The 230,686-nt window shown below is 57.2% G+C and carries 179 protein-coding genes, 2 tRNA genes, 4 pseudogenes and 1 riboswitch (1 of these 186 cut by a window edge); of the genes and pseudogenes, 103 read left to right on the forward strand and 82 right to left on the reverse strand.

Features of this window, described 5'->3' with window-relative positions:
* Positions 1 to 49: 49 nt before the first annotated feature.
* From AC0V60_RS00305 to AC0V60_RS00330, 6 genes are all read right to left on the reverse strand, one after another.
* Positions 50 to 358: a hypothetical protein gene (locus AC0V60_RS00305; protein WP_486176568.1), complete on the reverse strand. Its 309-nt coding sequence runs from the start codon at positions 356 to 358 to the stop codon at positions 50 to 52.
* A 184-nt stretch (positions 359 to 542) separates the two neighbouring features.
* Positions 543 to 875, reverse strand: coding sequence for a DUF7716 domain-containing protein (locus AC0V60_RS00310; RefSeq protein WP_486176569.1), 333 nt, complete (start codon positions 873 to 875; stop codon positions 543 to 545).
* 155 nt (positions 876 to 1,030) lie between these two features.
* Positions 1,031 to 1,345, reverse strand: a complete 315-nt coding sequence (locus AC0V60_RS00315) for an SMI1/KNR4 family protein (protein WP_486179405.1) — start codon at positions 1,343 to 1,345, stop codon at positions 1,031 to 1,033.
* 145 nt (positions 1,346 to 1,490) lie between these two features.
* Positions 1,491 to 15,440, reverse strand: a complete 13,950-nt coding sequence (locus tag AC0V60_RS00320; protein WP_486176570.1) for a two-partner secretion domain-containing protein — start codon at positions 15,438 to 15,440, stop codon at positions 1,491 to 1,493.
* Complete coding sequence (locus AC0V60_RS00325) at positions 15,440 to 16,537, reverse strand: ShlB/FhaC/HecB family hemolysin secretion/activation protein (protein ID WP_486176571.1); 1,098 nt, start codon at positions 16,535 to 16,537, stop codon at positions 15,440 to 15,442. The genes AC0V60_RS00320 and AC0V60_RS00325 overlap by 1 nt, the downstream gene beginning before the upstream one ends.
* Positions 16,479 to 17,129: a POTRA domain-containing protein gene (locus AC0V60_RS00330; RefSeq protein ID WP_486176572.1), complete on the reverse strand. Its 651-nt coding sequence runs from the start codon at positions 17,127 to 17,129 to the stop codon at positions 16,479 to 16,481. Before AC0V60_RS00330 ends, AC0V60_RS00325 begins: the two co-directional genes overlap by 59 nt.
* Before the next feature lie 351 nt (positions 17,130 to 17,480).
* On the opposite strand from AC0V60_RS00330, the pseudogene AC0V60_RS00335 reads away from it, so the two are divergent.
* Positions 17,481 to 17,831: pseudogene (locus tag AC0V60_RS00335) on the forward strand (integrase core domain-containing protein); the annotation flags it as partial.
* Between the two features lie 452 nt (positions 17,832 to 18,283).
* Positions 18,284 to 18,607 (forward strand): hypothetical protein, encoded by a 324-nt coding sequence (locus AC0V60_RS00340; RefSeq protein ID WP_486176573.1) that lies wholly within the window; start codon positions 18,284 to 18,286, stop codon positions 18,605 to 18,607.
* 190 nt (positions 18,608 to 18,797) lie between these two features.
* Here the strand turns inward: AC0V60_RS00340 and AC0V60_RS00345 are convergent, their stop codons facing one another.
* The 3 genes from AC0V60_RS00345 to AC0V60_RS00355 all read right to left on the reverse strand — a co-directional run bounded on the left by AC0V60_RS00345 (position 18,798) and on the right by AC0V60_RS00355 (position 23,649).
* Entirely contained in the window at positions 18,798 to 19,424 is a 627-nt protein-coding gene (locus AC0V60_RS00345) for a hypothetical protein (protein ID WP_486176574.1), read from the reverse strand.
* A 1,042-nt stretch (positions 19,425 to 20,466) separates the two neighbouring features.
* Complete coding sequence (locus tag AC0V60_RS00350) at positions 20,467 to 21,471, reverse strand: DUF6607 family protein (protein ID WP_486176575.1); 1,005 nt, start codon at positions 21,469 to 21,471, stop codon at positions 20,467 to 20,469.
* A gap of 24 nt (positions 21,472 to 21,495) precedes the next feature.
* Positions 21,496 to 23,649: a TonB-dependent receptor domain-containing protein gene (locus AC0V60_RS00355; RefSeq protein ID WP_486176576.1), complete on the reverse strand. Its 2,154-nt coding sequence runs from the start codon at positions 23,647 to 23,649 to the stop codon at positions 21,496 to 21,498.
* A 424-nt stretch (positions 23,650 to 24,073) separates the two neighbouring features.
* Here AC0V60_RS00355 and AC0V60_RS00360 point away from each other — a divergent pair, with 424 nt between their 5' ends.
* The 15 genes from AC0V60_RS00360 (at position 24,074) to AC0V60_RS00430 (ending at position 47,504) form a co-directional block, all read left to right on the forward strand.
* Positions 24,074 to 30,469 carry a beta strand repeat-containing protein gene (locus AC0V60_RS00360; RefSeq protein ID WP_486176577.1) on the forward strand — a complete coding sequence of 2,132 codons (6,396 nt, stop codon included), beginning with the start codon at positions 24,074 to 24,076 and terminating at the stop codon, positions 30,467 to 30,469.
* Positions 30,463 to 30,618, forward strand: a complete 156-nt coding sequence (locus AC0V60_RS00365; protein ID WP_486176578.1) for a hypothetical protein — start codon at positions 30,463 to 30,465, stop codon at positions 30,616 to 30,618. Before AC0V60_RS00360 ends, AC0V60_RS00365 begins: the two co-directional genes overlap by 7 nt.
* A 381-nt stretch (positions 30,619 to 30,999) precedes the next feature.
* Positions 31,000 to 32,688 carry a DUF1800 domain-containing protein gene (locus AC0V60_RS00370; RefSeq protein ID WP_486176579.1) on the forward strand — a complete coding sequence of 563 codons (1,689 nt, stop codon included), beginning with the start codon at positions 31,000 to 31,002 and terminating at the stop codon, positions 32,686 to 32,688.
* Between the two features lie 168 nt (positions 32,689 to 32,856).
* The gene (locus AC0V60_RS00375) at positions 32,857 to 34,266 is read left to right on the forward strand and encodes a DUF1501 domain-containing protein (protein ID WP_486176580.1); all 1,410 of its coding nucleotides are present in this window, start codon (positions 32,857 to 32,859) and stop codon (positions 34,264 to 34,266) included.
* A 330-nt stretch (positions 34,267 to 34,596) separates the two neighbouring features.
* Positions 34,597 to 35,265, forward strand: a complete 669-nt coding sequence (locus tag AC0V60_RS00380; RefSeq protein WP_486176581.1) for a TetR/AcrR family transcriptional regulator — start codon at positions 34,597 to 34,599, stop codon at positions 35,263 to 35,265.
* Between the two features lie 93 nt (positions 35,266 to 35,358).
* Complete coding sequence (locus tag AC0V60_RS00385; RefSeq protein WP_486176582.1) at positions 35,359 to 36,468, forward strand: homogentisate 1,2-dioxygenase; 1,110 nt, start codon at positions 35,359 to 35,361, stop codon at positions 36,466 to 36,468.
* The gene (locus AC0V60_RS00390) at positions 36,465 to 37,601 is read left to right on the forward strand and encodes a hypothetical protein (protein WP_486176583.1); all 1,137 of its coding nucleotides are present in this window, start codon (positions 36,465 to 36,467) and stop codon (positions 37,599 to 37,601) included. Before AC0V60_RS00385 ends, AC0V60_RS00390 begins: the two co-directional genes overlap by 4 nt.
* Positions 37,602 to 37,649: 48 nt before the next feature.
* On the forward strand, positions 37,650 to 38,504 hold the full coding sequence (locus AC0V60_RS00395; protein WP_486176584.1) for an SDR family NAD(P)-dependent oxidoreductase: 855 nt from the start codon (positions 37,650 to 37,652) through the stop codon (positions 38,502 to 38,504).
* Positions 38,505 to 38,510: 6 nt separating this feature from the next.
* On the forward strand, positions 38,511 to 39,263 hold the full coding sequence (locus AC0V60_RS00400) for an SDR family NAD(P)-dependent oxidoreductase (RefSeq protein WP_486176585.1): 753 nt from the start codon (positions 38,511 to 38,513) through the stop codon (positions 39,261 to 39,263).
* Between the two features lie 34 nt (positions 39,264 to 39,297).
* Complete coding sequence (locus AC0V60_RS00405) at positions 39,298 to 40,530, forward strand: MFS transporter (protein WP_486176586.1); 1,233 nt, start codon at positions 39,298 to 39,300, stop codon at positions 40,528 to 40,530.
* The gene (locus AC0V60_RS00410) at positions 40,527 to 42,245 is read left to right on the forward strand and encodes an FAD-dependent oxidoreductase (protein ID WP_486176587.1); all 1,719 of its coding nucleotides are present in this window, start codon (positions 40,527 to 40,529) and stop codon (positions 42,243 to 42,245) included. Before AC0V60_RS00405 ends, AC0V60_RS00410 begins: the two co-directional genes overlap by 4 nt.
* A gap of 420 nt (positions 42,246 to 42,665) precedes the next feature.
* Positions 42,666 to 44,843 (forward strand): beta-glucosidase, encoded by a 2,178-nt coding sequence (locus tag AC0V60_RS00415; RefSeq protein ID WP_486176588.1) that lies wholly within the window; start codon positions 42,666 to 42,668, stop codon positions 44,841 to 44,843.
* Positions 44,840 to 45,406 carry an NAD(P)H-binding protein gene (locus AC0V60_RS00420; protein ID WP_486176589.1) on the forward strand — a complete coding sequence of 189 codons (567 nt, stop codon included), beginning with the start codon at positions 44,840 to 44,842 and terminating at the stop codon, positions 45,404 to 45,406. Before AC0V60_RS00415 ends, AC0V60_RS00420 begins: the two co-directional genes overlap by 4 nt.
* A 35-nt stretch (positions 45,407 to 45,441) precedes the next feature.
* The gene (locus tag AC0V60_RS00425; RefSeq protein WP_486176590.1) at positions 45,442 to 45,798 is read left to right on the forward strand and encodes a hypothetical protein; all 357 of its coding nucleotides are present in this window, start codon (positions 45,442 to 45,444) and stop codon (positions 45,796 to 45,798) included.
* A complete protein-coding gene (locus tag AC0V60_RS00430; RefSeq protein ID WP_486176591.1) occupies positions 45,795 to 47,504 on the forward strand; it encodes a solute:sodium symporter family transporter in 1,710 nt (569 codons plus the stop codon). The genes AC0V60_RS00425 and AC0V60_RS00430 overlap by 4 nt, the downstream gene beginning before the upstream one ends.
* A gap of 125 nt (positions 47,505 to 47,629) precedes the next feature.
* On the opposite strand, the gene AC0V60_RS00435 is transcribed toward AC0V60_RS00430, so the two are convergent.
* Genes AC0V60_RS00435 through AC0V60_RS00450 form a run of 4 tightly spaced genes read right to left on the reverse strand, consistent with a single transcriptional unit; the run spans position 47,630 to position 52,542 of the window.
* Positions 47,630 to 48,553 (reverse strand): TauD/TfdA family dioxygenase, encoded by a 924-nt coding sequence (locus AC0V60_RS00435; protein WP_486176592.1) that lies wholly within the window; start codon positions 48,551 to 48,553, stop codon positions 47,630 to 47,632.
* Positions 48,546 to 49,502, reverse strand: coding sequence for an aldo/keto reductase (locus AC0V60_RS00440; protein WP_486176593.1), 957 nt, complete (start codon positions 49,500 to 49,502; stop codon positions 48,546 to 48,548). Before AC0V60_RS00440 ends, AC0V60_RS00435 begins: the two co-directional genes overlap by 8 nt.
* Before the next feature lie 3 nt (positions 49,503 to 49,505).
* The gene (locus AC0V60_RS00445) at positions 49,506 to 50,579 is read right to left on the reverse strand and encodes a Gfo/Idh/MocA family protein (RefSeq protein ID WP_486176594.1); all 1,074 of its coding nucleotides are present in this window, start codon (positions 50,577 to 50,579) and stop codon (positions 49,506 to 49,508) included.
* Positions 50,580 to 50,601: 22 nt separating this feature from the next.
* Positions 50,602 to 52,542: a beta-galactosidase gene (locus AC0V60_RS00450; RefSeq protein WP_486176595.1), complete on the reverse strand. Its 1,941-nt coding sequence runs from the start codon at positions 52,540 to 52,542 to the stop codon at positions 50,602 to 50,604.
* Positions 52,543 to 52,716: 174 nt separating this feature from the next.
* On the opposite strand from AC0V60_RS00450, the gene AC0V60_RS00455 reads away from it, so the two are divergent.
* The 18 genes from AC0V60_RS00455 to AC0V60_RS00540 all read left to right on the forward strand — a co-directional run bounded on the left by AC0V60_RS00455 (position 52,717) and on the right by AC0V60_RS00540 (position 71,055).
* Positions 52,717 to 53,736: an ArsR/SmtB family transcription factor gene (locus AC0V60_RS00455; protein WP_486176596.1), complete on the forward strand. Its 1,020-nt coding sequence runs from the start codon at positions 52,717 to 52,719 to the stop codon at positions 53,734 to 53,736.
* Between the two features lie 4 nt (positions 53,737 to 53,740).
* Positions 53,741 to 54,667, forward strand: coding sequence for a methylenetetrahydrofolate reductase (gene metF / locus AC0V60_RS00460; RefSeq protein WP_486176597.1), 927 nt, complete (start codon positions 53,741 to 53,743; stop codon positions 54,665 to 54,667).
* Positions 54,664 to 55,710 carry a homocysteine S-methyltransferase family protein gene (locus tag AC0V60_RS00465; protein ID WP_486176598.1) on the forward strand — a complete coding sequence of 349 codons (1,047 nt, stop codon included), beginning with the start codon at positions 54,664 to 54,666 and terminating at the stop codon, positions 55,708 to 55,710. The genes metF and AC0V60_RS00465 overlap by 4 nt, the downstream gene beginning before the upstream one ends.
* The gene (locus tag AC0V60_RS00470; RefSeq protein WP_486176599.1) at positions 55,707 to 56,246 is read left to right on the forward strand and encodes a GNAT family N-acetyltransferase; all 540 of its coding nucleotides are present in this window, start codon (positions 55,707 to 55,709) and stop codon (positions 56,244 to 56,246) included. Before AC0V60_RS00465 ends, AC0V60_RS00470 begins: the two co-directional genes overlap by 4 nt.
* A complete protein-coding gene (metH, locus tag AC0V60_RS00475) occupies positions 56,243 to 58,885 on the forward strand; it encodes a methionine synthase (protein WP_486176600.1) in 2,643 nt (880 codons plus the stop codon). Before AC0V60_RS00470 ends, metH begins: the two co-directional genes overlap by 4 nt.
* A 246-nt stretch (positions 58,886 to 59,131) precedes the next feature.
* Complete coding sequence (locus tag AC0V60_RS00480) at positions 59,132 to 59,554, forward strand: curli assembly protein CsgF (RefSeq protein WP_486176601.1); 423 nt, start codon at positions 59,132 to 59,134, stop codon at positions 59,552 to 59,554.
* A complete protein-coding gene (locus AC0V60_RS00485; protein WP_486176602.1) occupies positions 59,554 to 60,519 on the forward strand; it encodes a CsgG/HfaB family protein in 966 nt (321 codons plus the stop codon). The genes AC0V60_RS00480 and AC0V60_RS00485 overlap by 1 nt, the downstream gene beginning before the upstream one ends.
* Before the next feature lie 355 nt (positions 60,520 to 60,874).
* The gene (locus AC0V60_RS00490; RefSeq protein WP_486176603.1) at positions 60,875 to 62,623 is read left to right on the forward strand and encodes a hypothetical protein; all 1,749 of its coding nucleotides are present in this window, start codon (positions 60,875 to 60,877) and stop codon (positions 62,621 to 62,623) included.
* Between the two features lie 11 nt (positions 62,624 to 62,634).
* Entirely contained in the window at positions 62,635 to 62,940 is a 306-nt protein-coding gene (locus AC0V60_RS00495; protein ID WP_486176604.1) for a hypothetical protein, read from the forward strand.
* Positions 62,937 to 63,113 (forward strand): hypothetical protein, encoded by a 177-nt coding sequence (locus tag AC0V60_RS00500; protein ID WP_486176605.1) that lies wholly within the window; start codon positions 62,937 to 62,939, stop codon positions 63,111 to 63,113. Before AC0V60_RS00495 ends, AC0V60_RS00500 begins: the two co-directional genes overlap by 4 nt.
* 174 nt (positions 63,114 to 63,287) lie before the next feature.
* On the forward strand, positions 63,288 to 63,908 hold the full coding sequence (locus tag AC0V60_RS00505) for a hypothetical protein (protein WP_486176606.1): 621 nt from the start codon (positions 63,288 to 63,290) through the stop codon (positions 63,906 to 63,908).
* 25 nt (positions 63,909 to 63,933) lie between these two features.
* The gene (locus AC0V60_RS00510) at positions 63,934 to 64,677 is read left to right on the forward strand and encodes a hypothetical protein (RefSeq protein ID WP_486176607.1); all 744 of its coding nucleotides are present in this window, start codon (positions 63,934 to 63,936) and stop codon (positions 64,675 to 64,677) included.
* A gap of 12 nt (positions 64,678 to 64,689) precedes the next feature.
* The gene (gene csgH / locus AC0V60_RS00515; RefSeq protein ID WP_486176608.1) at positions 64,690 to 65,055 is read left to right on the forward strand and encodes a curli-like amyloid fiber formation chaperone CsgH; all 366 of its coding nucleotides are present in this window, start codon (positions 64,690 to 64,692) and stop codon (positions 65,053 to 65,055) included.
* A 140-nt stretch (positions 65,056 to 65,195) separates the two neighbouring features.
* Positions 65,196 to 65,293: riboswitch (glycine riboswitch) on the forward strand.
* 169 nt (positions 65,294 to 65,462) lie between these two features.
* Complete coding sequence (gcvT, locus tag AC0V60_RS00520) at positions 65,463 to 66,614, forward strand: glycine cleavage system aminomethyltransferase GcvT (protein ID WP_486176609.1); 1,152 nt, start codon at positions 65,463 to 65,465, stop codon at positions 66,612 to 66,614.
* 3 nt (positions 66,615 to 66,617) lie between these two features.
* Positions 66,618 to 66,989 (forward strand): glycine cleavage system protein GcvH, encoded by a 372-nt coding sequence (gcvH, locus tag AC0V60_RS00525; protein ID WP_486176610.1) that lies wholly within the window; start codon positions 66,618 to 66,620, stop codon positions 66,987 to 66,989.
* Between the two features lie 32 nt (positions 66,990 to 67,021).
* Positions 67,022 to 68,398, forward strand: a complete 1,377-nt coding sequence (gene gcvPA / locus AC0V60_RS00530; RefSeq protein WP_486176611.1) for an aminomethyl-transferring glycine dehydrogenase subunit GcvPA — start codon at positions 67,022 to 67,024, stop codon at positions 68,396 to 68,398.
* The gene (gcvPB, locus tag AC0V60_RS00535; protein WP_486176612.1) at positions 68,395 to 69,975 is read left to right on the forward strand and encodes an aminomethyl-transferring glycine dehydrogenase subunit GcvPB; all 1,581 of its coding nucleotides are present in this window, start codon (positions 68,395 to 68,397) and stop codon (positions 69,973 to 69,975) included. Before gcvPA ends, gcvPB begins: the two co-directional genes overlap by 4 nt.
* Positions 69,976 to 69,999: 24 nt before the next feature.
* Positions 70,000 to 71,055, forward strand: a complete 1,056-nt coding sequence (locus tag AC0V60_RS00540; RefSeq protein WP_486176613.1) for a DUF6624 domain-containing protein — start codon at positions 70,000 to 70,002, stop codon at positions 71,053 to 71,055.
* On the opposite strand, the gene AC0V60_RS00545 is transcribed toward AC0V60_RS00540, so the two are convergent.
* Positions 71,052 to 72,335 carry a lipopolysaccharide biosynthesis protein gene (locus tag AC0V60_RS00545; RefSeq protein WP_486176614.1) on the reverse strand — a complete coding sequence of 428 codons (1,284 nt, stop codon included), beginning with the start codon at positions 72,333 to 72,335 and terminating at the stop codon, positions 71,052 to 71,054. The two genes, AC0V60_RS00540 and AC0V60_RS00545, sit on opposite strands and share 4 nt — an antisense overlap.
* Before the next feature lie 140 nt (positions 72,336 to 72,475).
* Here AC0V60_RS00545 and AC0V60_RS00550 point away from each other — a divergent pair, with 140 nt between their 5' ends.
* A complete protein-coding gene (locus AC0V60_RS00550) occupies positions 72,476 to 73,285 on the forward strand; it encodes an Nmad3 family putative nucleotide modification protein (RefSeq protein WP_486176615.1) in 810 nt (269 codons plus the stop codon).
* Between the two features lie 5 nt (positions 73,286 to 73,290).
* On the opposite strand, the gene mmsB is transcribed toward AC0V60_RS00550, so the two are convergent.
* The 5 genes from mmsB to AC0V60_RS00575 all read right to left on the reverse strand — a co-directional run bounded on the left by mmsB (position 73,291) and on the right by AC0V60_RS00575 (position 78,013).
* Positions 73,291 to 74,163, reverse strand: a complete 873-nt coding sequence (mmsB, locus tag AC0V60_RS00555) for a 3-hydroxyisobutyrate dehydrogenase (RefSeq protein ID WP_486176616.1) — start codon at positions 74,161 to 74,163, stop codon at positions 73,291 to 73,293.
* A gap of 255 nt (positions 74,164 to 74,418) precedes the next feature.
* Positions 74,419 to 75,213: an enoyl-CoA hydratase-related protein gene (locus AC0V60_RS00560; RefSeq protein ID WP_486176617.1), complete on the reverse strand. Its 795-nt coding sequence runs from the start codon at positions 75,211 to 75,213 to the stop codon at positions 74,419 to 74,421.
* A gap of 63 nt (positions 75,214 to 75,276) precedes the next feature.
* Positions 75,277 to 76,335, reverse strand: coding sequence for an enoyl-CoA hydratase/isomerase family protein (locus AC0V60_RS00565; RefSeq protein ID WP_486176618.1), 1,059 nt, complete (start codon positions 76,333 to 76,335; stop codon positions 75,277 to 75,279).
* Positions 76,336 to 76,340: 5 nt separating this feature from the next.
* Complete coding sequence (locus tag AC0V60_RS00570; RefSeq protein ID WP_486176619.1) at positions 76,341 to 76,748, reverse strand: VOC family protein; 408 nt, start codon at positions 76,746 to 76,748, stop codon at positions 76,341 to 76,343.
* Between the two features lie 119 nt (positions 76,749 to 76,867).
* The gene (locus AC0V60_RS00575; protein ID WP_486176620.1) at positions 76,868 to 78,013 is read right to left on the reverse strand and encodes an acyl-CoA dehydrogenase family protein; all 1,146 of its coding nucleotides are present in this window, start codon (positions 78,011 to 78,013) and stop codon (positions 76,868 to 76,870) included.
* 130 nt (positions 78,014 to 78,143) lie between these two features.
* Between AC0V60_RS00575 and AC0V60_RS00580 the strand changes: the two genes are divergently transcribed.
* Together AC0V60_RS00580 and AC0V60_RS00585 are read left to right on the forward strand one after the other, a co-directional pair.
* Positions 78,144 to 78,596, forward strand: a complete 453-nt coding sequence (locus AC0V60_RS00580; protein ID WP_486176621.1) for a hypothetical protein — start codon at positions 78,144 to 78,146, stop codon at positions 78,594 to 78,596.
* Between the two features lie 45 nt (positions 78,597 to 78,641).
* Positions 78,642 to 79,622 carry a Kelch repeat-containing protein gene (locus AC0V60_RS00585; protein WP_486176622.1) on the forward strand — a complete coding sequence of 327 codons (981 nt, stop codon included), beginning with the start codon at positions 78,642 to 78,644 and terminating at the stop codon, positions 79,620 to 79,622.
* Here the strand turns inward: AC0V60_RS00585 and AC0V60_RS00590 are convergent.
* Entirely contained in the window at positions 79,612 to 80,001 is a 390-nt protein-coding gene (locus tag AC0V60_RS00590; RefSeq protein WP_486176623.1) for a RidA family protein, read from the reverse strand. The two genes, AC0V60_RS00585 and AC0V60_RS00590, sit on opposite strands and share 11 nt — an antisense overlap.
* A gap of 3 nt (positions 80,002 to 80,004) precedes the next feature.
* A complete protein-coding gene (locus AC0V60_RS00595) occupies positions 80,005 to 81,498 on the reverse strand; it encodes a CoA-acylating methylmalonate-semialdehyde dehydrogenase (RefSeq protein ID WP_486176624.1) in 1,494 nt (497 codons plus the stop codon).
* 298 nt (positions 81,499 to 81,796) lie between these two features.
* Between AC0V60_RS00595 and AC0V60_RS00600 the strand changes: the two genes are divergently transcribed.
* The gene (locus AC0V60_RS00600; protein WP_486176625.1) at positions 81,797 to 83,071 is read left to right on the forward strand and encodes a DsbA family protein; all 1,275 of its coding nucleotides are present in this window, start codon (positions 81,797 to 81,799) and stop codon (positions 83,069 to 83,071) included.
* Positions 83,072 to 83,077: 6 nt separating this feature from the next.
* On the opposite strand, the gene AC0V60_RS00605 is transcribed toward AC0V60_RS00600, so the two are convergent.
* Positions 83,078 to 83,524: a rhodanese-like domain-containing protein gene (locus tag AC0V60_RS00605; RefSeq protein ID WP_486176626.1), complete on the reverse strand. Its 447-nt coding sequence runs from the start codon at positions 83,522 to 83,524 to the stop codon at positions 83,078 to 83,080.
* Between the two features lie 111 nt (positions 83,525 to 83,635).
* On the opposite strand from AC0V60_RS00605, the gene AC0V60_RS00610 reads away from it, so the two are divergent.
* The 7 genes from AC0V60_RS00610 to AC0V60_RS00640 all read left to right on the forward strand — a co-directional run bounded on the left by AC0V60_RS00610 (position 83,636) and on the right by AC0V60_RS00640 (position 91,530).
* A tRNA-Gly gene (locus AC0V60_RS00610) sits at positions 83,636 to 83,709 on the forward strand.
* 22 nt (positions 83,710 to 83,731) lie between these two features.
* On the forward strand, positions 83,732 to 84,883 hold the full coding sequence (argE, locus tag AC0V60_RS00615; RefSeq protein WP_486176627.1) for an acetylornithine deacetylase: 1,152 nt from the start codon (positions 83,732 to 83,734) through the stop codon (positions 84,881 to 84,883).
* 181 nt (positions 84,884 to 85,064) lie between these two features.
* Positions 85,065 to 87,521 carry a M1 family metallopeptidase gene (locus tag AC0V60_RS00620; RefSeq protein WP_486176628.1) on the forward strand — a complete coding sequence of 819 codons (2,457 nt, stop codon included), beginning with the start codon at positions 85,065 to 85,067 and terminating at the stop codon, positions 87,519 to 87,521.
* On the forward strand, positions 87,521 to 88,024 hold the full coding sequence (locus tag AC0V60_RS00625) for a DUF6702 family protein (protein WP_486176629.1): 504 nt from the start codon (positions 87,521 to 87,523) through the stop codon (positions 88,022 to 88,024). The genes AC0V60_RS00620 and AC0V60_RS00625 overlap by 1 nt, the downstream gene beginning before the upstream one ends.
* Positions 88,025 to 88,876, forward strand: coding sequence for a purine-nucleoside phosphorylase (locus AC0V60_RS00630; RefSeq protein WP_486176630.1), 852 nt, complete (start codon positions 88,025 to 88,027; stop codon positions 88,874 to 88,876).
* Entirely contained in the window at positions 88,873 to 90,246 is a 1,374-nt protein-coding gene (locus AC0V60_RS00635; protein WP_486176631.1) for an amidohydrolase family protein, read from the forward strand. Before AC0V60_RS00630 ends, AC0V60_RS00635 begins: the two co-directional genes overlap by 4 nt.
* A 75-nt stretch (positions 90,247 to 90,321) precedes the next feature.
* Positions 90,322 to 91,530: a NupC/NupG family nucleoside CNT transporter gene (locus AC0V60_RS00640; protein WP_486176632.1), complete on the forward strand. Its 1,209-nt coding sequence runs from the start codon at positions 90,322 to 90,324 to the stop codon at positions 91,528 to 91,530.
* Here AC0V60_RS00640 and AC0V60_RS00645 read toward each other — a convergent pair.
* Positions 91,527 to 92,084, reverse strand: coding sequence for a phosphoribosyltransferase (locus tag AC0V60_RS00645; RefSeq protein WP_486176633.1), 558 nt, complete (start codon positions 92,082 to 92,084; stop codon positions 91,527 to 91,529). The two genes, AC0V60_RS00640 and AC0V60_RS00645, sit on opposite strands and share 4 nt — an antisense overlap.
* Positions 92,085 to 92,281: 197 nt before the next feature.
* On the opposite strand from AC0V60_RS00645, the gene AC0V60_RS00650 reads away from it, so the two are divergent.
* The 6 genes from AC0V60_RS00650 (at position 92,282) to AC0V60_RS00675 (ending at position 104,800) form a co-directional block, all read left to right on the forward strand.
* Positions 92,282 to 93,478, forward strand: coding sequence for an acyl-CoA dehydrogenase family protein (locus AC0V60_RS00650; protein WP_486176634.1), 1,197 nt, complete (start codon positions 92,282 to 92,284; stop codon positions 93,476 to 93,478).
* A gap of 24 nt (positions 93,479 to 93,502) precedes the next feature.
* Positions 93,503 to 94,636 (forward strand): acyl-CoA dehydrogenase family protein, encoded by a 1,134-nt coding sequence (locus AC0V60_RS00655; protein ID WP_486176635.1) that lies wholly within the window; start codon positions 93,503 to 93,505, stop codon positions 94,634 to 94,636.
* 384 nt (positions 94,637 to 95,020) lie between these two features.
* Positions 95,021 to 96,406, forward strand: coding sequence for a multiheme c-type cytochrome (locus AC0V60_RS00660; RefSeq protein WP_486176636.1), 1,386 nt, complete (start codon positions 95,021 to 95,023; stop codon positions 96,404 to 96,406).
* 20 nt (positions 96,407 to 96,426) lie between these two features.
* Positions 96,427 to 98,373, forward strand: coding sequence for a heme-binding protein (locus tag AC0V60_RS00665; protein WP_486176637.1), 1,947 nt, complete (start codon positions 96,427 to 96,429; stop codon positions 98,371 to 98,373).
* Positions 98,374 to 98,376: 3 nt separating this feature from the next.
* Positions 98,377 to 100,278, forward strand: a complete 1,902-nt coding sequence (locus AC0V60_RS00670; protein ID WP_486176638.1) for a hypothetical protein — start codon at positions 98,377 to 98,379, stop codon at positions 100,276 to 100,278.
* A 61-nt stretch (positions 100,279 to 100,339) separates the two neighbouring features.
* Positions 100,340 to 104,800 carry an LVIVD repeat-containing protein gene (locus AC0V60_RS00675; protein ID WP_486179406.1) on the forward strand — a complete coding sequence of 1,487 codons (4,461 nt, stop codon included), beginning with the start codon at positions 100,340 to 100,342 and terminating at the stop codon, positions 104,798 to 104,800.
* Between the two features lie 87 nt (positions 104,801 to 104,887).
* On the opposite strand, the gene AC0V60_RS00680 is transcribed toward AC0V60_RS00675, so the two are convergent.
* Genes AC0V60_RS00680 through AC0V60_RS00695 form a run of 4 tightly spaced genes read right to left on the reverse strand, consistent with a single transcriptional unit; the run spans position 104,888 to position 110,999 of the window.
* Positions 104,888 to 105,808 carry a metallophosphoesterase gene (locus AC0V60_RS00680; protein ID WP_486176639.1) on the reverse strand — a complete coding sequence of 307 codons (921 nt, stop codon included), beginning with the start codon at positions 105,806 to 105,808 and terminating at the stop codon, positions 104,888 to 104,890.
* A 1-nt stretch (position 105,809) separates the two neighbouring features.
* Positions 105,810 to 107,600: a cytochrome c3 family protein gene (locus AC0V60_RS00685; RefSeq protein ID WP_486176640.1), complete on the reverse strand. Its 1,791-nt coding sequence runs from the start codon at positions 107,598 to 107,600 to the stop codon at positions 105,810 to 105,812.
* Between the two features lie 13 nt (positions 107,601 to 107,613).
* Entirely contained in the window at positions 107,614 to 108,477 is an 864-nt protein-coding gene (locus tag AC0V60_RS00690) for a hypothetical protein (RefSeq protein WP_486176641.1), read from the reverse strand.
* Complete coding sequence (locus AC0V60_RS00695) at positions 108,477 to 110,999, reverse strand: cyclic nucleotide-binding domain-containing protein (RefSeq protein WP_486176642.1); 2,523 nt, start codon at positions 110,997 to 110,999, stop codon at positions 108,477 to 108,479. The genes AC0V60_RS00690 and AC0V60_RS00695 overlap by 1 nt, the downstream gene beginning before the upstream one ends.
* A 148-nt stretch (positions 111,000 to 111,147) precedes the next feature.
* On the opposite strand from AC0V60_RS00695, the gene AC0V60_RS00700 reads away from it, so the two are divergent.
* Positions 111,148 to 112,107 carry a tetratricopeptide repeat protein gene (locus tag AC0V60_RS00700; protein WP_486176643.1) on the forward strand — a complete coding sequence of 320 codons (960 nt, stop codon included), beginning with the start codon at positions 111,148 to 111,150 and terminating at the stop codon, positions 112,105 to 112,107.
* Positions 112,108 to 112,285: 178 nt separating this feature from the next.
* On the opposite strand, the gene AC0V60_RS00705 is transcribed toward AC0V60_RS00700, so the two are convergent.
* From AC0V60_RS00705 to gdhA, 3 genes are all read right to left on the reverse strand, one after another.
* Positions 112,286 to 113,374, reverse strand: coding sequence for an FkbM family methyltransferase (locus AC0V60_RS00705; protein WP_486176644.1), 1,089 nt, complete (start codon positions 113,372 to 113,374; stop codon positions 112,286 to 112,288).
* Between the two features lie 560 nt (positions 113,375 to 113,934).
* A complete protein-coding gene (locus AC0V60_RS00710) occupies positions 113,935 to 114,147 on the reverse strand; it encodes a cold-shock protein (RefSeq protein WP_486176645.1) in 213 nt (70 codons plus the stop codon).
* A gap of 323 nt (positions 114,148 to 114,470) precedes the next feature.
* Entirely contained in the window at positions 114,471 to 115,823 is a 1,353-nt protein-coding gene (gene gdhA / locus AC0V60_RS00715) for an NADP-specific glutamate dehydrogenase (RefSeq protein WP_486176646.1), read from the reverse strand.
* Between the two features lie 304 nt (positions 115,824 to 116,127).
* On the opposite strand from gdhA, the gene AC0V60_RS00720 reads away from it, so the two are divergent.
* From AC0V60_RS00720 to AC0V60_RS00730, 3 genes are all read left to right on the forward strand, one after another.
* Positions 116,128 to 117,855, forward strand: coding sequence for a BCCT family transporter (locus AC0V60_RS00720; RefSeq protein WP_486176647.1), 1,728 nt, complete (start codon positions 116,128 to 116,130; stop codon positions 117,853 to 117,855).
* 372 nt (positions 117,856 to 118,227) lie between these two features.
* Positions 118,228 to 120,882 (forward strand): TonB-dependent receptor, encoded by a 2,655-nt coding sequence (locus AC0V60_RS00725; RefSeq protein WP_486176648.1) that lies wholly within the window; start codon positions 118,228 to 118,230, stop codon positions 120,880 to 120,882.
* Positions 120,883 to 120,953: 71 nt separating this feature from the next.
* Entirely contained in the window at positions 120,954 to 122,927 is a 1,974-nt protein-coding gene (locus AC0V60_RS00730) for a tetratricopeptide repeat-containing sulfotransferase family protein (RefSeq protein WP_486176649.1), read from the forward strand.
* Between the two features lie 4 nt (positions 122,928 to 122,931).
* On the opposite strand, the gene AC0V60_RS00735 is transcribed toward AC0V60_RS00730, so the two are convergent.
* Positions 122,932 to 123,270 (reverse strand): tRNA-binding protein, encoded by a 339-nt coding sequence (locus AC0V60_RS00735; protein WP_486176650.1) that lies wholly within the window; start codon positions 123,268 to 123,270, stop codon positions 122,932 to 122,934.
* Positions 123,271 to 123,369: 99 nt separating this feature from the next.
* Here AC0V60_RS00735 and AC0V60_RS00740 point away from each other — a divergent pair, with 99 nt between their 5' ends.
* Genes AC0V60_RS00740 through AC0V60_RS00765 form a run of 6 tightly spaced genes read left to right on the forward strand, consistent with a single transcriptional unit; the run spans position 123,370 to position 128,154 of the window.
* A complete protein-coding gene (locus AC0V60_RS00740; RefSeq protein WP_486176651.1) occupies positions 123,370 to 123,852 on the forward strand; it encodes a (2Fe-2S)-binding protein in 483 nt (160 codons plus the stop codon).
* Positions 123,853 to 123,855: 3 nt separating this feature from the next.
* Positions 123,856 to 125,685, forward strand: a complete 1,830-nt coding sequence (locus AC0V60_RS00745) for a xanthine dehydrogenase family protein molybdopterin-binding subunit (protein WP_486176652.1) — start codon at positions 123,856 to 123,858, stop codon at positions 125,683 to 125,685.
* On the forward strand, positions 125,660 to 126,124 hold the full coding sequence (locus tag AC0V60_RS00750) for a molybdopterin cofactor-binding domain-containing protein (RefSeq protein WP_486176653.1): 465 nt from the start codon (positions 125,660 to 125,662) through the stop codon (positions 126,122 to 126,124). The genes AC0V60_RS00745 and AC0V60_RS00750 overlap by 26 nt, the downstream gene beginning before the upstream one ends.
* A gap of 39 nt (positions 126,125 to 126,163) precedes the next feature.
* A complete protein-coding gene (locus AC0V60_RS00755; protein WP_486176654.1) occupies positions 126,164 to 126,640 on the forward strand; it encodes a c-type cytochrome in 477 nt (158 codons plus the stop codon).
* 24 nt (positions 126,641 to 126,664) lie between these two features.
* Positions 126,665 to 127,603: an XdhC family protein gene (locus AC0V60_RS00760; RefSeq protein ID WP_486176655.1), complete on the forward strand. Its 939-nt coding sequence runs from the start codon at positions 126,665 to 126,667 to the stop codon at positions 127,601 to 127,603.
* Entirely contained in the window at positions 127,588 to 128,154 is a 567-nt protein-coding gene (locus AC0V60_RS00765; RefSeq protein ID WP_486176656.1) for a nucleotidyltransferase family protein, read from the forward strand. The genes AC0V60_RS00760 and AC0V60_RS00765 overlap by 16 nt, the downstream gene beginning before the upstream one ends.
* Before the next feature lie 31 nt (positions 128,155 to 128,185).
* Here the strand turns inward: AC0V60_RS00765 and AC0V60_RS00770 are convergent, their stop codons facing one another.
* The 3 genes from AC0V60_RS00770 to AC0V60_RS00780 are packed head-to-tail and all read right to left on the reverse strand — an operon-like array spanning position 128,186 to position 132,527.
* Entirely contained in the window at positions 128,186 to 129,667 is a 1,482-nt protein-coding gene (locus tag AC0V60_RS00770) for a TolC family protein (protein WP_486176657.1), read from the reverse strand.
* 2 nt (positions 129,668 to 129,669) lie between these two features.
* Positions 129,670 to 130,740 carry an efflux RND transporter periplasmic adaptor subunit gene (locus AC0V60_RS00775; RefSeq protein ID WP_486176658.1) on the reverse strand — a complete coding sequence of 357 codons (1,071 nt, stop codon included), beginning with the start codon at positions 130,738 to 130,740 and terminating at the stop codon, positions 129,670 to 129,672.
* Positions 130,740 to 132,527, reverse strand: a complete 1,788-nt coding sequence (locus AC0V60_RS00780; RefSeq protein ID WP_486176659.1) for an ABC transporter transmembrane domain-containing protein — start codon at positions 132,525 to 132,527, stop codon at positions 130,740 to 130,742. The genes AC0V60_RS00775 and AC0V60_RS00780 overlap by 1 nt, the downstream gene beginning before the upstream one ends.
* Positions 132,528 to 132,642: 115 nt before the next feature.
* On the opposite strand from AC0V60_RS00780, the gene AC0V60_RS00785 reads away from it, so the two are divergent.
* The 4 genes from AC0V60_RS00785 (at position 132,643) to AC0V60_RS00800 (ending at position 137,318) form a co-directional block, all read left to right on the forward strand.
* Positions 132,643 to 133,209 carry an FAD-dependent oxidoreductase gene (locus AC0V60_RS00785; protein ID WP_486176660.1) on the forward strand — a complete coding sequence of 189 codons (567 nt, stop codon included), beginning with the start codon at positions 132,643 to 132,645 and terminating at the stop codon, positions 133,207 to 133,209.
* A gap of 84 nt (positions 133,210 to 133,293) precedes the next feature.
* Positions 133,294 to 135,432 (forward strand): FAD-dependent oxidoreductase, encoded by a 2,139-nt coding sequence (locus AC0V60_RS00790; RefSeq protein ID WP_486176661.1) that lies wholly within the window; start codon positions 133,294 to 133,296, stop codon positions 135,430 to 135,432.
* Between the two features lie 12 nt (positions 135,433 to 135,444).
* Positions 135,445 to 136,716 (forward strand): NupC/NupG family nucleoside CNT transporter, encoded by a 1,272-nt coding sequence (locus tag AC0V60_RS00795; protein WP_486176662.1) that lies wholly within the window; start codon positions 135,445 to 135,447, stop codon positions 136,714 to 136,716.
* Complete coding sequence (locus AC0V60_RS00800) at positions 136,692 to 137,318, forward strand: CDP-alcohol phosphatidyltransferase family protein (RefSeq protein ID WP_486176663.1); 627 nt, start codon at positions 136,692 to 136,694, stop codon at positions 137,316 to 137,318. The genes AC0V60_RS00795 and AC0V60_RS00800 overlap by 25 nt, the downstream gene beginning before the upstream one ends.
* 3 nt (positions 137,319 to 137,321) lie before the next feature.
* Here AC0V60_RS00800 and AC0V60_RS00805 read toward each other — a convergent pair whose 3' ends face one another.
* On the reverse strand, positions 137,322 to 138,164 hold the full coding sequence (locus tag AC0V60_RS00805; RefSeq protein WP_486176664.1) for a DUF1499 domain-containing protein: 843 nt from the start codon (positions 138,162 to 138,164) through the stop codon (positions 137,322 to 137,324).
* Positions 138,165 to 138,458: 294 nt separating this feature from the next.
* Here AC0V60_RS00805 and AC0V60_RS00810 point away from each other — a divergent pair, with 294 nt between their 5' ends.
* Complete coding sequence (locus AC0V60_RS00810) at positions 138,459 to 138,929, forward strand: c-type cytochrome (protein WP_486176665.1); 471 nt, start codon at positions 138,459 to 138,461, stop codon at positions 138,927 to 138,929.
* A 111-nt stretch (positions 138,930 to 139,040) separates the two neighbouring features.
* Here the strand turns inward: AC0V60_RS00810 and hemA are convergent, their stop codons facing one another.
* From hemA to bchF, 14 genes and pseudogenes are all read right to left on the reverse strand, one after another.
* Positions 139,041 to 140,276, reverse strand: coding sequence for a 5-aminolevulinate synthase (gene hemA / locus AC0V60_RS00815; RefSeq protein WP_486176666.1), 1,236 nt, complete (start codon positions 140,274 to 140,276; stop codon positions 139,041 to 139,043).
* 42 nt (positions 140,277 to 140,318) lie between these two features.
* Complete coding sequence (gene puhE / locus AC0V60_RS00820) at positions 140,319 to 141,113, reverse strand: putative photosynthetic complex assembly protein PuhE (RefSeq protein WP_486176667.1); 795 nt, start codon at positions 141,111 to 141,113, stop codon at positions 140,319 to 140,321.
* Complete coding sequence (gene acsF / locus AC0V60_RS00825) at positions 141,107 to 142,192, reverse strand: magnesium-protoporphyrin IX monomethyl ester (oxidative) cyclase (protein WP_486176668.1); 1,086 nt, start codon at positions 142,190 to 142,192, stop codon at positions 141,107 to 141,109. The genes puhE and acsF overlap by 7 nt, the downstream gene beginning before the upstream one ends.
* Positions 142,189 to 142,527, reverse strand: coding sequence for a hypothetical protein (locus AC0V60_RS00830; RefSeq protein ID WP_486176669.1), 339 nt, complete (start codon positions 142,525 to 142,527; stop codon positions 142,189 to 142,191). Before AC0V60_RS00830 ends, acsF begins: the two co-directional genes overlap by 4 nt.
* Positions 142,527 to 143,009: a photosynthetic complex assembly protein PuhC gene (gene puhC / locus AC0V60_RS00835; RefSeq protein WP_486176670.1), complete on the reverse strand. Its 483-nt coding sequence runs from the start codon at positions 143,007 to 143,009 to the stop codon at positions 142,527 to 142,529. Before puhC ends, AC0V60_RS00830 begins: the two co-directional genes overlap by 1 nt.
* Positions 143,006 to 143,674, reverse strand: a complete 669-nt coding sequence (gene puhB, locus AC0V60_RS00840) for a photosynthetic complex putative assembly protein PuhB (protein WP_486176671.1) — start codon at positions 143,672 to 143,674, stop codon at positions 143,006 to 143,008. The genes puhC and puhB overlap by 4 nt, the downstream gene beginning before the upstream one ends.
* Positions 143,665 to 144,498 (reverse strand): photosynthetic reaction center subunit H, encoded by an 834-nt coding sequence (puhA, locus tag AC0V60_RS00845; protein WP_486176672.1) that lies wholly within the window; start codon positions 144,496 to 144,498, stop codon positions 143,665 to 143,667. Before puhA ends, puhB begins: the two co-directional genes overlap by 10 nt.
* Before the next feature lie 84 nt (positions 144,499 to 144,582).
* Positions 144,583 to 146,016 carry a BCD family MFS transporter gene (locus AC0V60_RS00850; protein ID WP_486176673.1) on the reverse strand — a complete coding sequence of 478 codons (1,434 nt, stop codon included), beginning with the start codon at positions 146,014 to 146,016 and terminating at the stop codon, positions 144,583 to 144,585.
* A complete protein-coding gene (gene bchM, locus AC0V60_RS00855) occupies positions 146,013 to 146,735 on the reverse strand; it encodes a magnesium protoporphyrin IX methyltransferase (RefSeq protein WP_486176674.1) in 723 nt (240 codons plus the stop codon). Before bchM ends, AC0V60_RS00850 begins: the two co-directional genes overlap by 4 nt.
* The gene (gene bchL, locus AC0V60_RS00860; RefSeq protein ID WP_486176675.1) at positions 146,735 to 147,631 is read right to left on the reverse strand and encodes a ferredoxin:protochlorophyllide reductase (ATP-dependent) iron-sulfur ATP-binding protein; all 897 of its coding nucleotides are present in this window, start codon (positions 147,629 to 147,631) and stop codon (positions 146,735 to 146,737) included. The genes bchM and bchL overlap by 1 nt, the downstream gene beginning before the upstream one ends.
* Positions 147,632 to 147,647: 16 nt before the next feature.
* Positions 147,648 to 151,283: a magnesium chelatase subunit H gene (locus tag AC0V60_RS00865; protein WP_486176676.1), complete on the reverse strand. Its 3,636-nt coding sequence runs from the start codon at positions 151,281 to 151,283 to the stop codon at positions 147,648 to 147,650.
* A complete protein-coding gene (bchB, locus tag AC0V60_RS00870; RefSeq protein WP_486176677.1) occupies positions 151,273 to 152,838 on the reverse strand; it encodes a ferredoxin:protochlorophyllide reductase (ATP-dependent) subunit B in 1,566 nt (521 codons plus the stop codon). Before bchB ends, AC0V60_RS00865 begins: the two co-directional genes overlap by 11 nt.
* A gap of 2 nt (positions 152,839 to 152,840) precedes the next feature.
* Positions 152,841 to 154,137: pseudogene (locus AC0V60_RS00875) on the reverse strand (ferredoxin:protochlorophyllide reductase (ATP-dependent) subunit N).
* Positions 154,134 to 154,709 (reverse strand): 2-vinyl bacteriochlorophyllide hydratase, encoded by a 576-nt coding sequence (bchF, locus tag AC0V60_RS00880; protein WP_486176678.1) that lies wholly within the window; start codon positions 154,707 to 154,709, stop codon positions 154,134 to 154,136. Before bchF ends, AC0V60_RS00875 begins: the two are co-directional and overlap by 4 nt.
* A 261-nt stretch (positions 154,710 to 154,970) precedes the next feature.
* Between bchF and AC0V60_RS00885 the strand changes: the two genes are divergently transcribed.
* The 7 genes from AC0V60_RS00885 to AC0V60_RS00915 all read left to right on the forward strand — a co-directional run bounded on the left by AC0V60_RS00885 (position 154,971) and on the right by AC0V60_RS00915 (position 161,850).
* On the forward strand, positions 154,971 to 155,768 hold the full coding sequence (locus AC0V60_RS00885; RefSeq protein WP_486176679.1) for a cobalamin B12-binding domain-containing protein: 798 nt from the start codon (positions 154,971 to 154,973) through the stop codon (positions 155,766 to 155,768).
* 11 nt (positions 155,769 to 155,779) lie between these two features.
* A complete protein-coding gene (gene ppsR / locus AC0V60_RS00890; RefSeq protein ID WP_486176680.1) occupies positions 155,780 to 157,204 on the forward strand; it encodes a transcriptional regulator PpsR in 1,425 nt (474 codons plus the stop codon).
* 253 nt (positions 157,205 to 157,457) lie between these two features.
* Positions 157,458 to 158,378, forward strand: coding sequence for a chlorophyll synthase ChlG (chlG, locus tag AC0V60_RS00895; protein WP_486176681.1), 921 nt, complete (start codon positions 157,458 to 157,460; stop codon positions 158,376 to 158,378).
* Positions 158,378 to 159,781: a BCD family MFS transporter gene (locus tag AC0V60_RS00900; RefSeq protein ID WP_486176682.1), complete on the forward strand. Its 1,404-nt coding sequence runs from the start codon at positions 158,378 to 158,380 to the stop codon at positions 159,779 to 159,781. Before chlG ends, AC0V60_RS00900 begins: the two co-directional genes overlap by 1 nt.
* Positions 159,778 to 160,986 (forward strand): geranylgeranyl diphosphate reductase, encoded by a 1,209-nt coding sequence (locus AC0V60_RS00905; protein WP_486176683.1) that lies wholly within the window; start codon positions 159,778 to 159,780, stop codon positions 160,984 to 160,986. Before AC0V60_RS00900 ends, AC0V60_RS00905 begins: the two co-directional genes overlap by 4 nt.
* Positions 160,987 to 161,032: 46 nt before the next feature.
* Positions 161,033 to 161,569 (forward strand): TspO/MBR family protein, encoded by a 537-nt coding sequence (locus tag AC0V60_RS00910; protein ID WP_486176684.1) that lies wholly within the window; start codon positions 161,033 to 161,035, stop codon positions 161,567 to 161,569.
* Positions 161,570 to 161,595: 26 nt separating this feature from the next.
* The gene (locus AC0V60_RS00915; protein WP_486176685.1) at positions 161,596 to 161,850 is read left to right on the forward strand and encodes a hypothetical protein; all 255 of its coding nucleotides are present in this window, start codon (positions 161,596 to 161,598) and stop codon (positions 161,848 to 161,850) included.
* 331 nt (positions 161,851 to 162,181) lie between these two features.
* On the opposite strand, the gene pufM is transcribed toward AC0V60_RS00915, so the two are convergent.
* The 9 genes from pufM to AC0V60_RS00960 form a co-directional block, all read right to left on the reverse strand.
* Complete coding sequence (pufM, locus tag AC0V60_RS00920) at positions 162,182 to 163,108, reverse strand: photosynthetic reaction center subunit M (protein ID WP_486176686.1); 927 nt, start codon at positions 163,106 to 163,108, stop codon at positions 162,182 to 162,184.
* The gene (pufL, locus tag AC0V60_RS00925; protein ID WP_486176687.1) at positions 163,108 to 163,944 is read right to left on the reverse strand and encodes a photosynthetic reaction center subunit L; all 837 of its coding nucleotides are present in this window, start codon (positions 163,942 to 163,944) and stop codon (positions 163,108 to 163,110) included. Before pufL ends, pufM begins: the two co-directional genes overlap by 1 nt.
* Positions 163,945 to 164,077: 133 nt before the next feature.
* Positions 164,078 to 164,206, reverse strand: coding sequence for a light-harvesting antenna LH1, alpha subunit (gene pufA, locus AC0V60_RS00930; protein ID WP_223071764.1), 129 nt, complete (start codon positions 164,204 to 164,206; stop codon positions 164,078 to 164,080).
* An 87-nt stretch (positions 164,207 to 164,293) separates the two neighbouring features.
* Entirely contained in the window at positions 164,294 to 164,452 is a 159-nt protein-coding gene (gene pufB / locus AC0V60_RS00935) for a light-harvesting antenna LH1, beta subunit (protein ID WP_486176688.1), read from the reverse strand.
* Positions 164,453 to 164,602: 150 nt separating this feature from the next.
* The gene (bchZ, locus tag AC0V60_RS00940) at positions 164,603 to 166,111 is read right to left on the reverse strand and encodes a chlorophyllide a reductase subunit Z (RefSeq protein ID WP_486176689.1); all 1,509 of its coding nucleotides are present in this window, start codon (positions 166,109 to 166,111) and stop codon (positions 164,603 to 164,605) included.
* A gap of 64 nt (positions 166,112 to 166,175) precedes the next feature.
* The gene (gene bchY, locus AC0V60_RS00945; RefSeq protein ID WP_486176690.1) at positions 166,176 to 167,696 is read right to left on the reverse strand and encodes a chlorophyllide a reductase subunit Y; all 1,521 of its coding nucleotides are present in this window, start codon (positions 167,694 to 167,696) and stop codon (positions 166,176 to 166,178) included.
* A gap of 40 nt (positions 167,697 to 167,736) precedes the next feature.
* Positions 167,737 to 168,726 (reverse strand): chlorophyllide a reductase iron protein subunit X, encoded by a 990-nt coding sequence (locus tag AC0V60_RS00950; protein WP_486176691.1) that lies wholly within the window; start codon positions 168,724 to 168,726, stop codon positions 167,737 to 167,739.
* Positions 168,723 to 169,658, reverse strand: a complete 936-nt coding sequence (gene bchC, locus AC0V60_RS00955; RefSeq protein WP_486176692.1) for a chlorophyll synthesis pathway protein BchC — start codon at positions 169,656 to 169,658, stop codon at positions 168,723 to 168,725. Before bchC ends, AC0V60_RS00950 begins: the two co-directional genes overlap by 4 nt.
* Before the next feature lie 207 nt (positions 169,659 to 169,865).
* Positions 169,866 to 170,999, reverse strand: a complete 1,134-nt coding sequence (locus AC0V60_RS00960) for a methyltransferase (protein ID WP_486176693.1) — start codon at positions 170,997 to 170,999, stop codon at positions 169,866 to 169,868.
* A gap of 110 nt (positions 171,000 to 171,109) precedes the next feature.
* On the opposite strand from AC0V60_RS00960, the gene AC0V60_RS00965 reads away from it, so the two are divergent.
* Positions 171,110 to 172,483: a phytoene desaturase family protein gene (locus tag AC0V60_RS00965; protein WP_486176694.1), complete on the forward strand. Its 1,374-nt coding sequence runs from the start codon at positions 171,110 to 171,112 to the stop codon at positions 172,481 to 172,483.
* A gap of 286 nt (positions 172,484 to 172,769) precedes the next feature.
* Complete coding sequence (locus AC0V60_RS00970) at positions 172,770 to 173,528, forward strand: hydroxyneurosporene dehydrogenase (protein ID WP_486176695.1); 759 nt, start codon at positions 172,770 to 172,772, stop codon at positions 173,526 to 173,528.
* Here AC0V60_RS00970 and AC0V60_RS00975 read toward each other — a convergent pair.
* The 5 genes from AC0V60_RS00975 to AC0V60_RS00995 all read right to left on the reverse strand — a co-directional run bounded on the left by AC0V60_RS00975 (position 173,525) and on the right by AC0V60_RS00995 (position 179,062).
* Positions 173,525 to 173,746: a hypothetical protein gene (locus AC0V60_RS00975; RefSeq protein WP_486176696.1), complete on the reverse strand. Its 222-nt coding sequence runs from the start codon at positions 173,744 to 173,746 to the stop codon at positions 173,525 to 173,527. The genes AC0V60_RS00970 and AC0V60_RS00975 overlap by 4 nt on opposite strands.
* Entirely contained in the window at positions 173,746 to 174,639 is an 894-nt protein-coding gene (gene bchO / locus AC0V60_RS00980) for an alpha/beta fold hydrolase BchO (RefSeq protein ID WP_486176697.1), read from the reverse strand. Before bchO ends, AC0V60_RS00975 begins: the two co-directional genes overlap by 1 nt.
* Positions 174,636 to 176,297: a magnesium chelatase subunit D gene (locus AC0V60_RS00985; RefSeq protein ID WP_486176698.1), complete on the reverse strand. Its 1,662-nt coding sequence runs from the start codon at positions 176,295 to 176,297 to the stop codon at positions 174,636 to 174,638. Before AC0V60_RS00985 ends, bchO begins: the two co-directional genes overlap by 4 nt.
* Complete coding sequence (locus AC0V60_RS00990) at positions 176,294 to 177,295, reverse strand: magnesium chelatase ATPase subunit I (protein WP_486176699.1); 1,002 nt, start codon at positions 177,293 to 177,295, stop codon at positions 176,294 to 176,296. The genes AC0V60_RS00985 and AC0V60_RS00990 overlap by 4 nt, the downstream gene beginning before the upstream one ends.
* A gap of 84 nt (positions 177,296 to 177,379) precedes the next feature.
* On the reverse strand, positions 177,380 to 179,062 hold the full coding sequence (locus AC0V60_RS00995) for an ABC transporter permease (RefSeq protein WP_486176700.1): 1,683 nt from the start codon (positions 179,060 to 179,062) through the stop codon (positions 177,380 to 177,382).
* Positions 179,063 to 179,103: 41 nt separating this feature from the next.
* Here AC0V60_RS00995 and AC0V60_RS01000 point away from each other — a divergent pair, with 41 nt between their 5' ends.
* The 4 genes from AC0V60_RS01000 to AC0V60_RS01015 all read left to right on the forward strand — a co-directional run bounded on the left by AC0V60_RS01000 (position 179,104) and on the right by AC0V60_RS01015 (position 183,480).
* Positions 179,104 to 180,138, forward strand: coding sequence for an ABC transporter ATP-binding protein (locus AC0V60_RS01000; RefSeq protein ID WP_486176701.1), 1,035 nt, complete (start codon positions 179,104 to 179,106; stop codon positions 180,136 to 180,138).
* Between the two features lie 77 nt (positions 180,139 to 180,215).
* Complete coding sequence (locus AC0V60_RS01005; protein WP_486176702.1) at positions 180,216 to 181,253, forward strand: Fe(3+) ABC transporter substrate-binding protein; 1,038 nt, start codon at positions 180,216 to 180,218, stop codon at positions 181,251 to 181,253.
* Between the two features lie 177 nt (positions 181,254 to 181,430).
* Positions 181,431 to 182,240, forward strand: coding sequence for a ferredoxin--NADP reductase (locus AC0V60_RS01010; RefSeq protein WP_486179407.1), 810 nt, complete (start codon positions 181,431 to 181,433; stop codon positions 182,238 to 182,240).
* Positions 182,241 to 182,337: 97 nt separating this feature from the next.
* The gene (locus AC0V60_RS01015; RefSeq protein WP_486176703.1) at positions 182,338 to 183,480 is read left to right on the forward strand and encodes an acyl-CoA dehydrogenase family protein; all 1,143 of its coding nucleotides are present in this window, start codon (positions 182,338 to 182,340) and stop codon (positions 183,478 to 183,480) included.
* 62 nt (positions 183,481 to 183,542) lie between these two features.
* Here the strand turns inward: AC0V60_RS01015 and AC0V60_RS01020 are convergent, their stop codons facing one another.
* Complete coding sequence (locus AC0V60_RS01020) at positions 183,543 to 183,866, reverse strand: GIY-YIG nuclease family protein (RefSeq protein WP_486176704.1); 324 nt, start codon at positions 183,864 to 183,866, stop codon at positions 183,543 to 183,545.
* Between the two features lie 64 nt (positions 183,867 to 183,930).
* Between AC0V60_RS01020 and AC0V60_RS01025 the strand changes: the two genes are divergently transcribed.
* From AC0V60_RS01025 to AC0V60_RS01035, 3 genes are all read left to right on the forward strand, one after another.
* Entirely contained in the window at positions 183,931 to 184,671 is a 741-nt protein-coding gene (locus AC0V60_RS01025) for an SDR family NAD(P)-dependent oxidoreductase (protein ID WP_486176705.1), read from the forward strand.
* Positions 184,672 to 184,915: 244 nt separating this feature from the next.
* Complete coding sequence (locus AC0V60_RS01030) at positions 184,916 to 185,932, forward strand: aldo/keto reductase (protein WP_486176706.1); 1,017 nt, start codon at positions 184,916 to 184,918, stop codon at positions 185,930 to 185,932.
* A gap of 98 nt (positions 185,933 to 186,030) precedes the next feature.
* Positions 186,031 to 186,702, forward strand: a complete 672-nt coding sequence (locus AC0V60_RS01035; RefSeq protein ID WP_486176707.1) for a response regulator transcription factor — start codon at positions 186,031 to 186,033, stop codon at positions 186,700 to 186,702.
* A gap of 128 nt (positions 186,703 to 186,830) precedes the next feature.
* Here the strand turns inward: AC0V60_RS01035 and AC0V60_RS01040 are convergent, their stop codons facing one another.
* Together AC0V60_RS01040 and AC0V60_RS01045 are read right to left on the reverse strand one after the other, a co-directional pair.
* Entirely contained in the window at positions 186,831 to 189,530 is a 2,700-nt protein-coding gene (locus tag AC0V60_RS01040) for a TonB-dependent receptor domain-containing protein (protein WP_486176708.1), read from the reverse strand.
* A gap of 121 nt (positions 189,531 to 189,651) precedes the next feature.
* The gene (locus AC0V60_RS01045; protein ID WP_486176709.1) at positions 189,652 to 191,214 is read right to left on the reverse strand and encodes a hypothetical protein; all 1,563 of its coding nucleotides are present in this window, start codon (positions 191,212 to 191,214) and stop codon (positions 189,652 to 189,654) included.
* A 319-nt stretch (positions 191,215 to 191,533) separates the two neighbouring features.
* On the opposite strand from AC0V60_RS01045, the gene AC0V60_RS01050 reads away from it, so the two are divergent.
* From AC0V60_RS01050 to AC0V60_RS01100, 11 genes and pseudogenes are all read left to right on the forward strand, one after another.
* The gene (locus tag AC0V60_RS01050; protein ID WP_486176710.1) at positions 191,534 to 191,959 is read left to right on the forward strand and encodes a hypothetical protein; all 426 of its coding nucleotides are present in this window, start codon (positions 191,534 to 191,536) and stop codon (positions 191,957 to 191,959) included.
* Positions 191,960 to 192,186: 227 nt separating this feature from the next.
* On the forward strand, positions 192,187 to 192,903 hold the full coding sequence (locus AC0V60_RS01055; RefSeq protein WP_486176711.1) for a lytic transglycosylase domain-containing protein: 717 nt from the start codon (positions 192,187 to 192,189) through the stop codon (positions 192,901 to 192,903).
* Between the two features lie 59 nt (positions 192,904 to 192,962).
* Entirely contained in the window at positions 192,963 to 193,292 is a 330-nt protein-coding gene (locus tag AC0V60_RS01060) for a TrbC/VirB2 family type IV secretion system protein (protein WP_486176712.1), read from the forward strand.
* Positions 193,293 to 193,298: 6 nt separating this feature from the next.
* Positions 193,299 to 193,607: a VirB3 family type IV secretion system protein gene (locus AC0V60_RS01065; RefSeq protein WP_486176713.1), complete on the forward strand. Its 309-nt coding sequence runs from the start codon at positions 193,299 to 193,301 to the stop codon at positions 193,605 to 193,607.
* Positions 193,608 to 193,647: 40 nt separating this feature from the next.
* On the forward strand, positions 193,648 to 196,089 hold the full coding sequence (locus tag AC0V60_RS01070) for a VirB4 family type IV secretion/conjugal transfer ATPase (protein ID WP_486176714.1): 2,442 nt from the start codon (positions 193,648 to 193,650) through the stop codon (positions 196,087 to 196,089).
* Entirely contained in the window at positions 196,086 to 197,276 is a 1,191-nt protein-coding gene (locus tag AC0V60_RS01075; protein ID WP_486176715.1) for a TrbL/VirB6 family protein, read from the forward strand. The genes AC0V60_RS01070 and AC0V60_RS01075 overlap by 4 nt, the downstream gene beginning before the upstream one ends.
* Positions 197,273 to 198,067 (forward strand): TrbG/VirB9 family P-type conjugative transfer protein, encoded by a 795-nt coding sequence (locus AC0V60_RS01080; protein WP_486176716.1) that lies wholly within the window; start codon positions 197,273 to 197,275, stop codon positions 198,065 to 198,067. Before AC0V60_RS01075 ends, AC0V60_RS01080 begins: the two co-directional genes overlap by 4 nt.
* Positions 198,068 to 198,082: 15 nt before the next feature.
* Entirely contained in the window at positions 198,083 to 199,207 is a 1,125-nt protein-coding gene (locus AC0V60_RS01085) for a TrbI/VirB10 family protein (protein WP_486176717.1), read from the forward strand.
* Positions 199,208 to 199,218: 11 nt separating this feature from the next.
* Positions 199,219 to 200,247 (forward strand): P-type DNA transfer ATPase VirB11, encoded by a 1,029-nt coding sequence (gene virB11 / locus AC0V60_RS01090; RefSeq protein WP_486176718.1) that lies wholly within the window; start codon positions 199,219 to 199,221, stop codon positions 200,245 to 200,247.
* A 55-nt stretch (positions 200,248 to 200,302) separates the two neighbouring features.
* Positions 200,303 to 202,539, forward strand: a pseudogene (locus AC0V60_RS01095) (RNA degradosome polyphosphate kinase).
* Positions 202,499 to 204,070, forward strand: coding sequence for a Ppx/GppA phosphatase family protein (locus AC0V60_RS01100; RefSeq protein ID WP_486176719.1), 1,572 nt, complete (start codon positions 202,499 to 202,501; stop codon positions 204,068 to 204,070). The pseudogene AC0V60_RS01095 and the gene AC0V60_RS01100 overlap by 41 nt, the downstream one beginning before the upstream one ends.
* Here the strand turns inward: AC0V60_RS01100 and AC0V60_RS01105 are convergent.
* Positions 204,067 to 204,909: a queuosine precursor transporter gene (locus AC0V60_RS01105; RefSeq protein WP_486176720.1), complete on the reverse strand. Its 843-nt coding sequence runs from the start codon at positions 204,907 to 204,909 to the stop codon at positions 204,067 to 204,069. The two genes, AC0V60_RS01100 and AC0V60_RS01105, sit on opposite strands and share 4 nt — an antisense overlap.
* A 61-nt stretch (positions 204,910 to 204,970) precedes the next feature.
* Between AC0V60_RS01105 and AC0V60_RS01110 the strand changes: the two genes are divergently transcribed.
* A tRNA-Arg gene (locus AC0V60_RS01110) sits at positions 204,971 to 205,047 on the forward strand.
* 443 nt (positions 205,048 to 205,490) lie between these two features.
* Positions 205,491 to 206,189, forward strand: a complete 699-nt coding sequence (locus AC0V60_RS01115) for a Crp/Fnr family transcriptional regulator (protein ID WP_486176721.1) — start codon at positions 205,491 to 205,493, stop codon at positions 206,187 to 206,189.
* Positions 206,190 to 206,196: 7 nt separating this feature from the next.
* Here AC0V60_RS01115 and acs read toward each other — a convergent pair whose 3' ends face one another.
* The 9 genes from acs to AC0V60_RS01160 form a co-directional block, all read right to left on the reverse strand.
* The gene (gene acs / locus AC0V60_RS01120) at positions 206,197 to 208,128 is read right to left on the reverse strand and encodes an acetate--CoA ligase (protein WP_486176722.1); all 1,932 of its coding nucleotides are present in this window, start codon (positions 208,126 to 208,128) and stop codon (positions 206,197 to 206,199) included.
* An 86-nt stretch (positions 208,129 to 208,214) separates the two neighbouring features.
* Positions 208,215 to 210,026, reverse strand: a complete 1,812-nt coding sequence (locus AC0V60_RS01125; protein WP_486176723.1) for a methyl-accepting chemotaxis protein — start codon at positions 210,024 to 210,026, stop codon at positions 208,215 to 208,217.
* The gene (locus tag AC0V60_RS01130) at positions 210,023 to 211,588 is read right to left on the reverse strand and encodes a putative bifunctional diguanylate cyclase/phosphodiesterase (protein ID WP_486176724.1); all 1,566 of its coding nucleotides are present in this window, start codon (positions 211,586 to 211,588) and stop codon (positions 210,023 to 210,025) included. The genes AC0V60_RS01125 and AC0V60_RS01130 overlap by 4 nt, the downstream gene beginning before the upstream one ends.
* Positions 211,589 to 211,721: 133 nt before the next feature.
* Positions 211,722 to 212,594, reverse strand: a complete 873-nt coding sequence (locus AC0V60_RS01135) for a CheR family methyltransferase (protein WP_486176725.1) — start codon at positions 212,592 to 212,594, stop codon at positions 211,722 to 211,724.
* A 17-nt stretch (positions 212,595 to 212,611) separates the two neighbouring features.
* Complete coding sequence (cheB, locus tag AC0V60_RS01140) at positions 212,612 to 213,691, reverse strand: chemotaxis-specific protein-glutamate methyltransferase CheB (protein ID WP_486176726.1); 1,080 nt, start codon at positions 213,689 to 213,691, stop codon at positions 212,612 to 212,614.
* A 128-nt stretch (positions 213,692 to 213,819) separates the two neighbouring features.
* Positions 213,820 to 214,185 (reverse strand): response regulator, encoded by a 366-nt coding sequence (locus AC0V60_RS01145; RefSeq protein WP_486176727.1) that lies wholly within the window; start codon positions 214,183 to 214,185, stop codon positions 213,820 to 213,822.
* Between the two features lie 56 nt (positions 214,186 to 214,241).
* Positions 214,242 to 214,682, reverse strand: a complete 441-nt coding sequence (locus AC0V60_RS01150) for a chemotaxis protein CheW (protein WP_486176728.1) — start codon at positions 214,680 to 214,682, stop codon at positions 214,242 to 214,244.
* Entirely contained in the window at positions 214,679 to 217,141 is a 2,463-nt protein-coding gene (locus AC0V60_RS01155; protein WP_486176729.1) for a chemotaxis protein CheA, read from the reverse strand. Before AC0V60_RS01155 ends, AC0V60_RS01150 begins: the two co-directional genes overlap by 4 nt.
* 128 nt (positions 217,142 to 217,269) lie before the next feature.
* Positions 217,270 to 218,658 carry an MATE family efflux transporter gene (locus AC0V60_RS01160; protein ID WP_486176730.1) on the reverse strand — a complete coding sequence of 463 codons (1,389 nt, stop codon included), beginning with the start codon at positions 218,656 to 218,658 and terminating at the stop codon, positions 217,270 to 217,272.
* A 171-nt stretch (positions 218,659 to 218,829) separates the two neighbouring features.
* Here AC0V60_RS01160 and AC0V60_RS01165 point away from each other — a divergent pair, with 171 nt between their 5' ends.
* Both AC0V60_RS01165 and AC0V60_RS01170 read left to right on the forward strand, forming a co-directional pair.
* Entirely contained in the window at positions 218,830 to 219,606 is a 777-nt protein-coding gene (locus AC0V60_RS01165) for a class II aldolase/adducin family protein (protein WP_486176731.1), read from the forward strand.
* 49 nt (positions 219,607 to 219,655) lie between these two features.
* Positions 219,656 to 220,233: pseudogene (locus tag AC0V60_RS01170) on the forward strand ((2Fe-2S)-binding protein).
* Positions 220,234 to 220,239: 6 nt separating this feature from the next.
* Here the strand turns inward: AC0V60_RS01170 and AC0V60_RS01175 are convergent.
* Entirely contained in the window at positions 220,240 to 222,501 is a 2,262-nt protein-coding gene (locus AC0V60_RS01175; protein WP_486176732.1) for a TonB-dependent receptor, read from the reverse strand.
* A gap of 177 nt (positions 222,502 to 222,678) precedes the next feature.
* On the opposite strand from AC0V60_RS01175, the gene arsC reads away from it, so the two are divergent.
* A complete protein-coding gene (arsC, locus tag AC0V60_RS01180; protein WP_486176733.1) occupies positions 222,679 to 223,023 on the forward strand; it encodes an arsenate reductase (glutaredoxin) in 345 nt (114 codons plus the stop codon).
* Positions 223,024 to 223,026: 3 nt separating this feature from the next.
* Here the strand turns inward: arsC and AC0V60_RS01185 are convergent, their stop codons facing one another.
* Entirely contained in the window at positions 223,027 to 224,364 is a 1,338-nt protein-coding gene (locus AC0V60_RS01185) for an MFS transporter (RefSeq protein ID WP_486176734.1), read from the reverse strand.
* A 156-nt stretch (positions 224,365 to 224,520) separates the two neighbouring features.
* On the reverse strand, positions 224,521 to 225,351 hold the full coding sequence (locus AC0V60_RS01190; protein ID WP_486176735.1) for a hypothetical protein: 831 nt from the start codon (positions 225,349 to 225,351) through the stop codon (positions 224,521 to 224,523).
* A gap of 72 nt (positions 225,352 to 225,423) precedes the next feature.
* Here AC0V60_RS01190 and lipB point away from each other — a divergent pair, with 72 nt between their 5' ends.
* Positions 225,424 to 226,125: a lipoyl(octanoyl) transferase LipB gene (gene lipB / locus AC0V60_RS01195; protein WP_486176736.1), complete on the forward strand. Its 702-nt coding sequence runs from the start codon at positions 225,424 to 225,426 to the stop codon at positions 226,123 to 226,125.
* A complete protein-coding gene (locus AC0V60_RS01200) occupies positions 226,122 to 226,445 on the forward strand; it encodes a hypothetical protein (protein WP_486176737.1) in 324 nt (107 codons plus the stop codon). The genes lipB and AC0V60_RS01200 overlap by 4 nt, the downstream gene beginning before the upstream one ends.
* A 12-nt stretch (positions 226,446 to 226,457) precedes the next feature.
* Here AC0V60_RS01200 and AC0V60_RS01205 read toward each other — a convergent pair whose 3' ends face one another.
* On the reverse strand, positions 226,458 to 227,585 hold the full coding sequence (locus AC0V60_RS01205; protein WP_486176738.1) for an alkene reductase: 1,128 nt from the start codon (positions 227,583 to 227,585) through the stop codon (positions 226,458 to 226,460).
* Positions 227,586 to 227,716: 131 nt separating this feature from the next.
* On the opposite strand from AC0V60_RS01205, the gene AC0V60_RS01210 reads away from it, so the two are divergent.
* Complete coding sequence (locus AC0V60_RS01210; protein WP_486176739.1) at positions 227,717 to 228,562, forward strand: DMT family transporter; 846 nt, start codon at positions 227,717 to 227,719, stop codon at positions 228,560 to 228,562.
* 17 nt (positions 228,563 to 228,579) lie between these two features.
* On the opposite strand, the gene AC0V60_RS01215 is transcribed toward AC0V60_RS01210, so the two are convergent.
* Positions 228,580 to 229,089, reverse strand: coding sequence for a hypothetical protein (locus tag AC0V60_RS01215; RefSeq protein WP_486176740.1), 510 nt, complete (start codon positions 229,087 to 229,089; stop codon positions 228,580 to 228,582).
* A gap of 51 nt (positions 229,090 to 229,140) precedes the next feature.
* A complete protein-coding gene (gene nadA / locus AC0V60_RS01220; protein ID WP_486176741.1) occupies positions 229,141 to 230,139 on the reverse strand; it encodes a quinolinate synthase NadA in 999 nt (332 codons plus the stop codon).
* A 129-nt stretch (positions 230,140 to 230,268) separates the two neighbouring features.
* Between nadA and AC0V60_RS01225 the strand changes: the two genes are divergently transcribed.
* Positions 230,269 to 230,686: the 5' portion of a class I adenylate-forming enzyme family protein gene (locus tag AC0V60_RS01225; protein ID WP_486176742.1), read on the forward strand. The gene runs 1,196 nt beyond the window's last position; the window shows 418 of its 1,614 coding nt (coding positions 1-418); it begins with the start codon at positions 230,269 to 230,271; its stop codon lies beyond the right edge, outside the window.

Consider the following 230,686-nt stretch of genomic DNA (forward strand, 5'->3'; position numbering starts at 1 on the left):
TCAGATGTAATGCGAATGGTCAGTCCCGGATAACGGTCGCTGAATTGCTTCACAACCCCCGCTGGAACAGCTGGGTTTGTAAGACCCTGATAACAAGCATTACAAATACCACTCTGCTTGGAAATATGAATACTAACTGTGCGCCCAGTTCATTGAGCAGCGTGTTGAGCACTACGCTTGCCGCTGCTCCTGCCGCTGCGCTGCTGCAATCGCCGGTGCCCCCAGCGGCTCCGCCGATGCAGCCGGTTAGGCCTTGCAAGGCAGCGCGTACGGTCGCGCTTTCCTCAGTCTCCACGCCCCCGCGTTTAAGGCTGTCGGCAATACCCTTGACCTCACTAGTCGCCAGGGATTGGAGCACATTGACGGCTGAGCCTTGGACTAGGCTGGTGAGTCCGCCCGAGACATCGCTTCCTGCGGCATCGTTAAGCGCTGTGGCGACGATGCGGAAGGAAGAGCCAGCGCCGAACGTGCTCTGATAGAGTTTTTTCTTGCCTTTGCCTCATTGGCGGCTTGATCTAAGTCGGCACTCCTAGCCCAATGATCTAATCAGATGTGATATCAGACTTTGGGAGGAATGCATCCTGTTCAAAATAGTATGAAATTGCCAAGTAGATTTGATCTGCGCTTGGATCTGGATTCCAAGACTTCAGATTTTTCACCACTGATTCAATGTCTCGGACTGATAGGAATTCCTGCATGCCATGCTTTTCGGCTTCAAGAGGTGTAAAGTCATCTGAACCAAGATCAGCGACATCTGGATTTAAAACCAGACATTTGCTGTCGGGATGAATTCTGTTTGGTTCTCTCACATATAACCAATCTTTCCAGGAAAAATCATCAAGAGCATCGATTACAGCGGCCAAATTTGTAGACATTATTCTACTCCCCAGCTTGAATATCCGCCATTACCCCCCGGATGCAAGGAATCTTGAACTGCTCCTGCAGCTTCATGTTGCTCTCTAGGTACGAGCTGAAGTTGTCCGGGACGTTGACAACGGAATATGTCGAACCATGGGCGAAGAGCTAACGATCAACCCTCTGGGTTTTGGATACGCTTCGCCAAAAATTCTGCGAAGTTCTCAGCATATTTTTCTCGTTGCTGTCCACGCCGCACGTATACACGATATTCGCCCTCAGCCGAAGCTGTAGACAAGTCCAAAGTAAAAACTTCGCCATAGTCATTGGAACAAACCGCTATCTCGTTCGAGGAGATAAAGCCAGCGTCTCTAAAACGACATGTGTTTACGCCTATGTCGCCAACCGATTCCGGTCGAAATACACGGTAAATAGAAAAAATCTCTTCACCATAAATTTCACCACCACCGTAGTTCTTCACGAACCAAATATAGCTAGGGGGAGTTTTGCTCCTATCCGATCCTCAGTTTCACGCACCCGACCCGTGCTGGGGTTCAAATCACAGTTTGCGTTTCCAAACTCAACCGCGCGGCCACGATTGTGTTCAATCAACTCGGCGAGGTTAGCAAAGTCCATTAGTTCCTCCAGTTTGCAGCTCGGTCTCTCCAATATTGCTTGGACCAGGTGTTGAATTGGCTGCGGTTGATCCCTGATGGCAATTGCCCTGTGTTAATGTGGATGATGCCATAGTTTTGCTGATGGAATGTCTGCGTTACTTCTGCGATAGCTCCATTCTGCGTTTGCGTCATATGATGGAGATTCACCGGGTTACCATCTGTCCCAATAGGTGCGCGCCCGGACGCCATCCTTTGCAGGTTAGTACCTGTCACTTCTTGGCCATTTTGAGTCCAGGTAGATGTGTGATTGGGGTCAAATAGGTCGTCCCTCTGGTAAACTCGGTTACCATTGAAATTGATCGGATCACTCGACCAGAAGCGGCGGTTCTGTTGGAAGTGGTTTGTAACGTCAACTTGAGTCGCCGTCCTATTCGGAGCAATTCTCCTTTGGATTTGCTCAACCGCATTGTCGATAGCCTGACGGGTGTTGCTGAACAAGGTTCGTCCGGATGCTATAACTCTTGAGCTAGCTGCTTTGCCTGAAGTGACAATGCCTCTTCCCGCCCCGCTACCTGCGCGAGCAGTAGGCCCACCAATGCCAAGGGTGATAGCATCGAGTGCCAGAGTAAGCCCTACCACGGTCGGATTATTGTCAGCGCGCTCGGCGCTGCGTTCAATCTCGCGATTGATCTGGTAGATGAACCCTAGCTTGTATAGATTGTCAGGGTCCTCAGGATTAGCTTCGACCTGACGGACAAGTTCTGGCAGATATACTCTGCCCAGATAGAAGCCGTAATCAACACCGTCCTGATAATTTAGCTCCTCCCCCTGTTCTTCAAGAAAGCTGAGTTCCTCCGGACTAAGGAATGAGCCCACATCAAGGTCATCTGGTTTAGCTCGGGAAAGTACGATGTTAGCGTCAGCCGCGCCATATGCCAAACTGCTGATCGCCAAAGCGAGCACCTCAAAATCAGGCTGGCTCTTTTCAGGTTCCTGTTCTTGTAGGTCCAGGATTGCGCCCGCAGAATAGACATTCGCACTTTCAGCTGCGGCATCAAACCGCGCTTGCCATTGGCCATGGGGCGATTCAGGTCCATTTAGTTGATCTAACTGATCGCCGTAGAAGGTGTTGATGAGATCAATCAAAAGTTCCTGCCCGACTGTAGGATCACCACCGCCGAGGTCCGAAAGCCTTTCGGGTCCGTAGGAAATCGCTATCGCCAGCTTCTGCTGTGCTACCGCTTCATCATCGAAAGCGAAGAATTCGCGTAGTGTTGCATATCTTGCCGGATCACGTTCCTTGATTTGCTGCACTACTCCGAGATTATGCTCTCGAGTTGAGACGCCCTCTGGCGCAGCATTTGGAACAGGAGGATCAGTCAGTTCCTCACCATTTTCGCCTCGCAATTGGTTGTTTTGAGTCTCAATTTGTGCCGCAGTCACAGCGCTGGCAGCGTCAACTCCGATACTCTCAGCCACAACCCCGGTGAGGGTGGCAACCAGACTAGTCAATGCCTGCTGGTCTTCGAGACTACTGCGTTCAGCGTCGTCATCGCTTCGTTGGGCAAGTGCCGTGATAACATTGTTGATGACCACGCTGGCTGCAGCGCCCATAGCAGCCGCGCCACAATCACCAGAACCACCTGCCGCCGCACCGGCGCAGCCCGTCAGCCCTTGTAGGGCTGCACGCGTAGATTCGCTGGCTGTTGTTTCGTTGCCATCATCCATGAGACTGTCGGCAATGCTTGCAACTTCCTGAGTACCGAGACTTTGAAGCACATTGACTGCACTTGCACGAGCCAAGTCTGTGAGTGACCCGGTAACATTGCTGCCAGAAGCGCCGTTCAGTGCGGTCAAGGCAATATTGCCCAAGCCACCACCGCCCCAGATTCTGTCTAGTGTCTCTGCGTCATTCCTAAGCGTCGCTTCTCTTGCATCGAAGGCGACAAACTCCTGAATTGTAAGGGCGCGCCCTTCGCTACCGTCGGGATTGATTACGCAATTGCACTCGAGCATGTCTGCGATGGCTTCAGCTTCAGCCTCAGCCTCGGCTTGTTCACTCGCCCGGTTGGCAAAGAAGACTTGCGTCTCTGCGCCCAGCAATCCGGCGGCGGCAAAGCCTTGGGAGATGGTGGTGCGAGTGTCTTCGGTAAACTCGCGCACCAGAGCGCCGTCATTGGCACTATCGGTGTCGCGGTTGATGGTGGGATCATCGGAGCGATCCGAGCGATTGCCTTCTGGGCCCACGATCAGCGTGCCCGCGGCAATCGCGCTGCGCGTCGTGCCTTCCTGTGAGCCACCTGCGGAGAAAGCGCTGGGAAGGCCGGTGTTCAGATTGCCCAACGGTGTTGAAATACCACCGCTGTTTGTCCGTGCCTTATCGTCCGTATTGGAGGTCTGATCACCGTCGCGCGTGGCGCCCCCGCCTGTACCAAGGGTGGCTGAAAGGCTCAGCTGGCTGGCGCTGAACTCTTCGCGGTTTTCAATATCTAAGACAGCGAGACTGCCAGTTTCCAGCCTATTGAGAACCGCATCCGCCTCAGAGGCGATTACACCGCCTTCAAGGTTGGTTTGGCCATCGACCGTGATGTCAAAGCCACTTGTCCCCGCGAAGATACCCGACTGCTCCTGTACCGAAGCAAACTCGCCATCCACATCGGTATCAGAGAAACTGCCGCTGACGCTGCCCACGCCGGTGGCTGGGTTAAAGGATGCGCTTACGCCAACCGAGCTTGCATCGCTGGTATAGGTTGAGGTGTCCTGCTGACTGATAATATCAAGCGAGCCGGCGTCAATCTCAACCCGATCGGCGGAAAGCTGCGCGCCCTCCAAAGTCAAAGCGTCGGGCGTCGTGATCGAGGCTGTACCGCCTGCGCTCAGCAGGGTTTCGACATTGGTGACATCCTCGCCTTCATAACTGCTGGAGGAGCTGTTGAAGCTGGCCGAGATTTGTGGGCCAGAGGTTTGGCCGCTGCCGACATTGAGGTCGATACCGACCCCAAGACTAGCGCCGCTTGATGAACTCGTGCCCGAAACCGTGTCGATCTCTTGGGCGCTCTCAAGCGTGATCGCGCCTTCCGCTGCAAGCGCAAGATCGTTGGTGGCTTCAAGGATAGAACCGGTCACATCGATGGTGGACTCTTCACCTGCTCCAGCGGCAAGTACAGTCACATCGCCGCCCGATACAAGCGACGGGATAACCGTTTCATCGCGGGAGTTATCCTCTGATTCCGAACGAGAGAAACCGATGCTTGCGGTGAGCGAAATGCTCGCATCACCTTTGGCAAGGTCCTCGGCCGCATCCACTGTATTGACAGCAGCAAGCGCACCTGCTGCGCCCGCAACCGCCTGGACGCGATCACTGCCAGCGTTTTGCGCCAGATTGGCTGCATCACGCAGGTTCGCTCCGCTGGCAAGGATGGGGCTTTGAACGCCGATTGAGAGCCCAAATGACGAGCTTTCGCGCACCACGGTGCTTTCGCTGACATCGGTTGCGTTTTCGATGGTGATATCGCTTGCGGACAGGGTGATGTCGCCTGGCGTGACAACCTGGCTGCCGACAATCGCGAGCGAGCCTTCGCTGGCAATTGTTACATCACCAGTGGCCGATCCTACAAGCGAGCCATTGTTCCTTGTGGTGTCGGTATCACTGTCCACGCTGGTCTTGGCTGAGCCAATAAACAGACCGCCAGAGCCGATTGAGATACCCGACTTTTTGACCTGTGTATCGACGTCATAGACTTCCTGCGTCTCGACGCTTGTGATCGAGACATCGCCGCCTGCGACAATCGACAGCTGCTCATCGGCAACGATATTTGAACCAGCGATGCGGGCATCATCCGCAACGTCTATGCGGACATTGCTGCCTTCGAGGGTGGAGGCCAGCGCAGTTTCTTCAACGATATTGGTCGTCACGGTCGTGCGCGTGGAAGACAGCAGGCCCGATTTCTTCGTAATGGTGGTTTCATCGAGCGTCTGACGGTCAACCACCGCCTCGACGTCAAGGCTGCCGGCGCTGATGCTGAGATCGCCTGCTGCCGCTATGCTGGAGCCGCTGACGGTGAGTTCGCCCGGCGTCAGGACACCGATATCGCCGCCCGCTGCAATGCTGGAGCCGATATTGGTGACACTGCTCTCTTGGCGGTCAAACCGCGTCCGGCCGCTGCGTCCCTCGGTTGCGTAGTCGGAACTGTCCTGAACCGCCTCAACCGTTATACTTTCACCGCCAATAAGGCCGATATTGCCGCCTGCTGCAACGTCAGTTCCGCTGACGGTAAGACTGCGGCCTGCGATTACGGCCAGATCACCGCTTACGCCCACACTCCCGGTGCGATTGGTGGTGGTTTGCCCTGTTTCAGAGTCATAATTGCGCTTGCCACGATTCCACTGCGTGGCGATGCGTGTTGTTGTGGCGACACTTTCCAGGCTTACATCGCGGCCAGCGCGCAAGGATACGTTTCCGCCCGTAATGGTGCCAGCACGATTGATGAGGTCACGATCGGCTGAGACCGCCCCGTTCTGACCAAGACTAAGCCGCCCCGTGTTAAGGATATCCGCCGCGCTGATTTGCGCCTGGTTTTGGGCTTGAATTGTACCAGCGTTAAGCAGTGAATTGGCCGCGCGCAGCTGGATATTCTCGCCAGCGATCACAGCGCCGCCGGTTGTCAGATCGCGCTGGTTGACTTGGGTGAGATAAAGCTTGGGCGCGAGCACTTTTTTGATGCCCTCGGGGGTTTCCACCTCCACTTCGACCAGGATGACAATATCGCTGGTGAGGGTCGCCATTTGCTCAGGGGTGAGAGCAACGCCGAGCGCAAGGCCGAACTTCTCCACATACGTCGCGCCCGCATCAAGCAGTGCACGGTATTGGTCTTCGGCACTGGCGTAACCATCGAGCCGGGCAACACCGGCCTGAGCGGCGAGCTGATCGGCGATCAGCCTTTGCTCATAAAGGGCATCGCCCAGACGCTGCTGTGTGCGGTTTGGATCAAAGCCGAGGCGCTCAAGGAAGAAATCGCTGGAGAGGAAATTGCCGAAATCGGTGAATGCGGGGTCCGTTTCAACGAGGAAATTGGATCCTGGAGCTGCGAAACTGAACAGGCCGCTCAGATTGAGCATAAGCGCTGCAGCAGGACCGCTTTGCTGACCGCTTAAGGCGGCGAGGGCAAATCCCAAATCTGATCCGCTGACCGCCGACAGATTGCCGCCTTCGAGCGCTTGTGCGCTGAGGCCTGAACCGCTCAGCAGATCGACCTCTTGCGCGCCCGCATCAGTCACATTGGCGCCTGGAGTGTTTCCAGAGACAGAAGATTGACTGGGGCCGACACCTGTGGCCGAGAACTCTTCACCGTTCACATTCACGGTAGCGGCGGCGACGTCCTGCGATGTCAGGTTCGCAATCGTATTTCCGGCTACGCCAGACGCGAACGCGCCATTTTGAAGGACATCCAAACGATTGGCGCCTGACCCTGTGACATTGGCAGCGTCGTCAACATTGCTGCTGTCTGCGCCTTGCCCTTGAACGGCATTGCCTAGAGATGGGTCGTTGCTCAGGTCGGCATTGACCTGCTGAGCAAAATCCCCGCCCACAGGAACGGTCACATTGGCGATGTTGGGCGCGTCGATGCTGACCGTGCCGCCAGCGGAGATGATGGAGGGCGCAACAACGATTTGAGTTGTGACGGGATCACTTCTGGTGACGGTAAAGGCTGTTTCAACTGCAATATCGCAGCTTGGCAAACACCGGCTTTCAGCGACTTCGGTGATGGTAGTGCGGGTGCCAACCAGCGCCTCATTGACAAAGGCTCCGGAAAGTTCGTCTTCAGTGCTGGGGACAGAAGCGCCTGAAAAGATGATATCATTACCGGCGATGATACTCGAAATCCGGTTAGTGAATGTGTCGCCACTGATTACAACGCTGCCCCCAGCGATGATTTCGCCTGCCCCGCTATCGGCATCCAGAACATCTTCGGTTATTTCTTCGGTTGTGGTGCTCAAAAACAGCTTATTCGGGGCTGGGGTTTGATCGGGATTGATAAATGTGCCGACTTGCACCCGAAAGGTGTTCTCAGTGACTGAGACGTTCGTGCGTTCATTCAATCCGCTATCGGCGCTGATGACAATATTACCATCTGCCTCGATCCGTGCAGAGCTGTTGACGAGCGACGCGGCGCGATTGTTCGCTGCCCCGCCAATTTCAATGCTTCCAAGAGAGAAGACCAGCGCATTGTCGCGGTTGGTGATCGTACCGTCACTATAAAGGCCGAGCAGTCCAGAGCGGCTTGCAATAACTGCGTCAGAGCCGGTGTTCCCAATCAAACTGCGGCCCGTGACGCTCAGAACATCGCCAAAGATACGTGCGCGGTTGAGGATAGCGTTTGCGCTTAGTGTGACGTTCTCACCATTGATCAGGCCATCATTGGTGAGCGTGCCTCCTGCCGAAATGGAGAGATCGGTCGCCGTGATTGATCCGCTGGCTTCGTTCAGAAAATCGCTGCCTGTGCTCAGCGTGACCGTGCCTGCGCCTTCGATCGTTCCAGCATTGGTGAAATTGCCGGCGGCAGAGATGTTGATCTCGCCCAATGTGACAATACTTTCACCCGCGCCAAGCGTGTAGTCGCCAGCGTTATTCAGGATGAAATCGCCGATGCTGAACACTTCACCCAAAGTGCCTGTGTCAAAGTCAATATCGGACACACCGCCTGTCGCGATATTGCCTGCCGCATTGTTCAACTGATTGGTGGTGATACGCAAATCACCTTGTGAACCAATAGTGCCCGCATTTGTGATCGAACTGGTGAAGGCGAGGGTGCCTGCGGAATCAGACCAAATCGCCCCGTTGGCGCCATTGGAAAGGCTCGCGCCACTGAGCGACAACGCGCCTGTGGCAGCGATTGTGCCATTGCCGTTGACCAGCGTTTGAGCGGTGATTGTGGTGGCGCCTGTGCCTCCCAAACCGCCGCCGTCATTGTTGAGCGTAGTGGCGGTCAGCTGAAGGCCGCCGTTCCCTCCAGCAAGTGTCCCGCGATTGGTGATGCCCGATACATCCACTCGCAGCAGACCAGTACCGCCAACGATGGTCGCACCCGCAAGATTGTTCAGTTCATTGCCTGAGATCGTTAGGCTATCGCCCGAGATGATGCTTGCGTTTGTGAGCAAGCCAGTATTGAGCGACACAGCATCGCCTGAGATGCTGCCGCCAATGAGGTTGTCAAAGCGATCAGCGACAAGGCTAAGCTGATTGCCAAAGAGGACCCCTGAATTGGTGACATTTTCGGCGTCAATGCTGAGCCCGATGCTTGAGCCAATTAGACCGCCCGCTCCATTTACGAGCGTAAGGCCAGTCGTATTGCCGGTCAGATTTATCCCAGTGCCGCCACGGGCCAGGATGCTGCCATTGCTATTCTCTAGAGTGTTCGCGGCGATTGAAAGCGATCCCAGCGCGTCTACATCGCCATTGGCATTGGTGATCTGAGATACAGTTAGGGACAGGCTAGCATCGCTTTGAATAGCGCCGTTGGTGTTGTCGAGCTCACCGGCAATAGTGATTGTGCCATTTCCAAGGCTACCAATAACGCCGCCAGAATTTGTTGCCGAGCCCGCGTTGAGGCTGAGCGCATTGTTGCTGACAATGCTTGCGCCATCATTCGAGATGGCACCGCTGACATTAAGCGTAAGATCGCCATTGGACCCTGCCGCAATCAGCGCCGCTGCTGTATTGACCAGGTCGCCCGCGCCGAGAACCGCATCACCTTGGGCAAAGACCGTGCCGCCATTGTTTTCGAGCGCGTTATTGACCGTCAGGTCGAGCGCGCCAAGCGATTGGATGATCCCGCGTGTGTTGGTGAGGCTTTCAACATCAACCGTAAGCGCAGACCCGGCCTCTATCGCGCCTTCGACCAGATTAAGCTCGCTAGCGGTGATCATGAGGCTCTGTTCAGCAAGAACGCTCGCGCCGGTCCCAATGGTGACATCGCCGCTGGGCGCTGCAATTGTGGCGTTTCGTCCTGCGCTCAAAAGGTCTTCTGCGCCAAGTGATAGCGTGCCAGCGGTCAGCATCAGATCACCTTCGGAGGCGAGCGTCCCGAAGCCTTGTGCAGTGCCAGTCAGTGCGAAGTTGAGCTGGCTGCCAGTTCCAAAGGCGGCGATCTGTCCGCCTGCGCCTTCAAGTCCATTGATGGCGAGGTCGAGACTTCCAGATCCCTCAATCTGACCGCCGCGATTGTTGAGGTTGTCAGCGCTCAGCGATAGCGCTGCTGAGCTTGCGATCAGACCGGCCTGACCTGCGCTTTCAAATGAGTTATCGAGCGTCCCTGCAACCGTAAGTGCCGCTTCGCCCAATGCGCTGAGGGAGCCGCCGCGGTTATCAAGTGCACCGGCATCAAGCGCGAGGAGACCATTGGTCGCAATGGTTCCGCTGCGATTGTCGATGGAGCCTGATCTGATGGTGAATGTGCCGTCGCCCGCATGAAGCAACGCCGCGCCCGTATTGATCAAAGTGCCTGCATCAATCGTGAAATTGGTGCCTGCCGAATAGATTTCGGCATCCGAGAAATCGAGTGTGCCAGTGCTGCCGAGCGAGAAATCGCTGCTGCCTGCATGGCGCAAGGTTGCCCGGATAAGCGAGATATTGGCCGATGCAAGGTTCAGTGCATCGGCTTGGATCAGGGCATCGTCAAGGATGAGCTCGCCAGCACCAAGGCTCATCAGCCCGGCTGCGCCCAGTTCACTCGTGCTGGCATCCAATCGGGTGGCAGCACTTAGGGTGAGATTGGCATCGCTCGTGGCGACGAAGCCATTGCTGAGCGCAATTTCGCCAATGCGCGAAACAACAGCAGCATTGCCAACCGAGCCAATGCGGCCAGCATCGAATGTAATGCTGTTTGCGCCGACGGCTATCGTGCCGTTGGAGCCGATCAGGCCGTCTTGGGATTGAAGCGCACCTGCGATGTCTAGAGCTAGCAAATCGTCGCCTGTGACGACGAGTTCACCGTTGGTAATCGCCAAGCTATCCGCTTCAAAGGTAAGCGCGCCGCCTGCTTCAATCCGGGCAGGCACCGCAGATCCATTTCCAAGGCTCGCCAAGCCCGCGTCAATGGCAAGCAAGCCCCCAACAAACAGATTGCCATCATTGGAAAATGCGTCTGAGACTGCAATATCGGCTGAAGACACCGCAGTAATCGTACCATCATTGCTTAGCTGAGGCGCAGTAAGCGAGAGCGAACCATTCGTGCCGATCTCACCGCTATTGGAAAAAGCCCCGGACGTTGTCAGAGAAAGCGTCGCCGCACCGGAATGCGCGATTTGGCCAGAGTTATCGAGCTGTCCGGTCTCAAGCGCAAAATCGGCGCTGGCAACAGCCAGGCTGCCGCTGTTCGCGATTGCATTTGTATCAATTCGCGAGGCGATATCACCGGCAAGCACCACCTCTCCGGCATTCTCTAGCTCGTTCAACGTGGCATTTAGCTGATCAACAGCCAGAACGCCTTGCGCATCAATCGCGAGTGTATTCCCACTGAGCGAAGCCTGACCAGCTTGCAGCGTGCCGCCTTCGATCAGAAGGTTCTGAGCAAAGGTGAGATTTGTAATATTGCTTGCAGTCAGCACCGCTCCAAGGACGATTTCCCCAGTGCCGCCTATCGTCAGATCAAGATCGCCTGCTGCGACAAGGCGCGTATCGGTGCCGGCAAGGCTCAAATTGCCGAGAACGCCAATCACATTGCCATTGCCTCCGATTGTTCCCGCTATGCTTGTCAATTCGCCGGTGATGGCCAGGTTGAGTGCAGTGTCTCCGAGCGCAAGAATGCTGCCGCTGTTGCTGAGATCATCGGCAGACACTGACAACGCATCAGCCGCTTGAATTAGCCCGCCATTGTTCGCAATATCGCTGGCAATCAGCGAGAGGCTTTGCCCTTCGATCTGACCGGCATTTTCAAGCAATGCGGTGATATTGACCGAGACACTGCCCCCGGAAATGAGGCCTGCGCTACGCAGGTCAGCCGCTGAGATTGCGAGATCACGTGACGATTGGATGCTTCCGTCACCATTATCGAGCATTCCTGAAACGGTGATTTCGCCTGCGCCAAGAGAGCTAATGGCCCCGCCATCATTGTTGAGGGTCTGAGCTGTAATGTTCAGCGCATCATTGCTAGCGATCTGGCCTGCGCGATTGTCGAGCGATCCCGCAATGCCTATCGTAAGCTCTGCGTTCTCACCTCCAGCGATCAGCCCATTATTGGTGCCGTCACTGGTATTGGTTAAATTGTCAGCGATGATACTGGCATTGCCGCCTGCAAAAATGGTGCCGCCATTATTGACCAGCTCGCCCACATCAAGCTGCAGCTCATCGAGCGATTGGAATGTGCCAGCAAGGTTATCGAACCGATCAGCAGTAAGGCTCAAACTGTTCGTGGCCTCAAGAGTAGAACCACCAGACAGCGCCAGACCAAGCGTAGAGATCGTGATCGCATCGCTGGCAAAGACAATCGCACTGCTAGCAATATTGATGCTGCTGTTGTCTGCATTGAGTGCGACATTCGTAGCACTCAGGATCGCAGAATCCACGCTAAGCGCGCCGGAATTCGCGGTAAGTTCAAGCGATCCCGTCGCAGCGATCCTGCTATCGCCGTTGAGCGAGAGCGAGGAGCCGGAAAGACGAATATCACCTTCAGATATGACAAGTCCGAGCGCTGCGGCATTGTCCCCGACAAGCAGGTCCAAATCTGCCGCATCGCCAAGCGCCTGAATGCGTCCGCCAACGCCTTCAATCGCGCTCGCCTCAATAGAAAGTGCGCCTTCAACCTCAATCAGCCCCGCCTCATTGTCGAGTGAGCCCGCGCCGACCCGCAAGTCTCCGAGAGAGGAAATCGCTCCGCCTAGTCCGTTGGTCCCGAGCCCATTGTCGAGCGAAGCAGATGCATTAATCTCTCCGCCAAAAATCGCACTGATAGTGCCGCCCTGATTGTCGAGCGTGCCCGCATTGAGGTCGAGTGTGCCATTGGTCGCAATCTGGCCGCCCCGGTTATTGATCGCATCAGCGGTCAGGCTGAACACGCCATCGCCTGCGTGAAGCAGCGCGCCGCCTTCGTTGACAATCTCCATAGCTTCGATGGAGAAATTCGTACCAGCTGAGAAAATCTCGGCGCCTGAATAATCAAGCGTTCCGGCGCTTGTGAGGGAGAAGTCGCCTGCACCAGTGTGGCGCAGACGCGTGTTTTGAAGTGATAGGAGATCGCTTGCAAAGGTGAAATCTTCCGCCTCGACAATCGCGTTATCAAGGACGAGGTTCTGGGCTGAAAATGCAGCTGTTTTGCCCGCAGAAATGGCCGCGCCATTCCCGGCCAGTCGAGCAGCAGCGCTGAGCGAAACAGAGCCGTCGCTGGCGATCAGCGCACCGCCGCCAAATGTAAGATCGGTGCTTACAGCATCAATGCTCAAATCGGACAGCGAAGTGATCTGGCTTGATCCAAGTGCGATCTCGCCGCCAGACAAGCTGAGCCGCCCGTTGCTGCCAATGCGCGCCTGGGTCGCGGTCAAACTCTGCTGAGCAGAAATTGAGAGCCCAGCATCCCCGGTTGCGATCACTTGCGCATTGCCCAGCGCGATGGTCTCGCCAGTCAGATTGAGCAGTCCCGATGCTTCGAAGCGAGCGGGATCATCGCCGTTTTGCATGGCAGATATCTGGCCCGCCTCGACATTCAAATCGCCGCCTGAGGCCGCGGTGCCGGTATTCTCGAGCGAACCTGCGACCTGCAAGGAAAGCGCATCTAAGGCGGTCAGATCGCCGCTATTTTCCAGCCCGGCGGCCTTGATAGAAAGCTGCCCATTGGTGGTAATGCTGCCCGCATTGCTGAGCGCGCCGCTTGCCTCAATCAAAAGCGAGCCGCTGCCTGCATGGGTGATTGAACCGCCATTGCTCAACGTATCGCTGCGGAGAGTGAAATCGCTGCCGGTCGCGGAAATGCTGCCGGTGTTTACGAGGTTTTGTGCCTCGATTTGGGAAGCGGCGTCGCCTGAGGCGAGAATTGTCCCTGCGTTGCTGAGTGTCGTCTGCTGCGCTGTGATCGTATCAGCAATCAGAAGGCCATCAGCCGCAAGCAATGTCGTGCCGCTTTCCAGAGTGAGAACTCCGGCCTGAAGGCGGCCATCATTTATCGCTACATCGCCGCCGACCCTGAGCGCAGCTTGCCCCGCCGTAGCGACAAAAGCGCCATCGCCGATTTCAAACGTGTTGGCGACCTCAAGAGATAGGCCGCCGCCAGCGATCAGGCGGGTGCCTTCTCCGCTGACCAAAAGCGTTCCCAGCCTTGCCTCAACCGCTCCATTTCCGCCGATTGTGCCACCGGTGCTGAGCAAACTGCCGCTAACATTGAGCGAGAGAGCATCATTGCCCAGTGCAAGGATATCACCGGCGTCATTTGTGAGGTCGCCAGCATTGATGCCGAGCGTAGAAAGCGATTGGATCAGGCCTGCCTGATTGTTCAAAGTGGCAGCCGAGATGGATAACGTCTGCCCTTCGATCCTTCCCGACGAATTGCTGAGCGTATCAGCGGTTTCAAGTTCAACCGCGCCGCCCGAAATGAGGCCCGAGTTCGCGAGTGTTCCAGCCGAAACAAAGAGCGTCTCGCTTCCACGCAAGCTGCCCGATTGGGTCAGATCAATGCTTCCGGCCTGAACGAGGGCAACGCGTCCTTCCGCGCTCCCGCTGAGCTCAATGGTTTGCGCACCCAGCACCAACCCATCACCGGCAATAGCCCTTCCTGACACGTCCAATCTGTCAGAAGCTACAAGCGAAAGATTGCCTTGCTCGGTCAGCGTGCCTTGCCTGGAAAGACCTGCGGAAACTGTGCCTTGAGCAGCGATATTGCCCGCTTCAATCGCGATGTCGGCGGCGCTTGCAATCAGACCGCTTGCGCGGACTTCATCAGCGTTCAGGCTCAAGTCGCCGTCTGTATAGACAAGCCCATCGACACTGATCGCATCGCCAGCTGCAAAATTCGCCTCGCTCTCGCTTGTGATCACACCCGCGACGGTGATCGAACCATCCGCACTCAGCTCTATACCGTTATCGAAGGCTGCAAGGCGTCCGTCTACATTGACGCCTAGCCCTTCGCCTGTACCGATCAGGCGGATAGAGCGCGCAAACATCCCTCCAAGCGAAGAGACATCGAGCGCAAAACGAGGCCCATCAGCGCCTGTTTCCGCATTAGCAGTGACGATGATTTCGCTTCCGTTGAGCTCAGCTTCGCCATTGCCTGCTACCGCCTCTATCGTGTCGGCCCAAACGCCTGCATTGATGTTGACCGCATTTGCAAACAGACGCAGCCGGAGATTGCTGGCATCAAGCCCCGCGCCTTCCACATTGAGGACACCAGCGCCGAGACCGAAGCCAGAAAGCTGCCCATCCACACCAAAACGCGGAGTTGCAGCAGCAAGGCTGACCGGTCCTGAATTGATGAAACCGCACCCATCGCACGTGATGCCATTGGCATTGGCAATCACCAGTTCAGCGCGTCTCCCGGCGATCTCGATAAAACCGCCCAATGTGGTCGGTGACGCTCCAACCACTTCATTGATGATGAGCGATGCTTCACCATTCGCCAAATTGGAATTGCCGTCGATAAATCCTGCAAGCTGCGTGGCGACGATATCGCGGCTGTTATTGAGGATTAGGCCGCGTTGATCGACATTGAACTGATCATAGGAATTGTGGCTTACGCCATTTTGGTTTGGTGCCGCGATGCGAACAATCGGTGTTCCATTGGCGCCAACATCCCGTTGCGGGGTGGATGACGTGCGCTGCTGGGGTGCGATGACGACGGGGGGCGCGGATACGGCACCACTGTCCTGAGCATGGGCGATGAAGCCGGTAGGGGGCTGCATCGCGGTTGCCAGCATCAGGCTCGCAGTAAAGTAACCCAACCGCTTTTTTGCAGTATTGGGACGACGTATATGGGCGGATTTTTTCATCAGAAACCCCAGTTTGCAGACAGCCCGAAACGGATGTCATTTCCTTGAAAATTTGCGCGTTTTATCGGAATGGCTGCAAAGCTATCGAGCCTCAGCCCCTGCCATGCGACCCGCAGCCCCACGCCGGCCCCTGCGATCAATTCTTCGCCGTTGACCGTGCCAAAATCGAAAAAGGCTGTCGGTGAAAAATGCTCGCCCAAGCGGCCCTCAACCTCTTGCCTCGTTAGAAAACCGCTGCGCCCAATCAGTGCATCGTCGGGATCAAAACCTCTCACTGTAAAAGGCCCACCGAGCGAAATTGCATCAGCGCCGAACAGGTTTCGGGCGCTGAATTGCGCGTTCAAGATGCTGTTCCAATTGGCGAAAAAGCTATTTCGAGACAGGGGCACCCTGGCCGCAAGATCAAAAGATGCAATCCGGTAGCGTGCTGAGGGCAGGGCGTCCGGGCGGCTGTCAGGTTCATCCTGAGCGCCCAATATTCCAAGACCAAAACGCCCGGATAAGGAGCTATTGACTTCCACATCACCAAAGAACCTGCGGTCGAGCACTCCAACAGTCAGATCAGTGATATCCTGACGTTGGATCAATATCTCAACATCTTCGATAAAGTTGCGTGCCCATCTGCGCGTCAGCGAACCGCGCAAGGCTGTGCGACTAGTCTGGCTGCGCGCGACAACCCGCTCAGCAAAGCCTGACACTGTTCTTAACTGGCCGGAGGTGTCGAAGTTTTGCACGGCTCCCTCGACGGTCTGACTGTAATCATTGGCTGAGCCCGACACGCCAAATGTCCACCAGCCCAGCGGGAACGAAAGGCTGGCGAAATACCCCTCGCTGTCACCGGGCAGATCAGGTTCAAACAAACGTCGGTTATATGAGACGCTGAATATCTCGGACGCGCCCAGCACATTGACTGCCGCCAGCTGGGCGTTTGCCTGCCAATCACCAACAGCATCGCCTGCAAAGGAGTTAACTCCGATTGATCCGGTGAGGTATCTCGATTGCTCGCTGGTTACAGCAAGAATGGTTTCACCTGGCGCATCACCGGGGACCAGATCGACATTGACTTCGCGCCACTGGGATCCGGCGCATCTGCTCAAGCCCTTGCTCAAGTGCTCGCAGATCAACAATATCCCCTTTATCGACAGGGGAGGCCACATCCCATTGGAAGCTTCGCGCCTCGCCATTGACTTCAACATCACCGACAAAACCCGGCACCACCAGCACATTGAGAACACCGCTAGAGAGCTTCTGCTCGGGCAGTCCTGCTCGGGTCGTCACCAGGCCCCGATCAAGAAACTCTGCTTGTAAGCCGCGCAGAATATAGTCGAGCCCGGCTGAGCCTGCACAGCGCCCGGCAAAACTTGAAAGGTAGAGGGCGACCCAGCGCAGACGGCTGTGATCGGCACCCTCCACACGAATTTCATTGAGGGTGAAGCACTGTTCTTCTTGCGGAAATTCTCCCAATACAGAAGTCGGTGCGCCGTCCAGATCGGCGACGGGCGCACGCTGCCGCGCTTCGCGTTCAGCAGCTTCTCGCTGCGCCCTCAGCCTTGCTTGTTCTATATCGGCTTGAGTGTTGATTTCCGGGACAACATCTTGCGCATAAGCAGGAGCAATTGTGCCGCCTGCTGCCCACGCGAGCACTGAACCAACAGTCAGAATTGACCGAACACGACCCCTGCCGAACACTTTTGCGACCCCTCGTTCAAACGCTTTTGAGCCCTGGTACAGGCCAAGACTACAGTTGTTGGCACAACTTGCGTAGACGTGAGGTACTTGTGCGAATCTGTTTAGAAAAACGCACCGTTCACCAAAGATGTACTGTCAATTTGCGACCAACATTAACTAACAACTACGGCAAAACACGTGAATGAATGGTAAAAATTTGAAAAGTTCGGTGAGTTGGCGACCATATCGGATTGTTATGGAATCTGGCGCGGCAGCTGACAGATACCGCACACTTTTGGCTCAGAATGACAGTCTTTTTTTCGTATTGCAGGCCAATCAAAAAAACAGAGTTTAGCCCGACTGTTCCCCGTCAGCATCAAACACAAACCAAGGCTGCTGAGTGATACCGGCCCCAACTACATCGCAGGCGCGCTAGCCGATTACATCGAGGCAGACCGCATGAGCCGCGTTCGCGGTGCTCCGTTTCATCACCAGACGCAGGGCAAGATCGAGCGCTAAAGTCCTATGGGGCATCAGACGCTCAAGAACCGCATCCTGCTGGAGAACTACAACTTATTCGGCGATCTCGAGGTCCAGATCGAAACGTTCATCGAGCATTACAACCATCACCGCTATCACGAGAGCCTGAACAATGTAACTCCTGCCGGCGCCTACTTCGGTAGAGCTGACGACATCATCAAACAACGAGAAAGGAGCAAATGAAAGACCATCCAACATCGGCGCTTGTAACACCGCAAGCTAGCCGCATAATATCAACCAACAAGACGAGGCAAACCCTCCGCTAACCCAAACTCAAACTTGTGCCAAATGGTCTAACGATGGACACACAGGCAAGGCTCGCAACCAACGAACGTGATACAACATGACCGGGCCAGGCTGAGCGAGCTTCTTCTGTGAGAGACCGGAAGAGCTCGAAGCGTTCGACATCGGTCTCTGCCCCGCGCCACGTCTCATCAAGCGATCCGACAAACTCTGCGAGGACCTGCGCTTGCTGGTGCGTATTTGGCCTCGAGGTCTGAAACTGGTCCCGACGCGGTTCGCGCGATCAAATCTCAATAGCCCTGTCACTGGATGCGACCCCACTCCAATTGCCCTTCATCATCCTCATTTGGATATTTGGGCCTTTTGTTGCCGAATGGCGTCATGTTGGAAGCATGACCTATGGCAGCAGCACCTTTGTCCGGCAAATCAAGCGTTGCGCGATCAAAAGAACAACCAGCAGCGAGATCGTCTCTGAATTTGCTCAGCTAATCCACACTAAGTTGGAATGCACCTTTAGTAAGCCTAGTGAAAGGACCATCGTAATCGGGCCTCGATCTAATAAACCAATCGTCAATAAGCTCGCGCTGAAAACCATTCTTCTACGACTGAAAACCGTCGGCAACCTCGAGGTCGCCGACACGATGAAACACTGCACCCCTACGCGCCTCGCGCAACAGGGCTTTCACCGGGTCATCGTCAGGCAATTCTTCCAGTAGCGGCACAATTTGCAAATCAGCAAACAAAGCACGCCGATTACTTATATCGTCGGCACGGTATCCAGCCTTCTCGAGAGCCTTACCAATCTCGCCCTCAAAAAGTTATCTATGCAGATTATGCTCGATCTGAAATTGCCCAAACATACCCGGTTTTGCTGGTACTTCGGTCATAGTGCACCCATTGCGACAATCAGACTACGAGACAGCGATGGAGGAAGAACGCCCTTTTGAGGCCAGCATCCATAATTGCATCACCCAGCTTTTGACTGAGAAACAAGGAGCCCTGGAGAAGCGGATCCACCCATTGGTCAGGACCATCCAACGCATCACGCGAAACGGCGACCATATCGTCAGCCAGCATGTCATTTTGCGTAAGATGCCAGACATTTCCCGAGGGATTGAGCTTTCTTTTGGCAGAAGTCTCATCAAGTCGAACCGCGCTCTTCTTGTTCCCGATCACCCAGCTGGAATATTTCGTCGCATAAGGCGTTGTTTGATCCGCCTGGAAAATCCCTTTATCCATCGGACAAAGACCACCCTTTCCTAGATCAAAGCCTTCGAAGACTTTTTCGGCCCCTTCAGAGACAAGAATTGCGTATCCAACATCAAATACCGCTGGCAGCTTGTTGATCGGCGGATCTTCATCATTCGCCCAAATCTTGTGAGGACGATGCTTGTTTGAGATCGGCTCACCGCTCTCATTCGCAAATAGCAAAGAGCCGTCATAATTATTGCCATCATGAAAAAGGTCAATTTCCCATCGGCGGTTTAGCGTTCCGCTTTTGTATAGAGAACTTACCCAAACATGATCACTCATCGCGCTTCTTTCTCTTGGATTCCTCGGAAAACAACACGGAAATCGGACGCAGTCGAGCACGCAATCAAACATGACCGAGCAAACTTGTGTAGCAAATTCGAAAGTGGCTGCGACCCCACGTGATTCCCCTCGACCCCAAACTCTTATTTTGAAGCACGAATTTTGGAAATCAAGGCAGTTCTAAATAAAATCGGGAAAATCTCTCCGCACGAGTGCGGTGACAACTTTGCACACAGGGGAAAGCATAAGATTACGCTCCGGTATCACAGTAAACACATACTTACTCTGTCCTTGGATAAAGCGGGCGATCAATAAAAGTGCCGGAGTCAATGCGCTGACGAATATTAAACCGCGCACCCTTAAAACCATTGGTGTTTCTGGATAAGCACGGAGCAAGAGTATCACGCAGCCCTTGCGGTCGGGGGGATTGTTTGTGGGACCGTTGAACGCCATTACACGCTCTCCCACTTGGTGAGTTCAAGACCCGTGAATGCCTCTGAGAGCAGCGCATCTCCAGCGGACTGAGAGCAGTAGAGGTGCTGTATAAGCAGATTAGGATCTCGCCAAAAATGTGCACTCCCGATCCGTTTCGATATCTCGAACGCTGACCACGGCACCTGCTCCAACGATTACGCACGCAGCACCGCTTACTGCGATCAAAATTGCCGTCGTTTCATATAAAACTCTAGTTGCTTAGATGCCCAACTAAATGAGTTTCTCTGTATGTATCGATATCTTCTAGTTGAGCCCAAACTGCCTCGCCTCTCGCTGAAGGATAAACGCTTGGTGAGATGTCAGCACTTTCGCTAGACCTCCAAAAAGCAGCGGAACCGCTCTTGTGGGCGGTAACGGAATGTCGGCTCTTCGACCGAAATGCACCACAACCGGACAGACCGCCAACGACCCAAAGTCTGACCTTCACCGATTAGTCCCTTCCGCTCCCATTTTGACAAGCAACGCAATGCTTTGAACCCGAAAAAAGGGTTCAGTCGATATGTGCTGCAATCGATTGTGCCCGAAGTCACGGAGGGAAAGGAACCGGTTAGCCACCCTTGCTGATCGTACCCTCAGTGATCAAAGCAATGGCCTTTGTAATCGCGTCATCTGAGCTCATTTCACCCTTTTGGATCGCATCAGCCATGCTGAGTAACTCTTGCGCGACTGTGGTGCCGTAGTTGGCTTCCTGTGCAATGGTAATGCCCCCATTGACCTCAGCTTGAGCATCCCATTGCGTGCGGATTGCAGCCCAATAGTCTGAAGTGGCTGCCCAGTAAGCGTCTGCCGCTGCGACGTTGTAATCATCGAAACGCTCGTAGGTGTTGAGTACATATTCCTGCACGACTGGCACCATTTCACCGCTGCCATCTTCAGCGGGCATCATCTTCGTATTGTCTTGCCAGTGAATCCAACCCCTGGGCGTCAGTTGATGGCGATTGATGCCAACATAGTGATCGTAGATTGGTGAACGTGTGGCATCGCGCCGCGCCAGAGGACGCGTGGTCCAACTTGAGCGCCAGCGGGTGATACCATTGCTCTTTTGCCATTCGCCCCAAGCGGCGTAACGCGGGCTATCGTCAACTTGATAAACGGTCTGAGACCAACGACCTGTGCGCAGACGCTCGGGCACTTCGGTTAGCTCCCAAGTTTCGCCTCCCGAATAGGCCAACACTTGCGTGGGCTCATATTCCCAGTCCTGCCGCCAGTGCTTGACCACGAAGGGTTGGTCTGGAGAGCCAACGACGAGTAGGTGTTGGAGCACGATCTTAGTTCCCGTGTCCTCGATCACTCGGATGGATTCGTGCCCGCCTGAGATTTTGCGATCGAGCGGTTCATAGCCTTCGAGCCACGCGGTCGATTCCTGCATGTCGAACGTGACTTTGTAGTCACCCGCCATAGATAGGATGGATGCGCGATCCATTTCAAATGCGGCCTGATGATCCGCCACTGACCGTTCAATAGGATCGTCCGCCAGCGCTGGAGTGGGAGCTGCGCCAAAGAAGAGAAGTGTTGAGCCCAATAGGCCAAGAGTACGTGCCGTAAATTTCATTGCTCTATCCCTTTGTTTGATTGGTTAGAAACCGCGCGACCAGGAAATGGCCGCTTTGAAATTCGCGCCGGGTTGGCTGACCCCAGCATTGACCACTTCGAAGTCAGCATCACCAACATTGTCGATCCCGATATCGACGCGAAAATCTTTGAGAGGGCCGGTGTCCGGTTGGTAGACGAGGTAGATATCGCTCACGATGAAGTCGTCACGAACCTCAACGTCCGTGTTCACTTCATCGAACTCAGTCGCAATGGTCGTGCGAGCACCAAGCCGGAAGCCGCTATCACCAAGGCGAATGCCTGCATCCAGAAAGAATATGTCAGGTTGCAGGACGCCTTCGAGGAACTCTCCAGTGTCCGCATTCACCCCGTCAATGGTCGAGAAGTGGCCGCGCGCGTAGACATATTCTGAGTTGTAGTTGAACTCGATCTCTATCCCATCGATCTGAGCATTGGCGATGTTTACATTCTGACTGGTGTTGCCGAACTCCACGCCTGACCCGCACGGCGGCACGAATGGGCTTGGGACAAAACAGCCAAGCGGCGTGTTAACATCAAGTCCAATCAAATTGTCGACATCGCTTTCGTAATAAGAGCTCTTGATCGACAGGCTATCGGATGAGCCGAAGATACCATTGAGATCAAGGCCTGCACCAAACTCAAATGTCTCGGATTCTTCGGTTTGCAAATCCTCATTACCGATGAAGAGGTTCTGCACAAAGGTTGGACCAAAGGGGCCTGGAGGAGCCGTCAGATTGGGAATGGAGAAATGCACGCCATCGGCAAAAGCCTCATTGAACGACGGGGCACGGAAGCCTTGCGACCAATTCCCGAAGAACAGCAGTTCGGGGATCGGTTTGTATGACACACCTAGCTTGGGCGAGAACTCATCGTCGTCGATTTCGAATGTCTCGCCATCGGCAGTAGAGTCGAAGTTGTCCCAACGAATACCGGGAATGACGCTTAATTCTCCCGGGATACCATCGGCAAGGGTCAATTCCGCTTGAAGGAACAGCCCAACAAACTCTGTTTCCGCATCGGGCACACCGCCGCGCGTTCCATCAGTGGTGTCCGTATCCAGCCCGACCTGCTCATCGCGGTAGTACTCGCCGCCATAGGTGAAAGTGAGAGAGGAATTATCGCCAAGCGTGATGCGCGAACGGTTGTCGATGGTGATACCAAAGGTCTCAACTTCGCGATCAGTGATGCGCGGGTCTTCCACCTCGTCCTCTTCAACGCCATTGATGCTGTAGTAGCCGACAACATTGAGATTGATCGCATCGCTCGCCGGATTGAAATTCAGGCCCAACTGCGCAGTGTCATTACGCGCATCGCGGAAAACCAAAGCGTTGCCTGGTCCGGCGAGATTGACGCCTTGCGGGTTTTGCGGGTCGGTCGAGTCGGCTTGGTAGCGCGAATAAGAGGCATAAAGCTCAAATGCGTCATTGGGTCGCACAGTTACCTTAAACAGCCCCGAGGTGATATCGTCATCGGCAGGCAGAAGGTCGCCGCTTCCCAATTCGATGCTGCCGGAGTTGCGATAGGTGAAATGACCAAGCACATCCCAAGTATCGTCAGAGGATTGACCAGCGCCAGTGACGCTCGCACGGAACTCGTCATTGACCGATTGGAAGCCTGTGCCGAGCTTGAGGTAGAACGTCTCATCATCCTCAAGCAGGTCTCTCGCAGATACGGTGCTGGTCGCAATAACACCGCCAAGCGCACCAGAGCCATAAAGAGCTGAACTTGGTCCGCGTACCACCTCCACAGTCTGGACAAGCTCTGGATCGATGAAGAAGCGCCCATCGTGGCCAGAGACGAAGCTCTGCCGCGCCCCATCTTGGAAGATAAGCACACCATTACCGCTAAGGCCACGTATGGTCGGAGCATCGCCAGTCCGCCGTGGGCCGGAATCAAACTGCGCCCCCGGAATGGCTTGAAACACATCTTGGAGTGTCGATGGATTGAAGTCCTCAATCACATCGCGTGTCACCACAGACACTTGACCCGGAAAATCGAAAGCTGATGTTGGATTACGCGTCGCCGTGACAGTGATCACCGGCTCATCCACCGCTTCCTCTGACGCCTCCTGATCTTGCGCTAACGCCGCCTGTGCGCTGCACAACAGCAACGCGCTGCTGATCGCGACCCGCGAAGTGCCTCCTAGTCGAAATTTCACCCCTTGATCCCTCCTGAACCGATGCCTGATCTGCTCCACCTGCAGTTATTGCGAATGAGAGTCAATAGTGTTGCAAGTAAGAATCATTCGCGATATACCGACATCTCATTTTCTCAGAGTTATTCATGCAAATTGGGTTTCCGTCCTCGGCACGGCGCATGGCTGTGCCGATGTTTGCAACCAGGGCCGTGTTGATTGAACGGTTTTGAGCACTTCTTAGCGGCTCGCCTCCTGTCGGAGCATTTGGCGGCGAAGTGATGGGCCCACTGAGAGCATCATTGCCGAGGCGGCCCTTCACGAGTGCCAGATTCGACCAACGGCGCAATTTGTGCGATGCAGAGTTTACGCAGTCTGGGGGGACAGCAAGGTGCAACCAAATTCAAATCGCGATCGTGCCCAATGCAAGGGCCTGCGCACAGCGCGATTGCGCGCTGCTATCCTTACCGTGGGCAGCAGCATCGCCCTTGCTGCAGGGCTACAGGCACAAGGTGCGCAAGCGCAAGTTCGAGCGCCAGCCGCCGCAGCTCAGGCCTGGCAAACCGGACCACAAATCTCTCAGCTAGACCGCTCAGGCGCACAAGCGCGGCTTTCAGAACTTCGTGTTCCGCCTGCGGTGCAAAGCACTGGTTCTTACAGATCACCTCAGATGCCTCAGGTCAGCGCTCCGACTTCTGAGCGGATCGGGCCAGTAATAGGTTCAGTGAACGGATCAGTGAATGGCCCGATCACCAGCAATAATACGGCCAAGTCTGGGATCAACGTCCGAGCGGATGCAAGTTTCGACAGCTCAAAAATTGACTTTCGCGCCTCGGCTTTGGTCGACGAAGTGCGCGTTCTTGGCCAATCGGCAATCATAGACTGGATGACCTTTGCATCGGGCGGCGAAGGGAGGCAGGTCACCTTTTTGGGCAAGGATGGCCGCCTAACCTTCAGCTCAGCGCTGTCTGACTACACCGTCCTCAACCGGGTTTTCACACCCGGTTTTGACAGCGCCGTTCGCCTTGATGGTTCGGTTTCATCGACGGTTGCTGGCGGCGGGATCGGCGGCAATGTCTGGTTCTACAGCAGCGGCGGGCTAATCGTGGGGCAGGACGCGTCGATCAATGTGGGAAGCTTGCTGCTGACCACCAATGCGCCCGACCTTGAGGCGTTTGGCAGTGCAGGCAGCACCATTGGCCTGTCAGGTGCGCCCTCGGGCGATGGCCTCATTCGTGTCGATGAAGGCGCACAGATCGCGGCTCACGGCGCCAATGGCTATGTCGCCCTGATCGCGCCCCGGGTTGAGCAGCACGGGGTGGTCATGGCCGATGGCTCGATCTCCTACGTCGCAGCGGAGAAAACGACCTTGTCGATTGATCACGGCCTGTTCGGCATCACAGTCGATGTGGGCACATCGGATGCAACCGGCATTGTCCATGGGGACAGCGCCGCCAGCACGGGTCTGAGCCCGCAAGGCCCGGGGCCGGATATCGCCTTTGTCGCCATACCCAAGAATGATGCGATCAACTTGTTGGTCAGCGGGTCTGTTGGAAGCGCGCCAGCCACATCGGCATCCTCGGAAGGCGGCATCATTACCCTTTCAACCGGGGAATCATCGAAAGCCAACATCACGCTTCAAGATGCCAATCTCACCTCCTTTGTTCAGCTTCAATCGGCGGGTAACGCAGACCTCACGGCAAACGACGGCGAAGTTTTGAACTTTGACAGTGGATTGCAGCTTAGTGTCACCGGCGATCTAGTCATCGACCTGGATGGGACGGGCCAGATCATCGTCAACGGCGCGACGGTCCTGCAAGCCACAGACAATATCTTCATCACCCATACCAACAACACAATGGACACGGTTTCGATCGACACCAGCACCGCATTGACGGTTCGCGCGAATGGCGGGGACTTTGTAGCAAGCGAGGGGACGATCCTGAACGCTGGCTCCACGGTAAGCATAGTTGCAAGCGACAATATTGCGTTTGATACGATCGCAGGCGGCAATGCCTTCAGCGCGTTTGCAGGCGGCAATTTGAACTTCAATCAGGCAAGCACCACCGAGGGCAATCTCATCTTGGATGCTGGCGGTGACCTCACTGGCGTCCTTGCCATGACGGCGGATGCGACCACCAATGTGGGTGGCAATGATGCGCTGAACCTAACTGCTGACGGCGTACTGACGATTAGCACCGCGCGCGCGCAAGATGGATTGACGCTTGCGGGCGGTAGCGTGGATGCAGGCACGCTAATCTCGGACCTTGGAGCCGTTACTGTAACCAACACAGTAAGCGCTGATATCGATCAGATTAACGCGGCGACAAATGCTAGCGTTGTCGCGAATAATGCAACCCTTGGCACAGTCGTCGCTGACGGCTTTCTTTCAGTGGGCAACCGTTTCAGCACAAGTGGAAGCATTGCGATCACAGGCACCGTCAATGTGGGCTCTGGCATCGCTATCACGGCTGCCGACGATATCTCCTTAGCCACTTTGGAAGCTGGAAATCAGTTTACTGCACTCGCCGGGGGCAGCATCACCTTTGATGCGGTGAGCACGACCGACGGAAACCTGCAATTCACAGCTGGCGGCGACATCATAGGAACCTCGGCTATGACGGCCGATGTAACCACCAATGTGGGTGGCAATGACGCGCTGATTTTCAATGCAGGCGGAGCGATTTCGATTGATACAGCGCGCGCGCAGGACGGTCTCACTTTGAGCGGTTCGAGCGTTAATGCGGGCGAAATTTCATCCGATTTCAGCGCGATCAATATCACATCGACCGATGAAGCGATCGTTGGCAGCATCTTCACTGGCCTCAACGGTGCATCGGTCTCAGCAGGCCGGATCGAGGTGGGCGATATTGATGTGGGCGCTTCCCTCAATCTCAACGCGATCGATGGTGATTTGGATCTGACCGGTTCGGTCGATGCGGTCCAATTGGTTGACCTTGATGCGTCTGGCAACATCGCGTTTGGCACGATCTCAGCAGGCAATGCGTTTAGCGCCAATGCAGGCGGCGACATCACCTTCGACAATGCCAATACAACCAATGGCAATGTGACTTTTGTTGCGGGCGGCGACCTTACCGGCGGTTTGGCGGCAACCGCCGATGCGACCACCAATGCTACAGGCAATGACGCGCTTTCACTTCAAGCGGGCGGGGCGCTTTCAATCGCTACAGCGCTGGCGCAGGACGGCCTCACATTGAGCGGTTCAACGGTTAATGCGGGCGACATCGGTTCTGACTTTGGCGCTGTCAACGTCACATCGGCCAATGAAGCGATCATTTCGAGCCTGTTTACAGGCGCAAACGGCGCGAATGTGATCGCCGCCCGCATTGAAGTGGGCGACATTGATGTGGGCGCGAACCTAACGCTCAACGCCAATGCCGGTGATTTGGATGTCACAGGTCCTATTAATGCGGCTCAGATCGCCAACCTTGATGCCAGCGGCGACATCACTTTTGGCACTCTTGCAGCAGGCAATGCCGTTAGCGCGAATGCAGGCGGCGACATTATATTCGCCGATGCCAGCACGGCCAATGGGAACCTCTCGTTTTCGGCAAGCGGAAATATTACGGGCGGCTCTGTCGACACGTCTATTGGAAATGTAGCGGCTACTGGAAACGATGCCATTGCGCTCACCGCAGGCGGGACGCTGTCGATTGGGAGCGCAACGTCGCAGGATGGTCTCGCGCTCACAGGCGGCAGCATTGATGCGGGATTGATCTCCTCTGAATTTGGCTCGGTGTCAGCCATTGCCATAGGCGATGCCGAGGTCGGCACCGCCAATTCCGCTGCAACCACCGTGATCCGGGGTGCGAATGTCACGCTCAACAATGCTGATGTCTCAGGGCTGACGCTTGATGCGACCACAGGCGACATCAAAGGCACCGGAGTGATTACCAGCGATAGCACCGTCAATTTGGACGCCGCTGCCAATATCACCTTTGGGTCCATCACCGCAGGGAACGCCTTTACGCTTGATGTGAACGGGGACCTTACCTTTGACAGCGCCAGCACTAGCGACGGGAACCTCTCGTTTTCGGCAAGCGGAAACATTATCGGCGGCTCTGTCGACACGTCTATTGGAAACGTCGCAGCGGCAGGGAATGATGCCATAGCGCTCAGCGCAGGAGGAACGCTGTCGATTGGTAGTGCAACGTCGCAGGATGGGCTCGCGCTCACAGGCGGCAGCATTGATGCGGGGTTGATCTCCTCTGAATTTGGCTCGGTGTCAGCCATTGCCACAGGAGACGCCGAGGTCGGCACCGCCAACTCCGCTGCGACCACCGTGATCCGGGGCGCGAACGTCACGCTCAACAATGCTGATGTCTCAGGGCTGACGCTTGATGCGCAGGACGGCGACATTAACGGCACAGGCATTATTGTATCGGACAGCACGGCCAACCTTGATGCGACCGGGAATGTGACCTTTGGCTCCATTACAACGGGCAATGCTTTTATTCTCGACGTGTCAGGGAACCTCACGTTCGAAAGTGCGAGCGCGCGCAACGGTAATCTCACTTTGACTGCAAGCGGAAACATTACGGGCGGCTCTGTCGACACGTCTATTGGGAACGTAGCGGCAACTGGGAACGATGCGATTGCGCTCACCGCAGGCGGCACGCTGTCGATTGGTAGCGCGACATCGCAGGATGGGCTCACCCTCACAGGCGGCAGCATTGATGCAGGTTTCGTCTCATCCGATACCAGCGCAATCAATGTCACCGCCGCCGGTGATGCGGCGGTTGATGAGGCCAATCTCGCCGCCAACATCACAATCACAGGCGCGAGCGCGGCAATCAACAGCGGCAATATCGAAGGCAATCTGACGCTGAACGCCAATTCGGGCGACGCACGCATTATGCCTGTAGGGGATGCGCAACTGATCGTTGGAGGGACCGCCGATCTCAATGTCGCAGACAATCTCCTGATTAGCCATTCTGGCAACACCAATTCGCTCGATACGCTGGTCGCTGACGGTCAATTGCTCATTGATGCAGGCGGAAACGTAACCGCGCTGGCAGGCTCAACCTTGGTCTCCAATCAGAGCGTGAGTATTGATGCAGGCGGCGCGGCCAATCTGGAATCTGTCAGAGACGCAGCAACGCTCACCCGTATCTCGGGCGATATGGGCGTTTCAATTGGCCAAATTGAGACGCAAAGTGTCCTCCTCACCGCGGTCAATGGCACCGTTGCCATCACCGGCAATGCGATTGTCGATGATCTTGTGACCGCTTCGGGTCATGCCGTCACGATCCAGACCGCAAGCGACCTCACGCTTGATGCGACTGCGACAGCAGGAGTGATCAATGTGGCAACAGATGGCAGCCTCGCGATCCAGTCCGCCAATGCCGCAGGGGACGCCGCGCTTTCCTCTGCCAATGATCTGGATCTGAGCGGCCAGATTTCAGCCGATGGCGACCTTTCGATTGATGCAGGCGGGATGCTTACGATTGATGCATTTGCAGTGGGCGCGAATGTGGATGTGGCCGCCAATGACATCGCCATTTCGGGCAATGGCGCCCTGGGTGATGCGACCCTCACCCAAAGCATAACACTTACGGCGCAAAACGAGGCGTCCATCGGCGGCTCGGCCAGCAATTCGGGCGTGTTCGAAATCGACAATGACGAGTTTTCGCGCATCCACTCCGCCGGTAGCGTGTTGATTAGGGTGGTCCCAGTCTCTGCGGGCGGCGATGCTCTGATCCGTGTCGCTGATCTCGACGTGGTCGCAGGCGATGGGTCAAGCGCATCTGATCAGAACATCGGCCAAACTGGCGATCTCATTTTCCAGTCGAGCGATGATATTGTCATCAATGGCAATGTCGAGGTCACAAATGCCACTTTGGCGACAGTGCTGAGCGCTGAGGCCCAGGATTTACTGCGGATTGATAGCGCGGCCGGCGGCCTTCATGTGCTTGACGGTAATGGGGGAATTACCGGCATGATTGACCTTGTTGCAAGCGATTTGGTCGCCGCGACAGATGCCGCCTTTGCTGATATCCAAGGTATGGATCTATTCGATGTGGATGCGCGTTTGGCGATCAGCGACGGGGTCGAGCGGCCAGAGGGTATTTTGCGCGCTGATGCGCTCAAAATCGACACCGTCGCCAGTCAGGTGTTCATCCAGAACACTTCGCCCGGTACAGGCAATGACGGGCGGCGCGGTATAACCGTCAATTCTCTTTTGATCTCTGATAGCGGCGGAACAATTCAACCGATTGTCATAAACGGCGTGGTGAACGGCGAAACGGGTCTTGGCGCAATTGCCCAGACCGATGTGACGAGCACATTTGCTGCAAACTCCACCGTCAACGGCTGCCTGTTGAGCAATCCCACTAATTGTCTTGCTGCAACAGTACCAGCGCCCACACCGCCGCCTACGCCTACGCCTACGCCTACGCCTACGCCTACGCCTACGCCTACGCCTACGCCTACGCCTACGCCTACGCCTACGCCTACGCCTACGCCTACGCCTACGCCTACGCCTACGCCTACGCCTACGCCTACGCCTACACCTACGCCGACACCGGCGCCTACCCCTACGCCGACACCGGCGCCTACGCCCACGCCAGCTCCAACGCCTGCGCCCACGCCTGCGCCCACGCCTGCGCCCACGCCTGCGCCGACACCCGCGCCAACGCCGACGCCTGCGCCGACACCTTCGCCTACACCGCCACCCACGGCCACACCTTCCCCGGTTCCTTCATCATCTCCGCTCCCCCCGAAACTCAGGGCGACCTTGCACAATCCATTTCTGAGACCCGGGATGTGGTCGAAGCGTTGGCGGATAGTCAGGAGCCAGCGATCGAGGCCCCTGCAATGTTAGAACTCCAAGCATTTGGCCTTATTAGTTTACCCGGAGACATAGACACCTCAGAGATTGCGTTGATCGATGATCCTGTAACCGGCGTTGGCAACGACGACTTTTGGGCAGAAGAAGCGTGCAAAGGAGAAGGCGAGGACGACGGCTGCTAATTGCTGATTGAGCGGCCTGCTCCTGCCCTCAAAGGCGCTTACTGACGCCTCTCATACCATCAGGTCACTTGCTTCAGGACCTTCAACCTGATCGGCCTTGGATATAACTCTTTGCATGCGGCCCCTGTTTAATGTTCCCAAGACTACGTAAAGTGACTTAGGCAGTGGAATACTGTGGCATCAAAATAAAAAATCACATCTAATGGTATATGTATTCGCACGTTTATTCGTCAGATTGCATTGCAAGTAACATTTGTACGCTGCTTTACAATTGCCTCTGTTTTGGTCCATTAATCATATATACGTATTACACCTGGTCGACTTCAGGGCTGATAAAATCAACATCTTACTGCATTCCTTAACGATAAAGGGCAGTGAGACGTGTTCGATCATAACCTTGAAACACATGACCTCAATGAGGAGCGAGTTTCCTCAGATGCATTGCCCAGCCGGACCGTTGCAAAAGCCAAAATTGCTTTAGCAGCAGGCGCAGCTGGCGTTTCTGCCTGCGGCGGCGGCGGATCGCAAAGCTCAGGAGCCGCAGGACTGCCAAATAGTGCAGTCTCGCCAACACCTGCACCAACACCGTCGCCTTCCGAGCCAAGCACTGGAGCGCTCACCTCACAGCAGAGATCGGCCGCAAGGGCAGCGTTGCACGCGAATTTGTCTGTCAACGACGCCGATATCTCATCCATCAATGATGACGGGCTTGAGACTTGGTTAAGCCGAGAAATGGCCCGCCGCAGCGATGGAAGCGCCAAGGATTTTTTCGAGACCAGAGGCTACGATCAAATCGACACCAATGCCTATTGGCAGCGCCCTTTCTTCTTCGACTACATGGTGTGGTCACATTTGATGAGTGGAGGCAGCGGTGTTCGCATGCGCATGGCGCTCGCACTTTCTGAAATCTTCGTGGTTTCAATCAATCGCTTGGATATATCCTGGCCTGCTCAAGCCGTTGGCGAATATTGGGACGGACTAAACGATCTCGCATTCGGACATTTCCGTGATCTGCTTGAATTTGTGACGCTCAGTCCGGCAATGGGTGTGTTCCTTGATCATGCCGGAAATATGCCAAGCGATCCCTCCATCGGCCGACTTCCAGACGAGAATTTCGCCCGTGAAATCATGCAATTGTTCACCATCGGCTTGTTCGAGCTCAACATCGATGGAAGTCTCAAAAGCAAGTCGGGATCGGCAACCGAGACCTACACAAATGACGATGTCCAAGGCCTTGCCAAGGTTTTTACCGGTTTCGATTTGGACTTCTCGGGTACGGTTCTGACGCCCGATCCGCGCGGTGCAGGTCGCCGGGTTCCTGATGTCCAAACGGCAAGGCGGCCCATGACCTCCAACCCGGCGCAGTGGCGCGATCCGCAAGGCGGAACCACACACTCAACTGAATCCAAGCGGTTTTTGGGGCTGACCATCCCCTCAGGCACCGGCCCTCAGCAATCTGTGAAACTGGCGTTGGATCACCTCTTTTCGCACCCCAACGTAGCGCCCTTCTTTGCGACGCAGTTGATACAGCGCCTCGTGACCAGCAACCCATCGCGCGCATATGTCGAGCGGGTCGCGGGAGCCTTCGAGAACAATGGATTGGGAGTTAGAGGTGACTTAGGGGCGACCTTCAAGGCGGTGATCACTGACCCCGAAGCATTATCGGGCGCTGGGGTTGAGAGCCCCACCTTTGGCAAACTTCGTGAACCCATGCTGAGATATGCCCAATGGGGACGAACCTTTGGGGCGCGTTCCCCCTCTGGCATATGGCAGATCAGAGATCTTGCTGCTGATGGATTGTTGAAACAAGCACCATTTCGGGCACCATCTGTCTTTAACTTTTTCCGGCCGCAATTCACGCCCCCCGATCGCAAGCGGCGGCCAACGGACTTGTTGCACCGGAATTTCAGTTGGTCGACGAAGACTCAGTCCCCGGCTATATCAACTTCATGCGCCGGACGATTGATGGCACCGGCTTTTGGACCGATGACATTGCATCCGCATATGAGGCCGAGGCCGAAATCGCTGACGCGCCTGATACACTTCTCGATCGCCTCGATCTGCTGCTGACCGGCGGTCAGTTGAGACCGTCGACACGCGACCTGATCAGAACCGCCATCGAAGACGTACCAATAGGGACTGCGGACGAAACCGAAGGCAGACTAAGGCGCGTTCATATTGCGGTGATGTTGGTCATGTGCAGCAACGATTATCTGATTCAAAAATAGGAGCCTGCTCATGCATATCTCAAGAGCAGAAGAAATGTGCCGGCGCGCATTTCTCAGGCGAACAACTGCGCTTTCCGCCGTAGGGGCAGGCAGTGCATATGCGCTCGGACTTGCAGGGCTTGGTGAACTTGCCGCGCAATCGGGCGTTGCAGACTATAAAGCGCTTGTATGCGTTTTTCTTGCAGGCGGAAATGATCACTCCAACACGCTCATTCCCTATGACAGTCTAAACTACAACCGGTACTCCGCGCTCCGCGGCGGCGTGGAAGGTGTTGCAATGCGTCGAGCCGACCTTCGTGCAGCGGTTCTTTTGCCGAAAGAGAAGCAGGTTCTGACGGACGATCAAGTTCTTGCATTGGCCCCTTCCATGCCTCGGCTTAAAGCACGGTTCGACGAAGGCGTGATGGCACCTGTGATGAATGTAGGGCCTCTCTTGGCGCCGCTCACACGCTCTCAGTATGACAGCGCAAACTTGAGCGCATATCCTCGGCCGGCCAAACTGTTCTCGCACAACGATCAGCGCTCGACATGGCAAGCCTTTCAGCCCGAAGGGGCTGTCACCGGTTGGGGCGGCTTGCTTGGCGACATTGGTCTGTCATCCAACCAGAACGCGATGTTCACTGCGATCAACACCAGCGGGAACGCTGTCTTTCTCAGCGGCCAAGAAACGGGTGCATACCGCGTGGGCTCAAGCGGTGCGACCAAGGTACAAGGCCTCAGCCAGTTGTATGGGAGCGCTGCGGCTGGAAATGCGCTCGATACGCTCCTGCGCCACCACGGCGGACACGTTTTAGAGACTGATCAGGCCGCAATAAACGCGCGGTCCATCGACTATTCCGGTTTTGTGAATGACGCACTTGAGAATGTGCCAGACTTCACCCGTTATGCAGGTGGCAGCGGTCTGGCGGGCCAGCTTTCACTGGTCTCCCAGGTCATGGCGGCGAGAGAGGCGCTCGGGGTGACGAGGCAGGTTTTCTTCGTGACGATGGGCGGCTTTGATAATCACACGAACCTTAAACAGGAACATCAAGGCCTCCTGGCTGAGGTCGATGCTGCGCTTGATCAGTTCTACTCGGTCATTGTCCGCCTAGGCCTGCACAAACAGATGACTGCGTTCACTGCTTCCGATTTCGGCAGGACCCTCACATTCAATGGCCGAGGCAGTGATCACGGATGGGGCGGTCACCACTTTGTCATGGGAGGAAGCGTAAAGGGAGGGCAGATCTACGGGACAGCGCCGCACATCTCTGTAAAAACTGATGATCAGGTTGGGCAAGGGCGCTTGTTGCCAACCATCGCCGTGGATCAGTATGCCTCAACATTGGCGCAGTGGTTTGGCGTTCGCACGTCTGACTTAACCTACGTAGCCCCTAACATCGGACGCTTCGCAACGCCAGATATCGGTTTCATGCAAGCATAGATCAGAAGATCAGATTACCGTTCAATCAGACAGGAGAGCCGCAAACGCAAGACGTTTCAAGTTTCGCGAACAGGCTCACTTTGTGCTCTTTCGAACAGCAGCCTGCCCAATGGGGTTTGCTTTACGCGGCTGCGTGCACAATCCTGAGGTTGATGGTCCATTTGGCAGATGCAAGTTCGGTCATCTCGCTCTTGGTTATCCTCCAATTAGCCAGCAAGCCGGCACGGTTGTGCAGTAATGGCATCTATGCCAAATTGGCGCTTTTCCGGAAATCAGTTGCAATGAGGCCAGTCGGGCCAATCGGATTTCCGCTCAAGAGAGGTGTCCGATATGGCTGAGGGTGAAAACAAAATGACGCCAGCGGAGCGCCGCCGTGAAAGGCAGCGCCGCCGTATCATCGAAGCTGCGACTGAGCTGTTTGAGCAAAATGGCGGTGAGGATGGCGGCGGGTATGCGGCCACCACCATTGAACAAATCGCAGACAGGTCTGACATTTCTGTTCGCACGTTCTTCCGGTACTTTGAGACCAAGGATGATGTCATCTATCTCGATGTGCGCCGCGCGATTGAGGATCAGCGCCGCTTTATTGTGCAGAGGCTTGAAGATGGCCTGCCACCGGAGACCGCTGCTCTTGTCGGCACCATCGAACAGGCGCTTGCCTTCTCTCATGACAAACTCAATCGCAAGCGGCTTGAGCGGGGGCTGACGTCGCGCAACTTCGCTGATCGCGCTGCATCCTGGCGCTCTATGCAGCGCGAAATGCTGGAGGAATTGCTTGTCCCCCATATCCCGGCGAAGAGCGGTCCAGAGCGGCGCGCCAAGTCTATCGCTTGGCTGACGTCGGCCATTTTCGATTGCGCGGCCGCCGACTGGCGCGCCAATCCGCAGTCCGATCTGCGTGATCGGGTAAAGCACGCATCAGCTGATCTGGCACAATCGCTTGAAGTCATCAACGCGGATGGAAAGTCGGGATTGGCCGCGCTGCTGAAGGCCCTTTGAAGTCCTCGCTTCTCTAGTTTGACACTCGTGCCATATTGACATATTTGCCATACAAAATCACCTCTCAGGGGTGGTTTAGGAGGAATGGCGAGAATGAAGAGAAGCTGGATCCAGCATGTCCGCGGCGAGACACCGCGTCAGGCGCGCGTTGGTGTCGTCGGGAAAATGCATGAAGAGCTGTTCGGAAGGCAGGGCTTCAGCGGGCCAGCCGCGATGCTCTACCATCAAGATTCTCCCAATGAGCTCATCCGGATCGAAGGCAGTCTTGGTGTTCGCAGCGCGCTTACGACCGAGTTTCAAACCAGCGATAGCACCGATGCGCGCGCAGATTTCACTGTGCTTGCAGCCAATCAGGATTTGCAGGTTGGCCTAAGCCGCCGGGCAGAAGATATGCCCTACGCTTACCGCAATACCGATGGCGATTTGCTCTATTTCGTCCACCGGGGCGAAGGCGTGTTTGCAACCGAGTTCGGTCCGATTGACTATGAACCGGGCGACTATGTTTTGCTGCCGAAGGGAACGACATTTCGGCATATGCCAAGGACACCAGACGGCGTTTTCTATGTCACGCAGTCCGCCGATCCCATTCGTTTCTCCGAACACGAGCAGGTCGGGCGCCATGCGCCGTTCGATCCCACGCTGGTAACGGTTCCTGATGTTGCAAAATATGATTGGCCTGAGCGCGATGAATGGGAATTGCGGATCAAGCATGGCGGGGAGTATTCCTCGGCATTCTATCCTTCCAATCCCATGGATGTGATCGGCTGGAAGGGTGATCTATTCCCGCTGAAGATAAACATCCACGACATCATTCCGATAAGCTCGGACCGCATTCATCTGGCCCCGTCATCATGGGCGACGTTTGAGACTGATAAGATGATGGTCGTCACCTTCCTACCTCAAATGGCGGTCGCGGATTTGACTGCGGAAGAACTGCCATCCAACCACCGCAACATTGATTGTGATGAGACCGTGTTCATTCACGATCACCCTGTCGTTCCCGGCGGCATCTTTTCACATGCCCCGCAAGGCCTGCTGCACGGTCCAAGCGAGGGTATTCGCAAGATGTTCAACGCCATGCGAAAGCTAGGCGCACGTCGTCAGCTCACCGCCGTTAGCGTGGACGCCTATGCGCCGCTCAAACCCTCTGATGCGCTGATCGAGCATATCAAAGAGAAACCGTCGCAAGGTATCGGGCTATGAGCGCGGTCAAAGCACTGCCGATGCACTCCTACCTGCTTGCAGCGGAAGAGGGGCTGCCGTTTGAGCTTTACCCTCCGGCGGTGAACAACAACCCAAGTGTTCGCCTTGATCTGTATGAGCCGGATAACGGTGTTCCGGACCACAAAACCATCGCCATCTTCTCGCACCCAACCGTGCCAGTGGCAGGGTTTTATATGTTTGAGCCCATGAAGATGATGGGCCTACCGTGCGCCGCGATTGCCACGCGCTTTGTTGGCAATGATGCCACCTTGAATATGGAGCGCTGTGCCCAAGATGTGGGAACCGCGGTGCGTTTCTTGAAAGAGCGAGGGTATGAGAAAGTCATTCTGCTCGGCTTTTCCGGCGGGGCGTCACTCTTTTGCTTTTATCAGGCGCAGGCAGAAAATCTGACCGCGACGCAGCTCCCCGATGGGCGGCCGAGCGGATTGCTGCCCGAACATCTTCCCCCCGCTGATAAACTGGTCTTGTTTGGTCACCATCTTGGGCGCTCGCAAACTTTGCGCAATGTGCTCGATGCCTCAGTGCTGGACGAGAATGATCTCAGCAAAACCGATCCGGCGCTTGATGTTTTTAACCCCGACAACGGACCGCCATTCTCTGACGAATTCATTGCCAAGATCAGAGCAGGTCAGGCTGCACGGATGAAGCGGATCACGCAGTGGGTGAAGGACCGGTTGGCAAAGCTGGAAGCCGAACAGGGCCCGGGCGCTGATGAAGCTTTCGTCGTGCACCGGACCAATGCCGATCCGTTCATGTTTGCCGAAACGTCGGATTTCAAAGGCGATGTGAACGCCATTCGCGCCATGAATTTGGCTGGCAATGGATTGGGCCGATTTACCAGCCTTCGTTCGTGGCTAAGCCAATGGGCAACCGATATCAGCCACGCTGATGGCCCGTCGGATATGCGCAAAACAACGATCCCCGTTTTGAGCATCGTCCAGATAGGGGATCACCGCGCCCATCCTGATTACTTGACCCAATGGGAAGAGGCCATTGGCGAGCGTTTCACCGGGCACCACTACTTTGACGCCACCCATTACATGGACCCCAAAGAGCAGCGCGAAATGGTCATTGAAGCGGCCAAGCTGATCGTGGGTTTCGCGCTGAAGTAGCGCCCGGAAAGCGACAATCTCATTTTTGAATTTAGCAAGGATATAGCCATGAAGAGACTGGACGGAAAAACACTGATCATGACCGGCGGCGGCGGCTCTATTGGTTCAGCTGCAGCACTGCGCTGCGCGCGGGAGGGCGCAAATCTGGTTCTTTCGGACATCCGCGAAGACAAGCTAAACGAAGCAGCCGAAGCGGCGCGCGAAGCGGGGGCAGAGGTGCTGGCTCTGGTGTCCGACACGCGCAATGAAGACGACTGCGCAGAGCTTGCCGCGAAGACGGTTGAGACATTCGGGCGCATCGACATGGTGTTCTCCAACGCGGGCGAGGTTTGGGTCAAAGAAGCCCTGCAGCAAGACAAAGCGTTCTGGACTGACTGCCTTGAGCTGGAACTCACCGGCCAATGGCTTCCCATTCGCGCCGCATTGCCGACCATGATTGAGCAGAAATCGGGCAGCGTTCTGGTGAGCTCTTCGATGACCGCCAATGTCGGCATCAAGCATATCGCCGCTTACAGCGCAGCCAAAGGCGCGCTTCAGGCTCTGATGAAGGCGCTGGCGATTGAGCATGGCCGCGACAACATCCGCTTCAACAGCCTCGCTATCGGTTCGGTCGAAGGCCGTCACATCATCGCCTCAAACGCCATGCGTCAGGGCATCACGTATGAGCAGGCCAAAATGCTGGTGGGTGCGACCAAGAAAGTGCGCGATGAAATCTTTCCGCTTGGCCGGATGGGCAGCCCCGAAGATATCGCGCCGGTTATTGCTTTCTTTGCCTCCGATGATTCCTCGTGGGTCACCGGCACCAACTTCTATCCCGATGGCGGCCTCACTCATGACGGCACAGCCGGGATCAGCGGCTTTAACCAAGAACAGCTGATGAAATATGCAGCGATCCTGAACTAAGCCGAGATGGAAGGTTTTGTTTTCTTCATAGTGGGAGGCGCTGCTGGCATCGGCGCTGAGGTCGTCAGGCAGGCGGCCAGTGCCGGTGCAAAAGTCGCGGTGTGCGATATCAATGAAGAAGCTGGCGAGAAGCTTGCAGCGGAAATCGGGGGCCTCTTCATCCCCTGCGACGCGACCCGCGAAGAAAGCGTGAAGGAGGCCATCTCAAGATGCGCACAGGAGCTTGGAACGCCGAGCTACGCGCATCTCAATTCAGGGGTCATGACGGTCCCGCCCGATGCGCCCTTCACTCCGTTTGAGAAAGCGCCCACGGACGCCTATCGGCGGGTTATGTCGGTCAATGTCGATGGCGTCTTTTACGGGCTTAGGCACTTGATCCCGTTGATGCGTGAGGGTGGCGGCGCGATTACGGTCACCACCTCGCGTGCTGCGCTCGTCGCAACGCCGTTCGATCCCATCTATGCCGCCAGCAAGGCCGCGGTTCTGCAATTGGTGCGCAGCGTTGCAGCCGCTAATCAGGGCACGAAACTGCGCATCAATGCCGTGTGTCCGGGGACGGTGGACACAGCCATGCTCTCTGACCTTGTCAGGCAGGCCAAGGTCCCGCTGATGCCGCCATCTGCTATTGCTGAGGAAGTGATCAGCCTACTGACAGGGGGTGCAAACGGCGAAGTGCGCGCGAAGATCGAGGGCCGCGATGCCTTTGCCATTGGCACATTCGACGGCGAAATAGAGTATAAAGCTGCGGGAGAACCATAAGTGCATTATCCAGCCGACCGGGGGCGTTCATGCCATGAATGAGTTTTCTCTAGGCTGGAAGATTGTGCTGACCGCAATGCTCGGCGTTGCCTTTAGCGGGTCGAACATCTTGCTTTACACTATAGGAGCCATCGCGCCCGAATTGTCAAACGAATTTGGCTGGTCGCATGGGTCGATCCAACTGGGTTCTCTGGTTTCGATTGGGACCGTGGTGCTGAGCCTGCCGGTTGTGGGTTATCTGTCCGACAAATTTGGCGTCCGGCTTATCACTATAAGCGCGCTGATCTTGTCGTCCGTGTTCATCGCGCTGCACGCTTTAATCCCGAACAACATCATCATTTTCTACATCTTGGCGGCCTTCACTGCCGTTTCTTACGTTGGCGCTCTGCCGCTGACATGGACGAAAATGGTGACCTCGTGGTTTGATAAACGCCTTGGCCTTGCCTTGGGTTTAACGCTGCTTGGCACCGGACTTGGCGGCGCTTTATTGAAACCCATTACCGCTGGATTGATCTCAGAATTTGGCTGGCGCGGTGCCTATGTGGGGCTTGCCGCTCTTCCGCTCATCCTTGTGCTGCCGCTGGTGTTGATGTGGTTTCGGGAGCCGGAAAACGTCACTTCCGCGTCTGATGCACAGGCCGAAAACCAAACGCCCGGTGCGGTCAGTATACCCTTTGAAAAGGCGCTCAAAGACTGGCGGTTCTGGGCGATTGCTATTGCCTATATGCCGATCGGTTTCGCGGTCGCGGGTCTCATCACCAATATGGAAGTCATCTTGGCGAGCGGCGGCGCAGATGCGGGCGCGGTAGTCACCGCCGCGACTGCCTTTGGGGTGTCGGTAGTCATTGGCCGCATCATCGGCGGCTATCTGCTGGACAAGTTCAATCCGGGGATCGTTGGATTGGTGCTGATCATGTCATTGTCCATCGGGCTTTGGATGTTGTCGGTTGAAGGTTTGAGCACTCCGATGATCATCTTTGCGATTGCGCTGGCGGGATTTGGCACCGGGGTGGAGTTTGATGTTCTATCCTATGTCATCAACCGCATTTTCGGCTGGGAACACTACGCCAAGATATTCGGCGCGATCATGGTGATCCTCTATATCGGGGGAGCGTTTGGGCCGATGCTGTTTGGCGCATCTTTCGATGCATACGGTCACTTTGCGCCTGTCCTTATCCCGGCCGCAATCGGGATATTTGTGGCATCGGTATTGATCGGTTCACTGTCCGGCAGCCTTAAGAAACAGCCTGAGCCGGTCGCAGAATGACAAACGGTCCAGCCATCAATTCGGTGTCTTCGGACATGGAGGTCGATGTGGCTGTCATCGGTTCCGGGGCCGCTGGATTTTCCGCCGCGCTTACCGCAGCGGCCGAAGGGCTCGACGTCGTTATCATCGAGAAGACCAAGGCCTTTGGCGGCACCACCGCGATTTCAGGCGGCGCGATCTGGATACCGGGAAGCAGCCATGCAAAACAGATGGGCGCTGAAGATAGCCGTGAAAAAGTGACCACCTATCTGAAGGAACTGCTCGGCAATCATTATGCGGGCGATTTGATAGAAACCTATCTGGATGCCGCCGCCGAAGCGGTCGATTACCTTGAGGCGCACACGCATCTGCGCTTTATCCCGCGCGAGCATTCACCCGACTATCATTCCGATCTGGAAGGTTCGGTAATGGGCGGGCGCACAATGGACACGGCGCACTTCAATGGCCGCAGATTGGGCAAGAACTTTACCGATATCCGCTCGCCCTTGCCGCAGTTTATGGCCTTTGGCGGGTTGATGGTCACTTTGGATGACGTGGCCAATATGAAGAAGGTCAAGACTTCGGCGAAAGCCTTCGTCAAACTCGCAGCACTTGGCGCGCGGTTTGCGTTTGATAAGCTCAGCTACCCGCGCGGCACCCGGCTTGTGTACGGAAACGCAATGGTTGCCGCGATGTACAAGTCTGCGCTGGACGCGGGTATCCCAATGTTTCGCGGCACGCAGGCCAAGGGGCTGATCAGAGACGGCGATCAAATAACCGGTGTGACCGCCGCGACCGCTGACGGCGAATATCAGATCATTGCAAGACGCGGCGTGGTGCTGGCAACCGGAGGCGCTTCGCATAGTGAAGAATGGCGGCGCGCAAACCTTCCAACGTCTGATGCCCATTTCAGCATGGCTCCTCGTACCAACACTGGCGATGGTCTGGAACTCGGCAAACAGGCGAATGGAAGGGTGGCCAATAGCAACGCCAGAAACGCCTTCTTTGCGCCTGTGTCGAAGCTCCAAGTGGGCAAAGACAAGTTCATCCAATTCCCGCACCTTATGGGCGACAGGCAAATGCCCGGCTCGGTTGCGGTGGGCAGCGATGGCAAAAGGTTCGTCAACGAGGCCGAAAGCTACCATGTCTTCGCCTCTGCTATGGTTGAAGCCAATGAAGACGGCTCGCACGCTCCGGTACATCTCATTTGCGACAGCGTGTTCTTAGCCAAATATGGCCTCGGAATGGCGCGTGTCGGCACCAAGGCTTACGATCAACTCATCAAGGCGGGATATTTGATCCAAGCCGAGAGCGTTGATGAACTGGCGTCGAAGATCGGCGTTCCGCAAGGCGCCCTCGCGCAAACAATCGCGTCCGCCAATGAATTTGCAGAGACCGGCGTTGATACGCAGTTCGGCAAAGGCAGCACCGCCTATAACCGGTATCTGGGCGATGTGTCGCATTCTCCCAACCCGTGTCTTGGGCCGATCAAAGAGGCACCGTTTTTTGCTATCCAATTGTGGCCGGGCGATATCGGATCGGCCGCCGGATTGGTGTGTGACGGCAATGCGCGGGTTCTGGACGCTGACGGCCAGCCAATCGAAGGCCTTTATGCCTGCGGCAACGATATGAATTCGATCTGGTCCGGCTTTTATCCCGGCGGCGGGATCACCATCGGACCGGGCCTAACCTTTGGCTATCTGGCGGCGAGACATATGGCCGCAAAAGGGCTATGAGTTTTCCATGATGCTCCGGAAAAACCTGGCATAAAGCTCGCCCAGTCCCGGACTCAATGAGCCGGGCCTAAGATCTTTGAGCCGCGCCACAACCCTGGATTTGAACGTCCATTCTCCAGACGTCTCGCGGACAATCTCATCTGTATACAGCCCGCTGCCTCTAATTCCCCAACCGCGATCTGCGTTCAGTTCCAAAACCAACACTTGCGATTTTGATGTATCGTTTGCGTGCAGGCATAATGAACTCTCAGCCGTGCAAATTGGATAGGAGGGATGTTCTGTCTCAATGATTTCAAATGTGTTTCCCTCTGATCAAAAGCAGGGAAAGGGTCAGGGAAAGGCCGGCCTCAGGCTTGCATTTAGCTCCCGGCACAGCGACACCGTTCGTTGACACTCAGACATCTGAAGGAATGTGGCCCGGTGCAGAACACCCCCGATATTGATGCAATCATCGCGCAAGCCTCGACGCAAGAGAAAGTGCGCATGCTCTCTGGCGATATCGAGTTTTGGGATGGGATGCGCCAGCTCACGCAGGAGGATTATTACCATCGTCATGCCTTTCCCGTGGCAGCGAATGAGCGGCTTGGTGTGCCGGGCCTCAAGTTCATCGACGGACCGCGCGGTGTCGTGGTGTTTGGCGGGGCAACCATGTTCCCCGTCACAATGGCGCGCGGGGCGACATGGAACCCGCAGCTTGAGGCGCAAATTGGCGATGCGCTGGGCAAGGAGTTGCGGCTTTTGGGAGGCAATCTCACAGGCGCTGTGTGCATCAATCTTCTGCGCCATCCTGCATGGGGCAGAGCGCAGGAAACTTACGGCGAGGACACCCATCATATGGGGGCCATGGGCGCTGCATTGACACAGGGGATACAGCGTCACGCGATTGCCTGCGTGAAACACTATGCCCTCAATTCCATGGAGAATGCGCGGTTTCAGGTGGACGTGAAAATCGACGACCGCACACTTCATGAGATTTATCTGCCGCATTTCAAAGCTTGCTTGGATGCAGGGGCGCAAAGCTTTATGAGCGCCTATAACTCGGTTAATGGTGAGTGGGCTGGGCAGAACAAAGTGCTGCTCAATGACATTTTGCGCGGACGCTGGGGCTTTGAAGGCTTCGTCATCACCGATTTCATTTTCGGCGTGCGCGATGGGGAAAGGGCCATTCATGCAGGGCTTGATCTGGAAATGCCGTTTCCGATGGTCTGGGGTAAATTCCTTGAGGCTTCGGTAAGCGCTGGGCACGTTGATGAAGCGCTTTTGGACCGGGCCTTAAAGCGGGCCATTACGCCGCAATTCGAACTGCCACCGATTGAGGAATATGACCGCGCTGACCTTGGGTGCGACGCTCATAAAGCGCTCGCCCGCGAAGCTGCGGTGCAGTCGATCACTCTCCTCAAAAATGGGGGCGATATTTTGCCCCTGCGGCCTGAGGCGAACGTCGTGATGCTGGGCGATCTTGCCGCCAAACCGACATTGGGCGACCGCGGATCGTCCGATGGCCGCCCTGATCATGCGGTGCATCCGCTTGAAGGGATGGAGGCGGCGAGCAAGGGCAACGTCGCTCATTTTGATACTCTCGAAAGCGAGGCAGCCCAGCAAAAGGTGCGCGATGCCGACGCGGTTCTTGTCCTTGCTGGCAACACCTACCGGGAAGAAGGTGAGTACATCGCGCCGCTTTCCAACCTTGCGACTTTGTCCGAAAATTTCCCGCCGCCGCCGGGGCTTCATTGGCTTTTCGGCAAGCGCTTTATGCGTCCTATCTGGACCAGGATCGTCAAGGGAATGCTGGGTTATGCCTCGCGGCGCCAACGCAAAGCCTTTGATACTGAGCAAGGCTCTTTCGGGCGGGGAGGGGACCGGGACAGCCTTCGACTTAAACCTGAGCATGCCGATCTGATCCGCGAGGCGGCGGCGCTCAACCCCAATGTGGTGGCTGTCCTCATCGGCGGCAGCGCTATTGTAATGGAGGAGTGGAAGGACGCGGCCAAAGGGATCATGATGCTGTGGTATCCGGGCCAGGAGGGCGGGCACGCTCTGGCTGATATCGTCTACGGCGTGCGCGCACCTTCCGGGCGGCTGCCCTTTTCCGTTCCGACGAACGAGGCGCATCTGCCGTTTTTCGACAAGGATGCGACTTCGATCACGTATGATCTGTGGCATGGCTACCGAAAATTGCTCCGCGAGGGGCGCGCCGCGGCGTTTCCATTTGGCTTTGGGCTTTCCTACACCCGGTTTGCGATTGGAAGCATCAGCTCAGACAAAACCGACTACCTGCCGGGCGAGACAGCAAGGCTCACTGCCGAAGTCGCTAACACGGGCGAGCGGGAAGGCGATTGTGTTGTCCAGATTTATGTCTCGGCCAAGTCCTCCCGGGTCGAACGATCGCCGCGCGAACTCAAAGCCTTTGCGAAAATCGCGCTCGCCGCAGGAGAAAAGCGCCGAATCGAAATTAGCCTTCCCATCGAAAAACTGAGCTTTTTCGACACTGAGATAGATGATTTCCGGGTGGAACCGGGGGCCTACACGATCACAGCGGCTCAGCATGTTGAAGATGAAGGACAAGACGTCGCAATAGCAGTTGGCAGTGCTGAGTGACCGCGCGCGCCGCTGATCGAGTGCGCAAACGCATTTTGGTTGCCGGGGCAAGCGGCACTATTGGCCGCGCTGTTGTGAGGGAATGCCTTGCCCGAAACTATCAGGTGACGGCGTTGGTGCGAGGGGAAGGTGCAGCCGGGCTTCCAGAGCTCAAGGGCGCGCAGATTTGTGTCACCGACCTATCCGATCCCGGCAGCGCCGCCTCCGCGATTGAAAACGCTAGGCCACACACGGTGATCTCCTGCATCGCCTCGCGTAGCGGCTCTCCCACAGATGCGAAAGCCGTTGATCTTGAAGCCAATCTTCACCTTCTTTCAGGCGCACAAAATGTGGAGGCGGAGCATTTCGTCCTCCTCTCTGCGATCTGTGTGCAAAAGCCAAAGCTCGCGTTTCAACATGCGAAATTGGCGTTTGAGAGTGCTTTGATCGAAGCCCCCATCGCTTATACGATTGTGCGGCCGACAGCCTTCTTCAAATCTCTGTCGGGACAGGTGGAGCGGGTGCGTTCGGGCAAACCTTTTTTCTGTTTGGCGACGGCGAACTCACCGCATGCAAGCCGATAAGCGATGCGGATTTGGCGCGCTTTATCGCGGACTGCGTGGATGACCCCGCGAGGCGCGGGCAAATCCTTCCTATCGGCGGGCCTGGGCCTGCGATTACGCTTAAGCGGCAAGGTGAAATCCTGTTTGAAGCAGCAGGATTAAAGCCAAAATTCCGCTCCGTTCCTTCCGGTCTTTTCAGCCTGTTTTCTTGGCTCTTCTCGCTTGGGGCATGGGCATCGGACTGGCTTGCCGAAAAGGCGGAGTATGCCCGGATCGCGCGGTACTACGCGACAGAGAGCATGCTTGTCTGGGACGGCGAGGCGGGGCGATATGACGCCGATGCGACGCCGGAATTTGGGAACGACACTTTGGCTGATCACTATCGCGCGCTGCTAGCGGAAGATGCAGAATGAGCGGTGGTAATCTCATTTACACCTTCGCAAGCTGCGTGATCTTCATGGCGCTCGTCGGCTGGATCAGCTGGCTGAAAACGCGCGGGACTGCGGACACAAAGGATGGCTATTTCCTTGCAGGGCGCGGGCTCGGTGCGACCTTCATCGCCGGCTCGCTGCTGCTCACCAATCTGTCGGCTGAACAGCTCATCGGGCTCAATGGCTCTGCCTACGGCTTCAATATGTCGAGCATGGGCTGGGAGGTGACAGCGGCAGTAGCGACTATCGCAATGGCGCTGGTGTTCCTGCCCAAATACTTGGCCGGAGCCTTCACCACTCTGCCGCAATTCCTGAACGATAGGTTTGATCCCACTGTCCGGCGCATGTCGGTGCTATTGTTCATGCTGGGATACGGCCTCGTGACGATCCCGAGCGTGCTCTATTCGGGCAGCCTTGCGGTGATTGCCTTCTTCGATGTGCCGGCGCTGACGGGTCTTGGCGATTTTGAGGCGCTGGTGATGATGGTCATTGTCATCGGGGTAATCGGCTCTGTTTATGCGGTTTTTGGCGGGCTTCGCGCGGTGGCAGTGTCGGATACGCTCAACGGGGCGGGATTGCTCATCATCGGCATATTGGTGCCGGTGTTTGGGCTGATCGCGCTGGGCGGCGGCGATTTTGGCGCAGGTCTCTCCACCTTGGGAAGCGAGCACATCGAAAAGCTGAACGCGATCGGCGGACCGGACGATCCCACACCCTTTGGCACGATCTTCACCGGCATGGTGTTCGCGAACCTGTTTTACTGGTGCACCAATCAATATGTGATCCAGCGCACGCTTGGCGCGAAGTCATTGGCAGAGGGGCAAAAGGGGGTGCTTCTCTCCGGCTTTTTCAAGATCATGGTGCCCTTCATGATGATGATCCCCGGCGTGATCGCGTTCCACATGTATGGGCCGGGGTTGGGCGGCATTGATGAGGCCTATCCGCGCCTTATCCGCGATGTCCTGCCGCTTTGGATGAGCGGGTTCTTCCTGGCCGTCTTGTTGGGTGCGGTGCTCAGTTCGTTTAACTCGCTGCTCAATTCAGCCGCGACCTTGTTTGCGCTGGATATCTATGGGCCCGCCAAAGGTGATCAGGTTACCGATGAGCAGCTTGTACGCGTGGCCAAGATCGCGAGCGTGGTGATCGCATTGTTCTCCTTCGCGGTCGCGCCTTACCTTTCGCAGGCACCCGAAGGGCTGTTCCAGCTGATCCGCAAGTTCACTGGCTTTTACAACATCCCAACGATTGTAATCGTTATGGTGGGCCTGTTCACGGCCCGCGTTCCGGCATTGGGCGCGAAGATCGTGATTGTCTTCCACATCACGGCCTATGCGCTCCTCACATTCGTCTTCAACGAAGAAGTGACGCTCCACTTCATCCACCAATACGCGGTGCTATTTTTGATCGAAGTGGGCATCATGCTGGTCTGCGGAGCGCTCGCCCCGCGCAAGAAGGCTTGGGCGTTCACCCGCAATGAGAAAGTGGACATGACGCCGTGGATCTATGCAAGGCCGCTGGCGGTGACGCTGTTTAGCTGCGTTGTGGCGACCTATCTGCTGTTCTCACCTGTGGGCGCGGCGAGCGAGAGCGGGCCGGGCGGGCTCTTTGGGGTGCTGATCGGTGCGCTCGTTCTACTCAACGTCGCCTTTTGGACGTGGTCTGCTCGCCGCACTCCCTCGTCATCCTGAACGTGTTTCAGGGTTCAACTCTGCGCCGGCTCAGTTTGCGAGTGGCTTCGCAAGGGTCGCAAGAATAACGAAACAACCGCACCAAGCCGGCGAATGGATGCTGAAACAAGTTCAGTATGATGGGATTAGGCAATGAGCGAGGCGAGCACTCGGCGCTTGCCCTCAAACGGACGGCGGCCATGCATGACCGCGAAATTGTCGATCAATGCGACGTCGCCCGCCTTCCATGCGAGGTCATGGGTAAACTCATCCGCCAACGCAATTGCGGGCGCCATGTCCTCAGATGTGATCGCCTCGCCGCCACCAAAGGTGATCGCTTTGTTCGGATCATTGCGGCTGTCAGCCCAGCCCCTGAAGGCGGCGATGAGCTGGTTGAAGAACGTCTTGCGCCCAACGGAAAGAGTGCGCACAGCAGGCAGAGCTGCGGTGGTCACGCGCAGTGAGCCATCTGGGAGCCACTCCCAAGAGTAGCCCAACTCTTGCAACCGCGCTTCTGCCGCAGCCTCATCGGCGACACTCAAGGTCGAGCGCCAAGAGCGCCCCTGACCAGAACCCGCATCGTCAGACCCCGGCATCACATTGGTGTAACGCACGCCTTCCGCCCCGAGCCTTGCGACGAAGGCAGGCGATTGCTCTTGGAGCCGCTCCAGCACCCAATCCGAACGGCACAGCGGCGTCGCGCCTCCAATGCCTGGAGCGATCTCGCAGTAGAAGAACAGCTTTGCCGGATAGAGCGGGGTCTGCGCCATCTCGTGGTGGAGGAAAATCTCGGTCGAAGGAGGCGCTTCATTGGCGGTGAAGACCCTTGGGGTCACGTTTGTGCGGACCGCATTCGAAAGCGAGTCCTCATAAGTGAACCCCGCCTCGCCATAGCCTTCGATCGCCGCGTCAAAAGCAAGCGGATTGGGCACATCAAAGCCGCGAAACAGGAGCGCGCCAGCATCCGTCAAAGCGGCATCAACCGCGCTTTTGTTTGCGCTCAGGAAAGCGGCAAGATCGCCGCCGCCAGGGATTACGCCGGGAAATTCTGACATTTGCGCCTCAGTCATAAATCGGGTGGAACCTCCCGAACGCGGCTTCGGCAAAGGCACCGGGATCGTTGAACCGGCGGTCTTGGTTGAGCGCGTTGATCGCTGCCATCTCAACCGCTGACAGCTCGAAGTCCTCGATGGCCAAATTCTCCCGCATCCGCTCTGGCTTAGTGGTCTTCGGAATGATCGAAGTGCCCCGCTGAACGCCCCATTTGAGGAGCACTTGAGCAGGGGTTTTGTCGTGGGCTTGGGCCGCCACCATGACGGGCGCTGTGCCCAAAAGGCTGTCTTGCGCCTCGGCCATATTGAGCTCGAAGTAACTCTGCGCGCCAAGCGGAGAGAAAGCGGTCACCTCAATGCCGTACCCACGCGCGCAGCGGATGAGCTTTTCTTGGGTGAGGTAGGGGTGGCTCTCGATTTGCAGATGGCTCGGCTTCACACTCGCATAAGTCATCAGATCGTGGATCAGCGCGGAATTGTAATTGCACACACCAATGCGGTTGGTGCGGCCTTTCTCGACCAGCGCCTCCATCGCATGCCACGTCTGATAGAGCGGCACTTTCGCAGGGCGCATTTCAGGCTCATCAGCTTCGGGGTTGAACAGCCAGTCGGGCGGATAGCGCTCTTCAATCGGCACATATTCCAGCGCGATGGGGAAGTGGATCAGATAAAGGTCGAAACATTCGATTTGCAGGTCAAAAAGCGACTTTCGCGCAGCCTCTTCGACATGTTCGGGCGCGTGGAAGGTGTTCCATAGCTTGGAGGTGATCCACAGCTCCTCGCGCGTCACAAGCCCTTCAGCGATAGCGCGTGCAAACCCCTCTCCGCTCTCCGCTTCATTGCCGTAATCAGCGGCGCTGTCGAAATGGCGATATCCTGCGCGGATCGCTTCGACGACGGCGTTGGCAGTGTCTTCTTTGGGTATCTTCCAGAGGCCGAAACCAACGGGGGGCATGGTGCTGAGCATGGGTTAGTCCTCGTATGTGATATCGACCGGTTGACCCGTAGCGATGCTTTCCTGAGCCGCCGCTCCAATGACGACCGAGCGGTAGCCATCGCGGGCTGTGATAAGGGGCGGGGTAGCGTTCACCAAAGCCTCGTGAAAGCGGTGTTGTTGGTAGTAGGTCGCGCCGTGGTGATCGCCTGCGGCCAAAGCTTCGGGCGGGACACCAATGTGCTCTTCAAACGGCCCTGATTTGTCGCGCGGTGCCCATGTGACGAAGCCGCCGGGCAGTTTGACTTCGAGCTTACCTTTGGTGCCAACGGCGCTGATCTCTTCCTGGCTTGGCGAGCCTTCGGCGAACATGCACAGGTCGAGCACAGCGCGCGCACCGCCTGCAAAGTCGAGTAAGACAAACGCGTTGTCGATAATGTCCGGTGTCTCGCCGTCATAGCGCTCATCCAGATGGTTCACATCTGCCGCGCCGCTGGCAAAGACACGCACCGGTTCATCGCGCAGGATATGGCGCATCAGATCGAAGAAGTGGCAACATTTCTCCACCAGAGTGCCGCCGGTGTTGCGGTTGAAGCGGTTCCAGTCGCCGACCTTTACCAGGAAGGGGAAACGATGCTCGCGGATGGCCAGCATCTTAATTTCGCCAGCATCGCCGGAATGCACCCGTTCGATGAACTTGGTGACCGGCGGCATATAGCGATATTCGAGGCCCACCCAGAAGAGATTATCATACTCGCGCGCCGCCTTCGCCAAGTCCAAGGCGTCGGCGGGATCGGTGCACATGGGCTTTTCGAGAAGGACTGCGCAGCCTGTTTCCATCACGGGCTTCACCACATCGTAGTGGGTGAAATTGGGCGAGGCGATGATAACCGCATCGGGCTTGGAGGCAGCGAGCATTTCACCTGCATCGGTGTACATCTCAGGGCTCTGCCCAAGCTGCGCCGCTTTCGCCGTGGCCTCCATACGCGAGCCGCTGTCTGGTTCGGCAATCGCGGCAAGCTCAGCGCCCGGCACCAGCGCCAAGTTCGCCATATGCTCACGGCCCATCATGCCGCAGCCGATGATCGCGTACCTACGTCTCTCACTCATGGGATCAGCCTCTGGGACGCGATCATGCAATTGTCCAGATTGACGTTGCGGCAGGTTCCATTTGAACAAAGCCTACCACAGGTTCGCCAAGGCCAAGTGCGCTCAAATCCGCGGCGTGCGCGTTGTAGTTGAAGGCGAAGAGATGAGAGGCGCTGCGGCGCACCCGGACACCTTCAGGCAGGTCCATCAAGTCGAGGTCCGCCTCTCCCGCAATCCGCTCCACCAAGAGGTCCAAAAGCGAGCGGTCTGGCCATGCGGCGCAGTAGCGCAGATTGCCTTTCGCAAAGACCACTCCGGTGCCGTCATCGAGGGTCAACTCAGGGCTTTGCTGAGTAAGTACATCCTCAAGCCAGCGACTTGCGGAAAATCCATTTCCTACAAGTGAAACATTATTGCGCAAGGATTCGACCCGGGTCACTTTGAGCCCGAGAATATTCTCAAGCGCGCCCGGTGCGAGATTTTCCGGAATGGTGAGGCTCTCGCTTTTGCTCCCCGAACGCGGACCGATCAGCACGGGGCAGGTTAGCGCGGCGAGCTTATCTGCAAAGCCATCCGGCACGATTGGCAAGCTCGGGATGAACACTGCACTGTAGCCATCGAGCGCCGCATCCACCGGCACAATATCGACGTCCAGCCCGCGCCGTCTCAGAGCCGAATACCATTCATAGACAAGCTCCAAATAGCGGAAGCTTTTGCCTTGCGGCTGGATGCCGCACACCCATGCAGCTTCGTAGGAGAATACGATTGCGACCTTAGCCTTGGCGATCTGCTGCGAACCGATCTGTGCAATCACATCGCGCACCTGCCTTGCTTCATCGGCGGCGGGCGCATCAACGCTATCGGGGCGCAGCAACCCTGCGTGCATTTGCTCCTGCGCAAAAGGAGCCTGACGCCAGCGGAAGTAGCTCACGAATTCGGCACCATGCGCCATCGCCTCCAGCGTCCATAGCGCGACCATTCCATCAAGCGGTGCAGGATTAAACCGCGCCCAGTTCACCGGACCCGGCTGCTGCTCAATGATACCCCAGCGCCCATCCGAACACCCGCGATAAAGGTCGTGGTGGAAGGCCGCGATATCCGGGTGCCCTTGGCGAAAAAAAGCGCCTTTCTCTTCTTCAGAGAACCAGAACTGCTCCAAAAACCCAAGCGGATAGCTGTCCCACGTTGCCACATCCAAATCGCGTCCAACATCGTGGTGATCGAACTCGGTAAAGAAGCCCATGAAGTTGTGCGTCACATCCCTGCGCTTCCCGTTTTTGGGCGACAACTCACGCAAAATCGCCACCTGCTCTGCGTTAAAGCTCACCACCTGATCAGAGGCGAAGCGGCGGTAATCGAGCCAGTGCGAAGGGTTCGCCTCAGTCACGGTCAAATGCGGCGGGTCGATCTCTGCAAATGAGCGATATTCCATCGACCAGAACACATTGCCCCATGCGGTATTGAGAGCGTCAATCGTGCCATACCGCGCCTCGCACCAGCGGCGAAAACCTTCCGCGGCGGCGTCCGAAAAACTCAGCACCGTGTCATGACAGCCGTATTCATTGTCGGTCTGCCACGCGGTGATGGCGGGGTGCTTACCATAGCGTTCAGCCACAGCGCGGGTGATCCGCCGCGATTGCTCACGATATCCCTGGTGTGAGAAACAATAATGCCGCCGCGAGCCGAACCCGCGCCCGCGACCTTGCTCATCAATCGCCACCATGTCTGGCATTTGATCAACCAGCCATTTGGGCGGCGTTGCGGTTGGCGTGCACAGCATGATGTTAAGGCCCGCATCTGCCAAGGTCTCAATCGCGCGGTCGAGCCAGCCCCAATCAAAACGGCCCGGTTCCGGTTCAATCCGGCTCCACGCGAATTCGCCAATGCGAACAAGGGTTAATCCCATTTCGCGCATGCGCCGCGCATCATTCGCCCACATTTCTTCGGGCCAATGTTCCGGGAAATAGCAGCAGCCAAGCTTCACAGCATATGTCTCCCAATTGATTGCCCGATTGGTTTGATTATGAAAGGGGCAGTCCGGCCCGCGTTATCGCCATTGGCAATTTGTGCAATGGGTTTAGCTTGACCTCTATTACATACGTTCAATTCTCGGAGCGCATTTACACATATAAAAATATCTTTATATGAGGCCCAAACCATGGTTATCGACGCACTCTTTAAAGCTCTGGCGGATCCCACGCGGCTGCGCATTGCGCGGCTGCTTTCCGCGATGGAGCTTGCTGTGGGGGAGCTTGCGCAGGTTCTGGGCCAAAGCCAGCCGCGCGTCTCGCGCCATGTGGGCATTTTGTGTGACGCAGGCATTGCTGAACGGCGGCGCGAGGGGAGCTGGGTTTTCCTGCGCTCTGTCAGCGGCGAGCAGGCAGGGCCTGTGCATGCGGCGCTTGAACGATTGCTGGCCACCGCTGAGGCGGAGAATGCCGAATTTGCGCGCGTGTGCGCCGATGATCGGCGAAAGCTTGCCGCCATTCGCCAATCGCGTGAGGCCAATGCCGAAGAGTATTTTGCAGCCCACGCCAACGAATGGGACGAACTGCGCGCACTCCATACACCGGAGGCCGAGGTCGAAGAGCAATTGCTGGGGGCGCTCAGCGGCGCAGACCTGGGCACGGTGCTTGATATTGGCACGGGCACGGGGCGGATGGCCGAACTGTTTGAACCCCACGCTATGAGCATTAAAGCGCTCGACAAAAACGTCGAGATGCTGCGCGTTGCGCGGGCGAAATTGCAGCACTTGCCCGCAGGTAAGATCGACCTGGTTCAAGGCGATTTTGGCGATTTGCCGTTTCCTGCAGCCACGTTTGATACGGTGCTGCTCCATCAGGTTCTCCATTTTGCGCAAGACCCCGCAATGCCGCTGGCCGAAGCGGCGCGCGTGACGAAAACCGGCGGCCGGATCGCGATTATCGATTTTGCGAGCCACAATAATGAAGACCTGCGCGACCGGCATCAGCACGCGCGTTTGGGCTTTGCCGATAATCAGATGGAAACGCTCCTTCGCGCCGCTGGATTTGAACCTGCCCGCCCCCACGCATTGGATGGCGGGGAACTGGTGGTCAAAATCTGGATTGGGACACGCAAGGGCGCGGTAAGCGCAGATCCCGAAAACGCCTCATCGCAGAACACTTCTTCACCCCCTCTGCCCCGCAAAGAAGCCTAGCACTATGACCCCGACCCTCAACCAACTGCACGAGGCGCGCACCGCTCTGGATAGCCCGCTGTTTTCCGATCTTCCCGGCGATATCGACATCAGTTTCGAGTTCTTCCCGCCCAAGACGGAAAAGATGGCGGAGACGCTTCAGGCAAGCGTTGAGACTTTGCAGCCATTGGGGCCGCGCTTTGTCTCAGTGACGTATGGCGCAGGTGGCACCACGCGGGAGCGCACCCATGCTGAGGTCGTGCGGGTGCAGACCGAGACCAACATCCCCGCCGCAGCGCACCTCACCTGTGTTAATGCGACCAAGGATGAAGTGAACGCGGTTGCGCGCCACTATTGGGAAAGCGGCATTCGGCACATTGTGGCGCTGCGCGGCGATGCGCCAGATGGCGGGGCCTACACGCCTCATCCGGGCGGTTATGCCAATGCGGTGGAGCTGATCGCGGGCCTTAAAGAGGTTGCCGATTTTGAGATTTCGGTCGCGGCCTACCCAGAAGTTCACCCCGACAGCCCCGATGCGCAGACCGATATCGCCAATTTGAAGGCCAAATTTGACGCAGGCGCAGACCGCGCGATTACGCAGTTCTTCTTTGATCCTGAATGCTTCTTCCGCTTCCGCGATGAGGCGGCGTCAGCTGGCATTGATGCAGAGATTGTGCCGGGTGTCATGCCGGTAATGAGCTTTGCCGCCGTCCAGCGGATGAGCGGGCTTTGCGGGACGGCTATCCCAAGCTGGATGCAGGGGCTGTTCGAAGGCCTCGATGAACGCCCCGCCGCGCGCCAATTGGTGAGCGCGACGATTGCCGCTGAACTGTGCCGCAAGCTTTATGCAGGCGGGGTGCGCCAGTTCCACTTCTACACGCTCAATCGGGCAGAGCTGTCTTATGCGATCTGCCATATGCTCGGCAAACGGCCAACCGGAGACGCCTCATGAATGCGCGCACGAAACTTGAAGCCGCCGCGAGCGAACGGGTGCTGATTTTTGACGGCGCGTTTGGGACGCAAATTCAGAACCGCAAGCTGACCGAAGAAGATTATGCGGGCGAGCTTGGTCTTGGCGCGGATCAAAAGGGCAATAACGATATCCTCGCGCTGACCCGGCCCGATGTGATCTCCGATATCACGCGCGCGTATCTTGATGCGGGCTCTGACGTTGTTTCGACCAACACATTCAGTGCCAACCGCATTTCGCAAGCCGACTATGCCGCCGAAGATCAGGTGGCGGCGATCAACATCGCCTCTGGCAAAATCGCGCGCGCTTTGGCGGACGAGTATGAGGCGAAGGATGGGAAGCCCCGCTTTGTGGCTGGCGCAATCGGGCCGACCAATAAGACACTTTCCCTGTCGCCCGACGTGGAAGACCCCGGCTACCGCGAGATCGACTTTGATGAGCTGACCGCCGTTTATAAAGAACAGGCCGCCGCGCTGATCGAAGGGGGATGCGATTTCATATTGATCGAGACGGTGTTCGACACGCTCAATGCCAAGGCCGGGATCATGGCGGTGAAGCAGTTGGAGGCGGATCTGGGCCGTGAAGTGCCGGTGATGATCTCGATGACGCTCACCGATTTGTCGGGCCGCAATTTGTCGGGCCATACGGTGGAGGCATTCTGGTACGCTGTGCGCCATGCAAAGCCGATCACCATTGGTCTTAATTGCAGCTTTGGCGCAGACCAATTGCGCCCGCATGTGCAATCGCTCTCCGGCCTCGCGGACACGCTGATCATGGCCTATCCCAATGCAGGGCTTCCCAATGAGCTGGGCGAATATGACGAGATGCCCGATACCACCGCTGGCCTTGTGAAGCAGTGGGCCGAGGGCGGTCAGGTTAATATTCTGGGCGGATGCTGCGGGTCGTCGCCTGCGCATATTCAGGCGATTGCCGAGGCGGTCAAAGGCCTGTCCCCGCGCAAAATTCCGACACCGGAAACAGCGATGCGCCTGTCGGGTCTTGAAGCTTTCACCTTTGCGGCATGAGTGTACCCCACGCCGATGGAATTACAGTGCGCGAAGCGGGCGTTGAGGATGCAGAGCGGCTGTCGCTCGTGTCTGATGCGACCTTCCTTGAGACGTTTGCGCATGAAATTCCGGGTGAGGCGATGCTTGCCCATTGCCGCGAAAAACACGCGCCCGCGTTCCTGGCGAGCCTCATCGAAAGCGGTGCGCGCGCTTGGCTGGCTGAGATTGATGGGTCACCCATCGGCTATGCGATGCTGATCCCTTCGCCTGAACTTGATGCAGCGCAAGATGGTGATGTGGAGCTTAAGAAAATCTACGTGCTCTCCCGCTTTCAGGGCACTGGGACGGCGCAGCGCCTGTTCGCTGAAGTACTTTCTGCAGCACAGGGCAACAAGCGCCTGCTCCTCGGCGTCAAAGACGACAACCACCGCGCCATTTCATTCTACAAACGCCAAGGCTTCGAAATCATCGGCACCCGCCAATTCAATGTTGGCGGCAAACTTTACGACGACTTCGTCTTTGCCCGCACCCTCTGTTTGGAAACCACCACATGACCGGCCCATCTGCCACGAATTTTATCAATATCGGTGAGCGCACCAATGTGACCGGGTCTGCTCGGTTTAAAAAGCTCATCATGGCGGATGATTACGCCGCCGCAGTGGAGGTCGCTCGCCAGCAGGTGGAGAACGGCGCGCAGGTGATCGACGTCAATATGGACGAAGGGCTGCTCGATGCGAAACACGCGATGACGACCTTCCTCAAATTGATCGCAGCTGAGCCCGATATTGCGCGCGTGCCGATCATGATTGATTCGTCCAAATGGGACGTGATCGAGGCAGGGCTCAAATGCGTTTCGGGCAAACCCATCGTCAACTCGATCAGTATGAAAGAGGGCGAGGAGCAATTCCTCGAACAGGCGCGGCTGTGCATGGATTACGGCGCCGCCGTCGTCGTCATGGCGTTTGACGAAGAAGGGCAGGCCGACACCAAGGACCGCAAGGTCGAGATTTGCAAACGCGCCTATGACCTTCTGGTCGGGATCGGTTTTCCGCCCGAGGACATCATCTTTGACCCCAACGTCTTCGCGGTTGCGACCGGGATTGAAGACCACGACCGCTATGGCCTCGATTTCATCGAGGCGGTGAAGGAAATCAAAGAGCTTTGCCCGCATGTGAAGACCAGCGGAGGGCTTTCCAACCTTTCCTTCTCGTTCCGCGGCAATGAAACCGTGCGCCGCGCGATGCACTCGGTCTTTCTCTATCACGCAATCCCGGCCGGGTTTGACATGGCCATCGTCAATGCAGGGCAATTGGATGTCTATGATACCATCGACCCGGTCTTACGCGAGGCTTGCGAAGACGTAATCCTGATGCGCGAGGTCGAAGGCGAGGAAACCGCGACCGAGCGGCTGATCAACCTTGCCGAAAGTTTCAAGGGTAAAAGCAAGGAAGACGACAAGCAGGCGGCCGAATGGCGCGGCTGGGAAGTGTCCAAACGCCTCGAACACGCGCTTGTCAAAGGGATTGATGCGCACATCGTCGATGACACGGAAATCATGCGCCAAGAGATTTTCGACGCTGGCGGACGCCCGATCGAGGTGATCGAAGGGCCATTGATGGACGGCATGAATGTCGTTGGCGACCTGTTTGGTTCGGGCAAAATGTTCCTGCCCCAAGTGGTCAAATCCGCGCGCGTGATGAAGAAGGCTGTCGCCCATCTCATCCCCTTTATCGAAGAGGAAAAGCTGCTGCTGCCAGAGGCCGAGCGCACCTCCAAAGGCACGATCATCATGGCCACCGTCAAAGGCGATGTGCACGATATCGGCAAGAATATTGTGGGCGTGGTGTTGCAGTGCAATGGCTATGAAGTCGTCGACCTTGGCGTCATGGTCCCGTGGCAAGATATTCTCAAAGCCGCGAACGAGCACAAGGCCGATATGATCGGGCTTTCGGGCCTCATTACTCCGTCACTGGACGAGATGGTGACGGTTGCCGAAGAGATGCAGGCCGCTGAGATGAGCATGCCGCTGCTGATTGGCGGCGCGACCACCAGCCGGGTGCACACCGCGCTTCGAATTGATCCGGCCTATGATGGCCCTGTCATCCACGTGCTGGACGCAAGCCGTGCGGTCGGCGTTGCCTCCAAACTGCTGTCCGACACATTGCGCGACGGCTTTGTTGAGGAAACCGCTGAGGAATACGAAAAGGTCCGCGTCGCGCGTGCTGGCAAAAGCGAGAAAGCGCTCCTACCCATTAAAGAAGCGCGCGGTAATTTCTACGATGCGTTTCTCTCCGACAAACCTGCGCCCCCGCTTAAACCCGGTGATCATCTGTTTGAAGAATGGCCGCTCGAAGACCTCATCGAGATCTTCGACTGGACCCCGTTCTTTAGGGCTTGGGAACTGCACGGCGTCTACCCGCGCATTCTAGAGGATGAAGTGGTGGGCGAGGCCGCGCGTAATCTCAAAGCTGATGCGGATGCGATGCTTGAGCAGATTGTTGCAGAGAAGTGGCTCACCGCCAAAGCGGTTGTGGGTCTGTGGCCGTGTGCCCGTGCGCATGATTGCCGCGATGATGTGATGATCCATATGAGCGCGGACAACCACATCCGCATGCCGTTTTTGCGTCAACAGGTCATCAAGAGCCGCGACCGCGCCAATATGTGCCTTGCCGACTTCATCGACCCCGCAGGCGATTGGATGGGCGGCTTTGTCGTCGGCATCCACGGGATCGAACCCCACATCGCCCGCTTCCGCGCCGATAAGGACGATTATTCCGACATCCTCCTTAAGGCGCTGGCGGACCGGTTTGCAGAGGCCATGGCCGAGCGCCTTCACCAGCATGTGCGCACCGACCTGTGGGGCTATGCACCCGGAGAGCAGCTCGACAACCAAGCTCTCATTAAAGAGCAATATCGCGGCATTCGCCCCGCGCCCGGATATCCAGCGGTGCCGGATCATTCGTTGAAACCGATTCTGTTCGACATGCTGGATGCAGAGGCTGAAATCGGCGTTTCGTTAACCGAAAGCTTTGCAATGTTGCCCACCGCTGCTGTCAGCGGGCTTTATTTTGGGCACCCCGAATCGCAATATTTTGGGGTCGCCAAGATCGGGCGCGACCAGCTTGAAGACTATGCCAAACGCCGCGATGTTGACGTAGCAACGGCTGAACGCTGGCTCAGACCTAACCTCTAAGGCTCTGGCGTTTCGGCACAAAGTGTGTCGATTTGCACAGACCGGTGAATTGGTCCGCGCATATACGGCAACTTGATAACGGTGAGGCGGGTGAGTGACCCATTACAATACAGCATAGCCAAAGCGCACCGCGCCGCCTGTTTAGGCGTTACAAAATGAATCGACACAAGTGCTAAGATACGCAATAAACGAAGTGTTAAAGTTGCTGAGGGTTAGGACTATCCAATGGGTAGAGGGGGTTATAATATGATTCGCATGCTTGCGGCTGCCTTGATGGTAGGGGGTGCCGCGGCCGCCTCACCTGTGATGGCTCAGGATTTGGTGCACACACCGATCAGCCCCACATTTGGCGGAAACCCTTTTAATTCGAACCATATTCTGGGAACCGCTAACGCTCAGAACAACACAACTGATCCTGATGCTACGGATCGTACCGATCAATCGAGCATCTTTGCGCGTCAGCTCGAATCACGGCTTCTTTCCGCTCTTTCGTCTCAGATTGTTGATGCAATCTTTGGCGATAATCCGGAGGAACAAGGAACAATCACCTTTGGCGGGCAGACGATTGAGTTTTTCCGCAGCCTCGATGAGGTGACGCTTATAATCCGCGATGATGATTCCGGTGAAGAAACCCGTATCGTCATTCCTCTGTTTCTTGAGGTTAATTGATGCGGTCTTTCGTGAAGCTCGGGCTGGCTGGCCTGGCGGCTCTTTCTATGAGCGGCTGTGCGACAATTGGCCAGGATGGAAGGGATTTCCTTCCTGAAACGACTAGCCTTGCGTACTTCCCGAAGAAGACGCAGACGCAAAACCTGCTTCATCAACTTCCTGCTCCTCAGCGGCAAGTGGCAATCGCAGTTTATGGGTTCAGTGATCAGACAGGCCAGTTTCGCCCTTCGAACACCGGACAAACGCTTAGCCGTGCGGTAACGCAAGGGGCTGGCTCTATTCTGGTGAAGGCTTTGCAAGATGCAGGCAATCGCCAGTGGTTCACTGTTGTTGAGCGTGAGCGTCTCGATAACCTTCTGAAAGAACGTCAGATTATTGGTGAGATGCGCAAGCGTTATCTGGGTGAGAGCGAAGTTGATCCCAACGCTTTGCCGGCGCTTTTGTTTGCCGGCGTCCTGCTTGAAGGCGGGATCATCGGCTATGACAGCAATACGGTCACCGGCGGCGCAGGGGCGGCGTTTTTGGGCATTGGTGCGCGCACTGAATATCGTCAGGACACTGTGACGGTGTATTTGCGCGCTGTATCGGTTCGCACCGGTGAAGTTCTGACCAATGTTCAGGCGTCAAAAACCATTGCGAGCCAGGCGATCGGTGCAAGCGCATTTCGCTTTGTTGCCTTCCGCGAACTTCTTGAGGCTGAGACGGGAATTACATCCAACGAGCCTGATCAGGTCGCTTTACAGCAAGCGATTGAAAAAGCGGTGTATGGGCTGGTCCTTGAAGGAGTGGACCTGGGGCTTTGGCGGTTTGCAGATTCTGCTGCGGCAGAGGCTCTTGTGAGCACTTACCGAGCAGAGCGTGACGGGATTTATGACGCGGATGACGTGCAGGATGCGGTGGAGCGGGCGGGCTCGCTGACCGCGTTGACTGTGGTTGACCGCGATGATGAAGGCGAAGGTTCATAGGCAGTGGTTTTAGGGCGCGCTGCGTGCCCTGGCAGATTTGGTTCTAAAGAGTCTCTGTTTGAAAGAGCGGATGGCGCAATTTGGGGGATTATAAAGGGGGGATTTTAAGGGTGCACTGCGTGCGTCGTATGACGTCGTAGATTCTCGTTACAGCTAGCTGCGTTATTCAACGCAATAGTTGCGAGCTCGCAAAGCAATCACAAATCAAAGGTTTGCCTGCTGCCTGTTCCAAGATGGAACGCGTAACAGACAGAGGGAGCGGAATGTTGTCCGTTTCCTTTAAGCAGAGCACAGAACTCTGCAAATTGAGCGGTACGTCGCAAATGTTAAAACTTCCTAAAGGGGGAATTAAGTAATGAAAAATTCAATTCTTATGGGTGCATCAGTCCTGGCACTTGCCATGGCCGCACCGGCCGCGGCCAATCAAGCCACGGTCAACCAGAACGGCACAGCAAATGACGGTACGGTCGAGCAGACCGACAGCGTCGAAGGTGTCGCTACGATCAACCAAGGTGCTACAGAAGCGGGCTTCGATGCGGAAAACAGCGACGCACTGATCACACAGCGTGATACGCCGCCTACATCCACCAACTTCTCTGTGCCTACCAATGAGGCAACCATCAATCAGACTGGTCTCGACATGAATGCCGAGATCGATCAGACGAATGCAGACGGTGTCAGCGAGACAAATACTGCGACGATCAACCAGGCTTCCGACGGCGCGTTTCTTGCCTCAACCGGACGTTCGCAGGAAGCATTGATCATGCAAGACGGTGAAGGCAACGACGCGACCGTAAGCCAAGGCGTCACAAACGCATTCCCACCGGCGAACCGTAGCGGTCAGGAAGCGACAGTCACGCAGCTTGGTAACGGCAACTTCGCTGACGTTGAGCAGCGCGGCAATCTCGGGCTTGGCCTTGTCGTCCAGACCGGCGACGGCAACAGCGCATCTGTCAGCCAACCTGGCCTCGGAAACATCGCGGACGTTTTCCAAACTGGAAACGGCAACCGTGCTGATTCGACTCAAAGTGGTAATAACAACGACCTGATCGTAACCCAGACTGGTGATTTCAACGAAAGCGATATCTCACAGGACGGCAGCACCAACGGTTCGCTTGCCACTGTCACCCAGACCGGCATGAACAACACGTCGAACATTGCGCAAGGCGATAGCCTTATCCCGCCACGCGGTTCGAATGAAGCGGAAGTCGAGCAGGACGGCACTGGCAACTCCAGTGACATCTTCCAAACCGGTGATGAAGCTAATAACTTCGCGTTTGTTCAGCAAGTTGGCGACAGCCACACCAGCTCGGTCTCGCAAACTGGTAGCGACAACATTGCTGAGATTGACGAGCAAGGCTCAGCTGGTGGCGGTACGTCAGGCAACGACAGCATCGTCTTCCAAAGCGGAGATCGCAACCTTGCTGATATTGATCAGGACGGCAGCGATAACACCAGCTTTGTCGATCAATCTGGTAACGATAACACCGCGTTGGTGATGGACCAAAACGGCGACAATAACACCAGCGCGATCACGCAGACTGGCGATTTGAACTTCGCGACTATCGACAATCAGGATGGCGACAACAACTCCAGCTTTATCATCCAAGATGGTACGTCCGATCAGGCTTTCGTCAATCAAGATGGTAGCGGCAACGCCACTGACATTTTCCAGGAAGCTGGCGGCGAGAATAACTTCGCTGAGGTCGACCAGAGCGGCGATAGCAACGAATCGACCATTGCACAGGGACCCAACACATTTGTTGGTGAGCTTGGCCCAAGCGACGACAATCAGGCCTTCGTCGATCAGATCGGTAATGGCAATTCCAGCCTTATCGACCAAGGTGGTACTTCTGGCAGCAACGGCAATCTTGCCCAAGTTGCTCAGAGCGGTGACAACAATACGAGCTTCGTGGAGCAAGGCTTTGATGACCTTGGCTTGAACAACATTGCTCTCGTGACCCAAGACAGCAACGGCAACCTCAGCACGGTTTCTCAAACCGGCGACGGCAACCTTGCTACGGTCACACAGGCCGCCTCTGATAACAACATTTCGACTGTTACTCAGGCTGGCTTCAACAACACCGCGACGGTGAACCAGTAGGCGAAAACCGGTTGGAAGAGGGGCCTTCGGGTCCCTCTTCTTGCTACTGGATCTTTGTTTCGACACCTGCCGACTGTGTAGGAGACACGGGCAATTGCAGTGTTGTCGACTCGATCAGCACAGCCAACCCGGGAACCGGTGATCAAACGACTGGCACTGGCGATGTCTCTGATGTCTTTCAGGATGACGAAAATCATACCGCCGCTGTTACGCAGGGTGCTGACGGCAATATTTCGAGCGCGGATCAAGCAAACATCGGTGCAACGCCCGTTGGTACAACGCAATTGCATTGCAAGATGGCAGCGCTGAATCAGTGATCAGCCAATCATCTTCGGGCGACCATGCAAACGGCATCAGCGCTGATGTTCATCAACCTGGCGCATGCGCTTGTGATGTTGCTCAGTTTTCAACCGGCAATGACAGCGCGCTTGTCACCCAGACGGGTAACGGCTCTTTGATCGCAGACAAAGCGGCACGGGCAGCTCAATGAGCGTCACGCGGTAGGTCTGCTATCACCGCCTCTCAGCAGGCGGCGGTGTCTGGAGGCGCAAGTTGTGTCAACGCGCCAGTCATGTCCGGTTCTAACGGGCTGAAGAAATGAGTGCGGTAAGGATGCGGGCCTAAGCGTCTCGCCAACACTGCCAAAATACGTTAGGAAAGAGCTATGAAACGCATTCGCTTAAGAACCGGCCTGACGCTCGCTGGGCTCACAGCTGCGCTTACGGCAGGGCCGCTTTCCGCTCAAACGCAGGTAACTGCGCCCGGTACTGGGCCTTTTGACGGTGTTTTTGTCGAGCAAATCGGCGATGGCAACGCGGCGACTTTCAATCAGTCAAACAGCGAGCAAAGCGCAGAGCTTGTTCAGGATGGTAATGACAACACCGCCGATGTGACTCAGGACGGCGACGGCGATCACCTTGCCCGGGTCGATCAAACCGGTGATACCAACATCACCGGTGTATCCCAGTCAGGCAACGCGCAGAGCGTCGCTCTCATCGCTCAGACGGGCAGTGCAAACACCGCGCTTCTTTCACAGAACGCGACTGGCGTTGAAGCCTCTGGCGCAGCGATCACGCAAACCGGTTCGGGCAATCTTGCAACGCTTGTTCAAGACGGCTCTGACAATCGGGCGATTATGACGCAGACCGGTGACAACAACACCATGACCGCATCGCAAATCGGTGATGGCAATGCGATAGAGTGGACGCAAACGGGCAATGGCCTCACCGACATCGAAGTGGTGCAGACCGGCGGCGCGGCCGCGATTATCACGCAAAGCAATTGAGGCTACGGGTGACAAGGGAGCTGTGATGAAAAGCACGCGCGCAATGGCGACAAGCTTGGCTCTTACAGGGGGCCTGCTCGCACACGGCATTGTTGTTGCTCAGGACGATCCTCGAGATGTTCCGCGCGATGAAAGCGCCTTTGTCGAGCAAGCGCCCGATGATGCTTCCTCGAAAGTTTATTTACCTGACGAGATTACCCCGCAAAGCGTAGCGGCCGCCCGCGCGAAAGCAGCAGGTCAGCAGCAAATCGGCGCCAGCGGCAACGAGCCCGCCACGCCCGTATCGCAAGTATCTGTGCAAGGCGGTCCAAACGACGTGGCACAATTGTCGCAAGGTGCGTCATCGGCCGCTCTAGCCCAATTAAGCGAGGCTGAGCGCCGTGTGCTGCTTGATGCGGTTGAAGGCACAGATATGTGCGAGCGTGGCAGCACTATACCTGCGCTTCAGGCAATATGCGAAAGACGAATTGAAACGCGCTCTGAAGAATTTTCTAGTAACCGCGCCGGTTCCGCCGAAGACAGCCTTCTGGGGAGCAGCCTTGACGCTGGCCGTGCGGCGACGCTCGAGGCGGCGATAAAGCGTCTGGCGAGTGTGGATGCCAATCCAAGCAGTTTTGACAATCAGGTTGTCGCATCTGTCGCGCTCAACAGACAGGCGCCAACCGGCGCACAGGTGACCGCAGCAGAAGGCGACCCGGCTGCTGATCTTTCGCCAGAAACGCAGGGGATCGTAAATGCTATCGTCCAGCAATTGGGCGGCGGCAATTAAAGGTTCTTTATCATGGCCCACAGACTTGCAAAATTCGCTTTATTCGCGCCCGCTCTTGCAGCGGCAGCAGGCTGTAGCGCGGTGAGCGCGTCAAATGACACGCGCGCCTTAACCCTGAACGTGGTTGAGGATGAAGGCGGAGTGGAGATCGAAATCGTAGCGAACTCGCCTGTAACGCAGCAGGTTGAATTCACCGCCGAACTTACCGGCACATCCAATTCGCGCCATAAGAGCAGCTCAAGCGTTGCAGCCGGCGACCGTCAGGTGCTTTCGCGCCTTAAAATGTCGACCAGTGAAAGCTGGTGCGCGAAGGTCGATGTGAGCGAGGCAAGCGGGGCGAAATACACGCTCACCGCCGGTGACTGCGGACTTCTTTAATTTCCCAGCCCCGTCAAACATTGTGAATTGTGCGCGCGCACCGCAGGTTTCGCACAATTAATTCATGCGAGCGCAAATAGCGCGATTGACGCGCCTCTTCGCATCCGCAACATGGGTGATGCCTGCCGGAAGTGATTCTGGCGTCTTTCGCGGGAGAGACTTGGTTTCTGAAAGGGAGCCCGGCGCCGAAGGAGCAACCGCCCCGGAAACTCTCAGGCAAACGGACCGCGAATTGGCATAGGCACTCTGGAAAGCGTGAGGCGCGGATGTATTGTCTGCGTGCCTTACCACCGAAGGGGAAGGCGGAGCTTTCTTGGCCCGCTAAGCTCTCAGGTTGACCCGACAGAGGGGGCAGGAACGACGCTGTGTTTGAGGCGTTTCTTGACCTGTCTTCGGGGACTAATATTTTGAGCGACGAACCAATTGAAGAAGCGATTGCCCCAGAGGCATTAGAAACGCGCACGCTCCCGCTTGATGCTTGGCATCGTGAGCGTGGTGGCCGGATGGTGGCGTTTGCTGGCTATGAGATGCCGATCCAGTATGAGGGTATCGTTGCTGAGCATGAATGGACGCGGTCGTCTGCGAGCCTCTTTGATGTGAGCCATATGGGGCAGCTTGCGTTCCGCTCGCCCGAGGATGATCCTGAGCTTGCCGCACGTGAGCTTGAAAAACTGCTTCCCGGGCTCATTACTTCATTGAAGCCGAACAAAATGCGCTACTCCATGCTTCTGACCGAAGAGGGCGGAGTGATTGATGATCTGATGGTCACCAACGCAGGCCCCCATCTCACTATGGTGGTGAACGGCGCGTGCAAATGGGATGACATCGGCCACCTTCGCGAACATCTCGCGGATGAAGTGACGATGACCCATTATGACGACTTCGCTCTGCTTGCTCTGCAAGGGCCCAAGGCTGGCGAAGTTCTGGAAGAATTGGTTCCGGGGACGGGCGCGCTGACCTTTATGACGGCGGATCTGTTCGAATATGACGGCGGCCACATCTGGGTGAGCCGTGCTGGATATACCGGCGAAGACGGATTTGAGATTTCGGTACACGAAGGCTCGGTTCAGAAACTCGCCGACGCGCTTGTTGCCGATGACCGGGTTAAGCCCGCTGGCCTTGGCGCGCGCGATAGCTTGAGGCTGGAGGCAGGCCTCCCTCTATATGGACATGACCTGACGCTCGACACCGATCCCGTGAGCGCCGATCTCACCTTTGCGCTGTCAAAGAAGCGCCGCGAGGGTGGGGGGTATCTTGGCCACGGCCCGGTGATGAAAGCCTTCACCGATGGGCCCACCACCAAGCGCGTTGGTCTCAAAATCGAAGGCCGCATGCCTGCACGCGAAGGCGCCGAAGTCTTTGCTGGCGAAACTAAAGTTGGCACCGTCACCAGCGGTGGCTTCTCGCCCACTTTGGGTCAGCCCATCGCGATGGCCTATGTCGATGCCGCTTATGCCGAAGACGGCACGCAGCTCACCTGCAAAGTCCGCAGCCGCGCGCTGCCAGCAACCGTATCACCCATGCCTTTTGTGGCTCACAAATACTTCAGAGGGAACTGATCAATGCCGCGTTATTTCACCGATGAACATGAATGGATCGACGTCGAAGGCGAAAGCGCCACAGTCGGCATCACCGACTATGCGCAAGAGCAATTGGGCGACATCGTTTTTGTGGAATTGCCCGACGTGGGCACCATGCTCGACAAGGGCGGCGATGCAGCGGTTGTCGAGAGTGTAAAGGCGGCAAGCGACGTTTACGCGCCCATCAGCGGCGAAGTCACCGAGGGCAACAACACGCTCGAAGACGAGCCGGCTCTGGTCAACACTTCGCCGGAGGAAGACGGCTGGTTTTTCCGCATGACCATCGGCGACAAAAGCGAATTTGAAGGCTTGATGGACGGCAAAGCATACAAGGCCTTTGTCGACGCCCTCTAATTTCCCAACACCTCTCCCGTCAGGAAAACCCCATGCGTTACCTCCCCCTAACTGATACCGACCGCGGCGATATGCTCGCCAAGATTGGCGCGGATAACATCGACGATCTGTTCGTCGATGTGCCCGAAGTGGCGCGGCTTGATGGCCCCATTCGCGATCTGCCTATGCATGCAAGCGAAATGGCGGTTGAGCGCCATATGAAACGCCTTGCGGGCAAGAATACGGTAGCGGGGGATGTGCCGTTTTTCTTAGGTGCCGGAGCCTACCGCCACCACGTTCCAGCATCGGTCGACACGGTGATCCAGCGCGGGGAATTCCTGACCGCCTACACACCGTATCAACCTGAGATTGCGCAAGGCACGCTGCAAATGCTGTTTGAATTTCAAACGCAAGTGGCAAACCTTTACGGCTGTGCGGTCGCCAATGCTTCGCTTTACGATGGTTCGACCGCGTGCTGGGAAGCAGTCGCCATGGCGACGCGTGTGACAAAGAAAAACCGTGCGGTGCTCTCCGGCGCGCTTCACCCGCATTATTCGCAAGTCGTCAAAACCATGGCGCAGTTCACCGGCGATGTGATCGCGGACAGCGCGCCCGCTATTCAGGCAGAGCCCGATTTGGAAGGCCTTACCTCGCGTATAGACGAAGAGACGGCCTGCGTTGTGGTGCAATATCCCGATATCCTCGGGCGGATTAGCGACCTCTCCGCCGTGGCCGAAGCAGCCCACGCAAAGGGTGCTTTGCTGGTGGTGGTGAACACCGAGCCAGTCGCTTTAGGTGCGATCAAATCACCCGGCGAAATGGGCGCGGATATTGTCGTGGGTGAGGGCCAGTCGATCGGCGTTGGCCTGCAATTTGGCGGGCCGTATTTGGGCCTCTTCGCGGTTCGCAATCCCAAGCATGTGCGCCAGATGCCTGGACGCCTTTGCGGAGAGACTGTGGATGCGGAAGGAAAGCGCGGCTTTGTCCTGACGCTTTCGACGCGCGAACAGCATATCCGACGCGAGAAGGCGACGTCTAACATCTGCACCAACTCAGGGCTGTGTGCGCTCGCATTCAGCGTTCACATGACGCTGCTGGGTGAGAAAGGTCTGCGCGAGCTGGCGGCGGAAAATCACCGCCTTGCCTGCATCGCAGCGGACCGTTTGGCAAAGGTGCCGGGCGTGACCCTCCTTAACAACGCATTCTTTAATGAGTTCACGATCATGCTCGATGGAAAGCCAGCGCGCGAAGTCGTGCGCGAACTTGCGGATCGCGATGTGCTGGGCGGGGTGTCGCTTGGACGGCTTTATCCGGGGGTTGAACGGCTGAAACAGGCGCTGCTTGTGGCCGTCACTGAAACGACGACCGAAGACGACATCGAGACGCTCGCCACCGAGCTTGAAGCCATCGTCAAGGAGGCCGGACAATGAACGCTCCCAACAAATCAGGATGGAAGCCCCACATGGAAGTTGCAGACAGCAGCGGCGAAAGCGTCACCACAACGGGCAACCGCGCTCTGATGCTCGAAGAACCGCTGCTGTTTGAAATCGGCAAGGCAGAGACCACTGGCGTCGATTTGCCTCCGGTTGACCCATCCGCCACCACCCGCCTTGGCGGTCTGACCCGCGAGGAACCCATTGGCCTCGTCGGCCTGACCGAGCCTGAAACCGTGCGCCATTACACGCGCCTCAGCCGTCAAAACTACGGCATTGATCTTGGCTTCTTCCCGCTGGGTTCCTGCACGATGAAGCACAACCCGCGTCTGAACGAGAAGATGGCGCGTCTGCCCGGCTTTGCCGATGTGCACCCATTGCAACCGGTTTCCACCGTCCAAGGCGCGCTCGAAGTTGTGAATGAGCTTGCTCACTGGCTTATCGACCTCACCGGTATGAACTCGGTCGCGATGAGCCCCAAAGCGGGCGCGCATGGCGAGCTCTGCGGTATCCTGTGCATCCGCGCTGCTCTCGAAGCACGAGGTGATGCACGCGAAGTCGTGCTGGTCCCCGAAAGCGCGCACGGCACCAACCCTGCGACGGCTGCCTTTGCCAATTACCGGGTCGAAAATATTCCAGCGACCCCTGCGGGCCGGGTGGATTTGGAGGCGCTAAAAGCGCGCCTTGGCCCCGATGTCGCAGCGGTGATGATCACCAACCCGAACACCTGCGGCCTTTTCGAACCTGACCTGCGCGAAATCAGCGATGCGGTCCATGCTGCGGGCGGTTTCGTCTATTGCGACGGGGCCAACTTCAACGCCATCGTTGGCAAAGTGCGCCCTGGCGATCTTGGCGTTGATGCGATGCATATCAATTTGCACAAAACCTTCTCCACCCCGCACGGCGGAGGCGGTCCGGGCTCTGGCCCCGTGGTCCTTTCCGAAGCGCTCGCGCCATTCATGCCGCTGCCCTACACAGCGCGCACGAAAGACGGCGTGGTGCACCTCATCGAAGAAGAGAAAGCGGATGAGTTCGCACGCGAACACTTTGGCAGGGAGCTTTCCAATTTTGGCCGCATGACCGCATTCCATGGGCAAATGGGCATGTTTACGCGGGCGCTCACCTATATGCTCAGCCACGGCGCTGACGGCCTGAAACAGGTCGCCGAAGACGCGGTGCTCAATGCGAACTACATCCTGCGCAGCCTCGAAGACGTGCTCCACGCACCTTTCGCAGACAGCGGTCCTTGCATGCACGAGGCGCTGTTTGGCGATAAGGATTTTGGGGGCGGCCTTACCACGCTCGACTTAGCCAAAGGCATGATCGACGAAGGCTTCCACCCGATGACGGTGTACTTCCCGCTGGTGGTCCACGGCGCCATGCTGGTTGAGCCAACCGAGACTGAGAGCAAGGCGTCGATTGACCAGTTCATCACATCCTTCCGCTCACTGGCAGAGCGCGCGGTGGCGGGTGATGAGACCCTCAAGCAAGCGCCATACTATGCGCCTCGCAGAAGGCTTGATGAGACGGCTGCGGCGCGTAAGCCGAAGCTCAAGTGGGAAGCGGAAGACTGACCGCGTGATGGACGAGGTTTACGCATGAGGATCGTCTCGCTTGCAGTCATTGGGGTAGCTTTGGCAGCGTTTGCGCTACCAGTTCTTGCCAGCCCAGTTCCTGCAGAAGCTACGCCGGCCCAGCGGGAAACTGACTACCCCGAACCGCCGCCGATCATCGCCGAGCGGATCAAGGGAGATCGGTTCGAGCATGGCAATTTCGAGTATTTGGAGGGTGCTTTCGCCGAAAGCCCGCCAGATTACCAAGCCGCTGTGATGGAGATGTATAAATGGCTCGACCAATGCGAGGCTGAAGGCAAGGCGCGTCTTACCAGCGAGCTAGCGGAGCTGGGACTTTCGCTTCATGGCGAACAGATCCGCGCAATGGCCAATATCTGTGGGCAGGTGATACGCCGCGAACAATTCGAAGATTTTATCAATCCCAGGGAGCTGGAAAACGCCGCGCGCGGAGCACGGCTGGTGCTCAACACTTTGATCGAAACTATTGCCCGCGCCGAGAAACGCACCGAGCCAAACTCCGAGGATGATCTGGGAAGCGTCCTCCATCATCGTACCTTGCGTGAGCAGATGCTCAGGCACGCTTTTCGCTGGGGGTGGCAGCAGGTTAGTGATCCCAACTTGCCGCAATTGACCGAGCCCGAACGCACAGTTTTTCTAGCGCTGATCAACTCTGAAACCCTGCGCGTCGACCACCAAAATACCGAGTGGCTCAAAGCGCTGGTTACCAAGCAAGGTTGGCCAACAATCTCGCAAGTCGGAGAGCGCGGGGCTAACGCTGCTTGGCTGCTCGTTCAGCATGCTGATATGGACCCTGCCTTCCAATATCGCGCGCTGAAACTGATGGAGCCGCTTGTTGCTGAAGGCGAGGTCTCCAAGCGTAATTTTGCATTTCTCTATGATCGCATCATGCTCAAATTGAGTGGGGAACAGCGGTTTGGCACACAGGTCATATGTGAAAACGGCGAGAGAATTGCACGGCCACTCGAGGAACCTGAACGACTTGATGAACTGAGGGCGGAAATGGATCTCAACCCTTTTGCCGAATACTTGGAGCTCTTTAGTTCTCCCTGCCCAGCCTAATCCGGCGCCTTCTCAGGCTCAACCTCAATCCGGATTTCGGCAAGGTTCAAAATCGCCACATAGAACCCAATCACCGCAAGCGCGCTCGCTCCCAGTACGGTGAAAGCCGCGCCCAAAGCGCCGTTCCAGCCAATCGCCAGGTTCAAGAGCCCAAACCCTAAAAGCGTCGGCACGGCGCGCACTAAGAATGCAGTGCCCGCTCGTCCTGCCGAGACCAGCAGCGATTCGAGGCTCGCCCCCACCAACTCAACCGCGCCGGCAATCGAAAGGATGACCAGAGCCCAGTAAAACCCGCGTCCTCTAAACTCCGCGCCCGCGATCAAATCAAGGCCCAGCCGTCCGAATACAACCGCCACCAAAACTGCTAGCACCCCGCCGATCAGCGCCACGTTCGCCATCCGCCGTGCAATGACGAGCGCATCCTGTTTGGCATGCACAAGCTCGGGAAGGATCGCTTTCGAGATCGCTTGGGCAAGGGCAACAAGCGCCTGACCCAATTGGCTAGCGACCCGGAAACCGCCCAGCAGTGCCGCTCCGCCAAATGCGCCGACAAGCAGCAGCGTGATCTGCTTGCCTGCGATGTTGAGGCTCCCCGACATATTGGTCGACCAAACAAAACGCCATGCGTCCTTGTGGCGTGCAGGAATACGCGTCAGGCTGATAGCGCTGAGGTCGATGCGTTCATTGCGCGCTGCTGCAAACCATAAGGCAACCGAAACCGCAAATTCTGAGGCCGCATAGGCGAGGATGAAACCGGTCACGGTAGGCATGTACACCCATGCTGCGACTGCCCCTAAAGTCCTAACCACCGGCTGAACCGCTTCGGCGATTGTCGCTGTTGCGTACTTAAATCGCAGCCTTAACAGACCCAAAGGCGTGGTGCGGATCGAAAGCAGCGAGATCACGCAATAGGCAAAGGTCAGCGGCAAAAGCTCTTCTGGCAAAGGCAGCCATAAGGGAGCGCTCCACACCAGGCCGGCTGCAAAGATAAGGCCCATCGCAACCGATAAGAGATCAAGCGCGATGGCAAATCCTGTTGCCTCGCTTGCAGCGGTCCCATCGCCATTGGTGCCATTTGCGCCCCACCGAATGATAAACTGCCATGTTTGGAAATTGGCGATGCCAGTCACGACAAGGCCAATCGCGGCAATCGCGGCGAAATGCCCGAACATCTCAAGGCCCAGCGTCCGTGTCGCAAGCGCAAGGTACACTATGCTGAGCACGGCATTGATCCCGCGCCCACCAAGCAGCCAGCCAATATTGGTAAAAAGACGCTGCATGAGCGTGAGTAGCTTTTGCTTCCTTCCCTAGGGGCGCAAGGCTGCGACCCGTCGTTCGTGGCAGCGCATAGCAACTAAAACGCAGGTTGGGAGAACAATTTGTCGCACTTAATGACATCAATGGCTAAGCCGCGTTGCCAATGCGCATCATTTTTTCACGCAAGGGGTTCGATTCCAGCTCGGGTGGAGGGCCATCCCCCATCGTGAATAGCGCGCCGGTAACGCTGCCTATTCCGGCGGGTGCGGCAAGCAAGACGACTTACGGTGATCTGGGGCTGGGCGAACTGGTATCGAGGGCGAGCCGGGGTAGGCTGGGCGCGGATGATCTGTGCCACCACGATCCTATGTTTCTGCCCAATGGAACCTGCGCCTTTGGCCAATGCGGAGCGGCGCAAACCCATTTGGAGCGGCAGGGCGTGGGAATTGGTGATGTCTTCTTATTTTTTGGGCTCTTTGCAGAGGAAGAGACGGGCGAAGCGCACCACCGCATCTTTGCTTATCTGCGAGCCGAAGAAAGGGTGCCTTTGGCGGGCGGCGCGCCGCAAGAGCTTGTGAAGCTTGCCCACCCCCATGCTCTCGCCATGCATCATTCCAATGACGTGGTCTGGCGCGGGGAAGGGCGCGTGGCTACCCGCGCGAGCAAGGCTTTGAGGCTCACTGTGCCAAATGGACCGCCCAGCCTTTGGGAGCGTCCAGAGTGGCTTAAGCGCGGCGGGCTTTCCTACCACGATAGGCCCGAGCGATGGCTGCGGGGCGGACGTTTGCAAAGCGTTGCGCGCGGGCAGGAGTTTGTGGCGGATATTGGCCGGCGCAAGGAGCCACGCGATTGGCTTGAAGGAATGATTGCGGAGATAGGGGGAGCCCAATCGTCATTGCAAGCCGCGAAGCGGCGCGGCAATCCAGAGCTTTCTGGCAGTCCGCTCTGGATTGCTTCGCTTCGCTCGCAATGACGAGTTTAGACGTAGGTCTTGATAATCGCCGAGAAATCGAGCGCTTCATTGCCGGCCCCCAAGAAATCCTCATAAAGCGCCGCCGCCCGCGCGCCCATTGGGACCGCAGAATCCGATGTCTCAGCCGCTTCCATCGCAAGCCGCAAGTCCTTCACCATCAAAGGCGTTGCAAAGCCGCCCGCGTAAGCGTTATCCGCGGGGCTCTCGACCCCGACACCGGGTAGCGGTGTGTAGGCGTTCAATGACCAATTGTAGCCGGAACTTTGCGAGCTGATCTCGTAAAACTTCTGCGGATCGAGGCCGAGCTTCTCCGCCATTTTCATGGCCTCTGCGGTGCCGATCATGGTGATAGCGAGCAGCATATTGTTGCAGATCTTGGCCGTCTGGCCTGCGCCTGCATCGCCTGCGTGGATCACCGCTTTGCCCATGGTATCGAGGATCGGCTCAGCGCGCGCGAAAGCCTCACCGCTTCCGCCCACCATAAAGGTGAGCGTCCCGCCATTGGCCGCTGCGATCCCGCCTGAGACAGGCGCATCGACCATATCATAGCCTTGCGAAGTGGCGGTCTCGATCACCGATTTGGCGGTGGCGACATCAATTGTGGAGCAATCGAGCAGCACTACGCCCTCGGGCGCGTGGCCGAACACTTCGTTTTCATAGAGGCCTTTGACGATCGCGCCATTGGGGAGCATCGAGACAACCGCCTCGACGCCTTCGCAGGCCTTTTTGGCGCTATCAAAGGTGGTGCACCCGGCACCGCGCGCAGCTTCCAAAGCAGGCTGCGCCAAGTCAAAAGCGCGCACTTCGTGGCCAGCTTTCACAAGATTAGCGGCCATCCCGCCGCCCATATTGCCAAGTCCGATGAATGCGATTTTCATTTCACTCTCCCAGAAGCGAAAGGACCGCGACCCCACCCAGGATCAATAATGGTCCAAAAATAAGAAACAGAACTGGTTGCACGTAAGCCATCATCCGGTCCCAACGATTGAATGGCAGTGGTTCATCTTCGCCCGCAGCTTCGAGTGCCGCTGCCTCGATCAGGCTAATGCGCTCTTCTCTTCGGTGCCGCCATCCGACCACACCGAACCAAACGAAAAGCAGGCCACAGGCTAGTAAGCCCACACCCTTAAGGCTTACCTCCCCGTCCACTTACCCTCACGCTTCTCGATAAACGCGGCCATGCCTTCTGCCTTGTCCTCACTCGCGGTAAGGATTTGGAAGATGCGGCGTTCTATGATGAGGCCTTGGTCGAGCGTCATCTCAAACGCGGCGTTGACCATTTCCTTATTCGCAATCGCGGCCATGGGCGGCTTGGATGCAATGGTCGCAGCGCTCTTGAGCGCATCGGCCAGCAAATCTGCCTGAGGGACAACGCGCACCACAAGGTTAGCGCGTTCCGCTTCCTCTGCGCCCATCATGCGGCCTGTCAGGCACATTTCCATGGCCTTCGATTTGCCAATCGCCCGCGTGAGGCGCTGTGATCCGCCCATGCCGGGGGCCACGCCCAGATTGATCTCTGGCTGGCCGAATTTCGCATTGTCGCTGGCGATGATAAAGTCCGCCATCATCGCAAGCTCGCACCCGCCGCCAAGGGCAAAGCCATTAACCGCTGCGATCCATGGTTTGCGCGTAGTCTTCACCAGATGCGACGTCCATTTGGAGAAGAAATCGCCGAGGTAGAAATCAGCCGCTGGCTTATCCGACATCTCTTTGATGTCTGCGCCTGCTGCAAACGCTTTCTCGCCCGCGCCCGTCAACACCGCGCATTTCTGCGTGTCGTCGGCTTGGTAGGCGGCGAAGGCTTCGATCAGCTCTTCGAGCACAACCGACGACAGCGCATTCAATGCCTTTGGGCGGTTGAGGGTGATCAGCGTAACGCCTTGGTTGCCTTGGGCGTTGGTTTCGTGGGTGATGGTCTCAAAGGTCATGTTTTATCGTCACTCCGGCGTCGTTGTCTGGATCCCGGCCTTCGCCGGGATGACGGCTGCGTATTAAAGCGGCGTCCACTCCTCGCCTTCTGGCAGAGGCGCAAAGATGCTATCGAGCAGTTCTTCGCTCACGCCTTCGGGTGTGGCGGGGTCCCATTTGGGATCGTGGGTCTTGTCAACGATCACCGCGCGCACGCCTTCGGCAAAATCGGGCCGGGTTAGGACGCGGGCTCCAATGCGGTATTCCATGCGCATATTCTCGGCAAAATCGGTGAGCGCGGCGCTGGCGGCAAGCTGGCGCAGCGCCACTTTCAATGTCTGCGGGCTTTTGGTGCCCAGTGTATCGCGTTCCTTTTGGGCCCACTCATCGCCGTCCGCTGCTGCGGCCTCGAGGCTGGCGAGAATGTCTTCAAGCGTATCGGAGGCGAAGTGTTTGGCGATTTTGAGAGCATTGTCCTTCAACCGTGCAGGAGGAGGTGTCCCCACAGGTTCAGACAGTATGCCGGCAATCCTGTCGGGTTTTTCTGCGATGCGCGCCTTTAGGTCTTCGATCATCTCGCTTGGCACGTAATGCGTGGCGAGCCCTGCCCATAGGCATTCTTCGCCTTTCAGCCGCGCTCCGGTAAGGGCCAAGAACTGACCCAAACGCCCGCCAAGGCGCGACAAGAACCAGCCGCCGCCCACATCGGGAAAGAGGCCAATGCCGGTCTCCGGCATAGCAAAGCGGGTGTTTTCGGTTGCAACGCGGAATTTGGCAGGCTGAGAAATACCAACGCCGCCGCCCATAGTGACGCCGTCCATGAAGGCCACAACTGGCTTTCTATAAGTGAACATCTGATGGTTTAGCTGATACTCGTCGTGGAAGAACTTGCGCCCGGACAACCCTCCATCGTTGAGCGCCGAGTTGCGCAAAAAAGCGATATCGCCGCCTGCACAAAAGCCGCGGGAGCCCTCAGCATGGTCGATAATGACAGCGCGCACTTCGTCGTTATGTGCCCACTCGGTCAAAGCCGCGCTCACCGCTTGGCACATCTCAAGGGTGAGCGCATGCAGCGCCTTTGGGCGGTTGAGCGTGATGTGGCCAATCGGGCCGGTCACGCTGGTCAGAACTTGGTCGGTCATCTCTCTCAAACTTCTTTTGGTTCTATCAGGTCCCATTTGTTGCCGAAGGGATCGGCGAACACGGCCACTGTTGCATAAGGCTCGTGCCGGGGTTCATCCAAGAATGCCACCCCTGCCGCAACAAAACGTGCGTGGGTATCGGTAAAATTGGTGGTGTTGAGGAAAAAGGACACACGCCCGCCGGTTTGGTTGCCAATTGCGGCGGTTTGCGCCTCGTTTGCCGCCTGCGCGAGGAGAATGCGGCCACTCCCAGAATTTTTGGCACCGGGCCCTTCGATAACGACCCAGCGTTTTCCGCCGCCAAGGTCGGTGTCTTGGATGAGTGTGAAGCCGAGCGTGCCCGCATAGAAATCAATGCCGCTGTCATAGTCTGGCACCACAAGGGTGGCCATGGCAAAGGTCTCGGTGGTCATACTCTTAACCTCACAGTCATCCTGAACTCGTTTCAGGATAACAAAAGCGTTCTCGTGCCAAGATCAGGGGGTTATCCTGAAACAAGTTCAGGATGACGACTGAGGGTTTCAACACTTCCTCACTGCCGCAGCAAATCCCGGCCCACAACCATGCGCATAATCTGGTTCGTGCCCTCAAGGATCGAGTGAACACGCAGATCACGCCAGAAGCGCTCAATCGGGTAGTCCTGCAAATAGCCATAGCCGCCGTGGAGTTGCAGCGCGCGGTCTACGATGGAGCTGCCATTGTCGGTCGCAAGGCGCTTGGCCATAGCGGAGAAGCGAGACTTATCAGGCGCGTTCTCGGTCACTTTGCACGCGGCGAGGTAGAGGAGCGCGCGGGCGGCCTCTAGGTCGGTTGCCATATCGGCAAGGGTGAACTGCGTGTTCTGAAACTCGCTCACCGCTCTGCCGAATTGCGAGCGTTCACGCGTGTAGTTGATCGCCTCGTCCAAGCACCGCTGAGCGCCGCCAAGCGAGCACGCGCCAATGTTCAAACGCCCGCCATCAAGCCCCATCATGGCGATGCGGAAGCCTTCGCCTGTCCCCCCAACGACGTTCTCAACCGGCACGCGCACATCCTCGAGGATCAATTGCGCTGTGGGCTGTGAGTGCCAGCCCAGCTTCTTCTCATTCGCGCCGAACGATACGCCGGGCATGTCTTTGTCAATCACCATGCAGGTGATGCCCTTGGGACCGTCTTCACCGGTGCGCACCATGGCGACATAGACCTCGTTCGAGCCTGCGCCTGAAATAAACTGTTTGGTGCCGTTCAGCACGTAGTGATCGCCGTCCAGCTTCGCCGTGGTCTTAAGCGCCGCTGCATCCGAGCCCGATGAAGGTTCCGTCAGGCAATAGCTCGCGATTTTGTCCATGCCGATCAGGTCGGGCAGATACTTGTCCTTGACCGTCTGCGAACCGAACCGGTCGATCATCCAAGCGGCCATATTGTGGATTGAGATGAAAGCGCTGGTGGACGGACAGCCATAAGCCATCGCCTCCATGATCAGCGCCGCCTCAAGCCGCCCAAGCCCGATGCCGCCCGATTCCTCCGATACATAGATCGCGCCAAAGCCAAGCTCGGCGCTCTGTTTGATCGTATCAATGGGGAAGGTGTGCTTCTCATCCCATTCGCCTGCAAAAGGCGTAATGTTGTCGGCTGTGAAACGCTGCGCCATTTCCTGGATCGCGAGCTGGTCGTCGGTGAGTGAAAATTGTCCGGTCATAGCAGCACAGTTAGACCGTCCAAGCCAATGAGAAAAGACCTCAAAACACTGGGCTAATCTCGGGAACAATCCGCAAGGGCAGCGCGAAATTTTCTGTAACCAAACCGGGGTTTTATGCGTAATAAACATTATGTCATACGCAAATCCCACCGATCGCACCAACGATCGCGTCACGGACTCTAGGCGCCTCATCTGCGTCTACAACGCCGACACCGGCCTCATCGAGGCGCTTATGCACGCGGTTCACAAAGCGGTTCGCCCGCAGACCTATCCGTGCTCGCTTTGCGCGCTGACCTATGGCGCGGTGTCGATGCGAGGCGACTGGAAAGCGTTCTGGCAGGAGCTCGACGCCGAAGTGCTCTTCTACCACCGCGATGATTTCACAGCCGATTTTCCCAAGTTCGGCACAGGCGGCGATCAGGAAGTCGCATTGCCGGTTATCATGATTGACGAGGCGGATGCTGCCTTGCGCGTTCTGATCTCCAACGAAGAGCTTGACGCGATGGCCGATGTGAACGAGCTCATGGCGAGGGTGCAGTGCGCATTGGGCGTGTTTCCGGCGACCTTGCAGACGGCTGGGTAACCGGCGGGCCTTGACGGCGCGGTGAAGGTGGCCTTGAGTGCTGCCATGCGTATTCTTCGATATATTGCGGGGCTTGCGGCCCTTATCATCGTCGTTCCAGCGGGCGCTTACCTGATTGGTCCATCGCTGATGACGGGCGCTGGCGATATGTCCGAGCCGCGCTCTGAGGTTCACGCAGCCGAGCTTGAAGGCACGATCTATGTCGCTGGCGGCATCGGGTTTCAAAGGACGCTTTCAAGCTGTGTCGCATTTGAAGTCGCAACGCGGGGCTTCTCCGATTGCCCAGAACTGCCGCGCACTTTGCACCATGTTGGTATGGCAGCAGGCGAGGGCGAAGTCTTCGCCAGTGGCGGCTACTCAAGCCTGCCCTTCAACCAAGACCCCGATGGCGCGCTGTTCGCTTTTAACCCTTCCAATGCAGAGCCCCAATGGCGCGAGCTTTCTCGCTTGCCAGAGCCGCTTGGCCAGCACGCGATGTTTTACCGCGAGGGGAAATTGTGGCTGATCGGCGGGCAGTCGGGGGATCGCACGCTCGGCACAATCCGCACCTATGATCTGGCGAGCGGTGAGTGGGACGAAGTCGCTCCCATGCCAACGCCGCGCCACTCCCATGCCTATGCTTTGAGCGAGGACAAACTCTACGTTACCGGCGGGCGCAGCGATAATTTGGGGCCCCATGCAACCGTAATCGAGGTATACGACTTCGCCTCTGACAGCTGGGATAGCCTGCCCAATGCGCCTTTCCCTCTCGCTGGGCACGGAGCGGCGGTTTTCGAGGGACGCTTGCACGTCTTTGGCGGTGAGGATGTGACGACTTCCGAAGTGTTTACCCGGCACGTTTCGATGGACCTCGCCGACCCCGCAAGCGGCTGGCGCGAGGAGGCCCCGATGAGCGCAGGCCGCCATGGTTTTGCCACTTGGCGAATGGGCGACACGGCCTGGATATTGGGCGGAGGTGAGCTTGCAGGGTGGAAGACGCTAACCTCGGTGACCGGCACCGCGTTTCCGTTGAAGCTTAGCCGCTAATCACCGCTTCGGCCTCAATTTCCACTTTCCATTCGCGGCGGCATAGCCATTGGACGCCTGCCATGGTCGCAGCAGGGCGTGTCTCGCCGAAATAGCGGGCGTGCACTTTGCCCACGGTCTCTTGATCGTCAAAGTCGGTGAGTAGCATACGGGTGCGCACAACGTCTTTGGCGCTTCCGCCCAGTTCCTCGATCGCGGCGACGATGATCGCACAGCACCTATCCGCCTGCTCAGCCGCGCCTCCGGGCGTGGTTGAACCATCGGGCTCCACCGGGCCAGTGCCAGCAACGATGATCCGGTTGCCGACACTGACCGCACGGCAAAAGCCAAACTGGTCTTCAAAAGGCGAGCGAGAGGTAGTCCGTTGGCGATCTACCATGATTTACCCCATCGTCGGAATAACAAACGCATTCCCTTGATCGGCGCTCCCATCGGGCCAGCGCTGGGTGATCTTCTTCTTCTTAGTCCAAAAAGCGAGGCCTTCCGTGCCGTATTGGTCGATATCGCCAAAACCTGATCGCTTCCACCCGCCAAAGGAGTGGTAGGCAACCGGCACGGGGATTGGGACGTTCACCCCAACCATGCCCACTTGCACGCGACTGGCAAACTCGCGCGCGGCGTGGCCGTTGCGGGTAAAGATGGCGACGCCGTTTCCGTATTGGTGTTCAGACGGCAGGCGCACGGCCTCTTCAAAATCCTTAGCACGCACAATTTGCAGCACGGGGCCGAAGATTTCCTCTTTGTATGACGACATATCAGGCGTCACATTGTCGATCAGGGTGGGACCGACATAGAAGCCTTTTTCGTGCCCCTGAAGTTCAAAGCCGCGGCCGTCGATAACGATCTCGCCGCCTTCTTCTTCAGCCGTGGTGATCCATTGCTCGATGCGGGCCTTATGCTCGGGTGTGACCACCGGGCCGTAATGCGCATCGGGATCATTCGAAGTGCCAACACGCAAAGCGTGGATCGCAGGGATCAGCTTTTCCTTGAGCCGTTCCGCTGTGTCATTGCCCACAGGCACCACAACCGGCAGCGCCATGCAGCGCTCGCCTGCTGAACCAAAGGCTGCGCCCGCCAGATCGTTCACCACTTGGTCGAGGTCAGCGTCTGGCATCACAATGCCGTGGTTTTTCGCGCCGCCAAAGGCCTGCACGCGTTTGCCGTTCTCTGCGCCGCGGTGATAAATGTAATGCGCGATATCGGATGAGCCCACGAAGGAGATCGCTGGTATATCGGGATGGTCGATAATCGCATCGACCATTTCTTTATCGCCGTGAACGACTTGAAGAAGGCCTTCTGGCGCGCCTGCTTCAACAAACAGTTCCGCCAAGCGCACCGGCACGGACGGATCGCGCTCAGAGGGCTTCAGAATGAAGGCATTGCCCGCCGCGCATGCCATGCCGAACATCCACATCGGGATCATCGCGGGAAAGTTAAACGGGGTGATGCCAGCGCCAATGCCAAGCGGTTGGCGCATAGAGATGACGTCAATGCCGGGCCCTGCGCTCGGCGTGTACTCGCCCTTCAAGACCTGCGGGATGCCACAAGCGTATTCGATCACTTCAAGGCCGCGCTGCACATCGCCCATGGCGTCGGGAACGGTCTTGCCGTGCTCGCTTGAAAGAAGCTCGGCAAGGGCCTGCATATTGGCCTCAACCAGCTCCTTATATTTGAACATCACGCGCGCGCGTTTCTGCGGATTGGTCGCGGCCCATTCGGGCTGCACACGCTTAGCTGTCTCCACCGCTTTGTTCAGCAAATCTCCGCCAGCCAGAGCCACTTCTGCCTGCACTTCGCCGGTCGAAGGGTTCCAGATTTGGTGTTTGCGAGCTGGCGCTGGGCTATCGCCTACGATAAAATGGTCAACAAGGCGCATACGGTGTCTCTCCTGTCGTTTGAGGGCCGCAATGACGCGAATGGGGCGCGTGTGCAAGGTGGTCTTTTTGTTAGGCGATATTGATTTGCTGCGCCTCTTGCTGACGCACAAAAGTTACCTCAATATGTGCCTCAAGGATCAGTTCTGTGCGGCGCTGCTTTGAGTGTCCACCGTGCTTTTGTGCAACCGGCGATCTTTGTTTGGGCGGTTTGATAGAGGCGCTTAATCTCTATAATCGGGCAGCAGAACGTCAATTAACGATCAGCCGCACTGGGCTGAGAAAACGCGGCAGAAGGCTATGGACCCACTTCAATCAGAAGCGCCCTTGATCGTCTATTTTGACGTCAAAAGCCCCTATGGTTTCGTAGCGATTGCGCCGACTTTGGCATTGGAGCGTGAACTTGGCGTTCAATTCGACTGGCGCCCGCTTACTCTCAATATCCCGAGCTACCTCGGCTCCGCGCGCAAAAGCCAAGGCGAAGTCGTCGCATCGAAGGGGCGCAGTGAGCGCACATGGAGGGCGATCAAATACTCCTATATGGATGCGCGGCGCTATGCTGAGCGGCAAGGTCATATTCTTCGCGGGACGGAGAAAATCTGGGATTCAAGCCTCATCAATATTGCAGTGATGTGGTTCATGAAAAAGGCTCGCGCCGAGCTGCCGATTTTTCTCACCCACATATTTCCCCTGTTCTGGAACCGCGAACTCGATATCGAAGATCCGGCGGTCGTTGAGAAGTGTCTTGAGGCATGCGGCGTCAGCGCCAAGGGTTTTGCCGAATATGCAAGCGGGGAAGGGCGAGAGGCTCATGACGCGCTTCAGATCCAACTTCATCCCAGCGGCATTTACGGGGTGCCCACTTATGTGCTTGGCGGTGAACCGCTTCATGGGCGCGAGCACTTGCCCTATATTCGGTGGGCATTGACCGGACGCTGCGGCCCTGCGCCCGATATTGCTTATGAAATCGCACCACAGGCGGCCAAGGTTCATCATCCTGCGGCCGAACTTGAAGTCTATTTGGATTTTAAATCCGCAAGTTCCTACCTTGCGCTCGGTCCCACGCTTGCAATGGCTGAACGAACTGGGGTGAAGATCACTTGGCATGCCTTTTCGACCACACAGCGCGATGTACCTTCAGAAGGGGCAAGTGCAGATGTGATTCAAAGTCACCATGCCGCAAGAGAGGCATCGAACCGGGCGATCCATGAAAAATATGCGGGGCTGCGCGGTATGGACGTGCAACTCGGACAGCGGCAAAGATCAGCGCAGCTCGCGCTTGGCGCATTGGTCCAAGCCAAAGGCGATCCGCTTCCTTTCATAAACGCGTGCTTTGCCGCCTATTGGGAACAGCATAAAGATTTGGACCATCCGCAGGTTGTGCAGGAGCTTTTATCAAAGAGCGGGGTGAGCCATCCGGGCGACTTTTCCGAAACGCGCGCGCGTTTTGCTCAGGCTCAGGCAAAGGCAGAAGACGCTGGCGTGGTTGATGCGCCGGGCTACCGTCTTGCGAACCAAGTTTTTATTGGGCGTCAGCATCTGCCCTGGATTGAGGAATTGGCGGCGGAGGGCTGATTGCCTTCATTCAGCCTCTGCCTTCCACCCATTGAAGCCAGCATTTAGGTGAGCCACATTGCGAAAATCTTGCTCTTTCATAAGCCCAAGCGCATTGGCGCTGCGATTGCCTGACCGGCAGTAGAGAAGATAGGGTGTGTCCCGATCGAGCTTGGCAAGTTTGCTGGCAAAATCGGGCGCGCGAAAATCGACATTGATCGCGCCTTCGATATGGCCTGCGTCAAACTCAGCCGGGGTTCGAATATCAAGAACCACAAGGCCTTCTGTCTCAGAGATAAGTCCCTTCGCCTCGGCAACGCTCATATTACGAAGGCCAGCTTGCTCGCTCAAAGCGGTTGGAGAGGGTTGTTGAGGCGGATCGTCAGTTTCTGCATCGCTTTCGCTGGCACAAGCTTGAAGCGTTGCCGATAGGGCAAGAGCTGCGGGCAAGGTAATGCGCAAAACCGGTTTCATGGGTTTCTCCAGATGAGTTTCAATTATCCCTATAAGACAGTTTTCGAAACGGCCAAAAATAAGCGCAGTTGACCAAGGTGATCGCATAGTTGAAACAGGCCACCTGGACGCGCGGGTGTAGCTCAATGGTAGAGCAGCAGCTTCCCAAGCTGACGACGAGGGTTCGATTCCCTTCACCCGCTCCATTTGCTGCGCTAGGTGAGACAGATGACCAACTTCACACACGTCCGCGCAATCCTCAATCAGCTGATTGCTTTTGACACCACATCGCGCGGCTCGAATCTTCAGCTTATCGAATGGGTGGAGAATTACCTTGCACAGCACGGTGTGACAGGCACCCGCGTTGCCAATTCAGACGCTACCAAATCCAATCTTTTTGCAACCATCGGACCAGACACCGAAGGCGGAGTTATCATGTCAGGGCACACCGATGTGGTGCCGGTTGACGGCCAGGATTGGCAAACCGACCCTTGGGTCACGCTTGAGAAAAACGGCAAGCTTTATGGCCGCGGCACGTCGGATATGAAGAGCTTTATTGCGCTTACCCTTGCATGGGTGCCTGAGTTTGTGAAGGGCGCAAAGCCGGTCCATCTGGCGATCAGTTATGATGAGGAAGTGGGGTGCCTTGGTGCGCCATCCATGATTGAGGAGATGCGCAAAACTGTGGCCAGCCCCCGACTGGCGATCGTCGGCGAGCCCACGAGCATGCGGCTGGTCACAGGCCACAAGGGAATCAGCGTCTTCAAAGTCACCGTGACCGGTGCCGAGGCGCATTCCTCATTGGTCAACCACGGTATCTCCGCAAACGAATATGCGGTCGACCTGATGCACTCGCTCATACAGCTTTCCCGCGAGCTTAAAGCCAATGCGGACCCTGATTGCGGGTTCGATCCGCCGCATCCCACGCTCACCATAGGTGTGATGCAAGGGGGAGAGGCGGCGAACATCCTTGCTGGCCACGCAGAGTTTCAATTCGACCTGCGCTGCCCGCCGGGCTTTGTCGCAGAAGAGCTTCTTGGGCCCTTCAAGGCGCGCTGCAAAGCGCTTGATAGCGAGCTTAAGGCCCGCTTCCCTCAAGCTGGCGTCACCTTCACCAAGATCGCCGATGCCCCGCCGCTTGGCGATGAAGGAAGCGAGGATGCAATTGCCTTTGTGCAGGCCTTGACTGGCGAAAATGCGCCGCCTTCAAAAGTCTCTTATGCGGCTGAAGCGGGGCAATTCCAGCAAGGCGGTTTCCCGACAATCATCTGCGGCCCAGGCTCGATTGAGCAGGCTCACCAGCCTAATGAATGGATCGCGATTGAGCAGTTGGAGCAAGGTTGCCGCTTTATGGACAGGCTGGCGCAAGCCCTTCGTTAGTTGATGAAATACTGACGGGAGGCGTTGCAAAGGTTCTCGTGTAGGAATTATCGTTGCGCCTGGAGGCATTATTCTTACACCCGGCCCCGTGCCCTCTTCTTCGCGCAATTTGCCATTGCGGCCTTGCTATGTTGCCCTTACGCCGTGGTGCTCAGCTGCTTTGAAACAAAGGAAAAGTCTTTTGCGTTTTCTCGTCCTATTGGTCGCGCTTCTGGTCTCATCACCCGCTTTGGCGCAAGGCATCCAGCAAACCAAAGGCGATTTTGAAGACAAGTTTCGCCAGCTTGATGAAGTGCTTGCCGATCCCAATGTCTATCGCAACGCATCAGGTGCGCCGGGGCACCAATATTGGCAGCAAGAGGCCGATTACCGCATCAACGCGACTTTGGACGAAGACGGCCGCCGCCTGACCGCGCGGGCCACAATCACATATAAGAACAATTCGCCTGACACCCTGCCGTGGATCTGGCTTCAGCTCGATCAGAACCGGTTCCGCACTGACAGTATGGCGGAGCTGACCGATACTTTTGGCGGGCCGGGCAGGCGGGGCCCTGCACGTTCGGCCGCTCGCGGCAACCGTCCGGCACGGCTCTCGCTTGAGGAGCTTCGCCGCCAACAGGCACTCGCCGATAAGGAATATGGCTATGATATTGGCCGTGTAGCGCTGACCAGCGGGCGCACCCTTGAACACACGGTTGTTGGCACGCTTATGCGGATCGACCTCGCGGCCCCGCTTCGTCCGGGTCAAAGCGTTTCTTTTACCATCGAATGGTCAAACAACATCGTTGAGGAAAATGTGATCTATGCCCGGGGCGGGTATGAGCATTTCCCCGATGATGAGCGCGAGGGCGGCAATGACATTTTCATGTTTGCGCAGTGGTTCCCGCGCCTTGTCGCGTATTCGGACTATGAAGGCTGGCACAATAAAGAGTTTCTGGGACGCGGTGAGTTCACACTCGAATTTGGTGATTATGATGTGACTATGACGGTCCCCAATGACCACATCGTCTCCTCCACAGGTGTCTTGGCAAACCCAGCCGCCGTTCTAACCGCCACGCAGCGCCAGCGTCTTGCACGGGCGCGCAACGCCGACGAACCCCTGTTTATCGTGACGCCCGAAGAGGCGCTGGCGAATGAAAGCTCCAACCCCACGGGCACAAAGACCTGGCGCTACACTGCACAGAACGTGCGCGATTTTGCTTGGGCGACGAGCCGCAAATTCATGTGGGATGCGCAAGGTCACAAACAGCCGGGCGCCGCGCAAGAGACTGTGATGGCGATGTCTTTCTGGCCTAAGGAAGGCGGGGAGTTGTGGCGCAAATATTCAACCGCCGCCGTGGTCCACACGATGGAGGTCTATTCGCGCTATTCCTTCGATTATCCGTACCCAACAGCGCAGTCCGTCAACGGCCCGGTGGGCGGCATGGAATATCCCATGATTACCTTCAACGGTCCGCGCACAACGCTTCAGGATGATGGCACGCGGACCTATTCCGAAAGCGAGAAAATCTTCCTTATCGGCGTCGTCATCCATGAAATTGGGCACATCTATTTCCCAATGGTGGTGAACTCGGATGAACGTCAGTGGACGTGGATGGATGAAGGGATCAACTCTTTCCTCGATAGCGTTGCGGGATATGAATGGGACCCCGATGTCCAATGGACCCGCAGCCTTCCGCGCGATCTCATCCCTTATATGACATCGAGCCAGCAGGTGCCGATCATGACCCATTCGGATTCGATCCTGAACATCGGCCCGAACGCTTATGGTAAGCCATCGGCGGCCTATCATGTCCTGCGCGATACGGTGATTGGGCGTGAACGCTTTGACTTTGCGCTGCGTGAGTATGCACGGCGTTGGAAGTTCAAACGGCCAACGCCTTCGGACTTCTTTCGCACCATGGAAGAGGCATCGGGCACCGATCTTGATTGGTTCTGGCGCGGCTGGTTCTACACCACGGACCACGTCGATATCTCCCTTGATACGATCCACCGCCTTCGGATCGACACCGAAAACCCCGACATTGATCTTGCCCGAGACAGGCAGCGTTTGGCCGATGAACCTGAGAAGGTGGGCGTTCGCCTCAACCGCGAGCAGAACCTGCCGATCTGGGTGCTCGAAAATCCGGGTGTCACCGACTTCTACGACGAGAATGATCGCTTCACTGTGACGCCGCGCGACACGAAGAAATACAACAGCTTCCTCGAAGGTCTCGACGAATGGGAACTCAAGGTGTTCGACCGTGCGATTGAGGAAGATGCGAATTACTACGTCCTCAACTTCTCCAACATTGGCGGCCTTGTGATGCCGATCATCCTTGATCTGAACTTTGCCGATGGGACGAAAGAACGCCTGCATATCCCTGCGGAAATCTGGCGCCGCAATTCGCGCAATGTGTCGAAGCTGCTGACTTTCCCCAAAGGCAAAGAGCTGACCGAGGTTGTGCTTGATCCCGATTGGGAGACGGCGGATGCCGACATCAATAACAACCATTATCCGCGCAAAATCATCGACAGCCGGGTGGAGGCGTTCAAGCGCCCTGATCCTACCTCGCGCGCAGGCCGCGATCTGATGGCCGAGGTCCAGCAGGGCGCTAAGAAGAAGGCGGAAGAGGCCGCTGAAGAAGGCGCACAGTAATGCTGCGCTGGATTGCCTCCCTTTTGCTGCTTGCGCCGCTGTTCTTGTCGGGTGCCATCCCGGCGGCAGCGCACCAGCAAAAGGCAGCGATCACCACGGTTGAGCACAACCCGCGTTCGGGCATGATCGAGGTGGTGCACACCATCCCCTTGCACGATGCAGAACACGCGCTTCGCCATCAGGGCAAAAAGGGGGCAGACCTTCTGGGCGACATTGAAAGCCGCCGCGCATTTGCCCGTTATACAGTGGAGCGTTTCTCCATCGCAGCAGACGGCCGCGAGCTTGGTTTGATTTTGCTGGGAACACAGATCTCGGGAAGCAGCCTCCTCGTCCTGCAAGAAGCGCCATCGCCGGGGGCCGGGACTGAGCTTACGATCCGTTCTCAAGTCCTGACTGACATCTGGCTCAGGCAGACCAACAGCGTGAATGTCGGGCGCGGGACTTCTCCTGAAACGCTGATCTTTCGCGGCGGCGACCGGGCAAAAACGGCGGTTCTGCGGTAGATGAATAAGGCTTTGGGACAACGCCTCGATGAAGCGGCGGCCTTTGTTCGCGGGCGCACTGAGCTTGTACCGAAAATCGCGCTGGTGCTCGGATCGGGGCTCGGCGACCTCGCCGATGCGATAGAGGGCACGGCTATCCCCTACGGCGCGATACCGCACTTCCCATCGTCCACCGCGCCTAGTCACAAAGGTGTGCTTCATATCGGTAAGCTTGCCGGAGTGCCGGTGGCCGCGATGCAGGGGCGTATGCATTTGTATGAAGGTTACACGCCGCAAGATGTGGCCTTCCCAATGCAGGTTATGGCGCGGCTGGGGGCGCAAACGGCGCTTCTTACCAATGCGGCAGGCGGTATTCGCGATGACTATAAAGTCACTGATCTTGTGATGATCGAAGACCATTTGAGCCTTGCGGGGCTTTCAGGCCGCGATCCCTTGCGCGGGCCCAATGATGAGAGCGTTGGGGAGCGGTTTATCAGCATGAACAATGCCTATGACAAGGATTTGCGCGGTGCGGCGGCGGTTGTTGCAGACGAAACAGGTCTGGACCTTAAGTGCGGCGTTTATGGCTTTGTGACGGGGCCCAGCTTTGAAACCCCCGCAGAAATCCGCGCCATGCGTACACTGGGCGCTGATCTGGTGGGCATGTCCACCGTCCCCGAAGTCATCGCAGCGCGCCATTCGGGAATGAAGGTCCTCGCCATTAGCACCGTCACAAACAAAGCGGTCAGCACTCTCGAAGACACTCACATCACCAATGCTGAGGAGGTGTGGGAGGCCGCTGACCTCATCCGCCCTAAGCTTGCAGGTTTTGTGAACGCGCTTCTCCCGCGCATCGCCGAGGCGGCCCAATGACTCGCGATGCAGTGACTCGCGATACAGTGACCCGTATTGATACGCTTATCACTGGCGGCCATGTGCTGATGATGGACGAAGGTTTTACCGAGTTCCTAGACGGCGCGGTTGCGATTGCAGACGGCAAGATAGCCGAATGCGGAGAGGCCAGCGACCTCGCCGCGCGCTACAAAGCAGAGCGAACAGTGGACGCAGAGGGCGGGATCATAATGCCTGGCCTTGTGAACGGTCATTGCCACGCCGCGATGACGCTGTTCCGGGGCTATGCTGAGAACGTCACGCTCAATGCCTTCCTTGAAAAGCTCTTCCATGCCGAAGACAACTATGTCTCGCCAGAGACCGTCTACATCGGGGCAAGTGTCGCCTGCGCTGAGATGGCGCTGGGCGGGATCACCAGTTTTGTCGATATGTATTGGTATCCCGATGAGACCATTCGGGCGGCGCGCGGGCTCAATATGTCGATTGCCGCAGGGCCAGTGTTTGTCGCATTTCCCGGTTTTGATGATCTGTCTCAATGGGAAATGCGCACGGATTTCGCCGAGGGTTTTGCCGAGCGGCACAAGGATACGCCGGGCGTTTTCCCGATGCTTGCGCCCCACGGCTGCTACACACTGGATGAACCCAAACTCAGGGAATTAAACACCATTGCTCAGCGTTTAAGTCTCCCTGTTCAAATCCACGCCTCTGAAGCGGCAAGCGAGATGGAATTGGTGCGCGAGGGATACGGCGGGGCAACACCCATCGAAGTGCTGGAGCGAACTGGGCTTCTCCACCGCGATTGCCAGCTTGCGCACGGCGTCCACCTTTCCGGCAGCGATATCGCGCTCATCGCAAAGGCAGGCGCTTGTGTCATTCACAACCCGCAATCCAATACCAAACTCGCCTCAGGCATCGCGCGGGTTTGCGACCTCCTCGAAGCGGGTGTTTCAGTCGGCCTTGGCACTGACGGCCCGTCGTCGGGGAATGATCTCGATATGTGGAAAGCCATGCGGCTTGCCGCCAACCTTCAATCCGTGAGCCGGGGTGAACCCGGAAGCCTTAACGACCGCGACGCCGTAGCAATGGCCACGCGGATCGGCGCGAGGGCAGCGGGTATGGGTGATCACACCGGGTCGCTTGAGCAGGGCAAAAGCGCCGACGTGATAGTCGTCTCCACCAAAGGCCTTCACATGCGGCCGGTGTACAGCCCTTACGCGAGCCTCGTTTATGCAGCGGGCAGGGAGGATGTGGCGCACGTCTTTGCCGGCGGCAGGCACATCGTTAAAGACGGAGATCTTCAATGGGAAGGGTTCGAAACCGTGCTTGACCAATTTGACCAAATCACCAAAGCCATCGCCGCGGACGAAAAACTTGGGCAGTTCGGCGTCTAGCTATTCTGGTAGCCATTCTGGCTATCTCTCCGGTGCATTCTTAGGAGAATACCGCTGATTGGACTGTTGGGAATTGTGGTTATGGTTGGCATTGCCGTGCTCCTTTCTGAAGCGCGCGGGAGCATCCATTATATCAACGCCGCACGCGCGCTGGCGCTGCAAATCGCGATTGCGGTGCTCGCCCTGGTGACGCCAGTGGGACAAGCTGTCTTGCAAGGGCTCTCTGCCGGGGTGGTGGAGGCTATCTCCTACGCCAATGCCGGGATCGGATTCGTGTTCGGCCCGCTTGCCGATCCGGCAGATGGGCTCATCCTCGCTTTCCAAGTGCTCCCCGTGATCATCTTTATTGCCACAATCATGGCGGTGCTGTTCCACCTTGGCGTTATGACATGGGTGATCCGCATTATCGGCGGCGGTTTGCGGTTCCTCACCGGAGCATCGCGGCTCGAATCCACCTGCGGCGCGGCAAATATTTTCGTCGGCATGGCCGAAAGCCCGCTCACCGTTCTGCCATACCTTCCGAAAATTTCGCGCGCGCAGATGTTTGTGATGATGTCGCTTGGTCTCTCCAGCGTCGCGGGCACAGTTCTGGTCGCCTATTCCGCGCTTGGTATTCGCTCTGACCTGCTGCTCACGGCCGCCTTTATGGCACCGGCGGGAGGGATATTGTTCGGGCGTATGCTCGTCCCTGAAACAGGCGAACCGTTTGATCTCGATGATAGCGACAACGCCAATCCCGCAAGCCTTTCCAACGCCTCCAGCCTGATCGAGGCAGCCACCGATGGTGCGACTTTGGGCATGCAAATCATGCTGAGCGTGATTGCGGTGCTCATCGGCTTTATTGCTGGCATCGCTTTGCTCAATGGTATTTTGGGCGGGGTCGGCGGTCTTTTGGGCTTTCCCGATTTTAGCCTCGAACTCCTGATCGGATATGCGTTCGCGCCCGTCTCATACATCATCGGCGTTCCATGGGAGGAGGCACCGCGTGCAGGGGTGTTCTTGGGCCAGAAAGTCGTTCTCAATGAATTTCTCGCTTATGCCAATTTTGCCCCTGTCGCCGGTGAATTCAGCGCGGCTGGCCAGATTGCTCTCATCATCGCCATGTGCGGATTTGCAAACTTTGGCGGGCTTGCGATTCTGATCGCAGGTCTGGGTGCGGCGGTGCCAGAGCGCAAGGCGGAAATATCCAAGCTGGGCATTAAAGCGCTGCTCGCAGGCACATTGTCGAACTTCACCAGCGCCGCGATTGTGAGCGTGATCTTTGCTCTTGGCGGCTTTGCTTAATCGCGCCCCAAAATCACGCCCGCGCTCGGTTTATGTTCGCGGATTTCTTCATCCGTCAGCCCCTGCAGCTCATGTGGAAAGACCAGCCAATCGTCGGTCTCATGGACATAATAGTCGGGCGCTAAATCGGTCTGGTTGCGCGATGGTTTGTAATAGACCGTCGCCACTTTGATCGTCTCGGGCAGATTGCGCCGGCATTTTGCGGCAAGCTCACTAAGGAGCGCTTCGATAGAGCGGCCAGTGTCGAACACATCGTCGATGATAAGCAGCGAGTGCTCTTTATCCAGTGTGTCGATCAGGTAATTGAGCCCTAGAACGCGGACGTGTTTTTCCTGCTGGTCAATCCCGGTATAGGATGATGTCCGCACCGCAATATGATCACACGGATGCCCGCGATATTCGAGCAGTTCCTGCACCGCGATTCCAATGGGTGCGCCGCCTCGCCAAATCCCGACGATGTGAGTGGGGCAAAATCCCGATTCGATAATCTGGTCGCCCAGCACAAAGGAATCGTCCAAAAGACAATCGGCGCTTAAGAATGTTTTTGAGATCATCTTTGCTCACGCCCCGATGCGTTGGATCGCCCGCTTCCCTTACGGCTTTGGGCCTCGTGTGATAGTTTGCATCCAAACATAAGGCACGCGCGTTGCTTTTCATAGAACACACCATGCCTGAAATGCGATCAAAGAGCCCTTGACGTTCACGTAAGCTCTGGCAGGACAGGTCCAACGAAGCAAACCGGAGAGAGTGCATGAATCTGGAGTTCACGCCCGAAGAAAACGCCTTTCGCGAAGAAGTGCGCGCCTTTATCGAAGCCAATCACCCCAAGCACCTTGAGGGTATGGGAAGCCGTGAAGACATGTCGCCAGAAGACATGACTGCATGGCACAAAATCCTTGGGCGTAAGGGGTGGTCTGCACCTGCATGGCCGGCGGAATATGGCGGCACCGGCTGGGATTCGACGCAGCGCTACATCTGGTCCGAAGAAAACGCGCGCGTTGGCACCTTTATGCCGCTTCCCTTTGGCGTCTCAATGGTTGGCCCGGTGATCTACACTTTCGGCAATGAAGAGCAGAAGAAAGAGCATCTTCCCGGTATTTTGAGCGGCGATGTGTGGTGGTGTCAGGGTTATTCAGAGCCGGGCGCTGGTTCAGACCTCGCCTCGCTAAAGACAACAGCGGTCCGCGACGGCGACCACTATGTGATCAACGGCCAGAAAACCTGGACCACTCTTGCGCAGCACGCCGATTGGGGCTTCTTCCTGTGCCGCACTGATCCTGATGCGGCCAAGCCTCAGGAAGGCATCTCCTTCATCCTCGTTGACATGAAAACGCCGGGTGTTGAAGTGAAACCGATCAAGCTCATCGACGGCGGATATGAGGTCAACGAAACATGGCTTACCGATGTGCGTGTGCCGGTTGAAAACCTTGTTGGTGTTGAGAACAAGGGCTGGACCTATGCCAAATTCCTTCTTGCTCACGAACGCTCAGGCATTGCTGGTGTTGCGCGCTCCAAGCGCGGTGTCGAGAAGCTTCGTGAAATCGCCGCCAATGAAACCATGGACGGCGCGCCGCTCATGGCTGACTTCGATTTTGCCCGCAAAGTGAGCCAGCTTGAAATTGATCTGGCAGCGCTCGAGATCACCGAGCTTCGCACGCTTGCAGGGGAACAGGCGGGCAAAGGCCCTGGCCCAGAAAGCTCGATCCTCAAGATCAAAGGCACTGAGATACAGCAGCGCCTAACCGAACTGACGCTTGAGGCGGTGGGTTCATACGGCACGCCAATGTATGGCAGCATTGCAGATCATGGTTCCAATGAGTACCAAATCGGTCCTGACTATGCTCAGCATTCAGCCGCGACCTATTTCAATATGCGCAAGACCTCGATCTATGGCGGATCGAACGAGATTCAGCGCAACATCATCACGAAAATGATCCTCGGCCTTTAAGGCTAGGGCTAGGGAGAGACAAAAGTGGATTTCAATTTCACTGAAGAACAGGACATGGTGCGCGATGGATTGTCGCGCATGGTCCGCGAACAATACGGCCCAGAAGAGCGCCGCCAACTGATCGCAAGCGATGCAGGTTGGAGCACGGCGGTCTGGGGACAGCTTGCTGAGCTCGGCATTCTTGGCATGAGCTTTAGTGAGGAAGACGGCGGCTTTGGCGGCGGAGCGATCGATTCCATGGTCATCATGGAAGAGTTCGGCAAAGGCCTCGTGGTGGAGCCATTTGTGCCCACCGTGGTGTGTGCAGGCGGGTTCTTGAAGCATGCTGGCACCGCAGCTCAAAAAGAAGAACACATAGGCGGCATCGTTTCTGGCGAGCGTGTGTTTGCCTTTGCTTATGCAGAGCCGCGCGGGCGCTATGACCTTGCCAATCTTGAGACCACCGCCAAGAAAGACGGCGGCAACTATGTCCTCAATGGCCACAAAGCAGTCGTCATCGGCGCGCCTTGGGCCAGCCACCTCGTTGTGACCGCTCGCACTAGCGGCGCGCAAACTGACAAGGACGGCATCAGCGTGTTCGTGGTCGATAAATCAGCAGCCGGCGTCACCACCCGCGACTACGCCACTGTCGATGGCCGCCGTGCCTCAGAAGTTTACTTCGAGAATGTCCGCGTCCCCGCAGAGGCTCTGATCGGTGAAGAAGGCAATGCGCTTCCTCTCATCGAACGTGTCACGGATGAAGCGATTGCTGCTCAATGCGCAGAAGCATGCGGCGCGATGAAGGTCGCTCATGCGATGACGCTGGATTATGCCAAACAGCGCAAGCAGTTCGGCGTTCCAATCGCCAGCTTCCAAGTGCTCCAGCACCGCATGGTAGATATGTACACCGAGTATGAATGCTCGGTTTCCATGACGTACCTCGCAACCCTGCGTCTTGAAAATGCAGCACGTGAGCGCAAGCAGGCCGTATCCGCAGCTAAGGTTCGTGTGGCTCAAGCTGCGCATCACGTGGGGCAGGAAGCAATTCAGATCCACGGCGGCAATGGGATGACCGATGAATACGCTATCGGGCACTATTTCAAACGCCTGACGATTTTCGATTCTGAGTTTGGAAACATTGATCACCACATGAAGCGCCACATCGCGCTCGCCAGTTAGTCAAGCCTTCGAATGTTCAAAAAGCCCCGGAAGTGTGCATCGCTTTCGGCGGCTTTTGTGTTTTGCATCACTTTTCTCATCCGAATTCGCATGTATGAGCGTATTGAAGCTTGCATCCATTGGGAAAGCTTGAGAAGTTGAGGTGGCAAATTTGGGGTAGGGTCCGCTGCGCTTGAGGACGCAAGTGTCGCTGAGCTACAAGTCTAGCGGCTCAAAAGTGGCTAGTGTTTGCACCGAATGGGCGGAAATCTGGGGGCGGACTAGCAAGCTAGGGCTTGCGCGGGCTCTCAAAAAAGGCAAAGTTAGCGCATCTCCTGGGGGGAAGAGATGACAGTAGTAAAGCCAGGCTTAGAATCAGGGCCAAATTGGGGTTTCTTCGCTTCATTGCGTCGCATCCGGTTGGCAGCCTTTGGTGCTGCGACCTTTAATGCTGCGACCTTGCGGGTGTTCGCCGCCTTTGGGCTGCTGGCTGGGCTGCCAGCGGTTACAGCTTCCAGCAACGCAGGTTTCGAAGGTGTCGCTTCTTGTGCAGGCTCAACCTGTCATGGCCGCGCTGAGGGTAACGGCGCTGTTGTTCGTCAAGATGAGATCGCAACTTGGCAGGAGCCTTCGTCCGCAAGCGGCGCGCACAGCCGCGCTTACGCGGTTCTTGGCGGCCGCCGGGGTCAACAGATAGCAAAAAGCCTTGGACTGGGTGATGCGCGTCAGGCGAAAGACTGTCTCGGCTGTCATGCGACCTATGTGCCAAGCGCCAAGAAGGGACCGAAGTTCCAGCTTTCAGATGGTGTCGGTTGTGAGAGCTGTCATGGGCCTGCGGGCGATGCTTGGCTCTCCAGTCACTACGCTATGCCTGCCACCCATGCCTCGAACGTCGCCGATGGCCTTACCCCGCTTGAGAACCCGCAGGTTCGCGCCAATGTCTGCCTTGATTGCCACTATGGTTCGACCAAGCCGGGTCAATTTGTGACGCACTCGATGATGGCAGCGGGCCACCCGCGTGTTTCATTCGAGCTCGACCTGTTCAGTGCGCTTCAGCAGCACCACAATATCGACGCTGACTACAAGCGCCGCAAGCGCGCGCCCAATGCGGTGCGGTTCTGGGCTGTTGGTCAGGCCGAAGCAGTGAAACGCGCGACCGGCCTTTTCTCCAATCCGAAGTTCGCGATGGAGGGCGTCTTTCCGCAATATTACTTCTTTGATTGCCATTCATGCCACCGGCAAATTCAAGATTCGTCGAACCGCCGTTTGACCTTTGAGGAAAACCCCGGCCGGCCAATCCCGTTTGGCAATGCGCCGTTTAATGATGAGAATATCATCATGCTCTCAGCGGTCGCGGGTGCTCTCGTGCCAGGCCAGGCGGATGCATTTAAACGTGCAAGCCGTGAGTTCCACGGTTCTCTTGGCGGGAAAGGTGGCAGCCCGCGCGAGGCGGCGCGTGCGTTGGCGCAGCGGGCAAGCGCGCTTTCCAATGCGCTTTCCCAGCGCGCTTATGCCAATTCGGACGCTTTCAAGGTGATTGATATCATTGGTAACAATGCAACGCGCCCGCGTTTCACTGATTATTCCGGTTCGGTGCAGGCGGTGATGGCGGTGGACACATTGCTCAATGGTCTTGTGACCAATGGCCGCGTGACCCCTGGTGCTGCGGCTAGCATCCGGACCAGCATCAACAAAGCTTACGCAGCGGTTGAAGAGCCTAACTCTTACAATCCAGCGGACTTTCGCACTTCGCTTGCCTCAGCGCTCGCCTCTATTCGAAGGTTGAAATAGGTATGGCGGGGGGACGTAAAATGGCGCGATGGAAATCTCTGGCATATCTGCCGTTATTCGCACTGGCTGCGTGCGGCGGCGGAGGCGGCTCTACGCCTGCTGGCGGAGGGCAGACGGCGACGCCGCCTCCTGCTCCGACGCCTACACCTGCTCCAGCCGGTGATCTGTTCGCAGCGCCCGCCCAGGAAAGTTTGAGCGTAGCAGAGGTTCAGCAGATCATTGCGCAAGCCGCTGCTCAGGCGAGTTCGCAGGGGCAGCCAGCGACAATCGCAGTGACTGACCGTGTGGGTAATGTGCTGGGTGTCTTTGTGATGCCGGGTGCTCCGGGGGATGTGAATATCCCCGATGCGCCCAATGGTGACAATGTGGACATTCAGGGTCTTGCAGTGCCTGCCGCTGGCGCTGCGATCGCAAAGGCGATTACGGGCGCATATTTGTCCAGTGCTGGCAATGCGTTCTCAACCCGCGTCGCCTCGCAAATTGTGCAAGAGCACTTTCCGCCGTCACCCACCACCATCGGTCTCGAAAGCGGGCCGCTGTTCGGGGTGCAGTTTAGTCAGCTTCCATGTTCGGACTTCAATGCGCGGGTCAGCGATGGGTTGATTGGTCCAAAGCGTTCGCCATTAGGCTTGTCGGCTGATCCGGGCGGTTTCCCGCTTTACAAAAACGGCGTGGTTGTTGGCGGTATTGGTGTCGCTGCTGACCCCGATTACACCTTCGATCCCAACGTGCTGGATGTCGATAGCGATGTCGATGAGTTTATCGCGCTTGCTGGTACGGTTGGGTTCGAGGCGCCGGTTGAAATCCGCGCTGACCGGATTTCCGCAGATGGCACCAATTTCCGTTACACCGATGCGACCTATAATGCTCTTACAAGCGTGGCGGGCGCTAGCTTTGCGGGCACCGCCGGTGATGTGGTGGCAATCAATGGCTATAGTGCAGGGGCAATTGTTGCGGGCACGGCATATGGCTCTGAGGCCTCTGGCATTCGCCCGGCAACGGCAGCTGAATTCTCGCTTGGCGGAGCGTTCGTCATGTCGGACGGGGCGGGCAACAACCGTTTTCCCATTCGCGGCGGGACAGACGGTGCGGATATAGGCACTCCGATCACCCAGAGCGAAGCGACGGCCATTCTTGAAGAGGCCTTCATCGTAATTAGCCGCTCGCGTGCGCAAATTCGCAGGCCACTAGACAGCCAGGCGCAGGTAACGCTGAGCCTTGTCGATACGCGCGGCCAAATCCTTGGCATTGTGCGATCTGCCGATGCGCCGATTTTTGGCTCTGATGTGTCTTTGCAAAAAGCGCGCACCGCCAATTTCTTTTCCGCACCTTTTGCTGCCGATGAGCTTTTGGCGGGCGATCTTGAGGTGCCCGCATTCGTTCCGCGGGTGCGCGATTTTCTGGGCGATCCCAACGCGCTGACAGGCGCGTTCGCGTTTGCTGACAGGTCGGGCGGCAACCTTGCGCGGCCTTTCTTCCCCGATGGCGAAGTCGGCACGCCTAATGGTCCGCTGTCTCGGCCGATTGAACAGTTCAATCCGTTTTCAACCGGCCTTCAATCCGCGCTCGTTTTGCAGAACTTGGCCGAGCATCTAGCGTTTGTGACAGGGCAATCGGCGACCGATACGGCACGCGGATGCACCAAATTGCCGCAGATTGCAGGTGCACCTCGTCTTGGTAACGGCATTCAAATCTTCCCAGGTTCGGTGCCGGTCTATCGCGGCAATCAGCTTATTGGCGGGATTGGCGTTTCAGGCGACGGGATCGACCAAGACGACATGATTAGCTTCCTCGGCCTGCACAACGCCGGGGTGCGGACAGGCACCGTCAACAACGCGCCAAATGACATTCGCGCTGACCGGATTGTGGTGCAGGTGGGTTCTCGCGAAGTGCGGCTGCGCTATGTCAACTGTCCTTTTGCGCCTTTCCTCGATGATCCGGCGCAGAATGTGTGTGAGGGGCTCTGACACATGAGTTCTGTCTCACTCCTTCCTTTCATGGTGTTGATGCAGGCAGCGCCGGGTGACGAGCCTGCGACCGCGCCTCCTGTCGAAGAATTAGACCGCAATCGCAGTGTTGGCGGACCAGGTCTCAACACCACTGCCAAGGAAGAAGCGGACGAGCTGGACAATCAGGTCATCGAAGGCCGCGAACGTCCCGGTTTCAACGAAGAGCTCCCTGAGAAAGTCACGCAGGACAACCCCGGCGCAGTAAGAGCGCCGCCGCCGCAGGCCTTTCCAGTCGACCAAGTGCCGATTCCCGATCGCTGGCGGTTGATCGACAATGTGACCGATATTGATGGCAATCCGATCATCAAAGAGTCGCTGCTCGATCCCTATAATCAGAACACCTATAAGGGTGACCGTCCGATCAATCCAGACAAGGTTCCGTGGCTGCCGATTAAGGAGAATGATTGGTTCTTCGTATTGAACGCAATCAGCGACACGGTGTACGAGCCGCGCACTTTCCCGATCCCGGTTGGCATTCAGACCACAGAGGATCCGGACAGGCTGGATGTATTTGGCGATGATTTCTCGACCGTTTTGTCGCAGACTTTCATTGTGGGCGCAGCGCTGCTGAAGGGCTCAACCGCTTATAAGCCGCCGAGCATCGAATACCGGCTGACGCTGGCGTATAACGTCAATTATGTCGACGTGCCGGAGCGGCGTGTTCTGTTTGTAGAGCCCTCACGCCCCAGTCATCGTTTGGATCACTTCCTGGGCGTGCAGGAAGCCTTCATTGATTATCACTTCACCGAATATGACCGCGACCGGTTCGACTTCATCTCAATCCGCGCCGGCATTCAGCCATTTCAGGCCGATTTCCGCGGCTTCCTGTTTCAGGACCAGCAGCTGGGCATTCGCTTGTTCGGGAACCGGGATAACAACCGTTTTCAGTTTAACTTAGCTGGATTCTGGCGCCTTGAGAAAGACACCAACTCGGGCCTGAACTCCGTTGCCAAGACACCGCGCGATGACTTTGTTTTCATCGCCAATGTCTACCGTCAGGATTTTCTGATTCCGGCGCTGACAAGTCAGTTCACGGTCGCCTACAATCGCAACCGCGAAGCCAATGATATTCAGATCGACACCAATGGTTTTCCCGTGCGTCCGGCGCTGCTGGGGGACCTTCGCGGCCGCGACTACGATGTCTTCTACCTTGGCTATAATGTTGATGGCCGCATTGGCCGGATCAATTTGACAGGCAGCGCCTATTGGGCGCTTGGCGAAGACCGCAATTCAATCCTTACTGGCGAGCCGGTTGATATCGACGCGCAATTTGCCGCGTTGGAGCTCAGCTATGACCGCGATTGGATGCGCTTCCGGCTTTCTGGCCTTTATCAGAGCGGCGACAGCGATCCTTTTGACGACACGCACACCGGCTTTGATGCGATCTTTGAAAACCCTCAGTTTGCAGGCGCGGACACATCGTACTGGATCAGGCAGACAATTCCTTTTGCAGGTGGCGGCCGGGTCATTTCGGTCAATGGTCGCAACGGTATTTTGAACACGCTGCGCTCTTCGAAGGAACAAGGCCAGTCCAACTTCCTCAACCCCGGCCTGTGGCTCGTGGGTGTGGGTGCAGACTTCGATCTCACCCCGGAAATCCGCCTTACGGGGAACGCCAATCATCTGTGGTTCGATAGCACAGCGACGCTGGAAAATTTCCGCATCGAAGGCTCAATCCCAAGCGAAATTGGCTATGACCTTTCCGCAAGCGCGATCTGGCGGCCCAAGGCTAATCAGAACATCGTATTCCGTCTTTCTGCTGCGACATTGCTTTCAGGCAGAGGGTTTGAAGACCTCTTCGACAACCTTGGCAATGACGGCAATTTCTATTCCGTCCTCGCGAACTTGACGCTGACTTACTGATGGCGATTTTTTTATTTTTGGGAGCAGACCTTTGAAGAGCCTAAGCTCACAATTCCGCTTCTTGAGCCCGGCGCATGCTGTTGTTGCGACGCTGGCGCTGATTTTGGGTGTTTCCATATTTCAGTCCGAAACGCAGGCAGCGGACAAGGAAAAGCCAACGAAGCGCGATTACAGCCTTGTGATCTCTGCGCCCGCGCCTGCTCGCCAATCGCAGGCAGACGCGGACGCCAAATCTGATGGCTGCCTCACCTGTCACCGCGCAAGCGATGCGCCCACGATGCACGAAACACCTGCGGTTGTGCTGGGCTGTGTTGACTGTCACGGCGGCAATGCCAGCGTTGCTGGCAATCCGTCGCTTCCTTACGATCACCCCGATTACATCGAGGCGCGCGATACTGCGCATGTTCTGCCGAAATATCCTGATAGCTGGCACTTCCCCAGCAGTGCGAACCCAGAGCGCTCCTATGCGCTGTTGAACACAGAATCGCCTGAATTTGTGAAGTTCGTGAACCCGTCGGACTACCGCGTGGCGCGCGAGGCGTGCGGCTCCTGCCACATCCAGGCCATCGAAAGCGCAGAGCGTTCGATCATGGCAACCGGCGCAATGCTGTGGGGCGGGGCGACCTATAACAACGGCATTTTGCCCTTTAAGAACTATATTCTGGGCGAAGCCTACACCCGCGCTGGCGACAGCGCGACAATTTCGGGCGTTGGGGCCGTGGTGGCATCACCCGGCGATGCTCCGAATGACCAGCTGTCTGAAGAGCAAAAGGCGCGCGGCGTTCTGGGACAGCTTTATCCGCTTCCCACTTGGCACGTGACCCCGCCGGCAGACGTGTTCCGCGTGTTTGAGCGCGGCGGGCGCACGATCAACTCGCAATTCCCTGAGATTGGCCAGCCCAATATCACGGGCCGCATCCAGCTTCTCGAGGAGCCGGGTCGTCCTGATTTGAAGCAGTCTAATCGTGGTCCCGGCACTGGCCTTCGCGTCGCAATCCCTGCGCTTAACATTCACAAGACGCGTCTCAACGACCCGTTCACCTGGTTCATGGGCACGAATGATCAGCCGGGTGATTATCGCCACTCAGGCTGTGCATCGTGCCACGTCATTTATGCCAATGACCGCGAACCGCGCCACTCGCTCACCTATGCCAAATATGGCCGCGATGGTCAGACGGTGACGGTCGATCCTTGCATCAATCCTGAGGCGAACACCGACGCTGCATTGCAGTGTTATGCCCGCGTCGCTGGAGCAGAACGCAATCCAGGTGAAGCAGGCGGCCACGGTTATAAAAAGGACATTGGCCTTCCCAAAAGCGGTCTCAAAGATGGCGGTTATGAGGGTAAGGGCGCTGGCGGTCACGGCGCGCTCAAAGGTCCAGAAGATCACGCCGATGATGATCATGGCCCGCATGGCAAACCGAAGCGTGAAAAAGGCCATCCGCTGAAACACGTCTTCACCCGTGCGATCCCAACCGCGCAGTGCATGACCTGTCACATGCACCAGCCCAACATCTTCCTCAATTCCTACCTTGGCTACACCATGTGGGACTACGAATCCGACGCACCGATGATGTGGTCCGGTCCTGAAAATGAAACTCCGCGCCCGCATGGCATGTCGGATGAAGATTACGAGGAATTCTACAAGACCCAGCGTTTCCCGACCGCTCAGCAAGTGCGCGCGATCATGGACCGCAACCCGGAAGGCGCAGCGGCCAGAGGTATGTGGGCGGACGTGGACTTCCTGCGCAATGTCTATGAGCTCAATCCAGAGCTAGAACACACCCAGTTCGCCGATTACCATGGCCACGGGTGGAATTTCCGCGGCATCTTCAAACGCGACCGCGACGGGAACCTGCTCGATGCGGAAGGCGAAATCCTGCGCCCCGGGAATCCGGAAACCGACACGCCCGAAGAGCAAGCCTATCACGACGAGCGCTGGCGTCAGCGCTGGCGCAAAGATGGCGAGGGCAAATTCGTTGAGGTTGAGAAAGACCCGGCGAAAAATGGCTCCAACAACCCCGGCACCGCCGTCCATATGATGAGCATTCACGCCGAGGTCGGCATGCAATGTGTGGACTGTCATTATGAGCAAGACACGCACGGCAATGGCCTCATCTACGGCGAGGTTGCCAATGCGATTGAGATCGGGTGTAAGGATTGCCACGGCACCGCCGACGCGCTCCCAACCCTGCGCACCAGCGGCCCTGCTGCGCCGCCTGAGGGGCATAACCTTGCGCTTCTGCGCAACCCTGATGGTCAGCGCCGTTTTGAATGGATGGAAAACGAACAGGGCGAGCGGGTTTTGATCCAGCGTTCTATCCTTGATCCGGAACTTCAGTGGGAAGTAAGCCTTGTCAAGAACTCGGTCGACCCGAAGAACTCGACCTTCAACGCCAAGGCTGCGCGCTCGAAATTGATGAGCGTCTATGGCGCGGAAACTGGCAATTTTGAATTCGGTGCCGGGATCGCCAAAGGTGAACGTGCGCACGATGATGACAATATGGCTTGCTTCACTTGCCACCTCTCTTGGACGACTTCATGCGGCGGGTGTCACTTGCCGATTGAGGCGAACTGGAAGACCAAGTCGCACCGCTATGAAGGCGGATCGACCCGTAATTTTGCGACCTACAACCCGCAGGTCGCGCGCGATCAGATGTTCCAGCTGGGCAAGCACCAGACCACCAAGGGCAACCAAACCGCTCCGGTTCGTTCGACCTCGGCTCTGGTTCTGTCTTCAACCAACATCAACCGCGAACGCATTTATGTGCAGCAGCCGCCGATCTCGGCGATTGGCTTCTCAAGCCAAGCTTTCGCGCCGCACTTCCCCCATACGGTGAGGAAAACCGAGACGAAGCAGTGCTCTGACTGCCATTTGTCTGAGGCCGAAGACAACAACGCCATCATGGCGCAGCTCCTCTTGTTGGGCACAAACTATGTGAACTTTGTCGGCATGCACGCCTTTACCGGCCTTGAAGGCGGCATATCTGCGGTTCGCGTAACTGAATATGACGAGCCTCAGGCTGTACTTGGCTCTTACCTCCACCGCTATTCCTACCCCGATTATTGGCGCCGCCATGTCGAGGACAATGGGCGCGAGCTGAAGAACTGGGTGCGCGGTGAAGCGTTTGACGGCGACATTTCGGGTGAGACCAAGCCGTTCGAAGAATTCGTCAACGTGCATGAGGGCACCGGCGATGAGGTTCGCTGTCTGCAAATGCGCGGCGAGTACCTGTTCGTGGCCGAGGGCAAGGGCGGCTTTAAAGCTTACGACATCGCCTCGATCGCCAACAAGGGCATCTCAGAACGGATCATCACAGCTCCGTTCTCACCGCTGGGCCACAACACCCATGTCGACACTGAAGATGCGACCTGCATGGCGGTGGCAACCAATCAACCCATCGCGCCAGAGCGCAACACGGCCCGCATGCGCGAAGTCAATGAAGAGCAGCCGTTCAGCCCGATCTATGACTATGCGTTTATCACGGATAGCCAAGAGGGCCTCATCGCGGTCGATGTGAACACATTGAACGACGGCGAGTTCCGCAACAATTTCTTCAACCGCGCGCGGTTCGATGATGGCTCGGATGCTTGGAACCCGAATGGTGTGCTGAACGGGGCAAGTCACATCACGCTGGCGGGCGACTATGCCTATATCACTGCCGATGCGGGTCTTGTGGTGGTCTATCTGCCGAAGGACATTCCAGACAATCCTGCGACCCAATACCGTGATGAGTGCGAGATTGATCCGGCTAACCCATCGGAAAGCTGCCTTGCACCGCGCGTTATGAGCGTCATTCCGCTGTCCGGCGCTCGGGCGAGCACGATCCAGTTCCGCTATCTTTGGGTAACGGATAATGAAGGCCTCAAGGTCTTCGACGTGACCGACATGGAAAACCCAGTGGCGGTGCCAGAGGCAACTTACCCAATTGCGGATGCGCGCCGCATCTATGTCGCGCGCACATATGCTTATGTTGCGGCGAAGGGCGATGGATTGATGATCTTCGATGTTAAGAACCCGCGTTCGCCCAAGCTCTATAAGAAAGTGACATTGGACGGCACTCTGAACGATGCAGAGGATGTTATCGTCGGTTCGACCAACGCATCCCTCTTCGCTTACGTCGCGGACGGAGTGAACGGGATGAAAGTCCTCCAGCTCACCAGCCCTGATAGCCAGCGCAATTTCTACGGCTTTAGCCCGGCGCCAATGCCTGAGCTTGTCTCTTACGCGAAAACGCCTTCGCCAGCGCTTGCGCTTTCTAAAGGCCTCGACCGCGACCGTGCGGTGGATGAAACCGGCGGGCAGATGGCGGTGTTCGGACGCCTTGGTTCACGGCCATTTACCCGCGATGAAATGGAGAAGCTCTTCATGACCCGTGCGGGCGTGCCGTGGAAAGTCACCGATGAGGTGAATATGGACCGCTGGGTCGGAAGCGGCTTTGGCGCTGAATTGGCTGTCCGGCGCGAGGAAGACACGGCGGACGACGCACAGCCTGTGAGTGATGAGAGCCTCGGCGGTTAAGCACAGAGACGCTGCAGACGCGCTACTTTCACACGGTCAGTTTTGCGAGGGCTGTGCTGCCTACAATTTAGGAGGGCGGCCTTCGGCCTATTCTTGGCGCTCTGCGAAGAGGCCTTTCATCATCGGTTTGATATGCTCTTCAAACCGGGCAAGCGTCTGCCAATGACCCACGGGCTGGAAGTGAGAGACAAAGCTCCGATCACGCCAGATGTGTAGCGAATAGAACGGAGGTTCTGCATCCACGATCGGGCGCTGGTCGGCCACATCTGTGTCCATGGGGCGAAGGTCTAAGGATACCGCAGGAGCAACCGCTGGCGTCACACTGATCGGAATGCCCTCCACCATGGAATGCAGCGGGCGGTGTAAATGACCCGCTTGAATGGAAAGCACCTGTTTGTGACCACGGACCGTGTCGCGGAAACGCACCATCCATGGCTCATTCGGCTTGGGATCCATCCAATCTATCGAAGAGACCACAGGCGGGTGATGGATGAAGAGCACGGTTGGCGTCTCGGGGTGCGCTTCGAGTTCATTCGCTAGCCAGCGGGCGCGCACCTCACAAAATGCACCGCCGTGGCGCCCCGGCTCGAAACTATCGAGGCAAAGGATGCGGATTTTTTCATCCCCCTCGCCAAATTCGAGAGCAAATTGCGCAAATCCATCGGCCGTGGGGCACTCCGGATTGATCTCGAGCATCACATCACGGCTGTCGTGATTGCCAGGGATGATCTCATAAGGGATCGGACAATCACTCATCAACTCGCGGATGCGGGTGTAGCATTCGGCGCTGCCATTGTCGGTAAGATCACCTGAAAGGATCAGCAGATCGGGCTGAACTGGCTGCGCTAACAAATGGCCAAGGACGTTACGGAAACGAACGAAGTTAAATTCATTCTCGCCAGCCTCAGGCTCAAACCCGACATGAGTGTCGGTGATCTGTGCAATCAGTACTCCGCAGCCCGGCTTTGTCGCGATAGGTTTGCCGCCATTCGGCCTATTTCCAATCATCCTAACGCCTTAAACTGCTTAAGATTGCTGCAACATTATCATTAGAGCCATTTCCGGGCAAATCGGGATGATCCTCCGGTTTCCACGGGCTGGCCGGGGTGTGATAGCCGTGACACATGGCGCAGCTGGAAGGCACGATCTCCTCGGTCTTCACCGCCGTCTCGCCCAAGTGGCAATCGCGGCAGCTTTCAAGGTCCGGGATAAGCAAGTCGGTCGCCTCGCCCGAAGTGTCTGCCGCGTGGCAGTCGGTGCACTCGGCAACATCGTCGCCGTGTGCTTCGTGCGGGAAGAAGCCTTTGTGGATATATTTGTCCGGAATATTAACCGGGATAAGATCGGGACGCCCATCGGTAGTGGTTCGCAGGTGACAATCCCCGCAGGTCCCGCCTTTTTCAAGCGCTCGGCCAACCGCGAGATAGGCGCCCATCGGGCGGCCAAAGTTTGCGTAATAACGTCCACCCGAACTGTATTGCCCCGGCCGGCCGCGGCCTGTGCTGACAGTGCGGCGTGAGCTCAAGTTTACCTTTGCAAGGTCTTCCATCAGATCGCTCACATCGCCGTGCCGCAGCGACGTAAACGCGCCGCCTGCCGTGCCCGAAACGAGGCTGTGACACGCTTCGCAGGAATCTTCCATCACAACAGGCTTGAACCCGCCGGGCGCTGATTTGTCTTCCTCGTGGCAATCGCTGCATTCAAGCGGTGCGCCATATTGCGAGAGGCTGTGTGCCATCTTAGCTGCGCCGCCGGTCTTAGAAACGTGAATGTCGTGCGGGAAAACAAGGCCGCTCTTTTCAACCGGCTTGTCATCAAGGCTAACGCGCTTGGCTTCCTTGTCGAAATGCGCTGCGTAGAATTTGGGACGGAATTGCGGGTGCTTATCCCCAAAATCGCCAGCATTGCCGAAGTTCACATCGGTCAGGCGGACGTCCATGTCGTTGTGACAATCGGCGCAGAATTTCTCATCTGACGCCTCAAGCTTTACCGGACCTTCGTGCTCTGAGTGGCAAGACACGCAGCCAAGAGGCCCCTCTTTGCCCAGCGCCTGTCCGATGTCCCACTGGATAGCATCGCCTGTGCTGAGCGGTGCCATGCCGGTGAGTTGACGGTCCATCTTGGCGTGATCATCAAGCTCTTCGTGGCAGGTGATACAGGTTTCATCCTGAACAGAGACAAAGGCGGTTTGGTGACAGGCCTCGCAATTGTCCTCAAGGTCATGGTGCGCCATGCTGAGATCGCCTGTGCTCCATGAGGCGTCCATAAGAACTGAGCCCTTATCGACATTCTCGGGATCATTCTCGACCCGTTCGCGGAATTGGTGCGAGAGAATGGGCACCGACAAAAGCAGTACGAAGATCAGGCCAAAGAAGGTCCATGCCATGGTGCGCTTGCTGGGCATTGCGCTGGCCATGAGGAAGCCTGCTTCAGGTTCGCCAGAAGCCTTGTCTTTGGGCGCTGGCTGGATGTTGATTTTGACAGGCCCGTCCGCATCGCGCGAAATTGCGAGAAGGGCAGGGCCCACGGCAATGTCTGCACCGGCATTGGGATCAATGCGCGCCTCAGTGACGCTTTGCCCATCGCAATCAAACGGCAGTTCACCAATCGCGCGCGCTGCGATCATGCCTTGGCCTGCATCGGTGAGCTTCAGGTGCTCAAGCTCAACGGTGAGGTCGGGCAGGTGAATGTCGCTGGCCGGATCGCGGCCAATGACAAGCGTATCTTTTTCGATAGTGCGGTCGCGGACGATTTCACGCCCGGATTTCGCAACAGCAATGGTGCGGATCAAGAATGCCATGGTCTTATCCCCCTCACCAGTAATAGAACACGCTGATCACATGCGCGAGCAGGCTCGCGAGCAGGGCGATCGTTGCTGGAATGTGGATGAAGAGCCAAACCTCAAGCAGCGCTTTGATGCGCAGGTGGCGGCGGATTTGCGCGAGCTGCTCAGCGCGGTTCGTAAGGAGCTCGTGCACGCGCGCCTCGGCCTCGCTGCCAGACGCCGGGATGCCGGAAAGAGCGCGTTTCGTGGCGCATCCACGATAGGAATTGGTAAGGCGAGAAAACGCACCGCCATAGAATATATCTTGCCCCAGCGCGCCGAGCACAAGGTCGCATGCCGCGCGGCCCAATGGCTGCGCTGCATTGTCGAGCTTTTTGTCGATATCGGTGATCACGCCCAGCATATCGCCCCCGGTTTTGTCGCCCCGGTTGGCGGACAGTTCCTTGGGCAAAGCGGCATAGGCATAGACGCCGTAAATCCCGCTGAAGATCACGATCAGCATCAAGACATAGGCGAGGGTGTGAACATTCCACCCGATCTGAAACCCGGTGTGAAGCGTCCCCACCACAATAAGCGCAAGGCCAAGGTAAACATGCGCGCTGGTCCATGCCTTGAGGCTCCACGCACCCTCTGAAATCCGGCGCTTGCGAATACCGAGCATGGAGAGCCACACAATGAGCAAAAGCCCAATTGTGCCCAGCGTATAACCATACCAGCTGCCGCCATTGGGGCGCGGTTCTTGGTCGATTAGCGCATAGCCAATGATACTGGCGATGCAGAGCAGCAATGCCATCCAAAGCCAGCGGAAGCGCTTGTGTTTAAGGAAGCTGATATGATCAGCATTCCGGCGTTTCTCGTCAGCGGAGAAGCGATTGTCGGCTGCGGTTGCCATCAGCTGTCCACATCCTCTGTCATTTTCGCAAAGGTCAGGAACTTGTCAGGCGACACGCGAATAGCAGCCCCTGTCGGACACGCGCGTACGCATGATGGTCCGCCCTCAATGCCTGCGCACATATCGCATTTGACCGCTTTCTTAGCGGCGCCAGCGCCTGCATTTTCCTTGCGCCAAGAATACGGCGCCTCTCCCGGGCCTGGTCCAGAACCAAACATCATCCATTTGAGAAGGCTCGGCTTTTCCGGCGGAACCGGCTCCATATTGATAACGCCGTAAGGGCAATAGCTTTTGCAGTTCCCGCAGCCAATGCAGGTCTCTCGGTTGATATTGACCTCGCCGTCTTCGCCCCGCTGGATCGCATTGGGCGGGCAGTCGGTCATGCAGTGCGGATGCTCGCAGTGGCGGCAGCTGATCGGCACGTGAAGATAGGCAAAGGTCTTGCCCGTTTCGCGGTCAAGACGCGAGAGGCCGTCATGGCTGTCAGCGCAGGCCTTCTCGCAGTTGTCACAGCCAATGCATAGCCGCTCGTCGATAAGAAGCGCATCGGTTGCCTCGCCCATGCCCTCATCGAATAGAAAAGAAGCAAGGCCGGAATAGTCATCGACCTTGCCGTCTTCGTTGCTCTGTTTGCTCTCAATCTCTTCGTTCGAGCGGCGCCGTTCGTCCATAATCTGGAGTGCGCGCTCGCGCAGTTGCGGTTTTTTCTCGAGCAATTCGAGGAAACCTTCGCCCGGCAACCGGATGACCTCCGATTTCACCGCCGCTTTTACTGTGGACATGCGCGGCTGCCCGTCGATTACGCCCATTTCGCCGAACAAATTACCCGCTGGAATGAGGCCAAGGAAGGTTGCTTGCCCCTCAGTGTGCTTTTCAACACGCATCGAACCGAAACGGACAATGAAGACGTCTTTGTCTTCATTATCGCCCTCGGTGATGACTGGTTTGCCTGCGCTGATTTCTTCAGTGATCGCGCCATCGACCAGAGGACGGATATCGTCGGGGGTGAGCCCGGATCCGAACAATTGCAGCATCTGACGCTCGATCGAAATACGCTTCACCGCTTCGGCTGCTTCGGGTGAGGAACCGATGAGTTTCAGCGCCGCCTTACGCGACAACTCCACGACCACTGTGTCATCAGCGGCGCGAATGGTGGCACCGCGCCGGCGGCCTGAAACCAGACCCACTTCGCCAAAGATAGACCCTTGGCCGATAGGTACAGTGATCGAGGGATCATTGGGATTGACCTCAACCGCAACGCTGCCCTCGGCTATCGCGAAGAGCGATGAGCCCGGAGCGTCACGGCGAAAAATGGCTTCTCCCGGAGCAAAGGCGGTGCAGATACTATCAAGCATAAGCTCGCGCATTTGCAACGTCGAAAGACCTCCGAAAATTGCCACATTGTTGCGGTAAAGCTCAAGCCAATAATCGACCGATTTGCCGCCCGGCAGGTTCTCAAACACCTTCTCAAGCAGCGGCTCATCCGCAGGCTTCACCGCCTCGCCGGTGGCGAGATATTCGATCACGTCAAAGCCCTGGTTCATGCAGTGTTTGATCAGCGGATAGCCAGCCAAAGCGCCAATGACGAACACGCCGTCTTTGGTGGTTTCAAATTCGGGTGAGAGTTTAGGGAAGGCGCTGCGATCTTCGCTCGTAAACTCGATCCCCATGCTTTCGATGAATTTGCGAGGAGGCTGTGACCCGATCCGCGTGATGATCATATCGCAAGGAATGACCTCTTGGCCGGTCTCTGTCTCGACCACCATTTCGCCATCACGCACTTCGGCAGGCGAAGTGCGATAGGCAATCCGCAGGTCACCCTCTTCATGAGCGCTGGTGAGGTCGGTTGCGTTCTTGGTCTTTGCCTTAGCAAAGTCGGTGCCCCGGTTAAGGATCGTAACCGTGTTGCCAAGCGCTGGATCGGTCGCAAGGCCCAGCGCGTTCTCAATCCCCGCATCGCCAGTGCCGACTACAACTACGTTTTTGTCAAAGTGGTCCTCGGGATCATCCAATTGCGGCGTGATCATCGGGTGATCTGCGCCCGGACAGCGCAAAAGGTTTGGGTTGCCCTGGGTCCCAATTGCCAGAATGATGGTCTCGGCCTGAACCGTATCACCGTCTTTCAGCTTGATCTGAAACCCGCCTTTGTCACCTTCAACCGCGACAACTTCGGCGTTCAGGCGTGTGTTGATCTCAAAGTCTTGAACCTCGTGATCGGGTTCCGGAATACTGGGATCGACGATCCGGCAATGCTTGTTCCAAATGCCAAGGATGCGCTCACGCGTGCCCTCTTCGAACTCCATGCCGTCATGAACGTCCTCTTCATACCCGCCCCCGCGCAGCGCAAGGTCAGAAGGGGTCGCCATAACGTGCTTACCCTTTTGGTATTTGAAGATCGTATCAGACAGATGATCTGTTTTTTCGAGCAAGACGTGACTCATGCCGCGCTTAGCAGCCTGTCCCGCAGCGCTCATCCCGGCTGGGCCGGAGCCAATAATGGCGACTTTATACAAGTCCGACAATCTATCCCCCCTTTCGGATAGATTACACACTAAGCGCCCTTCCGTGAAGAAAAGCACTTCCCAATGGCACATACAATTGCCGCTTTTGGCCGCAGATGCTAGTGCAAAATGCACAGGACTAGTCGAAAACCGTGCAAATGAGGGTGAAATGGGGGAAAATGTGGAAGGCCAATCTGGCGGTAAAGCCGGTTGGGTCTTGCTTGGCGGCGCTGCTTTGCTGGCGGTCGCCTCGGTCGGATACAATATGTATGACGGCGGTGAGAGCGATGCAGCGACAGAAGCTGCAAGCGGCGATGCCCCGACAATTGCAGAATTGCGCGAGGCCGCCGAAGCATCGAGCGATGATGCAGGACCGTGGAGCGAATTGGGTTTTGCTCATTTTGAGCGGGGCGAATTTGCCGATGCGGTCGAAGCTTACGAGCGAGCGACGGAAATCGACACAACCTCCGCCTCGCTATGGTCTGCTTTGGGCGAAGCGCGCGTTATGGCCGTCGATGCCTCCGCGCCGGACGCCGATCCTTTGCCGTCAAGCGCTTTGGAGGCGTTTGCGAAAGCGCTTGAGCGCGACAAAGATGATCCGCGCGCCCGCTATTTCATGGCGGTGAAGAAGGACATTGAAGGCGACCACAAGGGCGCAATTGATGGCTGGTTCGATCTTCTCGAGGACACGCCCGTTGGCGCTCCGTGGGAGGGGGACGTGGTGCGCACGATCGAGCAGGTCGCAGCGATCAACGAGATTGATCTGGGCGACCGTTTGTCCAGTGTCATGGCGGCCCGCACGCCGGAAATTGCCATTCCCGGTTCAGGCGGCGTGGCGGGCGATGCTGCATCAGACAATGTTCGCGGACCCACCGCGCAGCAGGTCGCCGACGCGCGCCAAATGTCGGAAAGCGACCAGCGCCAGATGATTGCAGGAATGGTGTCGGGCCTTGAAGAGCGCCTTGAAGGCGATCCCAGCAACCTCGATGGCTGGGTAATGCTCATGCGCAGCCGCATAACCCTTGGCGAAACCGGCAAAGCGCGTGAAGCGCTTGCCAAGGCGGTCGCGGCCAATCCAGGCGAAGAGGCAGAGCTGCGCAGGCAGGCTGCGCAGTTGGGGATTGAGTGAAGCTGTAGCGACCGCCCGATTTATGGGAGGGCGCGCGATGCTGTTGTCTGTAATTGGTGGTGGGAGTTGAAGGTTTGGTTTTTGCGCTGAACGGCCACGCGCCGTTCGTTTCGAGGATGTATTTTGTCAGCTCCCGATTTCTCAATGACCTGCACGGGTTAGAGCAGGGGACCTTGCGTTAGGCTGACTTCACCTGTGTCACACCTAGCTTCTTGAGAGATACAGTTCCATTCTCAGCGTACAAAAACACTCGCAAGGAATCTGATTTTTCGGCGTCTAAGACGGGTATGAATGCCCTTCGGTTTACGTATTTCTTGGATTGATTCATTAATTTCCCATTTTTATAAGCGTTTACGACCAGATAGAATCTGACCTCAGTCTCATGATATGCTTCGATTTCCAGGAAGGATGCGATGGTATTGTCATCGAATTTGATATCAGCTTCATCGCCGCAAGTGCTAAAATCTGACAAATCGAATCCGAACCATGACGGTTGTGACGCGGGTGCTGTGAGATCAGCCTCGCCGTGGCCAATCACCTCTATTCGCGCTTTGGGATTTGAATGCTGCAAGCGGTCGAGGGCAAATTCTTGCCGTTCAACCCTCTCTGCAAACTCACTCAACTTTTCTCTCGGCACAAATTCCAATGTAGGTTGAAAGTTAAACGCTCTACCCGTTGCGACGTAGTCCATCTCGTCCAATATCGAAGTCAATTCGTGAGATGAATAACGATCCGCATTGTCCTCCTGAATGACTTCGAGAAAGATGATGGGGCGGTGTCGATTGATGGTCTTAATTGCGCCCCTAAGAACGTTAGGTTCCATTCCTTCAACGTCAATTTTGATTAGAGCAATATCCCCGTTTGAAGCTTCATGGTCATCCAATCGCTTAACAATGGAAACCTGAGACTGACCGTCGATCGAAATAGTTACTTCTTTCTCGTCTTCACCTAGTGCGTCCTTAAAAATCGTAACGACACCCTCGAGATTGTTCTGTTTCACATTCTCTATGGCGATCCGCCTGTATTCATTGATTGGCTCGAAACCAAAGACCATTCGTGCCTTCGAAAATAGTGCAAAGAATATAGCGTGGTTTCCAATATTCGTTCCAATGTCCAAATAATCTCCTTCTATCCTAAGTTGAGATATGTAGTCCAAAAAATCATTTTCATAAAATTTGGAGTTTTTGAAGTTGCTCGAATAGAATACGGAATTCGAGTCGTTAAAAACGACTTCTTTCGACTTATATAAAAATCGGCATTCTGGCATATTTTATCTCGTTGATGAATGAGTTATTTAAGTACTGATCATTAAGCAATATTTTGCAATTCCTAGTTTGCCAAGCCTGACTGCCGCATGGTCCCCTAGGCTTGGGACAACTCTTGAAGGGAGTGGTCGCACGGTACACAGTACAGCTGAAATTTGAAGGTCTATTGCAAGCCTTTTGACCGATGAATCGCCGAATCTACAAGTGAAATCCAAGCTTGTTGTGAGTTGCCCAATATGACATGTGGTTCGCCCTCAAGTGACTGATTGGCGTGAGACTATACCGGCCTTAAATCACTTATGGTGCGACCCATTGTCGAATACGACACCAGCTTTAGAATCCCCGGTTTTTGCCGCAATATCTCCAAAAATTTGCCGATGCACCGCGTTCGCCCGGCACGGCCATGACTGACGCTGGTTGATACGTATCATTCACTTTGGTTTGTCGCTTGGAGCGACACCACCGAGCCCTCGGGGATCATGTTGCAAAGGCGCAAAAAAGGGGCGCTTCCCGCGAAGGAAGCGCCCCTTTTTTGTGTTCGCTGTGAAGCGCGGCTGTCTGTTTAGTCAGCAGCAGACAGGTTCACGGCGCTTTCTTTGCCATTGCGGCCGGTTTCAACTTCGTAGTTCAAACGCTGATCTTTCTCGAGCGATTGCATGCCAGCGGCTTGCACTGCGCTGATGTGGACGAAGCTGTCGTTTGAGCCGTCTTCAGGCTGGATAAATCCATAACCTTTGTCGGTGTTGAAGAACTTTACGGTTCCGGTCTTGCTCATGGTGGTTCCTTTCAAGAACGCGAGAATTGCCACGCTGCGACATGCGGCGTGGTAGTGCTTAAAATCGTCCGATGAAAGGAAGTCGTCGTCTGGTCTGCGCATCAGCCCCGTAAGACCCAAGCGCGGTATTCAAATGTCGAAGTCCGTCGCATTATTCGACGTCAGCCCGGGCGCATTAGCAGTTTGCAGGCAAAGCTCCTAACACTCATTTGTTTTTTGGCCGAAATCAGAGACGCGCGCCTGCAAAATGGATGTCTGCCAGGCAGCAAAAAGGGCGCTCCCCGCGAAGGAAGCGCCCCTTTTTCTTCTAACTGGGGTGCCGCTTAGACCACACCAAATGCGAGCATCGCATCAGCGACTTTCTTAAAGCCTGCGATATTTGCACCCTTCACATAGTCGACGTAGCCATCGCCTTGGTCGCCATATTCGGTGCATTTCTCGTGGATGCCTGACATGAGGTCGGTCAACATGTCGCCAAGGCGCTCTGAATTCCAGCTGATGCGCTCTGAGTTTTGGCTCATTTCAAGACCGGACACTGCGACGCCGCCAGCGTTTGCCGCTTTACCTGGGCCATACATGATCTTGGCATCATGGAAGACTTTTACGCCTTCCAGCGTGGTTGGCATGTTCGCGCCCTCGGAAACACCCTTACAGCCGTTGGAGACTAGCGCTTTTGCTTCGTCTTCGTTCAGCTCGTTCTGGGTCGCGCATGGCAGAGCGAGGTCTGCGGCAACGCCCCAAGGACGGCCCTCGTGGAAGGTCGCGCCTTTGAATTCATCGGCATATTCGCTGATGCGGCCGCGCTTGACGGTCTTGAGGTGCTTCACCCAGTCGATTTTCTCCTGGGTGATGCCGTCAGGATCGTGGATATAGCCGCCCGAATCAGACAGGGTCAGAACCTTACCGCCCAGCTGAACGATCTTTTCTGCTGCGTGCGTTGCGACATTGCCTGAGCCTGAGATGACAGCGCTGTGCCCTTCGACATCAGAGCCGGCATGCTTGAGCATGTTCTGCAAGAAATAAACCGCGCCGTAGCCGGTGGCCTCTGGGCGCATTTGCGAGCCGCCATATTCCTGGCCCTTACCGGTAAGAACGCCTTCCCAGCGATTGGTAAGGCGCTTGTACTGGCCGAACATATAGCCAATTTCGCGTCCGCCAACGCCGATGTCGCCTGCCGGTACGTCGGTGTTAGGGCCAATGTGGCGATAAAGCTCTGACATAAAGCTTTGGCAGAAACGCATCACTTCGGCGTCAGACTTACCCTTAGGGTTGAAGTTTGCGCCGCCTTTACCGCCGCCCATCGGAAGGCCGGTTAGCGAGTTCTTGAAGGTCTGCTCAAAGGCAAGAAATTTGAGAACGCTCTCAGTCACCGATGGATGGAAGCGGATACCGCCTTTATATGGGCCGATGGCGTTGTTGTTTTGAACACGCCAGCCGCGCTGAACGCGGACGTTGTGATTGTCATCTTCCCAGCATACGCGGAATGAAATGATCCGGTCAGGCTCTGCGATGCGGCGCAGGATCTGCGCTTCATGATACTCGACCTTATCGGCCATAAACTCGAAAATGTCTTGAGCGACCTCATGAACGGCCTGGACGAACTCAGGTTGTCCCGGATTGCGCTTCGAGACGCCTTCCATGAATTGAGATAGATTTACGTGGTCGGAAACCGGCATTGCATTACCCCCTTGAAAAAACAGCGCGACCGCTTTTTATGTGTGGCATGAACGCTCTATCATCCGAAAGCGCATCTTACGCAAGTGTAAGGATGCACATTCGGGCCTGACCCTCGGGCCAGTGGTGTCACAGGCTGGCACGGCTTCATGGCATCAGGGTTGCAAAGCGGGGGGCAAGACTTGTAGGCAGTCACGTAAAGCAAGCGCTCCCAAGAAAGAGGTGCGCGGCTGGACGTCATGTATAGGCAGTCCGGCAGGAACCGGGCCTCCCTTTCTTTGGCCTAAGCGCGGACGCAATTTTTCCATGACCAGCCTGAGCGGCGACACGCCCAAAAGCGGTGATCACCCTATTACACCCCCTTTAGTGGAGCTCGACATAGATACCCATGACAAGGGATTTTATGACGGGTTCAGCCGCGAGGTCACGATTCCGGCGAAGATCATCGTCTCGCTTATCATCATGTGGGCGATATTCTTCCCAGTGAACGCAATGGAGACTTTGGCGCTCGCCAATTCGACCATAATCAGCGCGTTTAGCGGCTGGTATGTGTACCTCGTCGCGTTTCTGGTTATTTGCAGCGCGGTGCTCGTTTTTGTGCCGAAGATTGGCTCGCTGCGTATTGGTGCGCCGGGCGAAGAGCCAGAGTTTTCGCGCGCTTCGTGGTTCTCCATGCTGTTTGGTGCAGGTATCGGGATCGGCATGCTGACCTTCTCCACCGGAGAGCCTCTGGCGCACTTCACGAACAATCCGGACATTATTCGCGGCACTATCGAAGCGCGCTCAGCTGAAGCTGTGCGGCCTGCATATATCTACACTTTCCTGCATTGGGGGTTTGGTGCGTGGTGCACCTATGCGCTTGTCGGGCTCGGCATTGGTTATGTGGCGCACCGGCGGGGCCTCCCGCTCACTATTCGCTCCAGCCTCGCGCCGCTGTTCGGTGAGCGGATGTCGGGCCTTCCCGGACATGCGGTTGACGTGGTCGCCGTTGTCGCGACGATTTTGGGTGTCTCTTATACACTCGCTTTCGGAGTTCAGCAGTTTGTGGCGGGGCTTTACCGGATTGGTTTTGGCGACTGGTTGATGGTGGCGGGCTCTGATGGGGCTCTCACCGCATCGACCGCGGCGATCATCATCGCTTTGGTTGTGCTCGTAGGAGCCTCGACGCTAAGCGCCTTGTCAGGTGTCGGGCGCGGGATCAAATGGCTCTCGAACATCAATATGACGCTATCCGTCGGGCTTTTGGCGCTGTTCGCGGTTGTAGGTTCGGGCCTTTATGGCTTGCAGCTTATGGGGACCGCGACATGGGATTATGTCGTCAACCTCCCCGCGCAGTCGATCACCTTGTTCCAGGACGATGGGAGCGAGACTGCTGGCGCGCTTGTTGATTGGCAATTGGGCTGGACCGTCATGTATTGGGCGTGGTGGATCGCCTTTGCGCCGTTTGTTGGCATGTTTATCGCCCGCATTTCGCGGGGCCGCACAATCCGCGAATATGTGCTGGGAGTGGCTTTGGTGCCCTCGCTTATGTGCTTTATCTGGATGGCGCTGGTGGGCGGCACTGCGATTGATCTGGAGCTTTCCGGTGTCGCTGGCGGTGCGATCGTCGATGCACCGATGGCGGATCAATTGTTCGCAACGCTCGCTTTACTGCTTGATCCCGGTACAGCCGCATTCGTCTCCGGTCTCGTGGTAATCCTGCTCATGACCTATCTTATCACCTCAGCGGACAGTGCCATTTTGATCGTCAACACGATCAACGGGGCGGGCGATAACGAAGGCGCGCGCCGGTATCACATCCTTTTCTGGGGCACAGCTTTGGCGTTTGTGGTGGGGTCAATGCTGATCCTTGGCGGGATTGAGGCCATTCGTATCACTATGATTATCGGTGCTCTGCCGTTTTCGCTTGTTCTTGCCGCCATGTGCGCCTCGATCATCAAGGCGGTTGTGTATGACCTTATTCGCCAAAAGCATGGGGTGCCGACCACTCAGGAGGCGTGCGAGAACTGGGATGGTGAAGCCATCCCCCGCTAAGGACTTTGCGGAACGCTTTGGAAATTTGAGTAATGAGCATTCTATAAAGAATAGCGCATTTGAAAATCGAAGTACGGTATTCATTACTTACAAAAGTCATTTGGTAAAATGCGTAATTATGCTGAATAGAATTATCAATACATGAAGTTTTCATGATCTAGATTTACATTGTTGTTTCGATGCAACACATCTTCGTAGCTTTGAAAAATGCTGGTGCGCGCTGTGGCCAGCCCGGTGTGCTCTTGTTACCTGCCCTCCCAGCGCGCCCCGCAATTTGCACTTTCGCGAATTTCGTTGAGCGCGCTGCCCCTGGATGAGCAGGCGCGTCTTTTGCGCCGCACCCTCCATCCGCAGGTCAAGAGGAACAAAAAAATGAAGAACTTCGTAACCAGCGCTTCGCTGGGCGCGTTGGCGGTCGCAATCGCAGCACCTGCCGCAGCGCAGGACGCTGCTGCACCTGCCGCTGAAGAACAACGCCAAGGCGGCGTCAACACCATCATCGTCACCGCGCAGCGTCGCAGTGAAGACCTGCAAGATGTGCCGATCTCTGTCTCTGCCATCGGCGAAGAGCAGCTGGATGAGCTGAACATCGACACATTTGAAGATTATCTCGACCAGATCCCGTCTGTCACAGCAGGCGGCAATGGTCCGGGCCAAAGCACAATCTACATTCGCGGGTTGGCATCGACGACGCCAAACATCACCGTTGCTGGTGTCGCAGGCCTCGCGCCGAACGTGGCGTTGTACCTCAACGATCAACCGCTTTCACAGCCAGGCCGTAACCTCGACGTTTATGCAGCCGACTTGGCACGGATCGAAGTGCTATCGGGTCCGCAGGGCACGCTGTTCGGCGCCAGTTCGCAAGCGGGCGTTGTGCGTCTCATCACAAACAAACCCGATTTGTCTGATTTCTCGGCGAGATCGTCAGCTGGCATCAGCTTCACCAAAGGCGGCGAGGCGAGCTATCAGGGCGAATTTATGCTCAACGTGCCAGTTTCCGAAACTTTTGGCCTCCGCGGTGTTGCGTACCTTGATGATCAGGGCGGCTATATCGACAACGTAGTAGGAACCCGCGACCTTACCGAGAGCGCGCGCTTCCGCCCAGAAGGTTTTGTCCGTGCAAACGGCGTTCCGGTATCGGCCGTGCGCGCTGGTTTCCAGTCGACCTCGGACCTTTCAGACGTGACCTTCCTCCAAGCCGACAACGCTGGCCTTGCGCAGGACAATTTCAACGACACCACCTATGCGGGTTTCCGCGTTAGCGCGCTTTGGGAAGTCACTCCCGATTGGACCGTGAATGTCTCACACCAACGTCAAAGTCTTGAATCAGACGGCGTGTTCTTCGCCGATCCAGAGCTTGGCGGTCTTGGCGATCTTGAAATTGAGCGTTTTGAAGAAGACCGTCTCGAAGACGATTTCTCAAACACCAGTTGGACCGTCGAAGGCCGCATCGGCTGGCTCGATGTGATCTACACTGGCGCCTACACCGACCGTGAAAGCGACCAGCGCGCGGATTACACCGACTACTTGTTTGCAGGGCAATATCTGCCGTATTACATCTGTGACGGCTCGGTGTCCTATCCCGGTGCCGCTGACCCAAGTGGCACATGTCAGGCGCCAAACCTGTTCGTGAACTCCTTCTCGAACACGGAAGTTTTCACGCAAGAGCTGCGTTTCTCGACACCTGATGATTGGCGTGTAAGCTTCCAAGGCGGTGCGTTCTATTCCGACCTCAGCCTCGAAGAGCGCGTGGATTTTGCCTATCCGACGAATGTTCTGGCAAACCCATTTGGACCGTTTGCGGAAAACTTCCCGCAGACAACCGGCTTCTTCTCCGATCCGGGGCCGTTCCCGGCGTCAACGATTTTCCGCAACGACATTCGCCGTACCGATGAACAGTTCGGCATCTTTGGTGAAGCCAACTTTGATGTCATCCCTGACTTGCTCGCAGTGACATTGGGTGCGCGTTATTACGACGTTGAAGTGGACTTTGAAGGGTCTGCGAACGGGTCGTTCTGTAACTCGGGCGCTGCCGAGGATGCCAATGCGTTTGGCACTGACATCAGCGACCTTTATGACGGCGACGGCTCGTTCACCTTCATCGGATCGTGTGATGCGTCTTTGCGTCAAACCTTTGATCTCAACGACAGCATCGCTGACATTCAGGCCGCAGGTCTTTCCGAAGCGCAGGCAACGCAGGTTTTCAACGCTGTTCGTGCGCCTGATGTGGCCGAAACAAGCGGCGTGATCTTCAAAGGCACTGTCACTTTGACACCGACACCGGATATGCTGTTCTACGCGACATATTCCGAAGGTTTCCGTCCGGGCTTTCTTAACCGTCCCGGCGGGGCAGTGGGTGCTGGCGGATTTGTGGTGCCGTTCGAGCTCGAAACCGATGAGGTTCAGAACTATGAGCTGGGTTGGAAACTCGACCTTCTTGACGGTCAATTCCGCTGGAACGGTTCAGCCTTCTTCGTCGATATTTCGAACTTGCAAACGCAGATTTTCGACCCCTCGATTACAAACCTGTTCTTCTCGTCAAACGCTGCGGATGCAGAGATTTACGGGATCGAATCGGACTTTACCGTCGCACCGTATTCGACACCGGGTCTGACCTTTGCCGGGGCGTTTTCAATCCTCGATACCGAGATCACCGATATCCTCATCCCAACGCAGGACGTCATCCTGGGAAGCGACCTTGCATATGCGCCAAGCTTCCAAGGTAACATTCGTGCGCGGTACGAGTGGGACCTGTCAGACAGTCTTGAGGCGTTTATCCAGCCGCAAGCGACATATTCGGCCTCGAAGCAAACCGATATTATCGCGATCAACAACATCCAATTGGACAGCTACACAACCTTCGATCTGTCGGTGGGCGTGAAAGCGGAGCAATGGAAGTTTGAAGTCTTCGGTGAAAACCTCAGCGATGAACGCGCGGAAATCTCCGGTATCTTCGGCAACGACCGCGAGCGTATTATCACGAACCGTCCGTTGACGGTGGGTATGCGCGTCTCGTTTGACTATTGATCGAACGTATCCAATCAAGCGGCGGGAGTGGCAGTGTTCACTCCCGCCGTTTTGCTGTCTAAGGCAGACATATGAGCCGCACAGAGCAACTCCAATCCGCACAAAAGTCCCTTCAAGCTGGCGAGTTTGAGGCGGGGTTAGCCGGTGCAAAGGCGCTTTTGACTGAGAACCCCTCGGACGGAGAGGCGCTCTATATGGCGGCGGTGGCGTGCCGGTATTTGAAGCGGTTTGATGAAGCGGGCTCGCACCTCACCGCGCTGCATTCCGCCATGCCTGAATATGGCCGCGCGTGGCAGGAGCAGGGGCATTTGGCCTTGGCGCGCGGTGATAATGCTGGTGCATTGGCGGCGTTTACCCGGGCCACTCGGTTTAATCCGGCATTGGAGGCAAGCTGGCGCGAACAGTCGCGTTTGGAAGCTGCTTCTGGCCGCACGGCTGAGGCGAACGCTGCCCGTGCTCAGCAAGAGCGGATTGCGCAGCTTCCGCGTGAATTGGTGGCGGTTTCTAATCACCTCGCCGAAGGGCGCATTGCGCGGGCAGAGGAAATTTGCCGCCACTATCTGCGAAACCATCCCGCCCGAGATGCAGCGCACATCGAAGGGATGCGCCTGCTCGCCAAAATCGGGATTGAACTGGGCGTTCTGGATGATGCAGAGTTCTTGCTTGAAAGCGCGGTGGAGTTCTCTCCTGACGATGTGCAATTGCGGCTCGATTACATCGACGCGCTGCGCCGCCGTCAGAAATCAGCCGAAGCTTTGGAGCAGGCTGAACTTCTCATCCAACGCGATCCCGGTAGCCCCGTTTTCCAGTCGCGCCTCGCAATCGAGCGCATTCAAATGGGTGATTATGACGGCGGGCTCGCGCTTTTTGACGCCGTTCTGACAAAGCTGCCCGGAGACCCGGCTAGCCTCACCAGCCGTGGGCACGCGCTTAAGACCAAAGGCGACCGCAGCGAGGCTGAGGCAAGCTACCGCGCCGCCATCGCTACAAAGCCTGATCACGGCGATGCTTACTATGCGCTAGCCAACCTCAAGACTTACCGTTTTGAGCCATCCGAAATCGCCGCAATGCGCGCACAGGTTGAGCGCAGCGACTTGGCGTTCATGGACCGCGTCCACCTCCACTTTGCGCTTGCAAAAGCAATGGAAGACGGCCGCGATTATGAGGCCGCTTTTCAGCATTACGATGCCGGTAACAGCCTGAAACGTGCGCAAACCCGCTACAAATCTGAGGCGATGAGCGCCGAGCTGGCCAAGCAGAAAGAGCATTGTTCAGCTGAACTTTTCGCCAAGCACAAAGGGGCAGGGCACCGTGCGCCTGATCCTATATTTATCCTTGGCCTGCCGCGAGCAGGTTCCACCCTGCTAGAACAGATTTTGGCAAGTCATAGCCAGATTGACGGGACGCTGGAGCTGCCCAATATCCTGGCACTCGCCCACCGGCTTCGGGGACGTAAGGCGGGGCAGTCGCTTTATCCGCAAGTGCTTCATGATCTGACGGCGGAGCAGCTCGAAAAATTCGGCGCCGATTTCATCGAAAACACTCGCATCCACCGCCAAGGCGCGCCGTTCTTTATCGACAAAATGCCTAACAATTTTCGGCATATCGGGCTGATCCATCTGATCCTGCCCAATGCCAAGATTATCGACGCAAGACGCGCGCCGCTCGATTGCTGTTTCTCCGGGTTCAAACAGCTTTTTGCTGAGGGTCAGGAGTTCACTTACGGCCTTCATGAAGTGGGGCAGTATTACGCCGATTATGTTGATTTGATGGATCATTGGGACACGGTGCTTCCCGGCAAAGTTCTTCGTGTCCAACACGAGGATGTGCTCGACGACCTTGAAGGGCAAACCCGCCGGATGCTCGACTTTTTAGAGGTGCCGTTCCAGGAACAATGCCTTGCCTTCCACAAGACGGACCGGGCCGTCCGCACAGCGTCTTCGGAGCAAGTGCGCCAGCCGATCAATCGCAAAGGGCAGGATGCTTGGAAGCCGTTTGAACCTTGGCTGGACCCGCTAAAAGAGGCGCTGGAAGGCCACCTCTAACACTTCACATTAGGCGCGAGCCCTTCGGCACGGCTTTATCCGGCGCGGCCAGCACAATCGCGCCGTTCTTATCTTCGAAGCCCAGCACCAAAATCTCGCTCATAAACGGCCCAATTTGGCGCGGGGGGAAGTTCACCACTGCCATCACCGTGCGGCCCACCAGGCTTTCCGGCGTGTAATGAACGGTGATCTGCGCTGAGCTTTTCTTGACGCCCAGCTCCTCGCCAAAATCGACCCACAGTTTGATCGCAGGTTTGCGCGCCTCAGGAAACGGCTCTGCCTGCACGATTTCGCCAGTGCGGATGTCGACCTTCAGAAAGTCATCAAAGGAAATCTGGGCCATGGGGTCTCCTTGCGAGGCGTGAACATTCGCGCTTTGAAATTCCGGCCTCGCAGGATAGATTGCACAAAGCAACTTAGCAAAAAACAAGAGAGAGACCCCGTGGCAAATTTCATCCTCAACGGTGAGTCGGTCGATATTGACGCTGAACCAGAAATGCCGCTGCTGTGGGCGGTGCGCGAAAAAGCAGGGCTAGTGGGCACCAAATTTGGCTGCGGTATTGCGCAGTGCGGGGCCTGCACCATGCATCTGGACGGAAAGCCGGTGCGCTCTTGTTCAACGCCGGTCAGCATGGCCGAGGGACGCGAAGTTACCACCATCGAAGGTATAGGCGGCGTCGATGGCATGATGAGCGCTATCCAAGCCGCTTGGATCAGCGAGCAAGTCCCGCAATGTGGATATTGCCAATCGGGCCAGATCATGAGCGCAACCGCGCTTCTTCGCGACAATCCAAGCCCTAGCGACGATGACATTGATGCGGCGATGAAGGGCAATATTTGCCGCTGCGGGACCTACACCCGCATTCGCCGCGCGATTAAGGTTGCGAGCGGTCAGCTCGAACCCCGCTCAGAGGAGGAGGCGTAAATCATGAACGATCTAACTCCTGAGAAACCAGAGAACGCGAAAAAAGAACGCTCAAAACTCGCCAAATGGAGCCGCCGCGGATTTATCGGTGCAGGCGTCCTTGCAGGCGGCGGCTTGCTTATTGGTATCGGCGTTCGTCCCGGAAACCCGATTGGCTCGCTCGCATCCAAAGTGGCAGGCGGCGACGGCGAACAGCTGGTCAACAGCTGGGTCAAGATCGACACGAACAATATCATCACCGCGATCGTCCCTCACTGCGAGATGGGGCAGGGCGCGCACTCTGTTCTGGCGCAAATGCTCGCGGATGAGCTCGACGCGGATTGGGAAAACGTCCGCGTGATGCAAGCACCGGCTGATGGCAGCTATGTGGTGGGCGACACGGCGCGCCTGTTCTTGGCCCCTTTCACTCAGAATGCAGCCGACTGGATTGAGCCCACTTGGGACGGTGTGTTCACGCAAATGGCAAAGCTTGCCGATGCGATGATCACTGGCGGCTCTTCTTCCATCCGAACCACTGGCCAAAACTCCATGCGGGTCGCAGGCGCTGCGGCGCGCGGCATGTTGGTGAGTGCAGCGGCTGAGGATTGGGGCGTTCAGCCAAGTGAGATCACCACTAAGGACAGCGTTCTCTTCCATAAGGCCAGCGGCAAATCGGCAAAATACTCAGAGTTTGCCACCGCTGCTGCTGATCAGCCAATGGACCATACGCCGACGCTCAAGACGCGCGATCAGTACCGCCTTATGGGCAAAAGCAAGGCGCGCACCGATATACCGGCCAAGATTAATGGCACTGCGGAATTTGGGATCGACGCTGTGCCAGAAGGCCTTGAGCTTTCCTATGCCGCCACCGTGCGCCCGCCTGTGCCGGGCACCAAAGTGGTCAGCATGGATGCGTCCCGCGCCAAGTCCATGAAAGGGGTCTTGCAGATCCTCAATATGGAGAATTTCGTGGCCGTGGTTGCCGATAGCTATTGGCAGGCGCAGCAGGCGATGAACACGGTTCAGATCGAATGGAGCAAATCGGACAGCCCGATTAAAACCATGGACGATCAATTTGCAGCCTTTGGTAAGGCGCTGGATGAGGCGGGTGAAACCGGCGGCGATCAGGCGGCGGCAAAGGGCGATGCGCAAAGTGCGCTTGGCTCGGCGGCCAAGACGATTAAGGCGGAATACAAAGCGCCTTATCTTGCGCATTCCCCGATGGAGCCCATCAACTGCACCGCGCATGTGGCGGACGGCAAGTGCGACATCTGGGCCAGCACACAGGTGCCATTGATGGCAAGGAGCGGCGTCGCCTCAACTTTGGATATGGCCGCAGACGATATCACCATGCACCACCCCTATCTGGGCGGCGCATTTGGCCGCCGTTTGGGCGTGGATGAGATTGCCATGGCTGCCCGCGTCGCTCAGGCGACAGGTTATCCGGTCAAGGTGATTTGGAGCCGCGAAGAAGACACGCAAAAGGCGCTCTACCGCTGCGCAGACACGGCGCGGATGCGTGCAGGCCTCGATGATGACGGCAAGCTTGTCGCATTCGACCACGTCTTCACACAGCGCCACGATCCAGCAGAAGCGTGCGTCCCTGCGATCTACAACATCGCCAACACAAGCATTCGCGTGGCCCCGGCCGAACTGCATTTGCCGTTTCAGGCATGGCGTTCGGTGGACCATTCGCAGCAGAGCTTTTTCATCGAGAGCTTTATCGACGAAGCCGCCCACGAGGCAGGCAAAGATCTCGCTCGATTTCCGCATGGAGATGATTGCAGGCTCACCGCGTCATATGGCTGTGCTCGAAAAGGTCGCCGAGATGAGCGATTGGCGCGGGCAGGGTAAGGAAGGTCATGCCAAAGGCGTCGCGATTGTTGAGAGCTTCGGCACGATCGTTGCCGAGGTGATCGAGGTCGATATGAGCAGCGGCAAGCCCAAACTCGTGAACGCGTGGGCGGTTTGTGATGCGGGTTATGTGATGAACCCCGATGGCTTTAAGAACCAGATCGAGGGCGGTATTGTCTTTGGCCTCACCGCTGCGATGTACGGCGAATTGGACCTTAAGGATGGCGCAATCGTGCAAAGCAATTTCCACGATTACAAAATGCTGCGCATGGATGAGGTGCCTCATATCGAGGTGGTTCTTATCAATTCGGGCGATGTGCCGATTGGCGGTGCGGGTGAGCCGGGTCTACCGCCCGCAGCGCCTGCTTTCACAAACGCGATTTTTGCTGCGAGCGGCAAGCGCATTCGTACATTGCCGGTTGCCAAACAGTTCGCTTAAACGCGGCTATGTAAATAAGATTGAGGGAGAGTTTGTAGGATGCGAAATCGCGGAGTTCTCGCTGTGTGTCTGCTTACGGTGATGGTCACCGCATGCGGGTCATCACCAGAGCCGCCGCAAGTGGTCGAACAGATTGTGGTGCGTGAACGCGGCGCTCCTGCTGTTGTCGAAGCCGATATCGACACTGGGGCAGCAGGCGGTGCGGTCGATCTGGTCGCGCTAGGCGAAGATGTATTCCAGACTTGCTCAGGTTGCCATTCTGTTGACCCTGATGGCCGTTCATCGGCTGGCCCGAACCTTTACGGCGTGATGGGACGCAAGGCGGGAAGCCTGGAGGGGTATTCCTATTCCGATGCTTTTACAGCGTCCGACATCACATGGGATGAAGCGAGCCTTGATGGCTTTCTTGCTGATCCGCAAGGCTACATTCCGGGAAGCGAAATGCTTGCAGGCGCGGTGCCTGACGATGAGGCCCGCTCAGCTGTGATCGCGTACCTCGCCGCGCAAGGCGAGTGAGCGGCGGTTAGCCCGCGCCTTCACGTGGACCTGCCGCAAACCTGCCAGTTTTTGAGCGATGCCGCGGCCAATGGCCAGCGCACCGTTCTGGTGACGGTGTGCGGTGTCGAAGGCTCATCTATGCGCGGGCCCGGCACCATTATGGGGGTGGCGCAAGATGGTAGCTTTGCGGGCTCTCTTTCGGGAGGGTGCATTGAAAATGCTGTGGTCAGCGAGGCGCTCGACGTTCTGACTGCGGGCCAGCCTAGATTGGTGCGATTTGGTGCAGGGTCTCCCTATCTCGATATCAAGCTGCCGTGCGGGGGCGGGCTTGATGTGGCGTTTCATATTATCGAAGAGGCTGGCTTCATCGGCGCATGCCTTGCCTCAATCGAAAGCCGCGAGCCGTTCTCCATTGCGATTGGACCGGGCGGTGTCTCGCATCTGCCAGAATGGCAAGAGGCCTCTTTTGATGCGGAAACGGGCGAGGCCGCATTTGGCCATTATCCCGGCCCGCATCTTCAGATCATCGGGCACGGCGCAGGCGTTGAAGCCTTGGCAGAAATGGCCATTGCCTTCGGTTGCACTACCCGCATTTTGACGCCGGACTCGCGGTTGATTGAGCGGCTAGGTGTGCTTGGCCTCGAGGCTCACCATCTCGATCGGACCAATCAAACCGAATTTCTCCAAAGCGATACTTGGACAGCCACGATCTTCCTCTTCCATGATCACGATTGGGAGATTGACCTGATGCAGGCCGCATTGGGAATGCCGCATTTTTACCTTGGCGCGATGGGAGGCAGGCGGGCGCACGCGTTCCGCAGCGAAGCCTTGCTGGCCCGCGGCATCACGCAGGCGCAACTGGATCAAATCCGAGCGCCCATCGGCCTGTTCCACTCCTCGCGCGATCCCCGCACGTTGGCACTCTCGACCCTTGGCGAGGTTATCCGCACCTACGAAGAGACATCATGGCGCGGCGCATAGGGGTTGCGCTCTTGGCGGCTGGCGCATCGCGCCGGTTTGGTGCAACCGACAAGCTGGTGGCCAGTTTTCGTGGCCGCGCCTTAGGCGAACATGCTGCGTTGGCGCTTCCGATGGAGCAGTTCGAAAAAGCCTGGGTCATCACCCGCGCACCCCATCACCCGTGTGAGCCGCAATGGTGCGCGCGGCGATTTGAGCCGCTGCTCAATCCGCACGCCTCACAAGGCATGGGCACCTCCGTCGCGCTTGCTGCCAAGGCGGCCCGGCAGGCATCGCTTGATGGGCTCTTGATCGCGCTTGCCGATATGCCGCTTGTTCCTCGTGAGCATTTTTCAGCGCTGATCGAGGCATGGGATGCATCAGAACCTATTGTGGTATCAGCGATCGGTGAGACACGCATGCCGCCTGCGCTTTTTGGCTCTGCACATTTCAAAGATTTGGAGCATTCGGGCGGCGATCAGGGCGCACGGGTGCTGATTTCTCAAGGTCTTGTTATCCCATGCCCGCCTGAATGGCTTAAGGATATCGACCAGCCCGGGGACCTCGAGGGCTGATTGTTCTAGGGCCCCTCTATTCGAGGCCCCTCTATTCAAGACCGAGCGCGTCCAAATCCATGGTTGCCGCGTTATAGCTAGCCTCCGCCAGCCTCCCATTGAGGTTTGCCCGGATTTGCCTGATTTGCGCATCAGCAGCGCGTTCTTCGCGGACGTTCACGAGGAAGAAATCACCGGCTCCAAGGCTGAAACGGCGGCGCTCTGCGGTAATCATCGCATCGGCTTGGTCCACCTCATTTTCTGCCAAGCTTGCAAGCCTTAGAGCGGCGTTCAAATTGGTGAGGATGTTGTCGAGCTCGACCGAAATCTGATCGGCAATCCGGCGTTCGCGCAGCTCAATTTCGCGCAATTCCGCCTCAGCGCGGCGCAATCGCCCGCGTGCGGTGCGACGCTGCAAAGGAACGCTAAAGGTGACGCCCACGATTGTGTCGGTGGAATCAAAGGTCGGTCCGCCATCGCCAATGGCGCCGAAATCGCGGCTGAGTTCAGCTTTAAGTTCAAGGTCCGGCTGAAGGTCATTCTCGCGCAAGGCCACTTTGTTTCGTGCGCGCTCCAAAGCGATTTTGAAGTTTTGCAGCTCGGGCCGGTTGGCCAGGACATCACTGCGCTCAACCGACAAAAGCGCCTGCAAATCAGGGAGCCGGGCAAGCACTTCGAAACCCGGCAATTGCGCGCGTGTCGGAGTGATCAGCTCGCCTGACTGCCCGCGTAAATAGTAGCTGAGCGAAGTTGCGGCCGTTTGAAAATCGCGCTGTGCTTCGGTGAGTAGGCTCCTGCGGCGGATGACGTTTTGTTCGTTTTCAGTAAGGGCGATGCGAGGTGCCGCCCCTTCGCGAAACTGGCGTTCAAGACCAATGGCGCGCGCTTCTGCGATCTCGAGAAGTTCCTCATACACGGCAACTTCCTGGCCCGATGCAGCCCAGTACCAATAAGCTCTCAAAGCTTCGTGTTGAACTTTTAGTTGGACCAAAAGCACGTCCAATCGCGCTTGATCACTCGCCAAACGGGTGTCCTCGACCTTAAAGCGCCGACTGTCGATCCGGCGGTCGCGCAGGAGCGATAACAATCCGCCTATCTTAAACTCGCCCAATTGATTGGTGTTGAAGATGTTTTCGTAAATCGGGAAGGTGCCGTCAGACAGCCGGTATGTTCCGTACACCTCACCTCCAAAGGGCGCGATGGGTTGGCGCGCGCCAACTTGCGCATATCCGCCGGAGAATGTGCCGGTGACCCTGTCGTAGGCTTCCGCCTCAAAGATGAGATCAAAGGCCCCGTCCGCAGCGAGTTGGTCGGACCGGGCGGCGGCGGCTCGTTCAAAACTTTCAAGAATGCTCGGAAAGGTGAGGACCGAACTGCGCAAGACCGCCTCGGGGAGGAGCGGGCCTGTGGTCAGAGCCTCTTGGAGCGGCCGGTCCAGCGGTTCAACATCTTGTGCGGTGAGAGGCTCGCTCACAAACAGGCAAGAACCAAGAGCCACTGCGAGAAGCGCAGCAATTCGCAGGCCAGAACGCATCGTTAAGCGCCCGTTGCCGAAGGGGTTTGAAGGGCAGCGGCGGTTCCGGATGCAGGAACCTGGGGCGGGAAGTTGTTGAGTTGACGCCACAATTCGAAGCCAACCGGCACCGTTTCCAAAAGGACCCAAGCGCGCACAACTGTACCAAAGCGCGCAAAGCGTTCGTCAGGCCACTTTTGTTCAGCGCCGGAATCCTCAGCAATGACAACGCGGAATCTACCGTCAGGCTGAGCCACTTGATCAACCAAAGCGACCACGCCGGGGAATGTGCCGATTGCGACAGAGGGCCAGCCGCTGAATTGGACAGCGGGCCAACCTTCGAATTCAACCCGCGCCTCTTCACCCGGCTGGATCAAAGCAACATCGCGGCCATCGACGAAGACCTCTACCACGCGGGTTTGCGCCTCGGGAACGAAGGTTGCGAGCACTTGGCCAGCGTTCACAAAGGTGGCTGCATCGCCAGCGTTAATGCTCTGAATAAAGCCGTCACGCGGCGCTGTCACAAGCTGCTCTGATTGGCGGGCTAGATTGGTTTCAGAGCGCGCCAAAGACCCTTGTGCCACTGCCACCCGGCCGCGCATTTCCTCCACCCGGATCTGCGCTTGTTCATAATCGCGCCGCGCCGAAAGGCCTGCCTCGAACAATTCGCGCATACGTCGAAGATCGATTTCAGCGGTTGCAAGCGCGTTCTTGGACGTTTGCAATTGCACCTCGACTTGGCCCCGCTCAGCTCTTAGCCGTTCAACGAGATTGCGGTCGATATCGGCTATGCGAACGATCGGGTCGCCTTTCTCAACGCGGGCCCCATCTGCCACAAACCATTCATCAATGCGCCCATCAACCAGCGCATTGATCTCTTGTTGGCGCTCATTCGGGTTCAGCGTTGTGACCACGCCCTGGCCCGCTGTTGTCTGCACCCATGGCACATAGACAAGGAACAGCGCTGTTATCAGCATGCCGATCAGCAGGGTAAACAGCACGGTGCGAAACACCCGAGGTTTGCGCACGGCTTTGAGCGCGGTGAATTTCTCGCGCTCTTCATCAAGGTGGGGCAAGTGGATTTGGACAGCCATTACCCTTCTCCCACAAGAGAGGCACCTGAGGTGGAACTGGGTGCTGGATATAGCAGGCGGGGCCCAGAGCCAGGGCGGTTGGGATCATCGCTTTGCGCCGCCAAAAATTCATCAAGATTGGCGAAGCACCGCTGTCTGTCAGCTTCCATATAGAGGAATTCATCGAACCCAAAATCTGTGCGCCGGCCAGAGAAATAGATGACGGTAGAATAAGATTGGCTGCGAAGATCACGAATAGCCCGTGCAATGTCATGCTCTTCGACGAGGTCATAAAGCTGGCTAAGCACAAGAATTCGCGGACGCTCAAGCAGCGCATTGGCGAGCTTCAATTGCTGGAGTTCGACGGCGGACAGAGGCCATCCGGTGTGCGCAATTGGGGTGTCGAGCCCTTTGTCGAGGCTAGATATGGTTGCGATAAGCCCTACGGTCTCTAGTGCACCCATCATCCGGCTGCTCGCAGTGTCTTTGCACGATAATCCAAGGTATTCGCGGATGGTCATGCCAACAAAGCTGGGGCGTTCAAGGACATGCACGTCCTTACGCAGGTTGTAGGCAGCCAGATCGGACACATCCACGCCGCCCATGGTGATAAAGCCGCTGGAGGTGCGGGTGTGGAGCTTGATGAGATTGGTGAAAAGGCGCTGAATTCCGTGGTTGCTGGCGCGCGCCATGACTATTGAGCCGCTTGAGATTTCAAAGTTGAACTCGACCTTTTCGCCGCGCGCTGTGCCTTTCGCGCCTTTGAGCACGAGCGTGTGGTCATCACCTGGCATTTCAGCGGCTGTGCTGGGCGGTTCTTGTTCAACTTCGTAGAACAGCGAGATTTCCTCGACCGCTGCACAAAGATCATAAAAATACGTGAGATAAGTGCCCAATTGCGCAACACCAAAAAAGGCGACCGAAAGCACGAGTTCGGCTGCGACCAATTGTCCAAGGGTCAATTGCCCTTGGATCACCAGCCACCCACCAAGCCCAAGAAGTGCCGCACTGGCTCCAGCATAAAGCAACAGAAAAGCTAGGGTCTGCGAGAAATGATTGCGGAAATGGCGGCGATGCGCCTTGAGGTACTGATGCGTAAATTTGTCGCTTCGCTCGATGGCGTGGTCGATCCGGCGCTGAGATTTGAAAAAGCCGTTTGAGCCGCCAATCGTCTCGAGCCAATTGGCGGTTTCATGTTTAGCGTGGCTAAGGTCGATTCCAGTGCGCACAGCGCGCGCGCCCCACACCAGCCAAATCACCCAGATGAGCGCTGACATGACAAGCGTAAAGACAAGGAAGAGCGGATGGTAGAGCGACACAAGGACAAAGCCGACGGCCACTTGCAAAACCACTGAAAACCCGCCGATGAACAGGACGGGGACCGATTTTTGTACGATAATCACATCGAAATACCGATTGAAGAGCGCGGAGGACTTGCGGTCGGCGAAAAACGGGTCCTGCGCATAGACCGATAAAAGCGAAATCTCAGACACCATGCGCGCGTAAAAATGACGCTGGAACATTTCCATCAAATGGATGCGCAAAGCATAAAGAAGGCCGAACAAGATCAGCAGGCCAAACAAAGTCAGCGACAAAACAACGAGAGGCGCTGCCAAAGCCGTGTTGGCGACAGTATTGACCAAGAACTGAACTGAAATCGGCGTAGCGAGTGACAACAGGCTCACACCAATGCCATACACAATGGCAAGGCCGTAAAAGCTGCGCTCGGGTTTCATGATCTCAACGAAGGTCCGGAAAAAATGGACCAGTGAGATCTGGGAACCTTTACTGGGTGCCTCGAGAGCCATGATTGTCCTTCTGATCAATCAATACCAAAGCTCCGGTGTTCGAGACCGGCGCGGGGAATTGTGAAATTTTGTACTGACGAAACGCACAGAGGGGGGCTAATGTTCCTGTGCAGGTATGACGCGCCGCCAGGTTCTATATTGGCCTTCCAGATTAGGCCGCATGGTGAAACAGGAGCTTTGTCGTCAAGGCATCGCGGTATTGGCGGAAAACGCTGTGATGGAAGGCGAGAGGATCGCGGCGCCGTCATGCCGCTTGGATGAAATGGACTTGATCATCGCAGCTCTAGGCAGCGGCGCTCCTCCATGGGCGTCCAAAGGGGGTTTGGCGACAAACGCTCAAGGCTTTATCGCCGCCGATCAATATCAGCGTTCGATCTCGCACTCAAATGCCTTTGCGATTGGTGATGTCGCCCAGCGGCAAGACCGCGATGTCGCCCATTCGGGCGTTCATGCCGTAATGGCAGGGTCGGTCCATGCGCGAAACTTGCGCGCGGTTCTCAACGGGCAAAAGCCGCGCGGGGTATGCAGGCCGCGGCGTGCCAGCCTCTATCTCCTTTCGGCCGGCAATGGCAGCGCCATTTTGAGCTATGGACCGTTTGCCGCACAGGGGCGCTGGGTCGCAAAGCTGAAGGCGAGCATCGACAAGCGCAGGATTTCCCAATACGCATCGCTCTCGCGCTGAGGGCTGCGGCGCTTTAATCGCAAGAACGGCCTTGGCGAAATGGAACGCGAGGCGCGCATTTGAGCGTCCGGCAAAGGGGTTCTTGTGAAGAAAGTTTTGATACTGGCCGCTCTTGCGGCGCTGGTTGCTGCCTATTTCTTCTTCGACTTGGGTCAATATCTTACCATCGACGGGATCAAAGGCGTCGTGGCGGACGTCCAGGCCTTTTACGAAGAGAACCAGATAGTGGTGCTCGCAGTCTTCTTCGCAATTTATGTCGGGGTAACGGCCGCTTCGCTTCCAGGCGCAGCGATCATGACGTTGGCGGCGGGGGCGTTGTTCGGGCTTGTCCTGGGCACGATCCTCGTGTCGTTTGCCTCCACACTTGGAGCGACGCTCGCGTTCCTGTCGTCGCGCTTCGTGCTGCGCGATACGATTGAGGCACGCTTTGGTGATCGTCTGAAAACGATCAATCAGGGATTGGAGCGCGATGGAGCGTTCTACCTCTTTACCCTGCGTATGATCCCGGCGTTTCCGTTCTTCGTTATCAACCTCGTAATGGGTTTAACGCGGATCAAAACGTGGACCTTTGTTTGGGTGAGCCAGATCGGGATGCTGCTTGGCACGATTGTTTTCGTCAACGCCGGCACGCAATTGGCTCAGATAGAGAGCACGTCTGGGCTTTTGTCACCTGTCCTCATCGGAAGCTTTGTCCTTCTCGCTATTGTTCCGTGGATTGCAAAGGCTACCGTCGGATTTATTCAGCGCCAGAAGGTCTACAAAGGCTACACTAAGCCCAAGTCCTACGACCGCAATATGGTCATCATTGGCGCAGGCGCGGCAGGGCTAGTTTCTGCAATCATCGGCTCCACGGTGAAGGCCAAGGTCACTCTGGTCGAGAGCCACAAGATGGGAGGGGATTGTCTCAACTATGGCTGTGTGCCGTCCAAGGCGCTGATCAAAAGTGCCAAGGTCGCAAGCCAAATGCGCAATGCCGACAAATACGGGCTTGAGCCGCATGAGCCCAAGGTGCCCTTCAAGCAAACCATTGCCCGCGTCATGGAAGCGATCAAAACGATTGAGCCGATGGACAGCCCTGAGCGTTTTGAGAAGATGGGTGTCGATGTGCAATTGGGCTACGCCACGATCATTGATCCGTGGACGGTTGAAATTGCGCGCGATGATGGCAACACCATTCGCCAGACCACGCGATCAATCATCATCGCGGCAGGCGCTGCACCGTTCGTGCCTGATATTCCTGGGCTTGAGGGATCGGGTTATCTCACCTCTGACACAATGTGGGATGCTTTTGCCGAGATGGATGCGCCGCCAAAGCGGGTTGCGATACTTGGTGGTGGCCCTATCGGCTGTGAAATCTCGCAGGCCCTCGCGCGCCTTGGTTCGAGTGTCACTCAGATTGAGAGGTCCGACCGGGTCCTCGGGCGGGAAGACGCTGAGGTCTCCGATCTTGCCAAGACCGCATTGGAGGATGCTGGCGTGTCGGTTCTCACCGGCCACGAAGCGGTAAAGGTCGAGGGCGGGGCGGTACACACGAAGCATGACGGCGGCGAAGCGCAGGTGCGGTTTGAGGTCCTAATCGTCGCGGTGGGACGTGCCGCTCGGCTCACCGGCTATGGCCTCGAAGAGCTAGGCATCGACACCACCAAAACCGTCAACACCGACGAATTCCTCGCGACCAAATTCCCCAACATCTACGCTTGCGGAGACGTTGCAGGGCCGTACCAATTCACCCATGTCGCCAGCCATCAAGCCTGGTTCGCCAGTGTCAATGCGCTGTTCGGCATGTTCAAGCGGTTCAAGGCGGACTATTCGGTCATCCCGGCCGTCACCTTCCTCGACCCCGAAATTGCACGTGTTGGCATCAACGAAGCGGAGGCCAAAGAGCAGGGCATTGCGTATGATGTCACCGAATATGAAATCGGCGAACTCGACCGGGCCATTGCCGAGAATGAGCGCAAGGGCTTTGTTAAAGTGCTGACCGTGAAGGACAAAGACGCCATCCTTGGCGCGACCATCGCGGGGCATAATGCGGGCGAGATGCTGGCCGAATATACGCTTGCGATGAAGCACAAGCTGGGCCTCAATAAGATCCTTGGCACCATCCATCCCTACCCCACCATGGCCGAGGGCAACAAATTTGCCGCAGGCGAATGGAAGAAGGCAAGGAAGCCTGAAAAGCTGCTTTCATGGGTGGAGAAATACCACGATTGGCTGCGCGGTTAAGGCGCGGACGACGTGGAGTATTTCGACCATTTTCGCGGAATTCTCGGCATCGCGGTGCTGCTGCTTCTCGCATGGGGGCTGAGCGAAAACCGGGAAGGACGGCCAAGCGCTAAATGGATATTGGGCGCGCTTGGATTGCAACTCGCGCTGGCGCTGTTGATCGTCCGCGTGCCTTTCGTCTGGGATGTTATCACCCTTGCCAATGAAGGGGTGACCGCGATTGAACGAGCGACGTTGGCGGGTTCATCCTACATGTTCGGCTATCTTGGCGGGGCGGACCTGCCGTTTGAGGTCAAAGAAGGCGCGCAGCCGCCATTGGTGATTGCGTTTCAAATCCTGCCGCTTGTGATCGTGTTCTCCGCATTGGCCGCGCTGCTGTGGCATTGGGGCGTGCTGCGCTGGCTCGTAAACGGTCTTTCCTTCCTCCTTCGCCGCACCCTTGGGGTGAGCGGAGTTGTGGGCCTTTCGGGCGGTGCAAACATGTTCCTTGGCGTTGTTGAAAGCCCGCTTGCGGTGCGCGCTTACTTTGCCAAGATGAGCCGCGCGGAATTGTTCCAAGTCATGGTGCTGGCCATGGCGACGATCTCTGGCGCGATCCTCATCCTTTACGCGACCACTTTGCGCGAAACCGTGCCCGATGCAGTCGGCCATATGATTTCAGCCTCGCTCGTCTCGCTTCCCGCCGCGCTTCTGATCGCAAAGCTTATGGTGCCCGGTTCCGGCGAAGACGAAGCGACCGAAACGCAAGGAGGCGAAGAGGGGCTCAAATACGAAAGCAGCATCGACGCCGTGGTCAAAGGCACCATGGACGGGATGCAATTGTTCCTGGCCGTTATCGCCGTGATCATCGTGGTTTTCGCGCTGGTTTCGCTTACTGACCAAGTGCTCGCCCTGTTTCCGCTCGTCGGTGACGACCCCCTCACATTAAAGCGCATATTCGGCTGGATATTTGCGCCCTTTATGTGGCTCATGGGAGTTCCTTGGGGCGAGGCTCAGGCAGCTGGCGGATTGATGGGTACAAAGGCGGTTCTCAACGAATATGTCGCTTACCTTGAACTCGCCGCGCTCCCAGACGACACATTCTCCCCGCGCAGCCTGCTTATCGTCACCTATGCGCTGTGCGGTGTTGCGAATTTGGCCAGCGTTGGCCTCCTCGTCTCCACTATTGGCACTCTGTGCCCACAGCGCCGCGCGGAGGCCGCAGGGCTTGGCTTGAAAAGCTGGATCGCAGGCAATATCGCCACGGCTATGACGGGCGCTTGGATTGGTTTGGTGACGTTCTAGTGTTTGATGCAAAGCTCCGCCCGCTGATTGATCCGCCGCTCAATGCAGCAGGGCGCGCATTGGCAAGGGCCGGTGTGAGCGCCAATATGCTGACCTTTGCGGGACTTGCGATGGGGCTTTGCGGGGCGGCGGCCATAGCGTTTGGGCACATATGGGCAGGTCTTGCGCTGATCATCGCCAACCGGCTTCTCGACGGCCTTGATGGAGCAGTTGCCCGGGCGAGCGCACCCACGCCGCTCGGAGGGTATTTCGATATCGTCGCAGACTTCGCCTTTTACGTGAGCGTGCCGGTCGCGTTCGGCGTCCTAGCAAGCGCGAATACGCTGCCCGCGCTCGTGCTCGTGGCCAGTTTCGTCCTAACCGGAGTAAGCTTCCTGGCCTTCGCTGTGGTCGCCGCACAGCATGGCAAAGAAACTGAGGCGCATGGCAAGAAGAGCTTTTTCTACTCAACGGGCCTCGCCGAAGGAGGCGAGACCATAGCGGTCTTTATCGCCATGTGCGTGTTCCCTGCACACTTCGCGATCATAGCTTACGTCTATGCCGGGCTCTGCGTCCTAACCGTGTTCCAGCGCAGCGCGTTGGCAGCCGCCACGTTCAAATAACCCTCAGCGCTGACCGATTTGTTCTGCGACTTTCTCGCGAAGTTCGGCAATGCGCGCGGCATTGGCTCCAAGGTCGCTGGTGCCAACACGGCTGACAGAGCGGAAGTCGATTTCATTCTCGCCAATGCGGGCCACAACATCGTCTTTAAATCCGTACCAGAACGTGACCGCAACACCTTCGACGCGGCCGTTTTCCGCATCTCGGCGAATGGCCTCAAAGCCCATGCTATCCATCGCAGCCGCAACCGCTGCTACGGCATCCTCGCGGCCCGCTCCGCCGAGCGGCAGCGGGCGAAGATCTGCATAGGTTTCAGTGATGAATTGCGCGTGGTTCTTGATCTGAAACTCAGGTGGGCTCCCTGCGAATTTCTTAAGTTCACCAAAGGGGACTTGATAATCGTTCACTAGATTGGCCCCTTCGGCCTCGCGCTCAGCCATTACATCAGCCGAAAACGTCGGCGCAGAGCCTGTATCTGTCGCCACATCATAGATCGGATTTGCCGACGCGGTGGCCGATACCGACTGGCCGAAAAGGACGAAGCCCAAAGGAACAACCAATCCCAAAATCGCAGACGCAATTACAAGTTTGTTGCGAGGGCGCTTAACGCCGTCTGCCTTCTGCGCTTTGCGGCCTGACCAATTGATAAGGCCGACAATCAAGGAAATCAACGCAACCACAGCCACAATTCCGACCAAGAATGGCCCGGCCGTCAAAGTCATCGCATCAAGCCCTACCATCCAGCTCCACAGGCCGAATTTCGCGCCCAGGGCTGCGATCATAAAATAGAGCGGGAGGAATGCCGTGAGGGCAAGTGTGAGTTTGGTATACCATGGCAGTTTTTTCATAGCGCTGAGTATTTAGCGCCGCCATGCTCAAAGGCAATCCACCACACGCATGTTGTGCCCGCCAGTCGGCAATCGCTTGGCCCTTAACGCTGGCGCAAAAATATTGCGAAACTTTTTGGAACCAGCCCAATGGCTGCTCGTTTGTCATTTGAGTTCAACTGAGTTTTCTCTTGAGAGCTCGTTGAATTACGGCGGCAATTCCTCTAGATTGCCCCCGTGGGATACAGATAAGACGGGTTCGCCTTCCATTGCTTGAGCGGGTCTGTCTCGAATGTGAAAAGGGAATGAAGTCCTATGCGTAAGATTGTTATGAGCGCTGCCCTCGTGCCTGCTGTACTCGCACTCGCAGCGTGCGGCGGCAAAGAGCCTGAAGCTGAAGCTCCTGCCGAGGCAGAGGAAGAAGTTGCTGAAGAGGTGGCCGAAGAGCCTGCCGCTGACGTGGCGTTTGCTGACCTCACCGGCGATGCCGCTGCTGGCGAAACGGTGTTTGCTCAGTGCCGCACCTGTCACCTTGTCGAAGAAGGCAAGAACGGCGTTGGCCCATCGCTTTATGGTATCATCGGCCGCGCAGCTGGTTCGATCGAAGGCTTCAACTATTCTGATGCCAACAAAGGCTCAGGCGTCACCTGGACCCCAGAAGTGATGTTTGAGTATCTCGAAGCACCGCGGGACTTTATGCCCGGCACGCGGATGGCCTTCCCGGGTCTCAAAAACCCGCAAGACCGCGCTGACGTCATCGCATATCTTGATGCGACCGACGACTAAGCCTCACGGTTTCATCCCGGTTTGATGCTGGGTACAAAAAAGGGCTCCGCGGCGAATGTCACGGGTCCCTTTTTTTGTGTCTGCCGCCATAGGGTCAGGCTGTAAATGGGATCATGCCGCGATACGTCCGCGTGCAAGTTCGCACTGTGACCAGATTTCGCTGAGCGCCGCGATAAGCCGCGTGATATCGCCTGTATCGTGCACAGGTGACGGCGTCAGGCGCAGGCGCTCTGTTCCAACGGGCACAGTCGGATAGTTGATCGGCTGCACATAGATGCCGTGATTGTCCATCAGCCAATCGCTGATCATCTTACACTTGGCCGCATCGCCCACCATCACCGGAATGATGTGGCTGGGATTGGGCAAGTGCGGGATGTTCATCATGTCGAGCTGACGGCGCACTTCGGCAACGCGCTCCTTTTGCAGGTCGCGCTCTTTGCTGCTTTCCTTCAGGTGACGAATGCTCGCCGCAGCGCCCGCAGCGACCGCTGGGGGAAGGGCGGTTGAGAAGATAAAGCCGCTGGCAAAGCTGCGCACGAAATCCACCAGATCACGGTTGGCCGCGATATAGCCGCCCATAACACCGAACGCCTTGCCAAGCGTGCCTTCGATCACGGTGATCCGGTCCATAAGACCTTCTTGTTCCGCAACCCCGCCGCCGCGCGGGCCGTAGAGACCAACGCCGTGGACTTCGTCGATATAGCTCATTGCGCCGTGTTTCTCGCATACGTCCAATATCTCGGCGATGGGAGCAATATCGCCGTCCATCGAATAGACGCTTTCGAATGCGACCAGCTTGGGAGTGTCCGCGGGGTACTCTGAAAGAAGCCGGTCGAGGTCTTCGACATCGTTGTGCTTCCACACCTTATAGGGCGCGCGTGAATGGCGGATGCCTTCGATCATGCTTGCGTGGTTCAGCGCATCGGAGAACACAACGCAGCCCGGGATCTTATTCGCCAAAGTGCCAAGGCCTGCCCAGTTGGAGACATATCCGCTCGTGAACAAAAGCGCGGCTTCCTTGCCGTGCAAATCGGCTAGCTCGGCCTCTAGTTCGACGTGATAGTGATTGGTGCCTGAAATGTTGCGCGTGCCCCCTGCGCCCGCGCCGCATTCGTCGAGCGTTGCGTGCATCGCTTCGATCACCTTGGGGTGCTGTCCCATGCCCAGATAGTCATTTGAGCACCAGACTGTAACAGCCTGAGTCACGGTTTGCTCGGTCTTATCTTCGACAAAGCGGGTTGCGTGCGGGAATTTCCCGCAGTGCCGCTTGATATCGGTGAAGACGCGGTAGCGCCCCTCTTCGCGAACGCTGTCCAGCTGCTCGGCGAAAAATTGATCAAAATCCATGGGTATCCCCCCGTCCAGTCTTAGTCTTGTTTTGGTTATTCATTATGCAGGATCGCTCCTGCGTTTAAAGGCCCAGCCCCACAGCATCCCATCTCTGAAGGGAAGCGCAAGGAATAGATGTTCTAACCCGCCCAAAAGGCACAGCGCGGTAATGAGGCTTGCACCCACCATTTCCGGGCTTCCCGCAGGCGCGGCCATTGCAAGGCTCGCAAACCATGCAGAAATCGCGGCGATTGCAGCGATGGATGCGCCCAGCAAAAGTGTCATACGGTTGGGTCCAAAGTAGCTTTTGAGGTAGCCCAAATGCTCGGGCATCATCTCGAGCGATGAATTGGGCACGCCTACGAAGAGATTGATCTTGGAAGATAGCCTTAGGCCGAACATGACAACAAACACCGAGGCCCCGATTTGGTTGGGGGCATTCCACGAAAGCGATATCAGCATGAGCGCCGTGAGGGCGAGGGCCAATTCATGGTGCATGACCGCAGCGCTCGCCTGGGTAAAGCGTTCAACGCCGCGCGCGCCTAAGGATTGGGCCTCGCGGCGGGGGCCTGCGGCTGCCCCTGTGAGAAAGCCGATCTCATGCCAGCCCCAAACCATCAATGCGCCCACAAAGCTGAGATAGACCGCCGCAACGCTAGTGCTTGAAGAGGTAAGCATGATTGCAACGAGCCCTGCGATGCCTGCCGCGCCGCCTATCGCAACGCTGCGGCGGAAAGCCCCGCGCGCACGGCTATCGACCCCATTGCTCACCGAAAAAGCGATAAGCCCGGTTGCCATAAACCAAATGGCCAGCGTCACGATAAACGGGACAATATGACCGGTCCAGCTTACCACGCAGGATGAAGCCTGATTGTCGCTGGCAGCGCATGTGTTTTGGGCCGCTGGAAATACATCCGCGCAAAGTTGTAGCCAGCACCTGCCATGCCGCCAACACGCTTCATAAGGCCGCCGATGCCGCCTTGCGCTTTGCCATCTTCGATCCGCAGAGCTGCTTGGCGCAGCGCCTCCATCCGGGCGCGGAATTTCGGGTTGTCGATGTCGAGTTCGACCGGATAGACCTGCCGAGCAATTTTGTTGCAGATATCGAAGACTTCGTAATCATACTCGGTCGGGTCAACGCCGAGCGCCTTATGGAATACGGGCCGGTCGTGATCGCGCACATACATGGTGGCGTAGACCGACAAGAGGAAGAAACGGATCCACAATTTATTGCGGCCTTCCAATAGCTTGGGGTCAGCGCGCATCAGCATCGCGAACGCTTCGCCATGGCGGAACTCATCATTGCACCATTCTTCAAACCAATCGAAGATCGGGTGAAACTTGTTCTCCGGGTGTTTTTCGAGGTGCCGGTAGATCGTGATGTAGCGCGCATATCCAATCTTTTCAGACAGATAGACCGCGTACCAGATGAATTTCGGGCGGAAATAGGTGTACTTTTTCGTCTTTGTCAGAAAACCCAAATCAACGCCAATGCCAGCGTCCTTAAGGCTCTCATTGATAAAGCCTGCATGGCGGCTTTCGTCGCGAGCGAGCAGTTTGAAGAGCTGTTTCACGTCCGGGTTTTTGGTGCGCCGGGCAATCTCTGCATAAAGCACGCAGCCGGAAAATTCCGAAGTCATCGAGCTGACGAGGAAATCGGTGAATTCGGCGCGCAGTTCCGGCTCCATCCCCTCGATGATGCCTGCAAAATCATCCTTGTGGCGAAAGTGCGTCTTGTTGGGATCACCCACCATATCAGCGATAAGCTGGTCCCACTCCTCACGCACAAGGCTCACATCAATCGCGTCGAGCGCGTCAAAATCGGTGGTGTAGAAACGCGGCGTCAGCACAGTGTCCTGCGTCGCCAGAGCCATCGCCTCATCGCTGGTCATCATATGGCCGGGTTCAGCCTTGATCTGTGCATGAGCGTTCATTTGATCCTCCCAGCGTTAAAGCTGACTTCGTAGAGTTCGGCAAAGTCAAAGTAGGCCGCAAATTTGGTGAGCACCCGCATCACCGGCCCAGCGCGCGTCACAGTGGCGGTGCGATTGAACACTTCGCGGCTGCCGAACGGGATGGAAATCGGAGCGCCGTGGACCTGCACCTTGTCGCCTGACTCCATTGTGATGGTTTCAGGCAATTCGACATGCGCGTGAAAATGCAAAGAGCTTTGCTCCACCGTGATCGTGCAAGGCGCATCGAACACGCGTGTGCCGGGCGGGGTAAACCCGCCCATATCAGCCGATCCCTTGACTGCTATGCTCGCCATTAGCTGACTCCGTCGTTTAGAAAGTTTGCGAAAGTTTGGCGGTTGCCATCACCAAAAGAGTGAAGCTCAACGCTTTCACCCGTTGCCGGGTCGAGCAGGGTGAGCATGCCATTGTCCCACTCGATCAGCTCAAACGGCACTTCGCGTCCCAAACCCTTGATGCGGCGCTGATAGGTGAGGCTGCGCAGTGTTGTACGCACAAAGCCGCCGGTGCCTGGGCCAAAGCGTCCAACTTCTGTCCCATCGCTCGCGTCTTCGACGCGCACTGTCCCGTCCGCTTCGTCAAAGAAGTAAAGCGGGCGTTCGGATGCCTTTGCAGTTCCCGCCTCGGCGCGCGCTTCACTGGGAATGGCTTGCCGTTCGAAAAAGCCAAAGGTCACCAGTGACGTGAGGAAGAGCGATGCTGCGATCAGGCTACCCATCATGATGAGAGGTACGCGGTGGACGGTGATCTCGTCCTCTTCATATTCGCGAACAATCACGCCGGAACTCCCTCAAAGTCAGCGTGGGCGGCGCCTGTGTCCAGCGCTGAATGCTCAATCGCTGCGTGCTTGGCGGCCGCGTTGGCCAGAATACTCGCTACCTTCTGCGCATCAGGCACGCTGCGCATCATCGGCTGAGGGCTGGTAAACCTCCATGGGCGTGCGTGCGGCCAAAGAAGCGCGTAGCCAAGCAGACGCTCGCCTGCGAGCGACAGGGAAATATCGCCATGCATCTGTCCGCGCGCCCGCAAATCAGCCGATGTCACATGCTTCAGCGGCACATTCACCCGCGTCTCAATCGCCATTCCAATGCGCATAATGAGCCGTGCATCGGTCAGGATATAAAGCGTAGTGCGAGCGCTTAGCCATGCCAGTCCGTAAAGGATCGCAACCGCCAGAACGCCGAGCACAGCGCACAAAATCGCCGTGCCCATATTGCCAAGAAGCACCGAGATCACGACGAGCGCCGCAAAATACAGCCCCACTGTACGTGTATGAAAAGCCGTGCGGGCAAGGACAGCCAAATCAGGCCGTCCTTTCCACAAAACCTTCTCTTGCAGGTCCGGCGTGCCCATGGGGTCACCAAAGGCCTTTGGACCTGCTTCTTCGAGCTCTTGTGCTGCCTTGGACAGCGTACGTTCTGGCAAGTTGTTGTTTAGATCCATGGCTCTGCACGCTCCGGCAGGGCATGGATGTAGCCGCCGCCATAGTAGGCCTGGATTTTGTCTTCTTCCAGGCGGGTGATCTGACCAGGGGTTTTGATAGCAGGAACGCTATCGAACTGGTCAGCGCGGATCGCTTCGATATCGATCAGCTCTTCTTGGTCATCGGGGATCGGAATAAGCTCACCAAGCAGGCCAAGCCATCTCTTGCCCTGCAAAGCGGCAAAGGCCATTGGCGCGAGCACTTTCTGGCCCGAGTTGGTGGTGACTTCCAGATAGCGAATGAGATGCTCTGATTGGTCAACCCAAACATCGCTCACCACGCCCGCTCTCTTCTTGTCAGCTGCATAGACAGAAAGACCCACTGGATTGCGGTCCATGGCAGCGATTTCCATTGGGTGAGCAGTCGCGCCAATGGGTACAATGCGGTTGTGGCCGTCCATGGTAAGGTCCGGATAATCCTCGCGCATCGCATAGGCAGCGGTGCCAAGACCATCGGCCATTGCATCGCCAGTAGGCTCCCAAGGAGCGCCAGCGCCCATAAAGGTTTGCTTGGCTGGAATGTTCTCTACTTTGGACAGCTCATCGCGGGGTACGCCTTCGGGTGAGTATGTGCCTCGCCCATGCGGCAGAACGAAGGTCTTGTCTTTCCCGTCGGTGAGCGGTTTCGCCCAATCGATAACACCGGTTTGCTCATGCTCGAGCGGATAGCCTTCTCGGCGGCTTTCGCGGTTCAAGTAAATCACCAGCCCGATGAAAAAGAACAGAAAGAGGAAAAAGGTCAGCTCGGCTACGTCGAAAAGCCCGGCAATATATACGTTACCCATGGTACTTCCTTTGGTCGTTAATTGCGTAAGGGCTCTGCAGTTGCCCCCACGCGGCTTTTGGACCGCTCTATCCCGAGCAAGCGATCAAGTTGGGAACTCTTGCAGACCGAACGGCTGGTCTGAGTTGTTCCGTGATTGGATGGATGCCATGCGAGTGCGCCCGACAAGCGGGCCAATCGCGGCGAGACCTGCAACAAGCAGGAGAATTTCGATGATGTAGACAGCGGTGTAGCCGCTCGCGCGTGTCGCAATGGTGGCGCTGGCATCAGCGGCGGCGAACCAAGCGATGAGATCGCGAAGGAGACCGCCAGCGGCAATCCCTGCGCCCGCGCATGTCGCCTGCACCGCGCCCCAAGCGCCAAGTGCAAGGCCAGCGGTTTCCGATTTCGCGAGCGCCATCGCCTCGATCAGCGTGCCGACCGAAAAAAGGCCGAGCCCAAGTCCGATGAGCAGTGCGCCTGCATAAAGCATGGCGGCAGACTCAAATGGTCCGGCGAACAACACCAAGAGAAACGCGTTAACGCCGATCACTAGGCCGAGCCCAGCGAGGCGAAGTGGATCAGCACCAAGGCTCATCTTGCGGCCGGAATACACAAAGCCAATCAGTGCGCCCAAAGCCCATGCGCCGGTCAGCCCGGTGGTAGCGCCTACGGACAGCCCAAGAATTTCACCGCCAAACGGTTCGAGCAGAGCGTCCTGCATGGCGAAACCAGCCGCGCCAATCCCGATGGCGGTGAGGAGCCGCGCATTGCGCCCGTCGCGAACAAACGCGTTCCATAGCTCGCTAAAGCTCGGCGCATCAGGGTCTGCTTTGGTGCGTTCGGGAGCGCGTGCCTCTTGCTTCCACAAGGCGATGAGGTTGAGCACCATGGTGAGGACGGCCGAGCCTTGGATCACCTGCACAAGGCGTGTGGGCGAGAATTCGATCAAGAGCCCGCCGATCACGAATGCCGCGAGCATCATTCCGATAAGCAACATGACATAGAGAAGCGCGACCGCGCGCGGGCGTTTGTCTTCAGGCGCAAGATCTGTCGCAAGCGCCAAGCCCGCCGTTTGCGTCACGTGGAAGCCAAGCCCGGTGAGCAAGAACGCGGCAGCAGCGGCGACAAGGCCAAGCTCAAACCGGCCCTCAAGCTCAAGCAGGAGCAGGGCAAAGGGCATGATCGCCAGCCCGCCAAATTGCATCATCGTGCCAAACCAGATGTATGGCACACGCCTCCACCCTAGAGCCGAGACATGCCGATCAGACTTGTGCCCGATCAGTGCGCGAAAAGGGGCAACCAAAAGCGGCACTGCAATAAGCAAAGCAATGAGCCACGTCGGCGTACCAAGCTCCACCACCATCACGCGGTTGAGCGTTCCGCTCAGCAAAACCATCGCCATCCCCACGCTCACCTGAAACAGCGACAAGCGCAAAAGCCGCGACAAAGGCAGCTCTTTGCTCGCCGCGTCGGCAAACGGCATCAAATCCGCCATCATGCGGGCAAATTGATAGGAAGGGCGATTGGGTTGGCTCATCTGTCTTTGATCAGCTCCAAAGCCTGGCTCTTGTAGAAGCCGGAAGAGATGCGTGTCGTGCGGCCAATGCTCCACCCGCCGAGGCGCTTGAGGCGCTCGCGAAGGTCATCTTCGGCCACCGGCACAATCGCAGGCGAACGGTCGCTCTTCGGGAAGACCTTGCCCACCGAATGCATCGCGCCGAGCAAAGCGGTGTGCGGGGCGAAGGTGAAGAGGATTGATCCCGTAGCGCGGGTGGAGAGCTCCTCCAGCGCATCAACCAGATTGTCGGGCGAATAGTGAATGAGCGAGTCCATCGCCACCACATGGGCAAATTCGCCATGCGCCGGGTCAAGCATATCGCCTGCCCGCCAGCGCACTTTGCCGTGCCCGCAAAAACCGTTTGCCCTGGACTTAGCGACTTCGACGAGCCCGCCTGCCACATCGACGGCGGTAACATCCGCGCCGAGACACGCCGCTTCCATAGCGAGCGCGCCAGTTCCGCAGCCTGCATCTAGGAGGCGCGTCCGGCGAAGGTCCCTTGGAAGCCAGCTCACCAAAGTGCGCCGCATTTGCTCACGGCCAGCGCGCACGGTGGCGCGGATGCCGCTGACTTTGGCGTCGGACGTTATGTCGATCCACGCCTGCTTGGCGGTGGAATCGAAATAGGTCGCAAGCGCTTCGCGCCGGGTGTCGTAAGCTGCCGACAGGTCGGGGCGTTCGGGAGCATGTGTAGCCATCACTCAAACCCCAGAAAGTCGAAGATGTCGCGGTCTTTCATCGGCGCGGCCGTCGAAGGCTCCACACCTGCCCACAGCATGGCGGCAAGCCGCATGTATTCGTCCTGCGCCTGAATAACCTCGGGGCTTTCGGGCATTTCAAACAGGGTGCATTTCTTCAGGCGCGATTTGCGGATTTCATCGACATCGCGGAAGTGCGCGAGGCGCGGCATGCCTACAGCGTCGCAGAAACGGTCGATCTCATCTGTTTCGCGGCTGCGATTGGCGACAACGCCGGCAAGGCGCACGTCATAGTTCTTTGATTTTGCACCAATCGCCTGAACAATCCGGTTCATCGCAAAGATGCTGTCAAAGTCATTCGCAGCGACAACAACGGCGCGCTCTGCGTGTTGGAGCGGCGCGGCAAACCCGCCGCACACAACATCGCCCAGAACGTCGAAAATCACCACATCGGTGTCTTCGAGGAGGTGGTGCTGCTTCAGGAGCTTCACCGTCTGCCCCACAACATAGCCGCCGCAGCCTGTGCCCGCAGGAGGCCCGCCAGCCTCAACGCACATGACGCCGTTATAGCCCTCGAACATATAGTCCTCTGGCCGCAGCTCCTCAGAGTGGAACTCGACGGTTTCAAGCACATCAATCACCGTCGGCATCAGCTTCTTGGTGAGCGTGAACGTACTGTCGTGCTTGGGGTCGCAGCCGATCTGTAGGACTCTGTGACCAAGCTTCGAGAAAGCGGCAGACAGGTTCGACGAGGTGGTCGATTTGCCAATCCCGCCCTTGCCATAGACGGCAAAGACCTTTGCGCCCTTGATCTTGTCGGCAGGGTCCAATTGCACCTGAACCGAGCCTTCGCCATCATCGCGGCTAAAGCCTTTATTGGGTGTGTGAAGGTTCATGAATTTGTCCCATCCCTTAATTCTCGCTCACAAAGACGCCTTCGAGGCGGTCTTCGAGTTCGTCATTGGCCTCGCGAAGCGCTTCGAGTGTCGCTTCATCGGGCTCCCACAATTGCCGGTCGCACGCCTCCAAAAGGCGTCCCGCAACGCGCGCGCTCGCCTTAGGGTTCAGCTTGGCCAAACGCCGGCGCATTTCTTCGTCGAGCACAAATGTCTCGGAGATTTTCTGGTAGACCCATGGCTGGACCTGACCCGTGGTCGCGGACCAGCCGAAGGTTGAGCTCACATGACCCTCAATCGCGCGAACGCCTTCAAATCCGTGGTCGAGCATCCCCTCAAACCACTTGGGATTGAGCGTACGGGTGCGCGCTTCCAAGTCGATCTGCTCAGACAACGTGCGGACCTTCGCTGACCCGCGCGTCGCATCGAGGATGTAGACCGGCGCGTCTTTGCCTTTGGCCTTGGAAACCGAGCGGCTGACCCCGCCGAGCCCGTCGACATATTGATCAACGTCGTTGATGCCGAGCTCAACGCTTTCAAGGTTCTGATAGGTGAAATCGACGCTAGCGAGATGGCTTTGCAGCAGCTGGCGTTGCTGCACCGGTTTGCCGCCAACGCCGTAGGCAAAACCCTTGTTGACCTCAAACGCATTGGCGAGTTCGTCCGGATCAGCCCAAACCCCGCCTTCGATCATCTGATTGACGTTCGCGCCATATGCGCCCTCGGCGTTGGAGAACACCCGAAGCGCCGCCGTTTCGATATCGCACCCGTGCTGTGCTTGCTGCGCGAGAGAATGCTTGCGGACAAAGTTCTGCTCCAGCGGCTCATCTGCTTGGCTCGCCAGCAGCGCAGCCTCTGCCAGCATCCGTGTTTGCAGCGGCAGAAGGTCGCGGAAGATGCCCGATAGGGTCATCACAACATCAATGCGCGGCCGGCCCAATTCCTCCAGAGGGATCAGCTCTGCGCCAGCAAGGCGCCCGTAGGAATCGCGACGCGGCCGCGCGCCCAAAAGGGTCATTGCTTGCGCAATCTGGACCCCTTCGGTTTTCATATTATCGGTGCCCCAAAGCACCATGGCGATGCTTTCAGGGAAAGGTTCTGCGTTCGCCACATGGCGCGCGATCAGCTTCTCGGCCTGATCTGCGCCTTGCATACAAGCGTACGCGCTAGGGATGCGAAACGGGTCGAAGCCGTGGATATTGCGGCCCGTTGGCAGGACTTCTGGGTTGGCCACAATATCGCCGCCCGGCGCTGGCTGAACGTAGCCGCCATCGAGCGCGTGGATGAGCGAGCCGAGTTCATCGCACTCGTCGATTTTTGCGTTAAGCGCGGCACGGTCTCCGTCTGAGCCACCGTTTTCTGCCGCTTCCATCATTGCATCGAGCATATCTTCGCGTTGCTGCCCTTGCGGGTTGCTGCCGAGTACATGGAGGCCGTGTGGGATAAGCGTTTGCTCAAGCTCGTAGAGGCGGCCTGAAAGCTCACCGATATCGCCCATTTCGATATCGAGTGCGCCGCATTGGTCGGCAATGAGCTCGGCGAGATCCGCGCGTTCCGCCTCGTCAGATCCCATCCGCCAGCGTTCGACGCTGGCTTTGAGTTCGGCGAGGTCTTTGTAGAGCCCGGCCTGTGCGAGAGGCGGCGTCATATAGCTGATAAGCGTTGCCGCGGACCGGCGCTTTGCCAGCATCCCCTCCGACGGGTTGTTGGCGGCGTAAAGATAGAAATTGGGCAGATCGCCAATCAGGCGTTCCGGCCAGCAATGCCCGCTCATGCCCGCTTGCTTGCCCGGCATAAATTCGAGCGCCCCATGGGTGCCGAAATGCAGCACTGAATGCGCGCCGAAGTCTTCGCGGATCCAGCGGTAGAAGGCGCTGAACGCGTGGGTTGGGGCAAAACCGCCTTCGAAAAGCAGGCGCATTGGATCGCCTTCAAACCCAAACGCTGGCTGCACGCCGACGAAGACATTGCCGAAATGCGCACCATAGACATGTATGTTCGAGCCGTCCGACTGCGCTTTGCCAGGGGCGGGGCCCCAAGCGGCTTCGATCTCTGAGAGATAAGGCTCTTGGCGAACATGCGTGTCGGCGGGAATGCGTGCAGCGACGTTTGCGTCCGAACCAAAGCGGTCTGAGTTGCCCGTGAGGACCGCGTCTTGCAGGGCTTCGAGGCTTTCGGGCACTTCGACGTCGTAACCTTCGTCCGCAAGCCGTTGAAGCGCCGCGTAAAGTGATCGAAATACGCTCAGGAATGCTGCCGAGCCTGTCGCGCCAGCGTTTGGCGGAAAGTTAAACAGAACGATAGCCAGCTTCCGGCGCACGCGCTCTGCACGTCGCAGGGCGACCAATTTCACAACGCGCGCGGCCAAAGCCTCAGCGCGCTCAGGGCAGCCTTGCATGGGGCGCACTTGGTCAGACGTGGCGCGCTCGCAGTGCCTTTCACAGCCATTACAAACCTCGCCCGTCTCGCCAAATCGCCCGCCAAAAACGCTTGGCACTGTCGAGCCATCAAGCTCAGGCAGGGCCACCATCATGGTTTGCTCGAGCGGCAGGAGACCTTGCTCGCGCTTTTGCCAGTCTTCGATGGATTGGAACTCAATAGCGTGCGCCGCGAGATAGGGCACATCCATTTCGCCCAAGACTTCGCGCGCGGCTTCGTTATCGTTGTATGCGGGGCCGCCAACGAGGCTGAACCCGGTGAGGTTCACAATCGCATCAACGGTAGGCTTGCCCTTGTCGGCGAAGAACTTCTCAATCGCTGGCCGTGCATCAAGACCGCTTGCAAACACTGGTACAACTTTCAGGCCTGCCGCCTCAAACGCCGCAATCGCACCGTCATAATGCCCAGCATCGCGGCCCAGCAGATAGGAACGCAGCAGGATAAGGCCCACGGTGCCGTTCTTGCCGCCGCCGTCTTTGGCTCGCGCTTTCGGTAGGATGCGAAGGCTCTCGGAAATCCGCTGCTCAGCGCCGGGGTGATAGACACCCGTTTCGGGGTACTCGACCGGAGCCTCTGCCGCCGTTTCGCCGCGCCGGTCCTCGCGCTCGCCAGCTGCATAACGGTCGATCAGAGCGCGCACCATAGCGATGACGTTTTCGTCTGAACCCGAGAGCCAATATTGCAGCGTCAGGAAATAGGCGCGCACATCTTGCGCGGTGCCGGGAATGAACTTGAGGATTTTGGGAAGACGCCGCAGCATCTTCATCTGGCCTGCACCAGAGCTTGCGCCTTTCTTGGGCGAACCGCGCAGTTTCTTAAGCAGCGCCAAAGGCCCCTTGGCAGGCGCATCCATGCGGTAGCCGCCCATGCGCGTCAGCTTCACAATCTCGCCTGCAGACATCAGGCAGACCATGGCATCACACTGCTCTTGGCGCGCTTCCAAGGCAGGAAGGATCGCGCGCATATGATCATCGAGGAAGATCATCGTGGTAATTACGATATGCGCCTCTGCGATGGCCTCTTCGCATTTGGAAAGGTCCTCAGCACTTGCTCCCCATTCGGAGGCTGCGTGCAATGTCAGGCAGATATTGTCGCGGGCAAGCTCAGCATTGGCGCGCTCAACCGCGCCTTTGAGGTGATTGTCGAGCGTGACAATCACTACATTGACCGGCGCTCTTGCACGGGTCGTAGAGGTGGTCGCCTTACCGTGCATAATGCGCCTTGGCGTCGTAGAGCGTGTCTAAATCGATCTCCCCCCGGCCAAATTCGGCGGCGAAGGCCTCTGTGTTGCGTTTCGCTTTGCCGCGCACGAAGAACGGGATTTTCTTGAGCTCTTTGCTCGCTTCTTGGGTCCAGGCCGGGCTATCGAGTTCGGTAACTTCGGGCTCTGGGATCACTTCCTCTTCGACCACTGGCGCTTTATGCGCCGTGCTGGGCGCGTGTGCCGCGTGGTGCGACGGGCCAGCATCGTCGGAGAACTCAAAGTCCTCGCGGAACATGGTGAGGAGGTGCTCTTCCAGCCCCATCACCAGAGGGTGGACCCATGTGTCAAAGATGACATTTGCGCCCTCAAAACCCATCTGGGGTGAGTGGCGCGCTGGGAAGTCTTGCACATGGACCGGAGAGGAAATTACTGCACATGGGATGCCCAAACGCTTGGCAATGTGCCGCTCCATTTGCGTGCCCAGCACCATTTCAGGCGCAGCTTTCGCAATCGCATCCTCGACCTCGAGATGGTCGTCAGTGATAAGCGGCTCGACCCCGTGATTTTTCGCAGCTTCGCGGATGTCGCGGGCAAATTCGCGGTTGTAGCAACCAAGGCCGCAAACCTCGAAGCCAAGCTCATCACGCGCAATGCGCGCGGCGGCCACCGCATGGGTCGCATCACCGAAGATGAAGACGCGCTTACCGGTGAGGTAAGTCGAGTCCACACTGCGGCTCCACCACGGGAGCCGGGAATTGGTGTCGCCGAGGGCAGGCGTGGGATCTGCACCCGCCAGCTCGGCGACTTCGGATATGAATGCACGAGTGGCACTCACACCGAATGGGATTGAGCGGACACGTGGCTGTTTGAACGTACGTTCCAGCCAGCGGGCCGCCTCATCTGCTATTTCTGGGTAGAGGACGATGTTGAAGTCGGCATTGCCGATCGTCGTGATATCGGAAGGGCGCGCATTGAGCGGCGCCACCAAGTTCACGTTAACGTCCAATTGTTCGAGAATTTTGCGGACCTCGATAAGGTCATCGCGGTGCCGGAAACCCAATGCGGTGGGTCCGAGAATGTTGGCTCTAGCGCGGCGTCCTTCGCGAGGGCCCGGCGTGACCGATGGGTCAGCAAGATGCCGCACGATCTGGTAGAAGGTCTCAGCTGCGCCCCAGTTCTCTTTGCGCTGATAACTCGGCAGTTCCAGCGCAATAGCGGGGCAGGGCAGGTCCATCGCCTCGATAAGACCACCGGGATCATCCTGGATAAGCTCCGCCGTGCACGAGGCACCCACAATGATCGCCTCTGGGTTGAAGCGGTCAATTGCATCCAGCGCTGCGTCTTGGAAAAGCTGCGCAGTATCCTTGCCAAGGTCACGCGCTTCAAACGTAGTATACGTCACCGGCGGGCGGTGATTGCGGCGCTCAATCATGGTGAAGAGCAGGTCCGCATAAGTGTCACCCTGCGGCGCGTGGAGCACGTAATGCAGCCCCTTCATCGCGGTGGCGACACGCATGGCCCCAACATGGGGCGGGCCTTCATATGTCCAGACGGAAAGCTGCATCGCTACACCTCCAGCCTGTCGCGCCGACGCATGGGACGCGCGAAGAGTTCGGCGAGGTCACCCGCTTGGTCGAACCCGTGGATGGGGGAGAAAACGAGCTCAATCGCCCATTTGGTGGTGAAGCCTTCGGCCTCCAGCGGATTGGCCAGTGCCAAGACCGCACACAGTCAGGTCAGGCTTGTCCTCGCGCACACGGTCGAGCTGGCTGTCGACGTGTTGCCCTTCGCTGATGCGGGTGTGCTTGGGTAGGCGCTCTAGCTCACCCTCGCAGTGTTTCGCGTGGAGATAAGGCGTACCCACTTCCACCGGCTCCATGCCGAGTTCGGTGTGCAGGAAGCGCGCTAGAGGCACTTCCAATTGCGAGTCGGGCAGGAAGCTGATGCGCTTGCCTTCAAGGGCGGCTTTAGAGTGCTCAATCGCGCGGGCCGCGCGTTCACGGCCCGGTGCAATGACGCTCTCGACGTGGCGCTGATCAACGCCAAATTCGCGGCCTATGGAGCGCAGCCAGTCGCTTGTGCCCTCTACGCCGAAGGGGAAGAGCGCTTCGATGCGCGTGGCGCCGCGGTCTTCGAGAGCCATGGCTGTGTCAGACAAGAACGGCTGGGCCAGAATGTAGCGGGTGTTCGGGCCAACAGGCGGCAGATCACGGGCATTGCGTGCTGGCAATACGCCGACGTTCTCAATGCTAAGCTGACCAAAGAGGCGCAGGAATTGGTCTTCGACAATATCCGGAAGCGCGCCGACCATCAAAAGCTGCTTTGGCGCATCCGCTGCCTCTTTCGGCATTTCGGGGACGAGGCATGCGAGGCATGCATCTTCGCCCTGCGTGAAAGTCGTCTCAATCCCGCTGCCCGAATAATTCAGGATGCGAACCTTGGGCATATATTGCGCACCGAGCCGCTCAGCTGCCTTAGCGAGATCAAGTTTGATGACCTCAGAAGGGCAAGAACCCACCAGAAACAGAGTCTTGATATCCGGACGGCGTTCGAGAAGCCGCTGAACCACACGGTCAAGCTCATCCTGCGCATCGACCATGCCAGCCAAATCGCGCTCTTCCATGATGGCGGTGGCAAAGCGCGGCTCTGCAAAGATCATCACGCCAGCGGCAGATTGCAAAAGGTGCGCACAGGTGCGCGAGCCCACCACCAGGAAGAAAGCATCCTGCATCTTGCGATGAAGCCAGACTATACCGGTGAGGCCGCAGAAGACCTCGCGTTGACCGCGCTCACGCAGGACTGGACGCGGGGAGGTGCCAACCTTGGGGGTATCGCAGCCCGAGAGAGCGGTCGCTACGTTCATGCAGGCACCGCCTCAGAGTAAGAACCCTGCAAGCGAGCTTGACGTAACTTCCAGAGGAACTGCCCCGCATTGATGACATAGGCAGCGTAGGCCGCCAGCGCGACGCCAAGCCTCTGATCCACAGTGCCCAACCCGCCAAACAGCATGACAAGGTAAGCCGTGTGCAAGGCGAGCACGAGCATTGAGAAGACATCTTCCCAGAAGAAGGCGGGCACAAAGAGCCATTTGCCAAACACGACCTTCTCCCAGATCGAGCCGGTCACCATGATCGTGTACAAAATAAGGGTTTTTAGAATGATCGAGACGTCGGCAGCAAAAGCGCCTTCGCCGGTGATCAGGGCGCGCAGAACAAGGCCAAGGCTCACCATAAATACAAGGAATTGCAGCGGAGCGAGCACGCCTTGAACCGTGGTCCAGACCGATTCGTCCCGTCGCTGCCGCTCTTCTGATGAGTAGAGCGCCCCTTTTGCCCTTCGGTCATGCCGCCCCTGCGCCCCTTGCTCGATGGTCGTGCTGGGGGTTCCCTGCAGCGGGGGTGATACGGCCTGGGATGCGTGCTTGCTGCGAGTCATCCGCGCTTTGCCCTTCGTGTTGGAGATGAAGACTAGGCTCATGTGCGCACAAGTGTCAAATTAATTGGACGTAAAAGTTATTAGACAGTCCTGGCATCCCAGAACGGTGCATTGACGGGGTTGATTGCAAAATGTCTCGTTTTGGACTAATGTGTATTTTGCTAACGCTTTAAGAGTCGGAATTCATTCGACCTCGTTGGCCTCGACGCGGGTGCGCGCCAACCTCGGAGACTAGCAGCCGGGGCCTTGAGGGGCGGTCCAATGTCTTCACCAAAGACGCCAAAACAAGAAACTTCGAAGCGGTCTGCCCTGCGTGCCGCTTTCGGCAGTGCATTCAGCCGCAGCGCACCGGCAGAGGAGCGTGCCGATCGGCGCGCGGTTTCACCTGATGAAGCAAGGCAATTTTCCGAACTTCCTCTGGTCATGGAGGCCAGTGACCTCTTGAACGAGGTGGACAATTTCCTGGATCAGGGCGTTACAGTTGACGATGTTTACATAGATTTGCTCGCCCCCGCTGCTCGCCGCTTGGGGGTTTTGTGGGAACAGGATCAATGTGACTTTATTGATGTGACCATGGGTCTGTGGCGGCTGCAGGAAGTTCTGCACGAACTGTCCGCAAGAGCGCCCAACCGCCCTAAATTGCTTGAGCCTGGTGCAAAAAAAGCGCTGTTCTTGCCAATGCCGGGTGACCAGCATTTTCTAGGCCCTCAAGTTCTCGAGGACGTGTTTGCGAGAGCGGGTTGGGACACCGCCGTCATGACAAAACCTCTGCGCAGGCAGGTGCTCGCCCTGTTATCGCGCGAACACTTCGATCTCGTGGCATTGACGCTCTCTCGGGATTGCCCTAGCGCCGCACTACGAAACATTATCAGAGCAATGCGCAGTGTTTCACGCAATGAACATGTTACAATTCTCGTCGGTGGTCATATGATCAACCAAAATCCAGCAGTAGTTGCCGAAGTGGGAGCCGATGGGACCGGCGCCGACGCTCGGGCCGCCCTCGAGGTGGCAGAGTCGTTGGTCCAGTCCGCCGAGGTGCGTGCACAAACGCTAAGATAGGCTGTCCCCGCATGCTGACTCGTAAGCATTCGATCGAGGGTAAAAACCCTTTCGGCAAAGCTGCTGAACTCTTCAATTCGCTTGATGCCGATGCAGCGATGAAGCTGGCAATGGTCGCAGGCGATATAACGCTCGTTCTGGACGACACCGGGCTTATCGTTGACACCGCCTTTGACCCTAAGGACTTCCCTGGGTTCGAGGGCTGGGAAGGGACCAATTGGCTCGACACAGTCACTGTTGAGAGCCGTCCTAAAGTCATGGAAATGCTTGCCGCAGCGCGCCGCGGCGAGGTGCAGCACTGGCGTCAAGTGAACCATCCTACGAGAGACGGTGACATACCCATTCGCTATGCCGTCTTGACCGTCAATGGCGGTGAGCACCGTATTGCATTTGGCCGTGACCTTCGCGAGGCTGGCCGAATGCAGCAGCGCCTGCTTCAAGTGCAGCAGTCCTTGGAGCGTGACTATTTGAAAATGCGCCAGCTCGATGCGCGCTACCGTATGTTGTTCGAAAACGCGGGCGAGGCGATGCTTCTGGTCGAAGCGGGCTCGCTTAAGATTCGTGAAGCCAACTCGGCGGCTCGCTCACTACTGGGTGCGCGCGCAGGCAGCCTCGCAGGCAAAAAGTTGCCAGGATTCGTGGATAAATCAGCGCGCGATAACCTCCAGTCTTTGATCGGGGCGGCGCTGGCCTCTGATGCGGCATCGCCAGTTTGCGTGACCCTAAGTAAAGGGTCTCGGCAGGTAAGAGCTTTCGCCAATGGATTCATTCAAGACCGTGCGCAGCATCTGCTGATCCGGTTGTCAGGCGTGGGGGCAGGCGAAGAGGCAATTTCATCGCCGGTCTATGAATTGGTTGACGAAATGCCTGATGGCTTTGTCATAGCCGATGGCAACCTCGATGTCGTCGATGCCAATGCCGCCTTCATCGAGATGGTACAGGCCGCCAGCCTTGATCCGATCCATGGCCGCAATCTTTCCAACTGGATTGGGCGTCCGGGCATTGATCTGGAGTTGATCGAAGGCCAGGTCGATCAGCACGGAAGCGCGCGCAATGTCAGCACGGTACTGCGGGCGGGCGATAACATTGAGGGCGAGCAGATCGAGCTATCGGCTGTGCGCACAGGCGGCGAGGATGGCCACTACGCTTTCGTGATCCGCCCGATTGGCCGGCGTCTGCGCGACCTGCCACCGGGCCCGCAAGACTTGCCGCGCTCGGTTGAGCAGCTCACCGATCTGGTCGGCCGCATGTCTTTGAAAGAGATCGTTCGAGAGAGCACCGATTTGATCGAACGATTGTGCATTGAGGCCGCGCTTCAATACACCTCTGACAATCGCGCATCAGCAGCAGAAATCCTCGGCCTTTCGCGGCAGAGCCTTTATTCCAAGCTTCACCGCCATGGATTGGGCAATCTGACCGGCGAGGACTCAGAGTAAGCCTTTCTCAGAACAGCATCCGGTTGAAAAAAGCGCGAGCTGTGCCGCGCTAAAGTACGCGCGACTCGTGCCCGGAACCGTCCCGAATGGGCCTGCACAGACCATTTTGTGCGTCCAAATTGCGTATTTGGGTGTCATGCAGAAAAGAGTTTTACACCTGCAAGTCATCAAATAGCGCTTCAATCCGGCTTTTGGCTCCCAATAGTGTCCAATTAATTTGACGCATTGAACTGTCGCGCATACTCTTCAGTCTATGGAGAGGTCTGCAATCTCGGCTCAAACCAAAATCGGCGCGCGCCCGCGTGTGGGCGATATCGTCGAGTTGCTCAAACCGATCACTTGGTTTCCGCCTATGTGGGCTTTTATGTGCGGGGCGGTGTCGTCTGGTGCAGGCCTTGATGGCAGACTTTGGTTTGTAGCAGGCGGTATCCTGCTGGCAGGGCCATTGGTTTGCGGCACGAGCCAGGCTGTGAACGATTGGTTTGACCGCCATGTCGATGCAATCAACGAGCCGAACCGGCCAATCCCTTCAGGCCGGATACCAGGGCGCATGGGACTTTGGATCGCGGTGATTGCGACCTGTTTATCGGCGCTCGTGGGATGGCTGCTAGGGCCGCTTGTTTTCATCGCCGGGCTCGCGGGGCTTGCGCTCGCTTGGGGATACAGCGCGCCGCCGTTCCGTTTCAAGACCAGCGGGTGGACCGGCCCTGCGGTCGTTGGGTTCACCTATGAGGGCCTCAGCTGGTTTACCGGAGCGACCGTCATTTTGGGCGCAATGCCGCGCGCTGAGGTTCTCATTACCCTCGTGCTTTACAGCATCGGCGCGCACGGCATCATGACACTAAATGACTTCAAAGCGGTAGAAGGCGATCGGGCGACAGGCCTCAAGTCGCTGCCGGTGACATTGGGCATTGCAAACGCTGCGCGGTTGGCATGCGCTGTCATGGGCTTGGCGCAAGTTGCCGTGATTGGCCTCCTCGCTCTATGGGGTGAGACGATCTCAGCGCTGATGGTCGGCGCAGTGCTGATTGCGCAATTGGCAGCAATGCCGCGCCTGCTCAGCAATCCTAAGAAATACGCGCCTTGGTACAACGGTGTCGGTGTGACGCTTTATGTGCTGGGCATGCTAGCCGCCGCCTTGGGGCTTGGTGGGTATTTCGGGGGCTACATCTGATGCACGCACCCACCGCTCCAGCATTTGTCAAGTCCGAGGGCCTCTCGTGGTTTGCGATTATACGCATCGGCCTGGTGCAAGCCTCCATCGGCGCGATGGTGATGCTTACTACTACGGTCTTAAACCGGTTGATGGTGGTGGAATATTCTCTCGCCGCTGCTTTGCCTGCGGGCCTTGTTGGCTGGCACTATGCGGTGCAGCTTTGCCGGCCGCTCTGGGGGCATGGCAGCGATAAAGGCTCCAGCCGCGCGCTTTGGATCATGGGCGGACTTGCGGTGCTCGCTTGCGGAGCGCTTCTTGCGGTTCAGACGACTTTGATGACAGCGGATGAGTGGGCTTTGGGTCTTGCTCTGGGCGTTTTTGCCTACACGCTTATCGGGGTGGGAGTGGGCGCAAGCGGCACTTCGGCGCTTGCATTGCTCGCCTCTGGCGTTGCGCCTCACCGCCGCGCCGCCGCCGCTGCTGTGACATGGATCATGATGATCGCAGGGATCGTTGTCTCCGCCATTACGGTGAGCCAGCTCATTGATCCCTTTTCGCCTCAGCGCCTCTGGTGGGTGGCAAGCGGTCTTTTGATTGCATGCCTATTGGTCGCAAGCTTAGCCACCTTCCGCCTCGAACCGCGCGAAGCCTTCGATTTCTCTGAGACCGCCAAAGACACCGCGCCGCCGGACTTTCGCGAAGCGCTGCGGGAGATTTTTGCAGAGAAAGCCGCGCGCCGTTTCACGCTCTTTATCTTCGCCTCAATGATGGCGTTCAATATGCAGGACCTCATTCTTGAGCCCTTTGCTGGCCTCGTCTTTGGCATGACGCCGGGAGAATCCACTGGCCTTGGCGGTATGCAATCGGGCGGTGTGCTGGCCGGGATGATTGTCGCTGGCATCGGGGGAAGCGCCTTTGCGGGGCGCATGCCGGTTGAGCTTCGCCATTGGATCGTCTTCGGCTGCCTTGGCTCAGCTATGGCGCTAGGCTGCCTCGCAATTGGCGCGATGGTGGGGCCAGGCTGGCCGATCCATGTCAATGTCTTCGCTCTGGGCTTTTGCAACGGGCTTTTCGCAGTCGCCGCTATTGGCGCGATGATGGGGCTCGCTGGCTCAGGCAAACGGACCCGTGAAGGTGTGCGGATGGGCGTTTGGGGCGCAGCGCAGGCCATCGCTTTTGGCCTTGGCGGATTGGTCGGGGCGCTTGGTGTTGACTTTGCGCGCGCCGCATACGGAGCCGATGGCCCAGCATTTCAATTGATATTCGCGCTCGAAGGGGCGCTGTTTGTGTGCGCGGCGTGGCTCGCCATCCGCGCAACTGAAAAGGGGCTTACGCCTCAACGCCCCGCGGGATCAGGGCAAAACCATGATGGTATTTCAAGGGATAAGCGGCCCGGGAAACGAAGGGGAGCATTTGCATGACTGATCACATTTATGACGCAGTTGTCGTGGGCGGAGGGCCCGCTGGCGCAACCGCTGCGACCGAATTGGCGCTTGAGGGCCACTCCGTCCTCTTGATGGAGCGGGGCGGACGGATCAAACCATGCGGCGGGGCAGTGCCTCCGCGGATGCTCGATGATTTCGATATCCCGCAAAACCTGCTTGTGGCCCGCGCCCGGTGTGCCCGCATGATTGCGCCTTCGGGCCGTGCGGTCGACATGCCCGTGGGCGAGACCGGTTATGTCGGCATGGTTGACCGCGAAGACTTTGACGAATGGCTCCGCGTGCGCGCAGTCCAGAGCGGGGCTGAAAGGCTCGCTGCGACGTTTGAGAAGATCGAGCGAGATGATGAAGCGCATCCCCTTGTGACATTCCGCCGGGAACGGGGCGGCCCGATCGAGAAAGTGCGCGCGCGCATGGTTGTGGGCGCGGATGGTGCGCGCTCAGCGGTCGCCAAGCAAGCGCTTCCCAACGCCGAACGCGTCAAGTGCGTGTTTGCCTATCACGAGATAATCGCCTCGCCTGAGAGCGTAGGCGATGCCTTTGACGCGGACCGCTGCGATGTCTTCTATCAAGGCAAACTTTCGCCCGATTTCTACGCTTGGGTCTTCCCGCATGGGGACACCGCAAGTGTAGGGGTGGGAAGCGCAAACAAAGGCTTTTCCCTGAGAGGCGCCGTTGCTGAAATGCGCTCAGAGCTTGATTTGACCCGGTGTGAGACGATCCGGCGTGAGGGTGCGCCTATACCGCTCAAACCGCTCAAACGCTGGGACAATGGCGCAGATGTTATCGTTGCAGGCGATGCAGCAGGCATTGTGGCGCCGGCCTCGGGTGAGGGCATCTATTACGCCATGGTTGGCGGCCGGTATTCCGCGCAAGCTGCAAGTTTGGCGCTCAAAACCGGTGAGGCGAAGGCTCTCAAGACCGCTCGCAAGCACTTTATGAAAGATCACGGGCGGGTCTTCTGGATCTTGGGGATGATGCAATACTTCTGGTATTCATCCGACAAACGCCGCGAGCGTTTTGTCGATATGTGCGACGACAAAGACGTCCAGCAGCTCACCTGGCAGGCGTATATGCATAAGCAGCTGGTGCGCAAAAAGCCGATGGCTCACGTCAAAATCTTCCTCAAGGACACTGCGCATCTGTTGGGCCTGAGGCCAGCAAACTCAGAGGTGCGTTCGTAAAAGCGGCAGCGGCACGGGAGCTATGGAAAATGGAGAGGGATCGACCATGAATACACGCACACACTCGCATGAAGGCACGGATGAAGGCCCGCGCATAGGGCTTAGCAAGACCTGGATTTTGCCAGCGATTGTGGCCGCTATTGCCGCCATGATCGTAGCGGCCCTTGGCGCGACGATCACCGACCTTGGCCCTTGGTATCAGGCGCTTGAGAAGCCGGGCTGGAACCCGCCTGACGTGGTCTTCCCTGTTGGTTGGACGATCATCTATGCGCTCAATACAGCTGCGATTGTGAGCGCTTGGCGCGCTGCGCCCACGCCGACAGTGTCTGACACAATCGTCGGGCTGTTTGCGCTCAACGCCTTTCTCAACATCGGCTGGTCGCTCTTGTTCTTCCGCATGGAGCGGCCTGATTGGGCATTGGTAGAGGTCGCTTTCTTGATCGCCTCGATCCTCTCGCTGATCGTTTACTGCGGCCGCTATTCTAAGAACGCGGCGCTGCTGTTTATGCCTTATCTTGCATGGGTGAGCTTTGCAGGCGTCCTCAATTGGGCGATTGTCGATCTGAACGGGCCCTTTGGCTAAGCGCTTTAGGTACTGGCCCCTCTCTAATGATTGAGAGCTTCTTTTCATCCGGCCACGCAGCCGACCTTGTGCTCGCTGTGTTAGCGCTCGAGGCTGTGTGGCTGAAGATGCGCGGGTGGGGCAATCCCGAGATCATTGGCCTCGTGGGACCAGCTCTCTTTATCGTCCTTGCGTTAAGAGCCGCGCTTGTTGGCGCTGGCTGGGAATGGGTGGCGGTTCTTCTGGCGTTGTCATTCCCGCTGCATCTGATGGATTTGCGAGGGCGGTTGGGCGGCGACTGAACACATTTGAATCTTGTCTAAGCGGTGAGAACGCACCGAGGAGCAATTTGGCCGCGGTCTCATAACCGTGAAATTCATGGACGCTCACGGAGCCTCATTAAATGAGCTTTTGGCCTTCTGCGGCTAGCCCAAGCGCCGACATGGACACCATCACAGCAAGACCTATTGAACCGTGCGCGATTGAGCGGCGGACCCGCGTTATTGGATATCGGCTTTGATCCAAAGAAAAAGCCCGGCTGCACCTTAGTGAAGCCGGGCCTTTTTCGGCCTATGGAGGTTGGGCTTCGCCTGAAACCCACTCGGGCCTGAAACCCCGTTGGGACCAAAGCCCCTAGTTTGCAGGTGCGTAGTAGTGCTCCTGTGCCCACAGGTACCAATTGTCGACAACGGTGCCTGACAGCAAGATACCAATCCCGCCGGTCAGCGTCGTGAGAACCGCGAACCACCACGCCCAGCGGTGGATCGATTCCATCGTGGCGTTAAAGCCCATGGTCCAGCGCCAGAAAAGCGCGCCGCGCTCAGAGGCTGTACCGCGGTCGGTGATCTGCTCAATCTCGCGCTCACCGCCATAGCGGCCAAGGGCGAGGATCGTTGCCCCGTGCATGGCGAACAGCACTGCTGAGCCATAAAGGAAGGCGATCGAGAGACCGTGGAACGGGTTGTAGAACAGGTTCCCGTGAATGAGCGAGAAGTTGTTGGTCCAATCAAGGTGGCTAAAGATGCCGTAAGGCACAGCTTCTGACCAATCCCAAAGGAGCAGCGGGCGGATAAAGCCCAGCACCAGGAACAGCCAAATAGCGCTCGCGAAGGCCCAGGGGATATGCATCCCCATGCCAAGCGCTTTGGCCCGGTAATAGGTCCGCGCCCACCAGCACAGCACTGAAATCGTGAGGAACGCGCCGGTCATAATGAACCAGCCACCCTCATTCAGAGGCACAAACGGGCTAAAGCCGTATTCCGAGCTTGGCGGATCAAGCGAGAGCCAGAACAGCTCGCGAATGAAGGTTTGCGGGTCCCATCCGGCCTGCGCCCAGAAGTTGAGCCCAATGATCATGAACGCCGCTGTCCCAAAGGTCAGCGAAATCATGCCTAGCCAGCCAAGATAGAACGGCCCGATCTGCGCCTGTCCAATCTTACCCATCCAATAGGAATAGAAGGTATCAGGAATGCGCTCTTCGCTGCCATCGGTCAGAGGCACGCCCATTTCTGGGGCGGCCTTGACCTGGATCTGGGTGAAGATGTTTTGATAGTTTGCCATCAGATTGCCTCTCCTTGCCAGATCGGGATCGCGCGCCACCACTCCCACCATTCAACCCAGCTGCCCGTCATAAGCGTGCCAGAAATCACGATGCAGATCGCACTCCAGAACGCTGCATTGAGCGCAAGGAACAGCCCGACACGGTGAATGCCAAGGGTTCCTACAGAATAGCCGATGAAGTCGCGGAAGTAGGTGTCTTCATATTCCGGCGAGCGCACTTCATTGCCTTCGCCGACGTTGACCGCTGAAAGAACCAGACCGCCGTGGAGCGCAAGCGCCAGACAATTGGTGAAGAAGAAGGTGATCGCAATCATATGAACCGGGTTATAGTGAAAATTCACATAGTTATATCCGGTGTAGGACACCCAATCCAAGTGCGTCCAAATGCCATAGGGGAAAGCATGCCCCCATGCGCCCATCCAAAACGGGCGGATAATATTAAGCGTCACAAAGGCGAGAATAGCAAAACCAAAAGCAATCGGCACATGATAGCTCATACCCAATTTGCGAGAGATTTCTGCTTGTCTCAGCGCCCATGCGCTAAAGGCGATCGTCGCGCATAGCGTGATGATCTGGTGGTAACCCCCTTCATTCAAAGGGGCGAATGCTAATCCGGCTTCAATTGCGGGTGGCTGGATATCAATAAGCCAAGGATTAAGCGTCGGCCCGGCAGCAGCAGCAGCAAAGATCAGCATCGTGCCAAGGGCCGCGCTGATTGCCACCAATACTCCGAAGAATCCGACATAAAACGGCCCGACCCAAAAGTCGAAAAGGTCGCCGCCGATCAATGTGCCACCGCGCACGCGGTATTTCCGCTCGAAACTAAGGAGCGCCATAGGTCCATCCTTCCCGCAAGAAACGCGGGTGTTGTCGTTTGCGTCGTTCAGTTTTGTGGGAGGCAGGCAGGCGAACCTGCCCCCTCACAAGAATATGCCTGTCAGCTGATTAAAACAGCCAGCAAGCTTAGCGTTAGCTAAGCCAGCCGTATGTTTCGGTGCTGAGCAGGATGAAGTGGATCGTGAACGCGAGAACCGCGAGGCCGACATGCAGCGCTACGAGGGTCCGGCGAACATCGAAATGATGCCAAATCTTGTACATGATTAAATCCTTATTCCATTGGTCTGTAAATTAGCCTTCTGCGCCCCAAAAACGGGCGGCAAACGGCCAAATCAGGCGGTATGGATATCAGAGTGGGAGCCACGGCTTGTTGATCCACAATAAGATGTGGGCCACAACCGCGATTGCGACATAAAGACCAAAGGTGCCCATGAACGCGCCATGGATTTCCTTTGCTTCTTCGTCGGTCAGATACGTCCCCACTGAGGGGCGATCACCATCGGCCATTGTAGTATCTCCGTCTATTTACATTGGAGCGAGGACAGGATTGTCCCCAGCGGTATCCGCGCGTGATCCCCCACGTGGATTGCGGATGCCCGATACAGTCAGGCAAAACTTGTGATCCCTCAAAAGTTTTAGTGGTGCTCTGGGGAGCGGTCATACGACCTCTCCTTCGAGCGATGCCTCTTGGAGGCAATCTGTTGTCACCGTTTCAGCGCCGCGCGTGCGAGCGGTGTGCTCAGCAGCATCGCGAAGGCGCTTGGCAGCGGAAATGCGGACGAGAACGGGCTGTTTTTCAACCAGCTCATCAAGGCGTTTCTTCGCCTCGGCGTCCCATGTGACTTCGTGTGTCGGCTGGCCGTTGGAGCCTGCTTTCACCGGAACGTGTGCACCGCGTGCCAAAGTGGCCTCACCTTTATCCATTTCGGTGCCGAGCGGCAGGATATGGAAGAGCGCATCGAACAGCGCATTGCACACTTCCTGTACCAGATAGGTCGCGCCCGAATATCCCATAAACGGCGTGCCGATGTGGCGTCTGATAGCGGCGCCTGGAAAGCTTGCCGGGATAAATTGACCTGCAGGACCATGGCCTGCGCCACCCGCTGCTGCTGCCTCGGCCATATACATGCGCTCGTTGTAAGAGCCGAACATGACGAGGGGCGGGGTGGTGTGAATGCTTGCTCGAACGTCTTCGTTCTTGGGCTTCACGCCCGCTTCGCGCGAGTAGGCAAAGGCACAAGGCAGGCCCATATCGTCTTCGAGGAAGTGGCGGATACCGCGCGCGTAGGTTGCGTTTGCGACGATGCCGAAATTGGCGGTCGCAAAGAAGTCTTGTGTTACCGAGCGCCACAGGTCCCACAGCGGCTTGATCGTGGTGTGTTTCTCACGCTCAATAAACGGCTCTGGGTCGAGGCCAAGTTCTGCGCCTAATGCGCGCAGGAATTTGGTTGTGCTGGATAGGCCAACGGGCGCTTGGAAATAGGGCCGGTCCAGTGTCTCGCAAAGGTTGCGGCCAAATTCCCGGTACATGCACACATTTGCATCAGCAGTGCCGAGTTTGCGGATATCGGCAAGGTGGCAGCCAAGCGGGAAGACCACGCCAACTTCTGCCCCGATCCCCTCGACCAATCGCCTGATTTCTGCGAGGTCCGATGGCATATTGAACATGCCATAAGACGGGCCAATGATGTTGACGACTGGCTTCTCGCCCTCTTTGCGCGCCTTGATAGCAGGCATCTTCTTGGGCCCGAATTCGGTCCAAAGCCATGTCAAAGCGCGGTCTGCGCTCTCCCACTGATCCTCATCAATGGTGCGCGGCAGGAAGCGCTTGATATTGGTGCCCTCTGGCGTGACGCCGCCGCCGATCATCTCAGCGATGGAGCCGGTCACAACCACAGCGGGAAGCTCCGGATCAAGCGTTTGCCATGCGCGTTTCATCGCACCTTCGGTGCCGGTTTTGCCCAGCTCTTCCTCGCCCAGCCCCGTCACTACAATCGGCAATTCATGCGGGGGGAGGGCGTCAGTGTAGTGGAGCACGCTGGTCACGGGCAGGTTTTCGCAGCCTACTGGGCCATCAATGATGACTTGCAGGCCCTTGACCGCCGTAAAGACGTACGTTGCGCCCCAATATCCGCCGGCCCTGTCGTGATCGAGAACCAAGGTCATACCTCACCTCCCGCGCGGCAAGAGATCGCGACGAATGCAACAAAGCCGTGATCGAGGACGAGGGTCATGTCCCCACCGCCTCTGACGCTTTGCGCGCCGCTTCATTCAAGGCTGCATATTTCTTCCGGAATTTTGGGCGGTCGACGGGTGTGTCTTCCCATACGCCCGTTGCATGGCCATCGCCCACACCTTCAAAGAACTCGCGCATCGTGTCGAAGCGCTCTTTATTGCCCATCGCGGCATTGATCACCTGCGCCAAGCTGCCCGCGCCCGCAGGCCCCATTAGAGGCCGCGCGGAGATGAGGTTGGTGAAATAGAGGGACGGGATAGCCTTAGACTTGGCATGCTGAACCACCGGAGTGGTGCCGACAGCCAGATCAGGGCCAAACTCTTCAATAGCGGCGATGTCGTCCTCGAGACTCGCGCGGAAGTTGACCCGCGTGCCTTTGGCCTCAAGCCATTCGCGGTCAGCATCCGACCACTCGGTCTTGGGACAAGCGCTGCCGACATAGGGCACATCCGCGCCGCTTTCGATGAGCAGGCGGGCAACGAGAAGCTCTGAACCTTCATAGCCCGATACAGTCACGCGGCCTTTGATGGGGGAACCTGCCAAAGCGCCTTTACATGCGCCGATCATGGCGTTCTTGACCCCTGCGACTTTGTCAGCGGGAAGGCCCATCACATCGCCAAGGCTTTCCAGCCATGCAGCGGTGCCGTCAGCACCTACGGGGGCTGAACCAATGACAGGGCGGCCGGCGTGTTCAAATTCGCGAATGCTGGCGGTGTAGAAGGGGTGAATTGCCGCTGCGACCGAGCAATCGAGCGCTGCATAAAGCTCGCGCCACTCGCGCGTTGGGACAACCGGTCCCGCCGCCAAACCTAAGGGTTCCAGCATCTGGCCGATAACCACTGGATCGGCAGGGAACATTTCGCCAAGCAGCGCAACGGTTGGCCGATCAGAGCGTTTCTCAGGTGTTGCCACCGGCCCTTCCAGCGCCTCTTTGCGTGCATAGGCGAGCATTGCGCCAGCGAGCACATCTTTCGCCTCTGCGTGCGTTGGGATGCCGAAGCCGGGCACGTCAATGCCGATAATACGCACGCCGTTGATTTGATCAGGCAGCAGGCGCAAAGGCACGCCGCTTGCGGTTGGAACGCATAGGTTCGTCACCACAACCGCGTCGTAATGCTCTGGGTCTGCCAGATCCTCGACCGCTTCCTTGATGTCTTCAAACAGCTTGCCGGTGACGAGCGTTTCTGAAGAAAACGGCACATAGCCCACCGTCCGCCTTGCGCCGTAAAAATGCGAGGTGAAAGTGAGGCCGTAAACGCAGCAAGCCGAGCCTGACAGGACGGTTGCTGTGCGCTTCATGCGAAGACCAACGCGCAATGACCCGAATGCTGGGCACATGCTCTGCGGCTGATCGTGCGGCCCTTTTGCAGGGTCCACGGGGTAATCGGCCGCATACTGATCGAGAATATCAGACTTGCCCGCCGCCCGAGCCGCCTCGCGCATCGTATCCTTGCTTGAGCACGCGCCACCACTGGCTGGAGCCGCATTGAGGTCCAGCGTATCGGGGGTGCGCATCGCCGTTTCCGGAGCGTCCGAGGCAGGTGTATCAGTCAGATCAAACCTCGTCGTAAATCACTTCAAGGGACGGCTTTTCTTCAAAGATACCGCCGCGCATGTCGGCCTGGGTGGCTGGGATCAATTCGACATTTCCGCCGGTTTCTTCCGGTGAGAAAAGGTCGAGAAGGCCATCCTGGTCGAGAGGAGAGGGTTGGCGCGGCGGAGCCTCGGCGACGTTTTGCGCAAGCTCTTCGAAAAGGCTTGCCCACTCGCCGCCAGGCTTACCGATAATCTGATAGTTGGCGCTTTTCCTACGGATGTCTTCATCCGCCGGGATCGCCGTTAGCACTGGAATATCGACAGCGTCTGCAAAGGCTTGCGCTTCGCCCGTGCCATCGTCCTTGTTCACGATCATGCCGGCCACACCGACATTGCCGCCCATCTTGCGGAAATATTCGACCGCATGGCAGACATTGTTCGCGACATAGAGAGATTGGAGGTCGTTTGAGCCGACCACGATCACTTTTTGGCACATATCGCGCGCAATCGGCAGGCCGAACCCGCCGCACACAACGTCGCCAAGGAAATCGAGAAGAACGTAGTCAAAGCCCCATTCGTGAAAGCCCAATTTCTCAAGCAACTCAAAGCCGTGAATGATACCGCGGCCGCCGCAGCCCCGGCCAACCTCTGGCCCGCCAAGCTCCATGGCGAACACGCCGTCACGCTGGAAGCACACATCTTCGATGGTGACGTCTTCGCCAGCGAGCTTCTTCTTCGAAGAGGTCTCGATAATGGTGGGGCAGCTTTTGCCGCCGAACAGCAGCGACGTGGTGTCGGACTTGGGATCGCAACCGATCAGAAGCACGCGCTTGCCCTGCTGCGCCATCATGTAGCTGAGGTTGGAGAGCGCGAATGATTTGCCCGAGCCACCTTTCCCGTAAATCGCGATAACCTGCGTTTCCGAAGTCACTTCGCCTGTGTGCACGGGATCGGGCTCTTGCGAAGCTTCGTCGCGTAAAGCCTGATCTTGGGCTTCCAACATCGTCATTGCACTTCGCTCCAATCCAAAACCATTTTGAGGCAGTCAGGGTCGCTGAACGCCTTTGGGTATGCGTCGGTCGCCCGCGTCGCGGGGCTGACGTCTGTTATGAGGCCATCAAGACCCAGGGCCTCTGCCTGAATAAGCGCGATTGTTTGCGCGATATCTTTGGGCTGCCACTCAGCTGCGACACGAAGGCGCGCCTCTTTCATGAAAGCTGCCGGGAAGGCGAAGCTCACCCGTTCTTTGTAAAAACCAGCGAGCGTGATCTCACCGCCCTTTGCAAGGCGTCCCATCAAGCTATCGAGCAGGCCTGCGTCGCCGCTGGCGTCATAAATTGCTTTGTAATCGGTGCGCGTGTCGTTCTCTGGCGTAATGACTTCGTAGCCAGCTGCGCCCTCGCGGCGAGTGGAGGCGACTTCCCATACGGTGGGGGCTTTTCTGCCAAGCGCAATCGTAAGCCGCGCCAAAAGGCGGCCGAGCACGCCGTGGCCGATAATAAGATCAGGCAATTCGCCATCGTTAATCGCGTGGAGCGCGGTCGCTGCGAGTGCGCAGAGCACCCCGTTTGCGCCCAAATGCTCTGGAATGGCAAGAGCGCGCGCTGAAGGCAGCATCACCTTGCTGGCAGTGCCGCCGAACAAACCGCGTGCTCCTGCATAACAGTTGGAGCCGGGCACAAAGACCCATTCGCCAATCCGTTCCTTAGCCGCAGGGCCAGCCTCGACGATCCGGCCTATCGATTCGTAACCTGGCACTAGCGGATAGCCCATGCCGGGAAAGTCCGGCATCTGCCCTGTGAAGAGAAGTTTTTCGGTGCCAGAGCTGATCCCGCTCCACGCGATTTCAACAAGGACATCGGAGGCTGCCGCGGGGCTGAGCTCAAGCGACTGAAGCGCGACGGCTTCAGGTCTCTCAAGAATAACAGCCAAGCTTTGCATTACGCGGACTCGCTCCCCGGTTGTAGTTCCCGGCCCGGTTTCCCCGGTTTGTCCCTCCATCCGATTTGTCACACCAATGGTTCGACTCGGCGAATGTCCCAGGAAGGACTACCTCTCAGACAGTTGCTACGCTTTACACATAAAGGTGTCAACTAAAGCAGACAGTTTAAAGTGAATGCGGTTTGGACACTCACCAGCTATCGGCATTTATGCGTAAGCGACCACGATGCTGGCGTTGATAGGTTGGTCGGTGGAAATGGCCTTAGTCCGTGAAAAGCCAGCGTTTCTGGTCATTTGCGCAATCTCGCCAGCGCTGCGAGCGCGGCCAGAGCCCATGGCCCAGAGATACATCCCGAAAAACGCCTCTCCCATGCCCTCTGCGCCCGGTGAGCGCGCCATCGGCTCAGCGATGAGGAGCTGCGCGCCCGGCGCCAAGCTTTTGCGGATGTTTGTAAGGAGCTTGAGGACGGGCTCGTCATCATGATCGTGAAGGACGCGCACGAGCGATACGACATCGTAACCTTGCGGGATGGCATCCTCGAAGAAGTTACCGGGGTGTGCGGAAACGCGGGCCCCACCAAAGCGCTCCGCCAATATCTGTGCGCCTGCATTGGCGACTTCAGGAAGGTCTAAGAGCCCTAGATGCAAATCCTTGTGTGCAGCGCCCATTCGGGACAGAAATGCGCCGTGCCCGCCGCCCACATCAAGCAGGCGCGCATTCTTGGGAAAGGTATATGAGTCAAGCACTTGGTCCGCGACAAAGTGCTGCGAGGTGGCCATGAGCTGCGAATATTCGTCCGTCTCCTCGCCCCGTTCTGCCGCGCCATGGAGCGCGCCTGCATAAGACCAGAACCGGGAAAGCTGCGTCGGCTCCTTGCGGTCTCTTCGCAGCAATTCCATCGGATCGTCCAGATCGCGGTAGAGCAGCCGGTGGTGGCGGATCATCGCCTGCGCGCCTTTGTCCGCTGCCAGAACCGCGCCCGCCTCGCCTAGCATCCAGCCATCTGTGATCGGCTCTTCGGAGAGTTTCAGTGCGCGGCCTGCGCGAAGGAGGGTGAGTGCTGCCTCCCGGCTTAGCTCCAACTCGCTTGCGACATGGACATGACCCACAGGTCCGCCTTTAAGAAGGTCGAACAGTCCGCTTTCAACATAGCTGCGCAGGATCTGGCTGTAGGTGAACCCAGCCACCAGATCGAATGCCTCTCCCGCACGCGTTTTTGCGATGCGTTTTACCAAGGGCAATTTGGCACACCAGTATTGGAAGCGCGGGGAGGCGAACACCGCATTGCGGCGCGCGACCCAGCGCACTTTCAGCGAGGTTTTTGGCGATGTCTCGGTCATGAATCCCACAAAAATGACACATCATTTGTCCAAAGAAGTGGACACATGCTACAGTCAGGTCAACTCAATTGTCATATTTCTGCGGCTTGGAGAGGCCGGTTGGAGGGGAATTGCAGCCAAGAGTTGTCATTATTGGCGCAGGAATGGGCGGGCTTGCCAGCGCTGCCCGGCTGGCTGCGCGCGGGACAGCGGTTACCCTCGTAGAAAAGGCAGCTGAGGTGGGCGGAAAGGCGCGCCGGGTGGAGGTCGATGGAGCCTTGATTGATGGCGGTCCAACCGTCTTCACCATGCGCGATGTGTTCGATCAAATCTTCGAGGAAGCGGGAGCGCGACTCGAAGACTATGTGACAGTCAAAAAAGCAGAAGTGCTCGCAAGACACGCGTGGGCCAGCGAAGGAGATGACAGCGGTACGCTCGATCTGTTTGCAGATGGCGAGCGCAGTGTGGATGCGATCGGAGATTTTGCAGGGCTTGAGGCCGCACGCGGGTATCGGCGGTTTCAACAAGAAACCCGGCGAATGCACGACATCCTCGATAAACCCATGATGCGCGGGGACAATGTATCGAGCCCATTGCCGCTTTTGTGGCGGATTGGCTTAACGCGTTTCGGCGATTTTGCAGCGATGCGGCCGCATAAATCCATGTGGAAGGCGCTGCGCGATTTCTTCCCGGACCCGCGCTTGCAACAATTGCTCGGACGTTACTCAACCTATTGCGGATCATCACCATTTGAATCGCCCGCGACCCTTATGCTGATCGCCCACGTGGAGGCGATGGGTGTGTGGCAGATCAAAGGCGGAATACATGCTCTTGCCAAGGTTTTGCGCGCACTCGCTGAAGAGCAGGGCACAAGGGTGCGCACAGGCGAAAACGTCACGCAAATTCTTACGGATGCAGGCGGCACAGCGTGCGGGGTGCGGCTCTCGAGCGGTGAGGAAATCCGCGCCGATGCAGTCATCTGCAATGGCGACCCCAATGCGATCGCAACCGGTCACTTCGGAACTCCGGCGACCCGCGCCCTCAAACCCTTAGCGCCCGCCAATCGATCACTCTCCGCGCTCGTTTGGTACGCGCACGCCGAGACGAGCGGCTTCGATCTCACCCATCACAACGTGTTCTTTTCGCGCGATTACAAACGCGAATTTGACGAGATCGCGAGCGGGCGTCCGCCAAGCGAGCCCACCGCATACATCTGCGCCATCGACCGCAGCTCAGACGCTGCCGCCAGTACCGCCCCAAGCGGCCGAGAGCGCCTGCAAATCATCGTCAACGCGCCCGCCAATGGCGACACCCATTCCTACGATCCCAAGGAGACACGAGCATGCACGAGGCAAATGAGAGCGACGCTCGAGAAATGCGGCCTGACACTCGAGGAGGGTATGCCCCACAAGCTCGCAACGCCAGCGACTTGGGAAGGGCTGTTCCCGGCGACCGGGGGGCTCTATATGGCAGAGCGTCGCACGGCTCGGCGGCCTCTTTCCTGAGGCAGGGGCCGCGCACGCGGATCAAGAGACTTTACTGCGCTGGGGGCGCGACGCACCCTTCAGCCGGCGTCCCGATGGCCGCCTTATCCGGGCTGCTTGCGGCGAAAAAGGTAGAACAGGACCTCGCTTCGACGAAGACGTACCACCCGGCGGCTACACCTGGTGGTATATCGACGCGATCAGCGACGATGGGGCCCACGCCCTCACAATAATCGCCTTTATAGGCAGCGTTTTTTCGCCCTATTACAAGGCGTCGGGCAGGGGCGTACCGCACGATCATTGCTCCATGAACGTGGCGCTGTACGGGCCTCAGCACCGCTGGGTTATGCATGAACGGGCCGAAGACGATCTGCGACGCGATGCGAGCAATCTGGAGATCGGCCACAGCGCGATGCGGTGGACCGGCGATCATCTGGAGATTGAGATTGAGGAACGCGACACGCGGCTTTTCAATCCCATCCATCGCCGGGTGGCGGGCAAGGTTCGCGTCTTTCCTGAGGCGCTCAACCGGACCAGTTTCGCACTGGACCCGGCGGAAAACCACATCTGGCATTGCATGGCCCCGCGCGCCCGAATTGAGGTCGATATGGAAGAGCCTGGCCTCTCATGGTCCGGCAGCGGATATTTCGACCACAACCGGGGGAGCGAACCGCTCGAAAGCGGGTTCAACACTTGGCACTGGTCGCGCGCTCACATGAAGGAAGGCGCGGTTGTCTGTTATGAGGGCGAACGCGGCGATGGCTCGCTGTTCGCCAGCGCCATCCGTTTCGACAAGCACGCCGAGACATCCTATCTGGAGCTGCCTTCAATCGCGCCTTTGCCGCAGAGTAAGTGGCGGGTGGATCGGCGCACCCGCTCTGAAATCGGAGTGGCTGAAGTGCGCAGAACTTGGGAAGATACGCCCTTTTATGCGCGCTCTGAATTGTCTTCTAAACTCTTTGGTGAAGAGGTCGCGGCAGTGCAGGAAAGTCTTGATATGAGGCGGTTTTCGTCAAGCATAGTGCAGTTTATGCTGCCCTTCAGGATGCCTCGAAGAAAAGCCTAGCTCTCCGCAGGTCCGTCGCCCTCTTCGCTCTTTCTACGCGCTGCCTCCTCAGCTTCGCGTGTCTGCGCTTCTTTGGCCTCCCGCTCCGCGCGCATGTCAGCGACCTCGCGGCGCATCTTCCACCATTGCCAAAAGCACACGCCAATCGCGATGGAATAAAAGAACGCTATCTCCAGCCATCCGAAATTCTCGGTGATGTTCTTGCTGTAGTCTTCCATCAGGTGTCCTCTCCCAGCGTCTCCTTTGCGAAATCTACAATCCTCTCGGCGGCAATTTCCGGGGCTTCTTCATGGGCGAGATGGCCTAGGCCTTTGAGCACTTCCAGCCGCGATGTCTGGAGCCAGCTATGCGCCTCTTTTGCCCAATCAAGCGGGATGGCCGCGTCATTGTCCGAGTGGATCATGAGGACCGGGTTCGAAAGCTCATGCATTCGCGTGCGCAACTTCGGCAGGTCCCAGTTTGCCATCATCGACAGCGCACCCTTTGTGTGGCGCGGGTTTGTGATGAGAGCGGAGTAACAAGCGAGCCCCTCCTTATCGAGGCGCGAATGGGTGGAGCGATAGATGAACCGTTCAGCCTCACCCCCAAAACTCGCCATTTTGGAGAAAATGCGCGGCACAAAGGGGTTTACGAAGAGCACTTTGGCAATGGCCGGAAAAATCTCAGCTGCCGGGCCGGGGAAGGGGCGAAGCGCGGAATTGAGGCCCACGATAGGTCCGCGAAACCCATGGTCGAGCGCGCCTTGCAACGCCAAAGCAGCGCCTGCGGAATGGCCCACGATCATGTCGGGCTCGAAGCCTGTTTGTGCAAGGAGATCGCGGACCGCGCGCGCCATGCCGACAAGCGAGGTGTCCTCAGGCGCATGGCCGCTGGTGAAAGCATGTCGCGGCAGGTCGGGCGCGAGCAGCTCAAAATTCCCAGCGAGGATCGGCGCAAGCCCCCGCCATGAATGAACCGATCCCCCGGTGCCATGAAGCAACAGGATGCGCGGATTTCCAGGTTTGCCGAAGCGTTGGATGTGCCAAGTGGCGCGGCCTTGCCCGATAAACTCGCTCGCCTCGCGGTGCGGCCAAATGCGTCCTTCGCGCTCCCAATCAAGAGGCGCGCTCATGCAGGTTCTGTGGCTGCAATCGCCGCGTGCAGTGTTTTCGCATCGGCGCGGGGAAGGGCGATGTATCGGGCGTTCATAGCCACCGCGAGTTCACCACCCTCGCGGCTGGCGCGGGCGGATATGTCCACGACCAAAGTGTCTATTCCCTCGCGCGCAATGGCATTGGCCGCGAGGCTCGCGTCTTCGCCTGCCTGCTTGCGGCCCGGTTGACCCTCGGCGTCAATATTGGCGCGCCCGTCGGTGAGCACGATCAGGCTCGGCGTTCGCCCGCGCCCCTTCACCGAATGCGCGAGTTCGCGCGCGGCATTGAGGCCCATGGCAAGCGGCGTTCCGCCTCCTCCGGGAAGCTCTGCGAGCGCGCGTCGTGCTCTTGTAAGCGAGCGGGTGGGAGGCAAAAGCATTTCTGCCGCCTCGCCGCGAAAGGCGATAAGCGCGACCTCACTGCGGGTGACGTAAGCTTGGGCCAGCATCAGTTCGACCGCGCCCTTGGCCTCGGCGAGGCGGGCAGCGGCGGCAGACCCGCTGGCGTCCACCGCGAAGATCGTGACCCGAGCGGCCTTTTCCTCGAACCGCCTTACGCGCAGATCATCCTTGCGCATAATGAGCGGGGTATCTTGGTGAGCGCCAGCTTCGCGTCGTCTTACACCCTGCCACGGAACCGCCGCGCGCAAGGTGTCGATCATCGCGAGGCGAGCTCCGCCACGAGGCATTCCGCGGCGTGCTCCCAAAGGCTTGCCGCGAAGCCCGCTTTTGCGTTTTTGCCCCGAACCACTGCCCCCGGCCTGGCGCGGGGCAAGCCCCTTGGCGAGTTGCTCCAAAAGGTCTGCCGGGATCGCTGCAGTTGCCGCTTCAACCACCTTGTCTTCGAGTTTTTGCTCGGCCGATTGCTGGTTATTCTCTTCTGGTGTCTCGCCTGGTTCAGGCGGCGGCGGATCGTCCGCCTCGGGCTCTTCGGGCGGCGGCGGCAATTGCGTTGCGCGCGGTGCCAGCACAAGGCGCGCTGCTGCTTCGAGGTCGCTGTTCTGCACCGCTTCGTGACCCGAAAAGGCTGCATGCGCCCTTGCAACCTCGCTCGTATGGATCAGCGCGCGGATGGAGTGGACGCCTAACGCTGCGCCGGTGGCTGCAATCGCGTTCAATGCCGCATCGTCCAGAGGCGCTGCATCACCTAGCGCACGGTCTCCAAGCCTCGCCTTGCGCTCCCGCGAATGGGTGAGATCACATTGAAACGCGCATCTTTCCATCAGCGCTAAAGGAGGACCCTCATCTGCCTCGCGTGCATCATCAAGCAGAATCAGCGCCCCGCGCTTCTCATCGAGCGCCTGCGCCAATCGTCCAGCCAAAGCTTCATCCATGCGCTCTGCCATGGGCACGATGAGCGCGCCTCCCGCTGCTTCGCTAAGGAGCCCTTTGCTCTCAACCGGCCTGCCAGCAGCCAAGCTTGCCGCAATGTCGATCCCGCCAAGTAGGCGTTCATCGTCAACATGGGTGGGCAGGCGTCTTGTGGGAATTTTCTCGGCAATTGCCGCAACCAAAGCGTCGCGCGCAGGCGAGCTTCCACGCAGCACAATCCCGCCAAAACTTAACGGGTTTTGGGTGAAGAGAGCGGCGGCGAGCGATGCGTCGTGAAGGGGGTCTAAGGCGGCTTCGCCCGTCACCCGAAGAGCTCTTCGAGAGCGCGGGTGATACGAGCGGTTGAGCCGGTTTCATCGAGCACATCTCGGCGCAGACGGTGGCGCAGGGCCGAGGGGGCAACAGCAATCAAATGCTCGCGTTTGACTTTGCGCGCGCCTTCGAGGGCGGCAAAAGCGCGAGCGGCGCGCATTAAAGTCAGCTCTCCGCGAAGGCCGTCGGCGCCCACCGCCATGCACAAATGCGCTGCGTCTGTGAGGATGTCTTCACCCGGTTCAAGCTTGGAGAGCTTGGCTTTGCCGCGTGCGATTTGCTTGAGGATTTTCTGGTCTTCACCGGCCCATTCAGCCGCAAAGCCTTCGGGGTCGCGCTCATTGGCGGCGACAAGGCGCATGATTGCAACGCGGGTTTCGATGTCTTCGGGTGTGCGGACCTCGACTGAGAGGCCGAAACGGTCGAGCAATTGCGGGCGCAGTTCGCCTTCTTCCGGATTGCCGCTGCCGATGAGGACGAATTTTGCCGGGTGTCGCACTGAGAGGCCCTCGCGCTCCACCACATTCTCACCCGAAGCCGCAACGTCGAGCAGCAGATCCACAAGGTGATCTTCGAGCAGGTTAATCTCGTCGATGTAGAGAAAGCCCCGGTGCGCCTTAGCGAGCAATCCGGGTTCAAACCCTTTCTCGCCCGATCTCAGAGCCTTTTCCAAGTCGAGCGAGCCAATCACCCGGTCCTCGGTCGCTCCCAAAGGTAGGTCCACAAACGGCACCGGGCGCTTTCGCAACGGCCCCCCGCCGCACACGTCTGGATACGCCTCCGCATCTTCTTTCGAGCCGCCATAGGGGCAGTTTTGATGCGCGGTGATCGGGGGTAATAGCCCTGCCAAAGCGCGCGCGGCGGTGCTTTTGCCGGTGCCCCGGTCGCCAAATACCATGACCCCGCCAACGCTGGGATCGACGGCTGCGATAAGCAGCGCCTGCTTCATCTCGTCTTGTCCGACGATCGCGGAGAATGGGAATTTTGCCATTTGCCGAACACCTTGCCCGCTCAAGTAGCATTCGACAAGTCCAGTTCACACTAGGTGTGACAATCTGTCCTTACATGAGCCGATTTAGCGCTTTCCCATGCGTGTTAGCAGCAGCACGGGAAGCAGCCCCGCTGCGAGCAGCATCAGCGCTGGGATGGAGGCCTCGGTCAACCGTTCGTCGCTGGCTAGGCGGTATGTCCGGGTGGCGAGGGTCTCCAAGTTAAAAGGCCGCAGGATCAATGTCGCGGGCAGTTCGCGCACGGTGTCGATGAAAACGAGAGCGGCGGCGGCGGCAAGGCTTGGGCTCAAAAGCGGGGCGTAGATGCGGGTGAGAACCTTTGCAGGGCCAGCGCCCAATGACCGCGCGGCGGCGGCAAAAGAGGGCGGGATCTTGCTCATCCCGCCATCAATGCTGTTGTAAGCAACCGTGAGGAAGCGCACCGAAAGCGCATAGACCAGAACCGCGCCGGTCCCTGTCAGGATAAGTCCGCCCGAATAGCCAAACACATCGCGGGCAAACCGGCTGATCGCAACGTCGGCGGCCCCTAATGGTGCAAGGAGGCCCACCGCCAAAAGCGCACCGGGTAAGGCGTAGCCAAGGGTTGAGACGCGGATCGAGGCTTTGACTGCGCCGCTGTCCGAACGCGACTTGGCAAAGGCGAGCAGGAGCGCTGCAAGCACACAGACCAGTGCCGCGCCAAGCCCCAGCCAAAGACTGCCGCCCGCATAGGACCACAAATCGCCCGCCGCGCCGATGCCAGCATCACTCAGCGACAGCGAAATGAGGTGCCCGGCTGGGATCAGAAAACCGAGCAACAATGGGGTGAGGCACGCAATCACCGCAAGCACTTTGCCCAAAAGCGAAAGCTGGACCAGCGGCTCATGATCAGCGCGCGCATCTTTGCTTGCAGCGCGGCCCTGCCTTGTGCGCGCCTCCAGCACGACGAGCGCCACCACAAACAGCAGCATCATGGCCGCCAGTTTCAGAGCCGCCTGCTTGTCTCCCATGGAAAGCCAGCTGCGGAAAATCCCAGTCGAAAATGTGGGAATGGCGAAATATTGAGCGACGCCAAAGTCGGCGAGCACTTCCATGAGCACCAGTGCCAATCCGCCTGCAATCGCAGGGCGCGCGGCGGGCAGGGCGACTTGCCAAAAGGCGCGCATGGGCTTTGCGCCGAGGCTGCGCGCGGCGCGGAATTGCGAGACGCTTTGGGCAGCGAAAGCAGCGCGCGCGAGGAGGTAGACATAGGGGTAAAGGACGATGCCAAGGACGAAAGCACCGCCGGGCAGTGAGCGAATTCTGGGGAACCAATAGTCGCCCGCGCCAAGCCCGGTCGTGTCTCGCAAGAAACTCTGCACGGGCCCTGTAAAATCCAAGAGATCGGCGTAAAGATACGCGGCGATATAAGCGGGCACGGCAAGCGGTAAAACCAAAGCCCATGCGAAAACCCGCCGCCCCGGAAAACGCGCCGCGCTCACCAGCCACCCGCAGCCTGTGCCCACTACGAGCGCAATCGTGCCCGCCATGACCATAAGCGCCAAAGTGTTCGCGATATAGCTGCCCAGAACGGTGCGGGCGAGGTGTGTGATCGCCTCAAAGCCGCCACTTGGCGCGGAGATGAGGATGGCTGCAATCGGCAGGAATGCGAGTGCTGCTAGCATAAGCGCGCTGACGCTCCAGCCGTCCAAACGCAGCGCAGCGCGCACATGCCCACTTGCCGGGAGGGTGGCCGATTGCTTAAAGCTCACAGGTTGCTTAACGCTCATAGGCGCTACCTTCCTGCAACCTTGCAGCATCGGACAATTTTGTGAGTCTTGAATTTCGACATATTGCCCATGCTTACACCGGGAGAACCGGACGGGTGGAGGCGCTTTCAGATATCGCCTTTACCGCGCCTAGCGGAAAAATCACCTGCCTGCTTGGCTCTTCAGGCTCGGGCAAGTCAACCTTGCTCAATCTGGCAGCGGGGCTTTTGCCGGTGCAGTCAGGCCGTATCAGCATGGGCGGCCAAGAGATGGCGGCCCCCGGCGTAAACCCGCCGCCCGAAGCGCGGCCTGTGGGCCTTGTGTTTCAGGACGGGGCGCTGTTCCCGCATATGACAATTGCGAAAAACATTGCATTCGGGCTTCCTGGTTCTGGCGATAGCGATGTGATCGAGTCTTGGTTGAAGCGGGTAGGTCTAGCAGGATTGGGCGCGCGTTTCCCGCATGAGCTTTCCGGAGGTCAACAGCAACGCGCCTCGCTTGCCCGCGCCATGGCACCAGAGCCGCAAGTTTTGCTCATGGATGAACCTTTCGCCAGCGTCGATATTGTCCTTCGCCGAAGCCTGCGCCGCGATTGCCGCAGGCTGTTGCGGGAAGCGGGCACCACCACAATTTTGGTGACGCATGACCCTGAAGAAGCGCTCGATATTGCCGACCACATTGCCGTGATGGAGGGTGGGCGCATCATCCAATTTGGCACGCCAGAGGATTTGCACGAACGCCCTGCAACGCCTTCTGTGGGCGCGATTTTTGGCGGGGCGCAAGTGGTCAAAGCGCGGCGCGAAGGCGATGCCTTGATCACATCACTGGGCTCTTGGCCGCTTTCGTGCATTGCGGGCGATGTGCCCGGTGCTGGCGAGATGGAGCTGCTTGTGCACGCCGAAACGCTTGGGTGCGTCGCCGATGAGGGCGGTCTTGCCGTAGTCGATGTGCACCCGTTGGGTGTGGCCAGCCGGCTGCTGCTTCAAACGGCAGACGGCGATGAGATTACGGTGCAATCAACCGCGCAGGTTGAGGAGGGCGCACGCTACCGTGTGATCCCCCATGAAGGCAGCGTAAGAGCATTTGCGCAGAGATAAGGCTTGCAATGCGTGATTTACTATTGCAACGCATTCGCAACTTCTGGGGCGCAATTAGAAATGAAGGGCATTGATCCATGAAAAAACTGATTCTTGGCTGTATGGCTGCGCTGACTGTCACGGCCTGCGCCGAAGAGGCTGGCGATACTGCTGGTCAAGGGGGCGAGGTAAACATCTACTCCTCGCGTCACTACGACACCGATCTTGCGCTCTATGATGATTTTACCGCTCAGACTGGGATCAAGGTGAACCGCATTGAGGCAGAGGCCGATGCGCTGATCGAACGGATACAGACCGAGAGCGAGTTTACCCGGGCAGACCTCCTCATCACTGTGGACGCCGGCCGCCTGTGGCGTGCCGAAGAAGCGGGCGTCCTGCAACCGGTGGAATCTGACGTGCTCGCGGAGCGCCTACCCGATCACCTGCGCCACCCCGATGGCCTGTGGTTCGGCCTTTCCACACGCGCGCGTGTGATCATTTACAACAAAGAAGCAGGTGTGCCCGAGGGGCTCGACACCTATGCAGACCTCGCCGACCCGGCATGGAAAGGCGACATCTGCATTCGTTCCTCGTCCAACATCTACAACATCTCGCTCCTCTCCAGCATCATCGCCAATGAAGGTGCAGAGGCTGCAGAGGCCTGGGCAAAAGGCGTTGTAGCCAACTTCGCACGTCCTCCCGAAGGCAATGACACAGCCCAGATTGAAAGCGTTGCCGCTGGCGAGTGCCGCATTGGGGTTGTGAACTCCTATTACCTTGGCCGTTTCGCAGGCGGCGAGGGCGAAGAGCGCGCGGTCTTTGACAAACTTGGCGTGATCTTCCCCAACCAGGCAGACGGTGATCGCGGTGCGCACGTCAATGTCAGCGGCGCAGGGGTCACGGTGAACGCTGCCAACCGGGACAATGCCATTGCCTTCCTCGAGTATCTCACTAGCGAAAGTGCGCAGCGGTATTTTGCGGACGGCAACAATGAGTATCCGGCTGTCTCCGGCCTCTCAGGCAATTCCGCTTTGGAAGAGATGGGCGAGTTTCGTAGCGACACTTTGAACGCGGCCACCATTGGTTCGGGCCAGACAGAGGCGGTGCAGATTTTCGACCGCGCTGGCTGGAATTAGGGCGAAGTTTCGAGGGCGAGGTGAGAAGTCTCACTCAAAAGGCACACTTCGCCCCCCAATCGCTAATCTAACTTGAAGCGTGCGCGCAAAAGGGCCATTTGCGCCTCCGATACAGGCTGCGACTCTCTTGCGGCTGTCCAAATCTTTGAGGCCGACTTTGACCGATACAGCTGTCACATCACCCATTCCCCCCGCGATTCATTTAACGAAAGCGGCGCGGTGTCTATTGAGACGATCACCCACGTCCATCAGTGGAATGATGACCTGTTCACGCTCAAGATGACGCGGCCTGCATCTTTCCGCTTCCGTTCGGGCGAATTTGTGATGATCGGCCTTCCCAAAGAAGACGGCAAACCGCTTTTGCGCGCCTATTCGGTCGCCTCGCCATCCTATGATGAAGAGCTCGAGTTTCTCTCGATCATTGTCCAAGACGGCCCGCTGACCTCGCGGCTTCAGCACATCAAAGAAGGCGATCCCATCTACCTTGGCAAAAAGCCAACCGGCACGCTTGTGACCGATGCGCTCTTGCCGGGTAAGCGCTTGTTTATGCTTTCCACCGGCACCGGCCTTGCACCTTTCATGAGCCTTGTGCGCGATCCGGAAGTCTATGAGATGTATGACGAAGTGATCGTTGTGCATTCGGTGCGCCGCGTCTCCGACCTTGCCTACCGCGACCTGCTCGAAAGCAAACTTGAAGGCGATCCCCTGCTCGAAGATGATCAGCGTGAGCGTATGATCTATGTGCCCACAGTGACGCGCGAAGACTTCCGCACAACCGACCGCATTCAGGTGCTGATTGACGACGGCCGTCTGTTTAAGGAGAGCAAGGGCCCACAAAAATTCGATCCTGAAAGCGACCGCGTGATGCTGTGCGGTTCGATGGCAATGATTAAGGATCACGCTGCCGACTTGGAAGCACGCGGCTTTGAAGAGGGCGCAAACAACAAACCCGGTCAATTCGTGATTGAACGCGCATTTGTCGGGTAGTCCCTGACCACCCTGTCAAAATCGCGCTTTACTTGCGCCCCTCTCTCAGGTCAGTTGCCGCTCGCAACTTGAATCGCTTTGAGAGAGACACATACCCATGATCGAAACAGCGCACCGCTCTGCCTATAACGAAGACCACGAAGCGTTCCGTGACACCGTTCGCAAAGTGTTCGCAGAACACATGGTGCCCAACCTCGATAAACACGAGGAAGAGGGCATTGTCCCGCGCGAGGCGTGGAAAGCGCTGGGCGAGGCGGGCATGCTGTGCATGACAGTCGCCGAAGAAAACGGCGGGCTTGGTCTCGATTTCGGCTTCAATTGTGTGCTCGACGAAGAGCTTGCCTACATCGGTTCGTCCGCCGGCTTCACTCTGCAAAACGACATCACTGTCAATTATTTTGAGCGGCTGGGAAGCGATGAGCAGAAAGCCAAATATCTGCCTGGCATGATTTCAGGCGATATTATCGCCGCGATTGCGATGACCGAACCGGGCGCTGGCTCAGACCTCCAGGGCATTCGCACCACAGCGGCCGAGGATGGCAATCACCTCGTACTCAATGGCTCCAAAACCTACATCACCAACGGACAGCTTGCTGATGTCGTGATCGTGGTTGCCAAGACTGATCCGGCAGCGGGCGCAAAGGGCACCTCGCTGATCCTCGTCGATGCTGACACCCCCGGTTTTGCGCGCGGGCGCAACCTCGACAAGATCGGACAACATGCCGCTGACACCTCTGAGCTGTTCTTCGAAGACGTACGCGTTCCCAAAACCAACATTCTCGGCGGCGAAAACCGGGGCTTCATCCATCTGATGGAAGAGCTTCCGCAAGAGCGCCTTTCCATCGCGGTTTCGGCCATGGGCGGGGCTCAGCGTGCGTTTGACGAAGCGGTGAAGTTCACCAAAGAGCGCAAAGCCTTTGGCAGCACCGTTTTCCAGTTCCAGAACACCAAGTTCACCCTCGCAGATTTGTCGGCGAAGCTGCAAGTCGGCTGGGCGCACCTCGATTGGGCAATTGCGCGCCACCTCAAAGGCGAGCTTACCACGGGCGAGGCTTCGGCGGCGAAATTGTGGCACACCGAGATGCAGTGGGAGATGGTCGATGCCTGCCTGCAATTCCACGGCGGCGCTGGCTATATGAACGAATACCCGATTGCACGGCTATGGCGCGACGCGCGGGTTCAGCGCATTTATGGCGGCACGAGCGAGATCATGAAAGAAGTCGTCAGCCGCGAGATTTGAGCGGCGTGAGCGCTGGTTTGCTGTTATTCTCACCGTCGCCCCGTGCTTGACACGGGGCTCGGCTACTTTGCTTTCTGGTCAACGTCGAGCCATATGCCCCACAAATCATCCCAATCGGGGTTCGCCTCCTCAATCAAAGCAAACTTCCACTCGCGCCTCCATTTTTTGACGAGCTTTTCGCGGGCTATAGCGCTTTCAATCTCTTCATGGCGCTCTGCGAAGACCAAACGTGTCTTGCGGAAGTCGTGCACATGGATGGAGCCTGAGCCTTCGCGATGCTGGTGCGTCCGAGCGAGTAGATCGGCGGTAACGCCAACATACATTCCGCCTCTGAAACGGTTTGCCATGATGTATTCCCAGCCGCCCTTTGCCATCGTCTCGATCATGAGTTAGCCAAGCCCCGTGTCAAGCACGGGGCGACGTGTGAGGCTGTAATAGAGAGAGAACCACATGACTAACCCACTTGATTTCACGGGCAAAAGCGTTGTCGTCATTGGCGGCTCGTCTGGCATCGGCAATGGCATCGCGCATGAGTTTTGCAAGAACGGGGCGCAGGTGCTGGTGACGGGCACGCGGCCTGATGAAGGCGACTATCTTGAGGCTGAGGACAGCGACTTTACCGGGCTCTCCTACGCTCAGATGAATGTGAGCGACCGCGATGCAGTGGGTGCTTTGGTAGAGACGCTTGGGGCCGTGGACGTTCTTATCCAATGCCAAGGCATTGTGCGATATGGGCGCGGCGAGTTTCAGCGTGAGGGCTGGGACGATGTGATCGACGTGAACCTTAACTCGGTCATGGATGTGGCGCGCGCTTTTCACTCGCGGTTGGCAGAGGCCAGCGGCACGATGACGGTTGTGTCGTCGGTCGCAGGCTTCAAGGCCAATATCGGCAACCCCGCCTATTCCGCCTCCAAAGCGGGTGCGGTAAGCCTTGTGAAGACGCTTGGCGCGGCGTGGGCAAGGGACGGTATTCGCGTGAACGGCATCGCGCCGGGGCTGGTACCGACCAAGATAACTACTGTCACAACCGAGCACCCCGAACGCCTTGAAGGAGCGCTCCAAAGGATACCGCTGCGCCGGCTTGGCTCGCCAGAAGATATGGCGGGCGCGGCGCTTTTCCTCGCGTCTTCCATGTCGGCCTATGTGACCGGGCACACGCTGGTGGTGGATGGCGGTTTGACGCTCCAATAGGCGCGTGCTCCGGGGAAGAAAAGCGCGCTTTCTTACGCGGGCGCTGGGTTGCCAATAACAAGCCCTACATTCTGGATAAACTGACAGAGGGTCAAACTTGCCAGGTTATCTCAAAAAGCCCATGAATATCAATCTGATGGGGCTGAATGCGAGTTCGGAGTTTTTTGGCTCTTGGACAGTGTGCAAAGCGTGCCAAGTGTGCCAGACTTCCTACAAAATTGATGCCTATTAAAGGAGCGCTTTGATGAAATTTACTCGGCTTGGAAACAGCGGCCTCAGCGTCTCGCGCCTGTGTCTGGGATGCATGTCGTATGGCGACACGTCGGCTGGATGGCACGGCGATTGGCTTTTGGATGAGGAGGAAAGCCGCCCCTTCTTTCGCCAAACGCTCGAGGCCGGGATCAACTTCTTCGACACCGCCAATGCGTATGCTGGCGGCACCTCGGAGGAGATCACGGGCAAACTCCTTAAAGAAATGGCCAACCGCGATGAGATCGTGGTGGCGACGAAGGCGTTTATTCCGTGGCGGCGCGCCCCTAATGCAGGCGGCCTGTCGCGCAAGAGCTTGATGCAGGCGATTGATGATAGCCTCACGCGGCTCGGCATGCACTATGTCGACCTCTTCCAAATCCACCGGTGGGACGATGCGACCCCAATTGAGGAAACGATGGAGGCGCTGCACGACATCGTGAAGGCAGGCAAAGCGCGCTATATCGGCGCTTCCTCCATGTACGCTTGGCAGTTTGCGAAGGCGCAGGAGACCGCACGCAGCAATGGGTGGACGCGGTTCATCTCCATGCAAAACCAGCTCAATCTCCTCTACCGAGAGGAAGAGCGCGAAATGCTGCCTTTGTGCGCAGATCAGGGCGTGGGCGTGATCCCGTGGAGCCCGCTTGCGCGCGGACGACTGGCGCGGCCCTTGGGTGAGACCACTGTGCGCAGCGAAACGGACGGTGTTGGCAAGGCGCTTTATAAAGACGGCGACGCGGCGGACGCTGCGATCATTACGGCACTTGCCGAAATGGCCGAGGCGCGGGGCACCAAAATGGCAAGCCTTGGTCTTGCTTGGCACTTCACGAAGGGGGTGGCAGCGCCCATCATCGGTGCAAGCAAGCCGCATCATATCGCGGATGCAGTGGCCGCCCTGGATATCGAACTCACAAACGAAGAGGTCGGCAAGCTGGAAGCACCATACGTCCCAAAAATGCCAACGGGGCTCGCCATGCCGCTGCCGCCAATGGACCAGGTGACCATCAGATGAATAAAGCGATAGGACCACAACCATCGTCATGAACGCGTCATAGAATCGCGCCACTGCATGAGCCGAAATGCAAGATGCAGTGGTGGGCAGTTGTGAGCATGGAAGTCGTCAACATTCTCCTGACAAATTCGCTCGGTGAAGGGCTTGGGGATTTTGTCTACGACGCTCGGTGTTTCACCTTCGGCCGGATAGGGGCGGAAGGACCGCAGCAACTCGTCGATGGGCGAGCATTCGTTTTTGTCGATTGGGTTATGGATGACCTTGCTGGCCTTGAAATGTGCCGCCGCCTACGGGCCGATACGCGCACGGCCGGGGCTCATGTGACCATGGTGCTCGAAGAGGACGATCCTGAGTTTCGCAGGCGGGCGTTGAAGGCGGGAGCCGATGACTATCTGGTGGGCCCGCTTAATCGCACAATGGTGCTCGACAGGGTGCTTGCCCTGCAATTGCGCAGCTGCGAACCGCACGGCGTTCCAGCATTTGAGCGAGGCCCGTTGCGGATTGATATGACTGCGCTTCTGGCGCGATGGAATGATAAGGTGATCAATGTGCGGCCCAATGAGTTCCGGCTGCTGCGCTTTTTTGCGGAGAATGCAGGCCGGGTGATGAGCCGCGAGGAGATCATCATGGGGCTAGGCAAAACGGATCCTGTTCTTGATGAACGCACTGTCGATGTTTGGGTCGGACGCCTGCGCCGCGCGATCAAGGCAGCGGGCGGCGGCAATCCGCTGCGCACCGTGCGCTCGATCGGATACGTCTTCGACCTCTAGAGGTCTTTTCTAGGCAGTCTTAGATCGTTAGCCTTTCTCATACCCGAAAAAAAGGCCGCCCCTTCCGTTTGAAAGGGACGGCCAAGATTTATCGGCCCAATGGTGGAATGGGTAGAGAGAGGTGCCGACTAAAACTCCGCTTTGAGACCTACTGAGAAGCTGGTCCCAACGTCGAAGGTGTTGATTTCGAGGCGGCCGGTTTCGCTTTCCTGGAACTCGAAATTGTCGCGGCCAAAGATGTTGCGAACCTGGAGGGACAATTCGACGTTCTCGCCGATCTGCCCAAGATGCGTGCGAGCGACGAAATCGACGGTGAAGCCAGGATCTTCGACCACATCAGGCAGCGGGCCGCCGCGAAGGGTCACGCGCTCGCTGGCGTAATTGATCAGGATGCTGGCTTGCTGGGTCTTCTCTGTATCCTCGATACCGATGGAGAAGTTCGCGATGTGATCCGACTGACCCACAAGCGGGGCGCCATCGTCGAACAGAAGGCTCGCAAGCTGGTCGGGAGCGCCGATAATCGGCGCAACATCATCTTCGCCCACCTGGATTTCGGACTGGGTGTAGGTATAGTTCAATTGCATCAAAATCTGCTTCGTCTCGAAGAAGGTTCCACCCAGATCAAAAAGGTCGATGCCATACGTGATGTCGAATTCTGCACCGTAAAGCTCGGCGGTCGGAGCGTTGGCAAAGCCGGTGCGCACTACGCCCGATGCCGATTGGAGCGTGTTCTCAATCGGGTTGTCGATGTTCTTGTAAAAGCCTGCAAGACTGACCTTATCGGGACCGCCAAAGTAGTACTCGCCGCGCGCCTCAAAGTTGAAGAGTTCGCTGTCATCAAGAAGAGGGTTGCCGACGAACTCACGGTTGCTTTCCGGGTCGAAGTAGACCTGCTCAACAAGCTCACGGAACTGCGGGCGGGCGATGGTCTGCGACGCCGACACGCGCAATTGCAGTTCCGGCGTTGCTTCCCAAGTGATCGTGCCGCTTGGCAGGAGATAATCGTTGCCGAGGTCGGTTGCGGTCGCGCCGGCGATCGGCACGATGAACACCGATTGGTCAAGCGCAACGACTTGGGTCGCATCTTCGAAACGAAGACCGGCTTCAAACGTGAGCGTATCGGTTGGCACGAAACGCACCAGCCCGTAGCCAGCGTTGATCTCAAGCCCTGCATCAAACACAGGGAAGGGCGTCGCTTCGGTTAGAGTGACGCTGAAACCGGCAAGGGTGGCGTCATTGATAATGCTGCCCGGCTGGGCAAGGCCCAGTGCTGGCACGAGGCTATCATCCAGCACATCGCCTGAGATAAAGGGCCGGAACTCGCGGCTTTCCGAACGGCGCGAGGTGTCAGAATAGGCATAACCCGCCGTCACTTCGAGATTGTCCAGCAGCTCATAAGAAAGGTCGACGCTTGCGAACCAGAGCTCTTCGCGAAGATCATCGAAAGCGACCGTAGAAATGCCAGCGTCGGAAAGTTGGTTGAAGTAGGCAACGAACTGATCGCCAAAAGGATCACCGGGCAGGTTGGTCCTTGTGTAGCTAAAGCGAGAATTGAACGGAGCCTCGCGGTCTGTCCGGGCGTAACCGCCGCGAACGTCAACGCTGAAACGGTCAAACTCGAACTCACCGACAAGCTGAGTATCAAAAAGCTGACGTTCGAACCAAGCGGTGTGCTGATTCTGGAAATCGAAGCCGGTGACGCCGGGGAAGATGTCGAAGCCTTCCGCCAGGCGCGCGGTCTTGAGCGTGTCGCGAATGAACAGATTGGTCCAGCGGATGGTGTTGTCACCAAAATCAAGGCCAAAGCTGAGGAGACCGTTCACCAAAATGTTCTCATCGGTGATGAACGTGCGCTGCTCCTGGAAAACTTCGGTCAGATCACCGCTTCCGCTCTGGCTAAGAACAGAGCGGTTGCGCAGATTGTTGTTAATGCCGGCGGTTGCGATGATGCCGAGGAATGTGTCTTCGCCCAGATCAAACGACAAGCCGCCGGTGATAGAGCCGGACAAGTTGGCGCGCTGGCGGCTGACCCGCTGGAGCGTTACAAGATTGGTCGGGAATAGCTGGCTCGCGATGCCTTCTGAGACCGACAGGGGAACCGCCCCTATGCGCTCGCCGCTGTCGAAGAAGGCTTGCAGGTTTGAAGGAACAGCGCGGTTGCCATTGTCAAAGCCGAAGGAATCAAGGTCCGATCCAAAATAGGTGAGGCCCTCTCTGAAGGTCGTCTCATTGTCGCCGCTTGCACCGATACTAACCGTGAGAAAATCTTCGGTTGGAACAGCTTTGGTGGTGAGGTTGATCACACCGCCGCCAAATTCACCAGGGTAGTTGGCGGAGTAGGTCTTTTGCACCAGCGAGGAGGCCACAACATTGGTTGGGAAAATGTCGAGCGGGACAACCCGGCTGAGCGGCTCTGGGCTTGGTAGCGGCAAGCCGTTCAAAAGCGCAAGCGAGTAGCGATCCCCAAGACCGCGTACAAACACGCGGCCATCGCCAACCACTGAAAGGCCCGTCACTCGGGTCAAAGCGCCTGCGATATCGCCTTCTCCGGTGCGCGCGATGTCCTCTTCGGTCAGAACATTCAAAACCTGCGTCGAAGAACGGGCTGGGTCGCGGTTACGGCGGCCCGTTACGATGATACCGCCGCCGGGGACTGAAATCTCCGGTTCCTGAATATCATCTTCACCGTCTTCGGCAGCTTCAACATCTTGAGCCAATTCGTCGTCCTGTGCGCCCGCCTCATCTGCGCTCTGCGCGTGAAGAACAGACGGGAAAGTGAGCGATGATGTGAGAAGCAGCAGTCCAGCGAGGCGCGAGCCGGTCGACATGGTACTAGACCCCCTTGTAATTAGGTCTGAGAAACGAATGCGCCCCGCCAAAGGGGCACGGATAGGTAAGGAGGGGACGCTGCGTTTGACGCTGCGCCCCCTCCATTCAAAAGGAACCGGCTTAGTAAACCGGGATCGAGGTGCAATCGCCGGTCGCGCTGCCGAAGTCCTGGATGCTGGAGTTGCAAGTCCAGTCACCGAAGTCTGCGCTAAGGTCCGATTCCACGGCACCGATCACAGTGGATGAGCTGAAGAATGAGGAACGAGCCGTTGCATCAAAGACCGTCACACCGTTCTCGCTTGCGCCGTTCACCAGATTGTTGGTTGTGGAGAGCATGAAGGTGAGGTCGTTATTGGTGCCTGCATCCACTTCGGTTTGCACCTCAGCATCGCTGACACCCGAAGACCCGCGAACCGGACGGCTGACACCGTCACACACCACAGAATTAAAGCCGATGATGGCTGCAAGAGTGATCTGCTCGTCAATACGGATACAGACGCTGTCATCGGTGTTCACGTCGATTACACCATTGGTGAGACCGAGCGCTGCGCCGCCGCGTGCGCGAACCACTTGGCCAGAAGCCGAAGAGCGCTGGACGAAGGTGAAGTTGTTCACATTGAGTGTGCTCTGCGGAAGAGCGTTGCCCGGTGTGCCGTCTGCAAGATCATCCGGGGAATCGAATTCGATGATACTGTCGCCTGTGCTGCTGCGCTGAACCACAACTGCGTCTTCGATGTTCGCTTGAACGCCCGAGTCTGCGTCAATCGAATCGTCCGATGCACCGATCACAGCAAGCTGGCTCATGTTGACTGAACCGCCGAAGAACTCAACGCCGTCATCCGAGCTGTTGAAGCTCATGATGTGGTTGAAGGTTGTGCCAGAGCCGGTGCCGCCTGTGGTCAGACACTGAAGCTCGTTGCCTTGAGTAAGTTCAAAGCCGCAGAAGCGCATCTGAACAAACTCAAGCGTGCCTGAGCTGTCCGCATCGTCGCCGCCGCCAAAGAAGAAGGTTTGCGCAGCTCCTTCGAGGCGCTGTTGACATGTCGCGTTGGCGGTTGGAGCAGCGGCTGTGTTGAACACATTGTCCTGACAATCGGAAACCGGTGCGCGGCCGAGCATCACAATCCCGCCCCACTGGGCTTGGCTGCTGTCATTGTTAAGGCCAAGGACGTTGTCGCGGCTGGTGAAGACAATCGGCATCGTCTCTGTGCCGCTCGCATCAAGCGCGTTGCCGCGGTTCACGATGAGGGCAGATGCTGCCTGAGCAAAGAAGATTGCGCCGGGTTCAACCGAGAGTGTGACATCTGTGCCTGTGCTGCTGAAACCTTGGTCAGAGCCGACCGATACGGTGTCTTGGATTTGGTAGAGCAGGCCTTCGATGAAGGGGAGGTTGTCGTCGGCATCGAAAGTCGCTGGTAGAGTGCAGACACGGTACTCACCGGTAGGGCCTGTGATCGTGCCGTCATCGGTCAAGCCGCCGGTTGAAGCGATTGTTGGACAGCCCGCAGCAGGCGTCACTGTTCCCGTTGGAGGGGTCCCGGTTGGCGTGGGAGTTGGTGCCGGGGCCGGGTTGTTGATGATGATATCGCCCGATGTGCCAGGTGACACAATTTCGTCCGCTCCGCAGCCTGCAAGAGCTACGATGCTGGCGCCAAGAATGAGAGTGCGTTGAATGTTCTTCACAAGCCGAGGTCCCCTAAAAACCGAGAATCATTGAGCGCGAATCTATTTCGCGTGAGGTCCGGCTAGGGGCGGCATGTGACAAAATTTATGCGGATCGACAGTTTTTGCGACAGTTCTGTCATTTGGCTGGAATATGACGAATATGACAGTCTATTCATGTGAAATTGTGTAGGTCTGTACGCACAGGGGTGGATATCAAGATATTGATAAGTTTAATCAAAATATCAAAAAATCTCAGAAATATGACAATGTTACAGTTTTGTTGCATTAATAATTCACTTGGGTCATTCTCCATGCCTAGAGATTGAGGAGATGGGGCATGACCCGCACGCACAAAACGAAATCTGGCCTCGCGCTGATCGCCGCGATTAGCATTGGCAGCGCTGTACCTGCTACCGCGCAGCAAACGCTTTCGGGTGAGGGCGCTCTTGCTTCGGCTGCACTTGCCGATGGGCAGGCCCTCGCTGCGATTGACCTCATTAGCGCTGAGCTGAAAGAGCGGCCCGATGATCCTGCATTGCTGATTAATTTGGGCATCGCATACGCGCACATTGGCGATGAAGCGCAGGCTCGCGTTCAGTTTGAGTCCGCTCTCGCATCGCGCGATGTGGCGCAATTGGATACAGTCGACGGGCGCACCACAGACTCCCGCAAGCTAGCGCGCAAAGCCATGGCTATGTTGGAGCGGGGCGAATTGCGCGCGCTTCCACAACAAGCTGAGCGCCTCACTCTTCGCAATCGGTGACACCGCGCGCTTCAATCCCGCTGATTACCCAGTGAGAAAAGTTCAGGAGAAGGGGGCAATTGCGTCCCCTTTTTCGCGTCTTTGAGCTCGCAAATTACTATCGCACCGCTCTCGCTTAACGCATACACGGCTCGGCACATCTCTTTCGATCATCCACGGTTAAAGCCGGGGCTGTCACCTGCTTGTCAAATAAGCTAGACAATAGGGGCGTCATTGGAGGGCCCGACATGATTCTTGTGGGTGCAAGCCGAAAATTTTACGCTTCGGTCATTGCAGCGATTGCTGGCACTATGCTTGCCTCGCCCGCGTATGCGGACGTGTTGGAAGTAAGCCCCGATGGCGCGCGGTGGGTTGCAGGTGGTCCTGTGCAAAGTGCGTTGCCAGCTAGCCTGCCCCTCACCAGCGTGGCGGTGCTTGGCGAGGATAGTCTCAATATCTCCGAACAAATTGTCGCGAACACAAGAGCGCATGCCGCCGGTGTTCCAAATCAATATAGAGCAAAGATTGCGGAGCTTTCCCAAAGGTTTAATCTCAGCCCGGCGCTTTTGGAAGCGGTGGTTTGGCAAGAAAGCCGCTGGCGTGAACGCGCGGTGTCACCTGCCGGTGCCAGGGGCCTTGCGCAATTGATGCCAGGAACAGCCCGCTATCTGGGAGTTGACCCAGACGACCCCATGCAAAACCTTGAGGGCGGGGCGCGGTATTTGCGCGAACAGCTCGACCGGTTTGACGGTGATCTTGAGAAAGCGCTTGCTGCTTACAATGCCGGACCCGGACGGGTGGAACGCGCTGGCGGCATTCCCAATATCCGCGAGACAAAGAACTACGTCGCAGCCATAATCGGCCGCCTCTCCAATCATTCGCGCATAACAACTCAGGCGTCCGCACAGGCATCTGTGATACAGCTTCCGGCCATTCAGCGTCCTGCTATACAGGGGCAGCGATAGCTGATGCGGCATTGGGAAAGCTGCGCCGTCTAAATGTTTAAAGGGATATGAGAATACACATGAAATCACTCTTTCGCATGCCTGCTCGTTTGACCGCCCTTTTGGGTGTCGCAGCTCTGCCAAGTCTGGTTCTGCCAAGCTCGGCTATGGCCCAGCAAGTGGCCGGTCAGGGCGGCGATCCGATCACGAGCGCGTTGCTGTGGATGCAGGGCATTTTGCTTGGGCCGATCGCAACCGCACTTGCCGTTATGGCGGTGGCAGGGGTTGGCTTCATGATGCTGACCGGACGAATGAACTGGCGGTATGGCATGACGGTTATCATCGGTGTCTTCATCATCTTTGGCGCGCCGCGTTTGGTGGCAACCATTGCAGGCGGGGCAGGGGTCTAAAGCCCGATGAGCGACCTAATCCGCCATCCCGTGCACCGCACATTGACGCGCCCGCAGATGTTCGCAGGCGTGACCATGGTTTTTTTCGTCATCAACATGACCATGTCCATGATTGCCTATCTCGTCCTTTCGAATTTCATGACGAACATTTTGATGGTTCTGGTGTTTTTGCTCGTGCCGATCACGATCCATGTGATCGGCTACTTTGCATCGCTTCGAGAGCCGCGTATCTTTGACCTTTGGATCACGAAGGTCTCAAAATGCCCCCGCGTTGCCAATTACCGGCGTTGGAGCTGCAACAGTTATGCACCGTGATGACAAACGAATTTGAGGCCTTTCAGGAGGGCCGAGACGAATGGTGAAATGGATCGGACCTGCTGCATGGAGCGCTAAGGAAGCGCCCGCTGGTGATCGGTTGCCGTATGAGCGCTTGATCGACGAAAACACCGTGCTGCTTCGCGACGGGTCGGTGATGAGCGCCATTCAGGTGCCGGGACTCTTATTTGAAACCGAGGATTCTGACGCGCTCAATTCTCATGCGGCCACACGCGAGGTTGTGCTGCGATCAACACTGGATGCGCGTTTTGTGCTCTATCACCATGTCATCCGGCGCAGGGTGGAAGTCGAGCTGGACGCGGAATTTCCGGACGCCCTTTCCCGCCATATTGATGCCCGCTGGAAAGAGCGGCTCGCGGGCGGATCGCTTTACATCAACGACCAGTTTGTAACCTTGATCAGGCGTCCTGCTCGCGGGAAAACTGGCCTGCCTGAGAGGATTTCCAAATTCTTCTCGCGCACCGCCGCAGAACAGTTGCAAGCCGATCCCAAGGATGTGCGCAGCCTTAAGGCGGCCGTCACCGGCCTGACGGCGGCACTTTCTGCGTATGGGGCAAATGTGCTGGGCGACTACGCATCTCCCAATGGCGGCACAAATTCAGAGATGCTTGAGCTGTTGAGCGCGCTTTACAATGGCGAGATGCGCCCGGTGCGGCGACCCTCGGTCGACACCGATATAGGCCATATGCTGCCATATCGCCGCGCGAGTTTCGGGCTTGATGCGATGGAGCTTAAGGCTTCTGGGCATCCGGATTTCGCCGCAATGCTTGGTCTTAAGGAATATCCAGAGGCGACGTCCCCGGGGCTGCTTGATCCGCTGCTGCGCCTGCCGTTTGAAATGGTCGTGACGGAAAGTTATGCGCCCAACGAACGCACCACCGCGCGCGAGCGGATTGATCTTGCGCTTCGCCGGTCTCGTTCTGTTGACGAAGAAGCAGCGGCCGAGCGCGCCGATATGATGGCCGCGCGCGACGCGCTAGGCAACGGCGCTGCGGGTTTTGGTGATCATCATTTGACCGTGCTCGTTCGTGAGCGGGCGCTGGACCGTCTGGATGATGCCTGCGCTGCAGCGTCGGCTGCTTTGGCTGATACGGGCGCAATTGCTGTTCGTGAGGATACCAATTTGGAGCCGGGTTTCTGGGCGCAATTTCCCGGAAACGAGGATTATGTTGTGCGCCGCGCGCTCATTTCCAGCGCCAATATGGCAAGTTTTGGAAGCTTTCACGGCTTCGCTCTCGGGCAAGCCTCAGGCAACCATTGGGGCGATGCGGTTACGCTGCTCGAGACGACAAGCGCGACGCCGTTCTTCTTTAATTTCCATCACGGTGATCTGGGCAACTTTTCCGTCATTGGCCCGTCTGGTTCGGGCAAAACGGTGGTGATGAACTTCCTCGCCGCGCAAGCACAAAAGTTTAAACCGCGCACGATCCTGTTCGATAAAGACCGGGGCGCCGAGCTATTTATTCGCGGTATTGGTGGGCGCTATGACCGTATCAATCCGGGTGAGCCAACAGGCTTCAACCCGCTTGCTCTGCCTGATACGCCAGCGAACAAGGCGTTTTTGCGCGATTGGCTTGGCGTTCTGCTTGAGGCGCAAGGTCCTGAGGAATTTGCCACAATCAGCGCGGCGGTTGAGGCGACCTATGAAAACGATGCAAGCCTCAGGCGTTTGCGCCATTTCAAAGAGCTACTTTCGGGCGCGCGCCGGCCGCAGCCAGGCGATCTTGCAGACCGGTTGAGCGCGTGGATTGGCTCTTCGTCAGGCGAGGGCGGCGAGCACGCCTGGCTGTTTGACAATGATGCCGATGCGCTTGATCTCGACAAGCGGGTGCTGGGTTTTGACATGACGCAGCTTTTGGAAAACCCGCGCCTTCGCACGCCGACCATGATGTATCTCTTCCACCGCATTGATGAACGGCTGGACGGTGAGCCTACCATGATCCTTATTGATGAAGGGTGGAAGGCGCTTGATGATGAAGTGTTTGCCGCGCGCATTCGCGACTGGCTGAAGACGCTTCGGAAGCGCAATGCGCTCGTCGGTTTCGCTACGCAAAGCGCCAAAGATGCGCTGGAAAGCCGCATTTCGACAGCCTTGGTAGAGCAGACCGCGACCATGGTGTTTATGCCCAACAGCCGCGCGCGGCACGAGGATTACTGCGATGGCTTTGGCCTTACAGAGCACGAGCTTGCTCTGATCCGCTCGCTGCCTGCGCACTCACGCTGTTTTCTCGTGCGTCAGCCCGATGCGAGCGTTGTCGTGCGCCTTGATTTATCTGGCGCTCCTGAAGTCCTTACAATCCTCTCTGGGCGTGAGGCTGCTGTGCGCCGTCTCGACCTCCTTCGAGAGGCTGTGGGGGATGCGCCCAGCGAGTGGTATCCCGCGCTCACCGGCCATGCTTGGCCCGATGGTTCGGGCGAGGTCAATGAGGACGGGACGCCCGTCTGGCAGGCCGCAGAATGACGACTGCTTGCGATCTTGCAGCGGAAGAAATGGGTTCCGGTGTTGCCGGTGCTCTGACGGCTGTTGATTGCATCGCTAGTGAAGTCAGCCAGCAAGCGTTTGAGCGGCTCTTCGGCAGCGAAGGCCAACTCGGCACAGCTCTTACGGTGCTGCTGACCTTTTACATTGCCTTTTTTGGGATTTCTTTGCTTCTGGGGCGTTCAAACCTGTCGGTGCGCGCGCTCATCCCGAAAATGTTGACGATCGGGCTTGTGCTCACCTTTGCGACAAGTTTCGCGGCTTTCTCGACGATTTTTTACACCTTCTTCGTGACCTCCCCTGACTTTCTCGCAGGCGTGCTCACCGACAGCGATGGCTCTGCGACCGCGACCTTTGCTCTTAAGCTCGATATCGTTTTCCTCGCCATCCAAGAGGCTAGCACGGGAATTGAGGACATCAGCGCCTTTTCGCCGCCCGGCATGATGTGGATTGGGGCGATGTTGCTCCTGATTGGCACCGTGGGTCTCCTTGTGACCGCACGCATAGGCCTCGCGCTTCTTCTGGCCGTAGGCCCGATTTTCGTGGTCCTCGCGCTCTTCAATGGCACGCGCGGGCTGTTTGTTGGTTGGCTCAAGGGCCTCGTGATGCTCGCTCTGGCTCCGCTTTTCGCGGTGGTTGGCGGATCTATCATGCTTGAAATGGCGGTGCCCATTCTTGCCGCTTTGGTGGAGACACCGGGGCAAATTGATCAGCAAGCCGCCATGGCGTTTTTCCTCGTGGGGTTCGTCCACTGCATGCTTATGTTGATGGTCCTTTACGTGGGCTCCAAGATGGTCAGCGGATGGCAGGTGTTTGGTTTTGCAAAACCAGACCTTGCGACGCAGGCTAATCCAGACGCCTACCGTTCGCCCCCGGCTCAGACGCTTGCACCTTCGGGTGACCGCGCGGCTCAAGTTATTCCTGCGGCAACGACAAGCACAGGCGCGCGCCGCATAGATGTGACTCTTCCCTCAGCGCTCGCAGCCAATGATACGGCCACGTCAACAGGCACTCAGACGGTGCGTGAAACTAAGGTTTATGCGGCCGGTTCTAGCACCGCACAGGCGGCGGGCACATCCGCTGCTGCCTCGCGCACGAGAGGCATCGGCAATCGTTTTCGCTCCGCCCCTTCAACAAGCGCAAAAACCAAACTGGAGATAGGTTCATGATCCGCGAAGCTCAGAATGGGCTCATTTTATTGGCAAGCGCTTTTGCTCTTGCTGCACCGGTAAGCGCGCAAAATGCAGCGCCAGGTGCGCCTTCTGATCCGCGCCTTGTCACTCAGGTTTTTGACGAAGCACAGGTCTACACCATCAATGGCAAAGTGAAGGTTCAAACGACCATCAAATTTGCTCCCGATGAGGCGATCCAGAACGTTGCTATCGGTGATAGCAGCGCATGGCAGGTTCAGCCCAATCAGGCGCAAACTCTTCTCTTTGTGAAACCTCTTGCCGTGTCTGCGCGGACCAATATGACCGTTGTGACGAGCCGGCGGACCTATCTGTTTGACCTTGTTGCAAGCCCAAGAAACGCGCCGCTGTATGTGCTGAAATTCCGTTATCCAGAGCTTGAGAAAGCGGCGGAAGAAGCAAGGCTGGCCGCTGCCGCTCAGGCACAGGTCGAGGCCGCGAATGCGACGGAACTGGCGGCCGCTAGCGATCCCTATGCGGTCGTTGACCCCGCGCAGCTCAACTTCAAATGGGCCACTGACGGAGAGAGCGACCTGTTTCCTGCTCGGACCTATGATGATGGTGAAGCAACGTTTCTGACCTGGGCAGAAGGCACGCCCATTCCGGCGATCCTCACCACCAATGAGGACGGCGATGAGGGCCCGGTCAATTTCACAGTACGGGGCGAAACCGTGGTCCTCGACACCGTTCCAACCACAATCGTGCTGCGCTCTGGTAAAGAAAGCGCCACGCTCACCAATCTCGGGACAACCCCGACACGCGGTTATTAAAAGGGAGATGATCTGATGCGACTTGCAATGCGGCTTCCTTCGAAATCTGGCGATGGCTCTGGCGCTGATATAGATCCACGCGAAGGCGAAAGCGCCGAGATTATCGACCTTGCCAGCCGTAATGGATTTTCCGCCGTTGCCGAGCGCAAGACCAAGACCGAGGGGCTTGGGCTTGCAGCGGGTGTGGCGATCGTGTGCCTTGTTGGCGTGACGACGTTTTGGGCGATGAATGCGGCGCAATTGCCTGAACCTGAAACGGTAGGGGCCGCAGCTCCCGCTCAGGCCCCAGCACCTGTCGTGCCCGCTGGGCCGGTTGAGGTGCCGAAGCCTGCCACACCGGCTGATCCGCGCCCTAATCTGGCCCCCGCGCCAGTGCTCGCCAATGCGCCGTCGGTGGGGCCGCAGGCCAATCCTTTCGCCAGCCCATCGCTGGTGTTCGATGCAAGCGCTGCGGCGCGTCAGGCAGCACAAGCGGCTGAAACAGCGGCAACTCCGGTCGCGGACACCGCAATGAATGAGAACGGTGCTGGTGGTTCTGCCGCCGCCTTTGCCAGCCGCATCGGCGGTGTCGGAGGGGGACCTGCCGAGGCGCAGCAGATGGCGAACCCGTCGACCACTGTCACTAAAGGCACGATCATCCCCGCGATCTTGGAAACCGCGATCAACACCGACAATCCCGGTTTCGTGCGCGCAATGGTCAGTCAGGACGTGCGCAGTTTTGATGGCACCCGCGTTCTCGTCCCACGCTCCTCTCGTTTGATTGGTCAGTATCAATCGGGCGTTCAGCAGGGGCAAAAGCGCGCTTATGTCATTTGGACCGATCTCGTTCGGCCCGATGGGGTGACTGTCAACATCGCCTCGCCTGCGGTCGCATTTGACGGGACCACGGGCCTTGAAGGTAAGGTCAATAATCACTTCTTCCGCCGCTTTGGTTCCGCCATGCTTCTGTCGGTTGTCGGCGGGCTCGGTGCGATTGCTTCGGGTGGCACGTCGGTGGTCCTTGGCGGTGCAGGGCAAAGCGCTGCTTCCATCGCGGCTCAGCAAGATGGCGCGATCAGCCCAACCATTCGCGTTCAGCCGGGTGAGCCTGTGCGGGTATTCACCTCGCGCAACCTTGATTTCACTGCTGTCAGCCAGTGAGAGGCTGAGGCATGAGCGCGGACATCCACCCGATTGGCTCTGGCGCTTCCACCGGCGACCCAGAAACCGGCGAAGCTCCCATTTCGGGAGAGCGCAGTGTCTATCTTGACGCTTATCTTGCGCCCTTCAAGCAGTGGCTTGAGCGCGATACGGTCACGGAGATCATGGTCAATCAGCCCGGTGAGATATGGATTGAAGACGCCGCTGATCCGGGCATGAAGAAACTCGTGACGCCCGAAATTGACGACCGATTGGTGCAGCGCCTGGCTGAACAGGTGGCGCGGGTCAGCCACCAAGGGATCAACCGCGAACACCCGCTTTTGGGCGCAACGCTTCCAGACGGCGCGCGTATTCAGTTTTGCGGACCGCCGGCAAGTCGCAAGCACTGGGTTATGGCGATCCGTCGTCACCGCCGCCTTGACCTGCCATTGGATGCCTATGACACGGGGCCTTTGGCGGGAGAGCAAGCGGTCGCGATGCCCGATCCGACTACGCAGCCAATAGAATTCTTACGTAAAGCCATCCAAAACCGCCGCACCATCCTGATTTCAGGTGGCACCAGCACGGGTAAGACGACGTTCCTCAATGCCATGATGGGTGAAATCCCGCGCGAGGAACGTGTTGTCATGGTTGAGGACACGCCTGAGCTGAAATTTCCCGGCGAAAATTCGGTCGGACTGGTCGCAGTAAAAGGCGAGCTGGGCGAGGCGAAAGTCACGCCCAATGAGCTTTTGCAAGCGGCCCTGCGCCTGCGTCCTGACAGGATTGTTCTGGGCGAGCTTCGCGGCGCAGAAAGCGTGTCGTTTTTGCGGGCAATCAACACCGGCCACCCCGGTAGCTTTTCGACTATTCACGCAAACTCGCTTCGCGGCGCGCTGGAACAATTGTCGTTGATGGTGATGCAGACGGGGATTGGTCTCACCCGGAAGGACACGATTGAATACGCAGCGAGTGTTATCGACGTGCTCGTACAACTCGGCCGCGATGCAAACGGCAAGCGTGGGATCACAGCGATTGCGGAGAGCAAAACGCTCCTTTGACAATGGCGCAAAAATCACCATCTGGAGGCCGCGCAAGGGAGCGAAACCGTAGTTGATGAGCAATCCAGAGACATTAAATGCAGCCAATGATGAGGACGCCTCTCAGCCGCCGGTCTCTGCCGCGTCGCCTCCCTCGGTTCCTCAGGCGGTAACAGCGGCTGGCGGAGACGCCTATTTCAACCGTGAACTCTCATGGCTTGCCTTTAATGAGCGGGTCCTCGCAGAAGCAGGCAATGAGCGGTATCCGCTGCTTGAACGACTGCGCTTTTTGTCGATTTCGGGAAGCAATCTCGATGAATTTATGATGATCCGTGTGGCGGGGCTTGTCGGTCAAGCGCAGCGCGGCATCGCAAAGCCCGCTATCGACGGTCGCTCACCCAGCCAGCAATTGACGGCGATCCGGGAGAAGACCGCTTCGATCTCCGCGCGCCAGCAAACGATCTGGTCTGAGGTGCGCGATCTCCTTGCTGAAACAGACATTCACATCGCCGATGAGCAGCGCGTCAAACCGGCGGCCCATGAATGGCTTGAAGCATTTTTCCTCGAGGAGATTTTGCCGGTCATCACCCCGCAAGCGCTCGACCCCGCGCATCCTTTTCCCTTCGTCCATAACGAGGGAATGGGCCTCCTATTTACACTGACGCGTGATGAGGATCAGGAGCAGATCATGGAAATGATCCTGATCCCGACTGCACTTCCGCGTTTTGTCCGTGTTCCAGGAGATATCGCTGGCGCTGGCGAGGCCGTCTATATCTCCATCGCCTCGCTTATTCAGCGTTATGCGAAAAAGCTGTTTCCCGGGTTCACGATCGAGGGCGACGGGCTTTTCCGTGTGCTGCGCGACAGCGATATTGAGATTGAGGAAGAGGCAGAGGATCTTGTGCGTACCTTCCGCAGCGCCATTCAAAGGCGCCGCCGCGGTCAAGTGATACAGTTGGAGCTTGAGGAGGACTTCGACCTTCAAGCCGAGGAAATACTGCTCAGCCAATTGGGCGTGCATGAGGCCGCCGTTATCAAAACCGATGGCATGATCGGCATTGATGGACTGTCAGAGATAATTGAAGAAGATCGTCCTGACCTTAAATTTGATGCCTACTCCCCCGCTATCCTGAGCGCGTGCGCGAGCATGATGGTGATGTGTTTTCGGCCATTCGGGAGAAGGATATCATTGTCCATCACCCCTATGAAAGCTTTGAAGTTGTTGTCGATTTTATCCGGCAAGCGGCAGCCGACCCTGATGTGGTGGCGATCAAACAAACCCTCTACCGTGCTGGTTCTCAAAGTGCGGTCATCAATGCCCTTATCGAGGCGGCAGAAAACGGGAAATCCGTAACAGCTGTGGTTGAACTCAAGGCGCGCTTTGATGAGGAACAGAACCTCAAGTGGGCAACCAAGCTTGAGCGTGCCGGTGTGCAGGTCATCTATGGTTTTACCGATTGGAAAACCCACGCAAAAATCGCCATGGTCGTAAGGCGAGAGGGCGGGGGCTTTCGCACCTATTGCCACTTTGGCACTGGCAATTATCACCCGATTACCGCGAAAATTTACACCGATATGAGCTTCTTTACAGCGGACCCGAAACTGGGCCGGGACGCAGCGAAGATGATGAATTTTGTGACCGGATATGTGGAGCCTACAGGGCTTGAACACATCGCCATCGCCCCGCTCAATTTGCGTGAGGAGCTTTACGCACGGATTGATGCAGAAATCGCGAATGCGAAAGCAGGAAAGCCCGCAGTCATTTGGATGAAATGCAACCAGATCACCGATAGCGGCATGATCGACCGGCTCTATGCGGCGAGTGATGCAGGCGTGATGGTTGAATTGGTCGTGCGAGGCATTTGCTGTTTGAAACCGGGAGTTCCGGGTCTTTCAGAAAACATCCGCGTAAAGTCCATCATCGGCCGTTTCCTCGAGCACAGCCGGATATACGCTTTTGCCAATGGTCAGCCAATGCCCTCACCCGAGGCACGGGTTTACATATCATCAGCAGATTTGATGGGCCGAAACCTGGATCGGCGGGTGGAATCGCTCATTCCGATCCTTAACCGGACAGTGCACGATCAAATGCTGCAACAGGTGCTCTTGGCCAATATGCTTGATGCAGAGCAAAGCTGGTGGCTTCACGCAGATGGGAGTTATTCCCGTGTCGAAGGTATCGCTGACGGTGACAACAAGCCGTTTAACTGCCACAGATATTTTATGACCAATCCATCTTTGTCAGGTCGCGGCGGAGCGCTTGAGGCTGACGGTGTGCCAAAACTCTCGCTGCGCAAAGGGCGCTCTGGATGAGTTCGGCGCAGCGCCGGGGGACCGCGACGGGACATTCTCTGGCAATACGCCGGGCCGCGCCATTATTGATATTGGCTCAAACACCGTGCGCATGGTCATTTATGGCGGCACGATGCGTGCGCCCACTGTGCTGCTCAACGAGAAAGTGACCGCCAAGCTTGGCCGCGATATTGCGAGCAAAGGCGTTCTTGCCGAGGAAGCGCTCGATCTGGCGATGCGCGGGCTGAGACGGTTTGCGCTTCTCTTGCGCGATCTGAAGGTTGACGATGTTGACGTGGTCGCGACTGCCGCAGTGCGCGAGGCGAGCAATGGCAGCAAGTTCGTCAGTCAGATCCAAGGTCTTGGGTTTCGACCGAAAATCATCACCGGCGAAGAGGAGGCGTGTCTCAGCGCCAATGGCGTGATGGGGGCATTCCCTGGTGCACGCGGCACTGTCGCGGATTTGGGCGGCGGCAGTCTTGAGCTTGTGCGCCTCACGGACAAGGGCCCCAAAGACGCGGTATCACTCCCGCTTGGTACGCTGCGTCTGCCCGATTTTCGCGGGGATAGCCGCGCGGCTATGCGCAAGGCTTTGGAAAAAGCGCTCAAAAAAGGCGCTCCAAAAATTGCCAAAGGTCAGCCGCTTTACCTCGTCGGCGGGACGCTTCGCACCATGGCGGTGTATGCTATGCAGGAAGAAGGGCACCCATTGTCCGACCCCCACGGATTTGAGCTGTCGGCAAGCGAGGCAAAGCACTTCATTGGCAAAGCGCTTGCTGATGAGACAGTAGAGACACTGGCGGCGCGTGACCGCATTTCGTCAATGCGCGCTGAAAAGCTGCCCGATGCATCTGTCTTGGCAGAGGCTATGCTGAGCCGGTTTGCTCCTTCCCGCATTGTTTTTTCGTCCTGGGGCCTGCGCGAAGGGCTGCTGTACGCTTCGCTTCCTGAGCACAGCCAATCGCGCGATCCGTTATTGGCCGGTGTTTCGGCGTTCGCAGCACAGCGCGGTGCGCCTGCGACATTGGCGACGCGAATTGCTGGCTGGACCGTCGATGCGGCTCCGTCACAAAATCATGGCAGCGAACGGCTTCGGATGGCGGCGACCATGCTTGCGCTTGCCTCTATGCAGATCGAACCCAACATCCGATTGCCGCAGGCGGTAGATTGGGCGTTGCACAAGCGCTGGATTGCGATCAACGGCAAGGAACGCGCGATGTTGGCCGCTGCGATTGCTGCTAATGGCAATGCGCTTGATCTGCCAAATGAAGTGACAGCATTGGCGAGCGCAGAGGCGTTGGATGAAGCGGTTTGCTGGGGCCTTGCCCTGCGTCTTGCGCGCAGGCTCGGCGCAAGCTCTCGCCGTTCGCTGCAGGAAAGCAGGCTGACGGCGGAGAAAAATGTTCTCACCTTGCGCCTGTCCGAAGGTCAGGCGGCCTTGTTCGGCTTTTCGACTGAGAAAGACATAAAACTGCTAGCAGGACGGTTAGGGCTTGATTGGACCGTTGAGATAGTACCGGGCGACGCGCTTCAATTTGTGAAGGCGGATTAGGATTTCGTTCCGGAGAATGGCGAAAAATTGGTGTCGGTGTCGTACAGATCGACCCCTTCCGCTTTCTTAAGCTTGCCAACCACGAAATAGGTCACCGGAGTAAGCGCTGCTTCCCAAAGCACTTTCAGCAGCCAGTTTGTGATCATGACCGTAATCACCGCCTGTGTGCTCCAAATGCCGAGAAACGCGACCGGGTAGAAGATGAGGCTGTCAACGCCTTGACCTACAACCGTCGAGCCAATTGTACGGCTCCAAAGCGCCTTGCCTTTGGTCCAGACTTTCATCTTGGCCATCACATATGAGTTTACAAACTCGCCCGCCCAAAAAGCGACAATTGAGGCAACCACGATGCGCCAAGCATTACCAAACACGGCGTTGTATGTTTCTTGGCACACAGCGCCCAATGGCGCATCTGGATCGCCTGCGAGCACGATAGGGCTGGCGCCCTCGAAGCAAGACCAGCCATCAAATGGCGGGAGGCTCACCACCACATAGCTCATTGTGGTGTAGAATATCATCGCCGCAAAACCGGTCCAGATAACCCGGCGAGCGCGGGCAAAGCCATAAATTTCGGTGAGGATGTCGCCGATGACATAGCCTAGCGGAAAAAACAGTATGCCTGCGCCATAAATGAAAACGCCATCTGGTGCGGGCCACCAATCAGCCGGCCACCAGCTGACCTCGACAAAAGTGAGTTTCGCTGCACCAATGATGTTTGATAGCAAGAGGATTGCGACAAACGCCGCCATCACAAACTCATAGTATTTGAAGGTAACAGGCACTTTGCTGCCGGTTTTAACGCCTTCAGCCGGTTCAGGGGCAGTTGGAACTTTTTCCATGGGCAAGTGCGTTAGCGCGATTTGAAACTCACGCAAAGCGCGCTATGGGCCGGGACGCTGCGCGCCCTTAGCTCAGCTGGATAGAGCACGGGATTTCTAATCCTGAGGCCGCAGGTTCGAACCCTGCAGGGCGCGCCATTTTCACTTCGTTCAAATAATCACGCCCTCGTTTTAAGTGGTTCGAGCTCGCCGACTAAGTGATCTGAGCTTGCGCTCGCCGGGCGCGCTATTCTTCTGATTTGCTCGGCGATGTTCCATTCGCGCTGTTGGAGGCGTGCCGTTTGGCTCGCGAGCCCACAAATTTCGCGCCTTGCGCCAATTTCCATGTGCCAGAAATGCTAAGGCCCACACCTTCCCCCCGAAGGTGTGGGCCAGGCGCCGCAAGGAGTGCACCACTCCTTGCGCTCGGGTCGCCTTTGTTAACCCCCCGCTTGTCCTAACCGCGCTGCGTGAGTGCTCTTTAGGTACAATTGCGTGCGCGTTCTGTGATGGGCATCACGATTTTGCATCAAAGCATCAGATTGCGCTGTATGCATTGTACGAGTAGGCTTTCTTGCGGGGGTGACTTTCTTGGGGGAAAAATGAACGCAATCGAAGCAATCATCGACACGCTCGCACCAGACAGCCTGCTGCGCGCACTTTCCCATGAACAACTCGAAGCGCTGCTTGCAAAATCGACGCGGCGCGAGCTGAAGAAGGGCGATGTGCTCATCAATCAGGGCGATGAAGATGGTGACTTTGCGGTCTATCTCTTATCAGGCGCGCTCAAAATCAGCTTTGTGAGCGCCAGCGGCCGCGAGATTATTCTCAACTATTGTGCGCCCAATGAACTGGTCGGTGAAATCGCTCTTCTCGATAGCGGCCCGCGCACAGCATCGGTGACAGCAGTTGTGCCATCTGCGGTCCTGCTTTTGCCAACGCGCACGTTCCTCGAGACGGTATCGACCAACCCCGCATCAGTCGTTGGGGTCATGCGCGAGCTTGCGCGGCGGGTCAGGCAATCGAACCTTGTGGTAGAAAGCGACCGGACCTTTTCTATGGGGCCCCGCCTTGCGCGCGCGCTCGTTCGATTGATCGACCAAAGCGCCGATAATGGAAGGCTGGTCTACAGCCCGAGCCAAAACGATTTGGGCGCATTCGCCGGGCTTGCGCGCGAAAACGTGAGCCGGCTTTTGTCCGAATGGGAAAGCCAAGATATCATCGTGCGCGAAGGTCGATCGCTCAAGGTATGCGATGCTGAATACCTTGAGCTTCTGGCCGAATTTGGGGACGATGCTTAGGCCGGTTTTATTTGTTTTGCCGCCCATCAATCAAGCGCTCGACTAACGACGGATCAGCGAGCGTTGAAGTATCTCCCAAAGAGGCAAAGTCATTTTCGGCGACTTTTCTCAAAATGCGGCGCATGATTTTGCCAGAGCGCGTTTTGGGTAGACCATCGGTGAATTGCAGAAGATCCGGCGTTGCGATCGGGCCGATTTCCTTGCGCACATGCGCGCGAAGCTCGGCATAAAGCATATCGGATGCCTCCACTCCGGCATTCAGCGTGACATAGCAATAAATGCCCTGTCCTTTGATATCGTGCGGATAGCCCACAACTGCTGCCTCTGCCACGAGCGGATGAAGAACTAGCGCGCTTTCGACCTCGGCGGTGCCCATGCGGTGGCCTGAGACATTGATCACGTCATCGACGCGGCCGGTGATCCGGTAATAGCCATCTTCATCGCGCTTGCACCCGTCGCCGGTGAAGTACTTGCCTTTATAGGTGCTAAAATAGGTCTGCACAAAGCGTTCGTGATCACCGTAAACTGAACGCGCTTGGCCGGGCCAGCTGTGCGTGAGACACAAATTGCCTTCATTCGCGCCTTCCAGGACAGTGCCTTCATTGTCGACCAATTGAAGCTGCACCCCAAAGAATGGAAGGCCAGCCGACCCCGGCTTCATATCGTGCGCGCCCGGAAGGGTGGTGAGCATGCAGCCGCCTGTTTCGGTCTGCCACCATGTGTCGATAATGGGACAGCGGCCTTCACCCACAACATCAAAGTACCAGCGCCAAGCCTCCGGGTTGATGGGCTCGCCCACGCTGCCAAGCAGGCGCAGCGATGAACGCTCGCGGCTTGTCACATACTCATCGCCTTCGCGCATCAACGCGCGGATCGCGGTGGGGGCGGTGTAGATGATATTAACCTGATGCTTGTCCACCACATCCCAAAAACGGCCATGGTCGGGATAATTTGGCACGCCTTCGAAAATAACCTGTGATGCGCCGTTGATGAGCGGCCCGTAAACCACATAAGAATGGCCCGTCACCCAGCCAATGTCAGCAGTGCACCAGAACACCTCGCCCTGCCTGTAGTCAAAGATGTAAGGGAATGTGGTGGCTGTCCAAACGCCGTAGCCACCGGTTGTATGGAGCACCCCCTTGGGCTTACCGGTGGAGCCCGAGGTGTAGAGGATAAACAGCGGATCTTCTGCCGCCATCGTCTCGCAAGGCACCGGGTCATCCGAGCGAACGTCGTCAAACCAGTGATCGCGGCCCTCTTGCATGACGATATCAGTGCCCGTGTGATTGACGACAAGAACGCTTTCCACGCCTTTAGCGCCTTCGATCTGAAGCGCAGCATCGACATTCGCTTTCAGAGGGATCGGCTTCGAACCGCGCAATCCTTCGTCAGCGGTCACAACAAAGCGGGAGCCGCAATCCTCGATCCGGCCAGCCAAGGCCTCTGGCGAGAACCCTCCAAAAACCACAGAATGGACCGCGCCTATCCTTGCGCAGGCGAGCATCGCGGTCACACCTTCCACCACCATCGGCATGTAGATCGTCACCCGTTCGCCTTTGGTAACGCCGATTGTCTTAAGCGCGTTGGCCATGGCAATAACCTCGCGCTGCAATTCGGCATAGGTGAGCGTGCGCCCCTTAGCAGAAGGCTCATCAGGCTCGAAGATAAGAGCAACGCTTTCACCTTGCCCCGCATCGACGTGGCGGTCGACGGCATTATGGCACAGGTTCAATTGCCCATCTTCAAACCATTGAATTTCGACCGGATCATAGCTCCAGTTGGAGCCTTTTGTCGGTTCATTAACCCAGTCAAGACGCTTTGCCTGTTCTAGCCAAAATGCATCAGGTTCGCCAATTGAACGCGCGTACATCGCGTCATACTGGTCAGCGGTGCACAAAGTTTCGTGGGCAGTATTTGGGCGCTTGACGGTTTCGGACATGTGTCCAACTCTCCAATGGAATTGTTCTTGGCGCTATCATTAGTCGCAAGAACCCATTCAAAGGAAGACCTCAAATTTGGCGCTAGCTATCCGGCCCTGACTTCTTCCAGAAAGCTGTCGACCTGCGTGCGCAGGGTTGCTGCCTGTTGCTCGAGCGCTGTGGCACTTGAAAGCACCTGACTGGCAGCGGCACCGGTCGATGTTGAAAGCTGCTGCACTTCTTGGATGTGACCTGCGACCTGCTCTGTCCCATTCGCCGCCATATCAATGCTGCGAGCCAGATCCTGACCAGCAAAGCTTTGTTGATCCACTGCGGTGGCGATCGACACGGCAAAGCTCTCAAGTTCTGTCACCTCGCTCGCGATGGACCGCAACGCTGAGACGCTGGCGCCTGTGGTCTCCTGCATTGCGCGGATTTGCAGCGCGACTTCTTCGGTTGCCCTGCTGGTCTGCATCGCAAGCTCTTTCACCTCGCTTGCAACCACGGCAAAACCGCGCCCCGTTTCCCCGCCGCGTGCCGCCTCGATTGAGGCGTTGAGCGCTAGCAGGTTTGTACGCTGCGCAATCGTCTGGATGAGCTCAACAATGTGTCCAACCTCGCCAGCGCTTTCAGACAATTTGGCAATTGTCGCATCGGCCTCGTGGGTCGATGCGGAGGCCTTGCGGGCCAACTCAGCGGACGCTGCTGCTTGGCGGCTGACTTCACCAATGGACATGGCAAATTCGTCAGAAGCTGCGGCAGCAGCGGTAGAGCCTGCGTTCGCCTCCTGCATGAAGGTGGTGACTTCTGTTGTACGGGTTGAAGCTTGCTGAGCGCTCGCAGCCATCGCGCTAGCTGTGCTTTGCAGCTGGCTTGATGCGCTGGCGACTTTCCCGACCACATCGCCAACCTTATGCTCGAAACTGTCCGCAATTCTTCGCAAAGCGCGCTCGCGTTCGAGCCGGTCATCCTCACGTTGCTGTTGCAAACGCTCCTGCTCCTCAAGCTCCTTGCGCGCTTTTGCCGTGCGTTCCAAGCTCATGCGTTCAAGGCGAATAGCACCCTGACGAAGCACCAAAACCGCCCGCGTCATATCACCGATTTCATCCTTGCGGTCGCTTGCTTCGATTTCGAGCGAAAGTTCGCCTTGAGAAAGGCGCTGCATATGCTCCGAGAGGCGGGATAAGGCATTGCCTACATGGCGATTGAAGTATCGCTGAGCAATCAATGTCAAAACGATGAGCAAGCCAGCAAGACCAATCCAAAGCCAAATCATGTTGGTGATCATGCCATCGCTTTCGGCAGCCAGTTGGCTGGCACTTTGATCGAGTGCAACGGCCAGACCGCGTGCGCTTTCGAGCGTGCTTGTTCCTATCACAGCAGCGCTGGGCGCTTGTGATGAGGGTGAAGCGTTCTCTTCACTGTTTGACAATGCGGCTTCAAATCGGCCGCGCGCATCCTTTACGGTGCCGGAAAGCGAGGCAATTTCCTGCGAAACATTGCCCGGGTAGTCCTTTTCAATGACGCGTAGTTTCTCAAGCGAGATTAAAGCCTGGTCGATCTTCGATACCGTAGAGCTCGCGCTGGTATTCCCTCCGGTTGCCACGAAGGCTTCAGAATGGCGCTGGGCCTGAGACAGCTCAGTCAAAAGGCGTTCAGCAACAAACGCGGCCCGGTGCGCATTGGCGGTCTCTTGGGCGTAGTTGCTGATTTGAATAAAGGCCAAAATCACAGCAAACCCTGCGAATAGCGCGACCGCCAAATTTAGGCCAAAGAACAACGTGATTTGGCGCCCGATAGGATAACCATTGAGGCTCGCCCAAATAGAGCCCGGTAACCCGCCGGGTTTGCTGTCTATGCCGGGATTTTCAGCTGCGCTACCGGCAGACAAGTCGATTGCATTTTGAAGGGCGCTCATCGGGCAGCCTTCAACCTATCTATCGTATGGAGATGCTCTTTGGCTGCCATTGGTCGTTCGGGCTGAGGTGCACTTTGCTGCGCGGTTATAAGGGTGTTTACCTCCGGCGCAGGCATAGCTTTATAATAGAGCCAGCCTTGGATTTGATCGCACCCGGCGAGGCGCACCAATGCGGCCTGATCTTCGGTTTCCACCCCTTCTGCCGTGACGCCCATATCCATCGCCCGGGCGACGGTAATGCTTGAAAGCATCATGGCGCGGCTGCCTTCGTCATGGCAGGCCTGATCAATCAAGCTTCGGTCAATCTTGAGCTTTTCAAACCGAAACTGGCGCAGGAAACCGATGGAGGCATAGCCGGTTCCGAAATCGTCCAAGGAAATCTTGACGCCGAACTTGCGGATCACATCAAGGCTACGTTCTGCGACCACTGGGTCCAGCACGAGGCATGTCTCTGTGACTTCCAACTCGAGAAGATGTGGCGAAAAGCCGGTTTCTTCGAGCAGTTCGCCCATCTTGATTGCGAATTCGGGATTGCGCAATTGGGCTGCCGAGATGTTGACCGAAAGAGTGATGCCTTCCCAGCGGCAGGCTTGCACCATCGCCTCACGCATCACCCATAAGCCAATCGGATTGATCAAACCTGATTTTTCCGCAACCGGGATAAAGACATCGGGGCCAATCTCTTGGCCATCAGACCGCTTCCATCTCAGCAGCGCTTCGACCGCTACGATATGACCGGCGTTCGCATCAACCAATGGCTGATACGCCAGCGTGAACTCACCATTCTTTAGAGCGCGGCGAAGGCAGTCTTCCAGTTCGCGAACAACCTCTCGGCGCTGATCGAAGCTGTCATTGAACCATGTGCAGCGCATTCTGCCGCCGCGCTTAGACATGTACATGGCAACGTCCGCTCTGCGTAGCAATTCCGACGGAGGAAGGTGACAGGCAGGGAAGCTCTGCGAAAGACCAACGCTTGCCCCTATCGCCAATTCTCGGGGGCCGACCTCTACAGGGGCGTGAAGGCGCTGAAGAATTTTTCGGCTCAATCCCTCAAGAATAGTCCCTGCTACAGGGCCCGCTGCAACGGTCGCAAATTCATCTCCGCCGAGGCGATAGCATTTCGCTTCCTCATCGACGATCTCTTCCATCAAACGAGCGCATCGTTTGATCAATTCATCCCCTTGGGTGTGGCCGAAATGATCGTTGATTTGCTTAAACCCATCAAGGTCGAACATCGCGAGCGCGAACTCTTCATTGCCTTGCGCCAGTGTCTCAAGGTCCTGGCGAAGTGCAAGACGGTTGGGCAAGCCGCTCAGTGCGTCTTCGCGCCCCGAATTTTCCAGATCGCGAAAATCAGCAAGTGTTTTGCGGTGGAGGATGAATGGCAAAATGCCAAACGTGAGCAGGCCAGTAATGAGAAACAGGCCAGGCTGCGTAAGCGTCACGTTTTCGCGGGCAATGATCGCCAACGCGATTGCGGATACAACCAATGATACGCACGCAAGCGGAAGCAGCACCGATCCAGTTGGCGTCAAACGCATCGCTTTTTTCGGTCCAGCCACACAGCGTCCTTTGTCGGCCCGATATTGATGTATCGCGGCGGATGGTTTTCTAAATACCAATGGCTAATGACCGGTAAAATTCGGCCTCTGGCGAAGCTACAGGTGCGCTCATAAGGGTTAAGACTTAGCCGGCTCAGAGCGAGGCGAGAGCACTTGTCCGAAGGCCTTGATTTTTCGCATCATTCTGCTCGAAAATGCTTGCCAGGTCACCAGATGGGACAAAGTCTTGAGTGTGCGGCGCGGCGGTCTCTCCTGCACCCAGCATCAGATAACCGTCGCCAGCCAAAGCACTAGCCAATCGCTGAAAAGCAAGGGTGCGTTTCTCTGTATCAAAATACAGCATAACATTGCGGCACAAAATGAGATCGAACTGTGCGCGTGAGGGCGGATTGGTGAGCAGGTTATGCTGTTCAAACCTTGCAAGCTTGCGCGCTTTGTTTTTCAGCTGCCAGCCGCCATTCGCTTCATCGAAATGACACAGCATTTCGGTAACGCCAAGCCCGCGCTGAACTTCAAACTGGCTGTACAGCCCTTGCCGCGCGGTGTTGATCGCCCTGTCCGAAATATCAGTCCCAAGGATTTCAATTTGCCAACCGGCCCAAAGATCGCGTTGCTCGTCGAATAGCATCGCAAGACTATACGCCTCTTGCCCAGTTGAGCAGCCAGCACACCAGATTGAGAGACGCCGCGCATGGCAGCGGCGTTTTCTAAGCTCAGGCAGCACCTTATGAGGGATCTGGTCAAAGGTTGGTTTGTCTCGAAAGAAATATGTCTCATTGTTGAGCAGAGCCTCAACAACCTCACCGGCTAAATCGCCCAAATGCGGGTGTTTGGACGGGGCATCAAGCAGACAGACCAGTTGATCTGTGTTGGTAATGCCGTGCTCGCGAAACACACCCGACAGTGCCGAAGAAAGCCGCCATTTACGGCTGTTGGTCAGCTGTTGACCGGTGCGCGCGGCCAGCAATTCGGCGATGATTTGATATGAGGCTTCGCTGACTTCCATAGGCGATCATCACGGGGTCAACCCCTCACGCCCCCTGGATCGGTTAGCCCGCTCATAATGGCTTTGCCAAGCTCCTGTGGCGCGGTGATTAGGCTTGCCAGTCCAGCCTTTGCGACCGCTCCAGGCATTCCCCAAACAGCACAGGTGTCTGCATTTTGGGCCCAAACGCATCCGCCAGCCTCGACCACCTCACTCGCGCCTTCATAACCATCACGTCCCATGCCCGACAAAATGATCGCAAGCACGCGGCCATCACAGGCTTTGGCGAGACTGCTGAGCATCGGATCGACCGATGGCAGGCATCCGCTGGACATAGGACCGGATGCTGTTTTCACGACCAATCGGTCAGCTATGCGCCGCACGGTCATGTGGCCGTGTCCGGTCGCAATTGCGATTTCGCCCTTGCGAATTTCGGTGCCGTCCTCGGCGATATGCGTTGGGCGGCCGCTTGCGATTTCGATTTGGCGAGCGAATACGGGGATGAAATTGCTTGGCAGATGCTGTGTGATCAGGATCGGCAGAGTGAATTGCGGTGTCAGCTCATGAAGCATCAGGTTCAGCGCGTGTATCCCTCCAGTGGAGGCGCCGATTGCGACAACGTCAGGTCTCAGGACCTTCAGATCGTGGCTCGCGGATTTTGCCTGCGCAGTTTCATCCGTTGCAATGGGCTCTTCAATTTTGGATCCAGCGCCGTTGGAGTCTGGTTTGGCGTCTGTGTCTAGCGAACCCAAAGCGCGGATTTTGCGCAGGAGCTGGCTTCGATATTCTTCGTTGAAACCGCCCGGTCTTGGCTTTTGAAGGGTGTCTGCGGCCCCTTTTGAGAGCGCTTCGACCGTAGCTTCTGCGCCGTCCAGCGTAAGCGATGAGACCACTAGAACCTGTGCGGCTGGCGCGGCTTTGAGGATTTGAGGGAGCGCTGCAAGCCCGCCCATGCCTGGCATTTCGAGGTCCAGCAAAACAACGTCTGCTGGTTCAATCTTGATTTGTGCAACGGCGCGTTCGCCGCTGCCGGCTGTTCCGGAGATCGTCATATGCGGATCGCCCTCGACCATGCGACGGAAAATGGTGCGCACTGTGAGGGAATCGTCCACGATCATAACCCGGACGGCAGGTCTCCTCGCCGATGATGCAGCCGGAGTTATAGGGGCTTTCGAACGGGCCTTCGCTGAGGCTGTCGCAAGGGGCTTCGCATGCCCCCGCCCGATAGGGGAGCGAATGGGCGAATTCATGCAAAACCCACAAGCTGGAGTTTGATTTGAAGCGTTTCGTGATCGAACGGCTTCATGACATACTCATCCGCTCCAGCGCTGATGGCCTCGCGGATGTGCGACACGTCATTCTCGGTCGTGCAGAACACCACCTTGGGTTTATTCCCGCCCGGGCGCTCGCGCAAATGCGTAATGAACTCAATGCCGGTCATCACCGGCATATTCCAATCCAAGAGGATGACGTCGGGCATGCCTGCATCGCAAGCATCCAACCCCAGTTTGCCATTTTCTGCCTCATCCACAGTGAAGCCCAGGGTTTCGAGAATATGCCTCGAAACTTTGCGGATCACTTTGGAATCATCAACAACAAGGCAGGTTTTCATTCTTCGTCCTCAGCTTCGTAGCTAAATGGAGATAGAAAGATAAGGTAAGGATAGCATTAAATTACTGCCCCAAAAGCTGCGTGGCCGGCAATCAAGGAATTGAGATCAAGCAGCAAGGCAGGCCCCCCTTTTGTTTCAACTAAACCTTTGGAAACACGCGACCATCGCTCTCCGAACCCACCAGGCACGTTGTCCGGTTCACTGACGGCACCGCAGATGTCTTCGATGGCATCGACCCTTAGAGCGTAGGAATCGCCATGGTGGCTGGTGACAATGGCGCGGTGGTCGATTGGATACTGTTGTGCATCAAACCCGATCGCTAAGCGGCAATCGATCACCGTAAGCGCCTGGCTGCGCATAGCGGTGAGACCTGCGATGTAATCAGGGGAGCGCGGAATGGGAGTGATCGGCCCGACTTCGATTACTGACTGAACATCAGGTGCCAGAAATGCGCAGCGGCGCCCTGCAATCAAGGCCATAACAAGAAGCGAGTTCATCGTGCACCTCCGCCTAAAGACCGGACTTGGCGCAATGCGTCGACAAGACCTTCACGGTCGTAACGATAAATGGTTGGAGAGCCATCTGTAGCCTCAGGCGCGTCGCGCAGACACACAACGGGTGCGGCAAATTTGATGTCTAAGGCCACTGCTGCTTCATAGTCCTTGTCAAACCAGATTGCGACATCCTCCTTAATCTCAGCGGACGAGACGATGTCATAGCCTGCGCTTGTCACCAAAGGCGCAAGGATCGTGCGGGACCATTCGCCTTCAGGAAGCCGGCACAAAGGTTTGTCGGAAAGCTCTGGAACCTCGCCAAAACGTGCGAACAATTCATGCCCATCAATTATGCTGATGGTGTTTGATCCTACCAGCGTAACGGCCTCAATCAGTGGTTCGTCAGTGACGGGATTTAAACTCTCGGTGAGCTCGGCTGCTTCTTCTACCTCGCGCACAGCGTGAAGCAATTGCCCCGAACCATCACTCAAACGCAGAAGGCGAAGTTTGTCTGACTGCAAAGGCTCGCCTGGAAGACCAATGAGAGGCAAAATCACCCCGTCGATCACAGCGCGCGGCTGTGCGCCGGTGCGATCTATTGCGCTTGTCATGATTGTCTCGATGCGCTGGACCAGCTCCAACCTCACGCCAAACCGGCGGCCAGTGAAGTCAGTAAAGAGCATTGCCCGGCCGACATTCTTGGCACCGACTTCTGCGGCGTCTTCTTCAGATTGCAGGATGCGGCTGTGAAGATCTGATGCAATGTTGCTTTCTGATGCGATGTTGGTCACGTCCAGGAGGAGGACCGGCTGACCATCATCAAGCAGGGTGGAGCCTGCGTATATCCCTGTCTTCATCACTGCGGGTGCAAGCGGTTTGACGACAATATCACCATGTGAGTGAATCCCGTCGACCGCGAGTGCGAACAAGTCGCCATTGGCCAGCCTCAGCATAACCATGGTGTATTCATCTTCTGCCAGTTCGCTATGCGGCAAGCCGATCGCTTCGCTCAAAAGAAGGCACGGCACGCGGTTGCCCCGGAATGTTACAAGCGCGGTTTCGCCAACACGGGTAAAATCGAGCGCTTTGGAAGAAGAGTGGATGATCTCTTCGATATAGCTTTGCGGGATCGCAAACCTCTGCCCGCTCGCATCAACGGTAAGCCCTGCGATGATGCTGAGTGTTAGTGGCAGTTGAAGCGTGAATTGAGTTCCAACCCCATCGGTTGATTTGACCGAGATCGCGCCGCCGACGCGTTCCAGATTTTGGCGCACGACATCGAGACCAACGCCTCTGCCAGAAATACTGCTGACCTGCTCTGCGGTCGAAAAACCGGGATGAAAGATCAATTGGAGAATGGCGTCGCGGCTCATGCCCGCGCGTTCCTCTCCCGATATCAGTCCTGTGGAAACCGCTTTTTGTGCGATCTTCTTTTCTGCAAGCCCGCGTCCATCATCGCTGACCACGATAGAGATCATATTGCCGGACTGGCGTGCGGTGATGGACAGAAAACCGATCTCTCTTTTGCCGAGGTTTAGGCGCTCAGAGGGTGTTTCAATCCCGTGATCAATCGAATTGCGGATAATGTGTGTAAGCGGATCGCGGATCATCTCGATCATCTCGCGGTCCAATTCGACATCGCCGCCCTCGACATCAATCATCACCTGTTTGCCAAGATCACGCGACAGATCGCGCACAAGCCTTGGAAAGACGCTGAATAAAGCTTCGATGCGCTGCATGCGCATCCGGGTGATCGCATCACGCACATCGCTGAGGATGGCTGTCAAACGCTCAAATGGGCCATCAATTGTGGGCTGAGTGCCTGCCTGACGCAGGCGGTGGGCAAGGTCATTGCGCGCCAACACCATATCGGAAACGCCGCTCATCACCCGGTCGAGCAGATCGACGGGAAGACGAATAGATCGTTGAACGGCTGCGCGATCGGGTTTGTTAAGCTGCGCCTGTGGCTCTTGGATTTGCCGTGTTCCAGCCTCTCCGGCTGAGTCCGCCTTTGTGGCGCTATTGTTGGTGGTGTCAGATGCTTTTTGAATGGGCCCGCTGCGGTCTTCCTCAAAGGCACCTGTTTCGGGTTCTTCGGCGGGTTCCAGCGCCGCGATCAGCTCTTCATCGCCGCCTTCAGGAAATTCCTCGCCCGCCTCAATGGCATCAACCATCGCCACGATCCGGTCGATAACAGCAAGCACAGCGGTGACGAGCTCGCTATCAGTTGTGCGTCTCCCAGCACGGCAATCAGCAAGCGCGTCCTCGGCGGCGTGACTTAGCTTTGCAAGGCGCGGAAAATCGAAGAAACCACAATTGCCTTTGACGGTGTGGACGAAGCGGAAAATGGTATCGAGACGCGCGCCATCGGCTGGATTGGCCTCCCAAGCGACAATCTCGCCTGAGCTGGCCTCCAGCATTTCGCGTGTTTCTGCGACGAAGTCCGCCAGCAGGTCGTCCATATGCGCGCGCCCCTATTACACCGCTGCGAAGGTAACACTTCACGTCGAATACAATTCATTGAGGCTTATGAACGGGGATGGTTAATGAATGGCTACTTTTGTGACTGGTTGTCACGCTAATGCGAGCGTTAGGAGGATTTCTTCTCAGCGTCGGGCGCTTTGTGAGAAAGCAGCCAATAGGCAAGGGCAGCGCCTGTTAGGCCGCCGAATATATTGGCAGCCAGTTCCGCAGCAAAGACAGCCGCACTGCCCCAACTTGCAAGCAGCACCCACGCAAAAGGCAGCATCACGAGGAACACACGCAAGGCCGATTGGGTAAGCGCATAAGAGGCTTTGCCGATAGCGTTCAATATTCCGTTTGCAACGATCAGCACGCCGAAACCCGCATAACCCCATGAGGCGATTTGAATGTAGAGGACGAACTGATCAATGATCTCTGGGTCCTTGGTAAAAAATTCCGCGAACCAAGTGGCCATCGGCACAAAGGCCGCTACGAGCACACAGCCCCAAACAAGGCAAAACGCAAAGGCATAGAGCGCCGCTTGCCGGGCTCTGCCATATTCGTGTGCGCCCCAGTTTTGCCCAACGATTGCACCGATCGACCCGGATAGGGCAAGCAATGGAACCGTTGCCAGACCTTGCAAACGCCCCGCTGCACCAAAGGCTGCGACGGCGGCTTCGCCTTGGGTCGCGATGACGGCGGTCAACACGGATAGACCAATAGGGTTGATTGAATTCGAGAAGGAGGCAGGGCCTGCGACCTTTAGGATCGACATCGCCGGTTCCGCCCAGCTTCCTTCGCGAATGAGGGATAGGTCCAAGGGCAAATCGGTCCGGCGCAGCAAGGTGAAGGCCATGATAACGCCGATGCCATAGCCGATGATGGAGGCATAAGCCGCGCCTGCGATCCCGTACCCCTCGAACCCAAGTGCACCGGTGATCAAAATCGGATCGAGAACCCAATTGGCCGCCGCATAGGTGAGCGAGACATAGCTCGTCTTTTTTGCCTCGCCTTGCCCGCGCAGCACGCCGTTAAAGCCCATGATCGCAAGAACCAGCGGGAAGCCGAGCGCAAAAGGCTTCATATATTCAAGGATAAGCCCGCGTAAGTGGGCAGGGGCGTTCATGAGCGTAAACAGCGGCTCTGACAGAGCGTAAAGCAGCGCGCCGATCAGGACCCCGATCACAACCGCAAAGACGAGCCCAAAGTTCGCTCTGCGCGCGCATCGCGGGCCGTCCCCCTCGCCAAGCGATCTTGCCACAACCGAGTTGATGCCCACCATCACGCCCACGCCTATCGAGGAAAGTGCGACGGTGACGGGGAAGATAAACGCAATCGCCGCGAGCGCTTCAGGCCCAAGCTGGCCGATGAAATACGCATCCACCAGTCCAATGGACATGATGGCTGTCACCCCGATGATTGCGGGCAGAGTCTGGCCGACCAAATGACCCGTAATGCTGCCTTTGGTCAGCTTTGCGGTCATGTTCGACGGTGGGGCTGAGGGGGATTTGCTCATTGGAGGGGCGGGCTTATCCCTCTGCACGCAATCGCGCAAAGCAATTCACCTTGTGACGGGTGAAAGCGGGCTTGGCCATCGGACCAGCGCTGCCTGCGACAGATGCTTGCCCGGAGGCCTCGATTAGTGCGATAAGGACGTCAAACAGTAACCTGACGAAGGGATCCACCCATGGCAACGCAATTGAAGCCGGATAGCAGTCTTGAAGGCAAAGTGAGCAAAGAAGAATGGCAAGCGCGCCTCGATCTGGCGGCGTGTTACCGGATCTTCGATCACCTTGGCTGGGGCGAATCCATCTACAACCACATCTCGCTGAAAGTGCCGGGCGAAGAGGGAACTTTCCTTATCAATCCGTTCGGCCTCCTCTATGATGAGGTGACCGCATCGAACCTCGTGAAGATCGACGTTGACGGCAACAATGTGGGTGGCTCGCCGTATATGGTGAATAAGGCGGGCTTTACGCAGCACGCGCATTTCCACAAGCATCTGGGCGGACGCGCTGATGCGATTTGCCATGTGCACACGACAGCGACGATGGCGGTATGCAGCCATAAAGAGGGCCTTCGCCCGATCAGTTTTTACGCCTGCAACTTTCAGGATCAGATCGGTTATCACGACTTCGAAGGCGTGACGGTTCGCGCGGAAGAAGGGGACCGCCTCGTACAGAACCTTGGCAATCACACTATCTTGATGCTGCGCAATCACGGCCCGGTTGTGATGGATGGCACCATTCAGGGCATGTTCCTCAAAATGTGGGCGCTTCAACGGGCCTGTGAAATTCAGATTGCGACCTTGTCACAAGGCGAGCCAACTGTGGTCCCCCAGGAGGTGATCGACGTCCATCAGCGTGACCTTGCTGTTATGTCGAGCCAAGGCGGTGCAGGTATGTTCGATTTCGAGGCATGGAAGCGCAAGGTCGACAAAATCGACGACAGCTGGCGTTCTTAGCATTGTGCGAAGCCGCCTGCTGGCACCCCAGAAACCTTGATGGTAAATCATGCCGAGGATGACGATTAATGAGCGTCCGGTTGAGTTTGATCTCGACCCGGATATGCCGCTTCTCTTTGCGCTTCGCGAAGCGGCGAACCTTACCGGCACCAAGAACGGTGCCGGGGGGCGACCTGCGAGTGCGGGGCATGCACTGTGCTGGTCGATGGGGCAGCGCTCAGGTCCTGCCGGATCACTTTGGCGGAAGCAGAAGGGCGCTTTATCACCACGATTGAGGGACTTTCGCGAGACCGCTCCCACCCGGTGCAACAAGCGATGGTGGCAGAGCAAGCGATCCAGTGCGGTTTTTGCACGCCGGGAATTGTGATGGCTGCGGCGGCGCTTATCGACCGTAATCCCCGGCCCACTCGCGCTGAAATCGAAGAGGCGATCCCCAATGATTGCCGTTGCGGGGTCTATCCCCGATTGGTGAGCGCGGTTGAGCGGGCAGGACGCATTGTGCAGCGCCTAGAGAGCATTAGCGCAGCGCCTGCGCCAGCAATTGACGCCGAGGACGCCGCGAAAACTGTGCCTGCGTTAAGAGTTACTCCAGGCTCAGAAAAAAACGCTTCCGAGCCCGGCACTTAGGCGTTTTTAGAACCGTCCCGTGACAGTGAACTGCGCGTTGAGCGGTGCGCCGACGGTGATGTTGTTGGCAGTGTGCGCGTTCGGGAAGTACTCTTCGTCGAACAGGTTTTCGATATTCACCTGCACACGCACACTGTCCGAAACGTCATAATAGGCCGATGCGTCGAACCGGATGAAGTCCGGCAGTGTCACATTGTTGCCATTGTCGGCAAAACTTTCATCCTGATAAGTGAAGCCGCCGCCAATGCCGAAACGCTCGGTGACCTGATAGGTCGACCAAAGGTGAAACGAGTGCTCTGGCAATTCGCGCAGACGAAGGCCATTTTCTTCACCTTGCGCGATCGCAACTCCGTTCAATACGGTGTCGCCGGTCGCAACCTGATCTCCTTCGAGATAGCTGTAGCCTGCCGAAAAGAACCAGCGTTCGGTGATGTTGCCTTGCAGGGTCGCTTCAAATCCGGTGACTTCTGAATCCACAACCACCAATTCGCCAGCGTTGGTATCAATGACCAACCCGGTAACAGGATCGACGCTCGGTGAAGCTTCCTGAGGTGAGCTTTGCTGGATTTCAAAGACTGCCGCGGTAAAGCTAAGGCTGTCGAGGAAATCCCATTTCAATCCGAGTTCGAGATTTTCGAAAGTGTTGGGATCGAGCGTTTCATCGTCCGGGGTGTTGGGGTCATCAGGCAGATTGGCAAACTGCTCACCGGAACGCGGCAAGAAGCTTTGCGAGAAACTGCCATAGATCGAAATGTTCTCTTGCGGTTTGAGGATCAGGCCCAAACGCGGTGAAAAATCGGAATCCCGGCGGGAAGTGATGTCCGCCGATCCGGTATCAATGAGGGTTTCGATATTGTCGACGGTGATGTCAAAGCTGTCATAGCGCCCGCCAATGACCAGGTTTAACCAGTCTGTGACCTCGATCTCATCCTGAATGTAGATTGAGAATACTTCGACATCGGCCTCGGTGTCGTCATTGAGGTCTGAAAATGTGTTGAGCGTGGCATTGCCAGACGCGTTGACACCCACGCCGTTGACGATGTTGATAGGGCGCTGAACTGTGAAGAACTCCACATCGTCCTGCGTTTGATCGAAGAAGGCATTGAAGCGGTCATTGTTGTTGACCGTGTCGATGTACTCTGCGCCGAAAAGGATTGTGTGGTTGATGCTGCCGGTTTCAAATTCGCCGACCAGATTGCCGTAAAGAATAAGGTTCTCGCGCTGGGTTGTGTCGATGTAACCATCCAGTCCAACCACATTGGCCTCTGGGTCAAAACTGACTGGGAACAGGTTTGAATAGACCTTGTCATAGTCACCGTAAGAGACCGTGAAATTGCCTTTCACGTTCTCCGAAAAACTATGCTGGACCATTGCACGCAAAACATGCGCTTCAAAATCGAGGAAATTGTCGTCTGGATCAGCAAAAGTGATGTCGTCGAGTTGGTCAGCCGGCACACCATTTTGTGATGGGATGCCGCGATCAATGAAGCGATCGTGATTGGCATACTCATAAGACAAATCAATGATCGTGTCCGGGCCAAGTTTGGCGCGGAATGTGGGGTTGAAACCGACACGTTGGCCATCGAAGAAATCGCGGTGGTTGTTAAGGTCTTCATACGCTGCATTGATTCGCAGCGCGCTGCTTTCACTGCTGGCGATATTGAGGTCAATTTGACCGGTGAACGCACCGAAGGTGTCGACCGAACCCACATAACCGACAAATTGTTCGCCAATCACGCCTTTTTTGGTCACGCGGTTCAGCACACCGCCGGTGCCGCCTCGGCCAAAGAGCAAGGCGTTGGGGCCGCGCAGGATTTCGACCTGCTCAAGATTATAGAGCCCGCGATAATATTGCACGTCATCGCGGACACCATCTATGAAGAAATCGGCTGTCGAACGCACACCGCGAAAAACCACCGCGTCACGGTGCCCTTCGCCCTGTGACTGGGTCACGCCCGGCGTGTAAAGCACGATATCTTCGATCGCATCAAAACCCCGGCTAATGATCTGCTCTTCTGTAGTGATCGAAAGGCTTTGCGGTATGTCGATAATCGGTGTCGGGGTCTTGACCGAGTTAACCGCAGAGGATTGGAGAATGTCACCCGTGACGAGGATATCATCTCCCTGTGTCTCCATGATTGGGCCGGGTGCTGCGATCAGGTCTGATCCTTGCTCTGGAGCGCTTTCAGCTTTGTTTTCGGCAGCGGCAGGAAATGCAATTGCTGCGCAAGTGACAAGAAGCGCTGCTTTGGCGAGGTGGTTGGTCAAAATATTCCCCTAAAATCGGTGTCCGGCAGCTTCGCTATTGAAAACCATTCGCATCTGCAAGCTCTTTCTTGCGAATTATTCGCATTGTCATAGAATGTGGTATTTCGGTCTCATCTGGGTTAGAGAAAGCAGCCAGAAGAACCTTCCGTTTGGACCTGACACGAGGATTTTTAAGGCATGAAAGCGACCATCTGGCACAATCCCAAGTGCGGCACTTCGCGCAAAACCCTCGCGATCCTTGAGGAAACCGACGGTGTTGAGGTGACGGTAGTTGAGTATCTGAAAGAGCCGCCAACGCGCGAGAAGCTCGCTCAACTCTATTCTGATGCCGGGATCACCCCCAGCGAGGGTCTGCGTATTCGCGGAACCGATGCGAAAGAGCGCGGTCTTACCGGGGCTGATGCGAATACGGTGTTGGAGGCGATGGCTGCTGACCCTATCCTGATCGAACGCCCAATCGTGGAGACAAAGAAAGGCGTTGCGATCTGCCGCCCTCAGGAAAAGGTTCAAGACCTTCTTTAGCGTTTAGTCGAACGCTTCGCGGTCCGTTGTCAGCACTTCGTCTGCAACCAAATAGCGTGAACCGACAAGCGCAACGCCGATGCACAGCGCGATGATTGAGCCAAACCCGATCCAGTCGCCGACTGAATAGAGCCAAACCCCAAGGCCCGGCGCGTAGATAAAGCTTGCCCCCGCAACGCTTGCTGTGATGCCGGAGGCTTGGCCTTGCTCAGCTTTGCTCACCGCAAGCGAGGTGCCTGCGGTTGTGCCGGGGCGAAACAGGCCAAAGCCAAGAGAGGCGGTCGCATAGCCTAACGAAAGACCAACCAGCGTCTCAGCCAATCCCAAGATGGCGGCGCCAACAGCAGCGACGATTAGGCCCGATATGGTCGCTGCGCGCGGTCCAATCTTGAAGCGGGGGATGATGCCCCACTGCGCTAGCAAGGTCGCGATTGCGCCAAACACCATGACTAGGCTCACAATCTTGGCACCCTCGGTGAAATCGCTGCGAAGCCCTAACCGGTCGAGCACAAGAAACCCGACGATGCCCATCACCATAGCTTGTGCATGTCCGCCAGCAAGCGAGGCGATGACCCAGTGGCGAAGGCGCGGCTCAAACCATTTTAGGCGTTTCTGCTCGCCAATTGGCAAGCCGGCTGATCCCGCGGCTACTTCGGCCGCCGCTTGTTCGTCGTCGTCTTCTTCTTCTTCCTCGATATCATCGGTATCGTTTGCGCCAGAATGGGGGTCGCTGAACGTTTTGCCGCGCGCTGCAAACTTGGGCTCATCATTGGGCAGCCGCAATCTCAAAAGGATAAGTGTCGCAACACCAATCAGGGCAAAACACCATGCGGGTCCGGTAAGTCCAATGCCAAAGAACGGGATGATCATCAGCGGGGCCAGAACGGGGCCCACCACCGTGCCAAGTCCAAAGCTTGAAGCGACAAGGGAGAGCGCCTTTGTGCGCTCAGATCGCGAGGTGCGCGAGGCTACATAAGCCTGGACAGCAGGCGGTGCAGCGCTGCCAAATCCGCCATAGGCGCTTCTGGCGAGGGCGAAGAGGAACAGCGTGGTAAGACCCGTTATCCAACCGGCGAAGCCCATCCACAATACAAGCCCGCATAGGCCCATGCTGGCGATAAAGCCGACCAGCCCCAGAGCCATCATCGCCTTGCGCCCGCGCTTATCAGAGCGCCTCGCCCAGATCGGAGCGCACGCGACCCACAATAGCGCTGACCATGAATAAGCAAGGCTCACCCATACATCGTTGATTTCTAGAGCGGTCCCGATGGATGGCATCACCGAGTGCATCGCAGTGTTGCCCGCCGCTGTCACGAGCATGACCGTGAACAAAAGAGCCATGCGCCCATTGGATATGGCGTTAGGGGCTGTCGCTATCTGAGGGTTAGCGGATGTTTGAGAGGGCTCGGGCTTGGACATTGTCAATCCCGCTAGGCCACTCGCCTCAATCGATCAATTGGTGATTGCTCTAGGCACGCTGAGCTTTGGCCCCGGTGCCTATCCAAATGTGTCTTCAATTGCCGCGACGCTGGGCCCTGTCAGTTGGCCGTGCATTGCAGCAGCGATAGCGCATAGCACGATGCCATAAACCATCCCGGTAATGCCGCTGGCTAGCCCCAAGATAAGGGCTGCGGCGGTGCCTGTTCCGGCAATCGCTGCGACAAGGCCAAAGACACTTGTAAAGATAAGGCTGGCAACAACCATGACAACGATGATGATTAGCCAAAAGCCGGTGATCGGCCACTGCTTGGGCTTTGTGATGGCGAAGCTCTTAGTCAGAGCGGTGATTGGGTTCAGCGTGCCTTCGAGCACCATTATTGGCAGCGACATCGAAACCCGCGCCCCGAGCCATGCGACAAAAATCAGCACTGGAATAAAGCCGATGGCGCCGATGAGTGTCGATCCAGCAAGCCCGCCGAGAAGCGAAAAGGGCAGGATAATTGCAATAGCGCCAAGCATATAGATAAGAAATGAAATCAACGCGATGACGAAGAGGCTGGGCACGGTCTTGATACCGGAACTGATCGCTTGCCCTACTGTGGGGCGGGCGTCACTCATGATGCCAATCATGGATGCATTGCCTGCAAACTGCATCACGATCGAGAAGAGACCGCCGAAAATCAGCGGCCCTGCAAAGCTCGCCATTTGCGCAGCTACGACTTCGGGATCAGCGGTTGGATCAACCAAGGTCTGCATATCGGGGATGAACATGTAGAGCGCGATGTTGGGGAGCAGCAGGAAAACCGCTGCGACAATCAACAAAAGCTGGAAATTTGCTTGGATCAGCTCAACCGCGCGCGACCAGCAAGAGTTCATGTCGAAATTCATCGGTGCCCCCTTAGCGCAGATTGCTGCGCATTGTTTCTTGATTTTGATCGACATTGCCTTCACCCGGGAAGGATGGCAAGCACCGCCCAACTTTTGCCCCAAGTCTTAAGCGCATCAAGCCTCGAGTGGCAGCGTGACAGCGCGCCCGTACCATATGTGTATGCGCTGGAGACGATGGGGGCGCGCAACAATGCGATTATTGCGGGCGATGCCCGGGAACAGGTGTGGCTGCTCGAGCACCCGCCTGTCTACACCGCTGGGACGAGCGCTGACCCCGCTGAGCTCACCGATCCGCGCTTTGATGTGGTCGAGACCGGGCGCGGCGGGCGCTATACCTATCACGGGCCGGGACAGCGCGTGGGCTATCTCATGCTTGATCTCAACAAACGCGGCAAGGATGTGCGCTGCTTTGTCCATGCGATTGAGGGCTGGGTGATCGACACGCTTTCCGATTTCGGCATTGAAGCGTGGCGGGCAGAGGGACGTGTTGGCATTTGGTGCAAAGATATCGACGGGCGCGAGGCGAAAATTGGCGCGATTGGCGTGCGAGTGAGGCGCTGGGTCACGATGCACGGGTTTTCGGTGAACCTTGATCCGGACCTGTCGCACTTTGACGGAATTGTGCCATGCGGCATCGACGAATTTGGCGTGACTAGCCTGGCGCGGCTCGGCAAAAAGGTCTCGGCGGATAAATGGGATGAGGCGTTGATGGCGCGCGCTGATGGATTTTTGGGTACGCTTGAGGCGGCCCGGTTAAGGGCATGTAGAAAATGACAAGGCTTTGGGTTCCATTGATTGCAGCGCTTGTTTTGACAGCTTGCGAGGAGGAGGCCTCTGAAGCGGTCTCGGCCGAATCCGGCGGCGAAGCTGCTGGTGAAATCCTTGGCGGCACGATCAGCGATGATATGATCCCGCTTGATCAGCTTACCTCGACCTCGCCCCCTGCACGGCCCGAACCCGGTGAGCAGGAAACAGCAGGCCCATCGATGCCTCAACCTCAATCTGAAGCAGAATCAGAGCCAGAACCAGAGCCAGTGTCAGAACCTCAAACGCAAGAGGCCGAGCCTTCCGATGAAAGCCCGGCCTCTGAATAGAATGCGTTTGGCTTAGGCCGCGTTTGCAGCCGCTGCCTCTTCTTCCATCGTCGGATAGTCGATGTAGCCTTCCGGAATTGGGAAATACCAGCTTTTGGGCACGTCCTTGTTCGGGTTGAACGGGGCGCCTGCTGCGATCCGTTTTTCGAGGTCTGGGTTGGAAATATACGGGCGGCCATAGCTCACCGCGTCGCAGCGTCCGCTCGACACATCGGCATCGCCTTCCTCGGCGGTGTAGTCCGAGTTGAGGATCAGCGCGCCGGAGTAGAGCCCGCGAATAAGCTTATCCTGCTTGGGCACATCGGTCTGACCAAAGGTGCCATTGGGCCCCGGTTGGCGAAGCTCGAGATAGGCGAGGCCAAGCTCTTCAATCACCTTGGTTGCCGCGCCAAAGATGCTGGCAGGATCGCTGTCATCTGCGCCTTGAGTCTCGCCATTGGGAGAGAGGCGAATGCCAACACGGTCCGCGCCCCATACATCGATAAGGCGCTCCAAAACCTCGCGCATAAAGCGGGTGCGGTTTTCAGGCGAGCCGCCGTATTCGTCTTTGCGCAGGTTGGTGCTGTCGCGCAAGAATTGGTCGACCAGATAGCCATTCGCGCCGTGCAGTTGGACGCTGTCAAACCCGGCCTTTTTCGCGTTTTCAGCGGCGCGCTGGTAATCGTCAAGAGTGCGATTGATATCATCATGAGTCATAGCGCGCGCAACATCATATTCTTGGCGGCCCACAGGGGTGTGTGCCTCGCCAGGAGCCTTGGTTTCGCTCGCAGAGAACGGACGTTCGCCGTTCAGGAAGTAAGAAGAAACGATCCGCCCCATATGCCACATCTGCAAGGAAATAAGCCCGCCTGCTTCATGCACGCCCTCAACAATAGGCTTCCACGCCTCGGTCTGCTCGTCAGACCAGATGCCGGGGGCAGAGGGCCAGCCGAGACCTTCAGTGCTGATGCCCGTAGCCTCGGTCAGGATCATCCCTGCGCCTGCACGCTGCTTGTAATAGGTGCCCATCATTTCATTGGGCACAAACATTGGATCAGCTGCTCTGCCGCGGGTCAGTGGGGCCATGAAAATGCGGTTCTTTGCCTCCAGAGCGCCCATTTTGAGCGGCTGGAATAGAGCGGGGTGATGCGTCTCTGGCATGTGCGGAACTCCTTAGGGTCAGTTTCATTTGGCTATTCACTTGGAGATGATCGGGCTAGTGCGCAAGGATGGAAGATGCAAAAGCACCCGCTAATGGGCCAAGCGAAAGCTCGGATACTTTGCGATCAGCCATGCTTTTTAGCGCACTTTTGCTGGGCAATGTGGCGCTCGCCATGGGACCGTGGTTGGTGCGCCTTGCCGATACGGGCGAGGTAAGCTCGGCCTTCTGGCGTTTGTTTTTGGCGCTCCCGTTTCTGGTGCTGTTCGCACGAATGGCGGGGCAGCCCATGCGCGGCCTTCCCAAAAAGACCCTGATCGTGGTGGCGATTGGCTCCATCGCTTTTGCAAGCGACCTTGCCAGCTGGCACATCGGGATCGAGATGACGCGGTTGGGCAATGCGACGCTGTTCGGCAATGGCGGCTCGATCATCCTCTTGTTCTGGGGCTTTATCGTCGCCCGCATGATGCCGCGCGGGTTTGAGTGGCTCGCGATCATCTGTGCGCTGGGCGGGGCAGGGATATTGCTGGGGCGCTCTCTGGAGATTTCTGCTGAGACGTTCGTCGGCGACCTGTTCTGCATTTTGGCAGGGCTTCTTTACGCGGTGTACCTCCTCACCTTGCAAAAGGAGCGCGCGCAATATGGTTCATGGAGCCTGCTTGTCTGGGTGAGCATTTTCGCCTGTCCCTATTTGCTTGGCATAGCGCTGATGCTGGGAGAGCCGGTGTGGCCGACCGATTGGACGCCGATTATCGTGCTGTTTGTGACCAGCCAGCTCGTGGGCCAAGGTCTGATGGTCTATTCGCTAGGCCACTTCCCGCCGTTGATTATAGGCCTGACCCTTCTGACCCAGCCGGCGATTGCTGCGGTGATTGGGTATTTTGCGTTTGACGAAGTGCTGAGCGCGTTGGACGTGGCGGGGATGCTTCTTTTGGGGTCAGCGCTAGTGGTGGCGCGGGTTGCACAGGGGCGGTCCTAGCCTGCCTGTTCTAACCGTCATGCTGAACTCGTTTCAGCATCCATCTCGCAGACCTGCGCTGATTTCAAAAATGGATCCTGAAACAAGTTCAGGATGACGAATTGGGGGTGAAACCTAAAGTGGCAATGGACGTTCGGGGAGAGCGGAGAGCGGAGAGCGGTGAGTGGGCACTCCTCCATCTTGAGAAAATGCTCTCGCGTCAGCCTGTTCCTCTCATTTGATGTGAAAACCAAACGAGAACCGAGCTGGATCAAAGCCCCACGCCAACCCATGGCGGGTCCAGTGTATTGGCCAGCATAGTAGTGCTCATGAATCTGCCAGATGAAGAAGTAGTCTTCTATCTGTGTTGCTTCGTCAGATTGAAGTTTCTCTGCGTCGCCCTCTGAGACGCAGGTGATGCCCGTTACGGAAAGTGCGCCTTTCTCAACCGCATTTCGGACATGAAGCGCTGCTCCAACACAAAGGAAAAACCCCGCCAGTGTAGGAAGGGCAACCAGCCAGCTCAGAAGTTTCCAAAGCCCTCCCATGCGCCTGAGGCTTAGGGTTGGAACGCTGAACCTAGCGTGAGGAGCGCGAGTTCACCCTGTGAACTTCACAAAGCCCAAATCGCCCTGACCCACGGTTCCGCTGGCCATCTCGAGCATCCGATCAAGGCTCTTCTTCGCCTCCAAGCGCAGCTCCTCGTCCATCTCGATCCGCGGCTCTAGGTCGCGTAGAGCCGTGTACATCTTCTCCATCGTGTTCAGCGCCATGTAGGGGCAGATGTTGCAGTTGCAGTTGCCGTCGGCACCGGGCGCGCCGATGAAGGTTTTTTCAGGGAGAGCCTTTTCCATCTGGTGCATAATGTGCGGTTCGGTCGCGACGATCAGAGTGTCACCTTCGAAGCTTTGCGCGAATTTCAGAATGCCGCTGGTTGAGCCGACGTAATCGGCGTGGTCGACAATCGCTGGCGGGCATTCGGGGTGCGCAGCCACAGGCGCGCCGGGGTGTTGTTCTTTGAGCTTTAGAAGCTCGGTTTCGGAAAACGCCTCGTGCACGACGCAAACGCCCGGCCACAGCAGCATTTCGCGATTGAAGTTGCGAGAGAGCCAACCGCCCAAGTGACGGTCTGGGCCAAAGATGATCTTTTGATCTTCCGGGATTTGCGCAAGGATCGTCTCGGCGCTGGAGCTGGTGACGATAATGTCCGAGAGCGCTTTCACTTCGGTCGAGCAATTGATGTAGGTGAGCGCGATATGATCAGGGTTTGCCTCTCGGAAAGCCTTAAACTTCTCCGGCGGGCAGCTGTCTTCCAATGAGCAGCCCGCGTCCATATCGGGCAGGATCACGGTCTTTTCAGGGCTGAGGATCTTGGCGGTTTCGGCCATGAATTTGACCCCGCAGAACAGGATTACGTCCGCATCCGTCTCTGCCGCTTTGCGCGACAGCTCAAGACTATCGCCCACGAAATCGGCAATGTCCTGAATATCGGGCGTCTGGTAATAGTGCGCGAGGATCACCGCGTTGCGCTCTTCCTTAAGGCGCTTGATCTCCGCGTGGAGTTCTTCCCCGCTTGGCACTTTGGTCTCGAAACTCATGGATGCATCCCTGCTAACTTTGTTGCGCTCGATATAGGCATGATTGCGCCGTTTTGCGAGAGTTCAGTTTGCGAATGACTCTCGCGCACAGTGTGTTAGCTTTGCAGGCAGTGAGAGAGGGAAAACACGATGTACGAGCTTGATCTCAAGGAGGCTTATTGCCCGGCGCAGGCTGACACTGAGTATAAAGAGCGCACGATCGAAGGCGTGCTTCGCGAGCAAGTAGAGGCGCGGCCTGACGCGCTGGCCTTGCGTGAGCTTTTGCCCGACGGGAGCGCAGGGCGCGATTGGACCTATGCTGAGCTTTTGGCGGATAGCGAGCGGGCGGCGCGCGCGCTGGCATCGCGCCATCCGAAAGGCACGCGCATTGCGGTGATGGGCGGCAATTGCCCTGAGTGGGTGATCTTACAGATGGGCGCGGCGATGGCGGGGTTGGTGATCGTCACCGTCAACCCCAGCTTTATCGCGCGCGAGGTGCGTTATGTGCTCGAACAATCTGGTTCGGGCGCGGTGTATTATCAGCCCAATGTGCGCGGCTCTGCGCTGC

This window comes from Erythrobacter sp. S259, assembly GCF_057364965.1.

Bases quoted from the DNA above. Each gene is read 5' to 3' on its own strand.
- AC0V60_RS00310 (WP_486176569.1), bottom strand. From the start codon at position 875: ATGTCTACAAATTTGGCCGCTGTAATCGATGCTCTTGATGATTTTTCC.
- AC0V60_RS00320 (WP_486176570.1), bottom strand. From the start codon at position 15,440: ATGAAAAAATCCGCCCATATACGTCGTCCCAATACTGCAAAAAAGCGG.
- AC0V60_RS00340 (WP_486176573.1), top strand. From the start codon at position 18,284: ATGACCTATGGCAGCAGCACCTTTGTCCGGCAAATCAAGCGTTGCGCG.
- AC0V60_RS00345 (WP_486176574.1), bottom strand. From the start codon at position 19,424: ATGAGTGATCATGTTTGGGTAAGTTCTCTATACAAAAGCGGAACGCTA.
- AC0V60_RS00350 (WP_486176575.1), bottom strand. From the start codon at position 21,471: ATGAAATTTACGGCACGTACTCTTGGCCTATTGGGCTCAACACTTCTC.
- AC0V60_RS00365 (WP_486176578.1), top strand. From the start codon at position 30,463: ATGTTAGAACTCCAAGCATTTGGCCTTATTAGTTTACCCGGAGACATA.
- AC0V60_RS00375 (WP_486176580.1), top strand. From the start codon at position 32,857: ATGCATATCTCAAGAGCAGAAGAAATGTGCCGGCGCGCATTTCTCAGG.
- AC0V60_RS00380 (WP_486176581.1), top strand. From the start codon at position 34,597: ATGGCTGAGGGTGAAAACAAAATGACGCCAGCGGAGCGCCGCCGTGAA.
- AC0V60_RS00385 (WP_486176582.1), top strand. From the start codon at position 35,359: ATGAAGAGAAGCTGGATCCAGCATGTCCGCGGCGAGACACCGCGTCAG.
- AC0V60_RS00390 (WP_486176583.1), top strand. From the start codon at position 36,465: ATGAGCGCGGTCAAAGCACTGCCGATGCACTCCTACCTGCTTGCAGCG.
- AC0V60_RS00395 (WP_486176584.1), top strand. From the start codon at position 37,650: ATGAAGAGACTGGACGGAAAAACACTGATCATGACCGGCGGCGGCGGC.
- AC0V60_RS00400 (WP_486176585.1), top strand. From the start codon at position 38,511: ATGGAAGGTTTTGTTTTCTTCATAGTGGGAGGCGCTGCTGGCATCGGC.
- AC0V60_RS00405 (WP_486176586.1), top strand. From the start codon at position 39,298: ATGAATGAGTTTTCTCTAGGCTGGAAGATTGTGCTGACCGCAATGCTC.
- AC0V60_RS00410 (WP_486176587.1), top strand. From the start codon at position 40,527: ATGACAAACGGTCCAGCCATCAATTCGGTGTCTTCGGACATGGAGGTC.
- AC0V60_RS00430 (WP_486176591.1), top strand. From the start codon at position 45,795: ATGAGCGGTGGTAATCTCATTTACACCTTCGCAAGCTGCGTGATCTTC.
- AC0V60_RS00435 (WP_486176592.1), bottom strand. From the start codon at position 48,553: ATGACTGAGGCGCAAATGTCAGAATTTCCCGGCGTAATCCCTGGCGGC.
- AC0V60_RS00440 (WP_486176593.1), bottom strand. From the start codon at position 49,502: ATGCTCAGCACCATGCCCCCCGTTGGTTTCGGCCTCTGGAAGATACCC.
- AC0V60_RS00445 (WP_486176594.1), bottom strand. From the start codon at position 50,579: ATGAGTGAGAGACGTAGGTACGCGATCATCGGCTGCGGCATGATGGGC.
- AC0V60_RS00455 (WP_486176596.1), top strand. From the start codon at position 52,717: ATGGTTATCGACGCACTCTTTAAAGCTCTGGCGGATCCCACGCGGCTG.
- metF (WP_486176597.1), top strand. From the start codon at position 53,741: ATGACCCCGACCCTCAACCAACTGCACGAGGCGCGCACCGCTCTGGAT.
- AC0V60_RS00465 (WP_486176598.1), top strand. From the start codon at position 54,664: ATGAATGCGCGCACGAAACTTGAAGCCGCCGCGAGCGAACGGGTGCTG.
- AC0V60_RS00470 (WP_486176599.1), top strand. From the start codon at position 55,707: ATGAGTGTACCCCACGCCGATGGAATTACAGTGCGCGAAGCGGGCGTT.
- metH (WP_486176600.1), top strand. From the start codon at position 56,243: ATGACCGGCCCATCTGCCACGAATTTTATCAATATCGGTGAGCGCACC.
- AC0V60_RS00480 (WP_486176601.1), top strand. From the start codon at position 59,132: ATGATTCGCATGCTTGCGGCTGCCTTGATGGTAGGGGGTGCCGCGGCC.
- AC0V60_RS00485 (WP_486176602.1), top strand. From the start codon at position 59,554: ATGCGGTCTTTCGTGAAGCTCGGGCTGGCTGGCCTGGCGGCTCTTTCT.
- AC0V60_RS00490 (WP_486176603.1), top strand. From the start codon at position 60,875: ATGAAAAATTCAATTCTTATGGGTGCATCAGTCCTGGCACTTGCCATG.
- AC0V60_RS00505 (WP_486176606.1), top strand. From the start codon at position 63,288: ATGAAACGCATTCGCTTAAGAACCGGCCTGACGCTCGCTGGGCTCACA.
- AC0V60_RS00510 (WP_486176607.1), top strand. From the start codon at position 63,934: ATGAAAAGCACGCGCGCAATGGCGACAAGCTTGGCTCTTACAGGGGGC.
- csgH (WP_486176608.1), top strand. From the start codon at position 64,690: ATGGCCCACAGACTTGCAAAATTCGCTTTATTCGCGCCCGCTCTTGCA.
- gcvH (WP_486176610.1), top strand. From the start codon at position 66,618: ATGCCGCGTTATTTCACCGATGAACATGAATGGATCGACGTCGAAGGC.
- gcvPA (WP_486176611.1), top strand. From the start codon at position 67,022: ATGCGTTACCTCCCCCTAACTGATACCGACCGCGGCGATATGCTCGCC.
- gcvPB (WP_486176612.1), top strand. From the start codon at position 68,395: ATGAACGCTCCCAACAAATCAGGATGGAAGCCCCACATGGAAGTTGCA.
- AC0V60_RS00540 (WP_486176613.1), top strand. From the start codon at position 70,000: ATGAGGATCGTCTCGCTTGCAGTCATTGGGGTAGCTTTGGCAGCGTTT.
- AC0V60_RS00545 (WP_486176614.1), bottom strand. From the start codon at position 72,335: ATGCAGCGTCTTTTTACCAATATTGGCTGGCTGCTTGGTGGGCGCGGG.
- AC0V60_RS00550 (WP_486176615.1), top strand. From the start codon at position 72,476: ATGCGCATCATTTTTTCACGCAAGGGGTTCGATTCCAGCTCGGGTGGA.
- mmsB (WP_486176616.1), bottom strand. From the start codon at position 74,163: ATGAAAATCGCATTCATCGGACTTGGCAATATGGGCGGCGGGATGGCC.
- AC0V60_RS00560 (WP_486176617.1), bottom strand. From the start codon at position 75,213: ATGACCTTTGAGACCATCACCCACGAAACCAACGCCCAAGGCAACCAA.
- AC0V60_RS00565 (WP_486176618.1), bottom strand. From the start codon at position 76,335: ATGACCGACCAAGTTCTGACCAGCGTGACCGGCCCGATTGGCCACATC.
- AC0V60_RS00570 (WP_486176619.1), bottom strand. From the start codon at position 76,748: ATGACCACCGAGACCTTTGCCATGGCCACCCTTGTGGTGCCAGACTAT.
- AC0V60_RS00575 (WP_486176620.1), bottom strand. From the start codon at position 78,013: ATGACCGGACAATTTTCACTCACCGACGACCAGCTCGCGATCCAGGAA.
- AC0V60_RS00580 (WP_486176621.1), top strand. From the start codon at position 78,144: ATGTCATACGCAAATCCCACCGATCGCACCAACGATCGCGTCACGGAC.
- AC0V60_RS00585 (WP_486176622.1), top strand. From the start codon at position 78,642: ATGCGTATTCTTCGATATATTGCGGGGCTTGCGGCCCTTATCATCGTC.
- AC0V60_RS00590 (WP_486176623.1), bottom strand. From the start codon at position 80,001: ATGGTAGATCGCCAACGGACTACCTCTCGCTCGCCTTTTGAAGACCAG.
- AC0V60_RS00595 (WP_486176624.1), bottom strand. From the start codon at position 81,498: ATGCGCCTTGTTGACCATTTTATCGTAGGCGATAGCCCAGCGCCAGCT.
- AC0V60_RS00600 (WP_486176625.1), top strand. From the start codon at position 81,797: ATGGACCCACTTCAATCAGAAGCGCCCTTGATCGTCTATTTTGACGTC.
- AC0V60_RS00605 (WP_486176626.1), bottom strand. From the start codon at position 83,524: ATGAAACCGGTTTTGCGCATTACCTTGCCCGCAGCTCTTGCCCTATCG.
- argE (WP_486176627.1), top strand. From the start codon at position 83,732: ATGACCAACTTCACACACGTCCGCGCAATCCTCAATCAGCTGATTGCT.
- AC0V60_RS00625 (WP_486176629.1), top strand. From the start codon at position 87,521: ATGCTGCGCTGGATTGCCTCCCTTTTGCTGCTTGCGCCGCTGTTCTTG.
- AC0V60_RS00630 (WP_486176630.1), top strand. From the start codon at position 88,025: ATGAATAAGGCTTTGGGACAACGCCTCGATGAAGCGGCGGCCTTTGTT.
- AC0V60_RS00635 (WP_486176631.1), top strand. From the start codon at position 88,873: ATGACTCGCGATGCAGTGACTCGCGATACAGTGACCCGTATTGATACG.
- AC0V60_RS00645 (WP_486176633.1), bottom strand. From the start codon at position 92,084: ATGATCTCAAAAACATTCTTAAGCGCCGATTGTCTTTTGGACGATTCC.
- AC0V60_RS00650 (WP_486176634.1), top strand. From the start codon at position 92,282: ATGAATCTGGAGTTCACGCCCGAAGAAAACGCCTTTCGCGAAGAAGTG.
- AC0V60_RS00665 (WP_486176637.1), top strand. From the start codon at position 96,427: ATGGCGCGATGGAAATCTCTGGCATATCTGCCGTTATTCGCACTGGCT.
- AC0V60_RS00670 (WP_486176638.1), top strand. From the start codon at position 98,377: ATGAGTTCTGTCTCACTCCTTCCTTTCATGGTGTTGATGCAGGCAGCG.
- AC0V60_RS00680 (WP_486176639.1), bottom strand. From the start codon at position 105,808: ATGATTGGAAATAGGCCGAATGGCGGCAAACCTATCGCGACAAAGCCG.
- AC0V60_RS00685 (WP_486176640.1), bottom strand. From the start codon at position 107,600: ATGGCATTCTTGATCCGCACCATTGCTGTTGCGAAATCCGGGCGTGAA.
- AC0V60_RS00690 (WP_486176641.1), bottom strand. From the start codon at position 108,477: ATGGCAACCGCAGCCGACAATCGCTTCTCCGCTGACGAGAAACGCCGG.
- AC0V60_RS00700 (WP_486176643.1), top strand. From the start codon at position 111,148: ATGGGGGAAAATGTGGAAGGCCAATCTGGCGGTAAAGCCGGTTGGGTC.
- AC0V60_RS00705 (WP_486176644.1), bottom strand. From the start codon at position 113,374: ATGCCAGAATGCCGATTTTTATATAAGTCGAAAGAAGTCGTTTTTAAC.
- AC0V60_RS00710 (WP_486176645.1), bottom strand. From the start codon at position 114,147: ATGAGCAAGACCGGAACCGTAAAGTTCTTCAACACCGACAAAGGTTAT.
- gdhA (WP_486176646.1), bottom strand. From the start codon at position 115,823: ATGCCGGTTTCCGACCACGTAAATCTATCTCAATTCATGGAAGGCGTC.
- AC0V60_RS00720 (WP_486176647.1), top strand. From the start codon at position 116,128: ATGACCAGCCTGAGCGGCGACACGCCCAAAAGCGGTGATCACCCTATT.
- AC0V60_RS00725 (WP_486176648.1), top strand. From the start codon at position 118,228: ATGAAGAACTTCGTAACCAGCGCTTCGCTGGGCGCGTTGGCGGTCGCA.
- AC0V60_RS00730 (WP_486176649.1), top strand. From the start codon at position 120,954: ATGAGCCGCACAGAGCAACTCCAATCCGCACAAAAGTCCCTTCAAGCT.
- AC0V60_RS00735 (WP_486176650.1), bottom strand. From the start codon at position 123,270: ATGGCCCAGATTTCCTTTGATGACTTTCTGAAGGTCGACATCCGCACT.
- AC0V60_RS00745 (WP_486176652.1), top strand. From the start codon at position 123,856: ATGAACGATCTAACTCCTGAGAAACCAGAGAACGCGAAAAAAGAACGC.
- AC0V60_RS00750 (WP_486176653.1), top strand. From the start codon at position 125,660: ATGAGCGATTGGCGCGGGCAGGGTAAGGAAGGTCATGCCAAAGGCGTC.
- AC0V60_RS00755 (WP_486176654.1), top strand. From the start codon at position 126,164: ATGCGAAATCGCGGAGTTCTCGCTGTGTGTCTGCTTACGGTGATGGTC.
- AC0V60_RS00765 (WP_486176656.1), top strand. From the start codon at position 127,588: ATGGCGCGGCGCATAGGGGTTGCGCTCTTGGCGGCTGGCGCATCGCGC.
- AC0V60_RS00770 (WP_486176657.1), bottom strand. From the start codon at position 129,667: ATGCGTTCTGGCCTGCGAATTGCTGCGCTTCTCGCAGTGGCTCTTGGT.
- AC0V60_RS00775 (WP_486176658.1), bottom strand. From the start codon at position 130,740: ATGGCTGTCCAAATCCACTTGCCCCACCTTGATGAAGAGCGCGAGAAA.
- AC0V60_RS00780 (WP_486176659.1), bottom strand. From the start codon at position 132,527: ATGGCTCTCGAGGCACCCAGTAAAGGTTCCCAGATCTCACTGGTCCAT.
- AC0V60_RS00785 (WP_486176660.1), top strand. From the start codon at position 132,643: ATGACGCGCCGCCAGGTTCTATATTGGCCTTCCAGATTAGGCCGCATG.
- AC0V60_RS00805 (WP_486176664.1), bottom strand. From the start codon at position 138,164: ATGAAAAAACTGCCATGGTATACCAAACTCACACTTGCCCTCACGGCA.
- AC0V60_RS00810 (WP_486176665.1), top strand. From the start codon at position 138,459: ATGCGTAAGATTGTTATGAGCGCTGCCCTCGTGCCTGCTGTACTCGCA.
- hemA (WP_486176666.1), bottom strand. From the start codon at position 140,276: ATGGATTTTGATCAATTTTTCGCCGAGCAGCTGGACAGCGTTCGCGAA.
- acsF (WP_486176668.1), bottom strand. From the start codon at position 142,192: ATGAACGCTCATGCACAGATCAAGGCTGAACCCGGCCATATGATGACC.
- AC0V60_RS00830 (WP_486176669.1), bottom strand. From the start codon at position 142,527: ATGGCGAGCATAGCAGTCAAGGGATCGGCTGATATGGGCGGGTTTACC.
- puhB (WP_486176671.1), bottom strand. From the start codon at position 143,674: ATGGATCTAAACAACAACTTGCCAGAACGTACGCTGTCCAAGGCAGCA.
- puhA (WP_486176672.1), bottom strand. From the start codon at position 144,498: ATGGGTAACGTATATATTGCCGGGCTTTTCGACGTAGCCGAGCTGACC.
- AC0V60_RS00850 (WP_486176673.1), bottom strand. From the start codon at position 146,016: ATGAGCCAACCCAATCGCCCTTCCTATCAATTTGCCCGCATGATGGCG.
- bchM (WP_486176674.1), bottom strand. From the start codon at position 146,735: ATGGCTACACATGCTCCCGAACGCCCCGACCTGTCGGCAGCTTACGAC.
- bchL (WP_486176675.1), bottom strand. From the start codon at position 147,631: ATGAACCTTCACACACCCAATAAAGGCTTTAGCCGCGATGATGGCGAA.
- AC0V60_RS00865 (WP_486176676.1), bottom strand. From the start codon at position 151,283: ATGCACGGTAAGGCGACCACCTCTACGACCCGTGCAAGAGCGCCGGTC.
- bchB (WP_486176677.1), bottom strand. From the start codon at position 152,838: ATGCAGCTTTCCGTCTGGACATATGAAGGCCCGCCCCATGTTGGGGCC.
- bchF (WP_486176678.1), bottom strand. From the start codon at position 154,709: ATGACTCGCAGCAAGCACGCATCCCAGGCCGTATCACCCCCGCTGCAG.
- AC0V60_RS00885 (WP_486176679.1), top strand. From the start codon at position 154,971: ATGTCTTCACCAAAGACGCCAAAACAAGAAACTTCGAAGCGGTCTGCC.
- ppsR (WP_486176680.1), top strand. From the start codon at position 155,780: ATGCTGACTCGTAAGCATTCGATCGAGGGTAAAAACCCTTTCGGCAAA.
- chlG (WP_486176681.1), top strand. From the start codon at position 157,458: ATGGAGAGGTCTGCAATCTCGGCTCAAACCAAAATCGGCGCGCGCCCG.
- AC0V60_RS00900 (WP_486176682.1), top strand. From the start codon at position 158,378: ATGCACGCACCCACCGCTCCAGCATTTGTCAAGTCCGAGGGCCTCTCG.
- AC0V60_RS00905 (WP_486176683.1), top strand. From the start codon at position 159,778: ATGACTGATCACATTTATGACGCAGTTGTCGTGGGCGGAGGGCCCGCT.
- AC0V60_RS00910 (WP_486176684.1), top strand. From the start codon at position 161,033: ATGAATACACGCACACACTCGCATGAAGGCACGGATGAAGGCCCGCGC.
- AC0V60_RS00915 (WP_486176685.1), top strand. From the start codon at position 161,596: ATGATTGAGAGCTTCTTTTCATCCGGCCACGCAGCCGACCTTGTGCTC.
- pufM (WP_486176686.1), bottom strand. From the start codon at position 163,108: ATGGCAAACTATCAAAACATCTTCACCCAGATCCAGGTCAAGGCCGCC.
- pufL (WP_486176687.1), bottom strand. From the start codon at position 163,944: ATGGCGCTCCTTAGTTTCGAGCGGAAATACCGCGTGCGCGGTGGCACA.
- pufA (WP_223071764.1), bottom strand. From the start codon at position 164,206: ATGTACAAGATTTGGCATCATTTCGATGTTCGCCGGACCCTCGTAGCG.
- pufB (WP_486176688.1), bottom strand. From the start codon at position 164,452: ATGGCCGATGGTGATCGCCCCTCAGTGGGGACGTATCTGACCGACGAA.
- bchZ (WP_486176689.1), bottom strand. From the start codon at position 166,111: ATGACCTTGGTTCTCGATCACGACAGGGCCGGCGGATATTGGGGCGCA.
- bchY (WP_486176690.1), bottom strand. From the start codon at position 167,696: ATGCGCACCCCCGATACGCTGGACCTCAATGCGGCTCCAGCCAGTGGT.
- AC0V60_RS00950 (WP_486176691.1), bottom strand. From the start codon at position 168,726: ATGACGATGTTGGAAGCCCAAGATCAGGCTTTACGCGACGAAGCTTCG.
- bchC (WP_486176692.1), bottom strand. From the start codon at position 169,658: ATGCAAAGCTTGGCTGTTATTCTTGAGAGACCTGAAGCCGTCGCGCTT.
- AC0V60_RS00960 (WP_486176693.1), bottom strand. From the start codon at position 170,999: ATGACCGAGACATCGCCAAAAACCTCGCTGAAAGTGCGCTGGGTCGCG.
- AC0V60_RS00970 (WP_486176695.1), top strand. From the start codon at position 172,770: ATGAACGTGGCGCTGTACGGGCCTCAGCACCGCTGGGTTATGCATGAA.
- AC0V60_RS00975 (WP_486176696.1), bottom strand. From the start codon at position 173,746: ATGGAAGACTACAGCAAGAACATCACCGAGAATTTCGGATGGCTGGAG.
- bchO (WP_486176697.1), bottom strand. From the start codon at position 174,639: ATGAGCGCGCCTCTTGATTGGGAGCGCGAAGGACGCATTTGGCCGCAC.
- AC0V60_RS00990 (WP_486176699.1), bottom strand. From the start codon at position 177,295: ATGGCAAAATTCCCATTCTCCGCGATCGTCGGACAAGACGAGATGAAG.
- AC0V60_RS00995 (WP_486176700.1), bottom strand. From the start codon at position 179,062: ATGAGCGTTAAGCAACCTGTGAGCTTTAAGCAATCGGCCACCCTCCCG.
- AC0V60_RS01005 (WP_486176702.1), top strand. From the start codon at position 180,216: ATGAAAAAACTGATTCTTGGCTGTATGGCTGCGCTGACTGTCACGGCC.
- AC0V60_RS01015 (WP_486176703.1), top strand. From the start codon at position 182,338: ATGATCGAAACAGCGCACCGCTCTGCCTATAACGAAGACCACGAAGCG.
- AC0V60_RS01020 (WP_486176704.1), bottom strand. From the start codon at position 183,866: ATGATCGAGACGATGGCAAAGGGCGGCTGGGAATACATCATGGCAAAC.
- AC0V60_RS01025 (WP_486176705.1), top strand. From the start codon at position 183,931: ATGACTAACCCACTTGATTTCACGGGCAAAAGCGTTGTCGTCATTGGC.
- AC0V60_RS01030 (WP_486176706.1), top strand. From the start codon at position 184,916: ATGAAATTTACTCGGCTTGGAAACAGCGGCCTCAGCGTCTCGCGCCTG.
- AC0V60_RS01035 (WP_486176707.1), top strand. From the start codon at position 186,031: ATGGAAGTCGTCAACATTCTCCTGACAAATTCGCTCGGTGAAGGGCTT.
- AC0V60_RS01040 (WP_486176708.1), bottom strand. From the start codon at position 189,530: ATGTCGACCGGCTCGCGCCTCGCTGGACTGCTGCTTCTCACATCATCG.
- AC0V60_RS01050 (WP_486176710.1), top strand. From the start codon at position 191,534: ATGACCCGCACGCACAAAACGAAATCTGGCCTCGCGCTGATCGCCGCG.
- AC0V60_RS01055 (WP_486176711.1), top strand. From the start codon at position 192,187: ATGATTCTTGTGGGTGCAAGCCGAAAATTTTACGCTTCGGTCATTGCA.
- AC0V60_RS01060 (WP_486176712.1), top strand. From the start codon at position 192,963: ATGAAATCACTCTTTCGCATGCCTGCTCGTTTGACCGCCCTTTTGGGT.
- AC0V60_RS01065 (WP_486176713.1), top strand. From the start codon at position 193,299: ATGAGCGACCTAATCCGCCATCCCGTGCACCGCACATTGACGCGCCCG.
- AC0V60_RS01070 (WP_486176714.1), top strand. From the start codon at position 193,648: ATGGTGAAATGGATCGGACCTGCTGCATGGAGCGCTAAGGAAGCGCCC.
- AC0V60_RS01075 (WP_486176715.1), top strand. From the start codon at position 196,086: ATGACGACTGCTTGCGATCTTGCAGCGGAAGAAATGGGTTCCGGTGTT.
- AC0V60_RS01080 (WP_486176716.1), top strand. From the start codon at position 197,273: ATGATCCGCGAAGCTCAGAATGGGCTCATTTTATTGGCAAGCGCTTTT.
- AC0V60_RS01085 (WP_486176717.1), top strand. From the start codon at position 198,083: ATGCGACTTGCAATGCGGCTTCCTTCGAAATCTGGCGATGGCTCTGGC.
- virB11 (WP_486176718.1), top strand. From the start codon at position 199,219: ATGAGCGCGGACATCCACCCGATTGGCTCTGGCGCTTCCACCGGCGAC.
- AC0V60_RS01105 (WP_486176720.1), bottom strand. From the start codon at position 204,909: ATGGAAAAAGTTCCAACTGCCCCTGAACCGGCTGAAGGCGTTAAAACC.
- AC0V60_RS01115 (WP_486176721.1), top strand. From the start codon at position 205,491: ATGAACGCAATCGAAGCAATCATCGACACGCTCGCACCAGACAGCCTG.
- acs (WP_486176722.1), bottom strand. From the start codon at position 208,128: ATGTCCGAAACCGTCAAGCGCCCAAATACTGCCCACGAAACTTTGTGC.
- AC0V60_RS01125 (WP_486176723.1), bottom strand. From the start codon at position 210,026: ATGAGCGCCCTTCAAAATGCAATCGACTTGTCTGCCGGTAGCGCAGCT.
- AC0V60_RS01135 (WP_486176725.1), bottom strand. From the start codon at position 212,594: ATGGAAGTCAGCGAAGCCTCATATCAAATCATCGCCGAATTGCTGGCC.
- cheB (WP_486176726.1), bottom strand. From the start codon at position 213,691: ATGATCGTGGACGATTCCCTCACAGTGCGCACCATTTTCCGTCGCATG.
- AC0V60_RS01145 (WP_486176727.1), bottom strand. From the start codon at position 214,185: ATGAAAACCTGCCTTGTTGTTGATGATTCCAAAGTGATCCGCAAAGTT.
- AC0V60_RS01150 (WP_486176728.1), bottom strand. From the start codon at position 214,682: ATGAACTCGCTTCTTGTTATGGCCTTGATTGCAGGGCGCCGCTGCGCA.
- AC0V60_RS01155 (WP_486176729.1), bottom strand. From the start codon at position 217,141: ATGGACGACCTGCTGGCGGACTTCGTCGCAGAAACACGCGAAATGCTG.
- AC0V60_RS01160 (WP_486176730.1), bottom strand. From the start codon at position 218,658: ATGAGCAAATCCCCCTCAGCCCCACCGTCGAACATGACCGCAAAGCTG.
- AC0V60_RS01165 (WP_486176731.1), top strand. From the start codon at position 218,830: ATGGCAACGCAATTGAAGCCGGATAGCAGTCTTGAAGGCAAAGTGAGC.
- arsC (WP_486176733.1), top strand. From the start codon at position 222,679: ATGAAAGCGACCATCTGGCACAATCCCAAGTGCGGCACTTCGCGCAAA.
- AC0V60_RS01185 (WP_486176734.1), bottom strand. From the start codon at position 224,364: ATGGCTCTTTTGTTCACGGTCATGCTCGTGACAGCGGCGGGCAACACT.
- AC0V60_RS01190 (WP_486176735.1), bottom strand. From the start codon at position 225,351: ATGAATTTCGACATGAACTCTTGCTGGTCGCGCGCGGTTGAGCTGATC.
- lipB (WP_486176736.1), top strand. From the start codon at position 225,424: ATGGCAAGCACCGCCCAACTTTTGCCCCAAGTCTTAAGCGCATCAAGC.
- AC0V60_RS01200 (WP_486176737.1), top strand. From the start codon at position 226,122: ATGACAAGGCTTTGGGTTCCATTGATTGCAGCGCTTGTTTTGACAGCT.
- AC0V60_RS01205 (WP_486176738.1), bottom strand. From the start codon at position 227,585: ATGCCAGAGACGCATCACCCCGCTCTATTCCAGCCGCTCAAAATGGGC.
- AC0V60_RS01210 (WP_486176739.1), top strand. From the start codon at position 227,717: ATGCTTTTTAGCGCACTTTTGCTGGGCAATGTGGCGCTCGCCATGGGA.
- AC0V60_RS01215 (WP_486176740.1), bottom strand. From the start codon at position 229,089: ATGGGAGGGCTTTGGAAACTTCTGAGCTGGCTGGTTGCCCTTCCTACA.
- nadA (WP_486176741.1), bottom strand. From the start codon at position 230,139: ATGAGTTTCGAGACCAAAGTGCCAAGCGGGGAAGAACTCCACGCGGAG.